142 protein-coding genes, 2 tRNA genes and 5 pseudogenes are annotated in these 164,600 nt (G+C 38.2%); 92 read left to right on the top strand and 57 right to left on the bottom strand.

Annotation, left to right across the window (positions count from 1 at the left end):
- Positions 1 to 182 precede the first annotated feature (182 nt).
- Genes purB through mnmA form a run of 3 tightly spaced genes read right to left on the bottom strand, consistent with a single transcriptional unit; the run spans position 183 to position 3,287 of the window.
- Positions 183 to 1,553, bottom strand: coding sequence for an adenylosuccinate lyase (gene purB, locus H5120_RS10760; RefSeq protein WP_182671573.1), 1,371 nt, complete (start codon positions 1,551 to 1,553; stop codon positions 183 to 185).
- A gap of 31 nt (positions 1,554 to 1,584) precedes the next feature.
- The gene (gene hflD, locus H5120_RS10755) at positions 1,585 to 2,187 is read right to left on the bottom strand and encodes a high frequency lysogenization protein HflD (protein WP_024594681.1); all 603 of its coding nucleotides are present in this window, start codon (positions 2,185 to 2,187) and stop codon (positions 1,585 to 1,587) included.
- A complete protein-coding gene (gene mnmA, locus H5120_RS10750; protein ID WP_002962705.1) occupies positions 2,187 to 3,287 on the bottom strand; it encodes a tRNA 2-thiouridine(34) synthase MnmA in 1,101 nt (366 codons plus the stop codon). Before mnmA ends, hflD begins: the two co-directional genes overlap by 1 nt.
- 361 nt (positions 3,288 to 3,648) lie before the next feature.
- On the opposite strand from mnmA, the gene H5120_RS10745 reads away from it, so the two are divergent.
- Positions 3,649 to 4,920 (top strand): sensor domain-containing diguanylate cyclase, encoded by a 1,272-nt coding sequence (locus H5120_RS10745; protein ID WP_182674356.1) that lies wholly within the window; start codon positions 3,649 to 3,651, stop codon positions 4,918 to 4,920.
- Between the two features lies 1 nt (position 4,921).
- Here the strand turns inward: H5120_RS10745 and H5120_RS10740 are convergent, their stop codons facing one another.
- The 7 genes from H5120_RS10740 to H5120_RS10710 are packed head-to-tail and all read right to left on the bottom strand — an operon-like array spanning position 4,922 to position 8,061.
- Positions 4,922 to 5,359, bottom strand: a complete 438-nt coding sequence (locus tag H5120_RS10740; RefSeq protein WP_182671576.1) for an NUDIX hydrolase — start codon at positions 5,357 to 5,359, stop codon at positions 4,922 to 4,924.
- Positions 5,352 to 6,038, bottom strand: a complete 687-nt coding sequence (locus H5120_RS10735) for a pseudouridine synthase (protein ID WP_182674355.1) — start codon at positions 6,036 to 6,038, stop codon at positions 5,352 to 5,354. Before H5120_RS10735 ends, H5120_RS10740 begins: the two co-directional genes overlap by 8 nt.
- Positions 6,038 to 6,367 carry a TusE/DsrC/DsvC family sulfur relay protein gene (locus H5120_RS10730; protein ID WP_002962700.1) on the bottom strand — a complete coding sequence of 110 codons (330 nt, stop codon included), beginning with the start codon at positions 6,365 to 6,367 and terminating at the stop codon, positions 6,038 to 6,040. Before H5120_RS10730 ends, H5120_RS10735 begins: the two co-directional genes overlap by 1 nt.
- 3 nt (positions 6,368 to 6,370) lie before the next feature.
- The gene (locus tag H5120_RS10725) at positions 6,371 to 6,637 is read right to left on the bottom strand and encodes a DsrH/TusB family sulfur metabolism protein (RefSeq protein ID WP_002962698.1); all 267 of its coding nucleotides are present in this window, start codon (positions 6,635 to 6,637) and stop codon (positions 6,371 to 6,373) included.
- Positions 6,634 to 6,990 (bottom strand): DsrE family protein, encoded by a 357-nt coding sequence (locus tag H5120_RS10720; RefSeq protein WP_182674354.1) that lies wholly within the window; start codon positions 6,988 to 6,990, stop codon positions 6,634 to 6,636. Before H5120_RS10720 ends, H5120_RS10725 begins: the two co-directional genes overlap by 4 nt.
- On the bottom strand, positions 6,987 to 7,340 hold the full coding sequence (gene tusD / locus H5120_RS10715) for a sulfurtransferase complex subunit TusD (protein WP_024607063.1): 354 nt from the start codon (positions 7,338 to 7,340) through the stop codon (positions 6,987 to 6,989). The genes H5120_RS10720 and tusD overlap by 4 nt, the downstream gene beginning before the upstream one ends.
- 55 nt (positions 7,341 to 7,395) lie before the next feature.
- On the bottom strand, positions 7,396 to 8,061 hold the full coding sequence (locus tag H5120_RS10710; protein ID WP_182674353.1) for a Bax inhibitor-1/YccA family protein: 666 nt from the start codon (positions 8,059 to 8,061) through the stop codon (positions 7,396 to 7,398).
- A gap of 251 nt (positions 8,062 to 8,312) precedes the next feature.
- Here H5120_RS10710 and H5120_RS10705 point away from each other — a divergent pair.
- The 21 genes from H5120_RS10705 (at position 8,313) to H5120_RS10605 (ending at position 37,355) form a co-directional block, all read left to right on the top strand.
- Positions 8,313 to 8,403, top strand: a tRNA-Ser gene (locus H5120_RS10705).
- A gap of 83 nt (positions 8,404 to 8,486) precedes the next feature.
- Positions 8,487 to 8,577, top strand: a tRNA-Ser gene (locus H5120_RS10700).
- Between the two features lie 177 nt (positions 8,578 to 8,754).
- Positions 8,755 to 9,135, top strand: coding sequence for a hypothetical protein (locus H5120_RS10695; RefSeq protein ID WP_002961912.1), 381 nt, complete (start codon positions 8,755 to 8,757; stop codon positions 9,133 to 9,135).
- Positions 9,136 to 9,263: 128 nt separating this feature from the next.
- Positions 9,264 to 9,722, top strand: a complete 459-nt coding sequence (locus H5120_RS10690) for a GAF domain-containing protein (protein ID WP_182674352.1) — start codon at positions 9,264 to 9,266, stop codon at positions 9,720 to 9,722.
- Positions 9,722 to 10,000: a hypothetical protein gene (locus H5120_RS10685; protein ID WP_002961910.1), complete on the top strand. Its 279-nt coding sequence runs from the start codon at positions 9,722 to 9,724 to the stop codon at positions 9,998 to 10,000. The genes H5120_RS10690 and H5120_RS10685 overlap by 1 nt, the downstream gene beginning before the upstream one ends.
- 15 nt (positions 10,001 to 10,015) lie before the next feature.
- Positions 10,016 to 10,666 (top strand): RNA chaperone ProQ, encoded by a 651-nt coding sequence (gene proQ / locus H5120_RS10680; protein ID WP_002961909.1) that lies wholly within the window; start codon positions 10,016 to 10,018, stop codon positions 10,664 to 10,666.
- Positions 10,667 to 10,692: 26 nt separating this feature from the next.
- Complete coding sequence (gene prc / locus H5120_RS10675; RefSeq protein WP_154903037.1) at positions 10,693 to 12,717, top strand: carboxy terminal-processing peptidase; 2,025 nt, start codon at positions 10,693 to 10,695, stop codon at positions 12,715 to 12,717.
- 181 nt (positions 12,718 to 12,898) lie between these two features.
- On the top strand, positions 12,899 to 14,362 hold the full coding sequence (gene nhaC, locus H5120_RS10670) for a Na+/H+ antiporter NhaC (protein WP_182674351.1): 1,464 nt from the start codon (positions 12,899 to 12,901) through the stop codon (positions 14,360 to 14,362).
- Between the two features lie 47 nt (positions 14,363 to 14,409).
- Positions 14,410 to 17,004: an aminopeptidase N gene (gene pepN, locus H5120_RS10665; RefSeq protein ID WP_182674350.1), complete on the top strand. Its 2,595-nt coding sequence runs from the start codon at positions 14,410 to 14,412 to the stop codon at positions 17,002 to 17,004.
- Positions 17,005 to 17,226 carry a DUF2835 family protein gene (locus H5120_RS10660; protein WP_010552655.1) on the top strand — a complete coding sequence of 74 codons (222 nt, stop codon included), beginning with the start codon at positions 17,005 to 17,007 and terminating at the stop codon, positions 17,224 to 17,226.
- Positions 17,227 to 17,478: 252 nt separating this feature from the next.
- Positions 17,479 to 19,578, top strand: a complete 2,100-nt coding sequence (locus tag H5120_RS10655; protein WP_182674349.1) for a DUF1302 domain-containing protein — start codon at positions 17,479 to 17,481, stop codon at positions 19,576 to 19,578.
- 13 nt (positions 19,579 to 19,591) lie between these two features.
- Entirely contained in the window at positions 19,592 to 20,956 is a 1,365-nt protein-coding gene (locus H5120_RS10650; RefSeq protein ID WP_182674348.1) for a DUF1329 domain-containing protein, read from the top strand.
- A gap of 126 nt (positions 20,957 to 21,082) precedes the next feature.
- Complete coding sequence (locus H5120_RS10645; protein ID WP_182674347.1) at positions 21,083 to 22,078, top strand: YCF48-related protein; 996 nt, start codon at positions 21,083 to 21,085, stop codon at positions 22,076 to 22,078.
- Positions 22,078 to 24,399: an RND family transporter gene (locus H5120_RS10640; protein WP_182674346.1), complete on the top strand. Its 2,322-nt coding sequence runs from the start codon at positions 22,078 to 22,080 to the stop codon at positions 24,397 to 24,399. Before H5120_RS10645 ends, H5120_RS10640 begins: the two co-directional genes overlap by 1 nt.
- A gap of 208 nt (positions 24,400 to 24,607) precedes the next feature.
- Positions 24,608 to 29,449: an NAD-glutamate dehydrogenase gene (locus tag H5120_RS10635; RefSeq protein ID WP_182674345.1), complete on the top strand. Its 4,842-nt coding sequence runs from the start codon at positions 24,608 to 24,610 to the stop codon at positions 29,447 to 29,449.
- Positions 29,450 to 29,569: 120 nt separating this feature from the next.
- On the top strand, positions 29,570 to 30,580 hold the full coding sequence (gene pyrD / locus H5120_RS10630) for a quinone-dependent dihydroorotate dehydrogenase (RefSeq protein WP_182674344.1): 1,011 nt from the start codon (positions 29,570 to 29,572) through the stop codon (positions 30,578 to 30,580).
- A gap of 117 nt (positions 30,581 to 30,697) precedes the next feature.
- Entirely contained in the window at positions 30,698 to 31,228 is a 531-nt protein-coding gene (locus H5120_RS10625; protein ID WP_182674343.1) for a cell division protein ZapC, read from the top strand.
- 91 nt (positions 31,229 to 31,319) lie between these two features.
- A complete protein-coding gene (rlmKL, locus tag H5120_RS10620; protein ID WP_182674342.1) occupies positions 31,320 to 33,437 on the top strand; it encodes a bifunctional 23S rRNA (guanine(2069)-N(7))-methyltransferase RlmK/23S rRNA (guanine(2445)-N(2))-methyltransferase RlmL in 2,118 nt (705 codons plus the stop codon).
- A complete protein-coding gene (locus H5120_RS10615) occupies positions 33,430 to 33,669 on the top strand; it encodes a glutaredoxin family protein (RefSeq protein WP_002961779.1) in 240 nt (79 codons plus the stop codon). Before rlmKL ends, H5120_RS10615 begins: the two co-directional genes overlap by 8 nt.
- A 15-nt stretch (positions 33,670 to 33,684) precedes the next feature.
- A complete protein-coding gene (locus H5120_RS10610; RefSeq protein WP_002961781.1) occupies positions 33,685 to 35,598 on the top strand; it encodes an ABC transporter ATP-binding protein in 1,914 nt (637 codons plus the stop codon).
- An 11-nt stretch (positions 35,599 to 35,609) separates the two neighbouring features.
- Positions 35,610 to 37,355: a DUF3466 family protein gene (locus H5120_RS10605; protein ID WP_182674341.1), complete on the top strand. Its 1,746-nt coding sequence runs from the start codon at positions 35,610 to 35,612 to the stop codon at positions 37,353 to 37,355.
- A gap of 102 nt (positions 37,356 to 37,457) precedes the next feature.
- Here the strand turns inward: H5120_RS10605 and H5120_RS10600 are convergent, their stop codons facing one another.
- Entirely contained in the window at positions 37,458 to 37,964 is a 507-nt protein-coding gene (locus tag H5120_RS10600; protein ID WP_024595571.1) for a DUF2062 domain-containing protein, read from the bottom strand.
- Here H5120_RS10600 and H5120_RS10595 point away from each other — a divergent pair.
- Genes H5120_RS10595 through tcdA form a run of 7 tightly spaced genes read left to right on the top strand, consistent with a single transcriptional unit; the run spans position 37,944 to position 45,405 of the window.
- Positions 37,944 to 40,211: a DNA internalization-related competence protein ComEC/Rec2 gene (locus H5120_RS10595; RefSeq protein WP_182674340.1), complete on the top strand. Its 2,268-nt coding sequence runs from the start codon at positions 37,944 to 37,946 to the stop codon at positions 40,209 to 40,211. The genes H5120_RS10600 and H5120_RS10595 overlap by 21 nt on opposite strands.
- A gap of 60 nt (positions 40,212 to 40,271) precedes the next feature.
- On the top strand, positions 40,272 to 42,017 hold the full coding sequence (gene msbA, locus H5120_RS10590) for a lipid A export permease/ATP-binding protein MsbA (protein ID WP_182671590.1): 1,746 nt from the start codon (positions 40,272 to 40,274) through the stop codon (positions 42,015 to 42,017).
- A complete protein-coding gene (gene lpxK, locus H5120_RS10585) occupies positions 42,014 to 42,994 on the top strand; it encodes a tetraacyldisaccharide 4'-kinase (RefSeq protein WP_182674339.1) in 981 nt (326 codons plus the stop codon). Before msbA ends, lpxK begins: the two co-directional genes overlap by 4 nt.
- On the top strand, positions 42,984 to 43,181 hold the full coding sequence (locus tag H5120_RS10580) for a Trm112 family protein (RefSeq protein WP_002961789.1): 198 nt from the start codon (positions 42,984 to 42,986) through the stop codon (positions 43,179 to 43,181). The genes lpxK and H5120_RS10580 overlap by 11 nt, the downstream gene beginning before the upstream one ends.
- Positions 43,169 to 43,930 carry a 3-deoxy-manno-octulosonate cytidylyltransferase gene (gene kdsB / locus H5120_RS10575; RefSeq protein ID WP_182674338.1) on the top strand — a complete coding sequence of 254 codons (762 nt, stop codon included), beginning with the start codon at positions 43,169 to 43,171 and terminating at the stop codon, positions 43,928 to 43,930. Before H5120_RS10580 ends, kdsB begins: the two co-directional genes overlap by 13 nt.
- A complete protein-coding gene (locus H5120_RS10570) occupies positions 43,927 to 44,607 on the top strand; it encodes a TIGR01621 family pseudouridine synthase (protein ID WP_182674337.1) in 681 nt (226 codons plus the stop codon). Before kdsB ends, H5120_RS10570 begins: the two co-directional genes overlap by 4 nt.
- Positions 44,608 to 45,405 (top strand): tRNA cyclic N6-threonylcarbamoyladenosine(37) synthase TcdA, encoded by a 798-nt coding sequence (tcdA, locus tag H5120_RS10565; RefSeq protein ID WP_182674336.1) that lies wholly within the window; start codon positions 44,608 to 44,610, stop codon positions 45,403 to 45,405.
- A 66-nt stretch (positions 45,406 to 45,471) separates the two neighbouring features.
- On the opposite strand, the gene H5120_RS10560 is transcribed toward tcdA, so the two are convergent.
- From H5120_RS10560 to H5120_RS10550, 3 genes are all read right to left on the bottom strand, one after another.
- Entirely contained in the window at positions 45,472 to 45,888 is a 417-nt protein-coding gene (locus H5120_RS10560) for a SufE family protein (protein ID WP_182674335.1), read from the bottom strand.
- A 33-nt stretch (positions 45,889 to 45,921) separates the two neighbouring features.
- On the bottom strand, positions 45,922 to 47,148 hold the full coding sequence (locus tag H5120_RS10555) for a SufS family cysteine desulfurase (RefSeq protein WP_182674334.1): 1,227 nt from the start codon (positions 47,146 to 47,148) through the stop codon (positions 45,922 to 45,924).
- A 114-nt stretch (positions 47,149 to 47,262) separates the two neighbouring features.
- The gene (locus H5120_RS10550) at positions 47,263 to 48,549 is read right to left on the bottom strand and encodes a citrate synthase (RefSeq protein WP_002961796.1); all 1,287 of its coding nucleotides are present in this window, start codon (positions 48,547 to 48,549) and stop codon (positions 47,263 to 47,265) included.
- Positions 48,550 to 48,969: 420 nt separating this feature from the next.
- Between H5120_RS10550 and sdhC the strand changes: the two genes are divergently transcribed.
- The 8 genes from sdhC to sucD all read left to right on the top strand — a co-directional run bounded on the left by sdhC (position 48,970) and on the right by sucD (position 58,833).
- A complete protein-coding gene (gene sdhC, locus H5120_RS10545; RefSeq protein ID WP_122975019.1) occupies positions 48,970 to 49,347 on the top strand; it encodes a succinate dehydrogenase, cytochrome b556 subunit in 378 nt (125 codons plus the stop codon).
- Complete coding sequence (gene sdhD, locus H5120_RS10540) at positions 49,338 to 49,685, top strand: succinate dehydrogenase, hydrophobic membrane anchor protein (RefSeq protein WP_002961798.1); 348 nt, start codon at positions 49,338 to 49,340, stop codon at positions 49,683 to 49,685. The genes sdhC and sdhD overlap by 10 nt, the downstream gene beginning before the upstream one ends.
- On the top strand, positions 49,686 to 51,458 hold the full coding sequence (gene sdhA, locus H5120_RS10535) for a succinate dehydrogenase flavoprotein subunit (protein ID WP_182674333.1): 1,773 nt from the start codon (positions 49,686 to 49,688) through the stop codon (positions 51,456 to 51,458).
- A 10-nt stretch (positions 51,459 to 51,468) separates the two neighbouring features.
- On the top strand, positions 51,469 to 52,185 hold the full coding sequence (locus tag H5120_RS10530) for a succinate dehydrogenase iron-sulfur subunit (RefSeq protein ID WP_002961804.1): 717 nt from the start codon (positions 51,469 to 51,471) through the stop codon (positions 52,183 to 52,185).
- Positions 52,186 to 52,276: 91 nt separating this feature from the next.
- Positions 52,277 to 55,096 carry a 2-oxoglutarate dehydrogenase E1 component gene (sucA, locus tag H5120_RS10525; protein ID WP_033021680.1) on the top strand — a complete coding sequence of 940 codons (2,820 nt, stop codon included), beginning with the start codon at positions 52,277 to 52,279 and terminating at the stop codon, positions 55,094 to 55,096.
- Between the two features lie 3 nt (positions 55,097 to 55,099).
- A complete protein-coding gene (odhB, locus tag H5120_RS10520; protein WP_039487977.1) occupies positions 55,100 to 56,617 on the top strand; it encodes a 2-oxoglutarate dehydrogenase complex dihydrolipoyllysine-residue succinyltransferase in 1,518 nt (505 codons plus the stop codon).
- A 177-nt stretch (positions 56,618 to 56,794) separates the two neighbouring features.
- Entirely contained in the window at positions 56,795 to 57,961 is a 1,167-nt protein-coding gene (sucC, locus tag H5120_RS10515) for an ADP-forming succinate--CoA ligase subunit beta (protein WP_002961809.1), read from the top strand.
- Positions 57,961 to 58,833, top strand: a complete 873-nt coding sequence (gene sucD, locus H5120_RS10510; protein WP_002961811.1) for a succinate--CoA ligase subunit alpha — start codon at positions 57,961 to 57,963, stop codon at positions 58,831 to 58,833. The genes sucC and sucD overlap by 1 nt, the downstream gene beginning before the upstream one ends.
- Before the next feature lie 58 nt (positions 58,834 to 58,891).
- Here sucD and H5120_RS10505 read toward each other — a convergent pair whose 3' ends face one another.
- Positions 58,892 to 59,962, bottom strand: coding sequence for a DUF3083 family protein (locus tag H5120_RS10505; protein ID WP_182674332.1), 1,071 nt, complete (start codon positions 59,960 to 59,962; stop codon positions 58,892 to 58,894).
- A gap of 218 nt (positions 59,963 to 60,180) precedes the next feature.
- On the opposite strand from H5120_RS10505, the gene glnS reads away from it, so the two are divergent.
- Complete coding sequence (gene glnS, locus H5120_RS10500) at positions 60,181 to 61,839, top strand: glutamine--tRNA ligase (protein WP_182674331.1); 1,659 nt, start codon at positions 60,181 to 60,183, stop codon at positions 61,837 to 61,839.
- A 110-nt stretch (positions 61,840 to 61,949) separates the two neighbouring features.
- Here glnS and fur read toward each other — a convergent pair whose 3' ends face one another.
- The 5 genes from fur to H5120_RS10475 all read right to left on the bottom strand — a co-directional run bounded on the left by fur (position 61,950) and on the right by H5120_RS10475 (position 64,487).
- Positions 61,950 to 62,393 (bottom strand): ferric iron uptake transcriptional regulator, encoded by a 444-nt coding sequence (gene fur, locus H5120_RS10495; RefSeq protein WP_002962922.1) that lies wholly within the window; start codon positions 62,391 to 62,393, stop codon positions 61,950 to 61,952.
- A 186-nt stretch (positions 62,394 to 62,579) separates the two neighbouring features.
- Positions 62,580 to 63,107, bottom strand: coding sequence for a flavodoxin FldA (gene fldA / locus H5120_RS10490; RefSeq protein ID WP_007586856.1), 528 nt, complete (start codon positions 63,105 to 63,107; stop codon positions 62,580 to 62,582).
- Positions 63,108 to 63,121: 14 nt separating this feature from the next.
- On the bottom strand, positions 63,122 to 63,400 hold the full coding sequence (ybfE, locus tag H5120_RS10485; RefSeq protein WP_002962928.1) for a LexA regulated protein: 279 nt from the start codon (positions 63,398 to 63,400) through the stop codon (positions 63,122 to 63,124).
- A gap of 2 nt (positions 63,401 to 63,402) precedes the next feature.
- Positions 63,403 to 63,624 (bottom strand): DUF2788 domain-containing protein, encoded by a 222-nt coding sequence (locus tag H5120_RS10480; RefSeq protein ID WP_002962930.1) that lies wholly within the window; start codon positions 63,622 to 63,624, stop codon positions 63,403 to 63,405.
- A gap of 95 nt (positions 63,625 to 63,719) precedes the next feature.
- Complete coding sequence (locus H5120_RS10475) at positions 63,720 to 64,487, bottom strand: alpha/beta fold hydrolase (protein ID WP_182674330.1); 768 nt, start codon at positions 64,485 to 64,487, stop codon at positions 63,720 to 63,722.
- Between the two features lie 220 nt (positions 64,488 to 64,707).
- On the opposite strand from H5120_RS10475, the gene seqA reads away from it, so the two are divergent.
- From seqA to H5120_RS10440, 7 genes are all read left to right on the top strand, one after another.
- Positions 64,708 to 65,328, top strand: coding sequence for a replication initiation negative regulator SeqA (seqA, locus tag H5120_RS10470; protein WP_182674329.1), 621 nt, complete (start codon positions 64,708 to 64,710; stop codon positions 65,326 to 65,328).
- A 9-nt stretch (positions 65,329 to 65,337) separates the two neighbouring features.
- On the top strand, positions 65,338 to 66,975 hold the full coding sequence (pgm, locus tag H5120_RS10465; RefSeq protein ID WP_182674328.1) for a phosphoglucomutase (alpha-D-glucose-1,6-bisphosphate-dependent): 1,638 nt from the start codon (positions 65,338 to 65,340) through the stop codon (positions 66,973 to 66,975).
- A gap of 119 nt (positions 66,976 to 67,094) precedes the next feature.
- Complete coding sequence (gene astE / locus H5120_RS10460) at positions 67,095 to 68,147, top strand: succinylglutamate desuccinylase (protein WP_182674327.1); 1,053 nt, start codon at positions 67,095 to 67,097, stop codon at positions 68,145 to 68,147.
- A gap of 265 nt (positions 68,148 to 68,412) precedes the next feature.
- Complete coding sequence (locus tag H5120_RS10455) at positions 68,413 to 69,627, top strand: thiamine pyrophosphate-dependent dehydrogenase E1 component subunit alpha (protein WP_182674326.1); 1,215 nt, start codon at positions 68,413 to 68,415, stop codon at positions 69,625 to 69,627.
- Positions 69,627 to 70,604 (top strand): alpha-ketoacid dehydrogenase subunit beta, encoded by a 978-nt coding sequence (locus H5120_RS10450; RefSeq protein WP_182674325.1) that lies wholly within the window; start codon positions 69,627 to 69,629, stop codon positions 70,602 to 70,604. Before H5120_RS10455 ends, H5120_RS10450 begins: the two co-directional genes overlap by 1 nt.
- Positions 70,605 to 70,612: 8 nt before the next feature.
- Entirely contained in the window at positions 70,613 to 72,199 is a 1,587-nt protein-coding gene (locus H5120_RS10445) for a dihydrolipoyllysine-residue acetyltransferase (RefSeq protein ID WP_182674324.1), read from the top strand.
- Between the two features lie 150 nt (positions 72,200 to 72,349).
- Positions 72,350 to 72,715: a DUF805 domain-containing protein gene (locus H5120_RS10440; RefSeq protein ID WP_182674323.1), complete on the top strand. Its 366-nt coding sequence runs from the start codon at positions 72,350 to 72,352 to the stop codon at positions 72,713 to 72,715.
- Positions 72,716 to 72,773: 58 nt separating this feature from the next.
- On the opposite strand, the gene H5120_RS10435 is transcribed toward H5120_RS10440, so the two are convergent.
- The gene (locus H5120_RS10435; RefSeq protein ID WP_182674322.1) at positions 72,774 to 73,943 is read right to left on the bottom strand and encodes a putative manganese transporter; all 1,170 of its coding nucleotides are present in this window, start codon (positions 73,941 to 73,943) and stop codon (positions 72,774 to 72,776) included.
- Positions 73,944 to 74,063: 120 nt separating this feature from the next.
- Complete coding sequence (locus H5120_RS10430) at positions 74,064 to 75,689, bottom strand: M28 family metallopeptidase (protein WP_182674321.1); 1,626 nt, start codon at positions 75,687 to 75,689, stop codon at positions 74,064 to 74,066.
- Between the two features lie 113 nt (positions 75,690 to 75,802).
- Between H5120_RS10430 and H5120_RS10425 the strand changes: the two genes are divergently transcribed.
- The 4 genes from H5120_RS10425 (at position 75,803) to H5120_RS10410 (ending at position 81,939) form a co-directional block, all read left to right on the top strand.
- Positions 75,803 to 76,615 carry a DUF3025 domain-containing protein gene (locus H5120_RS10425; protein ID WP_154903068.1) on the top strand — a complete coding sequence of 271 codons (813 nt, stop codon included), beginning with the start codon at positions 75,803 to 75,805 and terminating at the stop codon, positions 76,613 to 76,615.
- On the top strand, positions 76,612 to 77,400 hold the full coding sequence (locus H5120_RS10420) for an ABC transporter ATP-binding protein (protein ID WP_182674320.1): 789 nt from the start codon (positions 76,612 to 76,614) through the stop codon (positions 77,398 to 77,400). Before H5120_RS10425 ends, H5120_RS10420 begins: the two co-directional genes overlap by 4 nt.
- Entirely contained in the window at positions 77,393 to 78,601 is a 1,209-nt protein-coding gene (locus H5120_RS10415; protein WP_182674357.1) for an ABC transporter permease, read from the top strand. The genes H5120_RS10420 and H5120_RS10415 overlap by 8 nt, the downstream gene beginning before the upstream one ends.
- 326 nt (positions 78,602 to 78,927) lie before the next feature.
- Positions 78,928 to 81,939, top strand: coding sequence for an ATP-binding protein (locus H5120_RS10410; protein ID WP_404936370.1), 3,012 nt, complete (start codon positions 78,928 to 78,930; stop codon positions 81,937 to 81,939).
- 19 nt (positions 81,940 to 81,958) lie between these two features.
- On the opposite strand, the gene H5120_RS10405 is transcribed toward H5120_RS10410, so the two are convergent.
- From H5120_RS10405 to H5120_RS10380, 6 genes are all read right to left on the bottom strand, one after another.
- A complete protein-coding gene (locus H5120_RS10405; RefSeq protein ID WP_182674318.1) occupies positions 81,959 to 82,804 on the bottom strand; it encodes a UDP-2,3-diacylglucosamine diphosphatase in 846 nt (281 codons plus the stop codon).
- Positions 82,805 to 83,038: 234 nt separating this feature from the next.
- Positions 83,039 to 84,763 carry a proline--tRNA ligase gene (locus H5120_RS10400; protein WP_182674317.1) on the bottom strand — a complete coding sequence of 575 codons (1,725 nt, stop codon included), beginning with the start codon at positions 84,761 to 84,763 and terminating at the stop codon, positions 83,039 to 83,041.
- 89 nt (positions 84,764 to 84,852) lie between these two features.
- Complete coding sequence (tsaA, locus tag H5120_RS10395; RefSeq protein ID WP_182674316.1) at positions 84,853 to 85,557, bottom strand: tRNA (N6-threonylcarbamoyladenosine(37)-N6)-methyltransferase TrmO; 705 nt, start codon at positions 85,555 to 85,557, stop codon at positions 84,853 to 84,855.
- 279 nt (positions 85,558 to 85,836) lie between these two features.
- Positions 85,837 to 86,406 carry an outer membrane beta-barrel protein gene (locus tag H5120_RS10390; RefSeq protein ID WP_002961225.1) on the bottom strand — a complete coding sequence of 190 codons (570 nt, stop codon included), beginning with the start codon at positions 86,404 to 86,406 and terminating at the stop codon, positions 85,837 to 85,839.
- A 259-nt stretch (positions 86,407 to 86,665) separates the two neighbouring features.
- The gene (locus H5120_RS10385) at positions 86,666 to 87,130 is read right to left on the bottom strand and encodes an acyl-CoA thioesterase (protein WP_182674315.1); all 465 of its coding nucleotides are present in this window, start codon (positions 87,128 to 87,130) and stop codon (positions 86,666 to 86,668) included.
- A gap of 132 nt (positions 87,131 to 87,262) precedes the next feature.
- Positions 87,263 to 88,909 carry an electron transfer flavoprotein-ubiquinone oxidoreductase gene (locus H5120_RS10380; protein ID WP_182674314.1) on the bottom strand — a complete coding sequence of 549 codons (1,647 nt, stop codon included), beginning with the start codon at positions 88,907 to 88,909 and terminating at the stop codon, positions 87,263 to 87,265.
- Between the two features lie 221 nt (positions 88,910 to 89,130).
- On the opposite strand from H5120_RS10380, the gene H5120_RS10375 reads away from it, so the two are divergent.
- Positions 89,131 to 89,880 carry an electron transfer flavoprotein subunit beta/FixA family protein gene (locus tag H5120_RS10375; RefSeq protein ID WP_182674313.1) on the top strand — a complete coding sequence of 250 codons (750 nt, stop codon included), beginning with the start codon at positions 89,131 to 89,133 and terminating at the stop codon, positions 89,878 to 89,880.
- A complete protein-coding gene (locus H5120_RS10370; protein WP_024596825.1) occupies positions 89,881 to 90,807 on the top strand; it encodes an electron transfer flavoprotein subunit alpha/FixB family protein in 927 nt (308 codons plus the stop codon).
- Positions 90,808 to 90,948: 141 nt separating this feature from the next.
- Here H5120_RS10370 and asnS read toward each other — a convergent pair whose 3' ends face one another.
- A complete protein-coding gene (asnS, locus tag H5120_RS10365; RefSeq protein WP_002961230.1) occupies positions 90,949 to 92,346 on the bottom strand; it encodes an asparagine--tRNA ligase in 1,398 nt (465 codons plus the stop codon).
- Between the two features lie 297 nt (positions 92,347 to 92,643).
- Between asnS and H5120_RS10360 the strand changes: the two genes are divergently transcribed.
- A complete protein-coding gene (locus H5120_RS10360; protein ID WP_002961231.1) occupies positions 92,644 to 93,078 on the top strand; it encodes an ATP-binding protein in 435 nt (144 codons plus the stop codon).
- A gap of 63 nt (positions 93,079 to 93,141) precedes the next feature.
- Here H5120_RS10360 and H5120_RS10355 read toward each other — a convergent pair whose 3' ends face one another.
- The 5 genes from H5120_RS10355 to bioA form a co-directional block, all read right to left on the bottom strand.
- The gene (locus H5120_RS10355; protein ID WP_182674312.1) at positions 93,142 to 94,158 is read right to left on the bottom strand and encodes an ABC transporter ATP-binding protein; all 1,017 of its coding nucleotides are present in this window, start codon (positions 94,156 to 94,158) and stop codon (positions 93,142 to 93,144) included.
- Between the two features lie 14 nt (positions 94,159 to 94,172).
- Positions 94,173 to 95,672: an iron ABC transporter permease gene (locus tag H5120_RS10350; RefSeq protein ID WP_182674311.1), complete on the bottom strand. Its 1,500-nt coding sequence runs from the start codon at positions 95,670 to 95,672 to the stop codon at positions 94,173 to 94,175.
- Positions 95,672 to 96,712 carry an extracellular solute-binding protein gene (locus tag H5120_RS10345; RefSeq protein ID WP_096793161.1) on the bottom strand — a complete coding sequence of 347 codons (1,041 nt, stop codon included), beginning with the start codon at positions 96,710 to 96,712 and terminating at the stop codon, positions 95,672 to 95,674. Before H5120_RS10345 ends, H5120_RS10350 begins: the two co-directional genes overlap by 1 nt.
- Positions 96,713 to 97,525, bottom strand: coding sequence for a hypothetical protein (locus H5120_RS10340; RefSeq protein WP_182674310.1), 813 nt, complete (start codon positions 97,523 to 97,525; stop codon positions 96,713 to 96,715).
- A 171-nt stretch (positions 97,526 to 97,696) separates the two neighbouring features.
- On the bottom strand, positions 97,697 to 98,998 hold the full coding sequence (gene bioA / locus H5120_RS10335; RefSeq protein ID WP_182674309.1) for an adenosylmethionine--8-amino-7-oxononanoate transaminase: 1,302 nt from the start codon (positions 98,996 to 98,998) through the stop codon (positions 97,697 to 97,699).
- A 93-nt stretch (positions 98,999 to 99,091) separates the two neighbouring features.
- Between bioA and bioB the strand changes: the two genes are divergently transcribed.
- The 6 genes from bioB (at position 99,092) to htpX (ending at position 105,688) form a co-directional block, all read left to right on the top strand.
- On the top strand, positions 99,092 to 100,132 hold the full coding sequence (bioB, locus tag H5120_RS10330; RefSeq protein WP_182674308.1) for a biotin synthase BioB: 1,041 nt from the start codon (positions 99,092 to 99,094) through the stop codon (positions 100,130 to 100,132).
- A gap of 10 nt (positions 100,133 to 100,142) precedes the next feature.
- Positions 100,143 to 101,294: an 8-amino-7-oxononanoate synthase gene (locus tag H5120_RS10325; RefSeq protein WP_182674307.1), complete on the top strand. Its 1,152-nt coding sequence runs from the start codon at positions 100,143 to 100,145 to the stop codon at positions 101,292 to 101,294.
- On the top strand, positions 101,291 to 102,184 hold the full coding sequence (locus tag H5120_RS10320) for a methyltransferase domain-containing protein (RefSeq protein ID WP_182674306.1): 894 nt from the start codon (positions 101,291 to 101,293) through the stop codon (positions 102,182 to 102,184). Before H5120_RS10325 ends, H5120_RS10320 begins: the two co-directional genes overlap by 4 nt.
- A gap of 39 nt (positions 102,185 to 102,223) precedes the next feature.
- Complete coding sequence (gene bioD, locus H5120_RS10315; protein ID WP_182674305.1) at positions 102,224 to 102,907, top strand: dethiobiotin synthase; 684 nt, start codon at positions 102,224 to 102,226, stop codon at positions 102,905 to 102,907.
- A 121-nt stretch (positions 102,908 to 103,028) separates the two neighbouring features.
- Positions 103,029 to 104,612 carry an FAD-dependent oxidoreductase gene (locus H5120_RS10310; protein ID WP_182674304.1) on the top strand — a complete coding sequence of 528 codons (1,584 nt, stop codon included), beginning with the start codon at positions 103,029 to 103,031 and terminating at the stop codon, positions 104,610 to 104,612.
- A gap of 212 nt (positions 104,613 to 104,824) precedes the next feature.
- Positions 104,825 to 105,688: a protease HtpX gene (gene htpX / locus H5120_RS10305; protein ID WP_182674303.1), complete on the top strand. Its 864-nt coding sequence runs from the start codon at positions 104,825 to 104,827 to the stop codon at positions 105,686 to 105,688.
- A gap of 85 nt (positions 105,689 to 105,773) precedes the next feature.
- Here the strand turns inward: htpX and gloA are convergent, their stop codons facing one another.
- Complete coding sequence (gloA, locus tag H5120_RS10300; protein ID WP_182671627.1) at positions 105,774 to 106,301, bottom strand: lactoylglutathione lyase; 528 nt, start codon at positions 106,299 to 106,301, stop codon at positions 105,774 to 105,776.
- Positions 106,302 to 106,419: 118 nt separating this feature from the next.
- Here gloA and H5120_RS10295 point away from each other — a divergent pair, with 118 nt between their 5' ends.
- Together H5120_RS10295 and H5120_RS10290 are read left to right on the top strand one after the other, a co-directional pair.
- Positions 106,420 to 106,860, top strand: coding sequence for a GNAT family N-acetyltransferase (locus tag H5120_RS10295; RefSeq protein ID WP_182674302.1), 441 nt, complete (start codon positions 106,420 to 106,422; stop codon positions 106,858 to 106,860).
- Positions 106,861 to 106,951: 91 nt separating this feature from the next.
- Complete coding sequence (locus H5120_RS10290; RefSeq protein WP_182674301.1) at positions 106,952 to 107,461, top strand: DUF421 domain-containing protein; 510 nt, start codon at positions 106,952 to 106,954, stop codon at positions 107,459 to 107,461.
- A gap of 71 nt (positions 107,462 to 107,532) precedes the next feature.
- Here H5120_RS10290 and H5120_RS10285 read toward each other — a convergent pair whose 3' ends face one another.
- Positions 107,533 to 108,153, bottom strand: coding sequence for a trimeric intracellular cation channel family protein (locus H5120_RS10285; protein ID WP_101216650.1), 621 nt, complete (start codon positions 108,151 to 108,153; stop codon positions 107,533 to 107,535).
- 393 nt (positions 108,154 to 108,546) lie between these two features.
- On the opposite strand from H5120_RS10285, the gene H5120_RS10280 reads away from it, so the two are divergent.
- From H5120_RS10280 to H5120_RS10255, 6 genes are all read left to right on the top strand, one after another.
- Entirely contained in the window at positions 108,547 to 109,149 is a 603-nt protein-coding gene (locus H5120_RS10280; RefSeq protein WP_182674300.1) for a cold shock domain-containing protein, read from the top strand.
- A 264-nt stretch (positions 109,150 to 109,413) separates the two neighbouring features.
- Positions 109,414 to 109,851 (top strand): hypothetical protein, encoded by a 438-nt coding sequence (locus tag H5120_RS10275; RefSeq protein ID WP_182674299.1) that lies wholly within the window; start codon positions 109,414 to 109,416, stop codon positions 109,849 to 109,851.
- A 110-nt stretch (positions 109,852 to 109,961) separates the two neighbouring features.
- Positions 109,962 to 110,489 carry a hypothetical protein gene (locus H5120_RS10270; protein ID WP_182674298.1) on the top strand — a complete coding sequence of 176 codons (528 nt, stop codon included), beginning with the start codon at positions 109,962 to 109,964 and terminating at the stop codon, positions 110,487 to 110,489.
- 115 nt (positions 110,490 to 110,604) lie between these two features.
- The gene (locus H5120_RS10265) at positions 110,605 to 111,273 is read left to right on the top strand and encodes a hypothetical protein (protein ID WP_182674297.1); all 669 of its coding nucleotides are present in this window, start codon (positions 110,605 to 110,607) and stop codon (positions 111,271 to 111,273) included.
- A 517-nt stretch (positions 111,274 to 111,790) separates the two neighbouring features.
- Positions 111,791 to 112,246, top strand: a complete 456-nt coding sequence (locus tag H5120_RS10260; protein ID WP_182674296.1) for a hypothetical protein — start codon at positions 111,791 to 111,793, stop codon at positions 112,244 to 112,246.
- 165 nt (positions 112,247 to 112,411) lie between these two features.
- Positions 112,412 to 112,882 carry a hypothetical protein gene (locus tag H5120_RS10255; RefSeq protein WP_182674295.1) on the top strand — a complete coding sequence of 157 codons (471 nt, stop codon included), beginning with the start codon at positions 112,412 to 112,414 and terminating at the stop codon, positions 112,880 to 112,882.
- A 330-nt stretch (positions 112,883 to 113,212) separates the two neighbouring features.
- Here the strand turns inward: H5120_RS10255 and H5120_RS10250 are convergent, their stop codons facing one another.
- Together H5120_RS10250 and H5120_RS10245 are read right to left on the bottom strand one after the other, a co-directional pair.
- Positions 113,213 to 113,815: a thiamine biosynthesis protein ThiC gene (locus H5120_RS10250; RefSeq protein WP_169060926.1), complete on the bottom strand. Its 603-nt coding sequence runs from the start codon at positions 113,813 to 113,815 to the stop codon at positions 113,213 to 113,215.
- A gap of 340 nt (positions 113,816 to 114,155) precedes the next feature.
- Entirely contained in the window at positions 114,156 to 114,857 is a 702-nt protein-coding gene (locus H5120_RS10245) for a metal-dependent hydrolase (protein ID WP_182674294.1), read from the bottom strand.
- Between the two features lie 291 nt (positions 114,858 to 115,148).
- Here H5120_RS10245 and H5120_RS10240 point away from each other — a divergent pair, with 291 nt between their 5' ends.
- Positions 115,149 to 115,655, top strand: coding sequence for a hypothetical protein (locus H5120_RS10240; protein WP_182674293.1), 507 nt, complete (start codon positions 115,149 to 115,151; stop codon positions 115,653 to 115,655).
- Between the two features lie 676 nt (positions 115,656 to 116,331).
- Here H5120_RS10240 and H5120_RS10235 read toward each other — a convergent pair.
- The 4 genes from H5120_RS10235 to H5120_RS10220 all read right to left on the bottom strand — a co-directional run bounded on the left by H5120_RS10235 (position 116,332) and on the right by H5120_RS10220 (position 120,911).
- A complete protein-coding gene (locus H5120_RS10235; protein ID WP_182674292.1) occupies positions 116,332 to 117,963 on the bottom strand; it encodes a sensor domain-containing diguanylate cyclase in 1,632 nt (543 codons plus the stop codon).
- Positions 117,956 to 118,396 (bottom strand): hypothetical protein, encoded by a 441-nt coding sequence (locus H5120_RS10230; protein ID WP_182674291.1) that lies wholly within the window; start codon positions 118,394 to 118,396, stop codon positions 117,956 to 117,958. Before H5120_RS10230 ends, H5120_RS10235 begins: the two co-directional genes overlap by 8 nt.
- A 2-nt stretch (positions 118,397 to 118,398) precedes the next feature.
- Positions 118,399 to 119,661 (bottom strand): hypothetical protein, encoded by a 1,263-nt coding sequence (locus tag H5120_RS10225; protein WP_182674290.1) that lies wholly within the window; start codon positions 119,659 to 119,661, stop codon positions 118,399 to 118,401.
- Between the two features lie 335 nt (positions 119,662 to 119,996).
- Positions 119,997 to 120,911 (bottom strand): 2OG-Fe(II) oxygenase family protein, encoded by a 915-nt coding sequence (locus H5120_RS10220; RefSeq protein WP_182674289.1) that lies wholly within the window; start codon positions 120,909 to 120,911, stop codon positions 119,997 to 119,999.
- Positions 120,912 to 121,235: 324 nt separating this feature from the next.
- Here H5120_RS10220 and H5120_RS10215 point away from each other — a divergent pair, with 324 nt between their 5' ends.
- Positions 121,236 to 121,475, top strand: a complete 240-nt coding sequence (locus H5120_RS10215) for a hypothetical protein (protein WP_182671640.1) — start codon at positions 121,236 to 121,238, stop codon at positions 121,473 to 121,475.
- A 68-nt stretch (positions 121,476 to 121,543) separates the two neighbouring features.
- Here the strand turns inward: H5120_RS10215 and msrA are convergent, their stop codons facing one another.
- Complete coding sequence (gene msrA / locus H5120_RS10210; RefSeq protein ID WP_182674288.1) at positions 121,544 to 122,143, bottom strand: peptide-methionine (S)-S-oxide reductase MsrA; 600 nt, start codon at positions 122,141 to 122,143, stop codon at positions 121,544 to 121,546.
- 280 nt (positions 122,144 to 122,423) lie between these two features.
- Here msrA and H5120_RS10205 point away from each other — a divergent pair, with 280 nt between their 5' ends.
- Positions 122,424 to 122,618: a CPXCG motif-containing cysteine-rich protein gene (locus H5120_RS10205; RefSeq protein WP_002962627.1), complete on the top strand. Its 195-nt coding sequence runs from the start codon at positions 122,424 to 122,426 to the stop codon at positions 122,616 to 122,618.
- 58 nt (positions 122,619 to 122,676) lie between these two features.
- Here the strand turns inward: H5120_RS10205 and H5120_RS10200 are convergent, their stop codons facing one another.
- Positions 122,677 to 122,877: a hypothetical protein gene (locus H5120_RS10200; RefSeq protein WP_002962626.1), complete on the bottom strand. Its 201-nt coding sequence runs from the start codon at positions 122,875 to 122,877 to the stop codon at positions 122,677 to 122,679.
- Positions 122,878 to 122,984: 107 nt separating this feature from the next.
- Between H5120_RS10200 and H5120_RS10195 the strand changes: the two genes are divergently transcribed.
- From H5120_RS10195 to H5120_RS10185, 3 genes are all read left to right on the top strand, one after another.
- The gene (locus H5120_RS10195) at positions 122,985 to 123,467 is read left to right on the top strand and encodes a GNAT family N-acetyltransferase (protein ID WP_182674287.1); all 483 of its coding nucleotides are present in this window, start codon (positions 122,985 to 122,987) and stop codon (positions 123,465 to 123,467) included.
- 162 nt (positions 123,468 to 123,629) lie between these two features.
- On the top strand, positions 123,630 to 124,241 hold the full coding sequence (locus tag H5120_RS10190; protein ID WP_182674286.1) for a MarC family protein: 612 nt from the start codon (positions 123,630 to 123,632) through the stop codon (positions 124,239 to 124,241).
- A 30-nt stretch (positions 124,242 to 124,271) separates the two neighbouring features.
- Positions 124,272 to 125,153, top strand: coding sequence for an alpha/beta hydrolase (locus H5120_RS10185; protein ID WP_182674285.1), 882 nt, complete (start codon positions 124,272 to 124,274; stop codon positions 125,151 to 125,153).
- A 779-nt stretch (positions 125,154 to 125,932) separates the two neighbouring features.
- On the opposite strand, the gene H5120_RS10175 is transcribed toward H5120_RS10185, so the two are convergent.
- Positions 125,933 to 127,141, bottom strand: a complete 1,209-nt coding sequence (locus H5120_RS10175; protein WP_182674284.1) for a porin — start codon at positions 127,139 to 127,141, stop codon at positions 125,933 to 125,935.
- 637 nt (positions 127,142 to 127,778) lie between these two features.
- Between H5120_RS10175 and H5120_RS10170 the strand changes: the two genes are divergently transcribed.
- The 5 genes from H5120_RS10170 (at position 127,779) to H5120_RS10150 (ending at position 135,059) form a co-directional block, all read left to right on the top strand.
- Entirely contained in the window at positions 127,779 to 129,368 is a 1,590-nt protein-coding gene (locus tag H5120_RS10170) for an ABC-F family ATPase (RefSeq protein ID WP_076914937.1), read from the top strand.
- 151 nt (positions 129,369 to 129,519) lie between these two features.
- Complete coding sequence (purE, locus tag H5120_RS10165; RefSeq protein WP_002962540.1) at positions 129,520 to 130,002, top strand: 5-(carboxyamino)imidazole ribonucleotide mutase; 483 nt, start codon at positions 129,520 to 129,522, stop codon at positions 130,000 to 130,002.
- A 2-nt stretch (positions 130,003 to 130,004) separates the two neighbouring features.
- Complete coding sequence (locus H5120_RS10160; protein ID WP_182674283.1) at positions 130,005 to 131,156, top strand: 5-(carboxyamino)imidazole ribonucleotide synthase; 1,152 nt, start codon at positions 130,005 to 130,007, stop codon at positions 131,154 to 131,156.
- A gap of 112 nt (positions 131,157 to 131,268) precedes the next feature.
- Positions 131,269 to 132,432: an endonuclease/exonuclease/phosphatase family protein gene (locus H5120_RS10155; protein WP_182674282.1), complete on the top strand. Its 1,164-nt coding sequence runs from the start codon at positions 131,269 to 131,271 to the stop codon at positions 132,430 to 132,432.
- A gap of 122 nt (positions 132,433 to 132,554) precedes the next feature.
- The gene (locus H5120_RS10150; RefSeq protein WP_182674281.1) at positions 132,555 to 135,059 is read left to right on the top strand and encodes a prolyl oligopeptidase family serine peptidase; all 2,505 of its coding nucleotides are present in this window, start codon (positions 132,555 to 132,557) and stop codon (positions 135,057 to 135,059) included.
- A gap of 61 nt (positions 135,060 to 135,120) precedes the next feature.
- Here H5120_RS10150 and H5120_RS10145 read toward each other — a convergent pair whose 3' ends face one another.
- Both H5120_RS10145 and rrtA read right to left on the bottom strand, forming a co-directional pair.
- A complete protein-coding gene (locus H5120_RS10145; RefSeq protein ID WP_182674280.1) occupies positions 135,121 to 137,469 on the bottom strand; it encodes an NB-ARC domain-containing protein in 2,349 nt (782 codons plus the stop codon).
- Positions 137,470 to 137,554: 85 nt separating this feature from the next.
- Complete coding sequence (gene rrtA / locus H5120_RS10140) at positions 137,555 to 138,133, bottom strand: rhombosortase (RefSeq protein WP_182674279.1); 579 nt, start codon at positions 138,131 to 138,133, stop codon at positions 137,555 to 137,557.
- Positions 138,134 to 138,230: 97 nt separating this feature from the next.
- On the opposite strand from rrtA, the gene ggt reads away from it, so the two are divergent.
- From ggt to H5120_RS10125, 3 genes are all read left to right on the top strand, one after another.
- Positions 138,231 to 140,009, top strand: coding sequence for a gamma-glutamyltransferase (gene ggt / locus H5120_RS10135; RefSeq protein ID WP_182674278.1), 1,779 nt, complete (start codon positions 138,231 to 138,233; stop codon positions 140,007 to 140,009).
- A gap of 142 nt (positions 140,010 to 140,151) precedes the next feature.
- Complete coding sequence (locus H5120_RS10130; protein ID WP_182674277.1) at positions 140,152 to 141,846, top strand: NAD-dependent malic enzyme; 1,695 nt, start codon at positions 140,152 to 140,154, stop codon at positions 141,844 to 141,846.
- A gap of 154 nt (positions 141,847 to 142,000) precedes the next feature.
- Entirely contained in the window at positions 142,001 to 142,726 is a 726-nt protein-coding gene (locus H5120_RS10125; protein ID WP_182674276.1) for an SIMPL domain-containing protein, read from the top strand.
- 16 nt (positions 142,727 to 142,742) lie between these two features.
- Here H5120_RS10125 and H5120_RS10120 read toward each other — a convergent pair whose 3' ends face one another.
- Complete coding sequence (locus H5120_RS10120) at positions 142,743 to 144,095, bottom strand: DUF2254 domain-containing protein (protein WP_182674275.1); 1,353 nt, start codon at positions 144,093 to 144,095, stop codon at positions 142,743 to 142,745.
- A gap of 152 nt (positions 144,096 to 144,247) precedes the next feature.
- Here H5120_RS10120 and H5120_RS10115 point away from each other — a divergent pair, with 152 nt between their 5' ends.
- From H5120_RS10115 to H5120_RS10090, 6 genes and pseudogenes are all read left to right on the top strand, one after another.
- Positions 144,248 to 144,619, top strand: a complete 372-nt coding sequence (locus H5120_RS10115) for an MAPEG family protein (RefSeq protein WP_182674274.1) — start codon at positions 144,248 to 144,250, stop codon at positions 144,617 to 144,619.
- Between the two features lie 14 nt (positions 144,620 to 144,633).
- Positions 144,634 to 145,266: a sulfotransferase gene (locus H5120_RS10110; RefSeq protein WP_182674273.1), complete on the top strand. Its 633-nt coding sequence runs from the start codon at positions 144,634 to 144,636 to the stop codon at positions 145,264 to 145,266.
- Positions 145,267 to 145,313: 47 nt separating this feature from the next.
- A complete protein-coding gene (locus tag H5120_RS10105) occupies positions 145,314 to 145,886 on the top strand; it encodes a tRNA-(ms[2]io[6]A)-hydroxylase (RefSeq protein ID WP_165743839.1) in 573 nt (190 codons plus the stop codon).
- A gap of 212 nt (positions 145,887 to 146,098) precedes the next feature.
- Positions 146,099 to 146,638 carry a pilus assembly protein N-terminal domain-containing protein gene (locus tag H5120_RS10100; RefSeq protein ID WP_259395730.1) on the top strand — a complete coding sequence of 180 codons (540 nt, stop codon included), beginning with the start codon at positions 146,099 to 146,101 and terminating at the stop codon, positions 146,636 to 146,638.
- Between the two features lie 3 nt (positions 146,639 to 146,641).
- Positions 146,642 to 147,067: a response regulator gene (locus tag H5120_RS10095; RefSeq protein ID WP_010552799.1), complete on the top strand. Its 426-nt coding sequence runs from the start codon at positions 146,642 to 146,644 to the stop codon at positions 147,065 to 147,067.
- A 446-nt stretch (positions 147,068 to 147,513) separates the two neighbouring features.
- Positions 147,514 to 148,337: pseudogene (locus tag H5120_RS10090) on the top strand (alpha/beta fold hydrolase).
- Between the two features lie 434 nt (positions 148,338 to 148,771).
- Here H5120_RS10090 and H5120_RS10085 read toward each other — a convergent pair.
- The 6 genes and pseudogenes from H5120_RS10085 to H5120_RS10060 all read right to left on the bottom strand — a co-directional run bounded on the left by H5120_RS10085 (position 148,772) and on the right by H5120_RS10060 (position 155,244).
- A complete protein-coding gene (locus tag H5120_RS10085) occupies positions 148,772 to 149,731 on the bottom strand; it encodes a sugar-binding transcriptional regulator (protein ID WP_182674272.1) in 960 nt (319 codons plus the stop codon).
- 289 nt (positions 149,732 to 150,020) lie between these two features.
- Positions 150,021 to 150,683 (bottom strand): annotated as a pseudogene (locus H5120_RS10080) (ABC transporter ATP-binding protein); the annotation flags it as partial.
- 10 nt (positions 150,684 to 150,693) lie between these two features.
- Positions 150,694 to 151,523 (bottom strand): annotated as a pseudogene (locus H5120_RS10075) (carbohydrate ABC transporter permease).
- A 2-nt stretch (positions 151,524 to 151,525) separates the two neighbouring features.
- Positions 151,526 to 152,357, bottom strand: a pseudogene (locus tag H5120_RS10070) (carbohydrate ABC transporter permease).
- Positions 152,358 to 152,458: 101 nt separating this feature from the next.
- Positions 152,459 to 153,763, bottom strand: a pseudogene (locus H5120_RS10065) (ABC transporter substrate-binding protein).
- A 152-nt stretch (positions 153,764 to 153,915) separates the two neighbouring features.
- Positions 153,916 to 155,244, bottom strand: a complete 1,329-nt coding sequence (locus H5120_RS10060) for a hypothetical protein (RefSeq protein WP_182674271.1) — start codon at positions 155,242 to 155,244, stop codon at positions 153,916 to 153,918.
- 529 nt (positions 155,245 to 155,773) lie between these two features.
- On the opposite strand from H5120_RS10060, the gene H5120_RS10055 reads away from it, so the two are divergent.
- Genes H5120_RS10055 through H5120_RS10035 form a run of 5 tightly spaced genes read left to right on the top strand, consistent with a single transcriptional unit; the run spans position 155,774 to position 161,370 of the window.
- The gene (locus tag H5120_RS10055; protein WP_182674270.1) at positions 155,774 to 156,157 is read left to right on the top strand and encodes a response regulator; all 384 of its coding nucleotides are present in this window, start codon (positions 155,774 to 155,776) and stop codon (positions 156,155 to 156,157) included.
- Positions 156,158 to 156,170: 13 nt separating this feature from the next.
- On the top strand, positions 156,171 to 157,076 hold the full coding sequence (locus H5120_RS10050; RefSeq protein WP_182674269.1) for a MoxR family ATPase: 906 nt from the start codon (positions 156,171 to 156,173) through the stop codon (positions 157,074 to 157,076).
- Between the two features lie 6 nt (positions 157,077 to 157,082).
- Positions 157,083 to 158,069, top strand: coding sequence for a DUF58 domain-containing protein (locus H5120_RS10045; protein WP_182674268.1), 987 nt, complete (start codon positions 157,083 to 157,085; stop codon positions 158,067 to 158,069).
- Positions 158,069 to 160,039 (top strand): DUF3488 and transglutaminase-like domain-containing protein, encoded by a 1,971-nt coding sequence (locus tag H5120_RS10040; protein ID WP_182674267.1) that lies wholly within the window; start codon positions 158,069 to 158,071, stop codon positions 160,037 to 160,039. The genes H5120_RS10045 and H5120_RS10040 overlap by 1 nt, the downstream gene beginning before the upstream one ends.
- A gap of 8 nt (positions 160,040 to 160,047) precedes the next feature.
- Positions 160,048 to 161,370 carry a Na+/H+ antiporter family protein gene (locus H5120_RS10035; RefSeq protein WP_182674266.1) on the top strand — a complete coding sequence of 441 codons (1,323 nt, stop codon included), beginning with the start codon at positions 160,048 to 160,050 and terminating at the stop codon, positions 161,368 to 161,370.
- 271 nt (positions 161,371 to 161,641) lie between these two features.
- On the opposite strand, the gene H5120_RS10030 is transcribed toward H5120_RS10035, so the two are convergent.
- The 3 genes from H5120_RS10030 to H5120_RS10020 are packed head-to-tail and all read right to left on the bottom strand — an operon-like array spanning position 161,642 to position 163,747.
- Complete coding sequence (locus H5120_RS10030; protein ID WP_002960891.1) at positions 161,642 to 162,073, bottom strand: acyl-CoA thioesterase; 432 nt, start codon at positions 162,071 to 162,073, stop codon at positions 161,642 to 161,644.
- A 5-nt stretch (positions 162,074 to 162,078) separates the two neighbouring features.
- The gene (locus H5120_RS10025) at positions 162,079 to 162,897 is read right to left on the bottom strand and encodes a M23 family metallopeptidase (protein WP_182674265.1); all 819 of its coding nucleotides are present in this window, start codon (positions 162,895 to 162,897) and stop codon (positions 162,079 to 162,081) included.
- A complete protein-coding gene (locus H5120_RS10020; protein ID WP_024595367.1) occupies positions 162,890 to 163,747 on the bottom strand; it encodes a 6-carboxytetrahydropterin synthase in 858 nt (285 codons plus the stop codon). The genes H5120_RS10025 and H5120_RS10020 overlap by 8 nt, the downstream gene beginning before the upstream one ends.
- A 203-nt stretch (positions 163,748 to 163,950) precedes the next feature.
- Here H5120_RS10020 and fabA point away from each other — a divergent pair, with 203 nt between their 5' ends.
- Positions 163,951 to 164,466, top strand: a complete 516-nt coding sequence (gene fabA / locus H5120_RS10015) for a bifunctional 3-hydroxydecanoyl-ACP dehydratase/trans-2-decenoyl-ACP isomerase (protein WP_002960896.1) — start codon at positions 163,951 to 163,953, stop codon at positions 164,464 to 164,466.
- Positions 164,467 to 164,600: the final 134 nt, after the last annotated feature.

The following is a 164,600-nucleotide window of genomic DNA, read 5'->3' as shown; positions in this document are numbered from 1 at the left end:
ACAGCGTCGACAACTTGTAATTTAAAGCCTAATGAATAATCTCGTTGTGTTCGTTTGATCGGTGTATTATTTGACTTGGTCATAATAAGTCCTATATGTGTAAACATATTTCAGGACGAGACAGTTAAAACAAAAAAAGCGAAAGGATAATCCTTTCGCTTTTTAAAAGAGTAATTTAGTTTTTAAACTAAGTCATCAATAAACTCAACAGCACGACCAATGTAATTAGCAGGTGTTAGTTTTTTCATTTCTACTTTAGCGTGCTCTGGAAGGTCAAGACCATCGATAAAGTCAGCCATTATTTCTTGATTTACACGTTTACCGCGTGTTAAATCTTTAAGTTTTTCGTATGGCTTTTCAATACCATATTTACGCATAACTGTTTGAATCGGCTCGGCTAGCAATTCCCAGTTTTGATCAAGCTCGTCTGCTAAACGTTGCTCGTTTACTTCAAGCTTGCTCACACCTTTAAGTGTTGATTGGTATGCAATAATCGCATAACCCATACCTACACCTAAGTTACGTAATACCGTTGAATCGGTAAGGTCACGCTGCCAGCGAGAAACTGGTAATTTTTGTGCAAGGTGAGCAAAAATAGCGTTTGCTAAACCTAAGTTACCTTCTGAGTTTTCAAAATCAATTGGGTTAACTTTATGCGGCATTGTAGATGAACCAATTTCGCCCGCAATTGTTTTTTGCTTAAAGTGATTAAGTGCAATGTAGCCCCACATGTCACGGTCAAAATCGAGCAAAATAGTGTTAAAACGTGCAATTGCGTCAAACAACTCTGCAATATAGTCATGCGGTTCAATTTGTGTAGTAAATGGGTTAAGTGTTAAACCTAAGCTTGATACAAATTTATCTGCGTGAGTATGCCAGTCGTAATCTGGGTATGCACTAAGGTGAGCGTTGTAGTTACCAACAGCACCGTTAACTTTACCTAGCATTTCTACTTGTTCAATTTGGTCGCGTTGACGCTTTAAACGCATGTATACGTTAGCAAACTCTTTACCCATCGTTGATGGTGTAGCTGGTTGCCCGTGCGTACGAGTCATCATTGGGATTGCTTTGTATTCAATCGCTTTTTCTTTAATTGCACTTAAAAGTTCATCGCAATAAGGAAGTAAAACCTTGTTACGTGCTTCGCTAAGCATTAAACCATGAGATAGATTGTTAATATCTTCTGAAGTACAAGCAAAGTGAATAAATTCATTGATTGCATGAAGCTCACTGTTATCGGCTACTTTTTCTTTTAATAAGTATTCAACCGCTTTAACATCGTGGTTTGTAGTGCGTTCAATATCTTTAACGCGCTGTGCATCAGCTTCGCTGAAGTTATCTACAATAGCGTTAAGTAGTGCATTTGCTTGCTCACTAAATGCAGGTACTTCTTTTATATCGCTTGCTGCAGCTAACGCTTGCAACCAACGCACTTCAACAATTACGCGGTATTTAATTAAGCCAAATTCGCTGAAAATACTGCGTAGTTCAGTGGTTTTGCTGCCGTAGCGACCATCCACTGGAGAGATAGCCGTTAACGCTGAAAGCTCCATAATAACTCCTAAATTTTAGTTTGAACGATAGTTAAATTTTTGTTTTAGCAATGGCGAGTATTTTTCTTTTTGAAAAGAAAAAGTGACGGCGTTTACCGCCCATTTGTCGCCATAATACTGCACTTCTAACACCGGCTAGTAATAGGGCACGGATTTTATTTTGAGTGAGCTGCTGTTTTAATAACTCGGGTTTACCATAAACCTGTATTCGGTGCCCAAGGGGGCTCAGCACCGACGAGTATATATCTGCTAAACCGGCAACAACGCTCTCGTCGGTAATAGCAAAATGATCTAAACGACGATGAATATCATCAATTCGTTTGCCTAATTCGTTTAAGCTCTTGTCGTTTGCATTTAGTGCACGCTCAAGCTGCATTAAACCACCTACGTACTTTACTATTTCAACATCTTTTTGAGCGCCTGCAGTAAGCTGCGCCATTAATGTTTTATAGCCATCACGTAGGTTATCTGTACCTTGATAAACGTCCTCTGGAGATTCAGGAGATGTTTGAATAATACTTGAAAGTAAGATTTCTAAATCGTGTTCGTTGTTGCTGCCGTATTGGGCAATTTTTTGAACTTGTTTAGCAACCTGGCACATGGCGGCAAGCGCCATGACTTGGTATTCATTCATTACTTAATCACCGAGTCAATAATACCACCACCTAAACACACATCTTCTGCATAAAATACGGCAGATTGACCTGGCGTAACTGCTTTTTGTGGTTCGTCGAATAATACACGAGCCATGCCGTCTTCACCTACAAGTAGGGTACAGCTTAAGTCTTCTTGACGGTAACGTGTTTTAACTGTGCAGCGAGTGGTGCCTTTAGGGCCAACGCGGTCTACCCAATGTAATTGGTTTGCATTAAGACCATTACTGTATAGGCGAGGGTGATCTTTGCCTTGGCCAACAACAAGTACGTTACGTTCTAAATCTTTATCAACTACGTACCATGGTTCGCCAGAACCTTCCTTCATACCACCAATTAACAAGCCTTTGCGTTGTCCAAGCGTGTGGTACATTAAGCCTTCGTGCTCGCCTACGTTGTTACCGTCAGTGTCTTCGATAACGCCAGGTTGCGCTGGTAAGAACTTTTGTAAAAAGTCTTTAAATTTACGCTCACCGATAAAGCAAATTCCGGTGCTGTCTTTTTTATCGTGAGTGATTAGGTCTTGTTCTTCTGCTATGCGGCGTACTTCTGGTTTTTCGATATCACCTACAGGGAATAACGTTTGGCCAATATGTTCATGGCTTAGGGTATATAAGAAGTAGCTTTGATCTTTATTGTTATCGAGTCCGCGACACATTACGTATTTGTCATCGCGAAGTTCACGGCGAACGTAGTGTCCGGTTGCAATAAAGTCAGCACCGAGTGCTTGAGCCGCAAATTCTAAAAAGGCTTTAAATTTAATTTCTTTATTACACATTATATCTGGGTTTGGAGTACGACCCGCTTTGTACTCTGCTAAAAAGTACTCAAATACATTATCCCAGTATTCAGCAGCGAAGTTTACTGTGTGAAGCTCAATGCCTAATTTGTCGCATACGGCTTGTGCATCTTTTAAGTCATCAGCGGCAGCACAGTATTCATCATTGTCGTCTTCTTCCCAGTTCTTCATAAACAGGCCTTCTACTTGGTAGCCCTGTTGTTGTAATAAATATGCAGATACAGAAGAATCAACACCGCCGGACATGCCAACAATGACTTTAATGTGACTATTTTCGCTCATGAATAATTTCGCTTATACAGATTGCTGTTAACTTGGAAAGGCCGCGATTATAGCATGTATTTTGTTTGAGCTTAAAGAGCGTAGGGCGGCAAAGGACATAATTTGTCGCTATTTTATTTGTATAACAAATAGCAAACTAGACTTAAACGCATTATCAGGCTTTAACTTTAGTAATATTAAAGTGATCTTTACTAATAAATTAAGACTATAGAATAATTCATGTAGTTATTGAGTTTTATTAATAGTATTTTCTTTCAAAACTACTAGGGTAAATATACACTTAATAAAAATAAAATAGTGGTGGGTATATGGTTGTAAACCACTTTAAAGCCGCTTGAAATATAGTCAATGGAATGAATATATGAATTATGCCTATCAAATAAACAAGATAAATTCTTTAGTCGAGCATTACACACAAAAATCTGATTTTGTGGATAGCGAATTACTTTCTAGCAAGACGACAGAGTTTAAAAAATCAGCCTATCATCTTTTTTATGAGTTAATAAAACTCAAAAACCCTCATATTTACCAAGAGCCAAACCATGTACATGAATTATTTAGCTTAATAAAAGGTTCAACAGTTAAAAAGAAAGTTGAGTTAAAGGTGCTTGAGCATTTAGAGCACTGGTGGCTTGAATGGTATTTCGCCTTAGAAATGGACGAAAAGCTTAGTATAGAAAAAAATGATATGCCAATGAGTTACTTGCCTCAAAGTACACTCAACCCTATGCGCAAACATGAGATAAGCCACTACGCTAGGTTATTTACCGTTTTGCCAATGCCAGTATGTAATGTATGTGCTAAGACGGGCGATATTTTGAAAGTTAATCAACGTTTTGTAGATGTTTTTGGTTATACAGTAGAAGATGTGCCGAATCTTAAATCATGGTGGGAAAAAGCGTATCCAGATCCCCAATACAGAGCACTTGCAAAAGAGCTGTGGCAAGACTCACTTGAAAAGGCACTAAATAACAATAACGACATACCTGCAAATAACTATCGAGTGTCTTGTCGTGATGGTTCGCAAGTGATGATGGAAATTTCAGGGATTGATATAGGTGAAGAGTTTTTAGCTGTTTTTAATGATGCAACAGAGCGTTTAGAAGCAGAGGATATACTTAGGGATATGGCCTTTTTGGATGCATTAACCAAAATTGCAAATAGGCGTCGGTTTGATGAAAAGCTAACGCATGAGTATGAACGAGCAAAAGAATGCGAAGGCATGCTATCGATGATTATTATCGATATTGACCATTTTAAACAATTTAATGATCGGTATGGGCATGTAGCGGGCGATACGTGTTTATATGACGTGGCTCAAAAAATTGCTTCAACGGTTAGTCGCCCAGAAGATTTTGTGGCGCGCTATGGTGGAGAGGAATTTGTTGTTTTACTTCCACAAACAGATAGGCAAGGAGCGCTGTTTATAGCAGAGCAAATACAAAAGGCTGTAGAAAGCTTAGCTATTGCTCACCAAGATAGCTTTACCGGATTTTTATCAATAAGTATGGGCATTAATACCATTAGCAACTATACAAATAGTAATGAAATCAGCTTTGTTAAAGCCGCTGATAACGCCCTTTATTATGCTAAAAAACAAGGACGTAATTGTATAGCGCTAAGCTCAGAGTAAATCAATTATAAATAGTTTCTAAGCTTAACGGTGGTCGATTCAAGCTGTCGTTAATGCACTTGAGCACTAAAGGGCTTCTAAGAGGTAATGATTTTATTTGCTCTAATGTATGCCAGCTAGCGCTGATGATGTCGGAATCCATTGGTGTTGGTGCTTTTATATTATTAGGCGCTTCAAATAAAAAACAGAACCGTAAATAGTGCACTGCGTTATCAGCATGCAAATTATACACACCTAAAAAGCCAATAGGCTCAAGCGCTAAGCCGGTTTCTTCAAGTAGCTCTCTGCTTGCAGCTTGTGCAAGCGTCTCATTTTTCTCTAAATGACCCGCAGGTTGATTGTAACAAATTTGCTTTGTAAATTTATCGCGCTCTTTTACAAGTAAAAACTCATTTTGCTTTTTTACTATTGCTGCAACCGTAACATGCGGTTTATGCATCAACTACGCCCTTAATTACTTTGTATTCACCACAATTAATATCATCCAACGTATAGTTGCCAATACTGTAGCGAATAAGGCGAAGTGTAGGGTGGCCTATATGCGCGGTCATTCGACGAACTTGTCTATTTTTACCTTCATTAATGGTAATACTTAGCCAAGTAGTGGGGATTGCTTTTCGTTCACGTACAGGTGGATTACGAGCCCAAATTGTTGGTTCATCAATTATTTTAATGTTAGCGGGGAGTGTAAGCCCGTCTTTAAGTTCTACGCCATTACATAAATCATTAATTGATTCACTCGTTGGTTCACCCTCAACTTGTGCCCAGTAGGTTTTATTCGTTTTTTTATCAGGAGCAGTTAAGGAGTTTTGTAATTTTCCACAGTTTGTTAAAAGCAATAAACCTTCACTGTCTCTGTCTAACCTTCCTGCTGCGTAAACTTCTTTAATAGGAATAAATTCAGCAAGCGTTTTTCTGTCTGCGTCATCTGTAAATTGGCATAGCACATCAAACGGCTTGTTAAATAACACAATTTTTCTGTCTTTAGATGCTATTTGCGGCTTTATTTCTCTTTTACCAGATGGCGTTTTGTTAAGTGCACTGCGTGAATAAGTACGCCCAGTACTTCTTTTTGGCTTGGCTTGTGTTGCATGATTATTGCCTGATTTAGATCTCATTATATGCACCTAGCTGGTTTTGGTAATCCGGCTATTTTTGTTGCTTGCTTGGCTGGGCCTTTAGGAAATAATTTATATAAATAAAGGCTATTTCCTTTATCTTCACCGAGTGCTTTAGCCATTGCTTTTACAAGCATTCTAATTGCTGGACTGGTGTTATATTCAATGTAAAAATCACGAACAAAGTTAATAACTTCCCAGTGCTGCTCACTAAGTGTGATGTTTTCTTGAGTAGCAATTATAGGCGCCAGCTCCTTTGACCATAAAGTATGGTCGAGCAAGTAGCCTTGTTTGTCGGTTTCAATCTGTTGGTTGTTAAATTCAAGCATGAGTTACCACGTAATTGATTGATTAGTTGATAAAGTGATTGCCACAAAGTCTTCATAGCTAATTGCTTTATCGTTATCTGCTAATTTTATTGCACGTACTTGCGCGTCTTGTTCAAGTATTAACAGTGTATCTGCAAATTGTCTAAATTGTTTTTTTGCAAAGCAGGCATCACCAACAAGTAGTACCTTATCGCCTGATAAAATTAAATTCTCAAGCTGATTTGCCGAGTAATAGTTAAGTGGCTTTGAAAAAATATGTAACGTACTCATAGATTCACCACATGTTGCTGCGCTTTAATTAGTGTTTGTTGTTGACTAAAGTTAAGAGCTTTTGCCTCTATAAGTAAATCATGTTTATTTAAACCATAATCAAGCAATGATTTTTCACACACGAAAATATTTTCAACATCATAAATTTCGAGCGTTTTAATATTTTTAAAAAAGTCTTTTAAGCCAATAATGTTTGGTTGCTGATGCTTTTTTAAAGCCAAAACGGCGGGGCCGCTAAACAACCAACTTACATTTTGGTCAACAGCAGCAAATATCAATGTCATATCTAGTGCATCACGAATATTTAAATCGTCAAATGGGCTGCAGTGACTCATTACTAATACGTTTATCATTTAAATTGCACCCATTTATCTGCGTCGCTTGCAAGCATTGCAAATTCAGCTAACCCTGCGACTTTAAATACACCTGTGTTTTTAATATCTAACCCGCGCTTTTGCGCGGCGGTAACACACAGCATTAAATTTAAATTTTGATCAGCGAGTTGCTGCCAAAGTGCTGAAATTTGAAGTTCGTCTGAGGATAAATCAAAGTGGGTAGATGCATGATAAATACCTTGCTGGTATAAAAAAATAGCATCAATGGTGTGCCCTTGGGCTAAACATGCGTTCGCAAATTTAACTATGCGTTGCGTGGTATCGTGATCGGATGGTGGTGTATGTAATGAAAGAACAAAGCGTGCCAAAACAATTCCAATAAAAAAGCCCCAATAAAGGGGCTATTTTAACAGAACTATTTAATTAGTCATCACTTGCGCCAAGTAGAGCAAGCAAAGAAGTAAATAAGTTATATACGCTTAGGTATAAAGACACTGTTGCGCGAATGTAGTTAGTTTCACCACCGTTTATGATTCGGCTTGTATCAAATAAAATCAAACCAGACATAATCAGTACAACCGCTGCATTAAGCACCATAAACATCAATGAACTGCCAATAAAAATATTAACGATGCTTGCTACAATCACAACGATTAAGCCAACAGTTAAAAAGCCACCCATGAATGAGAAGTCTTTTTTAGTATTTAGTGCATAAGCAGATAAACCCAAAAAGATAAGCGCTGTAGAACCTAAGGCTTGCATAATAAGCATTGGGCCATTTGGTAATGCAGCATAATGGTTAAGCAATGGACCTAAGCCTGCCCCCATTAAACCTGTGAAAGCAAACACCCAAAATACACCAGATGCTGTATCTGCTTTTTTATTTACAACAAATAATAAACCGAACGAAACGAGTGTAAACACAATTCCCATAAAGTAAGGTAATTGTAGTGCCATTGAAATACCGGCTGTAACTGCACTAAATGCAAGTGTCATAGCTAGTAAAAAGTAGGTGTTTTTAAGTACCTTGTTTGTTTCAATGGTAGACATTACCGGTTTCGCGGTATTGTACGATTGATTAAACGCCATTGTAGAGCTCCTTTAAGTGAAACGTGTGTGTTTCGATAATTTAACTAAAATTAGATTACCAACTCTTATATGTTTGGGCAAACCTTTGTAGATCAATAGAGTTAAATATTTAAATAAAAGTATATTGACGGCTAAATTAAAAACATTTTGTTTTAACTTTAAACAAATTAATTGTTTTTTAGGCACTTAAACAATTAATTTAAAAAAAAGCTTCACAAAAGGGATGGGTTTCCCTATTATGCAGGCCGTGCGGAGAGATGGCAGAGTGGTCGAATGCACCGGTCTTGAAAACCGGCATGGGTTTATAGCCCATCTAGGGTTCAAATCCCTATCTCTCCACCACTTATTTAATAAGTGAGTGGTAATTAAAATATCATTCATTTAAATAGTTATAAGTACACTCTTACTTTTAGCTTAGCAGTATCGGAGAGATGGCAGAGTGGTCGAATGCACCGGTCTTGAAAACCGGCATGGGTTTATAGCCCATCTAGGGTTCAAATCCCTATCTCTCCACCATATAACAGAATAGCCCGCTAATTTAGCGGGCTTTTTTGTGCCTGTAAAATAAATAAGTGCAAATAGAAATTGTGCGTTTTGTCATCATAAATTACGACCATAGTCTCTGTTTCTAACCTTTAGATCTTGGTGCATGCTTTATACATAGAATTTAGATTTGTGTATTAAGGATTTTAAATGAAACATCAGCTAGCAAAAAGCGTAGGGCTTTCGTTATTATCGCCTGTTATTGTAGGCAGTTTACTTGGTGTTTATTACTCACTTACGCTTGAAGGCGAGTTTGTATCAATATTTCTTACCTTATTAATGACTGCTATATCAAATGCACACATAGTAGGCTTAACAATGGCTGCTTTTGTTGTGCCTGGGTATTTACTCATGTTTAAGTATTCTAAAGTTAATTATTCAGGGGTATTAACTCTTGGACTACTAGGCGGAGCGATATTTAGTTACTTATTAAGTGCCACAACTGGCGAGATATTTTTGATCAATAGTGTAATGTCAGCATTCGCTGCAGGGCTGTTTTTGTTTGGTCTTCGTAAAACGGCAAAAAAATAATCGCAGCATTATTAACCAAGCGCACTGATAAACGGTGTGATTTCCTTTTTTTTACCTCCAAAAGGTTCCAATTTTTCACGACAAAGAGTACCTTTAGCTACTGTATGTTTAATAAGAAGTAGTTTGGTATGCAAAAGCACGATTTTTACCAGTCATTAGTTAAGCAAACTGAATCGCTGATAGCTGGTGAATCCAATGTAATTGCCAATATGGCAAACATAAGCGCGCTGTTATTTACCTCTTTGGAGGATGTGAATTGGGCGGGCTTTTACTTTATGGATTCTCCTACTGAATTAGTACTTGGTCCGTTTCAAGGTAACCCTGCATGCATTCGTATTCCAGTAGGAAAGGGTGTATGCGGAACTGCTGCGGCAACCGAAGAAACACAATTAATTGAAGATGTTCACGCTTTTGACGGCCACATAGCCTGTGATGCAGCGTCTAATTCTGAAGTAGTTGTACCTATCATGAAACATGGTAAAGTATTTGCTGTACTAGACATTGATAGTCCGAGTATTGGTCGATTTGATGCTGACGATAAAGTCGGTCTAGAAGCATTAGTAAAATGCTTAGAGGCGAGCTTGTAATGAAAGATTTGCTAAATGTTCAAGACTACCTATTTGCTGTACAAGATGTTGGCGATTGGGAAGGCGAAGAAGAACATGTAGCGGAAACGCTCAATGATTTGATTCATATTGCATGGGATCGTCTTCCAGATGATTCAGAATGTGAATTTATTGATGAAACGATAAATGGTATTTGGGAACACCTTCGAGGTGATATGGCTGTTATAGAAGCCGATTTCGAAGAGTTGGTCGACTGGGTAACACACTACGTCGATTCGTCCCTTGATGAAAAGATGTGAAAAATAGGTTCTAAAATGGAAACCACAAACAAGCTAAAAGATATTAATGAAGTGTTGGAATTTTTATATCAAGAATTCCCACAATGTTTTAAACAAAAAGATGGCATCAAGCCGCTTAAAGTAGGTATTTTTAAAGATATTGCTGAGCGTATTGAAGGGTCTGAAAAAGTAAGTAAGACTCAAGTTCGTCAAGCGCTTAGAAAATACACGTCTAACTGGCGTTATTTAGAAGCTGTGACCAAGTCAGAGTTTCGTATTGATCTTGATGGTAATCAAGGTGAAAAAGTTGAGCAAGAGCATATCGACCATGCACAAAAAGCATTGGAAGAAAGCCGCGCTAAAATGGCTAAACGCAAAAAACAACAGCGTCCTCGCCAAGATTCAGATTCTAAATCTTTCAAGAAAAAACCAGCTCATGCTAGCAAACCAGGCGATAAAAACGCTCCTGCAGCTAACAAACCTGCTAAAGCAGCACCGGCTAAGCGTTCAGGAAAAATTGAACCTTTGCCAGCAACTGAGGTCAAGGTTAATAATAAGGTTAAGGTTAAACTTGGCCAAGCACTTGTAAATGCAGTAATAACTGAAGTGAACAAAGATGATGTTCATGTTGAGTTAGTAACAGGTATGCAAGTTAAAACCAAAGCTGACAGCTTATACATTGTTTAAGTTGTAAATAAATTAAGGAGTTGTGTATGAGTAAAAAGTTTACGCTCATTCCGTTAGTTGCTGCCCTGTTTTCAGGTTCATTATTTGCTGCTGTAGAAGCCGTCACTATTGACGATTTACCCCAGCTCAAGCAAGAGAGTCAACATGGTACTGCTAGCAAACGAGTGGCTAGCTTATTTGCTCGTTCACACTATACACCGGTTCGATTTAACGATGAGCTTTCTAGTAAAGTGTACGATCGTTATATCGAATCCCTTGATTTTAATAAAAGCGTTTTCTTAGCCAGCGATATCGCCTCATTTGAGCAATATCGTGATGACTTTGATAACGCTATTACTACCGGTAAATTAGACTTTACGTTTGATATTTTTAACTTAAGTCTTAAGCGCCGTTTTGAACGTTACGAGTATTCACTTACTCTGCTTGAAAAAGAGATGACGTTTGATAAAGAAGATGAATACTTTTTTGACCGTGAAGATTCAGCATGGCCTGCGTCACAAGCTGAGCTTGATGAAATTTGGCGTGAGCGTGTAAAGTACGACGCACTGCGTTTAAAAATGACGGGTAAAGATTGGGAAGGCATTAAAGAGGTGCTGACCAAACGCTACAAAAATGCAGAAAAACGTTTAGTACAATCAAATTCAGAAGATGCTTTTCAAATTGTTATGAATTCGCTAGCACGCAGCATTGAGGCGCATACGTCTTATTTATCGCCACGTCGTGCAGAGCAATTCAAAATGGATATGGACTTAGAGCTTGAGGGCATTGGTGCCGTATTAAGCCCTGATGAAGATTACACTGTTATTCGCAGCTTAGTGCCGGGAGGCCCTGCAGATAAAACAGATCAAATTAAAGCTGATGATCGCATTATTGGTGTTGCTCAAGATGGCGAAGAGTTTGTAGATGTAATTGGCTGGCGTTTAGATGACGTAGTTGATTTAATTAAAGGTCCTAAAGGGACTAAAGTACGTTTACAGTATTTAAAAGGTGTTGATGCTCACGGCGCTCCGAAAGTTGTAGAAATCACTCGCGATAAAATTCGACTTGAAGATAGAGCGGCTAAATCAGAAGTATTTGAAGCAAAATATTCTGATTTAACAAGTAAAATTGGGGTGATTGAAATTCCTGGCTTTTACAATAATCTTTCGAAAGATGTAAAAGTAGAACTTGCTAAGCTTAAAGAAGAAAAGGTTGATGGTATTATTATCGACTTGCGCCAAAATGGTGGTGGTTCATTATATGAAGCAACACAATTGTCAGGTTTATTTTTTGACCAAGGCCCAGTTGTTCAAATTCATACCTTAAATAACCGTATAGAAGAGCAAAAAGATCGTGATGGTATAACTTACTATGACGGCCCTTTAACTGTGTTAGTTGATCGTTACAGTGCATCTGCTTCTGAAATATTCGCAGCAGCAATGCAAGATTACGGTCGCGCTGTAATTATTGGTGAGCAAACATTTGGTAAGGGTACTGTACAGCAGCACAAAGGCTTAGGCCGTGCTTATGACCTATACGATAATGCGCTAGGCAGTGTACAGTATACTATTGCTAAGTTTTATCGTATTAACGGTGGTAGCACGCAACATAAAGGTGTTATTCCTGATATTTCGTTTCCATCAGCAATTGATCCTGCACAGTGGGGCGAAAGTAAGCAAGATAATGCACTTCCTTGGGACAGCATTGTTAAAGCGAAATATAAAAAACTAGGTAATCTAACACCTATTATTACGTACCTTGAAAAACAACACGAAGTACGAATTAAATCAGAGCCAGAATTTGGTTATGTATTTAATGACATTACCTTATACAACGAAGAGAAAGACCGTAAAACTATCTCTTTAGTTGAAGCAGACCGTATTAAAGAAAAAGATGAAGGTGAAGCACGTGCACTTGTACGTACTAACGAACGTCTTAAGCGTTTAGGTAAAGATCCGGTAGAAAACTTAGACGATATACCAGAAGTAATCGAAGAGCTTGACCCATTTTTAGAAGAGGCTGCATTAATTACTCAAGATTATATTAATTATGGTCGTATAGCTAAGAAGTAATAACTGGTTTTACCTCTGTAAAAAAGGCGCATTGGCGCCTTTTTTACTACCTAAAATTTACTAAATTGTTATAATCTTCGATTACATAAAGTTGAGCTGGATTAATGACGCTCAATTAATGCGCTTTACGTGCTAAAAATAATAATTAAACACACAGCAAGTGTGTGTAGGAGTCTCTATTTTGAAGCCATTGGAAGATAAACCAATCAAACCCGCCTCGTTTTTTGATGCATTAATTCCTATCTCTGTATTAATCTGTTTACTTGGCGCGGCTGTATACTTATTCGGTGACAACTCTTCATCCGGTCCTAACCAAATAGCACTTTTATTTGCCACTTTTGCAGCGGCTCTAATTGGTCTTAAAAACGGTTACACATGGAAAAAATTAGAACAAGCTATGATCGAAGGCATAACGCTTTCACTTGGTGCTATTTTAATTTTACTTATGGTAGGTGCATTAATTGGTACTTGGCTACTTTCTGGGACTGTGCCAACTCTAATTTATTATGGCTTACAAGTTATCAATCCAAGTTGGTTTTATGCAGCGAGTTGTTTAATTTGTGGCATTGTAGCAATGAGTATTGGTAGTTCTTGGACCACGGCTGCTACGATAGGTGTTGCTTTATTAGGTGTTGCTACGGGTCTTGGACTTGAGCAAACAGTAACCGCAGGTGCAGTTATATCTGGTGCATACTTTGGTGATAAGCTAAGCCCACTGTCAGAAACAACCAATCTGGCACCAGCAGTTGTTGGGGCTGATTTGTTTGAGCATATTCAACATATGCTGTGGACGACAGTACCAAGTTTTGTAATTGCACTGATTATATTTATATTCATGGGGTTTAATGCAACAGCTTCAAGCGAAGCAGGGCGCATTGATGAAATAACGGCTATTTTACAGCAAAACTTTAATATTGATTTTGAAATGCTGATCCCGTTAATCGTACTTTTAGTTTTAGCTATTAAAAAAATGCCAGCATTTCCTGCTATCTCAATTGGTGCTGTTGTGGGCGCTGTTTGGGCTATGTTGTTTCAGTCTGATCTAATTGCTAGCCAAATTGATGTTTCTCAAGGACAGCTAGTTGGCTACTTTAAACTTGTTTGGACTACTTTCTTTGATGGTTTTAGCATAAGTACCGGCGATGATAAGATGGATTCCTTACTCAGTGGTGGCGGTATGGCTGGTATGCTTACAACTACATGGCTGATTATGACTGCACTGATGTTTGGTGCCATTATGGAAAAAACAGGTCTTTTGGATATTTTTGTAAAAAGCATACTTAAAATAGCTAAAAGCACGGGGTCGTTAATTGCGGCGACAATAGCTACGTGTATAGGAACTAACGTAATAGCGGCCGATCAATATATAGCGATTGTTGTACCTGGACGTATGTTTAAAGATGAATACGAAAAACGTGGTTTGAAGCCTGTTAACTTATCTCGTACATTGGAAGATGGCGGTACAATTACTAGCCCACTAATTCCATGGAATACGTGTGGCGCATACATGCAAAGCGTTTTACTTATAAACCCTTTTGATTATGCACTCTACGCTTTCTTTAACTTAATTAACCCTGTTTTAGCGGTTGTTTATGCCTACTTAGGCATTAAAATTTTACGTATTAAGCCAAAACAATCTGCCTAATTTTAAGCAGCTCCTTTTAACTTAAAAGGAGCTGCTTTGGAGTATCTATGACTGAATCAAGTAAACCTCAAGCACAATATCTTAAAGACTATAAAGCTCCTGACTTTCTAATTGACCACACAGAGCTAACATTTGACTTACAGCCTTTATCAACCAAAGTAAGCTCTTTACTAACACTTACCCGAGTTGGTGATAAAAAAGCACCTTTAGTGCTTGATGGTATTGATTTGCGTTTACTGTCTTTATCTGTTGATACAGTTGATATAACGGATTATGAAATTGTTGGTGAGCAGCTAATAATTAATAACCTACCGGATAGTTGCCAATTAAGTATTGTGACCGAGATATCACCTGAGACGAATACTTCTTTAGAAGGTTTATATTTATCGGGCGGTGCGTATTGCACACAGTGCGAAGCGCAGGGGTTTAGAAAAATCACCTATTACATGGATCGCCCTGACGTACTTGCCACGTTTGATGTAACTATTATTGCCGATAAAAAGTATCTACAACTTCTTTCTAATGGTAATCAAGTAGATAGCGGTGAAACATCAGATGGTCGTCATTTTGTGAAATGGCAAGACCCATTTAAAAAGCCGAGCTATTTATTTGCACTTGTAGCGGGCGATTTTGATGTTTTGAAAGATACGTACACGACTAAAAGCGGCAAAGACGTAGAGTTAGCATTATTTGTTGATAAGGGTAATTTATCTAAAACACCTCATGCAATTGCTTCACTCAAAAAAGCAATGCAATGGGATGAAGAACGCTTTAATTTAGAGTATGACCTTGATATTTATATGATTGTAGCCGTCGATTTTTTCAACATGGGCGCGATGGAAAATAAAGGGCTAAACGTTTTTAATAGTAAATGTGTATTGGCCAATCAAGAAACAGCGACAGACAAAGACTACCATACGATTGAATCCATTGTAGGGCATGAGTACTTTCATAACTGGACAGGTAACCGAGTTACTTGTAGAGATTGGTTTCAGTTATCGCTAAAAGAAGGGTTAACCGTATTTAGAGACCAAGAGTTTAGTAGTGATTTAGGCTCTCGTGCACTTAACCGAATTGATGCAGTTAAAGTAATGCGTACGCATCAGTTTAGCGAAGATGCAGGCCCTATGGCGCATCCAATTCGTCCTGAAAAAGTTATTGAAATGAATAACTTTTATACTGTAACAGTATACGATAAAGGTGCTGAAGTTATCCGTATGATGCACACGTTACTAGGTGAAACTAATTTTCAAAAAGGAATGACACTTTACTTTGAGCGCCACGATGGGCAAGCAGTAACATGTGATGACTTTGTCAGTGCAATGAGCGATGCATCAGGTGTAAATTTAGAGCAATTTACGCTGTGGTATAGTCAATCGGGTACCCCGCGCTTAAATGCAATACAACATTTTGATAGCAGTTCAAATACGTATACATTAACAATAGAACAAGCAGCACCGGACAATCAGCCAGACAATAAACCACTTCATATACCTTTTGCTATTGAACTACTTGATGCGAATGGGGAAAGTATTGCTCTGCAATGTAAAGGTAAAAAACTAGATCATGTGCTTGATGTAACAAGTACGACTCAAACATTTAGCTTTGATAATATCTTAGAAAAGCCTGTTGCGGTTTTACTCGAAGATTTTTCTGCACCTTGTATTTTAAATCAGCAAACAACAGAGCCCGAACTATTACATATTATGCGTTTTGCACGCAGTGATTTTTCACGTTGGGATGCACAGCAGCAGCTATTTATTAAAGCGATTAAATCTCAGATTACCGACACAACTAATAGCATGTTAAGCAGCGAAACTATAAATGCGCTACGTGTACTTATAAATACCAAAGAGGGCGATTTAGCCTTAATCGCAGAGCTGTTTAAACTGCCAAGTTTTGATACATTAGCCGCTGAATTTGAAGTAATACCTGTTGATGAGATTATTGAAATAACAGAAAAGTTTGAGCAACAAATTGCTGACGAACTTGCTGATGAGCTGCTTGCTTGTTACGAATCTCTTGAAGATGATGGCAGTATAAGTGCAAGCTCCGTTGCTAAGCGCGCTTTAAAACAAATATGCTTGCATTATTTGGCTAAAACTCAAAAGCCAGAGGCTGTAAGCTTTATTAAAGAAGCCGCAAGTTCGACTAACATGACCAATGTACTTGGTGCACTAAGCGCAGTGGTAAAAGCATCCCACCCTATACAAGAAGAGCTTTTGAATCATTTTGATAGTCAATGGCGCCATGATGTTTTAGTGATGGATAAGTGGTTTGCACTGCAAGCTATGCAGTCAGGCAATAAAGCTATAGAAAATATTAAGGCACTTTACGAACATCCGTGTTTTGATTTTTCAAACCCGAACCGTGTACGTGCACTTGTAGGAAGCTTTAGTCACTTTAATACAGCACAATTTCATCGCTCAGATGCCCAAGGCTATACGTTATTAGGTGACTTGTTAATAAAACTTAATGCAATTAATCCACAAAATGCGTCTCGTATGCTAACACCGTTCATGTCATGGAAGCGTTACGATGATGTTCGCTCTCAAGCAATGAAACTGCAATTACAACGCTTAGCTAATCTAGATGGGCTAAGTGCTGATTTGTATGAAAAGGTTGAAAAAGCGCTCGCATAAATGATTGAGTATTATTTTACCTTAAGATTGAGCTATAACGAGTGCATGGATTACTACCATGGCCGTTTTAGCTCTTTACAAGTTGTAGAAGATGGCGGTAAAACGATTCGTTTTGCTGCTACACATTTGAGGCCCTTCATCTCAAGTTTAGGTGTACGTGGTCGTTTTAGACTCTTATTAACCCCCGAAAACAAGTTTATCCGCCTAGAGCGAGTGGCCTGACACTCGGTTTTTATGTTATATATACATAAAAATATTGTATTTTTGTTAATTTCAATTTGTCCTATTGTTAAATTACGTGTATAAATTATCTGGTACGACGTCTTACCAATACGTAAGCGTCAACCAAAATATAAAGTATACGGAAGATTAGAGCGAGTATTTGTAATTTCACTGATTCGCTTCTATCGTTATGATTACACTAAAAACAATAACTTGATCACACAAAATGACCCGCGACAGGGGGGAACCAAAATGATAAGAAGATCGCTTTTTGTTAAAAATAGAATCGCTATAGGTATAGCAGCCGCTAGCTTAGGTTTATCTGCAGCAAGTACACAAGCTGTAACATTTGAAGCTGGAGGTTTTGACATTACCTTCGATTCAACCTTTTCATATGGGCAAAGTGTTCGCGTAGAAGACAGAGACTTTAGCCTAATTGGTAAAAGTAACAATCCGGCATTTGATTGGACAGGTTACAACCCTGCGCTAAACAACACTATTTACTCATCTCAAGATGTATGGGCTCAACCTGGCTCTTATTCAAATAATGGTGATGCTGGTAATTTAAATTTTGACAGTGGTGACTCATTTTCAAAACTTTTGAAGGGAACACACGACCTTTCAATAAATAAAGATAACTACGGTTTGTTCACTCGCTTCATGTATTTTTATGACTTTGCGTTGATGGATGGCTATCATGCATATTCAAATCCTACATCAGGGCAGGGGGTTGATCCGTGTGATGATAAAGACACTAAAGCGCAAAGCTGTGCAGATATTCGTTTATTAGATGCGTTTGTGTGGGCTGATTTTGATTTAAATGATGGTAATAACCCTTTATCTGTCCGTTTAGGTCAACAAGTAGTTAACTGGGGTGAGAGTACACTTATATCTCATGGTATTAACGTAAACCCAGTTGATATTGACCGATTGAAAGCGCCAGGTGCTGAGCTTAAAGAAGCATTCATACCTGTAGGCATGCTTTGGGCATCGCTTGGCATTACTGACAACATTACCCTTGAAGGTTTCTACCAATACCAATGGCAAGAAACGCGTTTACCCGCAGCTGGTACGTATTTTTCGACTAATGACTTTGCAGCAGAAAATGGTTATCAGCAGAATGTTCAATTAGGTTTTACGTCTAATCCTGATATTGATGTTGCTTTTTTAACAGATAGCTTGAATAACTTAACATCTGATTTTGCATTAGCCGCAGCAGCACAAGGTATTGATCCTTCAAGTGCAGAAGGAAGTGCTTTATTAGCTCAAATGTATCTTGCATACCCAACTAAAGTTGCTTTAAAAGGTAAAGGGGATAATGGTAAAACAGAGCCTGAAGATGGCGGTCAGTATGGTTTACGTTTAGGTGTATTTTTACCTGAATTTAATGATACTGAAATTGCACTCTATCACGTGAATTATCATAGCCGTCGTCCGCTTATATCTGGTCGCGTATCAAACTTTTCACAAGCTGCAATTGCTCAAGATTTAGCGATGATCATGACAACAGAAATCACGTCAGATAATGTTGCTGATTTAACTGCTTTTTCTAAAGCTGAAAACGAGTACCCTGAAGATATTAAGTTATATGGTTTAAGTTTTAATACGACTATCGGCGAAACAGCCTTCGCGGGTGAATTTGCTTTTCGCCAAGATGAACCGCTACAAATTGATGACGTAGAGTTACTTTACACAGCTATGCCTGAGCAATTGGCGGTCGCTGGTATTCGTCCTGATTTTGCGGGTATTTCGCAAATGAGTATAGGCGATGCGGTAAGCTCAGTTGGTGCAGGTGAAGTTGCCAAAGGCTACATTGAACGCGACACATCACAAATTCAATTTACAGCAACACATTTATTTGGCCCTTCATTAGGTGCTGATAGTTGGGCTGTAGTTGGTGAAGTCGGTGTAGTTAAAATTCACGATATGCCTGACTATGACGAAATGCGTTTAAATGTATCAGGTACTGGCCGTAGTGGCACAATAACAGGCCCAGGTACTACTGATTATTCAACATTGCAACTTGGTCTTTCAAATGGTGCTGAAGAAAAATCATTCGCTACAGCATCTTCTTGGGGTTACCGCCTAATTGCTAAAGGCGATTACTTCAACTTTTACAAAGGTATTAACTTTTCACCACGTTTTGTATTTTCTCATGACGTAAACGGTAATACACCAGATCCTATGTTCTTATTTATTGAAGATCGTAAATCTTTAGGTGCTACGATGAACTTTAACTACCAAAATGCGTGGTCACTTGATGTGAGCTATAACTCGTTTTGGGGCGGTGGCGGTGTTAATACATTCTCAGACCGCGATTACGTTTCTTTTAACTTAAAATATTCTATTTAGGGGTAACATTACTATGATTAAAAAACCTACCCTCATCGCTACAGCATTTTGTAGTTTGTTTGCAAGCAGCGCAGCTTTGGCTAAATTAAGCGCTGATGAAGTTGCTCAATTAGGTCAAAACTTAACGCCAATGGGTGCAGAAAAAGCTGCGAATGCTGATGGTTCTATTCCAGCGTGGAATAACGGAATTACAACAGCGCCTGCAGGTTATGAAGCTGGTATGCATCACCTTGATCCATTTGCGACTGACAAAGTACTTTTCACTATCGATAAAAGTAATATTGAAAAGTACAAAGGCAATTTGAGTCCGGGTCAAATTGCTTTATTTGAAGCATACCCAGATACATTTAAGATGCCAGTGTATGAAACACGCCGCTCAGCTTCTTACCCTCAGTTTGTTTATGACGCGACTAAAAAGTTTGCATCAACTGCTGAATTAATCGAAGGCGGTAACGGTATTAAAAATACGGCGATTGGTATTCCTTTCCCTATCCCTAAAACAGGTTTAGAGGCAATTTGGAATCACTTATTACGTTACCGTGGCCAGTCTATTGAGCGTTTTGGTGGTCAAGCTGCACCGACTGCATCTGGTTCTTACAACTATGTTGGTTTTGATGAGCAGCTATTAGTTAAATACTCAGACCCAAGCGCAACACCTGCAGAGCTACAAGACTCAAACATTTTGTTTAAGTTTAAACAAAGCGTTACAGAGCCTGCACGTTTAGCGGGTACTGCATTATTAGTTCATGAAACAATGGACCAAATATTAACGCCGCGCCAAGCATGGACTTATAACTCGGGACAACGTCGTGTTCGTCGTGCACCTAATGTTGCATATGATGCACCAGGCACAGCTGCAGATAGCCTGCGCACTACCGATGATTTTGATATGTTTAATGGCTCACCAAATCGTTACAACTGGACGCTAAAAGGTAAGCAAGAGTTATATATACCTTACAACAGCTACAAACTTCATAGCGACAAGCTAGAGTACGATGATATTTTAATGCCTGGCCATATTAACCCAGAACATACACGTTACGAAAAACATCGTGTTTGGGTTGTTGAAGCTAACTTAAAAGATGATACACGCCATATCTATAAAAAACGTGTGTTTTACATTGATGAAGATAGCTGGCAAGTACAGGTAACTGATATTTATGATAACCGCGACCAACTTTACCGTGTAGCCATGGCTTATGGCCTTAACTATTACGAAGTTCCTACACAGTGGAGTACGCTTGAGGTTTATCATGATTTGAATTCTCGTCGTTATTTAGCAATTGGTTTAGATAACCAAGAAAAAATGTACGATTTTTCACAGTCGTTTAACGATAACGAATTTACTTCAAGCGCTTTACGTCGCGCTGGTAGATAGTATTAAACTAGGCACTTAACAATATGTTAAGTGCCTTTTCATTTCTCATCGCGTTTGTCTTACAGCGCGCAACGCACTCCCTAGTAAAAAGACAAACAACTCTCTCGTACAAGGCGATTAAAATTTATGAAGTATTTGGTATATGCCAGCCTGATAATAAGCGGTGCGAGTGTTGCACAAGAAGCCCCTAACTATGCAATCAGTGCAACAAATGCAGCTAAAACCTTACTCACCGATATAACTAACACGGGTAATGGCTTAATTGCTGTTGGTAAACACGGTACTGTTATTAAAAGTACATCGGGTGATTCATGGCAACAAGCTGAGCTAGTTCCAACTCAAGTGCTCTTAACTGCCGTTGATTTTAGTAACGAAAATAATGGATGGGCGTGTGGCCACGATGCAACAATCATAAATACTACTGACGGTGGCGTTAATTGGCAGCTACAACAAGCATTACCTGAATTAGATAAACCATGTTTAGATATTTTATTTGAAGATGACTTAAAAGGTTTTGCAGTGGGCGCATATGGCATGTTTTATCAAACTACAGACGGTGGTCAACATTGGCAAAAACGCTTTTTAGATTCGCTACTTTTTAGTGATGATCGTGATTACTTAAACGATTTAAAAGAAAATGACCCACAAGGATACGAAGCGGAAACTGCTTCTATTTTACCGCACTTTAATCGCATAGAAAAAACAGACAATGGATTAATGCTCGTTGGTGAAATGGGTTTAATGGCCAGAAGCATTGACGATGGTCAAACTTGGCAAAGAATAGAAGAAGTTTATCCCGGTTCATTCTTTGCAGTTGCCTCTGATAGCACACAAGAAATTGTGGCAGGGCTTCGAGGTAATGTTTTTGCAAAGCAAAGTGGCGAAAAGCAGTGGCAGCATTTTGAAAATGTTAAAACAGCGACGATTAACAACATCATTAATTATAATAACAAACAATGGCTCATGCTCGCTAATAGTGGCGTTATTTTTCATCTTCAAGATGGGTTACTCACCCATGAGCAGCTTGCTGACGGTAAAGCGATTCTTGATGGTGTAATTTTAGATAACAGATTGATCATGGCTACAGAAGATGGCATTAAAGTGAAGGAGTTAACCCCTTAATGCATAAGTTACTCGATTTTATTGAAAAGGCGATTTTTAGACATCGCTTAATTATGCTTATAAGTTTTGCACTTATAACCTGTTTACTTGTATTTAAAGCGACTCAAATTCAACTTGATGCATCGTTTAATAAAAATATCCCGTTAAATCACGATTACATGAAGGTATACACTAAACATGAAAAACAGTTTGGTGGTGCAAATAGTATTTTAATTTCAGTATGTGACGAGAGCGGAGATATATTTAATCCAGAATTTTTTACTCAATTAAAAGCGGTTCACGATCAGCTTTATTTTATTCCTGGTGTAAATCGTCCTTTAGTGAATTCTATATTTTCACCTAGTGCTCGCTTTGTAGAAGTAGTAGAGGATGGTTTTGCCGGTGGTCCAATTATTCCTGCAAACTTTAAAGCAGATACGCGTGGATTAGGTGTAGTAAAGGAAAACATTGAAAAAGCAAAAGTTGTAGGGCGTATGATTGCCAGCGATTACTCGTGTGCAATGGTAACGGCTCAACTTTTAGAAACAGATCCTCAAACACAACAAAAATTAGACACATTAGCTTTTGCACAAAAGCTAGAAAGTGATTTAAGAGAGCCTTTAAGTACAGACAAAGTAAGTATTCATATTATTGGCTTTGCAAAAATGGCTGGTGATATAGCTGAAGGCGCAAAAGGGGTAGTCGTATTTTTTGCCATTGCTATCGCCTTTACCTTTATTATGGTTTGGCTATTTTGTGGCAGCTTAAAGCTAACTATTTTGCCTATCGCGTGTTCTATTATTGCCGTTATTTGGCAATTAGGCCTGCTTTCAAGTTTAGGGTTTGGACTAGACCCTATGTCTATTTTGGTGCCGTTTTTAGTCTTTGCTATTGGTGTAAGCCATGGTGTGCAGATGATTAATGCGATTGGCAAAAAAGTAGGTGAAGGAAAAAGTACGCGAATTTGTTGTCAGTCAAGTTTCAGGGCTTTATTAATACCAGGTGGTATTGCACTGCTTTCAGACACCGTAGGCTTTTTAACGTTACTTACTATTGATATTGGTATTATCCGCGAACTTGCTATTACAGCGAGTTTAGGTGTGGCAGTAATTATATTTACAAATTTAATTTTGCTGCCAGTTTGGGCGTCGTACATGAACTTTGAAAACAGTGTACATATTCAATCTGGTGATGCTGAGAAGCCTAATATACTTGATAAGATCAGAGACATTTTAGTAAAAGCAACCGATCCTAAAATCGCTAAAATGATTATCGGTTTTACTCTTGTTTTATTTGCTCTAGGCTACTGGCAAGCAGATAAAATGCGTATAGGTGACTTACACGCAGGCGCACCATCTCTGCATCAAGATGCCCGTTACAACCAAGACACGTTTTTAATATCGGATAAGTACACTATCTCGTCTGATATTTTAAAAGTAATTGTAGAGGCGTATCCTGCAGCATGTACTGAGCATGATGTGATGGAGCGTATAAGCCGTTTTCAATACAAAGTTGAGAATGTGGCCGGTGTGCAGTCTGCTGTAAGTTTAAGCTCTGTAGCTCAATCGGTTAACGCGGGCTACAACGAAGGCAATTTAAAATGGCAGAGTTTGCCAAGAAATTCAGCAAGCTTAGTACAGTCAACGTCTCGAGTTGAAACTAGTACAGGTTTACTTAACGGTGATTGTTCTGTTATGCCTGTGATTATATTCTTAGATGATCATAAAGCACAAACTATCGATACCGTAATTAAGAGTGTTAAGCAATTTGCCCAAGAAGAGGGCACTGATAAATTGGCATTTAAATTAGCGTCAGGACCTGTGGGCGTAATGGCCGCGACTAATGAGTCTGTATCAGAAGCACAAATACCCATGATGCTTTACGTTTATGGTGCCGTTATTATTTTATGTTTAATGAGCTTTAGAAGCGTAAAAGCAACAGTAGCCGTGGTATTACCGCTTTATATTGTATCAACCCTTGCCCAAGCACTTATGGTACAGCTGGAAATAGGCTTAACTGTTTCTACTTTACCTGTAATTGCATTAGGTGTAGGTATTGGTGTTGATTACGGTATTTATATACTGTCGTCGATGATGGGGCAGCTTAAGCAAAACGTACCGCTTAGTGTTGCTTATCGAAATGCGCTTGTTGAGCGTGGCAGTGCGGTTCTATTTACTGGTATTACATTAGCTATTGGTGTGAGCACTTGGATATTCTCAGATCTTAAATTCCAAGTTGATATGGGTATACTATTAACCTTCATGTTTTTAGTGAATATGTTAGGTGCAGTGTTGTTATTACCTGCAATTGGTAGCCTTCTCTGGACTGACCAGAAAAAATAATGTGAATACTTTTGCTCCTAAATGGCCAGTAATGGCCATTTATATCTATATTTTGTGAATAGATGACCAAATAGCTGAAATGCTTAAAATGTTTTCATCGAAAAGGCTGTTTATTAGCTGTAAAAGGGTTAGAATTTAACTGACTCCACGCTAATAATACGCTGTACAAATATTCTGCTTTTAGCAGTAATAGATTAAGGAACATACAATGACACGAAATGAAGGCCTAGCCTCGGTTATCCTAGATAATGTCTGTAAGCTGATCCAGAAAAAAGTTCGCGCTGATAATGTGTTACTCGTTGAGAAATTCGCCAAAGCCTTGTACAGCAATATGTCTAAAGAGGATTTGGCAAACCGCAACGATAGTGACCTATATGGCGCAGCATTAAGCCTTTGGAACTCGCTAGAAAAAAATACTACTGACGATGCAGTTATCCGCGTTTTCAATCCAGAAGTGGCAAAAGATGGCTGGCAGTCATCACATACAATCGTTGAAATTATCACTAAAGATATGCCGTTCTTAGTTGATTCTGTTCGTATGGCCATGACTCGTGAAAATATCGCCTCTCACTTATTACTTCACTGCCCATTAAAAATTAAGCGTGATGAAAACGCTAAAATTTCTGGATTATCAAATTTAAAAGCAGAGCAAGAATCTTCATCTACTAAAACAGTATTTTTTATTGAAATTGACCGTCAAACAGATTCTTCTGTGATTGAGTCTTTCAAAAAAGAATTAGAGTCTGTGCTTGTTGATGTATCAGTTGCTGTTGATGATTGGCAACCAATTCGTAAAAAATTGATTGCAGTGACTAAAGAATTACCTAAACGTCATCATAATAAAAGTAAAGATGAAGTTTCAGAAACAACTGAGTTTTTAGATTGGTTAGCTAAAGATAATTTTACCCTAATGGGTTACCGTGAATATGAGTTAAGCCCAGTTCAAGGTGATTACCAACTAAAAGGTAAAATGGATACAAGCCTAGGCTTGATGAAAAACTCGACTGAAGAACACACTCGCTTATTATCAGAATTACCTGAAGTTGCACGTCAAGAAGCTCGTAGCAGCAACCTACTGATCTTAACAAAAACTAACTCTGTTTCTCGTGTTCATCGTCCAGCTTACATAGATTATGTAGGTATTAAGCGCTTTGACGATGAAGGCAATGTAATTGGTGAAGATCGCTTTATCGGTTTATTCTCATCAAGCTTTTACAATAACAGCGCTACAGATGTGCCTGTGTTAAAAAGTAAAATTAATCGCATTATGGAAATGTGTGATTTTGCTAAAGGTACTCACGCTTACAAAGCTGTTTTAAATATTTTAGAAACCTACCCACGTGATGAGCTAGTTCAAGCGCGCGAAGGTGAGCTACTTGAAGTTGCTATGGGTGTGTTACAAGTACAAGAGCGCGATATGTGTCGCTTGTTTGTACGTAAAGATGCGTATGGTCGTTTTTTATCTTGTATGGTTTATGTACCTCGCGAGCGTTATAACACGGCTCTTCGTCGTGAAACGCAAGATATATTAGCTAATGCATTTAATTCTGACGATAAAGTCGAATTTACTACTTATTTCTCTGAGTCAACACTGGCGCGTACTCATTACACCGTCCGTGTGACCGACAACAAGATCGAATATAACGTGAAAGACATCGAAAACAATTTAGTAGAAGCAGCACGTACGTGGGAAGATAAACTTCAATCTGCTCTTTTAGAGTCTGCGGGTGAAGCGCGTGGTAACGATTTAAATCGTAAATACTGTAATGCGTTTGCACGCTCATACAAAGATGAAGTGCTTCCAAGTGCTGCGGTTGTTGATATTGAGAAGTTAGAACTACTTAGCGATGAAAACAAACTAGAAATGCTGTTTTACCGTCCTCAAGAAGAAGCAAACAGCAATATTGTACGATTAAGCTTATTCCATAAAGATGAGCCGATCCACTTATCTGATGTTATGCCAATGCTTGAAAACTTTGGCCTTCGCGTTGTGGGTGAAACACCGTATTCAGTTAAAACTAGCGATGGTCGTATCAACTGGATCATGGACTTCTCGATGCTTATTGACAGTAAAGGGATGGCAGATTTTGATAAAATTTCAGCACGTTTTCGCGCTGCATTAACAAATGTTTGGGGCAACCGCCTTGAAAACGATGGTTTTAACCGTTTAGTGTTAATGGGTGGCCTAACAGGCCGCGAAGCATCTATTTTACGTGCATACGCTAAATATATGCGTCAAATTGGTGTAACGTTCTCACAAAGTTACATAGAAAGTACATTTGCAAATTATCCAAATATCGCAGCGCAAATTGTTAACTTGTTTGCTAAAAAATTCTCAGTTAAAAGCCCTGCAAGTGCCAAAACACTTGAAAAGCTAAGCACACAAATTTATTTAGAGCTTGAAAATGTAGCAAACCTTGATGATGACCGTATTATACGTTTATACGTAGATATGATTGCTGCGACGCTGCGTACTAACTATTTCCAAAAAGACGATGCCGGACAGTTTAAGTCTTATGTGTCGTTTAAAATACAACCTAGCTTAATTCCTGATGTACCACTTCCTTTACCTGCGTTTGAAATTTTTGTTTATTCTCCGCGTGTAGAAGGAGTGCATTTACGTTACGGTAAAGTAGCGCGTGGTGGTCTGCGTTGGTCTGACCGTCGTGAAGATTTCCGTACTGAAGTACTTGGCTTAGTTAAAGCACAACAAGTTAAAAATACAGTAATCGTACCTGTTGGTTCTAAAGGTGGCTTTGTATGTAAACAACTACCGACTGAGCGCGAAGCGTTTATTAAAGAAGGCCAAGAGTGTTACAAAATCTTTATCCGTGGTCTTTTAGATATTACTGATAATATTGAGCGTGGTGAAATAGTACCAGCGCGCGATGTTGTTCGTCACGATGAAGATGATGCTTACCTAGTAGTTGCAGCGGATAAAGGAACAGCTACTTTTTCTGATATCGCAAATGGCATTGCTAACGAATACAATTTCTGGCTAGGTGATGCATTCGCATCTGGTGGCTCGGTTGGTTATGACCATAAGAAAATGGGTATTACAGCGAAAGGTGCATGGGAGTCAGTTAAACGACATTTCCGTGAAATGGATATTGATTGTCAAACTACCGACTTTACAGTAGTAGCAATTGGCGATATGGCAGGTGATGTATTTGGTAATGGTATGCTGTTATCTAAGCATATTCGTCTACAAGTTGCCTTTAACCATATGCACATTTTTGTTGATCCTAACCCAGATGCTGCAACTTCTTATCCAGAGCGCGAACGTTTATTTAATATGCCGCGTTCATCTTGGGAAGATTACAATAAAGAGTTAATTTCTGCCGGCGGTGGTGTGTTCTCTCGTGCAGCAAAATCAATTACGCTTAGCCCAGAAATGAAAAAAATGTTAGGCACTAAAAAAGCTAGTATGACTCCAAATGAGTTAATGAAAGCCTCATTAATGATGGAGTTTGATTTACTGTGGAATGGCGGTATTGGTACATACATTAAACACTCTAAAGAAACTGATGCCGATGTAGGGGATCGTGCAAACGATGCACTACGTATCAACGGTCGAGATTTAGGCGCTAAAATAATAGGTGAGGGCGGTAATTTAGGTGCAACGCAATTAGGTCGAGTTGAATTTGCAGCTAAGGGTGGTCGTGTTAATACTGACTTTATTGATAACGTAGGGGGTGTTGCCTGTTCAGATAACGAAGTTAACATTAAGATATTACTTAATGGCTTAGTTGCTGAAGGTGATTTAACACGTAAACAACGTGATGAGCTACTTTATTCAATGACAGATGAAGTATCTGAATTAGTATTAAAAGACTGTTACCGTCAAACACATACTATTTCAATTACGCAGTCTAAAGGTACTTCAACACTCAAAGAAAAGATTCGCTTTATTCATGCGCTTGAAAAAGAAGGCAAGTTAAACCGTGCTATCGAATTTATTCCAAGTGATGAAGAATTGGCAGAACGCGCTGCTGCAGGTAAAGACTTAACTCGTCCTGAACTTTCAGTGCTAGTGTCTTACGCAAAAATGGTATTAAAAGAGTCTTTAGTAAGTGATGAAATTACTGAAAACCCTTACTATCGTCAATTGCTTGTTAAGTCATTCCCACGTCCATTGCGTGAGAAGTTTAACGATGCGATGAACAACCACCCACTTCGTAAAGAAATTATTGCAACTAAACTTGCTAACAGTATCGTTAACGATATGGGTTTAAACTTCATGGTACGTATGCATGAAGAAACTGGTGCTAATGAAGCTGAGATAGCAATGTGTTACTCAATTGCTAGCGAAATATTTGAAATGCGTGAAACATGGTCTTCTATTAGTGCACTTGATAATAAAATACCAGCAGCAGTTCAAACTGAAATGCTTTACCAACTTCGTCGTACTGTGCGCCGAGCAACGCGTTGGTTCTTACGTCATCGTAATAAGTCACAAACTATTGAACAAGGAATTGAATTCTTTGCGCCAACCTTTAAAGATTTAAGCGATAACTTAAATACGTATATGATTGAAAAAGAAAATGATCGTATTGTAATTGAGGCCAATAAGTTAATTGACGCGGGCGTTCCAACAGATATAGCTAATCGTATTGTTTCTTTATCAAGCTTATTCTCTGTGATGGATTTAGCAGAAGTTGCAAATAGTTCAGGTAAGAGTATTTCGATGGTGTCCAATACTTACTTTAAACTAGGCGCAAGAATGGGTCTGCATTGGTTCTTAGAGCAAATAACTAAGCAACCAGTAGCAAATCATTGGCAAGCACTTGCTCGCTCGTCTTATCGAGAAGAGCTTGATTGGCAGCAACGTACGTTATCTGAAGTTGTATTAAATAGCTTTGAAGGTGATGAGAGCGATGTTGATAGTCAAATAGACGAGTGGATGGATAGCCAAGATTTATTACTTCAACGCTGGAAACAAATGCTGGCTGAGTTTAAAACATCACAAAGCCACGACTTTGCTAAGTTCTCGGTAGCACTTCGTGAACTTATGTTGTTAAGCCACAATTGTGATACATCAGGAAAATAATTTAGCTTTAATCAGATAATTGTTTAGTAAATAAATAACTGATTGTTAAAATTGTTATACAATACCTCAGCCTTGTCTGAGGTATTTTTTTGTCTAAAATTTAAAAAGAGGATTATATTGATGTTTTATGATTTAGCTCGCCGTTTTATGTTTACCCGTGATGCGGAGTGGGCGCATGAGTTTGCACTTAATAATCTTCGTCGTTTTACCAATACACCTTTAAATTTAGCTTGGTCGCAAAATATTTCTGATAAGCCAGTCGATTTTTTGGGTCTGAAATTTAAAAACCCTGTAGGGCTAGCAGCTGGCCTTGATAAAAATGCGGAATGTATTGATGCATTTAGCCAAATGGGCTTTGGTTTTATTGAAGTTGGCACTATTACGCCGCGTGCTCAAGCGGGTAATGATAAACCTCGTATTTTTAGGTTGCCAGAATCAAACGCTATTATTAACCGCATGGGTTTTAATAATAAAGGCGTTGATAACTTAGTCGCAAATGTAAAAGCAGCAAAATACAGTGGCATACTCGGTATTAATATTGGTAAAAATAAAGATACGCCAAATGAACAAGGTAAAGATGACTATATTCATTGTATGCGTAAAGTATTTGAACATGCCTCATATATTACGGTAAATATTTCATCACCAAATACACCTGGCTTGCGTGATTTGCAATATGGCGCTGCACTTGATGATTTACTGCAAAGTCTTAAAAACGAACAGTTAGATTTAGTTGCAAAGCACAATAAACAAGTGCCTATGCTTGTAAAAATTGCACCGGATCTAGATCAAATACAAATAGAGCAAGTAAGTGAATCACTTTTAAATAATAAAATCGATGGTGTAATTGCCACCAATACCACGCTTGAGCGAGCTGCAGTTATGGGCCAGCAATATGCAGAAGAAGCCGGCGGTTTATCAGGTCACCCTGTTAGAATGCGTTCTACAGAGGTAGTGAGTGAGTTGAAACGCTTAACACAAGGTAAATTACCAATCATCGGAGTAGGCGGAATAGATGATGCGCAATCAGCAAAAGGAAAGTTCGATGCAGGCGCAAATTTAGTCCAGGTTTATACTGGGTTCATCTACAAAGGTCCACAATTGGTAAAGTCGATCGTTAACGGCTTATAAGGATCAGTTATCTAAGCTTTTGATCGTTCAATAAATGTTCTAAGCAAGCATTTTAAAAGTGGTCAAAAGCGGTTATACTGTGAGCAATAATTATTCAACATACCCAAGGAGGAGTAAATGTTACAAGCATCAAAGCAATGGCAGTGGATTACTTGTCCTAATAAAAATCGTTTGTTACTTGATTTAAATGACGACATGCAATTATGTACACCCTATAAGTTAAGACAACTCACCGATTCTGTTTTTAAAAATCCACGTTTTAGTTTAGAAGATGCTGCATTTTATGAACAAGTTTATAACTATTTAGATGGGTTTGAATTGTGGACTGCTGCTCAAATTTGTCAAATATCGCTAAATGCAACCGCTGTTAAGTATCACTTAAAACCCGTTTTATCAAAAAGCTGGTTTTTTGAAGAATACACTGGAACAGAGCCTAGTGTAGAAGCAATAGTTAAATTAATATCTAAAGCGCAGACTGGCGATTTTTTAATTGTAGAGCATTGCCCTGATGCATCTATTTGCTTAAATTTAAGCGAAACCTTTAAATTAGACGAAAATTTATCTTTAGCGCAATTTGAAGTAATCCGTATTTTGAATAATCGAGTACACCCCATCCTAAATCAGCAATATCAAAGTCAAACCGCCTAACCAAATTTAAGTCTTAAGCGTGTCTTTATGGCGTGTTTGTCGCCCAACCTATGTTATAATCCTGCGCAATTAGCTATTAAGGGTTATTACTTTGCAATTTATCGCACTTACTTCTATCGGAATCGAAAATTTATTGGTTGATGAACTAACAGAACTTGGCGCAACTGTGTCTAAGCAAACTGTTGGTTCTGTTCGTTTTGAGGCTGACTCATTACTGGCGCAAAAGGTTTGTTTATCAAGTCGTTTTGCAACGCGTGTGCTTATGCTTATTGAAGAAAAAGAAGGCGTAGATGACAAGAATAGCCTGTATAATTTTGCTCGCTCGCAACCTTGGCAAGAGTGGTTTGGACCAACTCAAACATTCGCTGTCGACTTCAACGGTACCAATGACTCATTAAAAAACACACAATTTTCGGGTCTTGTAATAAAAGATGCGATTGTTGACTACTTTAATGATTTATACGAGCAGCGTCCTAACGTTGATAAGCAAGATGCAAATGTGCGTGTTGTTGCGCGATTAAATCGTTACGGCGTTTCTATGTATATTGACTATTCTGGCCCTCGTTTGTCTGAACGTGGTTACCGTCAAGGTCAAGGTAAAGCACCAATTAAAGAACATTTAGCTGCTGCATTAATTAAACGAAGTGGTTGGCTTGATAATGTAAAACAACCTTTATTCGATCCATGTTGTGGTGCAGGTACTATTTTAATCGAAGCGGCTGGCATGGCACGAAACGAAGCACCGGGATTATTTCGTGAAGGCTTTGCTTTTGAGCGTTTACCCAGTTTTAGAGCCGCTAAGTTTAAAGAACTTAAAGAAGAGTTACTTGCTAACATTACCGATCCTAAATTGTGGTTAATTGGCCACGATTACGATGAACAAGTTTTAAATAAAGCGATTGATAATGCCAAACGTGCTGAGCTTGATGATGTTATTAAGTTTAAGCAAAGCGATGCAACTAAACTTACTGCTGTTGCCAAATTACCGGGTGTTGTAATCTCAAACTTACCATACGGTGAGCGTATTGGTTCTATGGCTGAGCTTGTTGATTTACACCGTAATTTAGGTGTTGGCTTTAAAAAGCACTTTAATCATTGGAAACTTGCCTTACTAGGTATGGACGAAAGCTTATTTAAACTTTTAAAACTTGTGCGCCTTAAGCGTTATAAGTTTAAAAATGGCCCACTTGATGTTGAACTTAACTTATATCAATTAGATGATAAGCAAGTAAGTTTGACCACCGATGATAAAAAAGCGCTTAATTTTGAGGGCTCTACGTCATTCGCAAATAGATTGAAAAAGAATAAGCAAGGCTTAAAAAACTGGCTTAAACAAAATAAAGTAGACGCTTATCGTGTTTATGAAGCGGATATCCCTGAGTACAATGTTGCTGTAGATATTTACGGTGATTCTGCGGTTATTTTTGAATATGCAGCGCCTAAAGAAATTGATGAAAAAACATCAGAAAAACGCCTGCAAGACGTAATAACGTTGACTTCGCAACAACTTGATATCTCACCTGAAAATATTGCTGTAAAAGTGCGTAAAAAGCAAAAGGGCGAAGACCAGTATACGGCCATGTCTAAACAAAACCGAACTATGGTAGTTGAAGAGTTTGGTGCTAAGTTTAAAGTTAATTTATTTGACTACTTAGACACAGGTTTGTTTTTAGATCACCGTTTAATGCGTCGTTATATTCAAGAAAATGCGAAAGATAAGCGCTTTTTAAACTTGTTTGCATACACAGGTACTGCCTCTGTGCATGCCGCACTTGGTGGCGCTAAAGCAATTACAACAGTTGATTTATCTAAAACCTATTTAAAATGGGGCCAAGATAACTTCGATTTAAACAATATCAATAATACACGTTACCGTTTTGAACAAGCAGATTGTTTAAAATGGTTAGAGCATGCGACAGCACAATATGATTTGATATTTTTAGACCCTCCAACGTTCTCAAACTCAAAACGTATGAAAGACGCGTTTGATGTGCAAAGTGATCACATTAAATTATTAACGTGGGTAAAAAAGATCTTAAGTCCATCAGGTACTTTGATTTTCTCTAATAACAAACGTGGTTTTGTAATGGATGAAGTTGGCCTGATTGGTTTAGGTTTAAAAGCCGTTAATATCTCAGATAAAACGCTATCACCAGACTTCAAACGTAATAAAAAAATCCATAATAGCTGGCTAATTACGCATGGCTAAATGGATTTTATATCATACTGATGGTTGCCACTTGTGCGAACAGGCTGAGCAACTTATCACTGATGTACTAAATGACAACAGTGAGTTATTACTAATCGATATTATGACTGATGAGCAGCTTATTGCTGAGTATCAAATTACTATTCCTGTATTAAAAAGTGAAAAAGGCGAGAAATTATATTGGCCTTTTACTTTACACTCTGTGCGCGAATTTTTAGCACAAGCAGAATAAGAGCAAATAAGAACTATGGATTTAATAAGAATTTTAAAAGCACAACTTGCTTTTGGTACACATGCTTTGCTTAACAAAGCAGACGCCGTTATAGAAAGTGGCGAAAGAGTGTGTGTAGTTGGTCGAAATGGCGCGGGCAAGTCAACGTTATTAAAAGTACTCGATGGACAAGTTGTTTTAGATGATGGTGAAATAAATCAGCTTGGTGGTATTCGAATTTCTCGTTTAGAGCAAGATCCACCAAAAGGTGCAAGCGGAACTGTATTTGATTACGTGGCACAGGGTATGCCAGAAATCGCTAACCTACTCATTGATTTTCATCATGTTAGCAACGAACTGCAAACACAATGTACTGATAAGTTATTAAATAAACTTGAACGTTTATCAAACCAACTTGAAGCCGCTGATGGTTGGCGTTTTGATAGCCGAATTCAATTAGTTTTGACACAATTAGAATTAACACCAGAGGCTAAGCTTGAGTCTCTTTCTGGTGGCTGGTTACGTAAAGTAGCACTTGCGCGTGCACTTGTAAGTGAGCCTGACTTATTATTACTAGATGAGCCAACAAACCATTTAGATATGGCAAGTGTAATGTGGCTTGAACAGTTTTTAAAAGAATTTAAAGGCGGCATTGTATTTATATCGCATGACCGTGCGTTTATTCGCGCTGTCGCTACGCGTATTTTAGATTTAGATCGCGGTAAACTTATTTCGTACCCAGGTGATTACGCGACTTATCTAGAGCAAAAAGCGCATGATTTAAAAGTAGAAGAAGCGCAAAATGCATTGTTTGATAAGCGTTTAGCTGAAGAAGAAACGTGGATTCGCCAGGGTGTTAAAGCGCGAAGAACGCGTAACGAAGGGCGTGTTCGAGAGCTAAAACAGCTACGTAATGAGCGCAAGCAACGTGTTGATCAAGTTGGAAAAACTGACTTTAATATTGAAACAGCTGATCGCTCAGGTAAGTTGGTATTTGAAGCTAAGAACCTTTGCCATGCATTTAAAGACAAAGTTATTGCTGATGATTTTTCGACACTTGTAATGCGTGGCGACAGAATTGGCTTAGTAGGGCCAAATGGTATTGGTAAAACAACACTATTAAAACTAATGTTTGGTGATTTAGAACCTGATAGTGGTATTACTAAACAAGGTGTTAATTTAGAGTTTGCTTACTTTGACCAATACCGTGAAAAACTTGACGAAGAAGCAACTGTTCAAGATAACGTTGCCGAAGGTAAACAAGAAGTGATGATGGGCGGTCGTTCACGCCATGTCTTAGGTTACCTGCAAGACTTTTTATTCCCTCCAGCACGCGCTCGAACCCCGGTTAAAGCACTCTCTGGTGGTGAAAAAAATAGACTGCTATTAGCTAAACTGTTTTTAAAACCATCTAATATACTTGTTCTCGATGAGCCAACGAATGACTTGGACATTGAAACGTTAGAGTTATTAGAGGACATTATTAATCAATATCAAGGTACAGTGCTGATTGTAAGCCATGACCGAGAATTTATTGATAATACATGTTCTAGTGTATGGGCATTTGAAGGCAATGGTAAAGTAACAGATATCGTCGGTGGTTATAGCGACTATGAAGCTTATGTAGGTTACTTAGCTGAACAAGAAAAAAAAATTCAGCAACAACCAGTAAAAAAAGTTGAAAAAGTAGCCGCTCCAGCCGCAAAACCAGCAGCTAAGACAAATAAACTCTCTTACAAATTAAAACTTGAATTAGAGCAACTACCGAATAAAATGGAAAAACTAGAAGCTGAAATTGAAGCTCAACAAGCTGTAGTAAGTGACGCAAACTTTTTTAAACAAGAGAGTGATGTAACAACTAAAGCATTGAACCATTTAGCACAACTTGAGTCTGACCTTGAAGCTGCCCTTGAGCGCTGGGAAGAACTTGAAGAATTACAGAATCAGTAGTAAGGACTAAAATGAAATATAAATTACTCGCTGCCAGTATTTTAGCGACATTAAGCACTTCAGCAACAAGTGCGACGTACCAGTTAAGTGAATTAGGGACTCTTGAAGACGCTAAATATTCTTATGTAACAGATGTAAGCGAAAGCGGGCATATTATTGGTTTCGCAAATGGTTTATACAATTTACCTATTGATACAAGCTATATAGATTTTACTGAAAACCTTATTGAAAATAGCTATGACAATACTGAGGCAGCATTTGAATTAAGTGATAAAGAGATTACCTTCACACTTGATGACATTGAAAATAATGATGCAGTACTGACTAATGCTGATGCACACACTTTCATGGTTAGTTTTTTATCTTCAATTTCTACAAATTTTGAATATCAAAAATTAAGCTCATTAGTAGGCATAAAATATAATGATACACAAATAACTGAGCAACCATTATTTGATATTGCATCTGTTGATTATGACGGACTAACACGTTCAACTACTAACCTTTTTAATGCTGTAACTGAAGATGGTGTTACAGTCGGTTGGGGAAGCGCCCCATACGATAAAGTATCTTTTACACCTGATGGTGAGGATGATGCAGAAACATGGTTTACTCATGAATTTATAGAGCGTGGGATTGTAATAAGCGCTGATGGCAGTGTAAGTGTTGAGTTAGAGCCTGAGTTTAATGAATATGGTGGTACAAGTCGTGCCAACGATATTATTAAAACTAACAGTGGTTATACCGTTGTAGGTAACATGTCTACAAGCATTCCAGATGACAGACAAGATAATATTGATGATAACTGTGATAATGAAGACGAACCAACGTCAGTATGTATCAATTTGTTAAATTCAAATATTTCACGAGGCTTATTTAATAAGCGCGCTGTTAAATGGGAACTTGATGAATCACTTAATATCACATCTGTTGAAGAGCTTGGTATGGCACTGACACCTGACGAAGGTGAAGCGGAAGATGACGCATTTACAAGTACTGCTTTAGCAGTGAACAGCAACGGGACAATTGTAGGTTCATCGAATACACGTTATTACAAAAATGACGATACAATTCTTACAATGCCAGTTTATTTTAAAGACGGTGCGGTTGTTGATTTTATTAATCAAGAAGATGACTGGCAGTCTGGTAAATCAATTGCTATTAATGATAACGATGTAATTACAGGTTATGCAACTAAACGTATTGAAGGCACTCTTCGTAATAAATTCTTTTATCATGATATAGCAACGGGTAGTACGGTTTTCCCTAATGATTACTTTTCAAGCTCAAGTTCTTACGGTAACGATATAAACAACCAAGGTTATATTGTAGGTGAAGGGGAAGTGGGGGTTTCTGATAGCTCGCGACTCAAAGAGGCCTTTATTTACAAAATTGGTGAAGACAAAATCACTAATCTAAACGATTTACTGCCTTGTTATGACACCGACGGTGAAACTGATTACGCTTATACTATGGTTGAAGCGACTGCTATCAACGAAGATAATGAAATATTTGGTACTGCGACTAAAACAGTTGAAAAGCTAGATTCATTAGGCGGTGTAGTAACTGATATTAATGGTGAAATTGAATATGAGAGTATTGCAATAGCAGTTAAACTAACGCCAATTGCAAATGGTGAAGTAGAAAGCTGTGCTCCAGTAGAAGCTGAAGTTTATGAGCGTAACTCTGCTAGCTTCCCTTGGTATACATTATTGTTATTACCACTGGTTGGCTTAAGGCGTGTATTTCGCTTTTAAAGTTTATTGATTATAAAAAAACCAACTTGATAAAGTTGGTTTTTTTTCGTCTATAATATTTTATTAGATTAGGATTGCAGCGATTATTTAGCTTTAACGCCACTAATTATTTCGTGATAACCATGCTTTTTTCACAGAGCGGCGCCAAATAATATCGATACCAAAGTATCCTATAATTGATGCAATAGAAGCACATACTAATGAACCTAATAAAAATGCAGGACCGATTGTTTCTATACTTTCTAAAAACCAAGACCAACTTGCTTCAAATACAAAGTGTTGTTCTGGCTGATTAAGTATTAACGTACCCACTAAGTATGAGCCATAAAAGATAGGTGGCATGGTTAATGGATTCGTAAGCCATACTAAAGCAACTGATATGGGTAAATTAACCCTAAATAATATAGCACCTGCTGCGGCTAAAACCATTTGAAAAGGAACAGGGATGAAAGCAAAAAATAACCCGACCGCGAAGGCTCCTCGAGCTGAACGTCTATTTAAATGCCAAAGATTTGCGTCTTGTAAAAGTCGTCCAAATATTTTTAGTGATTTATGATGTCTAATTTTATTTGGATCAGGTAAAAATCTTTGGATCGTTTTTTTAGCCATTTAAAGCAACCATTTACATCAGTGTGGATAAGTCTTGGGTTTGTAATTGGCTGTGTAGCAACCGTGTTTTATTATCAAACTCTCGAATTTACAGTCTTCACAATTTTCATTGTAATAGTGAGCGCTTATTTTAAGCCGTTTTTAAACGTATTGTTAGGCTTTATTTGTGCAATTTGCTTTGTTGGTATGCATTTCTACCTTTTTTATAGTTTTGAAATACCAAAATCGAACGAAAAGTATGCACTTGATTCTACATTAGTTGTTGAAGAGGTTATTTCTGATAAAAAACCTCAGTATATCAAAGCCAAAATAGTGGCATTAGACGGGAGTAGTTTTTCGAGTTTTAGAGCACCCAAAGCAATGCTCAGTGTTAATTCTGCACAGCCTTTTACAGTCGGGGATGAATTCTCTGCATTAATCCATTTAAAATATTTTCGCAGTAATAAAAATTTTAATGTGTTTGATAATGAACGTTATGCATTTATAAATAGGATATTATTTAAAGGTAAAGTGCTCAATAAAGAGCTTAATATAATACACAGCGATAAACAAAGCATCGTACTAGATTATCAAAACTTCATTAAAAATACCTATACAAATACAAGATTGCAGTGGCTTTATTATGCATTACTCAGTGGTGATAAATCGTTGATGAGCTATACAGATAAACAATTAATGCAATCACTTGGGTTAAGTCACTTACTGGCTATATCGGGTTTACATATTGGTTTGATTTTTAGCTTTGGTTACTTATTCATTCGATTTATCTGTACGAAAATAAACTTTTCAATTGGTCAATCATTTAACCTTACACTTTACTACAGTTCGTTCGGTTTTATAGCTGCATTAGTTTACGTATATTTAAGTGACTTTTTAGTATCAGCAACGCGAGCGCTAATTATGCTGGGTTGTTATTTGTTACTTTATTTTCTTGCTAAGCAGCCGCTGCGATGGCGTAGTATTTTATTTGCCTTGGTAATAGTGCTTGCTGTTAACCCATTCAATTTACTTAATCCAGGTCTGTATTTTTCATTTTTAGCTGTCGCTATAATTTTTACTGTTATTAATAAATTACCAATATTAAAAACACGAATAAAAAACAAAATTATTGCGTTATTTGTTATTCAAGTAGCATTGTTTATCGGTTTATTACCACTTTCACTTTATTTTTTTAATGGCGTAAGTATTGCGGGACTAGTGATTAACTTAATTGCGATACCGTTTCTTTCCATCATTATTTTGCCATTTTTGATTGTTTTTACATTACTGAGTACTTTTATAGATATAGGTAATTTAATACATTTGTTTGATACAGGGTTATATGCGTTATTTAAATTACTTTATGAAATACCCGAGCCGTTAAGATGGCTGACAACAGGACGAATCGAGTTAATATTCTTCATTTTTACCTATATTACTATGTTGATGATTTACTTCCTCCCCTATAAGTTGCTTTCTTTCATTCCTTTAACAGTACTTTTATTGAATAACCTTCTAAAAGAAAAGCCCAACTGGCAGCTTCATGTGTTTGATGTTGGGCATGGTCTCATGGCATTAATTGAAAAAGATAACCAAGTGCTTATCTATGATTTTGGTCCAAGTTATTTTAATCGTTTTAGTCGTACGCGAAGTATCTTATTGCCTTATATAAAAGCAAATAATTTCACAGTAAAAACAGCGATTCTAAGTCATGAAGACAGCGATCACGCTGGAGGAATACAGCATTTTATTGAAGCTGGATTTGGGGAAACATTAAAGCAATTTCATCCTGAAAATACACTTAATGTGTGTGAAGTCCAAAGTGTTGATTTTGTCGGTTTAAGAGTGGAAAGCTTTAGCACTAGAGGGTATGGAAATGAAAACGACGATTCATGCGTTGTTAGAGTATCGAGTAATACTCATAGTGTGTTATTTACAGGTGATATATCAAAATCCCGTGAAGCTTCTTTATTAGCTAATAATACATCGTTGAAAAGTACAGTCATGTTAAGCCCGCATCATGGCAGTGATACATCCTCAAGTGTTAATTTTATTAGTGATGTAGCTCCTAAAGTTGTGATTCATTCAAGTGCTTATAAAGGACAGTGGGAATTTCCCAAGCCAGTTGTTGTCGAGCGTTACAAAGCAATAAGCGCCGAGCAATTTACAACAGGCGTTGATGGACAAATTAGTATTAAATTCTACTCAAACAATTTGGTCATAGAAACAGCAAGAGGGCAGGAAAGTTATTGGTTTATCAAAGATTGACGTTTAGTTTTATCTCATCGAAGGATACAATACAGGGAGTTACTGTATTTAGAGAGTGTTATGGATCAAAGTACTGCACAAATTTATAAACGTCTTGTCTCGTATGTTGGCGCATACAAAAGCGTCGCTTTTATCGCAATTGTTGGGATGATAGGCTATTCAGCAATGGATGCTTTATTCATTCAATTAATGAAGCCGTTTATTGATCAAGGTTTAAACCAACGAAATACAGAAGTTTTAAAGTACGCTCCTTTTGTAGTTATCGCGTTAGTACTGGGGCGTGGTGTTTTTAACTTTATGTCTTCGTACTGTTTAAGTTATGTGGGCTCTCAAGTTGTACGCTCTTTACGCCAAGAGTTATTTGAGCACATATTGCATTTACCCGTTTCTTTTCATGACAAAAACTCAACAGGCGATTTAATTTCAAAAATCACTTTTGACACAGAGCAAGTTCAACAAGCAATTACTAAAGCGTTACTTATTGTTGTACGTGAAGGAGCCTTTGTTGTCTTTTTACTTGGTGTAATGTTTTATACCAGTTGGAAGCTCTCACTTATATTTTTAGTCATCATCCCTCTCGTTGCCATTATTGTAGCGGTTGTATCGAAACGTTTTCGCCATATTTCTAAAAGTATCCAATCAGCTATGGGGCAGGTTACACGTAGCTCTGAACAAATGCTTAGCGGACATAAAGTTATTCATGGATTTGGCGGACAAGACCAAGAAATAAACCATTTCTCAAAGATTAATAATCATAATCGCCAGCAGCGCATTAAAATGGATGCGACAAAAGCTTTAAGTGTATCAATTATTCAAATATTAGCAGCCAGTGCCATGGCTGTTATTTTATGGGCTGTATCTCTTCCATCAATGATTGATACGATTACCTCAGGTGACTTCATGGCATTAATTGCCTCAATGATGATGTTATTGCGACCGCTAAAACAACTCGCCAATGTTAATAGTGATATGCAGCGTGGTATCTCTGCCGCGCAAAGTATTTTTTTAGTTTTAGATGAAGAAATGGAAAAAGATACTGGCACCGTTTCAGTCGATAAAGTTAAAGGGTTAATTGAAGTTAAAAATGTAACCTTTAAGTACCCAACAAAAGATGAAGCCGTATTAAATGATTTGTCGCTAACGATTAAAGCGGGTGAGAGTATTGCCTTAGTAGGGCGCTCAGGCTCTGGTAAATCAACAATTTCTAATTTATTACCACGCTACTATGACTTAGAGTTACCGAGTGAGATATTACTCGATGGTATAGCTCTGCAGGATTATAAATTAACAGATTTGCGTCGCCAATTTGCTTTAGTGTCTCAGCAGGTCGTGTTATTTAACGATACGATTGCTAACAATATTTGTTATGGCATAAAGCATGATGTGTCTGAGGAAGAATTAGAGCAAGTTGCTAAACAAGCGCATGTTTGGGAGTTTATTAAAGATCTGCCAGAACAATTAAACACCATGGTAGGTGAAAATGGCGTAATGCTCTCCGGCGGTCAACGCCAGCGTATAGCAATAGCACGTGCTATATTAAAAGACGCACCTATTTTGATTTTGGACGAGGCGACATCAGCACTTGATACCGAATCTGAAAAGCTTATTCAGCAAGCATTAGAAACGTTAATGAAAGATAAAACCTCAATTGTTATTGCGCATCGCTTATCTACTATCGAAAACAGTGACCGAATATATGTTATTGATAACGGTCGTGTAATAGAAAGTGGCGATCACAATAGCTTATTAGCAAATGATGGTACTTATTCAGCCCTTTGCAAAATGCAGTTTGGTGATCAGGCGTGAGTAAAATAGAACAAAGCTGGTATAAACCATTTGGTCTAATTACTTTGCTGTTATTACCATTAAGTGCTTTGTTTTGGGTTGTATCGTCATTTCGAAAATACTTATACAGCGTTAAAATACTTAAACCTTTTGAGTGCAAAACGCCTGTAATTGTAGTTGGCAATATAAGTGTTGGCGGTAATGGTAAAACGCCTTTTGTTTTGTGGCTGTATGGTCACTTAATACAGCAAGGTTTATCAGTGGGAATTATTAGTAGAGGATATGGTGGGCAATCAAAAAATTACCCGCTGTTAGTCACTGAGCTTGTAGATGCTCAGCAGGCTGGAGATGAGCCCATACTTTTATATCATCGTTTAAAGTGCCCAATAGCGGTTGGGCCTAACAGACAACACAATATCGATTTATTAGAAAATAATTATAAACTCGATGTTATTATTTCTGATGATGGAATGCAGCATTATAAAATGCCTCGTAGCATTGAGTGTTGTATTGTTGATAGTGAGCGTCGTTTTGGTAATGGCTTTGTTATGCCTGCAGGGCCACTTCGTGAAACAACTAAACGTTTGCAAAGTGTCGATATAGTAATTGAAAATGGTGGTGAGGCTAATAATAGCTACACGCTAAAAGTAAGTAACTTACGATTAGTTAATTCAAGCGATTATGCAAAAAATGACGTAAGTGAAGCACATGCAATAAGTGCAATTGGGAACCCTAAACGGTTTGAAAACTCATTAGAAGCACAAGATATTACGTTATTATCGACCCATCATTTTAGAGATCATTATGCTTATACAGTAGATGATTTTGCCCAATTTGGTGATGATTGCATTATAATGACCGAAAAAGATGCCGTTAAATGTAAGTCCTTTGCAAAGCCTAATTGGTATTATCTACCTGTTGATGCAGAGCCTAACGATAGCGTAATAAATAGATTAAATTCAATATTAAAAGAAAAAGGAATACTCAATGGCCTTTGATACAAAATTACTCGAGATAATTGCCTGTCCAGTTTGTAAGGGTAAATTACGCTTTGACAGAGAAAACAATGAACTAATTAGCACAGCAGCGAAGCTTGCTTATCCTGTTCAAGATGATATTCCTGTATTACTTGAAAATGAAGCGCGAGAACTATCTCTAGAAGAGGTTGAAAAGTGGAATTCGTAGTTGTAATTCCTGCTCGTTTTGCATCGACCCGACTACCAGGTAAACCGCTTGCTGATATTTGTGGCAAGCCAATGGTTCAACACGTTTACGAAAAAGCATGTTTATCAGGTGCTAGTAAAGTAGTTATAGCAACCGATCATCAAAAAGTATTTGATGCAGTAAGTATGTTTACTAACGATGTAATAATGACGCGTGAAGATCACCAGTCTGGTACTGAACGATTAGCAGAAGTAGTTGATTTAATTAAACTTGATAGCAATACAATTGTGGTTAACGTACAAGGTGATGAGCCATTACTTGCACCAGAAAATGTATCCCAAGTTGCTGCATTATTAAGTGATTCAACAGCACCAATGGCAACGTTAAGTGTTGCTATTGAAGAACGTGATGAAGTATTTAATCCTAATGCCGTTAAAGTGGTTAGCGATATAAATAAAAATGCGCTGTATTTTTCTCGTGCCAGTATACCGTTTGATAGAAATGCGATGATGGATGATAGCACTACCCTTAATTTAGCCCCGTTTCAACGCCATGTAGGTATTTATGCGTATAGAGCGGGTTTTATTAAACAATATATAGAATTGAGCGTATCGCCACTTGAGCTACTTGAATCGCTTGAGCAGTTACGTGTGTTGTATCATGGTTATAAAATCAAAATAGAACAAGCTCAAATAGCACCCCATGCTGGAGTTGATACGCCCGATGACTTAGCTAAAGTGATAGCCCATATTAAAAGTACAAACGAGTGAGTGAACAAGTAAGTAAAATATTAAAAATCATTTTTACACATAACGATTTTTATATTTTAGAAAAGCCAGCGGGGCTTAATTTTCATTCTGAAGAGGGGCCCGGCTTTGTTGTTTTAGCCGAACAACAATTATCGCAAAAGCTTTATGCCGTTCATCGTTTAGATAAAGTGACATCAGGGCTGATTATTTTATCGCGAAACAAAGCCGCTGCAGCCGCCTTTACTGTTATGTTTACTGAGCATGCGATTGCTAAATTTTATTTAGCGATTAGTGATGCTAAACCAAAAAAGAAGCAGGGGTGGATAAAAGGCGATATGGCTAAGTCTCGCCGTGGTTCGTTTAAGTTACTGACTAGTACACTTAACCCTGCAATAACGCGATTCTATTCTCTGAGTTATAAGCCAGGATTTAGAGGGTATATTTTAAAACCTTACTCTGGCAAAACACATCAACTAAGAGTGGCACTAAAAAGTGTGGGGGCAGCTATTTTAGGCGATGCAATGTATGCAGGCACGCCATCAAGTCGTACCTATTTACACGCATATGCGTTGAGCTTTTTATGGCAAGGTGAACAAATACAGCTAACTTTATTACCCGATAATGGTGATGAGTTTTTGGCGTTAATTAAACATCAAGATTTTCAAGCATGGCAATCGCCATGGCAACTGGATTGGTAAATGAGCGAAAAAGTTACAGATATACGTTTTGGTGGTATTAAACGTTTATATGGTCATCAACAGTTTGATTGGCTTCAAGAAGCACATTTTTGTGTAGTAGGGATTGGTGGTGTAGGAAGTTGGACAGCAGAAGCTCTTGCCCGTACTGGTGTAGGCAAAATTACACTTATCGATTTGGATGATATTTGCGCAACTAACGTCAACAGACAAATTCACGCATTAACGGGCACTATTGGCCAAGCTAAAGTAGATGCAATGAAAGTGCGCTGCGAGCTCATTAATCCAGAATGCCAAGTTAATGTAATAGATGACTTTATTACGCTTGATAATATTCAAGAGCATATTCAAGGCTTTGATTATGTAATTGATTGCATTGATGCAGTTAAAGAAAAAGCAGCATTAATTGCTCACTGTAAACGCAATAAACTACCTATAATCACAACTGGTGGTGCTGGCGGGCAAACAGATCCTAGCCAAATAACGTTTGGTGATGTAGCTAAAACTACGCAAGACCCATTACTTGCAAAGGTGCGCTATATTTTGCGCAAGCAATATAATTTTAGTAATAATCCTAAACGTAAGTTTAATATTGATTGCGTTTACTCAACAGAGCAATTGGTTTACCCAGGAAGCGATGGCAGCGTTTGCCATGCTAAGCAAAGTGCTGATGGCACGATGAATATGGACTGTAATAATGGCTTTGGCTCTGTGTCTATGATCACAGGAAGCTTTGGTTTTTTTGTAGCTGCTAAAGCTGTACGTAAATACCTAGATAAAAAACAACGCTCGCAAGCCTAGAGTCTGCCTTGCCTAAATACCAAGCAGACTGCTGCAATTTAACCTTGAAAGATCAACTGACTCTGGTTAACTAAGCTTGTGTTGTGCCATGGTTTGAATTTTTTCAACCATGGCTTTAATACCATTACCACGTGATGCGCTTAAGTGGCTAATAAGGCCCAGCTTTTCAAATTCTTCATACGCATTTTTATTCACTACCTGCTCTGGTGTGAGCCCGTTATAAAGCGCTAAAATAATAGCTAATAATCCTTTTACTATACGAGTATCAGAGTCACCTATTACAACAAGTGTATTTTCGGTTAAGTCAAATTCAACAAACATCCATACTTTGCTTTCACAACCAGAGACAAGTGCGTCATCAGTTTTTAAAACATCAGCTAAAGCCGGTAACGTTTTTCCTAAAAGCATTATTTCACGATATTTTTGCTGCCAAGCAGATGCATTTTTTATAGATTCTGTGACTTTGTTAAACGTATTTGTCATGAGTTATCCTAATTAATTCTATTAAACTGGTGTTCAATCTAATAAAGCGATACATTTTTTAAGTGAATCAATGAATATATCTACATCTTTGTAGGTATTATAAAAAGAAAAACTCGCTCTTAACGTTCCATTAAGCCCTAAATGTGTCATTAATGGTTGCGTACAATGGTGTCCGCTTCTGACAGCAACACCATATCCGTCAAGTAAAGTTGCCAAATCGTAAGGATGTTCATCTTTAAAATTAAAACAGAGTGTACCAATATTGTCAGATAGGTTGCTGAATATGGTAATGCCATCTACCTTTACCAATTTTTGTGCCGCGTAACTAAACAATTCTTGTTCATATTGCTGTATTTGCACGTGATCTAATTCATTTAAATAGTCTAAAGCGGCACCAAAGCCTAATACTCCAGAAATATTTGGTGTGCCAGTTTCAAATTTTGCAGGCGCAGGGCGATAAGTGCTATGAGTTAAGTAAACTTTATCGATCATTTCACCGCCGGATTGGTAAATATCTAGCGTATTTAGCTCTTCATATTGGCCATAAAGTACACCTAAGCCTGTTGGACCGAGCATTTTATGGCTTGAGCAAACATAAAAGTCACAGTTTAATTCACGTAAATCGGGTTTTAAATGTAGTGCACCTTGGGCTCCGTCCACTAAAACAAGTGAATTCACCTCTTTTGCAGCTACAATTAGTGGCTTTAAAGCAGTGATATTACCCAGCGTGTTCGATGCTTGTGTAATAGCTAATAACGCAGGTTTTGTTTCTTTTATAAATTCACAGCATTTTTGTATGTTTAGCGTGCCGTTATTATTAAGTGGCAGAGAGACTAATTTAGCTCCCGTCTGTTGGCTCACTAGTTGCCAAGGCACTATGTTTGCGTGATGCTCAAGCGGAGATATTATTATGGTATGACTTTCATCTAAACGCTTTTTTAAGCCGTTAGCGACCAAATTTATGGCTTCTGTAGCACCTTTAGTCCATACAATTTCTTTACTTAAGACATTAAAAAACCTTGCAGTTTTCTCCCTGACTTGTTCATAAGAATAAGTGGCCTGTTCGCTAAGTGTATGGCGTCCACGGTGTACATTTGCATTTTGAGACGTATAAAACTCAGTAATTGTATCTATAACTGATTGAGGCTTTTGTGAGGTTGCTGCTGAGTCTAAATAAACAAGCGGGCAGCCGTTTATTGTTTGATTTAATGTCGGGAAGTCTTTTCTAATTTTATTTATATCAAACTTTAAAGTAGGCATAGCTCATCTACATAGTGTTTTTAAGGCAGGGATTGTAATCGGTTTATGATAATTCTCAAGTGCTGTTAATAAAAAAGGCCGCAAAATGCGGCCTTTTAAACTAACCAGCGTTAATTAACGCTTGTCAGTTGATACGTAGTCACGTTGAGTGTAACCAGTATACATTTGGCGAGGACGGCTGATCTTATGACCAGGTTGAGATAGCATCTCATCCCAGTGAGTGATCCAACCAACAGTACGTGCCATTGCAAAAATTACAGTGAACATGCTTGTTGGAATACCAATCGCTTTTAAGATAATACCAGAGTAGAAATCTACGTTAGGGTATAGTTTCTTCTCTACAAAGTACGGGTCTTCAAGGGCAATTTGCTCAAGCTTCATAGCAATATCAAGAAGTGGATCTTGGATATTTAGCTCAGCTAAAACTTCATGACACGTTTGACGCATTACTGTAGCACGTGGGTCGAAGTTTTTGTAAACGCGGTGACCAAAGCCCATAAGGCGGAATGGGTCAGCTTTGTCTTTAGCTTTAGCAACGTATTCATCAATACGGTCAACAGAGCCAATCTCTTCTAACATGTTTAAACATGCTTCGTTAGCACCGCCGTGAGCAGGTCCCCATAAAGAAGCAATACCAGCTGCAATACATGCATACGGGTTAGCACCTGATGAACCAGCAAGACGAACTGTTGAAGTCGATGCATTTTGCTCATGATCTGCATGAAGCATAAAGATTTTATCCATAGCTTTAGCAGTTACAGGGTTAACTTTATATTCTTCAGCAGGTACAGAGAACATCATGTGTAAGAAGTTTTCTGCGTAGCTTAAATCGTTACGTGGGTATACAAACGGTTGGCCGATGTTTGTTTTATAAGCCATTGCAGCAATAGTTGGTAACTTAGCAACTAGCTTAACTGCGCTTGTTTTACGTTGTTCTGCATCAGTAATATCAAGGTCTTCATGATAAAAAGATGATAACGCACCCACTACGCCACAAAGCATTGCCATTGGGTGAGCGTCAAAGCGGAAACCTTGGAAAAAGTTAGCAATCTTCTCGTCAAGCATAGTGCTTGTAGTGATTTCATTCTTAAAAACTTCATATTGTTCTTTAGAAGGTAACTCACCATTTAAAAGTAAGTAGCAAAGCTCAATATAGTTAGAATCTTCAGCTAATTGCTCAATTGGGTAACCACGGTGAAGTAGTACACCTTTACCACCATCAATATAGGTGATTGCAGATTCACAAGAACCAGTCGACATGAAACCTGGGTCATAAGTAAAGTGACCATGTGAACCTAACGTACGTACGTCGATTACATCTTGGCCAGCAGTGCCTTGATAAATTGGAAGTTCGATTGGATCTAGTCCATCAATATGGACTGTGGCTTTTTTATCTGCCATCGCTATGTATCTCCTATTAAGATATCTATTCTGATTTTTAGATTTTAAAGTTCTGAAATCTGTTTTAAGCACATCTTCGCATTTTAACGTGAAAGAGGGGGTTAAAGTCAATTTTTATAAACATTATGCATATATGTATAATAAATATTCGGTATTAATTAAATATAATACTATTGGCTAATTCGCAAACATCTCTAAATAAACAAGAATTGTAAAAAGTCCTGTGGGTATATATACTAACGGTGGTTTTAAACCGTATTGTATTTGGGTAAACATATTCTTAACAGCTTAAAATTTACTGTTTTGTGAACTTTAACTATTTTGATACGTTTATTCTGATAGTTCCATCAGTAATATTTGGTGGGTTTTTAGAAAAACAAGTAGATGAGCTCCACTGTGAGCAAAGATGGGCAAGTAACTGTGAAAAAGCAAAGACCTGTAAATCTAGATCTAACAACTATATCTATGCCGGCAACGGCTAAAGCTTCAATTTTTCACCGCGTCACCGGTGTTGCATTGTTTTTTGCTTTAACGTTTGTCATTTGGGCTTGGTCTGAGTCTCTCTCTTCAGCTGAAGGTTTTGAATTCGTCAAGGGTCTGTTTAACGGATTCATTGCCAAATTTATAGCTTGGGGCACTGTTTCTGTATTAGGTTATCACCTTATTGGTGGCATCCGTCATATGATTATGGATATGGGACATTGGGAAGAACTTGAATCAGGTAACCTCAGCGCTAAAGTATCAATGGCTCTTGGTGTTGTGTTTGCCGTATTGGCAGGGGTGTGGATATGGTTTTAAATCAAGCAACTCTAAAACGTGATGGTGTACAAGATTTCGTATCTTTACGTACCACGGCATTAATAATCAGCGCGTACGCGATTTTTATTATCGGCTATTTTTTAGCGACGCCAGAAGTCACTTTCGAAGCCTGGACAGGCCTCTTCTCTAACCTAGCAATGAAAGGGTTTACTTTAATTACCCTTATTTGCATTATGGTTCATACCCGCATTGGCCTTTGGCAAGTTCTTACAGACTATGTTAAGTGTTCGAAGTTGCGTGCTGTTTTAGGTTTTGTTTTAAACCTAATGGCCGTTGCTTACGTAGCTATTGGTCTAATCGTATTATGGGGTGTTTAAGTGAAATATTCTGTTCGTGAATTTGACGCCGTAGTAATTGGTGCAGGTGGTGCTGGTATGCGCGCTGCTTTAGCAATTACAGAATCTGGCAAAACGTGTGCATTAATATCTAAAGTATTTCCAACGCGCTCACACACTGTATCTGCTCAAGGTGGTATTACAGTAGCGCTTGGTAATTCACACGCAGACAACTGGGAATGGCATATGTACGATACCGTTAAGGGTTCCGATTTTATCGGTGACCAAGACGCTATTGAATACATGTGTCAAACTGGCCCAGAAGCTATTACTGAATTAGAAAACATGGGACTACCATTTTCTCGTTTTGAAAATGGCCGTGTTTACCAACGTCCTTTCGGTGGTCAATCGAAAAACTTTGGTGGTGAACAAGCCGCACGTACTGCTGCTGCAGCTGACCGTACTGGTCATGCTTTACTTCATCTTCTATATCAACAAAACGTTAAAAACAAAACAAATGTATTCTCTGAGTGGTATGCACTTGACTTAGTTAAAAACGACAATGGCGATGTAGTAGGGTGTACAGCAATTGAGATTGAAACAGGTGAAATCACTTTCTTCAAATCTAAAGCAGTTGTATTAGCCACTGGTGGTGCAGGTCGTATATTCGCATCAACAACAAATGCTCACATTAACACCGGTGACGGTGTTGGTATGGCAACACGCGCTGGTATTTCTATGCAAGACATGGAAATGTGGCAGTTCCACCCAACGGGTATTGCAGGTGCTGGTACGCTAGTAACTGAAGGTTGTCGTGGTGAAGGCGGTTATCTTTTAAATAAAGATGGCGAGCGCTTCATGGAACGTTACGCACCAAATGCAAAAGACTTAGCGTCTCGCGATGTTGTTGCGCGTTCAATGATGACTGAAATCCGTGAAGGTCGTGGTTGTGATGGTCCTTGGGGTCCTCATATCAAGCTGAAACTTGACCATTTAGGTGAAGAAACGCTTAACCTACGTCTTCCTGGCGTATGTGACCTAGCTAAAACATTCGCTCACGTTGATCCAGCTAAAGAGCCAATTCCAGTAATTCCTACTTGTCATTATATGATGGGTGGTGTTCCTACTAACGTAAATGGACAAGCACTACAAATCGATGCTCAAGGCAACGAAAAAGTAGTTGAAGGTTTATTTGCTGTTGGTGAGATTGCATGTGTATCTGTACACGGTGCAAACCGCCTAGGTGGTAACTCATTACTAGATTTAGTTGTATTTGGCCGTGCTGCTGGTAACTTCTTAGGTAAATACCTTAAAGATGTTGAAGTATCAAAAGCGGCTTCAGAGTCAGATTTAGAAGCGTCTCTTGCACGTTACAACCGTTGGGAAAATTCAACGGCTGGCCAAGGTGAAGATCCAGTTCAAATCAAAAAAGACCTACAGCAATGTATGCAGCTTAACTTCTCGGTATTCCGTGAAGGCGATTCAATGGCTTCAGGTCTTCAAGAACTTAAAGAAATTCGTGAACGTCTGCAACATGCTCGTCTTGATGATAAATCATCAGACTTCAATACGCAGCGTATCGAATGTCTTGAACTAGATAACTTAATGGAAACAGCTTACTCAACTGCAGTAGCTGCAAACTTCCGTACAGAAAGCCGTGGTGCACATTCTCGCTTTGACTACCCAGATCGTGATGACGAAAACTGGTTATGTCACTCAGTATTCAATCCTGTAACGGATGAAATGAGTAAGCGTGATGTAAACTATGCGCCTAAAACGCGTGAAGCTTTCCCACCTAAAGCACGTGTTTACTAGGAGATAGACGATGGCACAAGTACAATTTTCAGTTTATCGTTATAATCCAGATGTTGACAACGCTCCTCGTATGCAAGAATACACCTTGCAAACAGAGGAAGGTCACGACATGATGGTGTTAGATGCACTTATTCTTTTAAAAGAACAAGATCCTACACTATCTTTTCGTCGTTCATGCCGTGAAGGTGTGTGTGGATCTGATGGTGTTAACATGAATGGTAAAAATGGTTTAGCATGTATTACTCCTTTATCTACGCTACAAAAAAATGGCAAAGGTAAAATTGTAGTACGTCCGTTACCAGGCTTACCTGTGGTTCGTGACCTTGTTATTGACATGAGTCAGTTCTACACTCAGTACGAAAAAGTTAAACCTTATTTAATTAATGATCAGCCTGCAGCAGGCGAGCGTCTTCAATCTATTGAAGAACGTGATAAATTAGATGGGCTATATGAGTGTATTTTGTGTGCATGTTGTTCGACATCGTGTCCTTCGTTCTGGTGGAACCCAGACAAGTTCATTGGTCCAGCAGGCCTTCTTCACGCTTACCGTTTCTTAGCTGATAGCCGAGATACAGCAACTGAAGAACGTTTAGCGGATTTAGACGATGCGTTCAGTGTGTTCCGTTGCCACAGTATCATGAACTGTGTTAGCGTTTGTCCTAAGGGTCTTAACCCGACTAAAGCAATTGGGCAAATCAAATCTATGTTATTAAACCGAGCGGTTTGATTACTTAGTAAACGTAAGATGGCTAATACAGGTTATTAGCCATCTTGTTATGATAACTATTAATTTCTGCGCTAAAGAAAAGGGCTTATAAATGCACGAAGGTGTGATGAAGGCATGGCTAGAATCTTCACATTTAAACGGCGGCAACGTTGCTTATGTAGAAGAGCTTTATGAAGCGTATTTAGACGATGCGACTTCTGTGCCAGATGAATGGCGAGAAGTGTTCGAACAATTACCTAAAGTTGATGGTGTGGATGTTGAAGTAAAACATTCAGAAGTTCGAACGCAGTTTGCACAGCTTGCAAAAAACAAGCATAGAGAAGTAGTGGTAGCAGAGGGTAGTGGCGGTGACCTTAAACAGGTTAAAGTTCTACAACTTATTAATGCTTTCCGTTTTCGTGGACACCAAAATGCAAACCTAGATCCATTAGGTATTTGGCAACGAGAGCGTGTACGAGATTTAGAGCTAGAGTACCACGACTTATCTTCAAGTGATTTTGACCGCGAGTTTAACGTAGGATCGTTTGCCGTAGGCCGCGATACTATGCCTTTAGGTGAACTATACCAAGCACTAAAAACTACATATTGTGGTTCAATTGGCGCTGAGTATATGCACATCACATCAACAGAGGAAAAGCGTTGGTTACAACAGCGTTTAGAATCTGTCCAGTCTAGGCCAAAATTCGAAAAAGACGAAAAGCTGCGTATCCTAAAAGGATTAACTGCTGCTGACGGACTTGAAAAATATTTAGGGGCTAAGTTCCCAGGTGCTAAGCGTTTCTCACTTGAAGGTGGCGATGCGTTAGTTCCAATGTTAAAAGAGCTTATTCACCGCGCTGGTGAAAGCGGCCAACAAGAAGCTGTTATTGGTATGGCTCACCGTGGTCGTTTAAATGTTCTTGTAAATGTACTTGGTAAAAATCCATCAGAGTTATTTGATGAGTTTGCTGGTAAACATAAAGAAACATTAAGTTCTGGCGATGTTAAATACCACATGGGTTATTCATCTGACTTTGCTACTAAAGGTGGCAATGTTCATATGGCGCTTGCGTTTAACCCGTCTCATCTTGAAATTGTAAACCCAGTTGTTATGGGCTCAGTACGTGCTCGTCTTGACCGCTTAGGTGACAGTTCTGGTATTAAAGCTTTACCAATTACAATTCATGGTGATTCTGCGGTTACAGGCCAAGGTGTTGTACAAGAAACGTTTAACTTATCACAAACTAACGCGTTTAGTTGTGGTGGTAGTATTCGTATTGTTGTAAATAACCAAGTTGGTTTTACTACATCTAAACAAGACGATGTACGCTCTACAGATTACTGTACTGACATTGCTAAAATGGTTCAGTCACCTATCTTCCATGTTAACTCTGATGACCCTGAAGCAGTTGCATTTGTTACTCAAATTGCACTTGATTTCAGAAACCAGTTTAAACGTGACGTAGTAATCGATTTAGTATGTTACCGTCGCCATGGTCACAATGAAGCTGATGAGCCTAATGCAACTCAGCCTGTTATGTACCAAAAAATTAAAAAGCACCCAGTTCCACGTTTAATTTACGCAGATCAACTTATAGCTGAAGGCTCTTTTTCTGAACAAGAAATAAAAGCACTTGCTGATGAGTACCGTAATGCATTAGACGAAGGCAACTGTGTTGTTTCAGAAATACAACCAGAGACATCGCATTCTTCAGATTGGGCAAAGTATGTTGGCCATGAATGGGATGTTGATTACGATGCCAGCGTGCCTGTTGAAGAGCTCAAAGCACTCGGTGAGAAAATCGCTTCTTACCCAGAGCAATATAAAGCACAGTCACGCGTTAAAAAGATTTACGATGATCGTAAATTAATGGCTTCTGGTGAGAAACCTCTAGATTGGGGTATGGCAGAAACACTTGCTTATGCAACAATCGCAACTGAAGGCACTGACATTCGTTTAACTGGTCAGGATTCAGGGCGTGGCACATTCTTCCATCGTCATGCTGTTGTTCACAGTCAATCAGACGGCGCTACTTATACACCTCTACAGCACTTAAGCGAAGATCAAGGTACTTTTGAAGTATTTGACTCTGTTTTATCTGAAGAAGCTGTTGTTGCTTTTGAATACGGTTATGCAACTGCAGAGCCTACTTCATTAGTGCTTTGGGAAGCACAGTTTGGTGATTTCGCCAACGGTGCACAGGTTGTATTTGACCAATTCCTAAGTTCTGGTGAGCAAAAATGGGGCCGTTTATGTGGTCTTACAATTTTGTTACCACATGGCTACGAAGGACAAGGTCCAGAACATAGTTCAGCTCGTTTAGAGCGTTTCCTACAACTATGTGCTGATCACAACATGCAAGTATGTGTTCCATCTACTCCTGCACAAGTTTACGCTATGCTTCGTCGTCAATCAGTTCGACCACTACGTCGTCCGTTGATTGTTATGACGCCTAAGTCGTTGCTTCGCCATCCTCTTGCAACTTCATCGCTTGAAGAGCTATCGCATGGTGTTTTCCATAATATGATCGACGAAGTTGATGATATTAACCCTGAGAAAGTTGAACGCGTTGTATTTTGTAGTGGTAAAGTTTATTACGAACTATTACAAGAGCGTCGTAAGCTAGAGCAAGATAATATTGCTATTGTTCGTGTTGAGCAGTTATATCCGTTCCCACATGACGAAATGCAAACAATTATGGAGCGTTACCAACACGTAACTGATTTTGTATGGTGTCAAGAAGAGCCACAAAACCAAGGTGCATGGTACTGTTCACAACATCACTTTATTGATGCAATCCCACAAGGTGCTAAATTAAAATATGCAGGACGTAAAGCGTCTGCATCACCAGCGTGTGGTTACATGTCAGTACATACTAAAGAACAACAAGCGCTCGTTGCCGACGCGCTTACTATAGAAAATAAAGGATAAGCAATGAGCACAGAAATTAAAGTTCCTGTTCTTCCTGAGTCGGTTGCAGATGCTACCGTTGCTACATGGCATGTAAGTGTTGGCGACAAAGTAACTCGCGATCAAAACTTAGTAGACATTGAAACAGATAAAGTGGTTTTAGAAGTTGTTGCACAGCATGACGGTGTAATTACAGAAATATCACAAGAAGAAGGTGCAACCGTACTTGGCGATCAAGTTATGGGTTTACTTGGTGATGCTGATGCAGCGCCAGCAAGTGAAGGTTCATCTAAAGAAGAATCAGCACCAGCTAAATCAGAAGACGCGCCAGCGGCGCAATCAGCACCAGCATCAGAAGGTAAAGAAGTGGACATTAAAGTACCTGTACTTCCAGAATCAGTTGCAGACGCAACAATTGCTACATGGCATGTACAACCAGGTGACGCAGTAACACGCGACCAAAACTTGGTAGATATTGAAACAGATAAAGTTGTTCTTGAAGTAGTCGCTCAAGAAGATGGCATCATGGGTGATATCATTCACAACGAAGGCGATACTGTACTAGGCGAGCAAGTAATTGGTTCGGTTAAAGCAGGCGGTGCACCAGCGGCTCCAGCTGCAAAAGCAGACGAAACGCCAGCAGCAGATTCTAGCGAAAGTTCAGATGTGTTAACACCATCAGTTCGTCGTTTAATTGCTGAGAAAGGCTTAGACGCTTCTAAAATTAACGGCACGGGTAAAAATGGCCGCGTAACTAAAGAAGACGTTGATACGTTCTTAAAAGCACCAGCGCCAGCGGCTAAAAAAGCAGAAGCTTCTGCTCCTGCAGCACCGATGGGCGATCGTACTCAAAAACGTGTTCCTATGACTCGTTTACGTAAAACGATTGCTACACGTCTTCTTGAAGCTAAAAATTCAACTGCAATGTTAACAACATTCAACGAAGTGAACATGGAACCAATCATGAGCCTTCGTAAGCAGTACCAAGAAGTATTTGAAAAGCGTCATGGTATTCGTTTAGGTTTCATGTCTTTCTACGTGAAAGCGGTAACTGAAGCACTTAAACGCTTCCCAGATGTTAATGCATCAATTGATGGTGACGATATTGTTTACCATAACTATTTTGATATTAGCATTGCAGTATCTACTCCACGTGGTCTAGTTACTCCAGTACTTAAAGATTGTGACAAACTATCTGTTGCTGAAATCGAAAAGGGTATTCGTGAATTAGCACTTAAAGGTCGTGATGGTAAGCTAACGCTTGCAGATATGACCGGTGGTAATTTCACTATTACAAATGGCGGCGTATTTGGTTCATTACTATCTACACCTATCATTAACTTGCCACAGTCTTCAATTTTGGGTATGCATAAAATCCAAGACCGTCCGATGGCTGTAAATGGTAAAGTAGAAATATTACCTATGATGTATTTAGCACTTTCTTATGACCACCGTATCATTGATGGTAAAGAATCTGTTGGTTTCTTAGTGACTATTAAAGAGTTACTTGAAGATCCAACTCGCTTATTGCTAGATGTTTAATCTAGTTGTATGAAATGTAAGCTGTGAATGAACATTCACAGCTTTTTTTTTGCGCCTTTGGTCTTACTGGGGTTTTCATGTTAAGCCTTGGGATCTATACTAGGTGCGCAATTTGGGATAGTTGTTTATTTGAAAAAATATTCAGCTCTTTTAGTATAAAAAATTGGATAAAGCATCATGAATTTGCATGAGTATCAGGCAAAACAACTTTTTGCCGAATATGGTTTACCAGTTTCTCAGGGTTTCGCTTGCGATACACCTGAAGAAGCTGCAGCAGCTGCTGAAAAAATCGGCGGTGATATGTGGGTTGTTAAAACTCAGGTTCACGCAGGTGGACGTGGTAAAGCTGGCGGTGTAAAGCTAGTAAAAACTATCGACGAAGTAAAAGCGTTTGCAGCTAACTGGTTGGGTAAAAACCTAGTTACTTACCAAACAGACGAGAAAGGCCAGCCAGTAGCTAAAATTTTAGTTGAAAGCTGTACTGACATTGCTAACGAATTGTACCTAGGTGCAGTAGTTGACCGTGCATCTCGCAAAGTAGTTTTCATGGCGTCTACTGAAGGCGGCGTTGAAATTGAAACTGTTGCAGAAGAAACACCAGAGCTTATCCACAAAGCTGAAATTGATCCATTAGTGGGTCCTCAAGCTTACCAAGCACGTGAACTAGGCTTCAAATTGGGTCTTAACCCAGTACAAATGAAGCAGTTTGTTAAGATCTTTATGGGTCTTGGTAACATGTTTACTGATTTTGATTTCGCACTACTTGAAATCAACCCGTTAGTAATTACAGACGAAGGTAACCTTCACTGTCTTGACGGAAAAATCGGTATTGATGGTAATGCACTTTACCGTCAGCCTAAAATCCGTGAGTTCCACGATCCATCTCAAGAAGATGCACGTGAAGCACACGCAGCAAGCTTCGAGCTTAACTACGTTGCTCTAGATGGCAATGTAGGTTGTATGGTTAACGGTGCAGGCCTAGCAATGGGTACTATGGACATCGTAAACCTACACGGCGGCAAACCGGCTAACTTCCTAGATGTTGGCGGCGGCGCGACTAAAGAACGTGTTTCTGAAGCATTCAAAATCATTCTTTCTGACGACAATGTTAAAGCTGTTTTAGTAAACATCTTTGGCGGTATCGTACGTTGTGACATGATTGCTGAAGGTATCATTGGCGCAGTTAAAGAAGTTGGCGTAAATGTACCTGTAGTTGTACGTTTAGAAGGTACTAATGCTGAATTAGGTCGTGAAGTTCTTAAGAACTCAGGTCTAGATATCATTGCTGCTGAATCACTAACAGACGCTGCTGAGAAAGTTGTTGCTGCTGCGGAGGGCAAATAATGTCTGTATTAATCAATAAAGATACAAAAGTTATCTGTCAAGGTTTCACTGGTGGCCAAGGTACTTTCCACTCAGAGCAAGCGCTTGAGTACGGTACACAAATGGTTGGTGGTGTAAGCCCAGGTAAAGGTGGTCAAACGCACCTTGGTCTTCCTGTATTCAACACAGTTCGTGATGCTGTTCAAGAAACTGGCGCAACTGCTTCAGTTATCTACGTACCAGCTCCTTTCTGTAAAGATGCAATCTTAGAAGCTATCGATGCTGGCATCGAGCTGATTGTTTGTATCACTGAAGGTATCCCTACGCTTGATATGGTTGACGTTAAAGTTAAACTAGATCAAACAGGTACTCGTATGATCGGTCCTAACTGTCCAGGTGTTATTACTCCTGGTGAGACTAAGATTGGTATCATGCCTGGTCACATCCACAAACCTGGTAAAGTAGGTATTGTTTCTCGCTCTGGTACTTTAACGTACGAAGCGGTTAAGCAAACTACTGATGCTGGTTTTGGTCAGTCTACGTGTGTTGGTATTGGTGGTGATCCAATCCCAGGTACTAACTTTATCGACGTTTTAGAAATGTTCGAAAAAGATCCACAAACTGAAGCAATCGTAATGATTGGTGAAATTGGTGGTACTGCAGAAGAAGAAGCTGCAGAGTACATCAAAGCTAACGTAACTAAACCTGTAGTATCTTACATTGCTGGTGTTACTGCACCAGAAGGTAAGCGTATGGGTCACGCTGGCGCAATCATCGCAGGCGGTAAAGGTACTGCTGATGAGAAATTTGCTGCATTAGAAGCTGCGGGCGTAAAAACTGTACGTTCACTTGCTGAAATCGGTAAAGCACTTAAAGAGAAAACAGGCTGGTAATTGCTTGTTTCCTTTGAAAAGGCCCGCTTATGCGGGCCTTTTTGTTATTGAGGTAAATTTAGAACGGATAACTAATATGCTGAAAAAAGCGTACAGTCAAATCTTGTCGTTGTTTATTTATAGCCAGCTCGTTACATAATGCATGAATTGTTTTCTCTACTTGGTTCATAAAGCGGCCATAACCAATTTCATGTTTATCCTGCTGCGTTGCTACAATAACAAAATGTAGTGTTTCTACTAATTTTGTTGCTTCATAAAAATACTTAAATTGATTTTCATTTGATTCAACATCAAAGCTCAACTTTTGTAACTCTGCATTACCTTCATTTTTATCTATTTTACTGTTTCGGACAATGGGTATTGCGCCATTAGCTACCATTGCACCGTGTGTTAGTTTGTTTTTTTCACATGCGCGTTTAAAACTATCTGCAAAGTAATCATAAAACTTTTCCACATCGTTATTGTTCACCATTGTTTGAAACTGTGTTTTGATGGCTCGAGAAACCGCAATGGTAAATGTTGCGTAAGTCATTTCAGCATAGTCACTAGGGATATTACATTGCCTTGATTGATAACGAGGGTAGAGGCTTCTGAGTTTATATCCATAACTCTCTTTATTTCCCTTATCTTTAGCAAATAAATCGTAAGTTAGATGTTGGTGATCGCGAAGTTTAAATTGGGGCTGATTTATAAATAACTGTTCTTGGAGTAAGTTTAATACTTTTTTCACTCTATTGTGAAACAAAGCGGAGTTTGCACGTAAGTCTTCACCCGTGGCTAAAAACAAGAAACGTATTTTCTTACTTTTTATATCTGGTGAGTAATAAATTTTATGTGCCTCGTGATAACGAGGATTATAAAAAAACAACATCTGCTTGTCGGTTTCTAGTTGATATGACTCATCATGAAAGCGTACAACCGGTAGTTTATCGTTTGCTAATAAATGTACATTATGCAGTTCATACTCATCACAACATGCAAATAATTGACGCGCAATACGCTCGTAGCAACAGTTTATAGTGCTAAAGCTATTATAAAATGCTTCATTAGGTATAATTTCAGCCAATAAATAGTGGTTAGCGCGTGCATTAGTTGGAATATATACACGGTGTTGATTAAGTGTCGCCATCTTAGAATCCTTATAAAGTAGGTTATTTAGCTACTATAATTGGCTTTGATGACCTAAATGTTGCGTTAAAACAAATTTTATTCATAAACAATTGAACAAGTGGATTAAAGTTAATCAATATCTAAAATAAACCTTAATCTATTGCTGTATGTTAGTGTATGTTTTTGTAATAATGCATTAGTTTTGTTATTACGTAATATTTAGAGGATCACACTCCTATGGCGGAAATTGAGAATCGCCCAAGTAACTTTATTAGAACCCGAATTGATGAAGACTTAGCAAGTGGCAAACATGCGACAACGCATACACGTTTTCCACCTGAGCCAAATGGCTTTTTACATATTGGCCATGCCAAATCAATTTGTTTGAATTTTGGTATCGCAAAAGACTACAACGGTTTATGTAACCTACGTTTTGACGATACAAACCCTGAAAAAGAAGACATTAACTACGTTAACTCTATTAAAGAGGATGTACAGTGGTTAGGCTTTAATTGGGATGGCGACATAAAGTATTCTTCTAACTATTTTGATACTTTATATGGTTACGCAGTAGAGCTTATTGAAAAAGGCTTAGCGTACGTTTGTTTTTTAACTGCAGACGAAGCACGACAGTACCGCGGTACATTAAAAGAGCCAGGTAAAAACAGTCCTTATAGAGATACTTCAGTTGAAGAAAACCTAGCGTTATTTGAAAAAATGCGTGCTGGCGAATTCAAAGAAGGAGAATGTGTACTGCGTGCTAAAATTGATATGGCAAGCTCATTTATGGTGCTTCGCGATCCAATTATTTACCGTGTACGTTTTGCTCATCATCACCAAACAGGTGATAAGTGGTGCATTTACCCAATGTATGACTTCACTCACTGTATTTCTGATGCGCTTGAAGGTATTACACATTCATTATGTACATTAGAGTTCCAAGATAACCGTCGTTTATACGACTGGGTACTTGATAACATTAGTTTAGAGTGTCACCCGCAACAAATTGAGTTTTCGCGCTTAAATCTTGAATACACTATTATGTCAAAGCGTAAGCTAAATGATTTAGTAGTAAATAACTATGTAGAAGGGTGGGATGACCCTCGCATGCCTACTATTGCAGGTTTACGTCGTCGTGGTTATACACCAGGTTCAATCCGTGAATTTTGTTTGCGTATTGGTGTAACAAAACAAGAGAATATGGTTGAAATGGGCATGCTTGAAGCTTGTATCCGTGAAGACTTAAACGAAAATGCACCACGTGCAATGGCTGTGCTCGATCCTGTTAAAGTTGTTATTGAAAACTACGATGCAGACAAGGTTGAAACTTTATCAGTGGTTAATCACCCAAATAAAGAAGAAATGGGTCGTCGTGATGTACCGTTTACTCGCGAAATTTACATCGAACGAGAAGACTTTAAAGAAGAAGCGAATAACAAATTCAAACGTTTAGTGCTTGATAAAGAAGTACGTTTGCGTGGCGCTTATGTTATTAAAGCGCAGCGTGTTGAAAAAGACGAAAATGGCGAAATCACAACTATCTTCTGTACTTACGACAGCGAAACACTTGGTAAAAACCCAAGTGATGGTCGTAAAGTAAAAGGTGTTATTCATTGGGTTTCAGCACCAGAGTCTATTAGTGCAGAAGTTCGTTTATACGACCGTTTGTTTAGCGTACCAAATCCAGCAGCTGCAGAGGAATTTGAAACTACGCTAAACCCGGAGTCACTGGTTGTTTTACCTAATGCTAAATTAGAACCATCGCTTGCTAATTCACATGCAGAGCAGGGCTTTCAGTTTGAGCGTACAGGTTATTTCTCTCGTGATTCTAAATCAGAGAACGTTGTATTTAATCAAACAGTGGGTCTTCGCGATTCATGGTCTAAAACTCAATAAGTAATACTTAAAATATACCCAGGATTTACTGGGTATATTCAATATTATCGTCTTTTAGGCACAAAAAAACCTGCACTTAGCAGGTTTTTTATTGCTTTTTAAAAGCGGTATTAGCTGTTAGCGTCGCTAAATTCTTTACACGCTGCTTTATCGTTACACTCACCGTATAAATACAAAGAATGGTTTGTAAGAGTAATACCATTTTCTTCAGCAATTTCTAGTTGACGACGCTCAATCATGTCATCTTCAAACTCTACCACTTTGCCACATTTCAAACATACTAAATGATCGTGGTGAGTGCTTCCAGAAAGTTCAAATACTGATTTTCCGCCTTCAAAGTGATGACGGCTTACAATACCCGCATCATCAAATTGGTTAAGTACGCGGTATACAGTTGCAAGACCAATTTCTTCACCTAGATCCAAAAGAATTTTGTAAACATCTTCAGCACTGATGTGTTGGTTATCTGGAGATTGTAAAATCTCTAATATTTTAATACGCGGTAAAGTTACTTTTAAACCGGCTTTTTTAAGTTCCAAGTTATGATCAGTCATTAAATCTGTCTCAATTTTATTTGGTTATACTAGACATCTTGCAAAGATGTACACGACACATTAGCAACAAACAGGATAACGTGCCTAAGCGTTAAGTGCAAAGAACAATTGATTTATATTGCCTCTAAAGCTTAAAACGCTAACTGTTTGATAATTATTTAAACAGCTAGCGATATATGCAGTAAATTAGTCAGCTAATTCACTTAAACACATTTCTTCATATACTTGAGCAGACCATGCTTTAACACGTTGTTCTGTAAGCTCTGGTTGACGGTCTTCGTCGATACCCAAACCTACAAAGTGCTTATCATCAGCCATTCCTTTAGATGCTTCAAAGTCATAGCTTTCACTTGGCCAATGGCCCACAACAATAGCGCCACGTTCAGTAACAATATCGTTGATCATGCCCATTGCATCTAAAAAGTACTCAGCGTAATCTTCTTGGTCACCACAACCAAAAATAGCAACAAGTTTACCTTCAAAGTCTACTTCCTCAAGTTCTGGGAAAAAGTCATCCCAGTCACATTGAGCTTCACCGTAGTACCAAGTAGGGATACCGAATAAGATTAAGTCAAATTCAGCAATCTCTTCTTTAGAGCTTTTTGCAATATCATGAACAGCCACTAGCTTTTTACCCAATTCTTTTTGGATCATTTTTGCTACGTGTTCTGTGTTACCTGTGTCACTTCCGAAAAAAATGCCTACACTTGCCATGGATTTAAAACCTTTTATGTATCAATAGCCAATCTTTCTTGTAAAATCGTTTCAATCAGCGCACTACGGCTAATATTTTGTGCATCTGCCATATCACTCAATGCTTGATATAACTGCGATGAAACTTTAAATTCAACACGCTTTAAACCACGTGCTTTATCTCTTTTTATTTGATTACGTTTATTTACCTTTAACTGCATATCCCGAGAAAGGGGATTGGTTTTAGGTCTGCCTGGGCGTTTTTCGTATTCAAATAAATCGAGTGTAGTTCTATCTGTTTCTGACTTCGCCATGCTTAACCTACACCTGCGCCTTGCCAAAATACTTGAATAAGCCCTTTAGCAATAAAGCCTGAACAACCTAAAAAGAGCACGCCCCAAACAATGTATTGTCCGAACTTTGGCACATTGCCACTTTTTAGTACGTCTTTAATTGCCATGCCGATGAATATGAAAATACCGGCTAAGCCAAAATACAACCCTAGGGTATCAAATTCGTTAATTAACTGACTGACCATCAACGTATAACCTTTAAATTAAACGGCGCGTACTATAGCATATAAATATTCATATATTTAGTGCGCTGAATCAAAAACACGCGATTAAAATTGCTTTAAACCGCAGTTAAAAAGTCATTTATCGCTTTATTAACAGCAAGAGGCTTTTGAGCATGAAGCCAATGACCTGCGCCATGAATAATTTTAGCCTTGGTGTTTTTAAAGCGTGCTGTAATTGCAGTACGATGCTCGGGCAATATATAGTCAGAATCATTACCTTTAATGAAAAGAGTATCGCATAAACAAGAATTGTTTTCATTAACATTGGACGTAATTGTCGAATATTTTTCGTCAAGCACATTTAGGTTAAATCGCCATGCTAAATGACCTTCTTGATTTTTAGCGAGGCTTTTAAGTAAAAACTGTCGAACCCCCAGCTCTTCAATATAAGGCTGCATAATTGCATCAGCTTGCTTTCTATCGTCTATTGACTGCGTTGAAACTGCTTTTAATGCTTGTAATATTTTTGTGTGGCGAGCAGGGTAACTAACAGGTGCGATATCAAGTACAACCAATTTATTTACCAGTTCAGGGTGTGTTAGTGCTAATTCCATTGCGACTTTCCCACCCATAGAGTGGCCAACTAAATGAGCTTTATCTATGTTTAAATGTGCTAATAACTCAACAATATCTTGAGCCATTGCAGGGTAGTTCATTTCATCACTATGAGGAGAAAGCCCGTGGTTGCGTAAATCAACGTTAATAACATTAAAGTGTTCACTTAATGGTTTTGCGATTACATTTAGGTTTTCTAATGATCCAAAAAGTCCGTGGATCAAAATAACATTAGGGCCTTGCCCTTGTTGCTTGTAATTTAACTGCATACACGCCTCCTGAAAATTTCGCAATAGTTTGCCGAGCATTGCTCTAAAAAGCAAAAAATACAGCGACTATTTATTAAATTGGGCTTTTGTTTGTTAAATCAACAACAATCAAGTAAATATTAATATGTTTACGGGAGTGCTTGTTGTAACTCGCATTTCTGATTGGTTTGGGTATAATCACACGGGAGAAAAAAATGTGACCCGTAATGACAGGAAGAACATGAAACAAATCGACATAGACGACGAGTTATATCAGTATATTGCAAGCAATACGCAAAGTATTGGTGAAAGTGCATCCACTATTTTACGTCGTTTATTAAATCTGAGCGGCGAAAAAATTCAAACCGCAAACGTAGAACTAACTCAAAATAATCAAACTGCGACTACGTCTACCGCCACATTAAAAAGCTCAGAGCTACCTGCTGCTGAGACTTCAAAAAAACAAACGCCTGTAGCTCACGCACCCGTGAAGCAAAAAAGCGATAATGTTTTTAATGTATTAAATGATAATGTTTTTAATGTATTAAATAAAGAAGAGCTGGCAATGCAAAAGGGTGTTGTTGGGCGCTTTTTGTTTATTTTAAGTGCATTTTACCGCACCCATAAAACTGATTTTTCGGCTGTGCTAGATATAAAAGGGCGTGACCGTGTTTACTTTGCTACTAGTAAAGAAGCCTTAGTAAATAGCGGTAGTAGTATGAACCCTAAAAACATAACTGATAGTGAATATTGGGTTATGACAAATTCTAATACAACGCGTAAAAAAATGATGCTTCATGAAGTTGCTCTTTGCCTTGGATATAGTGCAGAGCAAGCTGAAAAAATTCGCGATTACCTGTAAGGAAATATAATGGCTATTCACTCAGGCGCAGGCAAAACTGCTCCACAATCAGCACTGGTTAACGTACCTAAATTAGTATCTGCGTATTACTTAAACGAACCTGATCTTGAACAAAATCCAGAGCATTGTGTGGCTTTTGGTACATCAGGCCACCGTGGTTGTTCTTACGATGTTAAATTTAACGAGTCACACATTTTAGCGATTACTCAGGCTATTTGTGATTATAGAAAACAAAATGATATTTTTGGTCCGTTATTTTTAGGTAAAGACACACACGCACTGAGTGAGGCTGCATTTAATTCAGCTATTGAAGTTTTAGTTGCTAACGAAGTGCAAGTGATAACGCAAGAAAACGGTGACTTTACACCAACGCCAGTTATCAGCCACGCCATAGTTAGCCATAACAAGCTACACCCAAATGAGCTTGCAGACGGAATTGTTGTTACGCCTTCGCATAACCCTCCTGAAGATGGTGGCTTTAAATACAACCCACCTAATGGCGGACCTGCTGATACCGACGTTACTAAATGGATTGAAGACAGAGCAAATCAACTTTTATTAGAAGACTTGGTTGAAGTTGAGCTATTCCCATTCGCTAAAGCTTCACGTTCAGGCTTTATCCGCTACGAAGATTTAATGACTCCTTATATTGATGATTTAGCGAATATCGTTAATTTAAAAGCCGTTAGCGATGCAGGCATTAAAATTGGTATCGATCCACTCGGTGGTTCAGGTATTAATTTTTGGCCTGTTATTGCTAAAAAATATAATTTAGATTTAACCGTCGTTAATGATGTAGTTGACCCACGTTTTGCTTTTATGCCACTTGATAAAGATGGCAAAATTCGTATGGATTGTTCATCACCTTATTCAATGGCGAACCTTATTGCGCTAAAAGATGATTTTGATGTGTCTATTGGTAACGACCCTGACTACGATCGTCACGGTATTGTAACGCCAGATGGTTTAATGAATCCAAACCACTTTTTAGCAGTGGCAATTGATTACTTACTTAAACACCGTGATTGGAATGAAACAGTAGAAATTGGTAAAACACTCGTTTCTAGTTCAATGATCGATAAAGTAGCTGCTCGTAACAACCGTAAAGTTAAAGAAGTACCAGTAGGCTTTAAATGGTTTGTTGAAGGTTTAAGCAAAGGTAAGCTTGCCTTTGGTGGCGAAGAAAGCGCAGGTGCTGCATTTTTACGTTTTGATGGCTCTGTATGGTGTACAGATAAAGACGGCTTTATTATGGGACTACTTGCTGCAGAAATACTTGCAGTAACAGGTAAAACTCCATCAGCGCTTTATAAAGAACTAGAACAAGAGTTTGGTTCTCCAATTTATAAACGCCTTGATGCACCGGCCTCAAGCGGCCAAAAGTCACGTTTAAAAGCATTGAGTGCTACTGATGTTAAAGCAGATACACTTGCTGGCGAACCTATTTTGCAAAAGCTGACTCATGCACCAGGCAACGATGCGGCAATTGGTGGTTTAAAAGTGGTCACTGAAAATGGCTGGTTTGCAGCGCGTCCATCAGGTACTGAAGATATTTATAAAATATACCTTGAATCATTTAAAGGTGAAGAGCATTTAGCGTTACTTGAAAAAGAAGCTAAAAAGCTTGTAGATTCAGTTATAAGCTAACTTAATCTAATAATTTTAAAACGGCTGATTTATTCAGCCGTTTTTGTTTCTATACCTCTACCTTGTGCATATGTATGTATAAGAGTTTACTCTCACATTACTTTTAAAGGGCTTATTACATGTCAGCCAATCCATCTTACTTAAATGAATTAAAACAAACAGGTGATTTTTTAACGCTTAGCCGTAATAACGAATGGCATTTAGATGCAGGTGAGTTTGTTTTAGATAATGGGACTTGTGTAAATATACACGATACCGGTGTAATTGAGTTTCAACCTGCTGTTAAAACAAGCAAAGATGTAATTTATTCAAGCGCTGTACACGGTAACGAAACTGCGCCAATTGAAATTTGTGATGCGCTCATTAAACAAATTATAAAAGGTGAGCTAGTCCTTAAGCAGCGTGTTTTATTTATTTATGGTAATCCACAATCAATTAATATTGGCCTGCGTTTTGTAGAAGAAAACTTAAATAGATTATTTAATGGTTACCATACAGTTGAAGGTGTACCAATGAATAATGAACGAAACCGCGCTGCAAAGCTTGAGCAATACGTAAGTGACTTTTATGCCCGTGGCCAGCAAGGCAGTAGCCGATGTCATTACGACTTACACACTGCAATTAGAGGCTCTAAAAACGAAAAATTTGCTGTGTATCCATTTTTACATGGTAAGCCATGGAAAAAGTCACAGTTACAATTTTTATTGAGCTGTGGTGTAAATACCGTACTTATGATGAAATCTCCTGCAACAACGTTTAGCTATTATTCATCGTTTGTTCATGGTGCAGACTCGTTTACAGTAGAGCTGGGTCAAGTTAAGCCATTTGGCCAAAATGATATGACCCGCTTTGAAAAAACAAAGCAAACATTAACTGCATTAATTAGCCAAAATGAAGTTAAATACCCTGATTTTAATGCAAGTGAGTTTGAGTTATTTGCAGTGCACCGCACAATTAATAGAACGCAGGATGATTTTAGTTTCCCTTTTTCTGATGATGCTGAGAACTTTACTGGCTTTGCGAAAGGTGAACTACTTGCAACCGACGGTGATACAGCTATTTACGCTGACGTTGAAGGTGAGGCTATTATATTTCCAAATGCGAGCGTAGCATTAGGCCAAAGAGCACTGCTTACTGTTATTCCAATGGATATTGATAGCAATTTCGTCTAATTAAACTCATCAGACCACTACTGGCTTCAAGTTAACTATATGATTACTATTAATTAAAGTAACCGTATCGTTAACTTGCCACTTATTTAACCTGTATTTGCTTTTGTTTCGTCCCAGATGTGTTGAATAACACTTTACGTTAACGTAAAGTGTTGGCAGCTTTAATTAAAGATAGTGCAGATGTTGCAAAGTTTAACCAGCAACAATCACCCACAATAATAATTTAAAGGGGCACTGTTTTACCGACAACAAAAGAAGGTAGGTTATGAGTAATCCAAATAACGTATCGCTGAATATTAACCACGAGCTTGAATTTATTGATGGCCAAGCACTTAATATTCCAACCCTTAGTATTTTAACTGAGGACGGCGACATTCATCCTAGTGCAACCGCACCTGATATTTCAAAACATACCGCTATTAAGTTATATGAAACAATGCGTTTTATACGTTTGTTAGATGAACGTATGCAAGGCGCGCAGCGCCAAGGTCGTGTTAGTTTTTATATGCAATGCCTAGGCGAAGAAGCCGCAGTTACAGCCTCTGCTGCTGCTCTTGATCAAGACGATATGATCATGGCTCAATATCGTGAACAAGCTGCACTACATTATCGTGGTTTTACACTCGATCAATTTATGAACCAAATGTTCTCAAATGAATTGGATTTAGGTAAAGGTCGCCAAATGCCAATCCATTATGGCTCTAAAGCGCTAAACTACATGACGATTTCATCGCCACTGGGTACGCAAATCCCACAGGCAACAGGTTATGCATATGGTCAAAAAATAAAGCATATCGACGTTAAAACAGGTGAGCTTGCAAGCACAATTGATAACGTGACTATTTGTTACTTTGGTGAAGGTGCTGCATCAGAAGGTGACTTTCATGCGGGCTTAAATATGGCGGCTGTTCACAAAGCGCCGGTTATATTTTTTGCACGTAATAACGGCTATGCCATATCTACCCCTGCTGATGAACAGTTTAAAGGCGATGGTATTGCGTCGCGTGGTGTAGGTTATGGTATTAAAACAATTCGTGTTGATGGCACAGATGCACTTGCTGTGTATGCAGCGACCAAAAAAGCACGCGAAATAGCCTCAACACAAGGTGAGCCTGTGCTTATTGAATCGATTGCTTATCGATTAGGCGCGCATTCTACATCAGACGATCCCAGTGGTTATCGCTCTAAAGATGAAGAAGCAAATAATCAAATCTGTCCTATTGATAAATTTAGAAAATGGTTGGTCAAGCAAGATTGGTTAAACGAAGAGGTCGATATAAAAGCAAAAGAGTCGATTCGTGAAGAAATTTTAGCAGCGCTTAAGCGTGCTGAAGTTGTTGCCAAGCCTGCTTTAGAAGAATTGGTATCTGACGTTTACGATACTCCAATTCCGTTATTGCAACGACAGTACGAGCAATTAAAAGAACATATAAAACAGCACCCAGATGCTTACCCAGTAACTGCAGGGAGAATTAAGTAATGGCTAAAATGAACATGCTCCACGCAATTAACTCTGCCCTCGATATTACGATGAACGAATACCCTCAAGCCTGTATTTTTGGCGAAGATGTTGGTTACTTCGGTGGTGTATTTAGAGCAACATCAGGTTTGCAAGAAAAGTACGGTAAGCATCGCGTTTTTAATACGCCTTTAACCGAACAAGGTATTTTAGGTTTCGCTAATGGCTTAGCGGCTTTTGGTGCGCCTGCATTAGCAGAAATTCAATTTGCTGATTATATATTCCCAGCGTTCGATCAAATAGTAAATGAAGCCGCTAAATTTCGTTATCGCAGTGGTAATGAATTTAATGTTGGTAACTTAACTATTCGTACGCCTTATGGCGGTGGTATTGCTGGTGGCTTATATCACTCGCAATCACCCGAAGCTTATTTTGCACATACGCCGGGCTTAAAAGTGGTTGTACCGCGTAACCCTTATCAAGCTAAGGGGTTATTACGTGCCTCTATTAAAGATGATAACCCTGTCATATTTTTTGAGCCTAAGCGTTTATATCGTGCATCAACAGGCGAAGTGCCAGAAGAAGATTATAGTATTGAATTAGGCACGGCTGAAGTAGTACAAGAGGGTACCGATATTACGCTTTTAGCGTGGGGTGCTCAAATGGAGATTATTGAAGAGGCAGCACAGCAAGCAAGCGAGCAAGGTATAAGCTGTGAAGTTATTGACCTTCGTAGTATTTTACCATGGGATGTTGAAACGATTGCTAAATCGGTTATTAAAACCGGTCGTTTAATCGTAAGCCATGAAGCGCCTATAACTAATGGCTTTGGTGCCGAAATAGCAGCAACAATACAACAAGAGTGTTTCTTGCATTTAGAGTCGCCAATTTTACGTGTATGTGGTCTAGATACACCATACCCGTTGGCACTTGAAAAAGAATACGTACCGGGTGCACTAAAAGTGTTGGCTGCAATTAAACAATCAATGGATTTTTAGGGGTTACCATGGCGAAAGATTTTATATTACCCGATATTGGTGAAGGCATTGTTGAATGCGAAGTTGTTGAGTGGCTAGTTCAAGAAGGCGATACCGTATCTGAGGATCAGCCAATTTGTGATGTGATGACAGACAAAGCATTAGTACAAATTCCGGCAGTGCATGATGGTATTATTACAAAGCTATATTATCAAAAAGGTGAAATTGCTAAAGTACATGCGCCTTTATTTGCTATGGATGTAACTGGTGATAGTACTAGTAATGAAGTAGTAGAAGAGCCAGCTCAAGCTGAAAATCAAACTAATAACAATACATCTGATGTAGTTGAGGACTTTATACTACCAGATATTGGTGAAGGTATTGTTGAGTGTGAGATTGTTGATTGGTTAGTCGCAGAAGGCGATGAAATAGAAGAAGACCAAGCGGTTTGTGATGTAATGACCGACAAAGCATTAGTACAAATTCCGGCAAAATATACAGGCACAGTAAAAAAACTATATTACCAAAAAGGTGAAATAGCAAAAGTACATAGCCCGTTGTTTCAAATGACAATTGCAGGCAGTGCAGTAAAGCCAAATGTTGATATAAACCAAGCGGTCGTAAAGGCTCAAACTAATGCCGTCGCTGAAAAAGTTTCCTCTGTTAAAACGCAGCAAGCTGCAAAGGTTATCAATCAAAAAGCGGTGGCGTCGCCTGCAGTTCGTCGTAAAGCACGTGAACTTGATGTTGATTTAACGTGCGTACCAGGTAGTGGAAAAAATGGACGTATTTACAAGCAAGATATTGAAGAGTTTGTAAAAGGCGAAGTGCCAAATACTATTGATACTTCACCGCTTAATAGCGATGCTTCTCAAAGTGCTGTACAAAACCAAACACAGAATCAAAGCGGTGGCGTACGAGTAGAGCAAATTAAAGGCATTAAAGCGGCCATGGCCAAGCAAATGGTGGCATCGGTTTCAACTATTCCGCACTTTACGTTTAGTGATGAAATAGACTTAACACAGCTTATAGCTTTGCGCAGCTCCTTAAAAGAGCAGTACAAAGCACAAGGCGTAAAGCTCACCATGATGCCATTTTTTGTAAAAGCACTCTCGCTAGCAATGAAAGAGTACCCTGTACTTAATTCAAAAGTGAATGATGATTGCTCAGAGCTTACCTATTATAACGATCATAATATTGGTATAGCGGTTGATTCAAAAATTGGCTTGTTAGTGCCTAATATTAAATCGTGCCAGAGTAAGAGTATTGTTGATGTGGCTAATGATTTAACACGCTTAACTCACTCAGCGCGAGAAGGGCGTGTTGCACCTGATGATTTAAAAGGTGGGACAATTAGTATCTCTAACATTGGTGCGATTGGCGGCACTATTGCGACCCCCATCATTAATAAACCAGAAGTAGCTATTGTTGCGCTTGGTAAACTACAGCATCTACCACGTTTTGACGAAAGTGGGCAGGTTGTGAGTAAAGCGATAATGCAAGTAAGTTGGTCTGGCGATCATCGTGTTATTGATGGCGGCACTATTGCTCGCTTTAATAACCTATGGAAATTGTACTTAGAAAATCCATCGGCAATGATGATGGCAATGAGTTAATAGCTAAACTGCTAATATGTAATAAAAAACCAGCAATTTGCTGGTTTTTTGTTTTAAATGAGTTTATTTTTATTTAAGATACAAGTGTTACTAAAAAGTAATAAAATTAATCCCGTTAGGGAATATAAAAAATAACACTAAGGAAATTTCATGGAACATTATATGAACGCGTTGCGTAGCTACGCAGATTTTTCAGGCCGTAATCGTCGTAAAGCATTTTGGATGTTTATGCTAATTAATATTATTTTTTCGCTTTTAACAAGTGTTATAGATGGTATTACAAACACAATGTTCGTAAGCTCAATATATAGCTTAGCTTTATTGATCCCTCAATTGAGTGCGGGTGCACGTCGTTTACACGACACTGGTCGTTCAGGCTGGTGGCAGTTACTTTGGTTAGTGCCAGTAATTGGTTGGATTGTTTTAATTGTTTTTCTTGCACAAAACTCACATGAAGGTGAGAACGATTATGGTCCAAATCCAAAAGAGCTAGCTGTAGAGCCAGCTTCTGTATAAGAAAAATAACTTAATTAAAAAGCTCAGCAATTGCTGAGCTTTTTTGTATATGGCAATTTTAACTTAAAAAGTAAAGGCCATAGCCAACGGCCAAAGCAGGAATAGATGTATACACAGTCGCAATTACAGCCGCTTTAGGTGCCATTGCAATTGCAGGAAATAACGCATCACCATCGTTAGATATTGCATTAGCAGTTAATGCACTAAATGGAATGATCCCCTGAATATATAACGTAGTAACAATTATTTGCGGACCACAACCGGGTAAAAAACCAATCACCACAGCAATAAGTGGCGCTAAATAAGCATAATGTGCAAACCAGTTTTTTAAATCAAGCCCTGCAATATTTACTAAAATCTCAAACAACATAAACGATGCCACTACCCATGCGGTCACAAAGTGTGTGTCTTGAAGTACTTTAATAATTTTAGAAGGTGGATTACATTCATCGTCTTCTGAGGTTACTTCTTTATAGCTTTCACCTTTAGAAGAATACGCCCATATAGTTACAGTAAATAACGCCATTGCAGCACCAAAAATACTAATACTTGTGCCTGTGTATTTTCCAAATTGATCAAAGTCGACATTAAATGCAATTAAAAAAGCAATAATGAGGCTTGGAATAATAGCGAACATCCAAACGGGTTTGCTTATTTTAATTATACTAGTTGGCAATACTTTAACTTGGTGTTTTTGTTCTTGCTTTGTTGGGCGTAAAAAGTCTTTTGCATGAAGGGCGTTTACTATAACACCACAAAGCGTGCCTACTACTAAGCCAATGGCCATTATGGTTAAACCTTCAGTAGGGCGAGTGGCAAGGAGTAAAAATGCGGCATCTCCCATTGTAGCTGTTAAAACAGCAACAATAGCCCCAAAACTTGCTTGGCCTTTTGTAAACTGGGTAACCACTATTATTGCACCACCACATCCAGGAAGGGCCCCTAAAACTGCTGCAAAAAATATTTCTAATACCGGCGATTTAGCACTTAAATAACTAAGCTCTAATTGAGGTAAATGCTCTATGGCGTAGTAATAAATTAATAATGTAGCAGCAACAAATACGCTAACTTGAAAAAAAGCATCACTTAGTGCCGTTATTGTAATTTCACGAAGTGATGGCACAGCCAAGCATACCAGTAAAAAAAGTGGTAATAATAAACGTTTATTTTGGCTAACAAAGCGTTTAGAAGCGGGCGTAATAAATCCTATTTGAGAGAGTAAAATCATACAGTGTTACCAATTAAATAAACTTAGTAGCACTGTATATTTTAATTAAATGATAATCAATATCATTTGCACTCATTTAAATCGATTACTCTCTTTGAGTTTTTCGATGTTAAACCAATGCTACTTACGTTGAAATTCTGAGCTTGCATTCCACGTTGGCCATTGCTCTTGCTCAGAAATATCAAAACCTACTTTATAAAACAATTGTAAGTCTTGAACAGCACCCGATAAATCCCATTCGTCACGGTAACGATCACATGGTTGATGATAACAACCGCGAAGTACCAAACTCATGCGTTTACGGTAATTAGCTGTTTCTTCGTCAGCTGCTACTGTGCCACCGCCTGCGTACATGGCTGGAATGCCCATATTAGCAAATGCAAAGTGATCAGAGCGGTAATAGCCACCAGATGATGGTTTAGGATCGCCTGATATTGTTCTGCCTTGCTCTTTAGCTGCAGTTGCTAAAAACTCATCCATTTGTGATTTACCAATACCAACCACATTCATGTCTTTTACTTTGCCTAATAAATTTAAACTATCCATGTTTATGTTAGCGACTGTTTTATTAGCTGCAATCACTGGGTTAGCTGCATAGTATTTAGAACCTAGTAAGCCTTGCTCTTCAGCAGTTACCGCTAAAAATGTCATTGAGCGGCTAGGATGCTTAGGTAATTTAGTAAAGGCTTCAGCTACTTCAATAAGCCCAGCGGTACCCGTTGCGTTGTCGTGAGCACCGTTGTAAATTTGATCGCCTTTACGTGTTTTATCTGTACCTAAGTGATCCCAATGCGCCGAGTAAATAACATGCTCATCTGGTTGCTCGCTTCCTGGTAACGTAGCGATAAAGTTATACGACACTGATTTTTTAATCGTATTTTTAACATTAACAGAAGCAGTTAAATCGCCCATATCAACATGGTAAGCACCTTTAGCTGCGTTTTCTTTCGCAGTATCGAAATCTAATCCTGCTTTAGTAAAAAGCTCTTTTGCTACGTCAGTTGTAACCCAGCCTTCAACGGCTACGCGGTCCATATTGTTGTTTTCTTTTTGAAAACCAAACTGCTCACCGCTCCAAGAGTTTTCAACTACTGACCATGGGTATGACGCAGGTGCTGTTTCATGAATAATAATTGCACCTGCGGCACCTTGTCGACTTGCTTCTTCATATTTGTATGTCCAACGACCGTAATAAGTCATTGCGTCGCCAGTAAATAAAGCAGGGTCTTTTGTTGCAAAGCCCGGATCGTTAACCAGCATTACAACCGTTTTGCCCTTAACGTCTAAGCCTTCGTAATCATTCCAATTGTATTCAGGTGCATTAACGCCGTAGCCCACAAAAACAAGTTCAGAATTTTCTATGCCTTCTTGTGCGCTAATGCGGCTGCTACCCATAACCATATCTTTTTTATATTGATAGTCTTTACCACCAATACTAAGCACCATATTCGAATCAGCTTCTAAAGAAACCAATGGCACTTCTTGTAAGTAACTGTCGCCATTACCTGGTTTTAAACCTAAAGCTTTAAACTGCGCAGTTAAATAATCAAGCGTTAGCTTTTCGCCAGGTGATGAAGGAGCACGGCCACCAAACTCATCCGATGCGAGTACTTTTACATGTTTAGCCAGTTCATCAGCTTGAATACTGTTATAACCATTTGTTACATCAGTAGGGGTAATACTTGTTGTTGCGCAACCTGCTAAAACAGCAGTAGCGAGGAGTGTGAGAGAGAAATAATGTTTCATGTCAGCTCTTTTTTTGTTTTAAGTTGTGATTAGTATATTAACTTCTATTAAGCAGAACCAGTTTTTGCGGTAAACTTCTCGTAAATTATAGGCATAAATTGTTAAAGGTTTAAATGAAGCGTTTTACTCCCCCCGAGCAGTGGCAAATCAGTAGTTTAGAAACAGGTGCATTTGCGCATTTACGTGAGCTATTTAAAGTTAACGAACTAACAGATTGGCCGGCGCCGCAGTGGTTTTCTCCATTTTTAACTGCTATTAATGAGAATAATATTCCTATTACTTTTGAAGATGATGCAAAGGTAGACTTTGGCGATCGGTATTACGAGCAAGTAATTTTTGAAACGGGTGTTGTACCTACACGCAGTGAAAATTGGCATGACTTATTTGGTGGGTTTATATGGTGTTTATTTCCAAAAACCAAAGCGTTAATAAACCATAGACATGTGCAAGATATTGCTGAGCATGGACTGCAACAGCGTACTAAGCATCGTAATGCACTAACGCTTTTTGATGAGTGTGGTGTTGTATTAGCTATAAGTGAGAGTAAATGGCAGCGGTGGCTTTGCGAACACCAATGGAAAACTGCATTCGTTGAACACAAACATGAGTGGGGTAAAACAATAAAACCTTTTATGTTTGGTCATGCTAATTATGAAATGCTAACAAAGCCTTATATAGGTTTGACGGGTAAAGCGTTATTTGTTTGTGTACCTAATGAAATATTTTGTAAAGATTTAGTAACTCAATACCAGTACCTTGACCAAGCCCTTTATGAGATGATTAATACAGATAACTGCTTAGCCGATAACAAAAAGCTTTCACCACTGCCTTTATTAGGTGTTCCAGGCTGGCATGACGAAAACAAAGACGACTCTTTTTACAACAATACAGATTATTTTAGAGCGAAACGAAGGATGCGAACATGATAGAAGTTGCTGGGCTTAAAAAGAAATTTAAGCTAACTAAAGATCACAAAAAAAATAAAATAGACGACATCGATCCTCGTGAAGATAAAGACTACTTTCACTCAGTACGAGACGTTAGTTTTAGTTGCGCTAAAGGTGAGGTACTTGGATTGCTCGGCCCAAATGGTGCGGGAAAAACGACGACATTGAGAATGATTTCAACCGCGTTAAAGCCCGATGAAGGCTCAATAACGATTGCTGGAAACGATATTGTAAAAAAACCGCTACTAGGGCGTAAGTCTATTGGGTTTTTATCAGGCTCTACGGGGTTGTATGGCCGCTTAACTGTAAAAGAAAACATAGAGTATTTTGCAAAGCTTCATGGCATGAACAAAAGCGATATAGCATCGCGTTGTGATGAGCTATTTACATTGCTAGATATGCATAAATTTGTAGATAAACGGGCAGAAAACCTTTCAACAGGTATGAAGCAAAAAGCAAATATAGCGCGTGCAGTTGTTCATCGCCCAGCAGTTGTGGTACTTGATGAGCCAACAACGGGCCTTGATATAATGACAACACAAACAGTTATTAAATTTATCAAAGGTTTAAAGGCGCAAGGGACGCCTGTTATTTTTTCTACCCATCATTTAGATGAAGTTGCACTTTTATGTGACCGAGTCGCTGTAATTAACGAAGGTATTAGCTGCTTTGACGGAACAGTAGATGAATTTAAACAAGCAGGTAATAGTGATGAGCTTAATCAAGCGTTTATGAACATATTAACGGAGAAACATGATGTTTGAAGTATATAAAAAGGAATTAAAAGAGCTCCTTCGCGACAAAAAAACCCTTATGTTTGTTGTGTTGCTGCCAGTACTTATTTTCCCAATAATATTTGCTATTGTTGCTTTTATTGGCACCCAAGCTGCACTTGACGCCGATCAAAAAGTAAATACATACGTAATTATTAACGGCGAATATGCACAAGAATTTACTGACAAAGTATTTTACCATAAAAGCTTTGAACTTTATAATGGCAGTAAAACCTTTAATACAATAGAAGATCTCAAAGCAGGTGTTACCGCCGGCGACATAGATATGGGGATTTACTTGCCAAGTAATGCCGTAAAAACTCTCGACAATGGTGAGCAAAGCAAATGGCAAGTTGTATTTAACGATGCTAAATCAATAAACTATTTATTCGATCGGGTTAAAGAACTTGCTCAGGAATACAGTGACGTACTGCAAGCTGATAAGTTAAAAAGCTTTGGGATAGAAAGGTCTGCGCATAAAGCTATTCTTGACCCTATTGAAGTTGTCAAAGTAGATACAGCCGATAAACGTGAAAACTTAGGTGAAAAAATAGGCGCCTATTTACCTTATTTACTTATCCCACTGGTTTTAATGGGGGCTACTTACCCAGCAATAGATTTAGGTGCTGGCGAAAAAGAGCGCGGCACGCTAGAAACACTCCTACTAACACCCATTACACGTACAGAATTGGTGCTCGGTAAATTTATAACATTACTTACTACCTCTATTGCATCAACCACTATTACGATTGTGAGTATGGGGTGTTGGGTTGCAGTTGCATTAGCATTTGCTGACTTAGATTTCATTAAAACGGCCTTCGGTACGCTAGCGGTTAGTGATTTACTGATGATTTTTTTACTTTTACTGCCGCTGGCTGCCATATTCTCTTCTTTAGCGTTAGCTATCTCAATTTATGCGCGTACATTTAAAGAGGCACAAAATTATATGCAGCCTTTAAGTATGGTCGTATTTTTCCCTATCATTATTTCAATAATGCCAAATATGGAATTGACTGCTAAAACCGCGTTTATCCCGGTAACAAACGTTGCATTAGCCATTAAAGACATAATTAAAGGCACAGTTGATTATACCTTTGTAGGCTTAATATTTTTAGCAACTGCAATCATTGCAGCCGGACTACTGGCATTTTGCGTTAAATGGTTTAACAGAGAAGATGTGCTGTTTAGATAATTATATAGATTTAGCACTCTGAAGATATATAAAAGGTAGCATTGGCTACCTTTTATATTTTAAAGGGATGATTGGTTGAAACAACTATTTTATAGTCTGTGTAAGTCGATATGGGTACTCTCATTCATTTATAATTCATATAGAGAGTGTGCTCTAAATAAAACTAATGATTTAGTCTTTTTATTATAAAAATTATAACGATAACTGATTAGTTAAAGGGTCCAATTCTCACTTTAATACTCTATACTAATAACAATAAAAATTTATGGTGATGGTAAATGTTAAAAAGAAATATTTTTTTGAACGTGACAAAAAATAATAAACTAATGCTCGTTGCAACAATAATATTTGTTCTTATAGCTGTACCATCTCTGTATTTGTTCGATCAAAAAGTAAGAAGTGATGTGTATAATTCAGCTCAAATAGAATTAAAGCGTGAACTTGAAACAAAAAGCCTTTCATTAAAAAAACATCTTAAAGACAGTGTTACCGCCATTCGTTTTTTAGATGCTACACCACCAATACAAGGCATTACCCGCGCTAAAGAAAATAAACTAATTGATCCCGTTCTTGGTACGCCAATAGATGTTTGGCAAGAGCGCTTAGCAAGTATTTTTACTGGTTTTATGCAGACCGATGACAGTATTTTGCAAGCTCGCTATATTATGCTCGAAGATGGTGGGCAAGAGATTGTTAGAGTTGACCGAAATCAACTTGGAGAGATTAATCGACTGCAGGGTCTGCAATTACAAAAAAAAGGTCAACGCGATTACATAATCAAAGCAAGCATGCTTGATAAGAAAAGTGTTTATATTTCTCCAATTAACTACAACCGTGAAAATGGACAGATACAAGAACCTTATATAAGCACTTTTCGTGTTGCTAAGCCTGTTTTTGATGAAAATAATAAAATATTTGCAATATTAGTTACTAATTACTTTGCGGATAAATTACTTGAAGATTTAACAGTTGAATCTCCACAAGGGACGCAGGTTTACCTTATGAATAATGAAGGTGAATTTTTATATCATCCAAACCCTCAACTTCGATTCAGTTTTGAATTTAATAAAACTAAAACATGGTCTGAAGAATTCTCCACTGCAACTACCATGACAGAGCAAGGCACTTTACCAATAAGTAATTATCCAGTGGCTTACACTTTAAAAAAACGAATTTCGTTTGAGGGTGATATAGCCATGCTACCTTTAGAGCTTGGTGTAAGTGTTGATACAAAAACATTGTTTGCAAAGGTGAATGAGAGACGTCAAAACTTTATTGCAATGTTAGTGGTATTTTTTAGCGTATTTTTAGTTATTGCTTTTTTATACCAACGTTTTATAAACCGTAAGCTATTAATTAATTCTCTAAAAGAGCAAAACAATAAAGTAATAGAAAATTCTTTGGATGCTATTTTTACAATTGAGCAAAACGGCGAAATTGTTCACTTTAATAATACCGCTAAAGAGGTTTTTGGTAGTTCAATTTCAGGCACTAATCCTGATTTTGTCTCGCTGTTTAATTTAAACGACGCAGACACTAATTGTATACAAGAGACTATTACAAACGGTTCAAAAATGCCGTTTGAAGCTATCTACACAGATGGTTATGGCAACAAACAATATTTTTCGATTACGCTTAGCAGTATTTTTGACGTATATAATAACCGTTATCAGGTAGCGGCTATTTTAAGAAATATTAGCTCATTAAAAAATACGCAATCAGAGCTCGAAGCGTTAAACAGTACTCTGGAGCTAAAGGTTTCACAAAGGACCATTGAACTAGAACGTGCAATTGACCAAGCATTAGCAGCAAGCCAAGCAAAAAGTGACTTTGTAGCAAATATCTCTCACGAAATACGCACACCAATGAATGGCGTACTAGGGATGCTTGAAATGCTCAAAGAAGATGGCTTAACCGATCAACAATACCATTATTTAAAACTAGCAAATAGCAGTGCTAATTCATTGATGAATCTGATTAACGATATTCTTGATTTTTCTAAAATAGAAGCAGGTAAGCTTGATATTGATAACCATACATTTGATGTTGTTACAGTATGTAGCGATATGATTAGCTCTTTAGCGTTACAGGGCCAACGCAAAGGTCTTGAAGTATTTTTAGATACTAAAGATGTAGTAGATAGAATGGTTATTGGCGACAGCCATCGACTTAAACAAATTTTAATTAACTTAGTTAATAATGCGTTTAAATTTACCCACCGAGGTGAAGTAAGTTTAACTGTCGGCTCCAAGTACATAACTGACTCAAAGTTATTAATGAGCTTTACAATAAAAGATACCGGAATTGGTATAGCGACTGAAAACATAGACAAACTATTTGAAGTATTTACGCAAGAAGATTCAAGCACGACCCGCCACTTTGGTGGTACAGGCTTAGGTTTATCTATATGTAAAAAACTTGCTCAGTTAATGGGTGGTAATATTACGGTTATAAGTAAAAAAGGCGCGGGTAGTACCTTTACCGCAACGGTTGAGCTACACGTTGCACAAGAGAAAAAATTAAACACAGGTATAGAGCTTGCTACAAATATCAACGTAGCGGCATTAATAGCGCGCGATAACGTTTATAAAAACGTATGCGACTTATTGTTATTAACCTGCAAAGTAAAAGCAGAAAACATTGTACGACTTGACTACTTTAGTGAGCACAAAGAGTTTGAAGCTGATTTATTATTAATTGATGATGAGCATCCTCAAATTGATGCGTTAATTGATTACTGTAAACAGTTTAATAAAAAGTATGTTTTAATTTTACGAGATATGGTTACAGATAAGCCAATCAAAACGGTATTACCTGAAGGCAGCCATATTTTAAATAAACCACTCACTCAAGATCAATTCAGCTATAAATTGGCCAGCTTATTTGGTGCTAGTAGTGACTGTATTATAGCGCCACCAAAAGGCTTGGAAGAGGAACAAGTAGAGCCTGACCTATCTGCGTATCATGTATTATTAGTTGACGATAATATGATAAACATTGAAGTAGCTAAGGCAATATTAAAACGTACTAAAGTAAAAATCACTTGTGCGTCAGACGGTATAGAAGCCTTAGAAGCACTGAGAGAAAACGAAGAGCAAGCTTTTGATGTTATATTAATGGATTGCCAAATGCCCAATTTAAATGGCTACGATACCACAAGTGAAATTAGAAATAGTAAGGCAGGGGTAGATTATACTCACATACCGATTATCGCTATGACAGCGAGTGCGATGGAAGGTGATAGAGAGCGTTGTTTAGCTGCTGGAATGAACGACTACATTACTAAACCAATTAAACCACAAACTTTAAAAGACAAGCTAATTACTTGGTTAAGTTAATCGTTTTGAAAATCAGCTGCTAAGCAGCTGATTTTTTTGGTTTGGTATTTGTTGACGTATTTAAAGGCGTGTTAAGAATAGCTATGTCTGCGCTATCGAGTATAAATTGTGTATCTGACCAATGTAGTAATTCTATCTTTCCATCTTGCTGCTCTACAAGCGCAGTACAGCTCTCAATCCAGTCACCGTCGTTACAGTATATAATACCGTCATCCACTTTAATTTTGGGATGGTGAATGTGTCCACAAATAATACCGTCTACGTTTTGTTTTTTAGCTGCATGAACTGCGGCATCTTCAAAGGCACTAATCGCTTCTCGAGCTTTGTGTACCCGAGCTTTTATCCATGATGCAAGCGAGTAGTAGTTACCACCAAATATTTTACGTATACGATTGGCCCAGCGATTTAAAAATAATAAAAAGTCGTATCCTGCATCCCCCGCAATACTAACAAGTTTGTTATAACGAGTCGCTGAATCAAAGTCGTCGCCGTGTATAAGTAAAAACCGTTTATTAGCTTTAGTGGTGTGAATAAACTGCTGGTGGATTTCAACACCAAATAATGTTTGATTTATATAGTTTCTAAACGCTTCATCATGATTACCGGGAATATAAATGACACGTGTACCGCTAGCTGCTTTTGTCTGTATGCAGTTTAATACTTCATAATGAGAAGGGTGCCAATAAAACTGTCGCTTCATTGACCATAAGTCAATAATATCACCCACTAAATAAAGTGTGTCAGATTCTACCGAGTTTAAAAAATCAAGTAAGTAATCAGCTTTACAATCTTTGTAACCTAAATGAACATCAGATATCCAAATGGCTGGATAATGTTGTTTTTTACGCAGTTGATTGTTTGTCATGCCCGTCATCCATAGTGTAATAATTAAACACTGTAGATAAATCTAATGACACTTATGAGACACTTTAGCGAAGCCTCCATGACAATTTATACCAAGGCACGTAATTAAATGATTTCTACAAAGCTAGGAAAGGTGAGTCATTGAGCAGCTATTATTACGCATTGCTATTAATCGAGCATAAAAAAGGCCGCATTTTAAATGCGGCCTTTTAGTCTATTTTGAGCGTGCGTGTTATTAACCTTTAACAGCCGCTTTAATTGCATCAATTGCTGTATCAATATCAATCATTAGCTTTTCACCGGTGCGGCGGTTTTTAAGCTCAACTTTATTCTCGTCAAGGTTACGCTCACCAATCACCAGCGTAAATGGTACACCAATTAGCTCCATGTCATTAAACATAACACCAGGGCGCTCTTTACGATCATCAAATAACACATCAAGACCTGCATCTTTTAAACCCTGGTAAAGGTTATTTGCAATATCAGGAATACGATGCGATTTGTGCATGTTCATTGGAACAATCGCTAAATCGAATGGCGCGATTGATTGTGGCCAAATGATCCCGTATTGATCGTTGTTTTGCTCAATAGCAGCAGCAACAATACGTGAAACACCAATACCGTAACAACCCATGGTCATGGTTTGGTTTTTACCACCTTCGTTTAATACTCCCGCTTTCATTGCTTCTGAGTATTTAGTGCCAAGTTGGAATATATGACCTACTTCAATACCGCGTTTAATTTGTAAAACGCCTTGGCCACATGGGCTCATATCGCCTTCAACAATATTACGAATATCAGCAACTTCGTAATCAGTTACGTCACGATCCCAGTTAATACCGCTGTAGTGCTCGTCGTCTTTATTAGCACCGGCAACAAAATCAGCAAGGATATTAGCGGCTCTATCCACAATAATAGGCATAGATAAGCCCACCGGGCCTAATGAGCCAGGTTTTGCACCAATAGCAGCAACAATATCTGCCTCTGTTGCCATTTCAAGCGGAGAGTCTACTAATGGGTGCTTTTCAGCCTTCAATTCATTTAAATCATGATCGCCACGAAGTACAAGCGCCACTAAACCACGTACATCGTTTTCATCAGGTGCACCGTAAACAATTAAGGTTTTAACACCACGATGAGGTTTTACACCGTAGTGCTTTTTAAGCTCATTAATTGTTTTAGCGTCAGGAGTAGGGAATGCTTTTAACTCTTTACTTGCTTCTGGGCGTGGATCGTTTGGCGCTAGTGCTTCTGCTTTTTCAATATTAGCAGCGTAATCACTGCCATCACTAAATGCAATTGCATCTTCGCCCGACTCAGCAAGTACGTGAAACTCGTGCGATAAGCTACCACCAATAGACCCCGTATCAGCAAGTACAGGGCGGTAATCAAGGCCTAAACGCTCAAAAATGTTACAGTATGCTTTGTGCATCGCTTGATAAGTCGCATCTAAACACTCTTCACTTAAGTGAAAAGAGTAGGCATCTTTCATTGTAAATTCACGAGCACGCATCACACCAAAACGAGGACGACGTTCGTCGCGTACTTTAGTTTGTACTTGATATAAAGTAACTGGTAACTGCTTGTAGCTGCTTATTTCTTTACGTACGAAATCAGTTATTACTTCTTCGTGTGTTGGACCAAGTGCAAACGTACGGTTATGACGGTCTGTGAAGCGCATAAGCTCAGGACCAAATTCATTCCAACGGCCAGACTCTTCCCACAAATCAGCGGGTTGAATTACAGGCATTAGCATTTCAATAGCACCTGCTTTGTCCATCTCTTCACGTACAATGTTTTCTACTTTACGTAGCACACGTAAACCAGAGGGTAACCAAGTGTATAAACCCGAAGCGACGCGACGGATCATACCGGCTCTAAGCATTAACTGATGCGATACGATTTCAGCATCTGATGGCGTTTCTTTAAGTGTTGCGAGTATATATTGGCTTGTACGCATGTTTTTTCCGAAATAGAGTAATTATGTTCTTTTAATAGAGCTTAAGTTTAACAGCGGATGCTTTTACACTAAAGCGCTAAGTGAGTTATTTAGTTTTTTTCTATGTTTGTTACTACGTTATGCTCGCCATTGACTTGCCAGCGAATATTATAATTGTACAAAGTCATACCATAGCTTTGCTCGCCGTCTTTTTGTTTTTTATAGGCAGGGCGGGGATCTTGTTTTAAAACATTAGCTATAAAATCATGTAAATCTGGGTATTGTGTTTGCGCATTAACAAACTCAATTGCCTGAGGGCTAAATTCAACCGTCATTTGTGTTTCTGGGCGTGTATCTGCAAAGCCAGCACTGGCGTCAAGCATTGCATCTGAATAGGGTAAGTACGGTTTAATATCGATAATGGGTGTGCCATCAAGTAAATCAATGCCAGCGAGTAATAAACTAAGTTGTCCGTTTTTATACTCGATACCTTCAAGTTTTACTGCGCTCATACCAATCGCGTTTGGTCTAAATGTAGCGCGGGTAGCAAATACACCTTTTCGCTCATTCCCACCTAAACGAGGTGGGCGCACCATGGCAGAATAACCTTTATCGGCCGTTTCATGAAAACGAAATAACAACCAAATATGAGTAAATTCATCTAAACCACGTACAAACTCTTCGCGATTAAAATCAGGTTCAAAAATAAGTTTTGCCTTGGCTTGTGGCACTAAACGAGGCTGCCTAGGTATAGCAAACTTTTGTTTATAAGGAGATTCAATGTGGCCAATAGCCGAAATGGTATAATCGCTCATAGTACTCGTGTACAAATAAAATAGAGCGCTATTCTACCTGCATTTAGTATTTATGGCATTAGTGTAAGTAAGTTTATTGCGTATACCAATTTTATTAAAAATATGATTATTCAAGCGCATTAAATAGCGCACTTACTTCGTTAAAAATTATTCATATAGACCATCTGGTTTGAAAATACTTATTAGACCGAGTGGTTTATATTAATGTATTTAAAAAGGACCTAAAACTAAAAAGGGCAAGCTAATAAGCTTACCCTTTTCAAGCATGTTAAAGATTAATTAAAACATGTATTGAACTGATACAGACGCTACATCCATGTCTGGATCAATATCGTCATCAAGTTTGTAGCGCTCGTACTCTAAACGAAATTGTACATTTGTTGTAAGTGCGTATTCAATACCCGCACCGTAAAATGCATCACCACCATCTGTAGACGCTGTGACACCACCTACTGGTAAATCTTGTGTGTAATCTGCATCCCACTCAAGCCAACCGCCTTTTGCATATACAGAAAAGCTCTCTGTTATTGGGTAGCCCAAACGTGCGGCAAGCGATACGCCATCAATTTCAGCTTTGCTGTCTATATCACTTACTTCATCAAAGTTTTGATAAGCAAGTTCTAAGCTTAGGTATTCGTTAAACTGAGTACCAATATAGCCTTTAAGCATTTGTGCATCGTCGTCAAAGTCAGTGTCGTTGTCACTGTCTTCAAATTCAAAAGAATATTGACCGTAACCGATACCAGTATAAATACGTGGAGAATCGAAATCAGAAATGTCAGCGTGTGCTGCAGAGTTAAAACCCAGTGTTGCTAGTGCGATAGCTGAAAGAGAAAGTGTTTTAATCATTGAATAGCTCCTTTACAAAAAATAATCAAATGCTTGATTTCATTAATCAAACTTCAATTATCTACTTGCAGCGAGCGTGCCAATATTAAAATGGATTAAAAACACGCCATAATTAGTTCTTTTGTATTGGTTTTTACATTTTTTAGCGTGTTTTATAATCAAAGTGAACTTTTGTGTAATCGTGTACTCTAAGATAAGTTGTATGTTTTACATAGTATAATGAGTTTTTTACATAGCCTTACTCTATTTAAATTACTAATTAGACTTCATGAAGCAAGTTTTCTGTTTCAATTGCTATTTCTTTCATTTTTATAGCGTAATTTTCTAATTTAACGTCTTCATCGGTCACTGCTTTAAACGAAGGCACTTCTATTGGGTAGCCCGTTTCATCCATTGCAATAAAGCTGATAACACAATGGTTTGTTTCAACCATATTTTGCGTTTTTGGATCGCCACACCTAACTTGAATAAATATTTGCATGCTACTTCTACCCGTATGGGCAATTTTAGCTTCTACTTCGACTATTTGACCCACTAAAATAGGGCGTCTAAATTTAACACCCGCAACCGAAACAGTTACGCAATAATGACCACTCCAACCTGCAGCGCACGCATAACCTGCTTGGTCAATCCACTTCATGACGGCCCCACCATGAACTTTACCACCAAAATTCACATCAGTAGGCTCTGCTAAAAAACGAAAAATAACTTTTGACGACGGCATAAATAACACTCTTATTATTAAAACTACTATTAGCATAACGTAAAAAAGGGGCCGAAGCCCCTGCAATTTAGGATATGTTTATAATTTATATGTAAAAAACGTAGTTATATAGCTATACAGCGCATAATTTAGTTACATATTAGGATAATTTGGCCCACCCGCACCTTCAGGTGTTACCCATGTAATGTTTTGGCTTGGGTCTTTAATATCGCAGGTTTTACAGTGCACACAGTTTTGGGCATTAATAACAAACTCTTTATTGCCTTCAATTTCTTGTACTTCGTAAACGCCTGCAGGGCAATAACGTTGTGCGGGTTCATCAAATTTAACTAAATTTACGTTAATAGGAATTGACGCATCTTTAAGCTTTAAATGACACGGCTGTGATTCTTCGTGGTTAGTATTTGATAAAAACACACTTGAGAGTTTATCAAAGCTAAGGTGTCCATCTGGTTTTGGATACGTAATTTTGTCAGCGGCGTTAGCATCAACAAGGGTAGAGTGATCGGGCGTTTTATCTTTAAATGTAAACGGTAAACCACCATTAAAAATATTTTGATCAAGCGTGTTATACGCACCACCTAAAAATTTACCGAGCTTGTGCATTGCAGGGCCAAAGTTACGAGATTGATATAACTCTTTATATGCCCACGATTGCTCAAACGCAGTTTGATAATGAGTTAAATCGGTATTTGCCAACTCATTTTGCAATGCTTCAAAAATAACTTCAGCGGCAACCATTCCCGATTTCATTGCAGTGTGATTACCTTTAATTTTTGCAAAATTAAGTGTTCCTGCATCGCATCCTACAAGTAGGCCACCTGCAAAATGCATTTTTGGTAATGAATGCAAGCCACCTTTAGCAATAGCACGCGCACCGTAAGCAATACGTTCAGCGCCTTCAAGCACGTTTTTAAATACAGGATGGTGCTTCATTCGTTGAAACTCATCAAACGGGCTCAAGTGTGGGTTTGAGTAATTTAAATCTACAATTAAACCAACAACAACTTGATTGTTTTCACTGTGATACATAAATGCACCACCATTAGTATCGCCGCTAAGTGGCCAACCTGTACCATGAACTACCTTGCCAAGCTCATGTTTACTTTCATCTATTTGCCAGATTTCTTTAAAGCCTAAACCATAATGCTGCGGTGATGAATCTGCATCAAGTACAAACTCATTGATTAGTTGTTTACCTAAATGACCTCGGCAACCTTCGGCAAAAATAGTGTATTTTGCACGAAGCTCCATGCCTGGCATGTAACCGTCTTTTTCATTACCATCTTTGTCTACACCCATATCGCCAGTAATAATGCCTTTTACTGCTTCATCTTCAATTATTAAAGAGTGTGCGCTAAATCCTGGAAATATCTCTACGCCTAAGCTTTCAGCTTGCTCTGCAAGCCATCGACATACATTGCCCATAGATACAATGTAGTTACCATCATTATGAAATGTTTTTGGTGTAGCAAAGTGGGGGATTGATGTCGCTTTTTGCTCGTTATTAAACCAATAAATTTCATCGTTAGTTACTTTGGTTGTAACCGGTGCGCCAAGCTCTTGCCAATTAGGTAGTAGTTCATCCAAAGCTTTGGTTTCAAAAACAGCACCAGAGAGTACATGTGCTCCTACTTCAGAACCTTTTTCGACTACGCAAATCATGCACTCTTGTTGTTTTTCTTGTGCTAATTGCGCGAGTTTAATTGCACTTGAAAGCCCAGCAGGGCCTGCACCAACAATTACTACATCAAATTCCATGGTTTCACGTTCTACCATAATAACCTCTTTATCTATGACGGACTTATTTGAATGTTTACTACGCATTTAAATAAGGTGTACAGCCTATTTATAACCTTGCAAATTAAACGTTACAGACTGTGAATAGTTAAAGGTTATTTTAGGTTGACGTTTACGTCAACAGGAAGTAGTCTAATTTCATAAAATAAATAGGTTGACGTGCACGTTACCTTGTAGGTTTAAATAATTATGGAGTTCCTATGAAAGTTCTCGTACCAATAAAAAGAGTGATTGATTACAACGTAAAAGCACGCGTTAAAAGTGATAACAGCGACGTTGATTTAAACAACGTTAAAATGGCAATGAACCCGTTTTGTGAGATTGCTATAGAAGAAGCAATTCGCCTTAAAGAAGCCGGTACCGCCACTGAAGTGGTTGCTGTAACTATTGGTGCAAAAGCATCGCAAGAGCAATTACGCACAGCATTAGCATTGGGTGCTGACAAAGCCATTCACATCGAAACCGATGAAAAGCTCGAGTCACTTCATATTGCAAAGCTACTCGCTAAAATTGTAGAACAAGAAACGCCTGAACTTGTCATTTTAGGTAAGCAGTCAATTGACTCAGATAATAATCAAACAGGTCAAATGCTTGCTGCATTAACTAATCGCGGGCAGGGTACATTTGCATCAAAAGTAGTTATTGAAAATGGCAAAGTAAACGTAACACGCGAAGTTGATGGCGGGCTGCAAACGGTAGCACTTAATTTACCGGCAGTTGTTACAACTGATTTACGCTTAAATGAGCCTCGCTATGCATCACTGCCAAATATTATGAAAGCCAAACGTAAGCCGCTTGAAGTAATAGCAGCAGATTCGCTTGGTGTTGATTTAACACCGCGTATGCAATTAATAAGTGTAGAAGAGCCAGCTAAACGCACCGCAGGAATTATTGTAGAAGACGTAGCGCAGCTTGTAGAAAAATTAAAAACAGAGGCAAAGGTGATTTAAATGAAAACACTCGTAATTGCAGAGCACGACAACGGTGCCTTAAAACCAGAAACCTCAAAAACTATTAACGCCGCAGTAAAAATGGGTTTTCCTATTGATGTACTAATTGCAGGTAACAACTTAAGCGCAATGAGCTCACAAGTGGCCAGCATTGATGGCGTAGCTAATGTTTTAGTTGCTGATAATAGCGTTTATGAACATCAGTTAGCTGAGAGCATGAGCGATTTAGTTTTATCAATTAGCGACAACTACAGCCACATTGTTGCAAGTGCTACTACAACGGGCAAAAACTTTATGCCACGTGTTGCTGCGCTATTAGATGTTGCGCAAATTTCTGAAATTATCGCAGTAGTGGACGCCGATACATTTAAACGTCCAATTTATGCAGGTAATGCAATCGCCACGGTTAAATCACTCGACAGTAAAAAAGTAATTACCGTACGTGCCAGTAGCTTTGATTTACAAGGTGAGCAATCAGCTGTTGCTATAACAAGCATTGATACAGTATCAGATTCACAATTAAGCAGCTTTGTAAGTGTTGAGCAAACCGAATCAGAACGCCCTGAGCTTACAGCAGCTAGTGTGGTCATATCGGGTGGTCGCGGTATGCAAAACGGCGAAAACTTTGCATTACTTAATGGTATTGCCGATAAACTAGGTGCAGCTATTGGTGCATCGCGTGCAGCAGTTGATGCAGGCTTTGTACCTAACGACATGCAAGTAGGGCAAACAGGTAAAATTGTAGCACCTAACTTATATATTGCTGTAGGTATCAGCGGTGCTATTCAACATTTAGCCGGTATGAAAGACTCAAAAGTAATCGTCGCGATAAATAAAGACCCAGACGCACCTATTTTTCAGGTAGCTGACTACGGTTTAGTGGCTGATTTGTTTGAAGTACTGCCACAGTTAGAGAGTGCTTTATAGCCTTTAAATAAACAAACTTATTCTGGTTGAAAGCCGTGGTGCTCTTTGAGTGCTGCGGCTTTTTTATTCGGTAGATTAAAGACACAAAAAAACCAGCCAATTGGCCGGTTTTTAGTATTTATAAACAGTTTACTTACCAATTTAGTAAGTTGCGCTGCCTTTAGTACGAGGGAAGGCAATAACGTCACGTACGTTGCCCATACCTGTTACATAAGCAACTAAGCGTTCAAAGCCTAAACCAAAGCCTGAATGTGGCACGCTACCGTATTTACGTAAATCGCGGTACCAGCTGTAATCCTCTTTGTTTAAGCCCATTTCTTCTAGGCGTGCATCAAGCACATCAAGGCGTTCCTCACGTTGTGAACCACCAATGATCTCACCAATACCTGGTGCTACAACATCCATTGCGGCAACGGTTTTACCGTCTTCGTTTTGGCGCATGTAAAATGCTTTAATGTCACGAGGGTAGTTTTTAATAACTACCGGTGCTTTAAAGTGCTCTTCAGCTAAGTAACGCTCGTGCTCAGACTGTAAATCTACACCCCATTCAACAGCGTACTCAAACTTTTTGCCACAGTTTTTAAGGATTTCTACAGCGTCTGTGTAGTCAACTTGTGCAAAGTCTTTATCTACAAATTCTTCTAAACGCGTAATTGCGGTTTTTTCTACACGTTGTGCAAAAAATTCCATATCATCACGGCGCTCTTCAAGTACGGCTTTAAACACATACTTAAGCATGTTTTCAGCAAGTTTTGCTATGTCTTCTAAATCAGCAAACGCTACTTCAGGTTCTACCATCCAAAATTCTGCAAGGTGGCGAGATGTATTTGAATTCTCTGCGCGGAATGTAGGGCCAAATGTATAAATTTTTGACATTGCAGACGCGTAAGTTTCGCCATTTAACTGACCAGATACAGTAAGGAATGCTTCTTTACCGAAGAAATCTTCGCTGTAATCAACATCGCCTTTATCTGTAAGTGGTAAGTTTTGCATATCTAGCGTTGATACACGGAACATCTCACCCGCACCTTCACAGTCACTTGCCGTAATGATTGGCGTGCTGATCCAGTAAAAGCCTTGCTCGTGGTAAAAACGGTGAATAGCTTGTGCTAAACAGTTGCGTACACGAGTTACCGCGCCAATCATATTTGTACGAGGGCGAAGGTGAGCGTGCTCACGTAAGTACTCAATGCTGTGGCGCTTTGCCGACATTGGGTATGAATCTGGGTTTTCTACCCAACCTAACACAGTCACTGAGTTAGCTTGAATTTCGTAAGATTGACCTTGGCCAGCAGATTGAACTAAAACACCAGTAACCGACACAGAACAACCGGCTGTTAAGCTAGTAACTTCATCATAATTATTCAGTGAATTAGGAACTACCGCTTGAATAGGATCAAAACACGAACCGTCATGAACGGCTAAAAATGAAATTCCTGCTTTTGAATCGCGGCGAGTACGGATCCAGCCCTTAATTGTTACTTGGCTGTCTACCGCAACATTGCCTTTTAATAGCTCTGAAATCGCTAAATGGCTCATCTTCACTCCAATGATATAAGTTGCCTAACTATTTTATTTTAACTGTGCGCAACACTCGGGCATAAATTGCACATAAACGGCGCTGCACTTGAACCCTGTATCTTACCTAGTAAAGTTAAATAAAAAAACTATTGTGGGCAACTCTTTAAAAGTTTTTATGCATGCGGTTTATTTTTAAACAGTTTTTAGAGTTTAATTGCCACTATTATGATTTGTTGCTCTGAAATTTAATGATTTTGTGGCATTATTAACATCCAAACTAAATTAATATTTATTCACCCTTAAAAAATCGATGCTATGAAACAAGTTTTTATTTTACGAGGACTACCAGGAAGTGGTAAGTCTTACTACGCGCAAAGCCTTGCTGACGAATTAGGTGGAGCCGACGAAAGTCAGTATCTAATTTGCTCAACTGATGATTACTTTAATAATGAGCAGGGCGAATATCATTTCGATAAATTTAAGTTACCACAATTTCATAATTTAAATTTGGCGCGCTTTATAAATGCACTTGCTCAAGGCATTCCATTGGTGATCGTAGATAACACCAATATTAAAAAGTGGGAATTTATAGCTTACTCTCAAGCTGCCGTTGCTTTAGGTTATCAAGTAAAAGAAGTGATAGTGGGTGAAGTAAAAGACAAAGCTATGCAGCACCTATACGCTAAACGAAACTCACATAATGTGCCGCTAAAAACTATAAGTAAAATGGCCTACATGTTTGAGTGGTGATTTGCATTAACGTTTTAATTTAAAAAGCCCATACATATGGGCTTTTTTAGTTGTTAAGCGCTACTAGCTAGCTTTTGTATAAACCGCTAGTGGGTGCGATGTACTTAGTGATACATGCACTTCGTCGCCTGGGTTTACCACAACTTCATGGCTTACTCGGCTAGTTACAACCGTAGAGCACGCAAGTTTTACAGCGCACAAGCGGCTGCCACCTTCAAAACGTACCCAAATTACTTCGCCGTTATTGCCAACACTGCTTTGTACAAGTAACACATCGTCTGGTCGAAGTAGTACATCAACGTCGCCACTTTCACAGTCAACGCCATGAGCGGGAGCATTACCAATTGAGGTAGTGGCTTGTCCTTGGCTAAATTGGCCGCTAATAAAGCTGGCTTCACCTAAAAAGCGTGCCACAAAGCGATTATTTGGGGTACTAAAGCAGCGCTCGGGTGTATCGATTTGCTGAATTTTGCCGCCTTTAAGTACACCAACACGATCGCCAACTGAGAGTGCTTCTTCTTGGTCATGTGTTACCCAAATCGCCGGTACGCCAGCTGCTTTAAGTGCGTTTCTAATATCCCAACGAAGCATGTCTTTAAGGGCGGCATCTAAGTTTGAAAGCGGCTCATCAAGCAATACAAAATCAGGTTGGTGGGCAAGGGTGCGCGCAAGTGCAACACGTTGCTTTTGTCCGCCAGAAAGCGTAGCTGGTTTTTTATCTCTAAAATCGCTCAGTCCAAGTAGGTTTATCCAATACTCAGCAGGGGCTGTATCTTTTAATCTAAAGCAAATGTTTTGCTGTACGGTTAAGTGCGGAAATAACGCAAAATCTTGAAACACCATACCTACACTGCGTTTTTCAGGAGGTAGTGTTAATTTGGGAGTAGCGCGCCATTTCCCCGTGTTTATTTCGCCTTCGCTAATAGGTATAAGGCCAGCAAGGGCTTGTAAAATTGTACTTTTACCACAACCTGTTGGCCCTACAAGCATAAGGATTTCGTTTTCACCCAGCGAAAAGTTTAAATCGCTTACTACGCGGTTACTGCCATAATCTATAGACAACTGACTTACAGATAGCATTGTTTCTTAAATCCTTAATGTTCAAACTGGTTGCGTTTTTCGCCAGACATCATAATAGCTAACCCGCAGGCAGATATCACTACTAACAATAACCCTGGAATCGCGGCGCGACCAAAATAGCCCGCTTCGTATACACGCCATAAATAAGTAGAGAGGGTTTCAAACCCTGTAGGACCAAGTAATAGCGTGGCTTCGAGTTCACGCATTGACTCTAAAAACACCAGTGCTGCACCGGCAATAATACCGCGCATAGTTAAAGGCAGTGTTATGCGAGTAAATACTTCACGTGGGCTTGCACCTAATACGCGCGCAGACTTCACTAAGCTTGGATCTAAGTGTTCGGTGCTTGTTCTAACAGAGCCTACAGCAAGTGGTAAAAATCGCAGCATGTAAGCAATAATAAGCAATCCCAGTGTTTGATATAAAAACGGCAACTGCAAACCACCGTAAACAAGCGCTGTGCCCATTACTATACCCGGAATACCAAAACCAAAGTAAGTAACACGCTCCATTAAACGACCCGCTTTTCCACTCAGTGCAGCATGTGCAACGGGGATCGCAACGATAACGGCTACAATTGCCGCAATACCCGATGCATACGTAGAGTTCCATGCAATATTAAAATCAAATGAGCTAAAACCATCGCGAGCTAACCAAAGCGAAAATATAGCCAAAGGCAAGCCAATAGCAAGCAGTAAAACAGGTGCAAACGTAACAAACATGGCACTTAATTGTACTTTACTTGGAAATAAAATTAACGGGCGACCATGGCGCTCAGGCGCTGTTTTTATTTGTGATTCAACTAAAAGTAAAAAACCGACAATAACCATCAGTTGAAGTGAAAGCATGGCAGCTCGCCCTAACGCAAAGGCGTTGTATTCAACATAAATTACGCGGGTAAACGTATCTAAGCGCATCATTGCGGGCGTGCCAAAGTCTGATAACGTATAAAGCGCGACTAACAATGAGCCTGCTGCAATACCGTTAACTACGCGTGGTAATATAACTTTAAATATACTTTGCGTCATCGACATGCCCAGCGTTCGTGCGGCATTAACCATGCTTGCGTCAAGGCTCAGTAGGGATGAGCGAGTTGTCATCATTACAAACGGGAAGGTATAAAGCGTCATTACAATGGCGGCACCTGTTAGGCCATACATAGATGGTGTTTCTATTCCTGTTAAGGTGTTTATTTCGCCACCGGGGCCAAAAGCAGCATAAAGTGTAAATGCGCCAATATAACTGGGAATTGCCAGTGGGGCAGCAAATACAACCAGCCAGAGCTTTTTAAATGGTAAATGCACATACGCGCTAATAAACGCCAGTGGCACACCAATTAAAATAGATCCGAGTACCGTTAAACCCATTAACGATAACGTGTTACCTAAAATTTGCAGGTTGTGGGTGTCAAACACTGAGCTCGCATCGCTTGCAAGCACAATTAATACACAAACAGGGGTAAGCGCAACAAGCGCTGCAAGCAGCGCCATTGGATAAGAGGCAGGTATTTTCATTACAACACGCCGCTGCTTCGCATCAAATCTATAGTAGGGCGTAAATCAGCTAGCTGTGTTAAATCTACTTTAGGTGGAGAAATATTAGCGAGTGACGGTAAACCCTCAGGTTGGGTAATACCATTTACTAACGGAATTTCGTACGCTTCACTGGCTAAGTAACCTTGTACTTCTTTACTTAGTAAGTAACGCATAAAGTTAGTTGCAAGCGGATCGTCGTTAAGCGCTAATACACCCGATGCATTAACTAAACAGCCCGCATCATTTTGTGTAAATGCTAAATCTAGCTTGGCATCAGGTTTACCTGATTTTAAACGCAAAGTGTAATAGTGATTAGCAAAACCAATATCAACTTCACCGCGTTCAACGCCCATAACAACACCTAGCTCGCCGGCGTATGTTTTAGCACGTTTTTGAATCTTTTTAAGCCACTTAGCGGTTTTGTCATCGCCTTCTAAGATTCGCATTGCGGTTACAAACGATTGAAAAGAAGCGTAGGCGGGCGCCCAGCCAATACTTAAATCGCTGTCGGCAATTTCCATAATACTTGTTGGAATTTGATCTTTAGTCAAACGGGACGTGTTATATGGCAATGTACGAATACGGCCAGTTACTGGTGCCCACTCTTTATATCTAAATTGTGGTTGTAACTGAGCAGATAAATCACCTGGGATAGGTTGTGCAAGGCCTGCATCGGTTACTAAACCAATTGCGCCTGAATCAACCGCCCAAAATAAATCAGCGCGGCGAACGCCAGCTTTAGCTTCTGCAACAATGGTATTTGCTAAAGCAGCAGTAGGACCTCGGCGAATGCCTAACTTAAAGTCTGGATTTTTTTTCTGGATTGCTTGTAATACGTTTTCATACAAACCACCTTCGCCTCGGCCTAAGTAAAGGGTTAACTCGCCTTTAAGCTTTGGTAAATCGTCAACAGAAACAGGGTTTGCTATATCAGCGGCTAGCGCACGAGAAAGAGGCAGCGGCAATGAGCCAACCACCCCTAACGCAGCTAGGCCTTGAATAAAGGTCCTACGCTTCACTTAAAATACATCCTTACGAGCTTTTTCGGCTTTTTCTATTAAAACCTTAGCGCGGTCTAATTTTGTTTGCATATCACTGATCACATCGCGTACTTCGTCTACGCTTTTGCTGTTTGTAATGGCTTGTGGCAGTGTTACGTTAAAGTCTTTTTCCAGCACTTCAACTAGTTTTGCATCTTGTTCAATAAGAGTTCCTTCAACGCCTTCAAACAGGTGCAGATAAGTATCGTGAACAATTTTAGTTGCTTCGTCTCGTAAACGCTCAGCAAATTTAGCTACTACACGGTCTAATTTGTGCTTAATTTCATCAATTGTGGCACTTTGTGTCATTTGAGTTGTAGCGGTTGCTTTTACTGTGTCTAACAAGCCTTTTTGCTGGAATTTTGCAGCAAGCTTAACAGCCCCAAGGCCTTGCCACAAGGCTATGTTCATCGCTTTTTGCTGTTTACGAACTTCCTCAGCAGGCTCTTTATTATCAATGGCCATTTTTACGCCATAAAGGCCCTGCCAAATAGAAGCGTATACTGGTACAAAGTTAGTTTCTATTGCGCTGTGAAACTTAACTGATTCCCAATATTCAATTAAATCATCAGTTTTTACAGATTTTGCGCCTTTAGTATCGTAGTCGCTTACCATGGTATCAACTTTGCCTACCATCCATTCTACTTCTTCTGCGTAACTTTTAAGGTTAGCTTGAAGATGATTAACATGCTCGCCAATAGGGCCGTTAGCTAATACTGGTTGAGCCATAAACGCCGAGGCTAGTAAAAGGCTTGCACCTAAAGTTTTGGCTGGTTTAAATAGTAATTTCATAGCAAAGAAGTCCAAAAAGGTAATTGTAAATGATAGACATTATCATATAGCTAATGGTTAACGAGATCAATAACTACAAACTCGCTTAATAGATAAAAACACTAAATGTAGCGGTAGGTTACAGCAAATAGCGCTATAACCAGTATTAGGATTAGTTATTGAGACCGACTATTAAGCGTAATGCTTGCCTTTAATGGCATTATAAATGGCATCACACAGTGTTTTTATACTGGTGTCGTCACTTATATACGGTGGCATAAGGTAAATTAGTTTACCGAATGGGCGTATCCATACGCCTTGCTCTACAAAATAAGCTTGAATTTTAGCAACATCAACATTGCCAGCAGCCTCGTTTAGTTCAACAACACCTATTGCACCTAAAATACGCACATTGGCAACCGCATCTAGTTCACTGCATTTATTAAGTTGTTGTAGTTGGGTGTTTATTTGCTTTATTCGTTGTTGCCAGTTTTGCTCTAGTAATAAATCAATACTTGCGCAGGCCGCAGCACAGGCAAGCGGGTTGCCCATAAAAGTTGGGCCGTGCATTAAAACACCGGCTTCACCTTCGCTTATGCCAATGGCTATTTTATCGCTAGTGATAGTGGCCGATAGCGTCATTGAGCCGCCAGTTAATGCTTTACCAATACACATTATATCGGGCTCTATATTGGCGTGCTCTACAGCAAATAATTTACCTGTACGGCCAAAGCCTGTGGCAATTTCGTCGCAAATTAGCAGTACATTATATTGGGTGCACAATTTACGTACGCAGGCTAAATAATCAGGGTGATAAAAGTTCATACCCCCCGCGTTTTGTACAATAGGCTCAATGATAAAGGCGGCTACTTGGTTGTGGTTTGCTTTAAAGTATTCTTCAAGCTCTTGGGCTTCAGTTTGGTTAAACTCGCCCCCAAATTGACTAACCGGTGCAGGTACAAAAACGTGTTCAGGTAAAAAGCCTGAATATAAACTATGCATTGAGTTAACGGGGTCGCATACGCTCATGGCTGCAAAGGTGTCGCCATGGTAGCCCTTGTAAGGCGTCATTAATTTTTGTTTTGTTGTAATGCCTTGGCTTAACCAATATTGCAGCGCCATTTTAATTGCTACTTCAACACTTACTGAGCCGCTGTCGGCTAAAAACACTTTAGTTAAACTAGGCGGCGTTATATTTACTATTTTTTTGCAAAGCTCTACCGCGCTGTTATGCGTAATACCGCCAAACATAATGTGGCTCATATTATTAATTTGCTCAATCATGGCGTTATTTATAACAGGGTGATTATAGCCATGTATTGCGCTCCACCACGAGGCCATGCCATCGATTAATTGTTCACCAGTTTCGAGGTGAATAATATTGTGATTAGCATGTGTAACAGGGTATACCGGAATTGGCTTAGTCATAGACGTATATGGGTGCCAAATGTGCTCACGATCAAAATCAAGGTCAATCGCATTCTTTTTAATCATATGTAAACTTTAACTTGCTGGGCTTCGTTGACAATGGTACTTCAACTCGTAGACTAAGCCAATATCACCGTTATGAAAAAATAAGAGAGTATTATGGAACTTGCACCTGTTCGTCACGATTGGACCCACGCTGAAGTTAAAGCATTATTTGAAATGCCATTTAACGATTTACTGTTTAAAGCCGCATCGGTTCACCGTGCTAACTTCAACCCAAATGAATTGCAAATTTCTACGTTGTTATCAATTAAAACAGGCGCTTGCCCAGAAGATTGCAAGTACTGCCCGCAGTCGGGCCATTACCGAACAGATTTAGAACGCGAACGCTTAATAGAAGTAGAAAAAGTAGTCGAGCAAGCACGCCTTGCAAAACAAAAAGGCGCTACCCGTTTTTGTATGGGCGCTGCATGGTCAGATCCAAAAGACAGAGATATGCCATACATTACGCAAATGGTTAAAGAAGTAAAAGAGCTAGGGTTAGAAACCTGTATGACGCTGGGTAAACTCACAAACGAAAAAGCCCATGAGCTTAGAGACGCAGGGCTTGATTACTACAACCATAATCTCGACACATCACCTGAGTATTACGAGCAAATTATATCAACCCGTACTTTTCAAGATAGATTAAATACCATTGACCACGTACGCGATGCTGGTATGAAAGTATGCTCGGGCGGAATAGTAGGTATGGGCGAGCAAGCAAGCGACCGCTTTGGACTACTTATGCAACTAGCTAATTTGCCACAACAGCCAGAAAGCGTGCCTATTAATATGCTCGTTAAAGTTAAAGGCACACCGCTTGAAAACGTAGACGATTTAGATCACTTTGAATTTATACGTACCATAGCAACAGCACGTATTATGATGCCACACAGTTATGTACGTTTATCGGCAGGGCGCAACGCCATGAACGAGCAAATGCAATCGATGTGCTTTTTTGCAGGCGCTAACTCAATATTTTATGGTGATAAACTACTTACCACCGAAAACCCAGACGCTGATGCCGATATGAACCTAATTAAAAAACTAGGCATGAACCCAGAAAAACGTCACGACTATTCAGACGAAGCAGTAGAAGCCTCGCTTTCATCGCAAGTAGCCGACAAAGCAACCTCTGAATTGTTTTACGAAGCGTAGGCTTATATCAATGCCTTTTGATTTTATAAATACGCATCTGCAGGCTCGCCAGCAAGATGCACTGCTTCGTAAACGCCACGTAGTACAACATGCAACAGCGCGCACCATAACGGTTAATAATAAAACCTATCTTAATTTTGCCAGTAACGATTACTTAGGTTTTGGTGATGTGGCTGTTAACCTTAATGACTCCCACGCATTAGGGAGTCACAGCTCAGCATTGGTTACGGGTTATCAGGCTCAGCAAAAAGCGCTTGAACAATACTTATGTGAGCAATTTGGTTATGGCGCAGCAATGCTATTTAACTCAGGGTTTAGCGCTAATAACAGCGTAATTAAAGCATTGTTTCAAGATAAAGCGGCTGCACAAAACAGCGCTATTTTTCAAGATAAGTTAAATCATGCAAGTTTGATTGACGGGGCTATGCATTCTAACGCGGCTTTAGTGCGTTTTAATCACAACGACATGAACCATTTACGCTCACGGCTCGAAAAATCAAAAGCGCAAAACAAGCTAATTATAAGCGAAGGTGTGTTTTCGATGGATGGCGATACCGCGCCTCTTAAAGAATTACTCGCACTTGCAAAACAGCACAACGCATGGCTAATGATTGACGACGCACACGGCTTTGGTGCATTAGGTAAAACAGGTTTAGGCAGTTGCGAAGCGTTTATTACTCAAACGCTGCCAGATATATTAGTTATTACCTTTGGTAAAGCAGTGGCTAGTAGTGGCGCCTGTGTATTAGGCAGTAAACAGTTTATTGATTACATGCTGCAATTTAATCGCGATTACACGTATTCAACTGCTATGTCGCCGCTTATGGCAAGCCACACACTTGCGCGTATTAAAAGCATAAAAACAGCTGATGATAAACGCGATAAGCTAAATGCCAATATTGCATTATTTAAGCAACTCACTAAAAGCCATAATATTGCTGTAATGGAGTCAAACACAGCCATACAGCCCATTGTATTAGGCTGCGCTGAGCAAACGCTACAAGCGGCAGGTAAACTAAAACAACAGGGTATTTGGCTCACTGCAATTAGACCGCCCACAGTTGCACATAACACCTCACGTTTACGCATTACTTTAACCGCCGCACATACCGAGCAAGACATAACGCATTTAGTTAAACATTTAGTAGGTGCAATAGCATGACTGCTCAGCCAGTATTAAAAACAGACCTAGTGCAAACTCGCTTAGTAAAACAGTGCCTAGTAAGTAGCGAATTGGATATAGAGTTAAACAAGGATTTAAGCAAGGAGCTTAAAAAGTCCACCCAAAGTAAGTTTTCAAAGGCGGCAGCGCGTTATAACACCCATGCAAATGTACAAAAACACGCAGCGAGCGATCTATTTGCGCTCATAAAACCAGGTATTAATAAAAATAAGCTTTGTGTTGATTTAGGTGCAGGTCCGCTTGTTAATACGCATACCTTACAAAGTATGTTTGCAAGCGTTATTGCCATGGATTTGAGCTTAAACATGCTACAAAGTAGTGATTTAACTACATCAAAAATATGCGCCGATATGGATAACTTGCCGCTGCAAGCAAACAGTGTTGATGTAATTTACAGTAACTTTGCCGTGCAGTGGTCTGCAAATTTTTCGGCTTTAATGCAATCGCTTTACAACATATTAAAACCAGGCGGGCAGGCGTACATAAGCACTGTGGTAGAGGGCTCACTAAACGAAATAAAAACAGCTTTTGCAGCGCTTGATTCTAACAGCCATGTAAATACCTTTAATAGTGAACAGTATATAAACCAATCAGTCCAAAATGCGGGCTTTATTATTAATAGTGCTAAAAAACGTATTTACACCGATGAATACACAACACCTTTAAAAGCTATTGCCTCAATTAAGGCTATTGGTGCAACAACGCAAAATCATACCAATACGCGCCAAGGCTTACTTACCAAATCGGCGCTACAAAAAGTATGCAGTGCGTATCCGCTTATAAATAATAAAGCATGTGTGTCTTATCATGTGGTGCTGTTATCATTAAAAAAAAGCCATTTGAAAAAAGCGATTAATTGCTTAAGTTAAAACTTAAACCAAAGTTAGATTCAGATCATAAGGCAAAGCATGAAAGAATTTTTTATAACAGGCACCGACACTGATGCCGGAAAAACCCACGTTACCAGTTTGCTACTAAAGTTACTTGCCCAACATAAAAAACAAGCCATTGGCTTTAAACCCCTTGCTGCTGGCTGCGAAATGGCATTCGATCAACTAGTAAACGCCGATGCCCTAATACTAATGGAAAGCGCAACAGTGAGCGCTAAATACGACGTAGTAAATCCGTTTGCGTTTTCACCGCCTATTGCGCCGCACATAGCAGCGGAGAAAGTTGGGGTGAGTATTACTATTGATAAACTAAGTGATGCTTATAAAAACGTAAAACAACAGGGCGCTGACATTATACTTACCGAAGGTGCTGGTGGTTGGGCATTACCTATTAATAAAAACGATTATTTATACGACTGGGTTAAAGCAGAAAAAATGCCGGTAATACTGGTTGTTGGTATGAAACTAGGTTGCTTAAATCATGCATTACTAACCGCTGCGCATATGCAAAGTATGGGTATAAACTGCGTTGGCTGGATTGCAAACCAAGTAGATAAAAACATGGACGAGTACCAAGCAAACCTTGATTCACTTAAAGCACGTTTACCGTTTCCAATACTTGCTATAAGCCCATATAGCGAGCAAACTCCTAAGTTACAAATATACAAAAGCTTGCTTAGTGCGTTATCTTTAAACACTTAAGTGGTTTTAAAAAAGTTACTTTTTTAGGTAAATCTTGAAATAGTCAGCCTTAGTACACATATAAACGTTTATAAATACATAGCTTGCTTAAAGACAATGTTACTAAGGACATAACGACTATATGACGCACCCATTTATTGAAAACTACGCCCCAGATGCGCACGTAAGCGCTGAGCCAAAAGCACTAAACTATGGCTTACCTAAAAAACGCGTAGGCATAATAGGTGGGGGCACAGCTGGCGCGACAATAGCCATTAGACTTGCTGCGTTAGGGTTAGAAACTTATGTACTTGAAAAGAAAAAGTCGTTAATTGATGGCCCTCCAATGTGCCATTTGCACGCGGGTGGCAACTTATATCGTGAAATACCCGACGAAGACTGCATAGATTTACTCAAGCAATGTATAGATATTGCGCGCCTTTATCCTCACACCATAGATGTTCGCCCTACAGTATTTGCCGTACCCAAGCGCGATGACGACTTACCGGAAGATTTATTTCCGCGCTTAAATAAATTAGTAAAAGCCTACAGCGAGCTTGTACAGCAAGACAGCGCTAATAAAGTGTTAGGCGAGCCTGAGCATTATTATCAGTTATATAGTTATGAGCAAATGCTAAAACTTGCTAAACAAAAACAAGTAGCCAAGCCCACGTCGTTAGATGAGTGGATGATACCCGTGGCTAAGCATTTAGATTTAAATAAGCTAAAGTTTCCGCTTATTGTTGCACAAGAATATGGCTGGAATATATTTCGTTTATCGGCCAGTGCACAACTCGCCCTTGCACAGTACAAACACGCTCATGTTTTAACAAGCACCAGTGTTAAAAACGTATCGCCAGTTATAAATACCAATAATGATAAGCAAACACTTAAATGGCACATTGAATACAGATCAGAGCCAAGCCTTGATGAACAACCTGATACTCAAACCGATACACAAGCCGATTTACAGACCATTGAGGTAGATTACCTAATTAATGCGTGTGGTTTTCAAACCGGTATTATTGACGACCTGGTTGGTGTAGATGTAAAACGCATGGTTGAATTTAAAGCCTCTTACATTACTCATTGGCAAGGTGCTGGTGGGCAAATACCCGAAATAATTATTTATGGTAACCGTGGCACGCCAGAGGGCATGGCGCAACTAACGCCTTACCCTAACGGGTATTTTCAAATACATGGCATGACTAACAACATTACATTGTTTAATGATGGCTTAGCTGATGCCACGCCAATGAGCGCACAACCTAAACTTCCCAATAAATACCTGCATTATATTAAAGATGGCTGGGATGAAGCTGCATTGCAAACACGTACCCAAACAGCAATTGATTATGTAGCCGAGTTTGTCCCTGCGTTTAAAACTGCTAATAAACAAAATAATGCCTTATATGGCGGGCAACAAATCCCGGGTGAGGACGACACCTTGCGCGTAGCCGATGTAAGTTTATATTCGCACATTAGTTACGCACGGGCCGAAAATGTTAAAGCATCGTCAACGTTAATAGCGGCAGATCAAATAGTGGGTGAGTTTATAAAATTGGGAATAATAAGCAGCGATCCTGCTGTAAATCATCACCGCAGTACCCACCAATGGTCGTACCTTAAACATAATAGCAGCGAAAAAATTGACGAAGTTGCACGCATACTGGCACACGAGCGTGGTTTTCCGATTGATATGGCAGAGCTAAATAACAGCTTGTAATAAGCTGATCTATAAAGAAACTTTAGTCTTAAATTTGCTGTAAAACTCTTCTTAAAAAAATTATCAATAAACACATAAATAACACTTGTGTTATGACATAGTTTGTCACAGAATAGCGCTAACATTATGACATAGTGTGTCATAACGCAGTGATTGCTTTAACCTAATTTAATTTTATGTTCGGTGATCAAACCTATTTTTGTGAGGACAATATGAAACGTATATTTTTGTTTTTATTAACTAACCTAGCGGTTATGTTGGTATTAGGTGTAGTGCTTTCAATAATAATGAATGCGCTGGGCTTAAGCCATCGTAGCCTTGGCGGAATTTTACTTATAGCCACAGTATTTGGTTTTGGTGGATCATTTATTTCGTTATTCATGTCGAAATGGATTGCTAAAAAATCAACAGGCGCGCACGTAATTACGCAGCCTCGAAACGAAACCGAACATTGGCTAGTACAAACGGTATCTGCGCAAGCACAAAAAGCAGGTATTAAAATGCCAGAAGTGGCTATTTACGACAGCCCAGAAATGAACGCGTTTGCAACGGGCCCAAGTAAAAACAACTCGTTAGTGGCAGTAAGCACAGGCTTAATGCACAACATGACCAAAGATCAGGCCGAAGCCGTACTTGCCCACGAAGTATCGCACGTGGCTAACGGCGACATGGTAACGCTTACGCTAATACAAGGCGTGGTAAACACCTTTGTAATATTTGCCGCAAAAGTACTGGCAGGCATTGTAGATAACTTTATTAATAGCGATGAAGAAGAGGGCGGTAGTAGCTGGACATACTTCTTATTCGATATGTTATTCCAAGTATTATTTGGCGTGCTAGCAAGCATAGTAGTTGCAAGTTACAGCCGTAAACGTGAATTTGCAGCCGACAGCGGCGCAGCAAAACTAGTTGGTGCTGATAAAATGCGATCAGCCCTTGAGCGATTAAAGCAAAACCATCCTTCGCAATTAGAAGGCTCTATGATGGCCTTTGGTATTGCAAGTGGCAAAGGTGTTGCTGAATTGTTTTCATCGCACCCACCGCTTGATGCGCGAATAGACGCACTACGTAAGTAACGTTTAAATATTACTTACTACATAACCCTAAGCCTGCATTAGCAGGCTTTTTTATGTGTAATATTTTTGTATCGAGAAATAATAATTACTGAGAAAGAATAATATCAGTAATACCTTCGGCAGATAGTATTTCAATCCAGTAGCCGTCAGGGTCTTTAATAAATGCTAAGCCTTTCATTGAGCCATCATCTGGTTTTTTAACAAACTCAACATCGTATTTTGCAAAGCGCTCACAGGCTTCGTAAACATCCGGTACGCTAATACCAATATGCCCAAATCCTTTAGGTTCTTGGTTACCACTGTGGTATCCCTCAAAGCTGTCGTCGGTTTCGGTGCCCCAGTTATGGGTAAGCTCAATTAGCGCAGGGCGACGAAACACCCATTCTGCTTTAGTTTTATCATCACCTTGTGGCAATTCTTGCTCGTAGCCTAAAAAGTAAAGCGTAAACTTCATACCAGGAAAATCATACTTACCTAACAGCTTCATACCTAATACATTTTGGTAAAATTCGAGCGACGGCTTTGGATCTTTAATACGTAACATAGTTTGTTGCATAACAAAGCCTTGAGTGGCCTGTTCAACTTGTTCTGGAGATTCGTTATAGTTAGACATCGTGATCCTTTCAAAAATGATAAAGCGAAAATAAAGATATAATGCTTAAACCATCATAATCAACCGTAGTTTAAATTTAAACTGTCTAGGTCAAATCATATAAAAAACAAGGAATTTTATGGCTATAACTATAACCACAGGCACCATTGATGATGTAACCGCAGTGAGTGAATATATCCCTGAACTGCTAACAACCATTGATAGTGACACTTTACGTAACCGTTTAGAAAACAAAAAAGCATTGATATTAGTAGCACATAAAGAAGATACATTAGTTGGTTTTAAAATTGGCTATGAGCTATCTAATACACAATTTTATAGTTGGCTTGGCGGAGTACATTTTAACTATCGTAGATTAGGTGTTGCTAAAAAATTACTTGTTCAACAAGAAAAGTGGGCTTATGAACAAGGCTTTACCAATATACATGTTAAATCGATGAACCGGTTTCCTCAAATGCTAACTATGCTAATCACCAATGGTTATCACGTTTGTGGCTACGTTGATAAACAAAGCACAGAGCTAAGTAAAATTAAGTTTGTAAAACAACTAACAAAGTAAATGCAGGCACTTTATTCATCGTTATTTAACTTAGCGCCATGTAGGGTTATAAGCAAAAGCTAATTGCCACCTTTAATAGCAAGGAACCATTATGTTTTACGATGATATGCAGGGATTATTACGTGTACTTACAATAGGTATACTGGGTTATATCACACTGGTGTTTTGGCTTCGTATATCGGGTAAACGTACGCTTTCAAAGTGGAACGTGTTCGACTTCATAGTCACCATTGCGCTGGGCTCTATATTAGCGTCTGTTATTATTTCAAAAAGTGTACCGCTGCTTGAGGGCATACTCGCCTTTGTAGTATTAATAGGGCTGCAATATGTTATTACGTGGCTTAGTGTGCGCTCGTCAAAATTTGCAGCGCTTATAAAAGCAGAACCCACGCTTTTACTGAGTGATGGTGCATACTGCACTGCTGCACTTAAATCGCAGCGGGTAACAAAATCAGAAATTCGCGCCGCTATTCGTGGCGCTGGTATATTAGCCATAGAAGATGTAGCCGCCGTAGTGCTCGAAACCGATGGCAGTTTTAGCGTACTTAAGCAAAATAACAGCGGGTTAAAAACCGCGTTAAGTGATGTAAGCGGGCATTAAATTAATACGCTAATAGTTATATTAACTAAGGCAGGTATATTACCTGCCTTATTTTGCATTAAAGCTTATTTTTATTTAGCGTGCTGCTCTAATAAACTAAAGGTAGGTAAGCGCCATTTAAAGCGTATTGACGCCATACGTATTAAGTAGCCTGCAACAAGGCTTACAATAATGCTTATGTTGTCGTCAATATTGTAATGGTGTAGCACTAAGTATAAACACGCTACAAGTAAGGATACACTCGCGTATAGCTCGTTATGTAATACCAACGGTGCTTGGCGACATATTAAATCACGCAGTAATCCACCAAATACGCCAGTAACAACGGCGGCCACTACACAAATACCGTAATGCAGCCCCATATTTAGCCCCACTTGGCAGCCAATAATGCTAAAGGCAGCTAAACCCAGGGCGTCTAGGCGCATAAATATGCCTTTAAATTTAACTACCCATTTAGCCAGCCACGTAGTGACAATACCGGCAATACACGTAATTAATAAATACTCTGGGTGTTGTACCCACGTAAGCGGGTAATTGCCTAGTAATATATCTCGTACGCTACCACCGCCAATTGCCGTGGCGCTGGCTACTAGCACTACGCCAAACCAATCCATTTTCATTCGTCCTGCGCTAAGTGCGCCAGTCATGGCTTCTGCTGTAATACCAATAATATAAACAATCGTTAATAGCATGAGATAATCACTTAAAATACGTGCGTAAAAATAAGGTGTGGATTGTATAGATAAATTAAGTAAATAACGAATGAAAAATCGTACTAAAAACGGTTAATTCAGATAGAAATAGCTAATGACAAAACCTAGTGTAAACAAGCTGTTAAGTTGGTAGGTGAGTGCGTAATGGTTGATGTGAATTAAAGGACATTTGGCCGTAAATTATAAATAAAATAAGTTGAGGTTTAGTTGTTTTTAGCACGCTTATTTTTCAGCTAAGTTTAATAGATAAGACGTGAAAATTAACGCAATATGAATAATTGGTTGCATGGTTTTAATTTAGGAACGTATAATAACAAGTGTTAACTAAATGGAATTTGAGTAAAACGCAGCTTAAGCAGAGCAGGTGGATACATGAACAAAGGATTGTTAAAGTCGTGGAAAACCGACAAAGGTTTTGGTTTTATTAAATCAGACACCCTAGAACACGACACGTTTATACACATATCAGCGCTCAAACACATGAGCCGCAAGCCCAAAGTGGGCGACACTATTTACTTTGAAGTTGCAACACAGCCCGACGGTAAAACCAAAGCAGTTAACTGCCGTATAGAAGGCGTTGCAGAGCTTAAAGCACCTTATCAAAAACACAATAACCAGCCGCACCGCATTGCCAAATCTAATTTTGCCAGTAGCTTTTTAGGTAAAGTTGCCTTAATAGCGCTTATTGCAGCACTTTGTTTTTATGCGATTAATAAATACAACACTCACTCAAGCAGCCAAACACCCATTATCACCAATGATTTAGCCACTAATGACGATTTAGCCACCTTTGATGAAACATACCCAAAAGTCGTTATTCCTAAAAGCACGCAAAATTTTACGTGTGATGGTAGGCAGTATTGTACTGAAATGCGCTCACGCGATGAGGCGGTATTTTTTATTAATAATTGCCCGAATACAAAAATGGATGGCGACGGTGATGGTAATCCTTGCGAAAGGGATACACGGTTTTAAAGCCTAGAGCTGTAAAACTTTAAATAAAAATAGAATTAATTAATTTCTGTATATAAATACAGTTATTTGCAATTTTTCCCATAATATTATTAAAAGCCGTTTTGGGGTTAAATAATAAAGGTCATTGAATAACTCTTGTAGCTAGTTGTTACTAATAGAGTTATTTAGCGTAAATATCAAACAATGTAATATGCGCCGTCTTGGGGTGTTATAAACCACCAAAGTGGGGTTCAATAAGCTGTTATGTTTTCTTAATAGGTTGTCATGATCAAACGAAGTACCAAACAAGAGTCAGCTTTGATTGCTAGAAGAAATTTGGGATTAGATAGTGTATCTAAAAATGATCCTGGTTTTTCGTGCCAAGGAGTGGTCGGTGAATTTATTGGTTTATACCTTCGCTGTGAAGTTTTCGCGACAAAATTACAGCATTATTACCAAACAGATAAACAACCATTGCAGACGAGATTGAATACTCAAAGCCTCTCTAAATCACTTGAACATTTCAATTTGCACTTTAATTCAGAATCTTTACTTTTGATTTATAAAGGTGGATCTGGAAAGCGAGGAAGTAAGAGTGCTAGGCAGCTTAGAAATGGATATTTGCATGAGCTATCATCAGCGGATAAAAAGGAAATTGAGCAACAACACTCTGAATATGTGAAATTAATGAAGCGTTTTTTAGATCTTCGGTTAAAAACATAACAAGAAATTAAACAAGGACAAAAAACAGTTGGCTTTTTGTTCACTACGTTCACTTATTTTAGCCAACTATTTTTTGCCTGTTAATTAGGCGTTATGTTTAAAAGGTATTTATGGAACCCGATACAATAACCACTGTAATAAACTCTCCTGAAAATTGGGTAAGATTTCTAGCAATTATTATTTCTGTTGTGATTGCGATACTTGTGCTCTTAGCTAATCAATATTTTGCAAATAAGCGTGAAAGGAAAAAAATCATTTGTGAAAAAATAGAAGAATTTTATGAAGCATCAATCAGTTATACAAAAGCATGTGATGAACTGATTACTGATATTCAACTTATGAAGTATAAAAGGGAAAGCGGTTATTATGATAACGACCCTGTAATTTATTCTCAACTCGTTGATTCACTAATTAAAATGGAGATGCTTCAAGGCTTATACTTTCCAAATATGGATTTTAAGAAAGAAGACTATAGTATCAACAAAATGCCAATAATTTGGGATGCAATTAGTGGTGAAATGGCTAGAAGAACAAGTGATGTAGAATCTAGCTACAAGCAATCCCGTAAGCACGTAGAAGTTAGCTCGGAGCATTTTCGCGAAATTTGTATATCGCTTATGCAGAAAACTAAAATTTAAACATAACAAGCGCTTCAAAACGGAACAAAAATAGCGGGCTATGTTTCGTTTCTCAACAAATTTTAGCCCACTATTTTAGTCCGCTTAAGCGGACGTCATATTCTCTAAGGTTACAATGAAAAAATCTATTCTATTAATAGTATTGTTAGTGCTAGCAATACCCATTATCTCTCCCGCTATTATTCGTATTTACCTTGAGTATATGCCTGGTGAAATGATTGGTAGTGTAGATGGTTGGCTAAGTTATCTAGGCGGTTACTCTGGTGGGTTTTTAGCATTTATATCGGCTTACTTAATTTATAGAAATGACCAAAAAGGCAAAGAACGTACTCAATTGGTTATAAAGTCAGCAGAACTAACTGAAACAGATGATATTGATGATTTTATAGTTGTTTTTACTACTTTACCTTATGACCAAATATATAATCTGAAACGTGGTGAATTAACTGTACGTTATCCTATTTTCAATTGTTCCTTGAAAAATGTAAGCCCAAACTTTGCTAATTCAATTCGTTTAAACTTAAAACAAGGCAGGAAGTTACAAGCACCTTGGTCTTATGAGCGATCATTTAACCTCTATAGGCAGTATGATTCAATAGCTACTTTAGAAAGCAATCAAACAATTGATTTTAAGTTACAGTTGGATCCCATATTATTAAACTCGCATGAGCATCTAGATTTTGAGCTTTCATCTATAAATTTACAAGGTTGTACAGAAGTTCAAAAAGTAAGGGTATATTTCCAAAAGGACCATAAAAATTTCGTATTTGAACACCGAATATAACAAGTTGCTTCATCGGAAAAACTACTCGCTGGCGCTCCTATTTTTCCGCTGAATAAGGCGTTGAGGCTGTAGAATTACTCTTTTTAGGAACATATTCTACTATTTTCAATTGTTTGCTTTTAAGTTAATAAACAATAATAAACAACAATAATAAACAAGACACCCATCCTAAAAGTTGTATTGCCTTTCGAGAAATTGAAGGTGGACTAAATGATGCTTATGGCACTTTTATAACATTTATGAATGATATAAAAGAGAAACTTAGACTGCTGAGGGGTTTTGCTGGTAAGCCATATTTCGCTTTAGAATATATATCAGATGAAATATATGTTGTACCTGATTAACAGTGACACCCATTCTAAATTTTGCTCTTTTAAAAATTAAGGGCTACGTTTTAGTTAGTTCAAAAAAAGAGCAGGGTGTCTTATGGCAATTGCAAGAAGAACAATTAATAAGACACCCATCTTAAATTTCAGCTTAGTCAGCAGTGCAGAGCAAGTTTTCGGAGTATTAAAAAATGGACTTTGTTATATGCTTAATTTTATTTTTATTGTTCTATATTTTAGTCAATTATATCCAAAGCATTATTGGGTATTACCCTAAACTAGCTAGAGAATATAAAACGGATTTAATTATTTCTGATTCCTCACTTTTAAAATCAAGCAGTATGTACTTGACGAATGTGGCAGATATTTCTCGTGAGAAAAACAGTGAATATCGGACTTGGCTAAATATCGAATCATTTCAGCAAGGTATATTTATAAGCCAAAAACGGATGTTGATTCTACTATTTCCCAGGAGTTTTTTAATACCGTGGGAGCAAATTAGTTTAATAAAAGAAAAAACTAATTTTCTTAAAAATCAATATCTTTATAAAGTCGAATGTAAAAAAGAATCTGTTTATATCATTACGAAATTCGATTTATTAAAAAGCGTAAGTAACAAGAATTTACAAGAAGAAAAAGACAATTAACAGTGACACCCATCCTAAGTTTTGCTCTTTTTGAAAATCCTAGATTCTAATTGGAAGTAGCTGTCTAGTTAAGTTTGCTAAATAAAAATAGGAAAAAGGGTATTATTTTACCTAAAATCGTAAAGTGAAGGAATATCCTGTACTTGCATGTCTTCATTTAATTAGTTGCACAATTTTAAAATATTTTTTATTGTTAACTACTTAATAGCTAAGTCATTACGGAGTCAAATCATCAAAGAGTTAACACCCAGAGACACAAGAGATATTGAAATATTTGAAAGTGTTGTTGGTATTGGATTTACTGCAATTGAGCGTTACCAATCTGGTGAGTGGGAGTGGTATAAGCTTTGGGATTACAATTTTGAAAAAGCTAAACCTCAAGTAGGGAAATGCGCATGTAAATTTGAAGCTCTCAGATTCTCGGGTAGGCGAAAAGGTTATCCATTAAGCATAATGGATTTGAAGCAATTAGGATTTAGCTTTATTTTGGTAGAAGGTGAAGATAGTTTGTATGTAGATTCATTTTATGAATGTTCATGTGGACAAAAATGGAAAGAAGAATTTGTTGAAGCAATGCAATATAATGGTAATTATGCTTGGCCAATTAGTGATGGTCAGTTCAATTCACGAATATAAGAGCTCAAAGGCTTAGATTTTGTCTTGAGTAGATAAGCACTCCCCAAAAGTTATTCTACTTGTATACATAAAAGGCAAGGGGTCAAATATTGACTTCACACACCAAAACTTAACTGAGTTAAATCGCTTTGATATAAGCTATTTTACCCTCTAAAAGCGCAGCGCCTCATACCCTCTTTGTGAATTAATCTTAGTTTACGAAAGAGGGCATTAACTTGAAGTACACTAGGCGAATGCTCTAAACGTAAAACATCGGCGAACTAGTACTCTAATACACGCCGATGTTTATAACTTATTTAAGTAACTACCTTACTCATAAGGCATTAAACCTTAGTCTTGTTTGCGGTAAAGGCTTATTAAACAGATTGCTAAAAGTAATGTTGCAATCATACCTGAAGCGCCAGCAACAGCTGATGGAAGAAATCCATCTCGGCCAAAGGTTATTAAAATACCATTGGCAAGCATTGCAACTGCGCCTGCAAGGGCTGTAAGGCTACCAATTGCTTTGCCACCTTTAGCGATAAAAGACAGGCCAAATACAAGTGCTGCTAATCCCAATAATACTTTAGCTGCGTAGTAAATCATGAATGACAACGAAACCACACCACCAATTAAAGGTTGCGCGCCTTCTACTGTGCCTGCAACTTTACCAAATGTTGAAAACAACGTAAGGCCAATACTTACCTGCACTATGTTAAGTACTGCACTAAACGCGATAGCCGACCAGCCTAGTTGTGCGTTTTTTGCTTGCACCATAGCTGTGCCTGCAAAGGCAACAAGTAAAGTAAATACCAGTGCTTCTAGCCCCCAAGCCACCTGCCTTGAAAAACTAATTTCAGCACTGTAAAGGGCTGAATAAATACCCTGTGATATCGCCAATACCAACAATAACGATGCTGTAATTAGGGTGGTGCGTTTATGTGTAAATTCCATTATGGACCTCTTTTGATTTTATATTTTACGCTTTCAACAGCTGTTGCGGATTTGAATGTATCAAACTGCTTAGTATTTGTATTAAATAGCGTTTATCGTTGTAGGTATAAGACAGGTAAAGCGAGTAAATTATTTCACTTAAACCTATAAAAGTATTAATTAATAACAAACAGGCTCAGGCTATTGCTTTTAATTAAACTTAAACGAGCAAAGCCGCTTTGGTTTAGCCATGCATGTATCTAAAAGCGCAGTGCCTCATGCCCTCTTAGTAAATCAACATTTGATTACCAAGAGGGCACACATTTTGAGTATGTGGTTAAACGGCTTATTACTTATGGCGTTAAGATAAAAGCCTAAATTGAGACCAGTCACTTAACGCTGTAATAGTTTGTTCTGTGGGAGGGGCAACATAGATCAAACCTGCAATGGCAATAAGTGAAGCTAGCGTAATTAATTTATTATCAAAGTCAGCTATTTTTAAAGCGGTTCCAAAAGAGCGTTTAATGGTGACATTACTTAAATCCACACTGTAAATTTCATCCAGTAATAAATGAATTAACCCGCCAAGTAAAATAAACCCACCCGTTAACCAGGCAAAGACAGCTGCTTGTGTGGTTGATTGGTCATTCAGTTTCCATGTTACTTGCGTTGTTAATAGCGCGCATAGCAATAAAAACAGTAAAGAGTGGCAACTACCTCTGTGTACTGTGATCCATTCGAAAATAGGTCTAATAATATATTTCATAAATCCGTAAACCAATAACGGCACTACGATTAACTCGATAAAGCTAATTTCAATAATGAGCTCGGTGGTTATGTAATGCAGTACCAGTAATACAGCGCTGAGAGCGAATAAGTTAAAAATAGTATCGAGTGATGTTGAGTTATCTGAATCTATGTCGGGCAATAAGCCGCCAATAGAGCCTAAAAACCAAAGCCAGAGTGCGCCCTTTAATTCAATATGGCCTGCGGATAATAAGGTGGCTGAGGCTAAGCCTGTGATGATTACGGCAGTATTAAGATGAGTATTGAAGTTTGCCATTGTATCTCTTTATGGGAAAAAGTAGGGCATTCTATCAATTGAAAAGTTTATTGTTCAATATTCTTTTTAATTAGATTTTGTATTACTTTGATTAATATTAATAGGCCATCTAAAATTTTTATATTATATAAAATAAAAATACGCATTTGCTAATGAGGAAGTTAAGTTGTATGTAATAGAATTATCGAAAAATGCGTCAATAAATCGACATATCTCCGTATGTAGTTTGAAGTTGAGTTTAAAATATATTTTATTAATATGATGTATCTAACCTACTAAAAGGAATTACTAGTGCATAGAATATTCATAGTCCTAGCGTTACTGTTAAGTTTTTCAAGTTCAGCATTTGAAAATGTTATATTTAATAAATACTACTTTCCAATTAACGATAGTTGGGAAACGATGAGAATCTTAGAGAATGATGAAGGTTTTGCTTTGATCAACAGTCAAATGCAAACTTTGAGCATAAGAAAATTTGATAATAATGAGCCCTTCATCACTCTAGAAGATGGAAGCACAGTTCCTCTAGTTGAAATACATATAGATAGTCTAACAAATTCAAATTTGGACAAAGAAAGTAAAATTTATCAAGAAATTAAAAGCAGTTTTTCAAAAGTAAAAAAAATTAAAAATAAATCTTATTCCTTTACTTTATATGCCGAAGTAAAGCCAGATTTAGTTGACACACAAATCGCCTATCTATATTCAAAAGAAAATGGAATTTTTATTGGGATTACATCGACAATCCCTGAGAAAGATTTTTTAAATTTTTTAAAATCAATCCACGAAAAAAAATAAGGAAGTTAAATGTCTAACACCATCGAGTAACTAGATAAAGACGACCAAGAAAACCTACAATTCATATTACAAAAAATGTTTCCTGAAAGTAGTGCCTTTAAAGAAAATAAGCCTTCGATTGAGACTTTACGGGTCTATATGCAAGCTCTTAAAGCGAATACGTTTTGTTACTACTGAATTAGCTACAGCTACAGTAAAGCATGTATACAGAGGTAAGTTTAAAAAGGTCGTCAACAAGGTTCTAAAAGAAATAAAAGGTCACTATAAAGAAAATAAACTTAACTTTTTTATTTGCAATCAGGTAGTAAAATACAAATATAAGTCTCCTTTAGTTAATTCCCTTCAAGGCTATTTCTAATATATAGGTCTTCTTATTATAGTTAAAATAATACACATGTAAGGCTACGTGTTAGTAGCCTTTATAAATTTATTTACTAAAGGCTTTTGGCAGTGGTTTGCTTTAGCATTAGTCTGTTTTTTATATTATTGCTTATTTGCCTCAGTGTATATTCACACTTTCCAATTGCTTATTTAGGTGCTATTTCTTATTTTGGGTTAGCGGCTTATTTTTATAATAAAGACTATTTGAAAGTCGTTAAAACTTTATAGCATTAGCTTCTACTGTCTATTTTCGTAACTAAAGGAAACTGTGTGCTCTTATTTAAGTCACACCATTTTACTTTTTAAACTCGTCATAAAAGGCAACTTTCCCTCGGCCTGTTTCTTTTATGTGGTAGAGCATTTTGTCTGCGTTTAGCATTAACGCAACTAATTCGTTGCCATCATTTGGGGCTACTGCAATACCTATGCTTGCACCTACTGCGCATGTTTTATTTTGCGCAATATTAATATCGTGTTTTAACTCATTGAGTAAGGCGTTCGCTTTTTGTTGTGTTGCCGTTTTATCGTAGGTTTTAATTTGCTGCGCAACAATAAATTCGTCACCGCCTAGGCGGATGCACATGTCGTTTTTTTCGTGAAAAAGTGTTTTAAATCTGTGTGCTATTTCAATTAGCACTTTGTCGCCGGCTTCGTGGCCGTAGGTGTCGTTAATGGGTTTAAACTTATCTAAATCAATCATCATTAGTACTAAATGTTCATTATGTTTAATACATTCACGTAGTGCTTTTTTAAGGCGTTTTTCACCTGCGCGTCGGTTTAATAAGCCAGTGAGTGGGTCGTGATCGGCCTCAAAGCGGGTTTGCTGTTCGCGTTCTGCGCGCTCGGTTACATCGTGTAAAATTACTTCTACTAGCGGCTCTTGTTTGGGGTTTCGTTTGGTATCTCTTTGGTCTGTTAACCTTACAAATAAACAATGAAACCATACCGTTTTATAGCCAACTTTACACTCTACATCTAAGGTGGTTTGTGGTGGGTTTTCAGCAGAGCGAATACCTGCCAGTAGGCTTTGTAATTCGTCTACATTGCTAAGTAACTCAGGAAAATGCAAGGTTGGTAATTCTTCTTCACCAGGTACGGTAAAATAATGCTTAAATGCAGGGTTAAAGGTGGTGATAATGTTTTTGTCATCGAGTAAACAAATACCTGCGCTAGCTTGTTCAAAAATAAGTCTAAACTTAGCTTCTAGCTCTTGAGTTTTTTTACGCAGTGTTTGCTCATTACTAATAGTTAAATGTAGCTCGTGCATTAAGGCATTTATACCTTGGGTTAAACGGCTTATTTCGTCCCTCTTGCCTTGCTTAAAGGTTAGCATTTTAAGGGTTTCTGGCTCGCTTGGATTTATTTTAGCAAAGCTGTCGGTTAGGTTTTGAATTGGCTGTGTAAGCCAGCGCTGAACTACCAGCGATACAAAAAATGCTATAACAATGGATTGAATCAGCATTAAGATAAATTCTTTTATAAGCGCTGACTGTGCTTGTTGTTCAATAAAGTTATCGTCTGGGTATATGGCGAGTACACCTATAAAAGTGTCTTCTATAAAAGGGTGAACTAATTTAATTAAAACAGCTTCATTTTTTTTGTTAGTAGATCCTTTTGCTATAAATAAATCCATCTCTCCTTTAGGGTTTACTTCTCCTTCTAGGCTTGCGCCTTGCACTAAGTCGTTACTGAGTAGGCCGTTAATAATTTCTTGGCTTAATTCTTTGTCATTTAAGTAAGCGGCAATAGCGGCTGTTTTTTCCATTGTTTGCGCTAACTGTTGAACGAGTAGGTAATTTGTGTTTTTTTTCTCTTTAAAGCCTGAGTAATAAGAGAGCATAGATGAGACTAAAGACACAACAATAGCAACTAACGCAATTGATATAGCGACGCGTATGTAGAGTTTTTGGCTAATAATTTTAATCAAATGTGTATACCACTTTTACTGCATCTGTAACTTGCGATAGCGGAATGTAGCCAATTGCAAATTGTGATGCTGCTATTTTGTTTATTGCGTCTTCTACCGATGTTGAAGGCGTGGGTGGCTTTGCGCGCCCTGAAAATAAAAGCCTTGCCCAATACGCATTTATTTTTTGCTCGTCTTTATTAACCAGTTTTAAGTAAAAGTCGTTTTTTAATGTTGATTGCGCGGGTAAATCAAGCGGTTTTGAGGTCTCACCATCAGGGAAAGTTAAATACCGGCCCATGTAAATATCAATAATTTCTCGTTTTGATAATGCGTTAATCGCATTGCTTTTATTAACCACGACTACAAACTCTGTAGATTTAGCATTAACACTAACAAGAAGCAGGGAAAGCGGCAGCAACAGATAAAGGAGTAAATTACGATAGCTCATCATTGTTAAAACACCATACTAGCATTCAAACTTAGCATATGTACTTTGTGGCCTTTGTCTACATCTGTAGGATTACTAAGACTCCATAAGCCAGCGCCTTGAGGCTTTATATCAAAGCGGTCTAACTGGGCTTTTAATGCTATGCGCTCAGACAGTTGCCATTTTACGCCTACGTTAATTGAGTGTTGGTGAACATTGGTAACTTTAACAGCAGACTGACTGGCAACTGCGAGTTGTTGTATAGGCACTGAAAATTGCTCGGGAGTGCTTGGCGGAAAAGCAGGATCGTTTACTTTTATTACGTCATGTCGGTGTTTAGCCGCTGTAAAACCTGTATAAAATATTGCGTTATCTACACGGTAACCTGCACTAATGTAGCCACTAAGAACTGACGGAGCAACTATCCAATCGGATTCTGAAATACCCATCTCAGATTGGATTAGCCAATTGTTGTGATCGTAAGTAAGCCCAAACGCGGCGTATTCTATACTGTTGCCTTTGGTGTTAAATTTGTTTGATATTTTTTGCGCTTGCGGCCATATACTTTGTGGTATTGAGTTGAGTGCGGCTAAATACTCATCTAAAGAGGTTAACTTATAATCCCCAAAGTCTGACTTTGATAATGAAAAACGCATAGTCCATGCATCTAAAGAGTAGGTTGCGCTAAAAGTTGTTAAGTTATCAAAATCAATAAAAAAGTCGTCATTATAGGCTTGTAGCTTGGCTGTTGTACTACCATAAGCAAGTTTTAAACGTAAAAAACCGTCGTTAATTGCTTTGCTGTATTCCACATCTACACCATCGAAATTTCCTGCAATGTTTGCAAACGAGTAGTACGAATGAGGCGGGCGCACCCATAAATAGGCATATCCTACGTAAGGGTATTCCGATAGTAAGTAAAGGTCGCTATTTAACCTGCCTGCACGAATAGCCCAATGACGGGTAGGGCGATAGCGCACAAAGGCGAGCTCTAAAAAATTATCAAAGCTTTTAAAGGCATGATCTTGAATAACTACTTGAAACACAGAGTCCCAATTTTTTGAGAGTGATATATTAGCCTGCCCACCTAAAATTGAATCTCGCGTTGCTGAAAAACCAGATTCGTTGACATTTGAATAACTCGATGCAAAGCCAATATCTGAATCGTCCGTGTAGCTGAGTGTTAAGGATGCAAAACCACTAAATTGCACGTCTATGTCGTTTGCATAGGTTTTATTAGCAGCAGAAATTGCCAATATTGCTATGGCAATTGTACCTCGGAACAACATGTTAGCTCGTATTTTTATAATGTAGATAGTAAAAAGATAGCACAATTTATTAAATTACCAACTTAAGCATTACAGTGGCTTATCAATTAAATACAAAAAAACATGACATCCCCCCTAAATTTTGAACTTTGTTAAGCGAAGTACTGGGACATAAGAAAATCAAGGCGGAAAATTTGTGTTATCTATTGTTATAAGTGGCGACAATATAGATTATGAATAGGGCGGTTTTTTGATGTTACTAAACTCAAAACGTGTTGGTTACTGGATAAGCTTTACTTGTATAAGGCTGCTTAAATTTGGCAGCCTTTTATATTTAAAACGTTAAAAGCGCTTACTTAAAATGGTGCGTAGCCATCATTTGGTTTGTTAGGGTTAGTCCAGCGCTGTTTAGCATCAACAGGAATGCGTGGTGCACCTTGTGCTGGTAATCGACCGCGCTCCCCATACAACCACAATACAAAGTTAGTTCGCTCGCCACTGGTAATAGGCTTGGCTGCGTGTGCAATATTGCCACGATGTAACATGGCAGTACCTGGCTTAAACGTAAGTGATTTAATGTCACCTGTGTACGGGTGATAAAAGTCAACTTCTGACCCTGTAAATTCTTCACTTGGTAAATTTAAGTTAATGTTAAGCGTTACAGCTGATGCGTCGGTATGTGGGCGAATTGAAGAATCTGTATTTGGCTCATAATAAATTGAAAAACCAAATGTTTGTGTATCGTAGCCAATTATTTCAGGAAACAATAAGCGCGAAATAGGGCGCATATAAGTGTTTAGTATTTCGTTATAAAATGCTTGAAAGCTTGGCGCGGCTAAATAACCTTCTGATCGGCTATCAAGCATGGCACCACGGCGATTTAACACTATGCCGTATGGTGGGCGCATAGGAATTTGCGAATTCCATATTTGTTCTAAATATCCGCGTAATACTGCCAGGCGCTCAGGATCAAAAAATTGAAATTGAAACACATCAGGCGCGACTTCATGTAACAACGCTTTTACGGCTAGCTCTTTTGATGGATCTTCCCATGCTTGTTTTACTGCTTCACGCAGGTTTTTATCAAGTAGTGTGTCGTCTAGCGTAAACGTTGAGCTATCTGTTGATGTTGCTTCCCATTCGCTCCACGCGTTTGTAATTAGGTCGGTGTTGTTTATCCAAAAGTTTTGTACTGCTGGTTCACGGTAAAGCATGGCTTGTCGTGTTGGTAACTCTAGAGCACGCGCTAGTTGTAATTGGTTGGCAAACATTTTGTGTAACTCCAGTTGTTGAATTTTGTTTATATCAATCTAGGAGTGCAATTTATTGTATTTGATTTAGTAGATAAACAGCCTGCTTTAGGAAACAGAATATACTATTTATTGATAATGAATCCTAAAACTAAGTATCTTAAGTCAAGCAGTGCTGTCCACTTAAAAGCGAAGTACCACGTATCCTATATTCTATTTAAGCACTTAGCTTAATAACAAAGGCTTTATGAAATAGACGGTGTATAAATAAACCTTTATTATAAATCCCTTATTTTGGCTATTTTATAGCTAGGAATTAATAGCAATATAAAATGGAGATTAATTGTGGAAGATAAATTAAAAGAAAAAAGTGTGACACAGAAATTTTTTGGTGAATATTCTTGGATGTATCAAGTTTCAGCGTTTCTTGCTTTTATTATGGTTATTTACATTAGCTTTAATGGAGAAGGAAATGTTTGGACACAGCTTGTGAGAGGTGATTTTAATTCTGCTTTGCTTATTAGCATTGTGGGTTACTTATCTGAATTTAGATATCGATTTATTAAAGAATCTCGCAATAACTAAAATATTAAAAAGCTGATAATTAAATCAGCCTTTTAATATTTTACAGTGGATCACCTGATTAAACGCGATTAATGGGTTGCTCTGTCGCCCCAAATTTCTTCTAGGCGGCTGTCGCGACCACAACGCCAACGATAGGTGTTGTATCGGATTGGATTGTTTTTGTAATAATCTTGATGAAAGCTTTCCCTCCCTTTTATAGGGTAAAAGGTGCTTGCGTTTAGTATAGGTGTAACCACAGTTTGATTAGGGAACTCGGCAACTACTGCTGCTTTTGTTTTTTCGGCTAATTTACGTTGTTCGTCGTTTTGTACAAATATAGCGCTTAAGTAACTAGGGCCTTTATCACAAAATTGGCCTTTGGCATCAAAAGGATCAATATTTACCCAGTAATGATCAAGTATGCCCTGATAGCTTACTATGGCCGGATCGTATGTAATTTCTACCGCCTCGTAATGGCCTTTATGATTACCATTGTATGTTGGATTTTTAAGTTTACCGCCAGTAAAGCCCGATATTACATCGGTTACGCCTTCAAGCTTTTCAAAGTCACTTTCCATACACCAAAAACAACCTCCAGCTAGAACGGCTTTTTCGGTTTTAGCTGCATAGGAAAATGTACTAAACAAAATAACGGCAGATGTTAATGCAAGCGTAAGTGATTTTTTCATAAAATTATCCATCTGTAGTGTGAGTTTATAAATACTTATAAAGTTAGACCCGCTAAGTGCTAATACAATTTCATTGTAGAGGGCTGGCCAACTATCTATGGTGAAAAATATTGTGCTTTGACAAGTTTTATAGGGATAAGGCTAGTAACAAGATCACTATTTAAGTTAGTAGCACGGTTTAATTGGGTTAGCCAAGTATGCGTTATTTAATGGGGTGTTGAATTATGCTTACGTGTTCATTAAAGTGACAACATTCGTGATATAAATTAGCAGGTGATAAATGAACCAGTTAACAGAAACATCAATAAGCTGCCCTTATTGTGGAGAAAGTATAGAAGTATTACTTGATGCAGCAGATATTGATGAGCAATACATAGAAGACTGCCAAGTATGCTGTAAGCCTATTTCGTTTGTGGTATTTGAAAATGATGACGAGCTAAACGTTAATGTTTACAGCGAAGACGATGCATTTTAACTCGTTAATTAGATAGTAGGCTGCAAAATAGCAGCCTTTTTACTGTGTATGTGTTTGGTTAGCTATTTTGCTCACGCGCTAATTGGTTAGGAAGAAGTTCTTCTACTATTTCGCGTGCTGGAAGTGTATAGCGTGTGCCGTCAAACATTACTGAGGTAAACTCGTTAATATTAGTAATGCCTGTTAAGGTCCAGCCTTCGCCGCGCTTTGGGCAATATACTGTAGTAGTGGGTTGTATTACTTTAAAATCGTCACTCATTACGTTCTCTTACTCTTTTTGCTTTAAAGATAATGCTTGTTAAAGGGGTATGGTAAGTTAATAATGCGTGCCCATAAAGAGCTAATTTAACTAACCACTTAAATAAAATGTTTAATACCACAAAGCTTGAACGCGTTACGCTGCGTTTAATTACCCACAAACACGCTGCGTGTTTATTTAATATTTTAAACCATCCACATGTGTCAGAATTTAACGACTACGAAACACCGCTCAGCAAAACGCAAATCAAGCAATTAATACAAGATGATATTAGTGCTTATTACGAAGGCGAAGTGATTCGAGTTGCAATTGAACATAATATATCTGGAAAGTTAATGGGTACTTGTGGGCTTTATAATTTAACCCGGTGTAAAAGTAGTGCGTTTATAGGATTTGAGCTGCATCCTGACTTTTGGGATAAGGGCGTAATGTTTGAAGTGGTGACCGGTTTTATTGAAACTCTAGTTAAGCATATTCCGCTTAAATATTTGTCTGCTGAGGTGAGTGCACATAATGCACGTTCCCATAATTTACTTATGAAACTGGGCTTTAGTTTAAGAGAAAATTTTATTTGGCATAAATCACTTTAACTCAAGACGGCAATTATAAGTGCTTACCTTTTTTGAATCCTCAATCCTTAAAGCTCAGTAAATAAAATACAAAAAATAGCGGCTTTCTATTATAGTTAAGCGTAAGCAAATGAATTTGTTACCCGTGTTTTATTAAACATTTACGCTTAACAAGGATTTTATATGCTAGAAAAACTCTCTCAAGATGCGCTTGTAATTTGGGCGACCATTGACCCAATAGGCACTATGGCGCTGTTTGCTGCGCTTACTTCTCATTTAACTGATCAACAACGCCGTAAAACTGCATTTAAAACGGTGCTTTATGCCGGGGGCGTATTATTGGGTTCTATTTTAATAGGGCAACTAATACTTAATGCGATGGGAATTAGGTTGGTGTCGTTTCAGTTAGGGGGTGGAATTATATTGTTTTTGTTTGGCCTGCAAATGATTTTTGGAAACGATTCTAACAAAGCCAAACAAGACCCCGATCACGATATAGCGGTGTTTCCGCTTGCTATACCTGCAACGGCGACTCCTGGCGCTATTTTGGCGGTAATACTACTTACTGATAACCACATACAGCCAATTACTACTCAAATAGGCACAGCGCTTGTTACACTTGGTGTGTTGTGTATTACATTAATACTGTTGCTGCTTTCGGGTAAAATTATTAAGCTAATAGGTACTGGCGGCGCGTCTATTTTAACGCGAGTGATGGGCATGATTTTAGCCGCGTTTTCGGTTGAGCTTATTATGACCGCGCTTGAAATAAAACAATGGGTTAAGCTCGATTAAATAACTCCTAAACATTGAAAGGAATGCCGTATGGCAATAAAAATAACAAAACACTATATTATTAATTTAAGTTTAGCCGTAGTCATTTTTGCTATTGGTATTTTAGCTATACGTTATTATAACCATTATGTATCGGCCTATACAGATGTAACAATTAACTCAAGCGTGCTTAATGAGTCGCGCAAAGTGTTTATAAGATTGCCCGCTAATTACAATCCTAAAAAAGCGTATCCGTTAATTATTAAAACCGATGGTAACTTTAATTTAGATACATGGGATAAAGCACTTACAAAACAAGCTAAGAGCGAAAAAGGGGATAAGGCTATATTGGTGTCTATTCCTAATTTGTTTTTTACAGATACACGTAATCGCGATTTAGTGCCCCCTTATGCTCGCCAAGATGTAAATACACAAGCGCGTCCAGAGCATGAAACACTTATTGAACCAAATGGTGAAGCCGACAAGTTTTTAGCGTTTATTGAAACTGAGTTACTCCCTTATTTATCAGCAAAATATAAGCTTAGTAATAACCGTGTATTAAGTGGTTTTTCGGCAGGTGGTAGCTTTGTGCTTTATACACTGCATACAAAGCCTGAATTGTTTAATGGCTATTTTGCTTTTAGCCCAGCGGCTTGGTATGACGATATGACCGTAGTTAATAATGTAGAAGCGTTTTTAAGTGCTCAAGATAACAAAGTTAAGGCGCCTACTTATTTATATCTTTCGGTGGGTGGGGCAGAGCATTCGTTAATGTTAAAAGCGTTTAGTAATTTAGAGACCGTTTTAACAGCCAACCCTAACAATAACCTTGTGTGGCAAAGTGCTATAAACAAAGGTGCTGAGCATTCAGATAATCCATCAATTAGTGTGGCTAAGGCATTAGCTGGTTATAGTACGTTTAATAAAAAGTAGGTTAGATAGGTTTAAGCGACAACTGTATACATATACAGTTGTCGTTGTTTTATCTATTTATGATAACGAATCAGCTTTATAACAATTTACTTAGTTCAATATTATTAACGACTTACAAAAAAAGGTAGGTTTAAATTATTTTTGCACAGTAATTACATATACTGTTTTTATATACAGTTCAAAAATATTGAATTAGAATACCGTCAGTACCCATGAGCATATACACATCTATTTGTTACTGCTTTTAATCAGCCTTTCGCCTTTGTGATCAGCAATAAGCAGTGTAAGTACTTTGCAAGTTCAATATAGTTTCACCATATTTTTATACTCTTAATGCAGTTAATATAAATTGGCTGGTGGCTTTACAGCAAAAGAACACATCATACTAAATATTATTATGATGCTAAACTTAGCGATAGAGTCAAATTAGAAAAAAATAATCAGAGGGATAATCAAAATAATAAAGCCTGCGATAACTACATCCACTAAAAATATAAATGCCGAGTGTGGACTATGAGTGATTAATTAAAGTTTTCCTCGCTCATTGTAATGAGTAGCAAAACGGTAAACGTAAAAAATAGGGGCATCGTGAATGGTGCTATTACAAATTAAAAAAGCAGATACCAATGCGGCTGTTAATGCATTTGTTGAAATAGCCTTAAATGCAAAATTGAGTATTCAAAAAAGTATGGCGGAATAAAAAAAAGCCCAGTTAAAAAAGTTAAAAGGGCTAAAAGGGTTGTGCTTAGGGAAGTTGTAGTCGTTTTATAAACTTATATTTAAAACTTATATCTAAAACCAAATGCTATACCGTCATCTTCCGACTGCTCCATTTGTGCTTGTTGATCGTCGTTATCGCTTTCAAAGTCGCTAAAGTCTTTACGCGCTTCTACGTAGGCAATAGTGTCTTCGTCAATTAAGTAGTGAAGGCCAATAACAGCAAACTGACGCTTAAATACATCGTCTGGGTCGGCGTTAAAGTTTGGCTGAATTACGTAATCATCACCGGCATCAAACACGTTGTAGGCAATAAAAGGGCGAAAATCGTTATCAAAGCGGTAAGATGCAAATGTTTCTACACCGATTGCGTCTTTAATTAAGCGACCAATGTTATCTGTGTCGTGGTTTTTGTTTTTATTTACGTTGGCTGCAACGTATAGGCCGGGCTCATCTATGTTGCCCCACATAATACCTGCACCATAAATTAAATCTTCAACATTACGAGTAGAACCATCGCCAAACGTTAAATCAAACTCACCACGGTTAACACCTGCTGTAAGTGTTAGCATGTCAGTTGGGGTATAAGTTACAGACGCACCAAATGTGTAATTAAATTCAACTTCTTGGGCTGCACTATCGCCAGAGTTCCAAAGTGCTTCACATTCTTCTTCTGAAATGTCGGTTACGTCACAGGTATAAAATTCGCTGTTTTTAAGCTGCGCTTGTACTGCAAAACTAAAATCGTTATAGCTATTGCGGTACTGTACTAATTTATCTCCACGGCCAGTGCCATTAACAGCGCCATCGTCTTTGTTATAGGTGTAAACACCAGCCGCATTGCCATCCCATACAAAGCTATTATTTGTGCCGAAAACTACGTCGTACCATGCACCCCATTGTTTACCAATGGTAAGTTGGCCATATTTTTCGTGTGAAAGCCCTGCGTAACCTAAACGGTTATACAAAAACTCATCCTGGATAGACTCAAAACGATTGTTATAAATAATATCGCTGCTGCCAACAGGGTTTACACCCCATTCTACGAGTGCGAGTGCGGTCCAGTCTTTCTTAAGCTTTCGGGTAAATCCAAAGTTAATGCGCGAGGTACCGTTAACAACTTCGGTTTCGTTTTGTGTATTAATTACACGCACATCAAGATATCCACCAACTTCAACAGTATTTTTGTCATCTTTGTATAATTCTACTGCCGAAACAGCGGGTGCGAATACAATACTTGCGCTAATAAGCGTCGCTAATTTTTTGCTCATCTTGTGTGTTGCCCTGTGTAAATTGGTCAATTTTTTACGTAGGTAAAAATTCAGATTTGAAGACTAACAAAGCAATAAACGGCTCAAAAGTGAAAAATACTCAATAAAAGTAATCGTTAAACTTAACGGATATTCACTAAAGGTTAATTTTGTTTTTCATGTGTTGCAAAAGTTTATGTTTTTAATGATTTGATAGGTAAATAGGATGAGGAATTAGCGATGTGTAAAAATTGTAATTTGAATTAATTTCATCTTGTTTAAAAAGTAGCAACTAGTGTAAAAGCTCTAAAAGTATTTTATTTTCATAAATATAACTTTTTATTATTATAGGGTGAACAAAAATGAGTTAAGTAGACACACAAACACGTTAAAAGTGTTTTTACTCTAATTTGTATTGTAATTTCTAATCTCTTATGCCTGTTTATAAAACATACTTTATGGATTTTAATTAGAATAAGTTGAATAAAAATTAACGAAACCATTAAATCTAATCCGTTATTTTTACTACTAACTACATAGCCATAATAAATGGCTAAAACGCAGTGGTTTGCTTTTAAACTTTCATAGAAAAACAGGCCATTTTGGTTTAAACTGCGCGCAATTTAAATACATCATTACTCCTTTGGAGGGTAGCGCTATTATTAGTACAGCTAATGTCACCATGCAATTTGGTGCTAAACCATTATTTGAAAATATCTCAGCAAAATTTGGCGATGGTAACCGTTACGGTTTAATCGGTGCAAATGGTTGTGGTAAATCAACATTTATGAAAATTTTAAGTGGTGAGCTTGAAGCGTCTTCAGGTAATGTAAGTACTGATCCTAACGAACGCGTTGCTAAACTTAATCAAGATCAGTTTGCCTACGAAGAATACTCAGTAATCGATACCGTGATTATGGGCCACAAAGAGTTGTGGGAAATCAAACAAGAACGTGACCGTATTTACTCTTTACCTGAAATGAGTGAAGAAGACGGTATGAAAGTAGCCGATCTTGAAACTGAATTTGCTGAAATGGATGGTTACTCTGCTGAATCTAAAGCAGGTGAGCTTTTATTAGGTGTAGGTATTGGCACTGACCAACACTTTGGCCCAATGTCAGAAATTGCACCGGGTTTTAAGCTGCGCGTGCTACTTGCACAGGTGTTGTTTTCAGACCCAGACATTATGCTACTTGATGAGCCTACTAATAACTTGGATATTTACACCATCAAGTGGTTAGAAGACGTGTTAAATCAGCGCGACTGTACCATGATAATCATCTCGCATGACCGTCACTTTTTAAACTCTGTGTGTACACACATGGCCGACATTGACTACGGCGAGCTTCGTATTTACCCAGGTAATTATGACGAATACATGTTTGCAGCAACGCAAGCACGTGAGCAATTACTTAACGAAAACGCTAAAAAGAAAAACCAAATTGCTGAACTTCAACAGTTTGTTTCTCGTTTTTCTGCTAACGCCTCTAAAGCTAAGCAAGCAACATCGCGTGCTAAACGTATCGACAAAATCCAATTAGACGAAGTAAAAGCGTCTTCACGCCAAACGCCGTTTATCCGTTTCGACCAAGAAAAGCAGTTATTCAGAAACGCTCTTGAAATGACCAACCTAACACAAGGTTTTGACGACAATACGTTGTTTTCTGGACTTGAAGGTTTAGTAGAAGTTGGCGAACGTATTGCTATTATTGGTGAAAATGGTGTTGGTAAAACAACATTACTTAATACATTAGCAGGGCGCTTAGCACCTAAAGCTGGTGAGTTTAAGTTCTCTGAAAACGCGAACATTGGTTACTACGCGCAAGATCACGCTGATGAGTTTGCAACCGACATGAACTTGTTTCAGTGGATGGAGCAATGGCAACAAGAAGGCGACGACGAGCAAGTGGTTCGTAGCTTCTTAGGCCGTATGTTATTCTCTCAAAACGATATTAAAAAATCAGTTAAAGTAATTTCAGGTGGTGAGCAAGGCCGCATGTTGTTTGGTAAAATTATGATGCATAAACCAAACATATTGTTAATGGATGAGCCAACTAACCACATGGATATGGAATCTATCGAGGCGCTTAACTTAGCCCTTGAAGCTTACGAGGGTACATTGATGTTTGTATCTCACGACCGTCAGTTTGTATCATCGGTTGCAACCCGTATTTGGGAAATTAAAGACGGTAAAGTTATCGACTTTAGAGGCAACTACGCAGAATACCTAGCGAGTAAAGAAGCTTAATTAGCTATTTACCCGTTAACTCTAAAAAGCCATGTTTAAACATGGCTTTTTTTGTTTTTGTGAGTCGCAATTAAACTTGGTTTGGGTATAATACCCGCCTAAAACCGGACATAAGTCCGCTATTTTTAAAATACATTACTGAGGAGTATTTATGACTGTTGGCATTATTATGGGTTCAAAATCAGATTGGCCAACCATGGAACATGCAGCACTTATGCTAGAGCATTTTGGCATTAAGTACGAAACCAAAGTCGTGTCTGCACACCGCACTCCTCAATTACTTGCTGATTACGCAAGTTCAGCCGCAGAACGTGGTATTAAAGTTATTATTGCTGGTGCTGGCGGCGCAGCGCATTTACCTGGTATGGCGGCTGCTTTTACGTCGCTTCCTGTACTTGGCGTACCTGTAAAATCAAAAGCATTAAATGGTGTTGATTCACTTTTATCTATTTGCCAAATGCCTAAAGGCGTTGCAGTAGGTACGCTTGCAATTGGTGAGCCGGGCGCAGCAAACGCGGGTTTATTAGCTGCACAAATTTTAGGATGTCAAAATCCAGAAATTTTTGCAAAAATTGAAGCGTTTCGTAAAGCTCAAACCGACACTATATTAGCTAATCCAAACCCTGCAGAGTAATAATGAATATTTTAATATTAGGTGCAGGGCAACTTGCACGTATGATGAGCCTTGCAGGCGCGCCGCTTAATTTAAACGTTGTTTCGTACGATGTAGGCAGTAAACAAATTATGCACCCGCTAACCGGTGACATTTATAACACGTCGCTTGAGCAAGCAATATCAAACGCTGATGCCATTACTGCCGAGTTTGAGCACATTCCTGATGACGTATTAACCCTTTGCTGTAACAGTAATAAGTTTTACCCAGGAAAAGCCGCAATTAAAACCGGTGGCGATCGCTCGCTTGAAAAGGCATTGCTTGATAAAACAAACGTAACTTGTGCGCCGTACCAATTAATTACGCAAAAAGCGCATTTAGAACTTGCCGTTAAAACTCTAGGTAAACCACTTGTAATTAAAACATGCCAAGCGGGTTACGACGGAAAAGGCCAATGGCGTTTAAAATCGGATGATCAAATAGACGAGATTTGGTCACAAATGGCTGATTTTATTGCATCAGGCACCGAACTTGCGCCACATACGATTATTGCTGAAAAAATGATTCCGTTTGATCGTGAAGTATCTATTATTGGTGCGCGCGATAAACACGGTAATGTTGCTATTTATCCGCTAACAGAAAACGAGCACACAAATGGTGTATTAACGCTTTCTATTGCCGGTAAAAATAATCAAAGTGTTGAAGCTCAAGCAAACGATGCATTTACAAAAATAGCAAACGAGCTTAACTACGTTGGCGTATTAGCAATTGAGTTTTTTGATGTAAGAGGCACGTTACTCGTTAACGAAATTGCACCGCGTGTACATAACTCAGGCCACTGGACGCAACAAGGCTGCCATTGCTCGCAGTTTGAAAACCACATGCGTGCTGTTGCAGGTTTGCCGCTTGGTAATACAGAGCTTAAACACATTACCGCGATGATAAACGTATTAGGCCAACCAAGTATTCCAAGTGAAGTATTAAAAACGGTTGATGTAACGAGCCATTGGTACGGTAAAACAGCTAAGCCAGGTCGTAAAATGGGCCATATTAATGTATCAGCTGTTAATATGAGTGAGCTTGCAGACAAACTTGGTGAACTTACAGAGTACCTACCAGAGCAAGATTATCCTGGTATTTTAAAAGCAGCTGCCAATTTAGTGCTCAGTGAATAGTTATCATACCTGTATATAAATACCGGCTTAAGCCGGTATTTTTTTATCATAAAAATGGGCTTTGAATATGTAATACTGTTAAAGTCTAATTTTAAATTTGTGAAGTAAAACAATGAAACTAAAAACAATATCTAGCGTGCTAGCCATTACTGCATTATTTAGCTTAAATACATTTGCATCGGAATCTCTTCGTGTCGCAACTTTTAATGTAAGTATGGATGCAACTAATCACACGCCTAAAGGTGAGCAAGTTAAAAGTGATGCTTTAGTTAATGCACTTAAAGCTAACCACCAGCAAATTAAGAACATAGCGGAAATTATTCAGCGTGTTCGCCCTGATATTATTTTACTAAACGAATTTGATTACATCCCAAAAGAGCAAGGCATTGAATACTTTAATCAGCATTATTTAAATGTAGGTCAGCAAAAACAAGCCGCTATTAACTACCCTTACTCTTATATTGCACCTGTAAATACAGGCCTAGCTACCGAGTTTGATTTAGATAACGATGGCAAAAAAAATGGCGTGATGGGCGATGCACAAGGCTTTGGCTTTTTTGAAGGGCATTATGGTATGGCTATTTTATCAAAATACCCAATTAATTTTGATAAAGTAAGAACCCTTCAAACCTTTAAATATAAAGACATGCCAAATGCACAAATGCCTGTAATGCCTAAAACAGGTGAAAACTGGTATAACGCACAAGAATGGCAAGCACTTAGACTCAGTTCTAAATCGTTTTGGGATTTACCTATTAGCGTAAATGATAAAACAATTCATGTTATTGCATCTCACCCAACACCGCCTGTATTTGACGGTGAAGAGGATAGAAACGGCAAGCGTAACCACGATGAAGTAAGGTTAATTGCCGATTACGTTTCAAATGCTAAGTATATTTATGACGATAAAGGCGAAAAGGGCGGTTTAAAAGTTCACTCTCGTTTTGTTATTTTAGGCGATTTAAATGCAGCCCCTGAGGGGGACAAAGCCCGTACAAATACCACCGACCAATTACTTAAAAACCCACTTATCAACGCAAGCTTTGTTCCAAAAAGCGAAGGTGCTAAAGAGCAGTATGATGTGCCATATGCACAAAATTACAGTGCTAATTGGCAAGCCCGTGTTGATTACGTTTTACCATCAAACTATGGTTTAAAAATTAAGGACGGTGGGGTGTTTTGGCCAACTAAAACCAGTAATGAATATCGTTTAATTAAAGATAGAAACGCATCGAGCGATCACCGCATGGTGTGGCTTGATTTAGTAATTGAATAACGTCTATTACAATTAGTAACTGAGCTTTACCCTGTTTAATGGCTATTTGTCTTAAATAATTGCAATAACTTGAGTGCTTCTGCTTAAATACGGCCTAATTATAATAACCGTATAGAAGCACTATGATTTTTAATTTTTCTTCATCTAAAACGTTAGTGGCCTTAGCTGTTGCCTCAAGTGTTATGCTTGTAGGCTGTAGCGCTACCGCTAACACCTCTTCAACACAGCAAAGTGCTTTACCAGCAAGTAAGGTTGCTGCGGTTGTGAACACGCCAGCTGATATCGGCTCACAAAAAATAACGCTAGAACAAGCAATGGCCGACCCTGATTGGATGGGCAATCAGCCAGAGAACGCTTACTGGGCTAGCGATTCGGCCACTATTATTTATGCTCAAAAAGAGCAAGGTAATACACTACGCAATTTATTTAGCCAATCTGTTACTAGCCAAACAGCAGAGCAAGTAGCGCTTAATAAACTTCATACTGTGGGTTCTAATAAAGCCGTTTATTCTAAAAATAAAACAATGGCGGCTTACACATTTAAAGGCAATGTGTTTGTTAAAAACCTAAAAACCGGTGAACTTAAGCAAATTACAGCTACATCAGCAAACGAGTCTAAACCACAATTTTTAAATAATGGCGATTTAGTTTACCGCCAAGGCAATGTGTTTTTTAAAGTTGATTTAAAAACAGGCTTAACGAGCGAGCTTGCTAACTTAAAACTTACTGATGAGCCAAAAGGGATTGAAGAGCCAAGCACGTATATTGCTAAAGAGCAGCATAAATTGATTAAGTTTGTGGCGCTTCAACAAAAAAATAAAAAAGATAAGCAAGCACGCAGTGAGCAAATTAATGAACAAAACGATTCAATTGCTAGCACGGCTTACTACTTAGGTAACGGTAATAAAGTTGCAGAGGCTCAGCTTTCGCCAAATGGTGATGCGTTATTAGTCGTTGTACAAAAGCAAACTGATTGGCGTGGTGATGGCGATATTATGCCAAATTACATCACTAATGATGCAACCATTGAGCCTAAAAAAGCACGCCGCCGTGTTGCAGATGCTAAAGAAGAAACCTCAAAGCTTGTCTACATCAATTTAACTAACAAAGAGCAAACTTCACTTAGCTTTAATACTTTACCGGGCTTTGACGAAGATGTTTTAGCCGCAGTGAAAAAAGAAAATTATGCACGTGATGGTAAAACATATAAGTCTAAAAAGGCGCCTCGTGGCATTAACCTTATTATGGACTGGGGTTTTGAGCAAAGCCCAGTAGTATGGAACGATGACGGCTCGCAAGTGGCTATCATGCTTGAAGCGTGGGATAACAAAGACCGTTGGCTTGCGACTGTAGATTTTAAAAACAACAAACTTGTGTCGCAACATCGCCTACATGACGATGCATGGATTGCTTACGCGTTTAACGACTTTGGGTGGTTACATAACTCGAACACGCTTTATTACCTATCGGAAGAGTCGGGTTACAGCCAGCTTTATAAAAAACCAGTTAATGGTAGTGCAACCGCGCTAACACAAGGCCAATTTGAGGTTTCTAACTTAACGCTTACCAGTGACAACAGCGCAATTTATTATAAAGCGAATGTTGAACACCCAGGTCTGTACGAAATTTACCGCGTTAACCCGCAAACTGGTAAGAGTGAGCAAGTTACTGATTTAAACGGCATGACCGATTACACGTTGAGCCCAGATGAAACTAAGTTACTCCTTAAGCACTCTACAATTACCATGCCTAATGAGCTTTATGTAGCTGACGCACAAGCCAATACAAAAGCAACGCGATTAACTCATACAGTGTCGGATGAGTTTTTAGCTAAAAAGCTAACTGCACCTAAAATTGTTGCTGTGCCATCAAGCCATACCGAACAACCAATATACGCAAAAGTGTACTACCCAGCTGATTACGTTGAAGGTGAAGTAGGTAAAAATCGCAAAGCAGTTATTTTTAACCACGGCGCGGGTTACTTACAAAACTCACATATGGGATTTTCGGTTTATTTTCGTGAATTTATGTTTCATTCATTGCTCGCTGATGAAGGTTACATAGTAATGGATATGGATTACCGCGCATCTAAAGGTTACGGGCGTGATTGGCGCACCGCAATTTATCGTCAAATGGGAACGCCTGAAACACAAGATTTAGCCGATGGCGTTAAATGGATGGCGCAAAATGCCAACGTTGATACCAAAGCAGTCGGCACTTATGGTGGCTCTTACGGCGGCTTTATGACCTTTATGGCATTGTTTACCGCGCCTGAGTTGTTTCAATCGGGTGCTGCACTTAGACCTGTTACCGATTGGGCACATTACAACACGGGGTACACTGCTAATATATTAAACCATCCTGATGTTGACCCGATTGCGTATGAGCGCAGCTCGCCAATTTATTACGCTGAGGGCTTAAACAAACGTTTATTAATTAATGCCCCAATGGTTGACGATAACGTTTTTTTTCAAGACTCAGTGCGTTTAGTACAGCGCTTAATAGAGCTTGAAAAACAAAACTTTGAAACAGCTATATTCCCTGTTGAACCGCATGGCTTTGTACAGCCTTCAAGCTGGTTAGACGAATACCGCCGTATTTATAAGTTATTTAAAGAAACGCTTTAATCTTTAATTCTTAAAGTATAAAAACAAAAACGCCGCATTAGTTAACTAATGCGGCGTATTGTTACTTCTGAGTAGAAAAATCAATAGCTTCAATTTTAAACCAATCAAACAAATCTGATATCTCTTTCTCATAGGCGGGATTATTTATAGATCTTGCTATTCTGTGAAGGGTATAGCTACATTTACCAAGCTTGTTTCTTATATGCTTATCTTGGAAGTGTGATGGTAAATTATTAAATGCATCTCTCATTTTACATAATGATTCTAGAGCTTCTTGATATTGATGTGATGCAGTCAGGTCATCAGCTATCCTATAATAAATCTGAATATCAGTATCTAAGTACATTTTCTTCAAATGTTCATCTGCATCGGAAATAGTAGGCTCTAGTTTTTCCAAGATGCTTCTCGCAGAATCAAATTCATGCTTAAACATATACCCTCTAGCTAAGGCCATACCTACATATATAGAATCTGGATCAAGTTTAAAAGCAATTTCGAATTGGGTCACAGCTTCATCCACATTTTCTTCTTGGTGTAAGATAAATTTACCGAACCAGTAATTAAGCTGTGGACTATTAGGCGATAAAATAATAGCTAGCTCATATTGTTCTCTAGCATCATTCCAATTACCACTTCTTTGATAGAAATAAGCCATTACTCTAGCGACTTCAAAGTAATCAGGTGATAGTCGATGAGCTTCTTGTAATATTTCATACGCTTTATCGTTAATACCGTCATTAAGATATTTCAAAGCATCATGAAGCATTTTTACAACTATCCTATCAGATTTATCTCGAAATTTAATATTTGAAACATGATATTTATTTGTCCTTCTACTTGATAACTGTTGCTCAAATAGTGAGTTCAACTTGTTTAGCTTGCTTTTGATTCCTTGCTGGAAAGTTCTAGAAGGTTTGTGTTGTTTACTCAAAAATGCTCTGGCTAATTCTGATATTTGATATGTATTTTTAACGCTTGAACCATTCACTTTTGATGACTCGCTTAGCATATTTGTTGCCATCAATTCTTGGATTGATTTTTGAATCTCTAAAGAATCGAAACCTGTTAAATAGCTTAGTTCGGGGAGGTCTTTATATCCAGGAGCGCATTGAAGTGCTGATGTCAGGTTTCTGGCATTTTCAGATAAATATTCATAAACATTAGACATGCAAAACTCTAAAAATAAAGAAGAATTTTGAAGGACAACTTCAGGTGCAGTACCTGATTGAATTGAACTTACAAACCATTTTATATAACTTGGATTGCAATGCATTCTATTGACATACTTTCTTAAGACCTTTTCATCCAAGCCTGAAAGTATCTTGACATTTCTTAATCTAGCTAAAGTTCGCAAAAATTGTGAGGCATATGACTCCTCTATTCCTTGCAGCTTTATAGGGTATTCATACGCACCTAAGCCGATTCTTGAAGTAATAACTATCTTACTACCATTAGGAAGTGAGCCAACAAAATTTCTAATGTTATCATCTAAAATAGTTTCTAAGTTATCGATAAATAAGACTATTTTAAATGCTGATAAATACTCTGTGATCTCTGCCAAATTTGAAGCAGAGTTTACCCCGACAATATTATCAGAAATCTCTTGAATTACGCCTAGAGAATTATTGATGGCATCTTTAATATCAATAATTTCGTTTACAGTAATTTGTGTCGTTTTAGATGTTACCCAAACTATGGCATCAAAAGGTGATTGCTTATCTTCCAGCAATTCATAGGCAACCTTTAGTGCTAAAGCAGTTTTACCAATACCGCCTTCTCCAACTATTGAAATAACAGGAAAACCTCCTAGACATAGTTGTTTAACTTTCTGAACAGTTTCATCTCTTCCAATTAATCCAGTTTCATCGAAGTCAGGAAGAGGAAGGTTATGACTAATATTTGAATCATCATCATAAGCTTTTATATCTAGAGAGAGAACGTAACTTGAATCTTTTTCTAATAAAGAAAGTGTTTCACATGTATTAGCCCATAGAGAAGAGTTTTCAAGCACGATCTTTTTACATAACTCAGAAACAAATGGTAAGTCTTCAAAGTTTAGAGGCCTAATATGCATAACCCTATTTCTGATAGGGATAAGGGTTTCAAATGCACGAGTTAATTGCTTAATTTGTTTAGATATATGAGTCGGAAATTTAGCCGCATTACTATTAATTGTTTGGAAAGTATCACCTAAATCCCAGTAATCAATTAATTCATTAATGTCTAAATCACCAAAAACTAAACCGATGTCTTTTTCAATTCTACTCTTTGAACGAATTAGCAATTCTTTATTAAACGAAGGGTCATCAACTAATAAATTACCCATATGATTTTTTACATTCGTTCTAAGATCTTCTTCCATCGAGCTTATTAAGGCATATATCGTCATTCTAGTTAAGTTAAACGCCATTGTTATTCCTTTAATTTATAAATTGTAGTTCCGTACCTTTTTAAAACACTAATATATTTTTTGGTTTATGTATATCTAATATTTATCAAACTCTTTTATTCATAAATAAATGATGTAGAGCAAGTAAGGTACCGCCAATTACACCAATTAAATGTGCATCAATAGCCACAGTGGAGTTAATAAGCTTTCCTATATCAGCATTAGGGCCGCTAAATTGCTCAAACGCTATTTTAATCCATACGCCTATAAATAATAAATAACCCGACTTAAGCCCTACGGTTATATCTTTAACTGCGCCCCAAATAATTACACCATGCAGTAGAGCACTTAATCCGGTGTAAATATGTATGTTTGGGCAAAACCAATAAACACCGAGTCCACACCACAGTGCTAGCGAAATTACATTAAAAGCGTAGCGAGTAGGGGATGTGTATTCGCCATGTAGTAACCATATTAGTAAAACACCACTGGCATTTAATCCCAAATGAGCCCAATTAGCATGAACAAATTGGCTAGAAAAAATTCGCCACAGTTCGCCATCATCAATTAGGCTTCGGTTAAATTCAAGTAAACTATTTAAATCAAATGCAGCAAAAATGGTACTAAAAAGCAGCAAAATAATAGGCGGTAATATATAACGAGGTTGAATAGGTAAATTAAGCATTTTATTATATTTTTTTAGTCAAAATTTTTGCATATTGTGCCCGTTTAACTTTAAGATGCCAAATACAACTACGTAATTAAGTGTTTTTAGTATTTTTATGCATTTTAAACTTAACTCATTATTTGCCATTGGACTGTGCGCAGTATCACTACCTTCATTTGCACAGCAAACAACTCAAATTGAAACTCGCGAACCTGAAGCTGCTACCGGATTAATCCATAAAAAAGTAGTGCAAGGTGATAAATACATGGTAGCTGCGGCAAATCCATATGCCTCAAAAGCCGGTCAACAAATTTTAGCCCAAGGCGGCAGTGCCGTAGATGCTGCGATTGCTACTCAACTAGTGCTTACTTTAGTTGAACCGCAATCCTCAGGTATTGGCGGTGGTACATTTATGATGTATTACAACAAAGCTAACAATAAATTGACTAGTTTTGATGGCCGCGAAACTGCACCTGCAAATGCAGACGAAACGCTGTTTTTAGATAAACACGGTAAAGCCGTTAAATGGATTGAAGCCGTAGTAGGTGGACGCTCTGTTGGTGTACCCGGTATTTTACATGCCTTTGCAAGCGCACATAAACAATACGGTACATTACCGTGGGAAGCGCTTTTTAAACCGGCTATTGAACTTGCAGAACAAGGATTTGTAGTTTCGCCGCGTTTACATGGCTTATTAGCCCGACAGTTAAACCCTGGCGTGTTGAGCATGCCAATTATTAACGAATACTTTTACCCAAATGGTAAATTAATTGAAGTGGGTAGTGTTAAAAAGAATCAACCACTTGCTGATTTGTACAAAGACATTGCAAAGCAGGGCATTGATGCATTTTACAAAGGCGAAAATGCAAAACAAATGGTTAATGCGGTACAACACTCTAAAATTGCCCCTGGTAAATTAAGCGTACAAGATTTAGCAGATTATAAAAGTAAAGAGCGCGATGCGGTATGTATTCAATACCGTGCTTATAACGTGTGTTCTATGGCACCACCAAGTAGTGGCGGCGTAGCAGTACTGCAAATGCTTGGCTTGCTTGAACATAAAGATATGAGCGCACTTAAGCCAAATGGCGAAAAGGCGATTCATTACTTTAGCCAAGCTTCGCGTATTGCATTTGCCGATCGCGATATGTACATGGGCGATCCCGATTTTACTCAGGTACCTACACAAGAGCTCTTAAACAAAGATTATATTGCCTCACGCGCTAAATTAATTACCGAAACAGACCAAAAAGCCGTAGCAGGTAATCCTGTAGGGTACTTAAGTTATGCAATGGATGATTCATACGAGTTACCTTCTACCTCACATGTATCTATCGTAGATAGTAAAGGTAATGCCGTTTCGATGACAAGTTCAATTGAAATGGCGTTTGGCTCTACGGTTATGGTTAATGGCTTTATTTTAAATAACCAACTAACTGACTTTTCGTTATCGCCACGTAAAAACGGCAAGCTTGTAGCAAACCGTGTAGAGGCTGGTAAACGCCCGCGTAGCTCTATGTCACCGGTAATGGTATTTAATAAAGATGGTAGCTTACGCTTAATCGTAGGCTCACCTGGTGGTAGCCGTATCATCGATTACGTTGCACAAGTTGTTGTGGGTGTTATTGACTGGAATTTATCAGCGCAAGACGCCATTAACTTACCGCGTACAACAAATCGTAACGATTACACCAGCCTTGAAAAAGGCACAACCATTGAAGCCATTGCGCCTGCGCTTACTAAACGCGGCCACAATGTACGTATTATTGATTTAAACTCAGGCTTACACGCAGTTGAAGTTAAAAATAATACCTTATATGGTGGCGCTGATCCGCGCCGTGAAGGTGTTGCGTTATCTGATTTAACTGATAATAACGCCACAATCAAATTTTAAATTATGTATAATATGCATGCGGGCAGTGAAGCCCGCATGTATTTTCTCTCAATGGTCTGACTAGCTTAATTGTCGTTGCAATTAAACCTCTAACACTGATAATGACAGATCATAACTTAAGACTCCGTTAAAGCCTGGAAATATGACAACTAATACTGATCCTAACTACTTATATATTCATCATTCTGGCCCTGGCCTAATTGAAACACCGCTATTAAATAAAGGCAGCGCCTTTAGTAAAAAAGAACGCGAAAATTTCAATCTTGCTGGTTTACTTCCTCCTCGCTTTGAAACAATAGAAGAGCAAGTTGAGCGTTGTTATCAGCAGTATTCTAGCTTTACCGACAACCTTAATAAGCATATTTACTTACGTGCGATTCAAGATAACAACGAAACACTTTACTACCGTTTAGTGCGTGACCACCTTGAAGAAATGATGCCAATCATTTACACGCCGACAGTGGGTGATGCTTGTGAAAAATTCTCAGACATTTATCGCAGCGCGCGTGGTTTATTTATCTCGTATGAAGATCGCTACCAAATTGACGACATTTTACGCAACGCTACCAAAGGTAAAGTAAAAGTTATTGTTGTAACCGATGGCGAGCGTATTTTAGGCCTAGGCGATCAGGGTATTGGTGGCATGGGTATTCCAATTGGTAAATTGTCACTTTACACAGCGTGTGGTGGTATAAGCCCAGCATACACATTGCCTGTAATGCTTGATGTAGGTACTAATAACGAAAAGCTTTTAAACGATCCTATGTACATGGGCGCACGCCATAAGCGTATTGCTCAAGACGAATATGATGAGTTTTTAGATTTATTCATTAAAGCAGTTAAACGTCGCTGGCCAAATGTATTACTTCAGTTTGAAGATTTTGCACAACCAAATGCAATGCCGTTACTTAAGCGCTACCGCAATGAAATTTGTAGCTTTAACGATGACATTCAAGGTACTGCGGCTGTAACGGTCGGTTCTTTACTTGCTGCGTGTCGTGTTAAAAATTCAACCCTAAGCCAACAAAAAGTTGTGTTTGTGGGTGCAGGTTCTGCTGGTTGTGGTATTGCTGAGCAAATTATTAGCCAAATGGTTTTTGAAGGTATTACAGAAGCTCAAGCGCGTAGCCAAGTATTTATGGTTGACCGTTTTGGCCTACTTTCAGAGGGTATGGAAGGCTTACGCGATTTCCAACAAGCACTTGCACAACCGCAAGGCTCGTTAAGTGATTGGACTTACAGCGGTGAATACGCATCACTTCTTGATGTTATGCACTGTGCACAACCAGACATTTTAATTGGTGTTTCAGGCCAACCTGGTTTGTTTACTGAGCAAGCTATTCGTGCAATGCATGCCGGTTGTGAACAGCCAATTATTTTTCCATTAAGTAATCCATCTAAGCAAGTAGAAGCGAATCCTGCTGATGTGATTAAGTGGACTGACGGTAAAGCACTTGTTGCCACAGGTAGCCCATTTGATCCTGTTGAGTACAATGGCGAGACGTTCCCAATCCCACAATGTAACAACAGTTATATTTTCCCGGGTATTGGTTTAGGTGTTATTGCCGCTAAAGCGACACGCATTACAGATGCAATGTTAAGTGTATCTAGCGAAATGCTTGCAGAGTCGTCGCCGCGTGCAAACACAGGTAAAGGTAGTTTATTACCAGCCTTGACTGAAATTGAAACGCTAAGTAAACGTATTGCATTTGCCATCGCTAAAAAGGCAATCGAAGAAGGCGTTGCTCTTGAGATTACGGATGATGCATTATGGGCAGCAATCGACAAAAATTACTGGTTACCAAAATACCGTAACTATAAACGTTGTAGTGTTTAATTAGGTTTATAAGTAATTAAAAGTAAATGGCGTAATAGCATTAGTTACAACGCTTAACAAAAAACAGGCAATTGCCTGTTTTTTTGTGCTTGTTCATATTTAATTAACCACGTACGGTGTTTACTTGCTTTTACATAATTAAAGGATCGACTTAATGAAAACACTGACTTTTGTTTTAGGTAGTGCACTGGCTTTAAACGTACTTAGCTTTGATGCACTTGCGGCAGCGACTCCCGATGCTCCTCATATTTATGTTAAGGGCGAAGCGACTCTTACTACAATGCCAGATTACGTACAGCTAAGTGTAGGTATTACCGAAGTTGATAAAGACTTAATTGCTGCTAAAAATAAAACCGACTTAACTATCGCCAAGGCAATTAAGCTCGTAAAAGAGATTGGTGTTAAAGAGGGAGATATAAACGCAGGGCAAATTTCAATAAACCGTGATAGCCAATACAACCGCACTACCGGTAATCAAGAATTTAAAGGCTTTAAGGTTTCTCGTACGTTAACAGTAAAACTCAGCGATATAAATAAATACCCTGAGTTACTACAAAGCTTAGTTAACAACGGTATTAACGAAATTAATCAAACGCAATTTTTAGCAAGCAACTACAACGAGCTGCATAAAAAAGCGCAAAAGTTAGCAATTAAAGACGCACGTGACGCAGCAAAAGAGTTTAGTGACGAATATGGCGTTGACTTAAAAGGATTATACAGCGCGTCACTAAGTCCACTCAATGTGCAGTCGCAGCCTTATATGCGCGCAGAAAAAGTAATGATGGCTGATAGCGCACCAAGTAACTATGTACCTGATGCCTACCATGCTGGAGAGATTAAAGTAACAGCGTCAAGCTACGCTGTTTACTACATAGATTAAACTATGTTTTAAGTTTTTATTTTTGGTGGTGCTCAAAACGTGCCACCAACTTCTCACCTTGCTCCTGGCTAATACGCGTTATTGAGTTGAGCATATTGGTCACTTCGCGTCTGTCGTATTCATTAGTTACATGTTCATTTATGTCATCAACAATCGCATTTAAATAATTAAATAAACTGTTTCGTGCATCGGTATCTTTATGGGCTACAAACAAAATATTTTTGAATGCCTCAAGCACGTTTGTCATTACGTATGCATCGCCTTTGGCGTAATTACGCAGCGGTGTAAAGTTGTCATGTAATAACTCATCAAAGCTTGTTTCATGAAGGTACAACAATGGGGCATTATCACTGTGCTTAAACGAGTAGTTAATATCGTTAATTGAAAGTCGTTGAATAAGTAAAATACTCAGCATATCAATTGATTTAACTGCAGTACCGGGATCGTTTATTCCTGGGCTCATTGCCTTAACTGCAATTTCTGATATTTGCGTTAATCCATAACGGTAATGATCGCTAATGTACTCTTCTATATAAAAAATAAAGCAGTCGAGAATTTTATTTATCAGCTCTTCATCGTTTGCTATATCTTTATTACATTTTAAAAACGGATAGCCTTTAACTGTAAAATAGCCTTGGTTAACAGATATATACACCTTTATATCTTGCTCAGCCAAAATGGCACACAGCTTATCGGTTTGCACGCCTTTATAATATCCTTCTGTTTTACTGCTAACCGAATGCCACTTGCTAAAGTCTGGAAAGTCCTCAACTGGGTTCTCTTGTTGTCTTTGTATTATTGTTTTAATTTCGTTTTTAGTTTGGCTAAATAAGCCATTTAACACGTTATCAACTTGAATAGCACGTGAGATTGAATGTATAAAAAATACAAACAGGCCCAATGAAATCAAGCCAAAAATAAGTGCAAACAACACACCTATTGAAGGAATAGCCGTACTGCCACCTTCAAGTTTATTAATATTTATAAGCATAATAATAGAGTAAATTATGCTGCCTAAATAAAAGCCCAAAACCATTTGGTGTGATTTACGCGTAATAAGCCCAGGCACTACGCGGGGCGATAAACTCGCACTGGCCGAATTTAAAACCACCATTACCATAGAAAAACTAAACACGGTAAGCGAAATAATACTGCCAGCTAAAGTGCTTAAAATAGTACGCGCGTTTTCTGCGCTATCAACAAGTACAACCGATATAAACGATTTTAGCTGCTCAATAGGGGCTAAATATTCAACCGACATAGTTATAATGGCAAATACTAAAAAGCCCACTGAAAGCATAGAAGGGTAAAAGCCAATACTGTTAATCATTTCACGGTAGCTGTCGGCTACTTTACGAGGTACAAACATAAAATCCTTATGTATTTTCTACTAACTTAATACCGCTAGCTTAGCATAGGCAATTATTAAACTTCTGATAATGCTGCTCAAATTTATGTGTTATTATCACGCCCACAATAATAGAGCGCATATTTATGCGATAAAAATAACAGGAAAACGCCGTGATCATTTCAACTTATGCAGCATTACTCACATTCTTTTACATTTATTTAAGCTTTAACGTAATAAAAGTGCGCCGTGCGGAGCAAATATCACTTGGTGATAACGGTAATGCAACGCTGCAACGTGCTGTGCGTGCCCACGCAAATTTTATGGAGTACGTGCCATTTGCTCTAATTTTGCTTTTTTTAGCAGAGTACCAAGGGCTTGCTAGCCATTACTGCCATATATTAGGTGGTGCGTTATTAGTAGGGCGTGTGTTTCAAAATTTAGGCATAGTAGAAAAAAGCCTAAAATACCGCCAAATAGGTACTATTACTACATTTTTAGTCATGATTATCAGCGCCTTTGTATTACTAGTAACACGCGGTTAATTAAAGAAAAGTTAATGAGCAAAATATTTATAATAGGTTTACCGCGTACAGGCACAACCAGTGTGTGCCATGCATTTTTAGAGCTTGGCATTACAACAGCGCATACCGCGTATACTAATGCCTGTTTTGAAAATGCCAGCGCGATTGCCGACACTCCCATATTTAACGATTTTAAAGCGCTTGATATTCATTATCCTGACTCTAAGTTTATTTATTTAGAGCGCGAACTTGGTTCATGGCTGCCATCAATAAAGCAGCTTTTAACGCGTATGCACACTAATTTAACGCGCGGCGACGGGGGCTTTAATATTCATATAAAACGCTGTTATTTAAACACATTTAGTGAGCTTTCGCTTAATAATATTAGCGACGACAGTTACTTAGCTCACTGCTATGAAACACATTTTAATGATGCTCAAACGTACTTTAAGAATCGTGACAACGATTTTTTATCCATTGATATAGCAAAGCCCGATAGCTACAAAAAACTATGCGATTTTTTAGCATTAAAAAGTGACAAAGCTGATTTTGAAAAAATGAATATGGGCGGTAAAGTCACCGCATGGAACGATATTAAACACCCGCTAAAAGTTGAATCCACCGCTAAAGGGCGCATAGATAAATTACTGCCTTACAAGATTTTTTAAAACAAATACGTTAAAATCCCCGCATTATTATTTAAGTTGTACAGAACATGTTTGAATTAAAATACCACACCCCATTTGAATGGACCGAAGTTGTCCTTGCTGACTTTAATACTTTTTTACAAGATCATGCCGCTGCAGAAAAAAAAGCATCGGGTATGGCTATGTCTATGCTTTCGCATTACCCAGACAAACGTAAATTAGTAAAAGCCATGACCGACTTAGCATTAGAAGAATTAATACACTTTAAACAAGTACTTAAGTTACTTTTAGAGCGCGATGTAAACTTAGGTGACGACAAAAAAGATCCGTACATAAAACAAATACGTGCACTGTTTAGACATGGTCGTGATGGTTTTTTAATGGACCGATTACTGGTTGGCGGTGTAATTGAAGCACGTGGTCACGAGCGTTTTTCTTTAGTTGCACAAGCACTTCCTGAGGGTAAAGAAAAAGACTTTTATGTTGCGATTGCCAAGTCAGAAGAAAAACATAAAAACCTTTTTGTAGAGCTTGCTTACGAATACTTTGATAAAGAAGAAGTTGATACTCGCCTAGAAGAGTTACTTACAGCAGAAGCTAAAATCTGTGAAAGCATCCCATTTACAGCTGCTTTGCATTAACTAAAATTAGCGCAGAGCCTATTTTATTCGCTTTGCGCCACCTGCCTCTACTCTCATTTCTTGGTTAAACCCTTCATGAATTATTGATTTGCAATTTGCGAATCAAAATAATAAAACACACTTTCACACATCTTAATGCATTGATAATAAAGCTAAAAGCGTTTGGTCTCATACTTGCTATCTATACATTAAGCAAATTGAGGGAAAGGCTTATGTTAAAATTTACTTTTATACTATTACTAATATCTTTTAGCGCCGTAGGCAGTGAAAGTCATTTAGATTATATAGAAAAGGCAAATGGTGAGCGGGTACAAAAAGTATCACACTTAGTTAAATGGACACATACTCGCTTTGTGTTTACCCGTGATATTTCGCGTATAGCACTTGGCCACGAAACAACGCTTGATGTGAACGTGGTTAATGGTCGCGAGCTACTAATTTTAGCTAAAAAGTTGGGCCGTACATCTATGATGGTGTGGTACGACGATAAAAGCTCGGAAACATTTTTACTTGGTGTTACCGAAGACTATAGCGTACTGAAAAATGCCTTAAACGATATTCACCCTGACGTGCAGCTAACTATAGCCCCCGATCGCCATGCTGTTGTATTACGCGGTGAAGTACCTACTATAAATTATCGTCATGCCCCTTACGAGGCTGCAAAAAACTACCTATACGCCAGTAGCTCACAAGCATCACAACCCGTTAGTCGTTATAAATTAGCGTATATTAGTGGAACAGTAATGAGGTAAAACATGAAAAACACTATTGAAAATATGGCTGAAGTTATCGAGTTTAAAGTAACGCCAATAAATAAAACTAAACGACTGCTTTTAGTAGATGATGACTTGCTAATAGAAATAGTAATTAGAAAAATGCTTAACGAAGAAAATATTTTAATAGATTTCGCATCAAGTGCTATAGAGGCGCTACTTATGGTTTCTCAAAATATTTACGATATTATTTTAATGGATATAGTAATGCCGCAATTTACAGGCACCGACGCAATGCTAAAAATAAGAAAGCATGCTGACGCATCAGCAACAAAAATTATCGCTCATACATTTAGTGAAAACGAAAACAGTGATAACAAGTATGTGAAGCTTGGGTTTAACGGCCTGTTATTGAAGCCAGTTAAGCAAAGTGTATTAATAGAAAATATTAGATATTTTTTGGAATGATAAATTTAAACAGTAGGGCGGTTAACTATTTTTTATTTATAGCTTACTAAAAAATTAAATTATAATTTTTGAAAGCACTAATGTTTATTAGTCCTTTTGTGTATATGAACCTTTAATTTATTTAAATTTGTAAAAGTCCTTTAATAAGAATAATTACTTCAAAGTATTACAAACTACGCTTTTGTAATTGTTGCATGTATACGAGTCATCGTTTCACACTTCTTAAAGCGGTTTGATAAACACAATTATTAAACACTGCAATATTATAATGTCAATAAATTTATTTAGCCTAGAGCCCAAGTATTACAAGGGTTTGACTTTAAATTATTATAATTTTTGAATAACTAAAAAATACTCATCTTGGGATGGAATTTGCTTTATAAGGTTATATTCCAATTTTATAGTTCACGAAATATTATAATTTTTAAAGTTAACGAGGAGCAAGCATGAGCAAAACACAGTGCGTTACAGTAGAAGGTCATCAAATTGCTTATCAAGAAATGGGACAAGGTACACTTTTATTATTGATACACGGTATTCCGACTAAGAAATTTTTATGGCGAAATGTGATGCCAAACTTGCATCAAAATATCGGGTAATAGCACCAGATTTACTTAACTTTGGTGAATCAGATATGCCAAGTAACACTGATGTATCTATAAATGTGCAATGTAGAATAATGTGTAAGTTTATAGAAGAGCTCGGTATTTCTAAAGTTAATATTGCTACACATGATATTGGTGGTGGTGTTGCTCAATTAATGGCTGTAAATCATCCGGATAAAGTAAACGGGTTGGTTTTACTTGATAGTGTATGTTTTGATTCTTGACCAATACCAGAATTTTAACCTTTACTAGAACCAGGCGTAGAAGAAAAAACATCTGTAGATGAATTTGTTGATACATTAAGAGATTTCATGCCCAAAGATGTTTACGACTCGAACGTAATGACTGAAGAGTTGATGAAAATATACTTAACACCATGGAGTAATGAAAAAGGAAAAGCCGCTTTATTTAGTAACATGCGCAGGCTCAATAAAGAATATACCGAAGCTATTACAGGCGATCTTAAAAGCTTACCTCATGAAACACTCATAATATGGGGTAAAGAAGACAAGTTTCAAAAGCCAAAGTATGCACCAATGTTAGAAGAAGTAATTCCAAATTCGTCATTGGTTTGGATAGATAAAGCCGCACATTGGGTTATTGATGAACATCCAGATAAAGTGTCTGAGCTTATTAGTGATTTTATGAATGATAAATTATTCTAGTGAATTACTAGGATAATTTAAATCTATTAATTTAAATCTATTAATTTCAATATGTTAAGTTTGATTGTGTAAAGTAGCTAATAGGCAATCATTGTAATACCGCTTGATTATATTAATAACTAAGCGGTATTTTTATATGTTCAATAAGCTAATACCGAAAATGGGTAAGGCACTAACTATTAAGATAAGTAGGTTAATGCTTATTAAATAGTCAAAATATCGCGTTTATACGTTAATTAATGAAGGTGAGTAACTTGGTTACGTATTTATTTATCTTATTTAACATAATATAAATTATAGGTAGTTAATGTATATATAGAAAGAGCGCTTAAATGCGCCCTTGCTATGTCCAATACTAGACGGTATCGGACATTAAGGGGTTTTTATTACAATAACTAGTATTACTAATACAGATACTTTATTTATCAATTTGTTTAATCAATACTAAGTAAACGCTCAGCTGTATATTCGTTAGTAATTAATCCACTGATCATGTTTGACCTTACTGCGCCCAAAATGGCTAACACTTTTTCTTCACCAGCAGCTATCGCATAAATCTGTTTGTTAGCATTTGTTTTTAATTGCGTACTTGCTACACGCTGATTAACTGTGCAATCTAAAAGCTTACCGTTTTTATCAAACACCCAACTAATCATTTCACCAACGGCACCAAGATCTTGTAACTCTTTAAGTTCTTGCGCATCAATAAAACCATCTATATGTAATGGCGACTTTTCACCTAAGCTACCAATACCCACAAATGTTACATCGGCATCTTTAGCGAGTTTTAAATTACCGGTAATATTTTGTTGTGCATGTAACTGTTCTTTTTCTTCAATACTTCTTGGTAAAACTGGCAATGGCATTGGGTAATGTTTTGCATTGGTGTGTTCGGCCATTCTTACTACAACATCATAAGGTGAAGCCGATCCATCCAAAGCCATATTACCTAGCATGGCTACAATTTTATGTTGCGGACAATCAACAGTTCTTAGCTCATCTACACATGAACGTAAAACTCGACCGGTTCCCATAGCAAGTACTTTGGGTTGTTCTGATTTTAAATGACGTTCTATTTCAGCCGCGCCAGCTTGAGCCAAACCAAGCGTAGACGATGGTTCAGACGGATCGCTCGGTACAACTTCACACGAATCTAACCCAAAACGGCTTTTTAATTTTTCGGCCAAGTCCATACATTTAGCAATCGGGTGGTCAAGTCTAACTTTAATTAGACCTTGGCTCACAGATAATGCGACCATTCTTTGTGCAGATTGACGAGATATATTTAGCTTTTTAGCAATTTCATCTTGTGTGTTACCGCCAACATAATATAACCACCCTGCTCTGGCTGCATCATCTAGCTTTCTAATTTCTGTATTTGATAGCTTTACCACGTAAACCTCTTAAAATAGAAGGAAAACTAAATCCTTATTTTCATTACATAATTTTAATTATATGTGCTGCTATATAAATTATTTTATTAATTTTGGAATATCTATTTATCAATAACGTTTTTGTTATTTATAATTGTAAATATACCATCCCTTAATAAAAAATACCTAGGTTTCATAGGATTATGTAATTAGAATTTAGTTAATAGCACCCTTATAAAGATGCTATTTAAGGTAATTAAAGATTGGCTCTAGCGAATTGTTAAACCGTTATTATCAAACTTTAATACTTTAGCTCTAAAGGTGTGCCTACCTGTTCAATAATACCGGCATTAAATACCGCGATTCTATCTGCCATTGTCATGGCTTCAACCTGATCGTGTGTAACATAAATCATTGTTGTAGCTAAACTTTTATGTAATTCAGATATTTCTAAACGCATATTTACACGTAGTGACGCATCAAGATTTGAAAGTGGTTCGTCAAATAAAAATGCCGAAGGCTGACGTACAATTGCGCGCCCTATCGCTACACGCTGGCGCTGACCGCCCGATAATTGCCCAGGCTTTCGGTCTAAATAATCGGTCAAATTAAGTATTTTAGCGGCGTTAGCAATTTTACTTTCAATTTCTGCAGGGCTAACCTTGGCTCTTTTTAAAGGAAAAGCAATATTGTTACGCACTGTCATATGCGGATATAACGCATAGGATTGAAACACCATTGCCAAGCCTCTTTTTGCAGGCGGTGTTTTTGTAGCGTCAATGCCATCAATTTCTATATTACCACTGGTGGTATCTTCAAGACCTGCGATCATACGAAGTAATGTAGATTTACCACAGCCCGATGGACCGACAAAAACGATAAACTCACCGTCTTTAATTTCTAAGTCGAGCGGTTTAATTACGTTAACTTCATCAAAGTTTTTAGTGACTTGTTTTAGTGTGATGCTGCCCATGTGTATTCTCCTATTTTACTGCGCCGAAACTTAATCCACGCACTAATTGTTTTTGACTAAACCAACCAAGTATTAAAATTGGCACAATGGCCATGGCAGATGCTGCCGATAACTTAGCGTAAAATAACCCCTCAGGGCTTGAGTAACTGGCAATAAATGCCGTTAAAGGTGCAGCATTTGCAGCGGTTAAAATAAGTGTCCAAAAAGCTTCGTTCCACGACAAAATTACATTTAACAAGAGCGTTGAGGCTATACCCGGTAAGGCTATTGGTAATAAAACATGAAATATTTCTTCTCCAATTTTTGCGCCATCCATACGTGAAGCTTCAAGTATTTCGTTTGGTATTTCTCTAAAGTAGGTGTACAGCATCCATACCATTATTGGTAAGTTAATGAGTGTCATTACAATTACTAAACCTAATTTTGTATCGAGTAGCGCAAAGTCTCGAAACAATAAATAAATCGGAATAAGTACCCCTACTGCCGTAACATTTTGGTTGAAAGCATCCACATTAATAAATGCTTTGTTTTTTTAGTTTGTACAAAAGCCATAGACCAAGCTGCAGGTACAGCAATTTATAAACCCAGCAAACTTGAACCTAGCGATATAACTACAGAGTTCCAAAAATGGTTAAAGTATTGCGAACGTGACAGTACATCGCGGTAGTTTTCGAGTGTCCAATCGAATGCATATAAGCTTGGACTTGCTGAAATTGCTTCAGCTTCCGTTTTAAAGCTGGTGATTAACGTCCATAAAATTGGAAAGAAAATCATGCCGCTTATTGTCCATGCAGCAATGGTATAAATTAGTTTGGAACGACGGCTATCTTTTATAGTCATAATTAACCCTCCAAGTTTTTGCCAATTAAGCGCATTAAAAATATAGCGACTATATTTGCAATAATAACTGCAACTATGCCCCCTGCCGAGCCACCGCCTACATCAAATTGAAGTAGTGATTGCGTGTAAATTAAGTACGTTATATTGGTCGACGAATAACCAGGCCCACCGCTGGTTGTAACTAATATTTCGGCAAAAATTGACAGTAAAAATATAGTTTCGATTAAAATAACAGCGGTTACAGCGCGCGATAAGTGCGGCAAAACGATGTAAAAAAACTTACTAAATGGCCCAGCTCCGTCTAAATCAGCCGCTTCTAATTGTTCACGGTCTAATGATTGTATTGCTGTTAGCAGTATTAATGCTGCAAATGGTAACCACTGCCAAGACACAATTATGATGATTGAAAATAGCGGCATTTGAGCAAAAAAGTCGATAGGTTCAAAGCCAAATCGCGAAATGTGCAAATAAGCCATTAACTGGGTTCATTAGCATGTTTTACCATACCAATGCCGACACAGTTGGCATTACAAAAAATGGGGCTAGTACCATAATGCGAACGTAATCTCGTCCCCATATTGCTTGGTCTAGTAAAATAGCTAAGCCAATACCACCACAAATAGTGATAAGTAAAACCCCAGTTACTAGGTAAAGCGTGTTAAAAAATGATTCAAAAAAAGCCGGATCAGTTAGGAAAAATTCATAGTTTAAAAAGCCTACAAACTCTTTATCCCCTGGAACGAGTAAGTTGTAATCAATAAATGAGAAATACAGTGTCATACACAGCGGAACTATCATCCAAGCAAGTAATAAAATTACACTAGGAAGAAGCATAAACCGAGCAAGCGTGCGCGAGATAGTGTTTATAACTAACAAGTAAATAGAATTGACATAAAATATTGGGTAAGTTTGAGTACTTACCCGCCCATTACATGCTATTTAGGATAGCGAGCTTTACGCATTGTTCGCTCAACGAGGTGCTGAGACGTACTAAGCGCTTGCTTAACAGTCATTTGGCCAGTTAATGCTGCTGAAAATTGTTGCCCAACAGCTGTACCAATTCCTTGAAACTCAGGAATAGCAACAAACTGAATACCTACATAAGGTACTGGTTTAACGGTCGGATTTTTAGGATCTGCAGATTGAATAGAATCTAAGGTAATTTGCGCAAACGGTGCTGCGTCCATGTACTTTTGATTACTGTAAAGTGATTTACGTGTACCTGGCGGTACTTTTGCCCAACCTTTTTTGTCGGCTACAAGTTGAGTGTATTCTTTAGATGTTGCCCAGCTAATAAATTTCATTGCGGCATCTGGTTTTTTGCTGCTTGCCGGTACGGCTAAAGTCCAATACCATAACCAGTTACCGCGTTTACCTAGACCGTTATTTGGCGCAAGTGCAAACCCTACTTTATCGGCAACTTCTGAATCTTTTTTGTTAGTAACAAATGCGCCTGCAACGGTTGCATCAATCCAAATACCAAATTTTCCGGTTTGAAATAGTGCAAGGTTTTCATTAAAGCCGTTTCAGATGAACCCGCAGGACCAGATTCTTTCATCACATCGACATAATACTGAAGGGTATTTTCCCACTCTGGGGTATTAAACTGAGGTTTACAATTTTCATCAAACCAACGCGCACCAAACGAATTTGCCATGGATGTAATAAGCGCAACGTTTTCGCCCCAACCTGCTTTACCACGTAGACAAAGGCCATAAACACCTTCTTTTTTATCTGTCATCGCTTTTAGCAGCTTTGCGTATAAAGTCCCATGTTGGGGCTTTAGACATTGTCAGCCCTGCTTTTTCGATTAAGTCAGTGCGGTACATAACCATTGAGCTTTCGCCATAAAATGGCGAAGCATAATGTTTGTCGTTAATCGTTAAACCACTTCGAATTGCCGGAATTAAATCGTCTAAATCGTATTTTTCACCTAAATTATCCAGCTCTTTTAGCCAATTTTGCTTGCCCCAAATTGGTACTTCATAAGTACCTATGGTCATAACATCGTATTGGCCGCCCTTTGTTGCAACATCGGTAGTGACACGTTGGCGAAGAATGTTTTCCTCTAGAGTGACCCATTTTAGTTCTATATCAGGGTTTTGGCTGGTAAAGTTACTACTTAATTCTTTCATGGTGATCATGTCACCATTGTTAACAGTCGCTATTGTAATTGTTTCTTTTGCCGCAGCGCCCATGCTTATAAAGCCACACGCGAGCATAATTAATTTATTTTTCATCGGGTATTCCCCATACACGTTATGTATTAACAAGTACTATTAAATTTCAATCTAATGCCAATTCTATTTATGGCAGTTTTAACGCATAAAACTGCCCGCAAAGTGCCTTTTTAGGTCCTTTGTTTAAATAGTTAGACTAGTTGGATAATGATTTAAAATTTAACAGATATTTCAGAATTGAAGCCGTCAAATCCTTTACCGATTTGGCCGCCCGAATTAACACCTTCTTCTTGGTTAACATACTCAACTTTTAAAAGCGTTTTATCGTTAAACCAGTAACCTGCGGCTACTTGAATACGCTCTACTGTGTTGTCTGTTTGTTCAATTAAGTCGGAAGTGTTTTCGGCTTCTGCATAACGAGCCGCTACATATAGCTTTTTAGGAATAATATATTGTTGTGCTTCAAACACGAAGTACTCAACCGATGAGTCGCCTTCTATTACACTGTTTGAATCAAAAGTAGTGCCATTTTCATCAGCTATGCCGTTTGTACCAAAGTAGGTAATACCGGCAACTGCATTACCAGCGGCATCTGCAAATGTGTAGTCATCAGATGATTTACCAACCATAAAAATTAGACTAGTTTCGTCAGATGGTTGATAAGCTAAGTTAAGCTGGATGATTGATTGCTCAAGCCCTGGCATTGCGCCAACGTGAGTGTCACGCTCATTCGAAGGTGACGCTGAGAAATTATAGTTTTCACCATCGCCAAAGCGATAGTTTGTTGTGGTTACACCATTAAGACTTGCTACGCCATTTTCAAAACGTAACTGGTCGCCTTGATTCGCTTTTAATAAGTTTAAACCTGCTTTAAAGCCACCTTCAAATTCTAAAGTACCTTGAAGTCGGTAGTTATAACCTCTGTCTTCTTGAAATGCTTCACCGAAACTTGAAGTCGTAATGTGACCTGTAACATTATACGCACGTACTACACCACTATCGAAAGTTTCGCTGTAACTTAGCTGTGCACCGTTTTCTGCGGTTGCGTAATCGGTAATACCATTACCAATAAGTGCATTACTTTGGTTATCTGCGCCGTCTTGAAAACCTTTAAATTGGAAAGGCGACCCACCAATGTTACCTAAACGCAGTGTTAAATTTGCGTTTTCTTTTGGTGTGCCATAAAGGCCTAGTAAGTCAAATTCAACACCTGCAAAATCGTTGTGAAATGAAAAGTCACGATCTTCGCCACCAAAGTCATTAGGCTCTTCTGCAATATCTATATCGGCAGTAATGAATTCGTTAATATGAAATTTAAGCATTAGATTTGCTCTAATACGGCCAAATCCTGATTCTTGTTCTTCATCTTCTGGACGAAATGCACCGTCTTTAGCCTGAATTGACTGAAAGTTTTGCATTAGTAAAAAGTCTACGTCAACGCGATCTAAATATTCAGAAATATCAGCCTGTGCTGGAGCCGATGTAGCCATAGCTGCCGCTATGAGAGAAATTGCAAATTTAGTCTTTTTATTATTCAACATAATAAGCTCTTTATTTAGTGTGGTGTGTAATGCCAACTTTATTAAATTGCATTTTCATTTAATGAAATTGGTATTAATTCAGTGTGTATAGATGAGGCTGTCTGAGCAAAACATTAAATGGTTAATGAAACTGCATTTGTGAGCATAAGCCCATCTTCTGGGCATAATCACAGAATGAATTTAGAAGGTCAACGATTTTTTATTACAAAACGTTTACAAAAAATCGAATTTGTATGTAAATATTTTTGAATCAATAAGTTAAGTAGCAAATTTGTTACATCAAATTTTGATTGAATACTGTATTGGATTAAGGAATTTCTTATGGATACGTCATTATTGTTCAATACTATTAATAAAAATATAAGTTAGTAGAAGATATGAAAGCAGGTAATCCTTTAAAAATAGGTTGTTGGGTAAACATATAAACAGTTTATTTATTAGTGTTTTTTAAGTAACGTTCTTGAGCTTATGATGGGGTTAGCTTAGTATTAAAGCACTTAGATGTATTCAAAATAGAAGTAACCTACATATGGAATTTGTTCGCCCGCTAGAGCCCATCCTCATTATTGATGACGTTAAGGAAATTCGTGATTATCTAAACCAAATTTTAACTGACTTAGGGTTTGAAGATATATTAGAAAGCGCCGATTTTAGCTCAGCTAAACCTATTATGAACAATAAACCGCCAGGCGTTATATTTGTAGATGTAGGTTTACCTGACTCTAACGGTGCAGATATTTTGGAATACATTAATAGTGCTTACCCGCACACTCATGTTGTTATGTGCTCTGGCCACAATAGTCTCGAAAACGTACAAAACACGTGGGAAATGGGCGCTAAAGGCTTTATTGCAAAACCTTTCAACACAAAAAAAGTAGACACTGTAATGAAGCGTCTTGAAATAATAGAATAATAATAAGGTTAGCATGCATAGTACTGTTACTGCGATTATAGACGATCTTTCGAGTGTTATATTTGGTAAACAACAACAAATAAAACTGGCACTTACATGCTTATTTAGCGAAGGACATTTACTCATTGAAGATTTGCCTGGTATGGGAAAAACCACTCTTTCTCATGCATTGTCAGCTGTGCTAGGTTTATCGTATCAGCGTATACAATTTACCAATGATCTTCTTCCTGCTGATATTTTGGGTACTAATGTGTTTAACTCTACCGAGCACAGTTTTACGTTTCATAAAGGCCCTATTTTTAGCCAAGTTGTTTTAGCTGATGAAATAAACCGCGCAGGACCCAAAACACAAAGTGCGTTGCTTGAAGCAATGGAAGAGCAGCAAGTAACAGTTGATGGAAAAAAATATACGCTGCCAAATCCATTTTTTGTGATAGCAACACAAAACCCGCTTTATCAATCAGGTACCTACCCGTTACCTGAGTCGCAATTAGACCGATTTTTAATGCGCATTAGCTTAGGTTTTCCACCTAAAGAAGCCGAAAAACGCTTAATTTTGAATATGCAAAAACGAGATTACAGCCAATTACCTAAGCGTATTAACCAACAAGAGTTAGCGGCAATTCAAACCCAGATAAGCCAAATTGCTTTAAGTAGCCCGGTTATTGACTACATTATAGAGCTTGTTAATTACACACGCACAAGCAACGCTTTTGCATCATCGTTATCACCTCGTGCTAGTATGGCTCTGGCTAAAGCGGCTAGGTCGTGGGCCTTTATTGATGGTCGTGATTTTGTAATGCCAGAAGATGTTCAAGCTGTATTTGCAAGTGTGTGTCAGCATCGATTAGGTTTGCATAATGAGTCAGGTGAAGCGCAAGTAAATGATATTTTAAAAAACGTTTTAGTTCCGGTATAAATTTTTATGCCAAAAAAAACAGCTAAGCGCCCTTCTTTATTTAAATCATTTAAGCAAAGTGTATTTAATAAGTTATTAAAAAATAAACATTTAAAAAACTCAATTACACTTGAACACAGAACAATTTATGTATTGCCATCATCCCTCGGTTGGTACTTTGTAATTGTTGCTATTTTAAACTTTGTAATGGGCATTAATTATCAAAATAATTTAATTTTAATAATGTCTTATCTTATGTTTGTGGTAATGATTATTGCTGTATTAATGGGCTACAGTAACGCTAAAGGCTTAACAGTTAAATTTAAAGATGCATTTAACAGCTACGCTCCTCAAAAACCGAGTATTATATTTGAATTACAAAGCCCTTCTGTTACCCAATCTATTAATTTAACATATCAAGATAGTGAGCAAACTCACAAACATACCGGCCAAGTTGATAGTAAACCTCAGTTACTTACACTCAACTTACCCTACAGCTCACGCGGTAAGTACTCAGTGCAACGTATTAAAATAGCGAGTAACTATCCCTTTGGTTTGATGACTGTTTGGAGCTACATTCAATTACAAGAAGATATATTTGTATACCCGTCGCATGAACAAGTACACAGTGATGCGCATGTTTCTATGCTTGATGAGCAAGCCGATAAAGGTATTTCTACACAATCTGGTAGCGAAGAGTTTGAGTCTCTTATCCCACACTTACCTGAGATGGGCTTGCAAAGAGTGTCGTGGAAGCATTACGCAAAAACACAGCAGTTGTTAGTTAAAGAGTTTGTAGACTTTAAAACAGCAAATGCGCTCTTCGATTTTACGTTAATGAATGGAGATACAGAACAACGTTTAAGCCAGTTATGCTTTTTAGTGTGTGAAGCAACCGAGAAAAACACCCCTTTTATGTTAAAGCTGCCGAATAAAACAATAAATACAAATACCGGACAGCAACATAAGCAGCAATGCTTAGAATTATTATGCTCATTTAATGGTGATGTGTAATGGACATACTTAAAAATGAAAAAGTAATAAATTATTCGCTGTCTTTTATATATGCATGTTTGATTGTGTTTTTTGTATCACATTTACCGCTTGTTTTTGTTGGTGTACTTACACTTATTTGTGCATGGAACTTTTACATAACGCTAAGTAATAAACCAAAGCCAAATGCTTGGCTGGCAAATATACTCGCAGGTGTGTCATTAGGTTTAATGCTCTACACAGTAGGCATGTCGGATACGGTTATTTTATTTGTGGCTATGCTGCTACTTGCTAGTTTATTTAAACTGCTGCAGGCTAAAACCAAAAAACACTATCATGTAATTACAACGCTTACGTTTTTTTCACTCTCATCGGTGTATTTGTTTAACCAAAGTATTTTAACGACTTTAACTGTAAGTTGTTTATACATATTAAACTTTGCAGTACTTGGCCTACTCGAGTCCAAACATAATTTAAAAATCGCCTCTAAGCAAAGTGGTAAATTGCTACTTTTAGCGCTTCCTTTAGCTATATTTTTACTGCTTTTTTTACCAAAAATGCCCGCCTTTTGGCAGCTTCCTGGGCCTAAGCTTGCTAAAACAGGGCTTTCTGAACAAGTCGATCCATTCGATATTGCAAAGCTTTCAAACTCAGATGAACTTGTGTTTAGAGCTAAATTTAACGAAGAAAAACCTGTAGCGCCTTATTATTGGCGAGCAATAGTCCATGATGAGTTTAATGGTAATGCGTGGCTTACGTCTGACTTTTTAAAATATAATAATGTAAAAACAAATACGCAGAGCGAAAATGATGAGCAACTTATTGCAAGCTACTCAGTTATTGCAGAGCCTGCTACACAAAAATGGCTCTATGGTTTAGCATATTCCAGTAGTAACTCACCAAATGTTGAAGGTAATTCGCTAGGTTTATTGCGTAAAAAAAGTCGCCAAGCTAAAAACTTACAATACGATGTAAATAGCTTTAACTTCACAGCTTTACCGCTTGGCGAATTTGAAGAAAAACGCTACAAATACCTCTCCAATAAAAAGAATGTAAAAACATCATCACTTGCTAAAAACTTAAAGCAAAATACACACTCTGACCGCGATTTTTACAATAGCTTATTACAGTACTTTGCAGGTACGGGATTTACTTACACATTAACACCCACTCCTATGAGCGGCGATAACACCATAGATCAATTTTTATTTGATAATCAACGTGGCTTTTGTGGCCACTATGCCAGTGCCGCTGCGTACATTTTTAGAACCGCAGGTATACCCGCTCGACTAGTAAGTGGCTATTTAGGTGGCGAATTAAATCAAGATAATAATACGCTCACTGTTCGCCAATACGACGCACACGCTTGGGTAGAAGTATATTTACAAAACGAAGGTTGGGTTATTTTTGATGCAACCGCTGTTGTCGCACCAGAGCGTTTAAATGGCTCACTTTCGCAAAACGAAGAGCTGAATGACGAATTTAAAAGTAACCTTGATTTTGGTTTAGTGAGTTTAAGTAATTTCCCCGCTATTAATTGGTTAAGGTTGGAACTTGAAAACCTCGATTATCAATGGTCTAGCTGGGTACTTGGTTTTGACGAAGAAAAACAAAATGATTTTTTAAAATCAATTTTTGGTAGTAAAAATATTTGGCTTGTACCATTAATGGTTTTACTAACAGCTGGTTTTTGTTTTATAGGTTATTTTATCTATTTAAACTTACCAAAACGCCCAGCTAAATTAGCGCCTATGGTTAAAGAGTTTTATGAAGTAAAAGCATGGGCTAAAAAACAAAAAATAAATACACCCGATAATTTAACACCGAGTCAGCAGTTAGACTTTTTTGCTGATCAACTTCCTCGTTCTGCACAATCTATAAGCACTTTTAGGCAGTTATTTAACCAAGTACGCTATGGTAAAAAACCTTTTACGAAAGAGCGTAAAACTCAGGCTAAAGATCTGATAAAATTAATTAAAATTTCCAAATAGAGAATACTATGAATGCTGTTGTTATAGGCGTTATTTTAATGCTCGGGCTATCTCTGGCTCGCGTTAACGTCATTGTTGCCATGATCATAAGCGCGTTAGTTGCAGGTCTTACTGCAGGTTTGGGCATAAAAGAAAGTGTTGATGCGTTTAATTCTGGCCTTTCAGCTGGAGCTGAAATTGCACTAAGTTATGCTATGCTCGGCGCGTTTGCCGTTGCTATTTCTAAGTCGGGTTTAACACGTATTCTCGCTGATAAGCTACTTGCTAAAGTAAATGCAAAAGGCAGCGGTAATGAAACATTTTTAAGTTACTTCATTTTATTAATTATTTTAGGTTGTGCAATTTCTTCGCAAAACTTAGTCCCTGTACACATAGCGTTTATTCCTATTTTGATCCCGCCGTTACTCGTTGTTTTTAATCAGTTAAGGTTAGACAGGCGTGCTATAGCGTGTATTTTAACATTTGGATTAGCAACGTCTTACATGGTGCTTCCTTATGGTTTTGGGGGTATTTACTTATATTCTATTTTGCACAAAAACCTAGTTGATAACGGCCTAGACATTGTAAATACCCAAGTCCCTATGGCGATGATAATTCCTGCATTAGGTATGTTTATTGGATTACTTATTGCGGTATTTATTACCTATAAAAAACGCCGCGAATACACCGAGCTCCCATTAACAACTGTTAGTAAATCGGCTGAAGTCGAAAACCCTAGAAAAGTAATGATTGTCGGGCTTTTTGCAGTACTTGCCTCACTTGTTGCACAAAACCTAAGTGGCTCAATGATTTTAGGTGGCTTAGTAGGTGTAATGATATTTAGTGTTTTTGGTGTAGTTAAGTGGGAAGAAAACGGCGACGTATTTAGCAAAGGCGTTGCGATGATGGCCATGATTGGCTTTATTATGATATCGGCACAAGGTTTTGCATCGGTTATGCAAGCCACTGGCGATGTAGCAAGCTTAGTACACAGCGCAGCCGCCCTTTTTGATGGTAATAAACCTTTGGCCGCCGGTGTTATTTTGTTAGTCGGGTTATTAATTACAATGGGAATTGGCAGTTCGTTTTCAACAGTGCCTATTATTGCAACTTTGTTTGTTCCTTTATGTTCAGACCTTGGGTTTTCTGTTATGGCTACCGCTGCGCTTGTTGGTACTGCGGGCGCTCTAGGTGATGCAGGCTCTCCTGCTTCAGATTCAACGCTTGGCCCAACATCGGGTTTAAATGCCGACGGCCAGCACGACCACATTAGAGACTCTGTTATTCCAACGTTTATTCACTTTAACATTCCACTGCTTATATTTGGCTGGATTGCAGCAATGGTACTTTAAAAAGTATTTATGTAAGTTTAATAAATGTAATTAAAAGCTAAATATAACCAAAAAGGTATGTTAAAAGCATACCTTTTTAGTATCCAAATCCAACAACTCTCACCCCTATCAACCCCCCCAGTTTGATTACTTTCTTTTAGTTAATAATAACTCTGTTGTTGAAGTTATACTTTATTAATATTTAGTATGATGTGTTCTTTTGGTGGGATTATATAAGCACCAATTAAGATGCTTATATAATTTTACTTTAGCGCGTATTCAAAGCTTTAAGTTAATCAAAACCATAAATCATTTTGTCGCATACTACCGGAGTCGGTCTGTGGTTATCATCAACTGCTACAAACGTAAAGCTGCCACTAATGGCTGAATGCTTATCGTCTTTGTGCATAGTTTCTAATAATATATCTACGTCAACTTTTAAGCTGGTGTTACCTACATGCACTACTTTAGCTATTAACTCTGCAAAAGTACCTGCTGGTATGGCTTCTTTAAAATCGACTCTATCAGAAGATATAGTTACCAAAGGCTTACGGCAAAAACGAGTCGCTGCTATAAATGCCACTTCATCCATCCACGCCAGTGCATCACCACCAAATAAAGTATTGTGATGATTAGTACGCCCTGGAAACACGGTTTTAGTTACCGATGTGGTTGAGTCTTCAATACGCTGAGCAATTATTGCATCGCGATTTACGTCAGTCATAATCTCTACTTTTTGTTTGCTAATGTATCTTGCATAAGTAATGCAGGATCAAGGCGTTCGCCTTTCCAGTTAAAACGCCAATCTAGGTGAGGACCCGTTACACGTCCAGTTGCACCAATTTCAGCCACTTTGTTACCTTGCTCAATTTTATCACCCACTTTTACATCAAGCTTACTTAAGTGAATGTAAGTTGAGGTAATACCATGGCCATGATCAATAATTAATGTACCGCCTGAATAGTATAAATCAGGTTCAGCAAATACTACGGTACCACTAGTAGGCGCGTAAACAGGAGAGCCTGTTTTATTAGCGATGTCTAAGCCAAAGTGCGGACGACGAGGCTCGCCATTAAAATAGCGCTGACTACCATAAACACCCGATATGCGCCCTTCTGCAGGCTTTAAAACCGGGTCTAAAAAGTACAATAAATCAGAGTCTACTTCTCTGGCTTTTCGTACAGCAACTGCTTCGCGGCTTATACGCGCACTAACCTCTTTTGGCGGAGATACATATTTTTTAGCTACGCCGGTAATTTTATCAATTTTATATTCGCGCTTAGTGATAGCTATTGGCTGAGAATGCGATTTACCATTGTTATCTACCCATTTTAAAATATGAGTAGTTTCAGCGTCACGACCAAAACCAAATACAAAGTCACCATTTTGCGAAAGTTTTAAGCTTTTGCCATCTAAGCTTACTGATTTAGCGTTTTCTAGCTTTCCTGTAACTAAACCGCCTTGTGTTAAATGTCCTTTTAACTCAAGCGCCATAGCACTAAAGCTAGCAGAGGCAACAAGCGCTGTTGCTAAAAGTGTTTTAAACATAACTAATCGATCCTTTTCCAACACCTTCATAAGCCGTTACTTTCACTGCTTTTTCTGGGTATTGGGCTTTAATTTGGCCAGCTACATGTTCAGCAATACATTCTACAGTGGTATCTACTGGCAAAATGTCGCAACGAGACTCGCTTATAGCCATTTCAAAATAGCCTTGTGCCGATGTATAAGCAAAACATACATCACCCGCTTTGGCTGTTATGTGTTTTAAATCAGCTGCGTTAATTTGATCTTCACTGGTGGCTAAGTAAATATCTTCCCACTTTTGAGACCATTCTTTTTGCAAGCGCGGCATAGAGATACCATCTAGGCTAATACCAATTTGAGAACGATGCCCATGAATAATACGCTGGCAATTACCGTCATGCTTTTTAAGGCCATGGCTGTAATGATAGTAAAAACTTTGGCTGTGTTCAGGCTTAAGAGACAGCTCAATTTTTTCAATGTTATCTGGTAGCTTCGGTAAAATAGTCGCAATTAAAAATTCGGTAACCGATTCAACAGTTACTTCGTCTGCGTTAATCATGCAATAAGCTTGATGAGGAGCGCTCATAGCTAAGTGATTATTTTCACCAAATGTACAGTCGAGTGTTTTATGCTCGTCAAATTCAGATACAGTGCCATTAAGCCCTGTAGGAATTGCTAAACGGTGATCAATACACTCATCTATGATGCCTTTAATTTGCTTTTTAACTAAACCAAAGTCTAAAACCATAGACTCTTCGTTAAGTTTACCGTGCAAAGTTAAATCAACAATCCAGCTCTCGCCAACGGCGCCGCGTTTGTTACATAAGTAAGAAAAATCAATCACAGTTAGTGAGTTAACAAAAAGGATCATAAACTTCCTTTAGACTGGTTATAAGACAGCGTTAATTATAATGATTTCTGATTGTAATTGCGCGGTTTTATAGTGCAAAAACCAATCGCGTTGATTGATTGATGATTTAATATGCAATATTTTGATTTTTTAACTGCTCCGAGTTGTTTAGCGTACAAGTGTACGCTAAAGTACTTGGCAATTTCTAAGCGAAGATAAGTGTTATGGAACCTAAAAATAGCTATACAAAAGAAGAGTTGATCCTGTGTGGTCAAGGTGAAATGTTTGGTGAAGGTAACTGCCGTTTACCAAGTGACAACATGTTAATGATGGATCGCATTACCTCTATTACTGCTGATGGCGGTATTCATGGTAAAGGCGAAATTGTTGCTGAGCTTGATATTGACCCTAGCCTTTGGTTTTTCGATTGTCATTTTAAAGGCGACCCAGTAATGCCAGGTTGTTTAGGCTTAGATGCTATGTGGCAACTAGTTGGTTTTTACTTAGGTTGGTCTGGTGGCCCTGGTCTTGGCCGTGCGCTAGGTGTGGGTGAAGTTAAATTTACTGGCCAAATTTTACCAACTAATAAAAAAGTAACTTACCGCCTTGTAATGAAACGCGTAATTAAACGTAAATTGTTCATGGGCGTTGCAGATGGCACTGTAGAAGTAGATGGCCGAGTAATTTACGAAGCAAAAGATTTAAAAGTGGGCTTGTTCCAAGACACTAGCGCGTTTTAATTTTTAAATGTGTCCCGTCCTAAAATACGTTGACGGTTTTAAATGAAGGCCAGTAGCTTTTGCTCCTGGCTTTTTTTGTGCACTTGGTTTGGTGTTTTCATTCCTAAACTCAAATGCGGCCTAAATTCATTGTA

It is taken from the genome of Pseudoalteromonas sp. SR43-2, from assembly GCF_014163885.1.
GTDB classification, from domain to species: domain Bacteria; phylum Pseudomonadota; class Gammaproteobacteria; order Enterobacterales; family Alteromonadaceae; genus Pseudoalteromonas; species Pseudoalteromonas distincta.
The sequence above is the reverse complement of the archived record's forward strand: the minus strand, read 5'-3'. Positions and strand labels throughout refer to the sequence as shown.

Bases quoted from the DNA above. Each gene is read 5' to 3' on its own strand.
- purB (WP_182671573.1), bottom strand. From the start codon at position 1,553: ATGGAGCTTTCAGCGTTAACGGCTATCTCTCCAGTGGATGGTCGCTAC.
- hflD (WP_024594681.1), bottom strand. From the start codon at position 2,187: ATGAATGAATACCAAGTCATGGCGCTTGCCGCCATGTGCCAGGTTGCT.
- mnmA (WP_002962705.1), bottom strand. From the start codon at position 3,287: ATGAGCGAAAATAGTCACATTAAAGTCATTGTTGGCATGTCCGGCGGT.
- H5120_RS10745 (WP_182674356.1), top strand. From the start codon at position 3,649: ATGAATTATGCCTATCAAATAAACAAGATAAATTCTTTAGTCGAGCAT.
- H5120_RS10740 (WP_182671576.1), bottom strand. From the start codon at position 5,359: ATGCATAAACCGCATGTTACGGTTGCAGCAATAGTAAAAAAGCAAAAT.
- H5120_RS10735 (WP_182674355.1), bottom strand. From the start codon at position 6,038: ATGAGATCTAAATCAGGCAATAATCATGCAACACAAGCCAAGCCAAAA.
- H5120_RS10730 (WP_002962700.1), bottom strand. From the start codon at position 6,367: ATGCTTGAATTTAACAACCAACAGATTGAAACCGACAAACAAGGCTAC.
- H5120_RS10725 (WP_002962698.1), bottom strand. From the start codon at position 6,637: ATGAGTACGTTACATATTTTTTCAAAGCCACTTAACTATTACTCGGCA.
- H5120_RS10720 (WP_182674354.1), bottom strand. From the start codon at position 6,990: ATGATAAACGTATTAGTAATGAGTCACTGCAGCCCATTTGACGATTTA.
- H5120_RS10710 (WP_182674353.1), bottom strand. From the start codon at position 8,061: ATGGCGTTTAATCAATCGTACAATACCGCGAAACCGGTAATGTCTACC.
- H5120_RS10695 (WP_002961912.1), top strand. From the start codon at position 8,755: ATGAAACATCAGCTAGCAAAAAGCGTAGGGCTTTCGTTATTATCGCCT.
- H5120_RS10690 (WP_182674352.1), top strand. From the start codon at position 9,264: ATGCAAAAGCACGATTTTTACCAGTCATTAGTTAAGCAAACTGAATCG.
- H5120_RS10685 (WP_002961910.1), top strand. From the start codon at position 9,722: ATGAAAGATTTGCTAAATGTTCAAGACTACCTATTTGCTGTACAAGAT.
- proQ (WP_002961909.1), top strand. From the start codon at position 10,016: ATGGAAACCACAAACAAGCTAAAAGATATTAATGAAGTGTTGGAATTT.
- prc (WP_154903037.1), top strand. From the start codon at position 10,693: ATGAGTAAAAAGTTTACGCTCATTCCGTTAGTTGCTGCCCTGTTTTCA.
- pepN (WP_182674350.1), top strand. From the start codon at position 14,410: ATGACTGAATCAAGTAAACCTCAAGCACAATATCTTAAAGACTATAAA.
- H5120_RS10660 (WP_010552655.1), top strand. From the start codon at position 17,005: ATGATTGAGTATTATTTTACCTTAAGATTGAGCTATAACGAGTGCATG.
- H5120_RS10655 (WP_182674349.1), top strand. From the start codon at position 17,479: ATGATAAGAAGATCGCTTTTTGTTAAAAATAGAATCGCTATAGGTATA.
- H5120_RS10650 (WP_182674348.1), top strand. From the start codon at position 19,592: ATGATTAAAAAACCTACCCTCATCGCTACAGCATTTTGTAGTTTGTTT.
- H5120_RS10645 (WP_182674347.1), top strand. From the start codon at position 21,083: ATGAAGTATTTGGTATATGCCAGCCTGATAATAAGCGGTGCGAGTGTT.
- H5120_RS10640 (WP_182674346.1), top strand. From the start codon at position 22,078: ATGCATAAGTTACTCGATTTTATTGAAAAGGCGATTTTTAGACATCGC.
- H5120_RS10635 (WP_182674345.1), top strand. From the start codon at position 24,608: ATGACACGAAATGAAGGCCTAGCCTCGGTTATCCTAGATAATGTCTGT.
- pyrD (WP_182674344.1), top strand. From the start codon at position 29,570: ATGTTTTATGATTTAGCTCGCCGTTTTATGTTTACCCGTGATGCGGAG.
- H5120_RS10625 (WP_182674343.1), top strand. From the start codon at position 30,698: ATGTTACAAGCATCAAAGCAATGGCAGTGGATTACTTGTCCTAATAAA.
- H5120_RS10615 (WP_002961779.1), top strand. From the start codon at position 33,430: ATGGCTAAATGGATTTTATATCATACTGATGGTTGCCACTTGTGCGAA.
- H5120_RS10610 (WP_002961781.1), top strand. From the start codon at position 33,685: ATGGATTTAATAAGAATTTTAAAAGCACAACTTGCTTTTGGTACACAT.
- H5120_RS10605 (WP_182674341.1), top strand. From the start codon at position 35,610: ATGAAATATAAATTACTCGCTGCCAGTATTTTAGCGACATTAAGCACT.
- H5120_RS10600 (WP_024595571.1), bottom strand. From the start codon at position 37,964: ATGGCTAAAAAAACGATCCAAAGATTTTTACCTGATCCAAATAAAATT.
- msbA (WP_182671590.1), top strand. From the start codon at position 40,272: ATGGATCAAAGTACTGCACAAATTTATAAACGTCTTGTCTCGTATGTT.
- H5120_RS10580 (WP_002961789.1), top strand. From the start codon at position 42,984: ATGGCCTTTGATACAAAATTACTCGAGATAATTGCCTGTCCAGTTTGT.
- tcdA (WP_182674336.1), top strand. From the start codon at position 44,608: ATGAGCGAAAAAGTTACAGATATACGTTTTGGTGGTATTAAACGTTTA.
- H5120_RS10560 (WP_182674335.1), bottom strand. From the start codon at position 45,888: ATGACAAATACGTTTAACAAAGTCACAGAATCTATAAAAAATGCATCT.
- H5120_RS10555 (WP_182674334.1), bottom strand. From the start codon at position 47,148: ATGCCTACTTTAAAGTTTGATATAAATAAAATTAGAAAAGACTTCCCG.
- H5120_RS10550 (WP_002961796.1), bottom strand. From the start codon at position 48,549: ATGGCAGATAAAAAAGCCACAGTCCATATTGATGGACTAGATCCAATC.
- sdhD (WP_002961798.1), top strand. From the start codon at position 49,338: ATGGTTTTAAATCAAGCAACTCTAAAACGTGATGGTGTACAAGATTTC.
- H5120_RS10530 (WP_002961804.1), top strand. From the start codon at position 51,469: ATGGCACAAGTACAATTTTCAGTTTATCGTTATAATCCAGATGTTGAC.
- sucA (WP_033021680.1), top strand. From the start codon at position 52,277: ATGCACGAAGGTGTGATGAAGGCATGGCTAGAATCTTCACATTTAAAC.
- odhB (WP_039487977.1), top strand. From the start codon at position 55,100: ATGAGCACAGAAATTAAAGTTCCTGTTCTTCCTGAGTCGGTTGCAGAT.
- sucC (WP_002961809.1), top strand. From the start codon at position 56,795: ATGAATTTGCATGAGTATCAGGCAAAACAACTTTTTGCCGAATATGGT.
- sucD (WP_002961811.1), top strand. From the start codon at position 57,961: ATGTCTGTATTAATCAATAAAGATACAAAAGTTATCTGTCAAGGTTTC.
- H5120_RS10505 (WP_182674332.1), bottom strand. From the start codon at position 59,962: ATGGCGACACTTAATCAACACCGTGTATATATTCCAACTAATGCACGC.
- glnS (WP_182674331.1), top strand. From the start codon at position 60,181: ATGGCGGAAATTGAGAATCGCCCAAGTAACTTTATTAGAACCCGAATT.
- fur (WP_002962922.1), bottom strand. From the start codon at position 62,393: ATGACTGATCATAACTTGGAACTTAAAAAAGCCGGTTTAAAAGTAACT.
- fldA (WP_007586856.1), bottom strand. From the start codon at position 63,107: ATGGCAAGTGTAGGCATTTTTTTCGGAAGTGACACAGGTAACACAGAA.
- ybfE (WP_002962928.1), bottom strand. From the start codon at position 63,400: ATGGCGAAGTCAGAAACAGATAGAACTACACTCGATTTATTTGAATAC.
- H5120_RS10480 (WP_002962930.1), bottom strand. From the start codon at position 63,624: ATGGTCAGTCAGTTAATTAACGAATTTGATACCCTAGGGTTGTATTTT.
- H5120_RS10475 (WP_182674330.1), bottom strand. From the start codon at position 64,487: ATGCAGTTAAATTACAAGCAACAAGGGCAAGGCCCTAATGTTATTTTG.
- seqA (WP_182674329.1), top strand. From the start codon at position 64,708: ATGAAACAAATCGACATAGACGACGAGTTATATCAGTATATTGCAAGC.
- pgm (WP_182674328.1), top strand. From the start codon at position 65,338: ATGGCTATTCACTCAGGCGCAGGCAAAACTGCTCCACAATCAGCACTG.
- astE (WP_182674327.1), top strand. From the start codon at position 67,095: ATGTCAGCCAATCCATCTTACTTAAATGAATTAAAACAAACAGGTGAT.
- H5120_RS10455 (WP_182674326.1), top strand. From the start codon at position 68,413: ATGAGTAATCCAAATAACGTATCGCTGAATATTAACCACGAGCTTGAA.
- H5120_RS10450 (WP_182674325.1), top strand. From the start codon at position 69,627: ATGGCTAAAATGAACATGCTCCACGCAATTAACTCTGCCCTCGATATT.
- H5120_RS10445 (WP_182674324.1), top strand. From the start codon at position 70,613: ATGGCGAAAGATTTTATATTACCCGATATTGGTGAAGGCATTGTTGAA.
- H5120_RS10440 (WP_182674323.1), top strand. From the start codon at position 72,350: ATGGAACATTATATGAACGCGTTGCGTAGCTACGCAGATTTTTCAGGC.
- H5120_RS10435 (WP_182674322.1), bottom strand. From the start codon at position 73,943: ATGATTTTACTCTCTCAAATAGGATTTATTACGCCCGCTTCTAAACGC.
- H5120_RS10430 (WP_182674321.1), bottom strand. From the start codon at position 75,689: ATGAAACATTATTTCTCTCTCACACTCCTCGCTACTGCTGTTTTAGCA.
- H5120_RS10425 (WP_154903068.1), top strand. From the start codon at position 75,803: ATGAAGCGTTTTACTCCCCCCGAGCAGTGGCAAATCAGTAGTTTAGAA.
- H5120_RS10420 (WP_182674320.1), top strand. From the start codon at position 76,612: ATGATAGAAGTTGCTGGGCTTAAAAAGAAATTTAAGCTAACTAAAGAT.
- H5120_RS10415 (WP_182674357.1), top strand. From the start codon at position 77,393: ATGTTTGAAGTATATAAAAAGGAATTAAAAGAGCTCCTTCGCGACAAA.
- H5120_RS10410 (WP_404936370.1), top strand. From the start codon at position 78,928: ATGCTCGTTGCAACAATAATATTTGTTCTTATAGCTGTACCATCTCTG.
- H5120_RS10405 (WP_182674318.1), bottom strand. From the start codon at position 82,804: ATGACAAACAATCAACTGCGTAAAAAACAACATTATCCAGCCATTTGG.
- H5120_RS10400 (WP_182674317.1), bottom strand. From the start codon at position 84,763: ATGCGTACAAGCCAATATATACTCGCAACACTTAAAGAAACGCCATCA.
- tsaA (WP_182674316.1), bottom strand. From the start codon at position 85,557: ATGAGCGATTATACCATTTCGGCTATTGGCCACATTGAATCTCCTTAT.
- H5120_RS10390 (WP_002961225.1), bottom strand. From the start codon at position 86,406: ATGATTAAAACACTTTCTCTTTCAGCTATCGCACTAGCAACACTGGGT.
- H5120_RS10385 (WP_182674315.1), bottom strand. From the start codon at position 87,130: ATGCCGTCGTCAAAAGTTATTTTTCGTTTTTTAGCAGAGCCTACTGAT.
- H5120_RS10380 (WP_182674314.1), bottom strand. From the start codon at position 88,909: ATGGTAGAACGTGAAACCATGGAATTTGATGTAGTAATTGTTGGTGCA.
- H5120_RS10375 (WP_182674313.1), top strand. From the start codon at position 89,131: ATGAAAGTTCTCGTACCAATAAAAAGAGTGATTGATTACAACGTAAAA.
- H5120_RS10370 (WP_024596825.1), top strand. From the start codon at position 89,881: ATGAAAACACTCGTAATTGCAGAGCACGACAACGGTGCCTTAAAACCA.
- asnS (WP_002961230.1), bottom strand. From the start codon at position 92,346: ATGAGCCATTTAGCGATTTCAGAGCTATTAAAAGGCAATGTTGCGGTA.
- H5120_RS10360 (WP_002961231.1), top strand. From the start codon at position 92,644: ATGAAACAAGTTTTTATTTTACGAGGACTACCAGGAAGTGGTAAGTCT.
- H5120_RS10355 (WP_182674312.1), bottom strand. From the start codon at position 94,158: ATGCTATCTGTAAGTCAGTTGTCTATAGATTATGGCAGTAACCGCGTA.
- H5120_RS10350 (WP_182674311.1), bottom strand. From the start codon at position 95,672: ATGAAAATACCTGCCTCTTATCCAATGGCGCTGCTTGCAGCGCTTGTT.
- H5120_RS10340 (WP_182674310.1), bottom strand. From the start codon at position 97,525: ATGAAATTACTATTTAAACCAGCCAAAACTTTAGGTGCAAGCCTTTTA.
- bioA (WP_182674309.1), bottom strand. From the start codon at position 98,998: ATGATTAAAAAGAATGCGATTGACCTTGATTTTGATCGTGAGCACATT.
- bioB (WP_182674308.1), top strand. From the start codon at position 99,092: ATGGAACTTGCACCTGTTCGTCACGATTGGACCCACGCTGAAGTTAAA.
- H5120_RS10325 (WP_182674307.1), top strand. From the start codon at position 100,143: ATGCCTTTTGATTTTATAAATACGCATCTGCAGGCTCGCCAGCAAGAT.
- H5120_RS10320 (WP_182674306.1), top strand. From the start codon at position 101,291: ATGACTGCTCAGCCAGTATTAAAAACAGACCTAGTGCAAACTCGCTTA.
- bioD (WP_182674305.1), top strand. From the start codon at position 102,224: ATGAAAGAATTTTTTATAACAGGCACCGACACTGATGCCGGAAAAACC.
- H5120_RS10310 (WP_182674304.1), top strand. From the start codon at position 103,029: ATGACGCACCCATTTATTGAAAACTACGCCCCAGATGCGCACGTAAGC.
- htpX (WP_182674303.1), top strand. From the start codon at position 104,825: ATGAAACGTATATTTTTGTTTTTATTAACTAACCTAGCGGTTATGTTG.
- gloA (WP_182671627.1), bottom strand. From the start codon at position 106,301: ATGTCTAACTATAACGAATCTCCAGAACAAGTTGAACAGGCCACTCAA.
- H5120_RS10295 (WP_182674302.1), top strand. From the start codon at position 106,420: ATGGCTATAACTATAACCACAGGCACCATTGATGATGTAACCGCAGTG.
- H5120_RS10290 (WP_182674301.1), top strand. From the start codon at position 106,952: ATGTTTTACGATGATATGCAGGGATTATTACGTGTACTTACAATAGGT.
- H5120_RS10285 (WP_101216650.1), bottom strand. From the start codon at position 108,153: ATGCTATTAACGATTGTTTATATTATTGGTATTACAGCAGAAGCCATG.
- H5120_RS10280 (WP_182674300.1), top strand. From the start codon at position 108,547: ATGAACAAAGGATTGTTAAAGTCGTGGAAAACCGACAAAGGTTTTGGT.
- H5120_RS10275 (WP_182674299.1), top strand. From the start codon at position 109,414: ATGATCAAACGAAGTACCAAACAAGAGTCAGCTTTGATTGCTAGAAGA.
- H5120_RS10270 (WP_182674298.1), top strand. From the start codon at position 109,962: ATGGAACCCGATACAATAACCACTGTAATAAACTCTCCTGAAAATTGG.
- H5120_RS10265 (WP_182674297.1), top strand. From the start codon at position 110,605: ATGAAAAAATCTATTCTATTAATAGTATTGTTAGTGCTAGCAATACCC.
- H5120_RS10260 (WP_182674296.1), top strand. From the start codon at position 111,791: ATGGACTTTGTTATATGCTTAATTTTATTTTTATTGTTCTATATTTTA.
- H5120_RS10250 (WP_169060926.1), bottom strand. From the start codon at position 113,815: ATGGAATTTACACATAAACGCACCACCCTAATTACAGCATCGTTATTG.
- H5120_RS10245 (WP_182674294.1), bottom strand. From the start codon at position 114,857: ATGGCAAACTTCAATACTCATCTTAATACTGCCGTAATCATCACAGGC.
- H5120_RS10230 (WP_182674291.1), bottom strand. From the start codon at position 118,396: ATGATGAGCTATCGTAATTTACTCCTTTATCTGTTGCTGCCGCTTTCC.
- H5120_RS10225 (WP_182674290.1), bottom strand. From the start codon at position 119,661: ATGTTGTTCCGAGGTACAATTGCCATAGCAATATTGGCAATTTCTGCT.
- H5120_RS10220 (WP_182674289.1), bottom strand. From the start codon at position 120,911: ATGTTTGCCAACCAATTACAACTAGCGCGTGCTCTAGAGTTACCAACA.
- msrA (WP_182674288.1), bottom strand. From the start codon at position 122,143: ATGAAAAAATCACTTACGCTTGCATTAACATCTGCCGTTATTTTGTTT.
- H5120_RS10205 (WP_002962627.1), top strand. From the start codon at position 122,424: ATGAACCAGTTAACAGAAACATCAATAAGCTGCCCTTATTGTGGAGAA.
- H5120_RS10200 (WP_002962626.1), bottom strand. From the start codon at position 122,877: ATGAGTGACGATTTTAAAGTAATACAACCCACTACTACAGTATATTGC.
- H5120_RS10195 (WP_182674287.1), top strand. From the start codon at position 122,985: ATGTTTAATACCACAAAGCTTGAACGCGTTACGCTGCGTTTAATTACC.
- H5120_RS10190 (WP_182674286.1), top strand. From the start codon at position 123,630: ATGCTAGAAAAACTCTCTCAAGATGCGCTTGTAATTTGGGCGACCATT.
- H5120_RS10185 (WP_182674285.1), top strand. From the start codon at position 124,272: ATGGCAATAAAAATAACAAAACACTATATTATTAATTTAAGTTTAGCC.
- H5120_RS10175 (WP_182674284.1), bottom strand. From the start codon at position 127,141: ATGAGCAAAAAATTAGCGACGCTTATTAGCGCAAGTATTGTATTCGCA.
- purE (WP_002962540.1), top strand. From the start codon at position 129,520: ATGACTGTTGGCATTATTATGGGTTCAAAATCAGATTGGCCAACCATG.
- H5120_RS10160 (WP_182674283.1), top strand. From the start codon at position 130,005: ATGAATATTTTAATATTAGGTGCAGGGCAACTTGCACGTATGATGAGC.
- H5120_RS10155 (WP_182674282.1), top strand. From the start codon at position 131,269: ATGAAACTAAAAACAATATCTAGCGTGCTAGCCATTACTGCATTATTT.
- H5120_RS10150 (WP_182674281.1), top strand. From the start codon at position 132,555: ATGATTTTTAATTTTTCTTCATCTAAAACGTTAGTGGCCTTAGCTGTT.
- H5120_RS10145 (WP_182674280.1), bottom strand. From the start codon at position 137,469: ATGGCGTTTAACTTAACTAGAATGACGATATATGCCTTAATAAGCTCG.
- rrtA (WP_182674279.1), bottom strand. From the start codon at position 138,133: ATGCTTAATTTACCTATTCAACCTCGTTATATATTACCGCCTATTATT.
- ggt (WP_182674278.1), top strand. From the start codon at position 138,231: ATGCATTTTAAACTTAACTCATTATTTGCCATTGGACTGTGCGCAGTA.
- H5120_RS10130 (WP_182674277.1), top strand. From the start codon at position 140,152: ATGACAACTAATACTGATCCTAACTACTTATATATTCATCATTCTGGC.
- H5120_RS10125 (WP_182674276.1), top strand. From the start codon at position 142,001: ATGAAAACACTGACTTTTGTTTTAGGTAGTGCACTGGCTTTAAACGTA.
- H5120_RS10120 (WP_182674275.1), bottom strand. From the start codon at position 144,095: ATGTTTGTACCTCGTAAAGTAGCCGACAGCTACCGTGAAATGATTAAC.
- H5120_RS10110 (WP_182674273.1), top strand. From the start codon at position 144,634: ATGAGCAAAATATTTATAATAGGTTTACCGCGTACAGGCACAACCAGT.
- H5120_RS10105 (WP_165743839.1), top strand. From the start codon at position 145,314: ATGTTTGAATTAAAATACCACACCCCATTTGAATGGACCGAAGTTGTC.
- H5120_RS10100 (WP_259395730.1), top strand. From the start codon at position 146,099: ATGTTAAAATTTACTTTTATACTATTACTAATATCTTTTAGCGCCGTA.
- H5120_RS10095 (WP_010552799.1), top strand. From the start codon at position 146,642: ATGAAAAACACTATTGAAAATATGGCTGAAGTTATCGAGTTTAAAGTA.
- H5120_RS10060 (WP_182674271.1), bottom strand. From the start codon at position 155,244: ATGTTGAATAATAAAAAGACTAAATTTGCAATTTCTCTCATAGCGGCA.
- H5120_RS10055 (WP_182674270.1), top strand. From the start codon at position 155,774: ATGGAATTTGTTCGCCCGCTAGAGCCCATCCTCATTATTGATGACGTT.
- H5120_RS10050 (WP_182674269.1), top strand. From the start codon at position 156,171: ATGCATAGTACTGTTACTGCGATTATAGACGATCTTTCGAGTGTTATA.
- H5120_RS10045 (WP_182674268.1), top strand. From the start codon at position 157,083: ATGCCAAAAAAAACAGCTAAGCGCCCTTCTTTATTTAAATCATTTAAG.
- H5120_RS10040 (WP_182674267.1), top strand. From the start codon at position 158,069: ATGGACATACTTAAAAATGAAAAAGTAATAAATTATTCGCTGTCTTTT.
- H5120_RS10035 (WP_182674266.1), top strand. From the start codon at position 160,048: ATGAATGCTGTTGTTATAGGCGTTATTTTAATGCTCGGGCTATCTCTG.
- H5120_RS10030 (WP_002960891.1), bottom strand. From the start codon at position 162,073: ATGACTGACGTAAATCGCGATGCAATAATTGCTCAGCGTATTGAAGAC.
- H5120_RS10025 (WP_182674265.1), bottom strand. From the start codon at position 162,897: ATGTTTAAAACACTTTTAGCAACAGCGCTTGTTGCCTCTGCTAGCTTT.
- H5120_RS10020 (WP_024595367.1), bottom strand. From the start codon at position 163,747: ATGATCCTTTTTGTTAACTCACTAACTGTGATTGATTTTTCTTACTTA.
- fabA (WP_002960896.1), top strand. From the start codon at position 163,951: ATGGAACCTAAAAATAGCTATACAAAAGAAGAGTTGATCCTGTGTGGT.